The sequence below is a fragment of the Micromonospora ureilytica genome (assembly GCF_015751765.1).
In the GTDB taxonomy this organism is placed as follows: domain Bacteria; phylum Actinomycetota; class Actinomycetes; order Mycobacteriales; family Micromonosporaceae; genus Micromonospora; species Micromonospora ureilytica.
The window spans coordinates 5,321,974-5,552,659 of sequence record NZ_JADOTX010000001.1; the positions used below are offsets into that span (position 1 = coordinate 5,321,974).

209 protein-coding genes, 4 tRNA genes, 1 pseudogene and 1 riboswitch (2 of these 215 running past the window's edge) are annotated in these 230,686 nt (G+C 71.0%); of the genes and pseudogenes, 92 read left to right on the forward strand and 122 right to left on the reverse strand.

The features are described from left to right. The 4 genes from amcB to IW248_RS24335 all read right to left on the reverse strand — a co-directional run. Positions 1 to 425, reverse strand: the 5' end (the start) of a protein-coding gene (gene amcB / locus IW248_RS24320) for a cyclophane-forming radical SAM peptide maturase AmcB (protein ID WP_307788393.1). The gene continues 679 nt to the left of window position 1, outside the view; 425 of the gene's 1,104 nt are visible here — the first part of the coding sequence; it begins with the start codon at positions 423 to 425; its stop codon lies beyond the left edge, outside the window. Positions 426 to 551: 126 nt separating this feature from the next. Next, positions 552 to 1,706, reverse strand: a complete 1,155-nt coding sequence (gene purM, locus IW248_RS24325; protein WP_124821606.1) for a phosphoribosylformylglycinamidine cyclo-ligase — start codon at positions 1,704 to 1,706, stop codon at positions 552 to 554. 57 nt (positions 1,707 to 1,763) lie between these two features. After that, entirely contained in the window at positions 1,764 to 3,302 is a 1,539-nt protein-coding gene (gene purF / locus IW248_RS24330) for an amidophosphoribosyltransferase (protein ID WP_124821607.1), read from the reverse strand. 168 nt (positions 3,303 to 3,470) lie between these two features. Beyond that, entirely contained in the window at positions 3,471 to 3,824 is a 354-nt protein-coding gene (locus IW248_RS24335) for a sterol carrier family protein (protein ID WP_307788196.1), read from the reverse strand. 161 nt (positions 3,825 to 3,985) lie between these two features. Between IW248_RS24335 and IW248_RS24340 the strand changes: the two genes are divergently transcribed. Beyond that, a complete protein-coding gene (locus IW248_RS24340; protein ID WP_307788198.1) occupies positions 3,986 to 6,016 on the forward strand; it encodes a carboxypeptidase regulatory-like domain-containing protein in 2,031 nt (676 codons plus the stop codon). Positions 6,017 to 6,197: 181 nt separating this feature from the next. Here the strand turns inward: IW248_RS24340 and IW248_RS24345 are convergent, their stop codons facing one another. Genes IW248_RS24345 through purS form a run of 4 tightly spaced genes read right to left on the reverse strand, consistent with a single transcriptional unit; the run spans position 6,198 to position 10,626 of the window. Next, positions 6,198 to 6,953 (reverse strand): 2-phosphosulfolactate phosphatase, encoded by a 756-nt coding sequence (locus IW248_RS24345; RefSeq protein ID WP_196928819.1) that lies wholly within the window; start codon positions 6,951 to 6,953, stop codon positions 6,198 to 6,200. 4 nt (positions 6,954 to 6,957) lie between these two features. Further along, complete coding sequence (purL, locus tag IW248_RS24350; RefSeq protein ID WP_196928820.1) at positions 6,958 to 9,627, reverse strand: phosphoribosylformylglycinamidine synthase subunit PurL; 2,670 nt, start codon at positions 9,625 to 9,627, stop codon at positions 6,958 to 6,960. 55 nt (positions 9,628 to 9,682) lie between these two features. Beyond that, a complete protein-coding gene (gene purQ, locus IW248_RS24355) occupies positions 9,683 to 10,366 on the reverse strand; it encodes a phosphoribosylformylglycinamidine synthase subunit PurQ (protein ID WP_124821611.1) in 684 nt (227 codons plus the stop codon). Further along, the gene (gene purS / locus IW248_RS24360; RefSeq protein ID WP_030491392.1) at positions 10,363 to 10,626 is read right to left on the reverse strand and encodes a phosphoribosylformylglycinamidine synthase subunit PurS; all 264 of its coding nucleotides are present in this window, start codon (positions 10,624 to 10,626) and stop codon (positions 10,363 to 10,365) included. The genes purQ and purS overlap by 4 nt, the downstream gene beginning before the upstream one ends. Before the next feature lie 357 nt (positions 10,627 to 10,983). On the opposite strand from purS, the gene IW248_RS24365 reads away from it, so the two are divergent. Continuing rightward, positions 10,984 to 11,664, forward strand: a complete 681-nt coding sequence (locus IW248_RS24365; protein ID WP_196928821.1) for a S1 family peptidase — start codon at positions 10,984 to 10,986, stop codon at positions 11,662 to 11,664. A gap of 24 nt (positions 11,665 to 11,688) precedes the next feature. Further along, complete coding sequence (locus IW248_RS24370; RefSeq protein ID WP_196928822.1) at positions 11,689 to 12,252, forward strand: YbjQ family protein; 564 nt, start codon at positions 11,689 to 11,691, stop codon at positions 12,250 to 12,252. 88 nt (positions 12,253 to 12,340) lie between these two features. Here IW248_RS24370 and purB read toward each other — a convergent pair whose 3' ends face one another. The 4 genes from purB to IW248_RS24390 all read right to left on the reverse strand — a co-directional run bounded on the left by purB (position 12,341) and on the right by IW248_RS24390 (position 18,720). Further along, positions 12,341 to 13,765, reverse strand: a complete 1,425-nt coding sequence (gene purB / locus IW248_RS24375; protein ID WP_196928823.1) for an adenylosuccinate lyase — start codon at positions 13,763 to 13,765, stop codon at positions 12,341 to 12,343. Between the two features lie 81 nt (positions 13,766 to 13,846). Next, the gene (locus tag IW248_RS24380) at positions 13,847 to 16,246 is read right to left on the reverse strand and encodes a hypothetical protein (RefSeq protein ID WP_196928824.1); all 2,400 of its coding nucleotides are present in this window, start codon (positions 16,244 to 16,246) and stop codon (positions 13,847 to 13,849) included. Continuing rightward, positions 16,239 to 17,270, reverse strand: a complete 1,032-nt coding sequence (locus tag IW248_RS24385; RefSeq protein ID WP_196928825.1) for a glycosyltransferase family 2 protein — start codon at positions 17,268 to 17,270, stop codon at positions 16,239 to 16,241. Before IW248_RS24385 ends, IW248_RS24380 begins: the two co-directional genes overlap by 8 nt. Before the next feature lie 157 nt (positions 17,271 to 17,427). Further along, entirely contained in the window at positions 17,428 to 18,720 is a 1,293-nt protein-coding gene (locus IW248_RS24390; protein WP_196928826.1) for an acetyl-CoA C-acetyltransferase, read from the reverse strand. Between the two features lie 55 nt (positions 18,721 to 18,775). Between IW248_RS24390 and IW248_RS24395 the strand changes: the two genes are divergently transcribed. From IW248_RS24395 to IW248_RS24425, 7 genes are all read left to right on the forward strand, one after another. Next, positions 18,776 to 20,152: a 3-oxoacyl-ACP reductase gene (locus IW248_RS24395; RefSeq protein WP_196928827.1), complete on the forward strand. Its 1,377-nt coding sequence runs from the start codon at positions 18,776 to 18,778 to the stop codon at positions 20,150 to 20,152. Further along, positions 20,152 to 21,018, forward strand: a complete 867-nt coding sequence (locus tag IW248_RS24400) for a MaoC/PaaZ C-terminal domain-containing protein (RefSeq protein ID WP_196928828.1) — start codon at positions 20,152 to 20,154, stop codon at positions 21,016 to 21,018. Before IW248_RS24395 ends, IW248_RS24400 begins: the two co-directional genes overlap by 1 nt. 79 nt (positions 21,019 to 21,097) lie before the next feature. Further along, complete coding sequence (locus tag IW248_RS24405; protein ID WP_196928829.1) at positions 21,098 to 21,850, forward strand: NUDIX hydrolase; 753 nt, start codon at positions 21,098 to 21,100, stop codon at positions 21,848 to 21,850. Beyond that, positions 21,847 to 22,818: a protein kinase family protein gene (locus IW248_RS24410; protein WP_196928830.1), complete on the forward strand. Its 972-nt coding sequence runs from the start codon at positions 21,847 to 21,849 to the stop codon at positions 22,816 to 22,818. The genes IW248_RS24405 and IW248_RS24410 overlap by 4 nt, the downstream gene beginning before the upstream one ends. A gap of 9 nt (positions 22,819 to 22,827) precedes the next feature. Continuing rightward, positions 22,828 to 23,787: a hypothetical protein gene (locus IW248_RS24415; RefSeq protein ID WP_196928831.1), complete on the forward strand. Its 960-nt coding sequence runs from the start codon at positions 22,828 to 22,830 to the stop codon at positions 23,785 to 23,787. Further along, positions 23,784 to 25,046 carry an adenylosuccinate synthetase gene (locus IW248_RS24420; protein ID WP_196928832.1) on the forward strand — a complete coding sequence of 421 codons (1,263 nt, stop codon included), beginning with the start codon at positions 23,784 to 23,786 and terminating at the stop codon, positions 25,044 to 25,046. The genes IW248_RS24415 and IW248_RS24420 overlap by 4 nt, the downstream gene beginning before the upstream one ends. A 159-nt stretch (positions 25,047 to 25,205) precedes the next feature. Then, positions 25,206 to 25,841, forward strand: a complete 636-nt coding sequence (locus IW248_RS24425) for a DedA family protein (protein WP_196928833.1) — start codon at positions 25,206 to 25,208, stop codon at positions 25,839 to 25,841. Positions 25,842 to 25,847: 6 nt separating this feature from the next. Here the strand turns inward: IW248_RS24425 and IW248_RS24430 are convergent, their stop codons facing one another. Next, positions 25,848 to 26,489, reverse strand: coding sequence for a response regulator (locus IW248_RS24430; protein WP_196928834.1), 642 nt, complete (start codon positions 26,487 to 26,489; stop codon positions 25,848 to 25,850). Further along, positions 26,486 to 27,637 carry a sensor histidine kinase gene (locus IW248_RS33575; RefSeq protein ID WP_196928835.1) on the reverse strand — a complete coding sequence of 384 codons (1,152 nt, stop codon included), beginning with the start codon at positions 27,635 to 27,637 and terminating at the stop codon, positions 26,486 to 26,488. Before IW248_RS33575 ends, IW248_RS24430 begins: the two co-directional genes overlap by 4 nt. A 170-nt stretch (positions 27,638 to 27,807) precedes the next feature. On the opposite strand from IW248_RS33575, the gene IW248_RS24440 reads away from it, so the two are divergent. Then, positions 27,808 to 28,497 (forward strand): DedA family protein, encoded by a 690-nt coding sequence (locus tag IW248_RS24440; protein WP_231396427.1) that lies wholly within the window; start codon positions 27,808 to 27,810, stop codon positions 28,495 to 28,497. Here the strand turns inward: IW248_RS24440 and IW248_RS24445 are convergent. After that, complete coding sequence (locus IW248_RS24445; RefSeq protein WP_124815438.1) at positions 28,472 to 29,110, reverse strand: TetR/AcrR family transcriptional regulator; 639 nt, start codon at positions 29,108 to 29,110, stop codon at positions 28,472 to 28,474. The genes IW248_RS24440 and IW248_RS24445 overlap by 26 nt on opposite strands. A gap of 68 nt (positions 29,111 to 29,178) precedes the next feature. On the opposite strand from IW248_RS24445, the gene IW248_RS24450 reads away from it, so the two are divergent. Both IW248_RS24450 and IW248_RS24455 read left to right on the forward strand, forming a co-directional pair. Continuing rightward, positions 29,179 to 29,631 (forward strand): SCP2 sterol-binding domain-containing protein, encoded by a 453-nt coding sequence (locus IW248_RS24450; RefSeq protein WP_124815440.1) that lies wholly within the window; start codon positions 29,179 to 29,181, stop codon positions 29,629 to 29,631. A 1-nt stretch (position 29,632) separates the two neighbouring features. Then, positions 29,633 to 30,847: an acyl-CoA dehydrogenase family protein gene (locus tag IW248_RS24455; protein ID WP_196928837.1), complete on the forward strand. Its 1,215-nt coding sequence runs from the start codon at positions 29,633 to 29,635 to the stop codon at positions 30,845 to 30,847. Positions 30,848 to 30,997: 150 nt separating this feature from the next. Here IW248_RS24455 and IW248_RS24460 read toward each other — a convergent pair whose 3' ends face one another. Next, positions 30,998 to 31,435 carry a peptidase inhibitor family I36 protein gene (locus IW248_RS24460; protein ID WP_196928838.1) on the reverse strand — a complete coding sequence of 146 codons (438 nt, stop codon included), beginning with the start codon at positions 31,433 to 31,435 and terminating at the stop codon, positions 30,998 to 31,000. A 405-nt stretch (positions 31,436 to 31,840) separates the two neighbouring features. Here IW248_RS24460 and IW248_RS24465 point away from each other — a divergent pair, with 405 nt between their 5' ends. Next, on the forward strand, positions 31,841 to 33,403 hold the full coding sequence (locus IW248_RS24465) for an AMP-binding protein (protein WP_196928839.1): 1,563 nt from the start codon (positions 31,841 to 31,843) through the stop codon (positions 33,401 to 33,403). A 120-nt stretch (positions 33,404 to 33,523) separates the two neighbouring features. Next, complete coding sequence (locus IW248_RS24470) at positions 33,524 to 34,594, forward strand: acyltransferase family protein (RefSeq protein WP_196928840.1); 1,071 nt, start codon at positions 33,524 to 33,526, stop codon at positions 34,592 to 34,594. Here the strand turns inward: IW248_RS24470 and purD are convergent. The 3 genes from purD to IW248_RS24485 form a co-directional block, all read right to left on the reverse strand. Next, the gene (gene purD, locus IW248_RS24475) at positions 34,591 to 35,841 is read right to left on the reverse strand and encodes a phosphoribosylamine--glycine ligase (RefSeq protein WP_196928841.1); all 1,251 of its coding nucleotides are present in this window, start codon (positions 35,839 to 35,841) and stop codon (positions 34,591 to 34,593) included. The two genes, IW248_RS24470 and purD, sit on opposite strands and share 4 nt — an antisense overlap. Positions 35,842 to 35,930: 89 nt before the next feature. Continuing rightward, positions 35,931 to 36,860, reverse strand: coding sequence for a type IV toxin-antitoxin system AbiEi family antitoxin domain-containing protein (locus IW248_RS24480; protein ID WP_196928842.1), 930 nt, complete (start codon positions 36,858 to 36,860; stop codon positions 35,931 to 35,933). A 165-nt stretch (positions 36,861 to 37,025) separates the two neighbouring features. Beyond that, a complete protein-coding gene (locus tag IW248_RS24485) occupies positions 37,026 to 38,315 on the reverse strand; it encodes an adenylosuccinate synthase (RefSeq protein WP_196928843.1) in 1,290 nt (429 codons plus the stop codon). A gap of 124 nt (positions 38,316 to 38,439) precedes the next feature. Here IW248_RS24485 and IW248_RS24490 point away from each other — a divergent pair, with 124 nt between their 5' ends. Next, positions 38,440 to 39,498 (forward strand): diacylglycerol kinase family protein, encoded by a 1,059-nt coding sequence (locus tag IW248_RS24490; protein ID WP_196928844.1) that lies wholly within the window; start codon positions 38,440 to 38,442, stop codon positions 39,496 to 39,498. 676 nt (positions 39,499 to 40,174) lie between these two features. Next, positions 40,175 to 42,004 carry a MinD/ParA family ATP-binding protein gene (locus IW248_RS24495; RefSeq protein ID WP_307788396.1) on the forward strand — a complete coding sequence of 610 codons (1,830 nt, stop codon included), beginning with the start codon at positions 40,175 to 40,177 and terminating at the stop codon, positions 42,002 to 42,004. Positions 42,005 to 42,049: 45 nt separating this feature from the next. Here the strand turns inward: IW248_RS24495 and IW248_RS24500 are convergent, their stop codons facing one another. Continuing rightward, entirely contained in the window at positions 42,050 to 42,478 is a 429-nt protein-coding gene (locus IW248_RS24500; RefSeq protein WP_196928846.1) for a DUF3151 domain-containing protein, read from the reverse strand. A 249-nt stretch (positions 42,479 to 42,727) separates the two neighbouring features. Here IW248_RS24500 and IW248_RS24505 point away from each other — a divergent pair, with 249 nt between their 5' ends. Then, on the forward strand, positions 42,728 to 43,921 hold the full coding sequence (locus tag IW248_RS24505; protein WP_167492987.1) for an LOG family protein: 1,194 nt from the start codon (positions 42,728 to 42,730) through the stop codon (positions 43,919 to 43,921). A 49-nt stretch (positions 43,922 to 43,970) separates the two neighbouring features. Here IW248_RS24505 and fbaA read toward each other — a convergent pair whose 3' ends face one another. Then, positions 43,971 to 44,996, reverse strand: a complete 1,026-nt coding sequence (gene fbaA / locus IW248_RS24510) for a class II fructose-bisphosphate aldolase (protein WP_196928847.1) — start codon at positions 44,994 to 44,996, stop codon at positions 43,971 to 43,973. Positions 44,997 to 45,131: 135 nt separating this feature from the next. Beyond that, positions 45,132 to 45,515, reverse strand: coding sequence for a phage holin family protein (locus tag IW248_RS24515; RefSeq protein ID WP_030491363.1), 384 nt, complete (start codon positions 45,513 to 45,515; stop codon positions 45,132 to 45,134). 124 nt (positions 45,516 to 45,639) lie between these two features. Between IW248_RS24515 and IW248_RS24520 the strand changes: the two genes are divergently transcribed. Both IW248_RS24520 and IW248_RS24525 read left to right on the forward strand, forming a co-directional pair. Further along, the gene (locus tag IW248_RS24520; RefSeq protein ID WP_196928848.1) at positions 45,640 to 45,852 is read left to right on the forward strand and encodes a hypothetical protein; all 213 of its coding nucleotides are present in this window, start codon (positions 45,640 to 45,642) and stop codon (positions 45,850 to 45,852) included. A 52-nt stretch (positions 45,853 to 45,904) separates the two neighbouring features. Continuing rightward, entirely contained in the window at positions 45,905 to 47,473 is a 1,569-nt protein-coding gene (locus IW248_RS24525; protein WP_196928849.1) for an LPXTG cell wall anchor domain-containing protein, read from the forward strand. Positions 47,474 to 47,544: 71 nt separating this feature from the next. Here IW248_RS24525 and IW248_RS24530 read toward each other — a convergent pair whose 3' ends face one another. After that, on the reverse strand, positions 47,545 to 48,606 hold the full coding sequence (locus tag IW248_RS24530) for an LCP family protein (protein ID WP_196928850.1): 1,062 nt from the start codon (positions 48,604 to 48,606) through the stop codon (positions 47,545 to 47,547). 2 nt (positions 48,607 to 48,608) lie between these two features. Next, positions 48,609 to 49,088 (reverse strand): SigE family RNA polymerase sigma factor, encoded by a 480-nt coding sequence (locus IW248_RS24535; RefSeq protein WP_124819045.1) that lies wholly within the window; start codon positions 49,086 to 49,088, stop codon positions 48,609 to 48,611. A gap of 181 nt (positions 49,089 to 49,269) precedes the next feature. Here IW248_RS24535 and IW248_RS24540 point away from each other — a divergent pair, with 181 nt between their 5' ends. Further along, positions 49,270 to 50,829 carry an LPXTG cell wall anchor domain-containing protein gene (locus tag IW248_RS24540; protein ID WP_196928851.1) on the forward strand — a complete coding sequence of 520 codons (1,560 nt, stop codon included), beginning with the start codon at positions 49,270 to 49,272 and terminating at the stop codon, positions 50,827 to 50,829. 128 nt (positions 50,830 to 50,957) lie between these two features. Beyond that, entirely contained in the window at positions 50,958 to 51,779 is an 822-nt protein-coding gene (locus IW248_RS24545) for a DedA family protein (RefSeq protein ID WP_124819049.1), read from the forward strand. Positions 51,780 to 51,943: 164 nt separating this feature from the next. Here IW248_RS24545 and IW248_RS24550 read toward each other — a convergent pair whose 3' ends face one another. The 9 genes from IW248_RS24550 to IW248_RS24590 form a co-directional block, all read right to left on the reverse strand. Then, positions 51,944 to 52,321, reverse strand: coding sequence for an ArsR/SmtB family transcription factor (locus tag IW248_RS24550; protein ID WP_030332125.1), 378 nt, complete (start codon positions 52,319 to 52,321; stop codon positions 51,944 to 51,946). 57 nt (positions 52,322 to 52,378) lie between these two features. After that, entirely contained in the window at positions 52,379 to 52,918 is a 540-nt protein-coding gene (gene pyrE, locus IW248_RS24555; RefSeq protein WP_112586136.1) for an orotate phosphoribosyltransferase, read from the reverse strand. 169 nt (positions 52,919 to 53,087) lie between these two features. After that, a complete protein-coding gene (locus IW248_RS24560) occupies positions 53,088 to 53,897 on the reverse strand; it encodes an SDR family NAD(P)-dependent oxidoreductase (RefSeq protein ID WP_124819053.1) in 810 nt (269 codons plus the stop codon). A gap of 10 nt (positions 53,898 to 53,907) precedes the next feature. Continuing rightward, positions 53,908 to 54,564, reverse strand: coding sequence for a hypothetical protein (locus IW248_RS24565; protein WP_196928852.1), 657 nt, complete (start codon positions 54,562 to 54,564; stop codon positions 53,908 to 53,910). A 72-nt stretch (positions 54,565 to 54,636) separates the two neighbouring features. Then, the gene (locus tag IW248_RS24570) at positions 54,637 to 55,404 is read right to left on the reverse strand and encodes a hypothetical protein (RefSeq protein WP_196928853.1); all 768 of its coding nucleotides are present in this window, start codon (positions 55,402 to 55,404) and stop codon (positions 54,637 to 54,639) included. A gap of 93 nt (positions 55,405 to 55,497) precedes the next feature. Then, positions 55,498 to 56,118, reverse strand: a complete 621-nt coding sequence (locus tag IW248_RS24575; protein ID WP_196928854.1) for a DUF4178 domain-containing protein — start codon at positions 56,116 to 56,118, stop codon at positions 55,498 to 55,500. A 121-nt stretch (positions 56,119 to 56,239) separates the two neighbouring features. Next, a complete protein-coding gene (locus IW248_RS24580; RefSeq protein ID WP_196928855.1) occupies positions 56,240 to 56,620 on the reverse strand; it encodes a hypothetical protein in 381 nt (126 codons plus the stop codon). Positions 56,621 to 56,729: 109 nt separating this feature from the next. Continuing rightward, on the reverse strand, positions 56,730 to 59,321 hold the full coding sequence (gene clpB, locus IW248_RS24585) for an ATP-dependent chaperone ClpB (RefSeq protein ID WP_196928856.1): 2,592 nt from the start codon (positions 59,319 to 59,321) through the stop codon (positions 56,730 to 56,732). Between the two features lie 85 nt (positions 59,322 to 59,406). Beyond that, positions 59,407 to 60,051, reverse strand: coding sequence for a TetR/AcrR family transcriptional regulator (locus IW248_RS24590; RefSeq protein WP_196928857.1), 645 nt, complete (start codon positions 60,049 to 60,051; stop codon positions 59,407 to 59,409). 85 nt (positions 60,052 to 60,136) lie between these two features. Here IW248_RS24590 and IW248_RS24595 point away from each other — a divergent pair, with 85 nt between their 5' ends. From IW248_RS24595 to IW248_RS24610, 4 genes are all read left to right on the forward strand, one after another. Further along, positions 60,137 to 61,273 (forward strand): epoxide hydrolase family protein, encoded by a 1,137-nt coding sequence (locus IW248_RS24595; RefSeq protein WP_196928858.1) that lies wholly within the window; start codon positions 60,137 to 60,139, stop codon positions 61,271 to 61,273. Positions 61,274 to 61,413: 140 nt separating this feature from the next. Then, complete coding sequence (locus IW248_RS24600; protein WP_124815967.1) at positions 61,414 to 61,914, forward strand: cation:proton antiporter regulatory subunit; 501 nt, start codon at positions 61,414 to 61,416, stop codon at positions 61,912 to 61,914. A gap of 5 nt (positions 61,915 to 61,919) precedes the next feature. Continuing rightward, positions 61,920 to 63,134 carry a cation:proton antiporter gene (locus IW248_RS24605; RefSeq protein ID WP_196928859.1) on the forward strand — a complete coding sequence of 405 codons (1,215 nt, stop codon included), beginning with the start codon at positions 61,920 to 61,922 and terminating at the stop codon, positions 63,132 to 63,134. A 268-nt stretch (positions 63,135 to 63,402) separates the two neighbouring features. Next, entirely contained in the window at positions 63,403 to 63,834 is a 432-nt protein-coding gene (locus IW248_RS24610) for a hypothetical protein (protein ID WP_030332093.1), read from the forward strand. A 392-nt stretch (positions 63,835 to 64,226) separates the two neighbouring features. Here the strand turns inward: IW248_RS24610 and IW248_RS24615 are convergent, their stop codons facing one another. From IW248_RS24615 to dnaK, 5 genes are all read right to left on the reverse strand, one after another. Then, positions 64,227 to 64,439 (reverse strand): hypothetical protein, encoded by a 213-nt coding sequence (locus IW248_RS24615; protein WP_196928860.1) that lies wholly within the window; start codon positions 64,437 to 64,439, stop codon positions 64,227 to 64,229. Positions 64,440 to 64,575: 136 nt separating this feature from the next. Then, positions 64,576 to 65,016, reverse strand: coding sequence for a heat shock protein transcriptional repressor HspR (locus IW248_RS24620; protein WP_124815960.1), 441 nt, complete (start codon positions 65,014 to 65,016; stop codon positions 64,576 to 64,578). 30 nt (positions 65,017 to 65,046) lie between these two features. After that, positions 65,047 to 66,228, reverse strand: coding sequence for a molecular chaperone DnaJ (gene dnaJ, locus IW248_RS24625; RefSeq protein WP_196928861.1), 1,182 nt, complete (start codon positions 66,226 to 66,228; stop codon positions 65,047 to 65,049). Positions 66,229 to 66,316: 88 nt separating this feature from the next. After that, positions 66,317 to 67,075 carry a nucleotide exchange factor GrpE gene (gene grpE, locus IW248_RS24630; protein ID WP_124815956.1) on the reverse strand — a complete coding sequence of 253 codons (759 nt, stop codon included), beginning with the start codon at positions 67,073 to 67,075 and terminating at the stop codon, positions 66,317 to 66,319. 48 nt (positions 67,076 to 67,123) lie between these two features. Further along, a complete protein-coding gene (dnaK, locus tag IW248_RS24635; protein ID WP_196928862.1) occupies positions 67,124 to 68,992 on the reverse strand; it encodes a molecular chaperone DnaK in 1,869 nt (622 codons plus the stop codon). Positions 68,993 to 69,212: 220 nt separating this feature from the next. Here dnaK and IW248_RS24640 point away from each other — a divergent pair, with 220 nt between their 5' ends. The 3 genes from IW248_RS24640 to IW248_RS24650 are packed head-to-tail and all read left to right on the forward strand — an operon-like array spanning position 69,213 to position 73,996. After that, on the forward strand, positions 69,213 to 71,033 hold the full coding sequence (locus IW248_RS24640) for a GTPase domain-containing protein (protein WP_196928863.1): 1,821 nt from the start codon (positions 69,213 to 69,215) through the stop codon (positions 71,031 to 71,033). Further along, positions 71,030 to 72,715: a GTPase gene (locus IW248_RS24645; protein ID WP_196928864.1), complete on the forward strand. Its 1,686-nt coding sequence runs from the start codon at positions 71,030 to 71,032 to the stop codon at positions 72,713 to 72,715. The genes IW248_RS24640 and IW248_RS24645 overlap by 4 nt, the downstream gene beginning before the upstream one ends. A 57-nt stretch (positions 72,716 to 72,772) precedes the next feature. Continuing rightward, entirely contained in the window at positions 72,773 to 73,996 is a 1,224-nt protein-coding gene (locus tag IW248_RS24650; protein ID WP_124815949.1) for a hypothetical protein, read from the forward strand. A gap of 76 nt (positions 73,997 to 74,072) precedes the next feature. Here IW248_RS24650 and IW248_RS24655 read toward each other — a convergent pair whose 3' ends face one another. Then, complete coding sequence (locus IW248_RS24655; RefSeq protein ID WP_196928865.1) at positions 74,073 to 74,696, reverse strand: phosphatase PAP2 family protein; 624 nt, start codon at positions 74,694 to 74,696, stop codon at positions 74,073 to 74,075. A gap of 65 nt (positions 74,697 to 74,761) precedes the next feature. Then, the gene (locus tag IW248_RS24660; protein WP_196928866.1) at positions 74,762 to 75,670 is read right to left on the reverse strand and encodes a hypothetical protein; all 909 of its coding nucleotides are present in this window, start codon (positions 75,668 to 75,670) and stop codon (positions 74,762 to 74,764) included. 522 nt (positions 75,671 to 76,192) lie between these two features. Between IW248_RS24660 and pdhA the strand changes: the two genes are divergently transcribed. The 6 genes from pdhA to IW248_RS24690 all read left to right on the forward strand — a co-directional run bounded on the left by pdhA (position 76,193) and on the right by IW248_RS24690 (position 85,343). Next, positions 76,193 to 77,368: a pyruvate dehydrogenase (acetyl-transferring) E1 component subunit alpha gene (pdhA, locus tag IW248_RS24665; protein WP_124815351.1), complete on the forward strand. Its 1,176-nt coding sequence runs from the start codon at positions 76,193 to 76,195 to the stop codon at positions 77,366 to 77,368. Next, the gene (locus IW248_RS24670; protein WP_124815353.1) at positions 77,368 to 78,357 is read left to right on the forward strand and encodes an alpha-ketoacid dehydrogenase subunit beta; all 990 of its coding nucleotides are present in this window, start codon (positions 77,368 to 77,370) and stop codon (positions 78,355 to 78,357) included. Before pdhA ends, IW248_RS24670 begins: the two co-directional genes overlap by 1 nt. Then, complete coding sequence (locus IW248_RS24675) at positions 78,354 to 79,793, forward strand: dihydrolipoamide acetyltransferase family protein (protein WP_196928867.1); 1,440 nt, start codon at positions 78,354 to 78,356, stop codon at positions 79,791 to 79,793. The genes IW248_RS24670 and IW248_RS24675 overlap by 4 nt, the downstream gene beginning before the upstream one ends. 218 nt (positions 79,794 to 80,011) lie before the next feature. Beyond that, complete coding sequence (locus IW248_RS24680) at positions 80,012 to 80,149, forward strand: hypothetical protein (RefSeq protein ID WP_167492909.1); 138 nt, start codon at positions 80,012 to 80,014, stop codon at positions 80,147 to 80,149. 344 nt (positions 80,150 to 80,493) lie between these two features. Then, the gene (locus tag IW248_RS24685; protein WP_196928868.1) at positions 80,494 to 83,253 is read left to right on the forward strand and encodes an LppU/SCO3897 family protein; all 2,760 of its coding nucleotides are present in this window, start codon (positions 80,494 to 80,496) and stop codon (positions 83,251 to 83,253) included. Positions 83,254 to 83,504: 251 nt separating this feature from the next. Further along, positions 83,505 to 85,343, forward strand: a complete 1,839-nt coding sequence (locus IW248_RS24690) for an NHL domain-containing thioredoxin family protein (RefSeq protein ID WP_196928869.1) — start codon at positions 83,505 to 83,507, stop codon at positions 85,341 to 85,343. Between the two features lie 32 nt (positions 85,344 to 85,375). Here IW248_RS24690 and IW248_RS24695 read toward each other — a convergent pair whose 3' ends face one another. The 3 genes from IW248_RS24695 to IW248_RS24705 are packed head-to-tail and all read right to left on the reverse strand — an operon-like array spanning position 85,376 to position 87,658. Continuing rightward, on the reverse strand, positions 85,376 to 86,125 hold the full coding sequence (locus tag IW248_RS24695; RefSeq protein ID WP_196928870.1) for a LamB/YcsF family protein: 750 nt from the start codon (positions 86,123 to 86,125) through the stop codon (positions 85,376 to 85,378). Further along, a complete protein-coding gene (locus IW248_RS24700; RefSeq protein ID WP_372432766.1) occupies positions 86,109 to 87,071 on the reverse strand; it encodes a 5-oxoprolinase subunit C family protein in 963 nt (320 codons plus the stop codon). The genes IW248_RS24695 and IW248_RS24700 overlap by 17 nt, the downstream gene beginning before the upstream one ends. Then, entirely contained in the window at positions 86,969 to 87,658 is a 690-nt protein-coding gene (locus tag IW248_RS24705; RefSeq protein WP_196928872.1) for a 5-oxoprolinase subunit B family protein, read from the reverse strand. The genes IW248_RS24700 and IW248_RS24705 overlap by 103 nt, the downstream gene beginning before the upstream one ends. A 107-nt stretch (positions 87,659 to 87,765) precedes the next feature. Between IW248_RS24705 and trhA the strand changes: the two genes are divergently transcribed. Continuing rightward, positions 87,766 to 88,443 (forward strand): PAQR family membrane homeostasis protein TrhA, encoded by a 678-nt coding sequence (gene trhA, locus IW248_RS24710; RefSeq protein ID WP_196928873.1) that lies wholly within the window; start codon positions 87,766 to 87,768, stop codon positions 88,441 to 88,443. 56 nt (positions 88,444 to 88,499) lie between these two features. Here the strand turns inward: trhA and IW248_RS24715 are convergent, their stop codons facing one another. Continuing rightward, positions 88,500 to 88,787 carry a DUF6458 family protein gene (locus IW248_RS24715; RefSeq protein ID WP_124821318.1) on the reverse strand — a complete coding sequence of 96 codons (288 nt, stop codon included), beginning with the start codon at positions 88,785 to 88,787 and terminating at the stop codon, positions 88,500 to 88,502. Positions 88,788 to 88,899: 112 nt separating this feature from the next. On the opposite strand from IW248_RS24715, the gene IW248_RS24720 reads away from it, so the two are divergent. Then, complete coding sequence (locus IW248_RS24720; RefSeq protein ID WP_196928874.1) at positions 88,900 to 89,439, forward strand: SixA phosphatase family protein; 540 nt, start codon at positions 88,900 to 88,902, stop codon at positions 89,437 to 89,439. Positions 89,440 to 89,495: 56 nt separating this feature from the next. On the opposite strand, the gene IW248_RS24725 is transcribed toward IW248_RS24720, so the two are convergent. The 4 genes from IW248_RS24725 to IW248_RS24740 form a co-directional block, all read right to left on the reverse strand. Further along, positions 89,496 to 89,765 (reverse strand): DUF6458 family protein, encoded by a 270-nt coding sequence (locus IW248_RS24725; protein ID WP_030487564.1) that lies wholly within the window; start codon positions 89,763 to 89,765, stop codon positions 89,496 to 89,498. A gap of 195 nt (positions 89,766 to 89,960) precedes the next feature. Then, entirely contained in the window at positions 89,961 to 91,817 is a 1,857-nt protein-coding gene (locus IW248_RS24730) for an acyl-CoA dehydrogenase (RefSeq protein WP_124821316.1), read from the reverse strand. 129 nt (positions 91,818 to 91,946) lie between these two features. Next, positions 91,947 to 93,071, reverse strand: coding sequence for a PP2C family protein-serine/threonine phosphatase (locus IW248_RS24735; protein ID WP_196930351.1), 1,125 nt, complete (start codon positions 93,069 to 93,071; stop codon positions 91,947 to 91,949). A gap of 104 nt (positions 93,072 to 93,175) precedes the next feature. Then, the gene (locus tag IW248_RS24740) at positions 93,176 to 93,814 is read right to left on the reverse strand and encodes a septal ring lytic transglycosylase RlpA family protein (protein ID WP_196928875.1); all 639 of its coding nucleotides are present in this window, start codon (positions 93,812 to 93,814) and stop codon (positions 93,176 to 93,178) included. 186 nt (positions 93,815 to 94,000) lie between these two features. Between IW248_RS24740 and IW248_RS24745 the strand changes: the two genes are divergently transcribed. Genes IW248_RS24745 through IW248_RS24755 form a run of 3 tightly spaced genes read left to right on the forward strand, consistent with a single transcriptional unit; the run spans position 94,001 to position 96,121 of the window. Then, complete coding sequence (locus tag IW248_RS24745; protein WP_196928876.1) at positions 94,001 to 94,552, forward strand: phosphoribosyltransferase family protein; 552 nt, start codon at positions 94,001 to 94,003, stop codon at positions 94,550 to 94,552. Positions 94,553 to 94,585: 33 nt separating this feature from the next. After that, the gene (locus IW248_RS24750) at positions 94,586 to 95,632 is read left to right on the forward strand and encodes a questin oxidase family protein (RefSeq protein WP_196928877.1); all 1,047 of its coding nucleotides are present in this window, start codon (positions 94,586 to 94,588) and stop codon (positions 95,630 to 95,632) included. A 57-nt stretch (positions 95,633 to 95,689) separates the two neighbouring features. Further along, positions 95,690 to 96,121 carry an ASCH domain-containing protein gene (locus IW248_RS24755; protein WP_196928878.1) on the forward strand — a complete coding sequence of 144 codons (432 nt, stop codon included), beginning with the start codon at positions 95,690 to 95,692 and terminating at the stop codon, positions 96,119 to 96,121. Positions 96,122 to 96,155: 34 nt separating this feature from the next. Here the strand turns inward: IW248_RS24755 and IW248_RS24760 are convergent, their stop codons facing one another. Next, positions 96,156 to 97,037 (reverse strand): LLM class flavin-dependent oxidoreductase, encoded by an 882-nt coding sequence (locus IW248_RS24760; RefSeq protein ID WP_196928879.1) that lies wholly within the window; start codon positions 97,035 to 97,037, stop codon positions 96,156 to 96,158. A gap of 74 nt (positions 97,038 to 97,111) precedes the next feature. On the opposite strand from IW248_RS24760, the gene IW248_RS24765 reads away from it, so the two are divergent. From IW248_RS24765 to IW248_RS24775, 3 genes are all read left to right on the forward strand, one after another. Beyond that, the gene (locus tag IW248_RS24765) at positions 97,112 to 97,531 is read left to right on the forward strand and encodes a hypothetical protein (protein WP_196928880.1); all 420 of its coding nucleotides are present in this window, start codon (positions 97,112 to 97,114) and stop codon (positions 97,529 to 97,531) included. 76 nt (positions 97,532 to 97,607) lie between these two features. Continuing rightward, entirely contained in the window at positions 97,608 to 98,312 is a 705-nt protein-coding gene (locus IW248_RS24770; RefSeq protein WP_196928881.1) for a dihydrofolate reductase family protein, read from the forward strand. Positions 98,313 to 98,344: 32 nt separating this feature from the next. Further along, complete coding sequence (locus IW248_RS24775; RefSeq protein WP_196928882.1) at positions 98,345 to 98,989, forward strand: dihydrofolate reductase family protein; 645 nt, start codon at positions 98,345 to 98,347, stop codon at positions 98,987 to 98,989. Positions 98,990 to 99,014: 25 nt separating this feature from the next. Here the strand turns inward: IW248_RS24775 and IW248_RS24780 are convergent, their stop codons facing one another. Together IW248_RS24780 and IW248_RS24785 are read right to left on the reverse strand one after the other, a co-directional pair. Continuing rightward, complete coding sequence (locus IW248_RS24780; protein WP_307788208.1) at positions 99,015 to 99,389, reverse strand: VOC family protein; 375 nt, start codon at positions 99,387 to 99,389, stop codon at positions 99,015 to 99,017. A gap of 39 nt (positions 99,390 to 99,428) precedes the next feature. Continuing rightward, complete coding sequence (locus IW248_RS24785; RefSeq protein ID WP_196928883.1) at positions 99,429 to 99,998, reverse strand: TetR/AcrR family transcriptional regulator; 570 nt, start codon at positions 99,996 to 99,998, stop codon at positions 99,429 to 99,431. 97 nt (positions 99,999 to 100,095) lie between these two features. Between IW248_RS24785 and IW248_RS24790 the strand changes: the two genes are divergently transcribed. The 4 genes from IW248_RS24790 to IW248_RS24805 are packed head-to-tail and all read left to right on the forward strand — an operon-like array spanning position 100,096 to position 103,396. After that, complete coding sequence (locus tag IW248_RS24790; RefSeq protein ID WP_231396428.1) at positions 100,096 to 101,025, forward strand: 2-dehydropantoate 2-reductase N-terminal domain-containing protein; 930 nt, start codon at positions 100,096 to 100,098, stop codon at positions 101,023 to 101,025. A 36-nt stretch (positions 101,026 to 101,061) separates the two neighbouring features. Then, the gene (locus IW248_RS24795) at positions 101,062 to 102,111 is read left to right on the forward strand and encodes an LD-carboxypeptidase (RefSeq protein WP_196928885.1); all 1,050 of its coding nucleotides are present in this window, start codon (positions 101,062 to 101,064) and stop codon (positions 102,109 to 102,111) included. Between the two features lie 11 nt (positions 102,112 to 102,122). Then, on the forward strand, positions 102,123 to 102,812 hold the full coding sequence (locus IW248_RS24800; RefSeq protein ID WP_196928886.1) for a class I SAM-dependent methyltransferase: 690 nt from the start codon (positions 102,123 to 102,125) through the stop codon (positions 102,810 to 102,812). 53 nt (positions 102,813 to 102,865) lie between these two features. Next, positions 102,866 to 103,396 (forward strand): 2'-5' RNA ligase family protein, encoded by a 531-nt coding sequence (locus IW248_RS24805; RefSeq protein ID WP_196928887.1) that lies wholly within the window; start codon positions 102,866 to 102,868, stop codon positions 103,394 to 103,396. A gap of 89 nt (positions 103,397 to 103,485) precedes the next feature. On the opposite strand, the gene IW248_RS24810 is transcribed toward IW248_RS24805, so the two are convergent. The 4 genes from IW248_RS24810 to IW248_RS24825 all read right to left on the reverse strand — a co-directional run bounded on the left by IW248_RS24810 (position 103,486) and on the right by IW248_RS24825 (position 106,168). Further along, positions 103,486 to 104,565: a hypothetical protein gene (locus IW248_RS24810; protein ID WP_196928888.1), complete on the reverse strand. Its 1,080-nt coding sequence runs from the start codon at positions 104,563 to 104,565 to the stop codon at positions 103,486 to 103,488. Further along, a complete protein-coding gene (locus IW248_RS24815) occupies positions 104,555 to 105,088 on the reverse strand; it encodes a SigE family RNA polymerase sigma factor (RefSeq protein WP_231396429.1) in 534 nt (177 codons plus the stop codon). Before IW248_RS24815 ends, IW248_RS24810 begins: the two co-directional genes overlap by 11 nt. Positions 105,089 to 105,254: 166 nt before the next feature. After that, positions 105,255 to 105,328 (reverse strand) — tRNA-Gly (locus IW248_RS24820). A 282-nt stretch (positions 105,329 to 105,610) separates the two neighbouring features. Beyond that, complete coding sequence (locus IW248_RS24825; RefSeq protein WP_124821301.1) at positions 105,611 to 106,168, reverse strand: pyridoxamine 5'-phosphate oxidase family protein; 558 nt, start codon at positions 106,166 to 106,168, stop codon at positions 105,611 to 105,613. A 99-nt stretch (positions 106,169 to 106,267) separates the two neighbouring features. Here IW248_RS24825 and dcd point away from each other — a divergent pair, with 99 nt between their 5' ends. Continuing rightward, positions 106,268 to 106,846 carry a dCTP deaminase gene (dcd, locus tag IW248_RS24830; RefSeq protein ID WP_196928889.1) on the forward strand — a complete coding sequence of 193 codons (579 nt, stop codon included), beginning with the start codon at positions 106,268 to 106,270 and terminating at the stop codon, positions 106,844 to 106,846. Positions 106,847 to 106,919: 73 nt separating this feature from the next. Here dcd and IW248_RS33765 read toward each other — a convergent pair whose 3' ends face one another. Further along, positions 106,920 to 107,960, reverse strand: a complete 1,041-nt coding sequence (locus IW248_RS33765) for a C40 family peptidase (RefSeq protein ID WP_196928890.1) — start codon at positions 107,958 to 107,960, stop codon at positions 106,920 to 106,922. 13 nt (positions 107,961 to 107,973) lie between these two features. Further along, a riboswitch (cyclic di-AMP (ydaO/yuaA leader) is annotated at positions 107,974 to 108,109 on the reverse strand. Positions 108,110 to 108,344: 235 nt separating this feature from the next. On the opposite strand from IW248_RS33765, the gene IW248_RS24840 reads away from it, so the two are divergent. Further along, positions 108,345 to 110,327: an N-acetylmuramoyl-L-alanine amidase gene (locus IW248_RS24840; protein ID WP_196928891.1), complete on the forward strand. Its 1,983-nt coding sequence runs from the start codon at positions 108,345 to 108,347 to the stop codon at positions 110,325 to 110,327. 57 nt (positions 110,328 to 110,384) lie between these two features. On the opposite strand, the gene IW248_RS24845 is transcribed toward IW248_RS24840, so the two are convergent. The 5 genes from IW248_RS24845 to IW248_RS24865 form a co-directional block, all read right to left on the reverse strand. Further along, entirely contained in the window at positions 110,385 to 111,398 is a 1,014-nt protein-coding gene (locus IW248_RS24845; protein WP_240639295.1) for a C40 family peptidase, read from the reverse strand. Between the two features lie 167 nt (positions 111,399 to 111,565). Then, positions 111,566 to 112,567 carry a hemolysin family protein gene (locus IW248_RS24850; protein WP_124821297.1) on the reverse strand — a complete coding sequence of 334 codons (1,002 nt, stop codon included), beginning with the start codon at positions 112,565 to 112,567 and terminating at the stop codon, positions 111,566 to 111,568. Beyond that, positions 112,560 to 113,885 (reverse strand): hemolysin family protein, encoded by a 1,326-nt coding sequence (locus tag IW248_RS24855; RefSeq protein ID WP_231396430.1) that lies wholly within the window; start codon positions 113,883 to 113,885, stop codon positions 112,560 to 112,562. The genes IW248_RS24850 and IW248_RS24855 overlap by 8 nt, the downstream gene beginning before the upstream one ends. Before the next feature lie 102 nt (positions 113,886 to 113,987). Then, complete coding sequence (locus IW248_RS24860) at positions 113,988 to 116,186, reverse strand: (Fe-S)-binding protein (protein ID WP_196930355.1); 2,199 nt, start codon at positions 116,184 to 116,186, stop codon at positions 113,988 to 113,990. Positions 116,187 to 116,392: 206 nt separating this feature from the next. Continuing rightward, on the reverse strand, positions 116,393 to 116,656 hold the full coding sequence (locus IW248_RS24865; RefSeq protein ID WP_124821296.1) for a cell division protein CrgA: 264 nt from the start codon (positions 116,654 to 116,656) through the stop codon (positions 116,393 to 116,395). Positions 116,657 to 116,876: 220 nt separating this feature from the next. On the opposite strand from IW248_RS24865, the gene IW248_RS24870 reads away from it, so the two are divergent. The 4 genes from IW248_RS24870 (at position 116,877) to IW248_RS24885 (ending at position 120,130) form a co-directional block, all read left to right on the forward strand. Next, positions 116,877 to 117,677, forward strand: a complete 801-nt coding sequence (locus tag IW248_RS24870) for a DUF881 domain-containing protein (RefSeq protein WP_196928892.1) — start codon at positions 116,877 to 116,879, stop codon at positions 117,675 to 117,677. Between the two features lie 62 nt (positions 117,678 to 117,739). Beyond that, the gene (locus IW248_RS24875; protein WP_231397749.1) at positions 117,740 to 119,197 is read left to right on the forward strand and encodes a class E sortase; all 1,458 of its coding nucleotides are present in this window, start codon (positions 117,740 to 117,742) and stop codon (positions 119,195 to 119,197) included. Between the two features lie 4 nt (positions 119,198 to 119,201). Beyond that, on the forward strand, positions 119,202 to 119,477 hold the full coding sequence (locus IW248_RS24880; RefSeq protein WP_124822056.1) for a hypothetical protein: 276 nt from the start codon (positions 119,202 to 119,204) through the stop codon (positions 119,475 to 119,477). A gap of 2 nt (positions 119,478 to 119,479) precedes the next feature. Further along, positions 119,480 to 120,130 (forward strand): aminodeoxychorismate/anthranilate synthase component II, encoded by a 651-nt coding sequence (locus IW248_RS24885; protein ID WP_124822057.1) that lies wholly within the window; start codon positions 119,480 to 119,482, stop codon positions 120,128 to 120,130. A 46-nt stretch (positions 120,131 to 120,176) separates the two neighbouring features. Here the strand turns inward: IW248_RS24885 and IW248_RS24890 are convergent, their stop codons facing one another. From IW248_RS24890 to IW248_RS24925, 8 genes are read right to left on the reverse strand one after another with little or no spacing between them, the layout of a single operon-like run. After that, entirely contained in the window at positions 120,177 to 120,872 is a 696-nt protein-coding gene (locus IW248_RS24890) for a SanA/YdcF family protein (RefSeq protein WP_196928894.1), read from the reverse strand. A 19-nt stretch (positions 120,873 to 120,891) separates the two neighbouring features. After that, positions 120,892 to 122,712, reverse strand: coding sequence for a Stk1 family PASTA domain-containing Ser/Thr kinase (gene pknB, locus IW248_RS24895; protein ID WP_196928895.1), 1,821 nt, complete (start codon positions 122,710 to 122,712; stop codon positions 120,892 to 120,894). After that, positions 122,709 to 124,124, reverse strand: a complete 1,416-nt coding sequence (locus IW248_RS24900; RefSeq protein WP_196928896.1) for a serine/threonine-protein kinase — start codon at positions 124,122 to 124,124, stop codon at positions 122,709 to 122,711. The genes pknB and IW248_RS24900 overlap by 4 nt, the downstream gene beginning before the upstream one ends. A 1-nt stretch (position 124,125) precedes the next feature. Continuing rightward, entirely contained in the window at positions 124,126 to 125,631 is a 1,506-nt protein-coding gene (locus tag IW248_RS24905; protein ID WP_196928897.1) for a peptidoglycan D,D-transpeptidase FtsI family protein, read from the reverse strand. Then, positions 125,628 to 127,121, reverse strand: coding sequence for an FtsW/RodA/SpoVE family cell cycle protein (locus IW248_RS24910; RefSeq protein ID WP_196928898.1), 1,494 nt, complete (start codon positions 127,119 to 127,121; stop codon positions 125,628 to 125,630). The genes IW248_RS24905 and IW248_RS24910 overlap by 4 nt, the downstream gene beginning before the upstream one ends. Before the next feature lie 30 nt (positions 127,122 to 127,151). After that, entirely contained in the window at positions 127,152 to 128,627 is a 1,476-nt protein-coding gene (locus tag IW248_RS24915; protein WP_196928899.1) for a PP2C family protein-serine/threonine phosphatase, read from the reverse strand. Further along, entirely contained in the window at positions 128,624 to 129,109 is a 486-nt protein-coding gene (locus tag IW248_RS24920) for an FHA domain-containing protein FhaB/FipA (protein WP_196928900.1), read from the reverse strand. Before IW248_RS24920 ends, IW248_RS24915 begins: the two co-directional genes overlap by 4 nt. A gap of 6 nt (positions 129,110 to 129,115) precedes the next feature. Continuing rightward, the gene (locus IW248_RS24925) at positions 129,116 to 129,904 is read right to left on the reverse strand and encodes an FHA domain-containing protein (RefSeq protein WP_007454122.1); all 789 of its coding nucleotides are present in this window, start codon (positions 129,902 to 129,904) and stop codon (positions 129,116 to 129,118) included. A gap of 206 nt (positions 129,905 to 130,110) precedes the next feature. Between IW248_RS24925 and IW248_RS24930 the strand changes: the two genes are divergently transcribed. From IW248_RS24930 to IW248_RS24940, 3 genes are all read left to right on the forward strand, one after another. Next, positions 130,111 to 130,196 (forward strand) — tRNA-Leu (locus IW248_RS24930). Positions 130,197 to 130,260: 64 nt separating this feature from the next. Continuing rightward, complete coding sequence (locus IW248_RS24935; RefSeq protein ID WP_196928901.1) at positions 130,261 to 131,376, forward strand: NAD-dependent epimerase/dehydratase family protein; 1,116 nt, start codon at positions 130,261 to 130,263, stop codon at positions 131,374 to 131,376. Continuing rightward, a complete protein-coding gene (locus tag IW248_RS24940) occupies positions 131,373 to 132,179 on the forward strand; it encodes a WecB/TagA/CpsF family glycosyltransferase (RefSeq protein WP_124822066.1) in 807 nt (268 codons plus the stop codon). Before IW248_RS24935 ends, IW248_RS24940 begins: the two co-directional genes overlap by 4 nt. A gap of 68 nt (positions 132,180 to 132,247) precedes the next feature. Here the strand turns inward: IW248_RS24940 and IW248_RS24945 are convergent, their stop codons facing one another. Further along, complete coding sequence (locus tag IW248_RS24945; RefSeq protein ID WP_196928902.1) at positions 132,248 to 133,804, reverse strand: S8 family peptidase; 1,557 nt, start codon at positions 133,802 to 133,804, stop codon at positions 132,248 to 132,250. Positions 133,805 to 134,021: 217 nt separating this feature from the next. On the opposite strand from IW248_RS24945, the gene IW248_RS24950 reads away from it, so the two are divergent. Next, positions 134,022 to 134,621 carry a hypothetical protein gene (locus tag IW248_RS24950; protein ID WP_196928903.1) on the forward strand — a complete coding sequence of 200 codons (600 nt, stop codon included), beginning with the start codon at positions 134,022 to 134,024 and terminating at the stop codon, positions 134,619 to 134,621. On the opposite strand, the gene IW248_RS24955 is transcribed toward IW248_RS24950, so the two are convergent. The 3 genes from IW248_RS24955 to IW248_RS24965 form a co-directional block, all read right to left on the reverse strand. Further along, complete coding sequence (locus IW248_RS24955; protein ID WP_196928904.1) at positions 134,589 to 134,987, reverse strand: hypothetical protein; 399 nt, start codon at positions 134,985 to 134,987, stop codon at positions 134,589 to 134,591. The two genes, IW248_RS24950 and IW248_RS24955, sit on opposite strands and share 33 nt — an antisense overlap. A 200-nt stretch (positions 134,988 to 135,187) precedes the next feature. After that, positions 135,188 to 135,409: a DUF397 domain-containing protein gene (locus tag IW248_RS24960; RefSeq protein ID WP_124822070.1), complete on the reverse strand. Its 222-nt coding sequence runs from the start codon at positions 135,407 to 135,409 to the stop codon at positions 135,188 to 135,190. Then, positions 135,379 to 136,260 (reverse strand): helix-turn-helix domain-containing protein, encoded by an 882-nt coding sequence (locus tag IW248_RS24965; RefSeq protein ID WP_091396372.1) that lies wholly within the window; start codon positions 136,258 to 136,260, stop codon positions 135,379 to 135,381. The genes IW248_RS24960 and IW248_RS24965 overlap by 31 nt, the downstream gene beginning before the upstream one ends. Positions 136,261 to 136,879: 619 nt before the next feature. On the opposite strand from IW248_RS24965, the gene IW248_RS24970 reads away from it, so the two are divergent. Both IW248_RS24970 and IW248_RS24975 read left to right on the forward strand, forming a co-directional pair. Further along, the gene (locus IW248_RS24970) at positions 136,880 to 137,164 is read left to right on the forward strand and encodes a hypothetical protein (protein WP_124822071.1); all 285 of its coding nucleotides are present in this window, start codon (positions 136,880 to 136,882) and stop codon (positions 137,162 to 137,164) included. Positions 137,165 to 137,262: 98 nt separating this feature from the next. After that, the gene (locus IW248_RS24975; protein WP_196928905.1) at positions 137,263 to 137,724 is read left to right on the forward strand and encodes a hypothetical protein; all 462 of its coding nucleotides are present in this window, start codon (positions 137,263 to 137,265) and stop codon (positions 137,722 to 137,724) included. A gap of 7 nt (positions 137,725 to 137,731) precedes the next feature. Here IW248_RS24975 and IW248_RS24980 read toward each other — a convergent pair whose 3' ends face one another. Together IW248_RS24980 and IW248_RS24985 are read right to left on the reverse strand one after the other, a co-directional pair. Beyond that, the gene (locus IW248_RS24980) at positions 137,732 to 138,619 is read right to left on the reverse strand and encodes a PASTA domain-containing protein (protein ID WP_196928906.1); all 888 of its coding nucleotides are present in this window, start codon (positions 138,617 to 138,619) and stop codon (positions 137,732 to 137,734) included. 160 nt (positions 138,620 to 138,779) lie between these two features. Further along, complete coding sequence (locus tag IW248_RS24985; protein WP_196928907.1) at positions 138,780 to 139,460, reverse strand: PASTA domain-containing protein; 681 nt, start codon at positions 139,458 to 139,460, stop codon at positions 138,780 to 138,782. A 123-nt stretch (positions 139,461 to 139,583) separates the two neighbouring features. Here IW248_RS24985 and IW248_RS24990 point away from each other — a divergent pair, with 123 nt between their 5' ends. Then, a complete protein-coding gene (locus IW248_RS24990) occupies positions 139,584 to 141,065 on the forward strand; it encodes a hypothetical protein (protein WP_196928908.1) in 1,482 nt (493 codons plus the stop codon). 138 nt (positions 141,066 to 141,203) lie between these two features. Here IW248_RS24990 and IW248_RS24995 read toward each other — a convergent pair whose 3' ends face one another. Beyond that, a complete protein-coding gene (locus IW248_RS24995; protein ID WP_196928909.1) occupies positions 141,204 to 142,682 on the reverse strand; it encodes a glutamate-cysteine ligase family protein in 1,479 nt (492 codons plus the stop codon). A 310-nt stretch (positions 142,683 to 142,992) separates the two neighbouring features. Further along, entirely contained in the window at positions 142,993 to 143,574 is a 582-nt protein-coding gene (locus IW248_RS25000) for a YceI family protein (RefSeq protein ID WP_196928910.1), read from the reverse strand. Between the two features lie 99 nt (positions 143,575 to 143,673). Here IW248_RS25000 and IW248_RS25005 point away from each other — a divergent pair, with 99 nt between their 5' ends. Continuing rightward, on the forward strand, positions 143,674 to 144,192 hold the full coding sequence (locus IW248_RS25005) for a MarR family winged helix-turn-helix transcriptional regulator (RefSeq protein WP_196928911.1): 519 nt from the start codon (positions 143,674 to 143,676) through the stop codon (positions 144,190 to 144,192). Positions 144,193 to 144,438: 246 nt separating this feature from the next. On the opposite strand, the gene IW248_RS25010 is transcribed toward IW248_RS25005, so the two are convergent. From IW248_RS25010 to IW248_RS25020, 3 genes are all read right to left on the reverse strand, one after another. Continuing rightward, positions 144,439 to 147,093 carry an ATP-binding protein gene (locus IW248_RS25010; protein ID WP_196928912.1) on the reverse strand — a complete coding sequence of 885 codons (2,655 nt, stop codon included), beginning with the start codon at positions 147,091 to 147,093 and terminating at the stop codon, positions 144,439 to 144,441. Between the two features lie 133 nt (positions 147,094 to 147,226). After that, positions 147,227 to 148,375, reverse strand: a complete 1,149-nt coding sequence (locus IW248_RS25015) for an acyl-CoA dehydrogenase family protein (protein WP_196928913.1) — start codon at positions 148,373 to 148,375, stop codon at positions 147,227 to 147,229. Positions 148,376 to 148,453: 78 nt separating this feature from the next. Next, complete coding sequence (locus IW248_RS25020; RefSeq protein ID WP_196928914.1) at positions 148,454 to 149,986, reverse strand: acyl-CoA carboxylase subunit beta; 1,533 nt, start codon at positions 149,984 to 149,986, stop codon at positions 148,454 to 148,456. A gap of 168 nt (positions 149,987 to 150,154) precedes the next feature. Between IW248_RS25020 and IW248_RS25025 the strand changes: the two genes are divergently transcribed. Beyond that, positions 150,155 to 150,715, forward strand: a complete 561-nt coding sequence (locus IW248_RS25025; protein WP_124816175.1) for a snapalysin family zinc-dependent metalloprotease — start codon at positions 150,155 to 150,157, stop codon at positions 150,713 to 150,715. A gap of 54 nt (positions 150,716 to 150,769) precedes the next feature. On the opposite strand, the gene IW248_RS25030 is transcribed toward IW248_RS25025, so the two are convergent. The 5 genes from IW248_RS25030 to IW248_RS25050 form a co-directional block, all read right to left on the reverse strand. Next, complete coding sequence (locus tag IW248_RS25030) at positions 150,770 to 151,690, reverse strand: hydroxymethylglutaryl-CoA lyase (RefSeq protein ID WP_196928915.1); 921 nt, start codon at positions 151,688 to 151,690, stop codon at positions 150,770 to 150,772. A gap of 90 nt (positions 151,691 to 151,780) precedes the next feature. After that, complete coding sequence (locus tag IW248_RS25035) at positions 151,781 to 153,118, reverse strand: acetyl-CoA carboxylase biotin carboxylase subunit (protein ID WP_196928916.1); 1,338 nt, start codon at positions 153,116 to 153,118, stop codon at positions 151,781 to 151,783. 71 nt (positions 153,119 to 153,189) lie between these two features. Beyond that, positions 153,190 to 153,789 carry a TetR/AcrR family transcriptional regulator gene (locus IW248_RS25040; RefSeq protein ID WP_196928917.1) on the reverse strand — a complete coding sequence of 200 codons (600 nt, stop codon included), beginning with the start codon at positions 153,787 to 153,789 and terminating at the stop codon, positions 153,190 to 153,192. A 100-nt stretch (positions 153,790 to 153,889) separates the two neighbouring features. Next, positions 153,890 to 156,784 (reverse strand): hypothetical protein, encoded by a 2,895-nt coding sequence (locus IW248_RS25045; RefSeq protein ID WP_196928918.1) that lies wholly within the window; start codon positions 156,782 to 156,784, stop codon positions 153,890 to 153,892. 2 nt (positions 156,785 to 156,786) lie between these two features. Continuing rightward, positions 156,787 to 158,574, reverse strand: a complete 1,788-nt coding sequence (locus IW248_RS25050) for an HSP90 family protein (protein ID WP_196928919.1) — start codon at positions 158,572 to 158,574, stop codon at positions 156,787 to 156,789. Positions 158,575 to 158,693: 119 nt separating this feature from the next. On the opposite strand from IW248_RS25050, the gene IW248_RS25055 reads away from it, so the two are divergent. The 3 genes from IW248_RS25055 to IW248_RS25065 all read left to right on the forward strand — a co-directional run bounded on the left by IW248_RS25055 (position 158,694) and on the right by IW248_RS25065 (position 161,760). Beyond that, positions 158,694 to 159,944, forward strand: coding sequence for an MFS transporter (locus tag IW248_RS25055; RefSeq protein WP_196928920.1), 1,251 nt, complete (start codon positions 158,694 to 158,696; stop codon positions 159,942 to 159,944). 77 nt (positions 159,945 to 160,021) lie between these two features. After that, entirely contained in the window at positions 160,022 to 160,570 is a 549-nt protein-coding gene (locus IW248_RS25060) for a SigE family RNA polymerase sigma factor (RefSeq protein ID WP_124816161.1), read from the forward strand. After that, positions 160,567 to 161,760, forward strand: a complete 1,194-nt coding sequence (locus IW248_RS25065; protein WP_196928921.1) for a hypothetical protein — start codon at positions 160,567 to 160,569, stop codon at positions 161,758 to 161,760. The genes IW248_RS25060 and IW248_RS25065 overlap by 4 nt, the downstream gene beginning before the upstream one ends. Positions 161,761 to 161,818: 58 nt before the next feature. On the opposite strand, the gene IW248_RS25070 is transcribed toward IW248_RS25065, so the two are convergent. From IW248_RS25070 to IW248_RS25085, 4 genes are all read right to left on the reverse strand, one after another. Further along, positions 161,819 to 162,721, reverse strand: a complete 903-nt coding sequence (locus tag IW248_RS25070) for a sulfurtransferase (protein WP_124816158.1) — start codon at positions 162,719 to 162,721, stop codon at positions 161,819 to 161,821. A gap of 96 nt (positions 162,722 to 162,817) precedes the next feature. Then, positions 162,818 to 164,188, reverse strand: a complete 1,371-nt coding sequence (locus IW248_RS25075; protein WP_196928922.1) for a hypothetical protein — start codon at positions 164,186 to 164,188, stop codon at positions 162,818 to 162,820. Positions 164,189 to 164,316: 128 nt separating this feature from the next. Next, positions 164,317 to 164,709, reverse strand: coding sequence for an imidazolonepropionase-like domain-containing protein (locus IW248_RS25080; RefSeq protein ID WP_307788214.1), 393 nt, complete (start codon positions 164,707 to 164,709; stop codon positions 164,317 to 164,319). 56 nt (positions 164,710 to 164,765) lie between these two features. Then, positions 164,766 to 165,533, reverse strand: coding sequence for an SGNH/GDSL hydrolase family protein (locus IW248_RS25085; protein WP_196928924.1), 768 nt, complete (start codon positions 165,531 to 165,533; stop codon positions 164,766 to 164,768). A gap of 369 nt (positions 165,534 to 165,902) precedes the next feature. On the opposite strand from IW248_RS25085, the gene IW248_RS25090 reads away from it, so the two are divergent. Genes IW248_RS25090 through IW248_RS25105 form a run of 4 tightly spaced genes read left to right on the forward strand, consistent with a single transcriptional unit; the run spans position 165,903 to position 169,281 of the window. Then, positions 165,903 to 167,672: a proline--tRNA ligase gene (locus IW248_RS25090; protein ID WP_196928925.1), complete on the forward strand. Its 1,770-nt coding sequence runs from the start codon at positions 165,903 to 165,905 to the stop codon at positions 167,670 to 167,672. 57 nt (positions 167,673 to 167,729) lie between these two features. After that, a complete protein-coding gene (locus IW248_RS25095) occupies positions 167,730 to 168,155 on the forward strand; it encodes a CBS domain-containing protein (protein WP_124816146.1) in 426 nt (141 codons plus the stop codon). Between the two features lie 35 nt (positions 168,156 to 168,190). Next, positions 168,191 to 168,619 (forward strand): SufE family protein, encoded by a 429-nt coding sequence (locus IW248_RS25100; RefSeq protein WP_196928926.1) that lies wholly within the window; start codon positions 168,191 to 168,193, stop codon positions 168,617 to 168,619. Positions 168,620 to 168,639: 20 nt separating this feature from the next. Continuing rightward, positions 168,640 to 169,281, forward strand: a complete 642-nt coding sequence (locus tag IW248_RS25105) for a DsbA family oxidoreductase (protein WP_196928927.1) — start codon at positions 168,640 to 168,642, stop codon at positions 169,279 to 169,281. 74 nt (positions 169,282 to 169,355) lie between these two features. On the opposite strand, the gene IW248_RS25110 is transcribed toward IW248_RS25105, so the two are convergent. From IW248_RS25110 to IW248_RS25130, 5 genes are all read right to left on the reverse strand, one after another. Then, complete coding sequence (locus tag IW248_RS25110; protein ID WP_196930356.1) at positions 169,356 to 169,904, reverse strand: YbaK/EbsC family protein; 549 nt, start codon at positions 169,902 to 169,904, stop codon at positions 169,356 to 169,358. Between the two features lie 95 nt (positions 169,905 to 169,999). Further along, positions 170,000 to 170,194 carry a hypothetical protein gene (locus IW248_RS25115; protein ID WP_124816139.1) on the reverse strand — a complete coding sequence of 65 codons (195 nt, stop codon included), beginning with the start codon at positions 170,192 to 170,194 and terminating at the stop codon, positions 170,000 to 170,002. 102 nt (positions 170,195 to 170,296) lie between these two features. Then, on the reverse strand, positions 170,297 to 170,950 hold the full coding sequence (locus IW248_RS25120; RefSeq protein WP_196928928.1) for a GAP family protein: 654 nt from the start codon (positions 170,948 to 170,950) through the stop codon (positions 170,297 to 170,299). A gap of 51 nt (positions 170,951 to 171,001) precedes the next feature. Next, complete coding sequence (locus IW248_RS25125) at positions 171,002 to 172,390, reverse strand: MFS transporter (RefSeq protein WP_196928929.1); 1,389 nt, start codon at positions 172,388 to 172,390, stop codon at positions 171,002 to 171,004. A 59-nt stretch (positions 172,391 to 172,449) separates the two neighbouring features. Further along, on the reverse strand, positions 172,450 to 172,710 hold the full coding sequence (locus IW248_RS25130) for a hypothetical protein (RefSeq protein ID WP_196928930.1): 261 nt from the start codon (positions 172,708 to 172,710) through the stop codon (positions 172,450 to 172,452). A 218-nt stretch (positions 172,711 to 172,928) separates the two neighbouring features. Between IW248_RS25130 and IW248_RS25135 the strand changes: the two genes are divergently transcribed. Continuing rightward, a complete protein-coding gene (locus IW248_RS25135; protein WP_196928931.1) occupies positions 172,929 to 177,401 on the forward strand; it encodes a cation-translocating P-type ATPase in 4,473 nt (1,490 codons plus the stop codon). A 94-nt stretch (positions 177,402 to 177,495) separates the two neighbouring features. Here IW248_RS25135 and IW248_RS25140 read toward each other — a convergent pair whose 3' ends face one another. Continuing rightward, positions 177,496 to 178,695: a DUF418 domain-containing protein gene (locus tag IW248_RS25140; RefSeq protein WP_196928932.1), complete on the reverse strand. Its 1,200-nt coding sequence runs from the start codon at positions 178,693 to 178,695 to the stop codon at positions 177,496 to 177,498. A gap of 109 nt (positions 178,696 to 178,804) precedes the next feature. Between IW248_RS25140 and IW248_RS25145 the strand changes: the two genes are divergently transcribed. Then, positions 178,805 to 179,563 (forward strand): TetR/AcrR family transcriptional regulator, encoded by a 759-nt coding sequence (locus tag IW248_RS25145; RefSeq protein WP_196928933.1) that lies wholly within the window; start codon positions 178,805 to 178,807, stop codon positions 179,561 to 179,563. Between the two features lie 50 nt (positions 179,564 to 179,613). On the opposite strand, the gene IW248_RS25150 is transcribed toward IW248_RS25145, so the two are convergent. Next, positions 179,614 to 180,813, reverse strand: coding sequence for an MFS transporter (locus IW248_RS25150; protein ID WP_196928934.1), 1,200 nt, complete (start codon positions 180,811 to 180,813; stop codon positions 179,614 to 179,616). A 91-nt stretch (positions 180,814 to 180,904) separates the two neighbouring features. On the opposite strand from IW248_RS25150, the gene IW248_RS25155 reads away from it, so the two are divergent. Both IW248_RS25155 and IW248_RS25160 read left to right on the forward strand, forming a co-directional pair. Further along, complete coding sequence (locus IW248_RS25155) at positions 180,905 to 181,525, forward strand: CGNR zinc finger domain-containing protein (protein ID WP_196928935.1); 621 nt, start codon at positions 180,905 to 180,907, stop codon at positions 181,523 to 181,525. 158 nt (positions 181,526 to 181,683) lie between these two features. Continuing rightward, the gene (locus tag IW248_RS25160; RefSeq protein ID WP_196928936.1) at positions 181,684 to 182,064 is read left to right on the forward strand and encodes a VOC family protein; all 381 of its coding nucleotides are present in this window, start codon (positions 181,684 to 181,686) and stop codon (positions 182,062 to 182,064) included. Positions 182,065 to 182,165: 101 nt separating this feature from the next. Here IW248_RS25160 and IW248_RS25165 read toward each other — a convergent pair. From IW248_RS25165 to gyrB, 6 genes are all read right to left on the reverse strand, one after another. Continuing rightward, positions 182,166 to 182,241 (reverse strand) — tRNA-Ala (locus tag IW248_RS25165). 42 nt (positions 182,242 to 182,283) lie between these two features. Then, positions 182,284 to 182,412: a DLW-39 family protein gene (locus IW248_RS33225; protein WP_209444550.1), complete on the reverse strand. Its 129-nt coding sequence runs from the start codon at positions 182,410 to 182,412 to the stop codon at positions 182,284 to 182,286. Between the two features lie 42 nt (positions 182,413 to 182,454). Next, positions 182,455 to 182,528: transfer RNA gene (locus tag IW248_RS25170), tRNA-Ile, on the reverse strand. Positions 182,529 to 182,679: 151 nt separating this feature from the next. After that, on the reverse strand, positions 182,680 to 183,597 hold the full coding sequence (locus IW248_RS25175; protein ID WP_196928937.1) for a DUF3566 domain-containing protein: 918 nt from the start codon (positions 183,595 to 183,597) through the stop codon (positions 182,680 to 182,682). Between the two features lie 4 nt (positions 183,598 to 183,601). After that, the gene (gyrA, locus tag IW248_RS25180) at positions 183,602 to 186,124 is read right to left on the reverse strand and encodes a DNA gyrase subunit A (RefSeq protein WP_196928938.1); all 2,523 of its coding nucleotides are present in this window, start codon (positions 186,122 to 186,124) and stop codon (positions 183,602 to 183,604) included. A 130-nt stretch (positions 186,125 to 186,254) separates the two neighbouring features. Beyond that, a complete protein-coding gene (gyrB, locus tag IW248_RS25185) occupies positions 186,255 to 188,201 on the reverse strand; it encodes a DNA topoisomerase (ATP-hydrolyzing) subunit B (protein WP_196928939.1) in 1,947 nt (648 codons plus the stop codon). A 521-nt stretch (positions 188,202 to 188,722) separates the two neighbouring features. Between gyrB and IW248_RS25190 the strand changes: the two genes are divergently transcribed. Further along, entirely contained in the window at positions 188,723 to 189,277 is a 555-nt protein-coding gene (locus tag IW248_RS25190; RefSeq protein ID WP_196928940.1) for a hypothetical protein, read from the forward strand. Here IW248_RS25190 and IW248_RS25195 read toward each other — a convergent pair. Further along, on the reverse strand, positions 189,262 to 189,753 hold the full coding sequence (locus IW248_RS25195) for a MarR family winged helix-turn-helix transcriptional regulator (protein WP_196928941.1): 492 nt from the start codon (positions 189,751 to 189,753) through the stop codon (positions 189,262 to 189,264). The genes IW248_RS25190 and IW248_RS25195 overlap by 16 nt on opposite strands. Positions 189,754 to 189,879: 126 nt before the next feature. On the opposite strand from IW248_RS25195, the gene IW248_RS25200 reads away from it, so the two are divergent. Continuing rightward, entirely contained in the window at positions 189,880 to 190,107 is a 228-nt protein-coding gene (locus tag IW248_RS25200; RefSeq protein WP_124816111.1) for a hypothetical protein, read from the forward strand. Positions 190,108 to 190,116: 9 nt separating this feature from the next. On the opposite strand, the gene IW248_RS25205 is transcribed toward IW248_RS25200, so the two are convergent. From IW248_RS25205 to dnaA, 5 genes are all read right to left on the reverse strand, one after another. Then, on the reverse strand, positions 190,117 to 190,728 hold the full coding sequence (locus tag IW248_RS25205; protein ID WP_372432729.1) for a DciA family protein: 612 nt from the start codon (positions 190,726 to 190,728) through the stop codon (positions 190,117 to 190,119). Continuing rightward, positions 190,718 to 191,851, reverse strand: coding sequence for a DNA replication/repair protein RecF (gene recF / locus IW248_RS25210; protein ID WP_196928942.1), 1,134 nt, complete (start codon positions 191,849 to 191,851; stop codon positions 190,718 to 190,720). Before recF ends, IW248_RS25205 begins: the two co-directional genes overlap by 11 nt. Positions 191,852 to 191,867: 16 nt before the next feature. Continuing rightward, complete coding sequence (gene gnd, locus IW248_RS25215) at positions 191,868 to 192,740, reverse strand: phosphogluconate dehydrogenase (NAD(+)-dependent, decarboxylating) (protein ID WP_124817402.1); 873 nt, start codon at positions 192,738 to 192,740, stop codon at positions 191,868 to 191,870. Between the two features lie 39 nt (positions 192,741 to 192,779). Further along, the gene (gene dnaN, locus IW248_RS25220; protein WP_124817404.1) at positions 192,780 to 193,913 is read right to left on the reverse strand and encodes a DNA polymerase III subunit beta; all 1,134 of its coding nucleotides are present in this window, start codon (positions 193,911 to 193,913) and stop codon (positions 192,780 to 192,782) included. A gap of 774 nt (positions 193,914 to 194,687) precedes the next feature. Continuing rightward, positions 194,688 to 196,517 carry a chromosomal replication initiator protein DnaA gene (gene dnaA, locus IW248_RS25225; protein WP_196928943.1) on the reverse strand — a complete coding sequence of 610 codons (1,830 nt, stop codon included), beginning with the start codon at positions 196,515 to 196,517 and terminating at the stop codon, positions 194,688 to 194,690. Between the two features lie 625 nt (positions 196,518 to 197,142). On the opposite strand from dnaA, the gene rpmH reads away from it, so the two are divergent. The 9 genes and pseudogenes from rpmH to IW248_RS33910 form a co-directional block, all read left to right on the forward strand. Next, positions 197,143 to 197,280 (forward strand): 50S ribosomal protein L34, encoded by a 138-nt coding sequence (gene rpmH, locus IW248_RS25230; protein ID WP_007453904.1) that lies wholly within the window; start codon positions 197,143 to 197,145, stop codon positions 197,278 to 197,280. Positions 197,281 to 197,314: 34 nt separating this feature from the next. Then, complete coding sequence (rnpA, locus tag IW248_RS25235; RefSeq protein ID WP_196928944.1) at positions 197,315 to 197,731, forward strand: ribonuclease P protein component; 417 nt, start codon at positions 197,315 to 197,317, stop codon at positions 197,729 to 197,731. Beyond that, positions 197,728 to 198,024 carry a membrane protein insertion efficiency factor YidD gene (gene yidD / locus IW248_RS25240; protein WP_124817410.1) on the forward strand — a complete coding sequence of 99 codons (297 nt, stop codon included), beginning with the start codon at positions 197,728 to 197,730 and terminating at the stop codon, positions 198,022 to 198,024. Before rnpA ends, yidD begins: the two co-directional genes overlap by 4 nt. Before the next feature lie 2 nt (positions 198,025 to 198,026). Beyond that, a complete protein-coding gene (yidC, locus tag IW248_RS25245; protein ID WP_196930358.1) occupies positions 198,027 to 199,016 on the forward strand; it encodes a membrane protein insertase YidC in 990 nt (329 codons plus the stop codon). Between the two features lie 212 nt (positions 199,017 to 199,228). Next, a complete protein-coding gene (locus IW248_RS25250; RefSeq protein WP_124817412.1) occupies positions 199,229 to 199,846 on the forward strand; it encodes a Jag family protein in 618 nt (205 codons plus the stop codon). 4 nt (positions 199,847 to 199,850) lie between these two features. Beyond that, positions 199,851 to 200,705 carry a 16S rRNA (guanine(527)-N(7))-methyltransferase RsmG gene (gene rsmG, locus IW248_RS25255; protein ID WP_196928945.1) on the forward strand — a complete coding sequence of 285 codons (855 nt, stop codon included), beginning with the start codon at positions 199,851 to 199,853 and terminating at the stop codon, positions 200,703 to 200,705. 256 nt (positions 200,706 to 200,961) lie between these two features. After that, positions 200,962 to 202,287, forward strand: coding sequence for a ParA family protein (locus tag IW248_RS25260; protein ID WP_307788219.1), 1,326 nt, complete (start codon positions 200,962 to 200,964; stop codon positions 202,285 to 202,287). Positions 202,288 to 202,314: 27 nt separating this feature from the next. After that, positions 202,315 to 203,328 carry a ParB/RepB/Spo0J family partition protein gene (locus IW248_RS25265; protein ID WP_196928946.1) on the forward strand — a complete coding sequence of 338 codons (1,014 nt, stop codon included), beginning with the start codon at positions 202,315 to 202,317 and terminating at the stop codon, positions 203,326 to 203,328. A gap of 1,402 nt (positions 203,329 to 204,730) precedes the next feature. Further along, positions 204,731 to 205,343 (forward strand): annotated as a pseudogene (locus tag IW248_RS33910) (hypothetical protein); the annotation flags it as partial. Between the two features lie 781 nt (positions 205,344 to 206,124). On the opposite strand, the gene IW248_RS25275 reads toward IW248_RS33910, so the two are convergent. Then, positions 206,125 to 207,126: a D-alanine--D-alanine ligase family protein gene (locus IW248_RS25275; RefSeq protein ID WP_196928947.1), complete on the reverse strand. Its 1,002-nt coding sequence runs from the start codon at positions 207,124 to 207,126 to the stop codon at positions 206,125 to 206,127. A 7-nt stretch (positions 207,127 to 207,133) separates the two neighbouring features. Then, the gene (locus tag IW248_RS25280; RefSeq protein ID WP_196928948.1) at positions 207,134 to 208,447 is read right to left on the reverse strand and encodes an aminotransferase-like domain-containing protein; all 1,314 of its coding nucleotides are present in this window, start codon (positions 208,445 to 208,447) and stop codon (positions 207,134 to 207,136) included. Positions 208,448 to 208,741: 294 nt separating this feature from the next. Between IW248_RS25280 and IW248_RS25285 the strand changes: the two genes are divergently transcribed. After that, positions 208,742 to 209,407, forward strand: coding sequence for a GNAT family N-acetyltransferase (locus IW248_RS25285; protein ID WP_124819927.1), 666 nt, complete (start codon positions 208,742 to 208,744; stop codon positions 209,405 to 209,407). A 12-nt stretch (positions 209,408 to 209,419) separates the two neighbouring features. Here the strand turns inward: IW248_RS25285 and IW248_RS25290 are convergent, their stop codons facing one another. The 7 genes from IW248_RS25290 to murJ all read right to left on the reverse strand — a co-directional run bounded on the left by IW248_RS25290 (position 209,420) and on the right by murJ (position 217,815). After that, positions 209,420 to 210,583 carry an N-acetylmuramoyl-L-alanine amidase gene (locus IW248_RS25290; protein WP_196928949.1) on the reverse strand — a complete coding sequence of 388 codons (1,164 nt, stop codon included), beginning with the start codon at positions 210,581 to 210,583 and terminating at the stop codon, positions 209,420 to 209,422. A gap of 171 nt (positions 210,584 to 210,754) precedes the next feature. Next, positions 210,755 to 211,078 (reverse strand): thioredoxin, encoded by a 324-nt coding sequence (gene trxA, locus IW248_RS25295; RefSeq protein ID WP_124819929.1) that lies wholly within the window; start codon positions 211,076 to 211,078, stop codon positions 210,755 to 210,757. A 31-nt stretch (positions 211,079 to 211,109) separates the two neighbouring features. Next, entirely contained in the window at positions 211,110 to 212,060 is a 951-nt protein-coding gene (gene trxB, locus IW248_RS25300; protein WP_196928950.1) for a thioredoxin-disulfide reductase, read from the reverse strand. Positions 212,061 to 212,243: 183 nt separating this feature from the next. Further along, positions 212,244 to 213,254, reverse strand: a complete 1,011-nt coding sequence (locus IW248_RS25305; protein ID WP_196928951.1) for an RsmA family anti-sigma factor — start codon at positions 213,252 to 213,254, stop codon at positions 212,244 to 212,246. Further along, positions 213,251 to 213,967, reverse strand: coding sequence for an RNA polymerase sigma factor SigM (sigM, locus tag IW248_RS25310; protein ID WP_196928952.1), 717 nt, complete (start codon positions 213,965 to 213,967; stop codon positions 213,251 to 213,253). The genes IW248_RS25305 and sigM overlap by 4 nt, the downstream gene beginning before the upstream one ends. A gap of 43 nt (positions 213,968 to 214,010) precedes the next feature. Further along, the gene (locus IW248_RS25315) at positions 214,011 to 215,618 is read right to left on the reverse strand and encodes a protein kinase family protein (RefSeq protein ID WP_196928953.1); all 1,608 of its coding nucleotides are present in this window, start codon (positions 215,616 to 215,618) and stop codon (positions 214,011 to 214,013) included. A gap of 445 nt (positions 215,619 to 216,063) precedes the next feature. Beyond that, positions 216,064 to 217,815: a murein biosynthesis integral membrane protein MurJ gene (gene murJ / locus IW248_RS25320; protein ID WP_196928954.1), complete on the reverse strand. Its 1,752-nt coding sequence runs from the start codon at positions 217,813 to 217,815 to the stop codon at positions 216,064 to 216,066. Positions 217,816 to 217,941: 126 nt separating this feature from the next. On the opposite strand from murJ, the gene IW248_RS25325 reads away from it, so the two are divergent. Both IW248_RS25325 and IW248_RS25330 read left to right on the forward strand, forming a co-directional pair. Beyond that, complete coding sequence (locus IW248_RS25325) at positions 217,942 to 219,402, forward strand: CCA tRNA nucleotidyltransferase (RefSeq protein WP_196928955.1); 1,461 nt, start codon at positions 217,942 to 217,944, stop codon at positions 219,400 to 219,402. 494 nt (positions 219,403 to 219,896) lie between these two features. Next, positions 219,897 to 222,215, forward strand: coding sequence for a DUF8189 domain-containing protein (locus IW248_RS25330; RefSeq protein WP_196928956.1), 2,319 nt, complete (start codon positions 219,897 to 219,899; stop codon positions 222,213 to 222,215). Between the two features lie 88 nt (positions 222,216 to 222,303). Here the strand turns inward: IW248_RS25330 and IW248_RS25335 are convergent, their stop codons facing one another. Further along, a complete protein-coding gene (locus IW248_RS25335; RefSeq protein WP_196928957.1) occupies positions 222,304 to 223,821 on the reverse strand; it encodes a flotillin family protein in 1,518 nt (505 codons plus the stop codon). 28 nt (positions 223,822 to 223,849) lie between these two features. Next, complete coding sequence (locus IW248_RS25340; protein WP_372432767.1) at positions 223,850 to 224,407, reverse strand: NfeD C-terminal domain-containing protein; 558 nt, start codon at positions 224,405 to 224,407, stop codon at positions 223,850 to 223,852. A gap of 55 nt (positions 224,408 to 224,462) precedes the next feature. Between IW248_RS25340 and IW248_RS25345 the strand changes: the two genes are divergently transcribed. The 3 genes from IW248_RS25345 to IW248_RS25355 are packed head-to-tail and all read left to right on the forward strand — an operon-like array spanning position 224,463 to position 225,580. Beyond that, on the forward strand, positions 224,463 to 224,942 hold the full coding sequence (locus IW248_RS25345) for a methylated-DNA--[protein]-cysteine S-methyltransferase (protein ID WP_196928959.1): 480 nt from the start codon (positions 224,463 to 224,465) through the stop codon (positions 224,940 to 224,942). Between the two features lie 48 nt (positions 224,943 to 224,990). Further along, positions 224,991 to 225,197, forward strand: coding sequence for a ribbon-helix-helix protein, CopG family (locus tag IW248_RS25350; protein ID WP_088987059.1), 207 nt, complete (start codon positions 224,991 to 224,993; stop codon positions 225,195 to 225,197). Beyond that, entirely contained in the window at positions 225,194 to 225,580 is a 387-nt protein-coding gene (locus IW248_RS25355; protein ID WP_196928960.1) for a hypothetical protein, read from the forward strand. Before IW248_RS25350 ends, IW248_RS25355 begins: the two co-directional genes overlap by 4 nt. 62 nt (positions 225,581 to 225,642) lie before the next feature. Here IW248_RS25355 and IW248_RS25360 read toward each other — a convergent pair whose 3' ends face one another. Both IW248_RS25360 and IW248_RS25365 read right to left on the reverse strand, forming a co-directional pair. After that, a complete protein-coding gene (locus IW248_RS25360; RefSeq protein ID WP_124819940.1) occupies positions 225,643 to 226,722 on the reverse strand; it encodes an inositol-3-phosphate synthase in 1,080 nt (359 codons plus the stop codon). A 23-nt stretch (positions 226,723 to 226,745) separates the two neighbouring features. Continuing rightward, positions 226,746 to 227,384 carry a PadR family transcriptional regulator gene (locus IW248_RS25365; RefSeq protein ID WP_030331823.1) on the reverse strand — a complete coding sequence of 213 codons (639 nt, stop codon included), beginning with the start codon at positions 227,382 to 227,384 and terminating at the stop codon, positions 226,746 to 226,748. A 175-nt stretch (positions 227,385 to 227,559) separates the two neighbouring features. Between IW248_RS25365 and IW248_RS25370 the strand changes: the two genes are divergently transcribed. After that, positions 227,560 to 228,009 carry a DUF5318 domain-containing protein gene (locus tag IW248_RS25370; RefSeq protein ID WP_196920347.1) on the forward strand — a complete coding sequence of 150 codons (450 nt, stop codon included), beginning with the start codon at positions 227,560 to 227,562 and terminating at the stop codon, positions 228,007 to 228,009. Positions 228,010 to 228,148: 139 nt separating this feature from the next. On the opposite strand, the gene IW248_RS33235 is transcribed toward IW248_RS25370, so the two are convergent. Further along, positions 228,149 to 228,751 carry a hypothetical protein gene (locus IW248_RS33235; RefSeq protein ID WP_231396432.1) on the reverse strand — a complete coding sequence of 201 codons (603 nt, stop codon included), beginning with the start codon at positions 228,749 to 228,751 and terminating at the stop codon, positions 228,149 to 228,151. 88 nt (positions 228,752 to 228,839) lie between these two features. Between IW248_RS33235 and IW248_RS25375 the strand changes: the two genes are divergently transcribed. Beyond that, a protein-coding gene (locus IW248_RS25375; RefSeq protein ID WP_231396433.1) for a transglycosylase domain-containing protein crosses the window boundary here: on the forward strand, positions 228,840 to 230,686 show its 5' portion. The gene runs 448 nt beyond the window's last position; only the first 1,847 of its 2,295 coding nucleotides appear in the window; it begins with the start codon at positions 228,840 to 228,842; the stop codon falls past the right edge of the window.

Genomic DNA, 230,686 nt, shown 5'->3' on the forward strand with positions numbered 1-230,686 from the left:
ATGCCGTGCAGGATCCGGTCGTACGCCGGCTGGCCACCCCGGTTGACCCGGTCGCCGTTGCGCGCCCGGGGCCCGTCGATGCTCACGCTCACCCGCATCTGGTGCCGGACGAAGAAATCGCACCAGTCGTCGTCGATGAGTGTGGCGTTGGTCTGCACGTGATGCTCGACCTGGGGCCCGAATGGCGCGATCAGATCGGCCAGGTGCTCCCGACCGGCGGCCAGGGGCTCGCCGCCATGCCACACCACGGAGAAGCGACCGTTCGCCGCCCAGGGGTTGACCGCTGTCGCAACCGCCTCGGCGACCGCCACCGGCATCCGACGGTCGGCGGCCCGGAACGGCAGGTAGCAGTACGCGCAGTCGAGATTGCAGAGGGTGGTGGGCTGCATGACGACGTACGACGGGACGGCGGCCAGACCGCGCATCCCGCTGAACGACTGTCCTTGAGCAGCCATCGCCCTCCTCCGCCTAGCCTGAGCCCTTCAGGCTAGGCGGCATTGGCCACTCGGGTGAAGCCCTGATCAGGTGCCCGTACGATCACCGGAGGGTGATCATCCTCGGGTGTGCTGACCGACCATCTGCACGTTGCCGGTGCCCTCGATGATCTCGCCGGCCTGCCACGCCTCGACGCCACGGCCGGTCAGGGTGGCCAGCGCGCGGTCGGCGTCCTCGGCCGACACGATCGCGAACATGCCGACGCCCATGTTGAAGGTCGACTCCATGTCGTGGTCGTCGATCCGACCCTTCGTCTGGATCAGGTCGAAGATCGGCTGCGGCTTCCAGGTGGACCGGTTGACCACCGCGTCGACGTGCTCGGGCAGCACCCGGACCAGGTTGCCGGGGATGCCGCCACCGGTGATGTGGGACAGCGCCCGGACCTCGGCCTCGGCGATCAGCTTGAGGCAGTCCTTGGCGTAGATCTTCGTCGGGGTGAGCAGCTCCTCGCCGAGGGTCCGCTGCCGACCGAAGTCGTCGATCACGATGTCCAGCCGCATCCGGGCCGCGCCGAGCAGCACGTGCCGGACCAGCGAGTATCCGTTGGAGTGCAGACCGGAGGAGCGCATGGCGATCACCACGTCGCCCACCTCGACCCGCTCGGGGCTGAGGATGTCGGCTTCCTCGACCACACCCACACCGGTCGCGGAGATGTCGTACTCGTCCGGGCGCAGGACGCCGGGGTGCTCGGCGGTCTCCCCGCCCAGCAGCGCGCAACCGGCGTAGCGGCAGCCGTCGGCGATGCCCGCGCCGATCTCGGCGACCTTGTCCGGAACGACCTCGCCGGTGGCGATGTAGTCGAGCAGGAACAGCGGCTCGGCGCCGCAGGCCACCAGGTCGTCGACGACCATCGCGACCAGGTCGATGCCGACCGTGTCGTGAATGTCCATCTGCTGGGCGATCACCAGCTTGGTGCCCACACCGTCGGTGGAGGACGCCAGGATCGGGCTCTTGTACTTCTTCGTGTCGAGCCGGAACAGGCCGGCGAAGCCACCGAGGTCACCGAGCACCTCGGGGCGGCGGGTCTGCCGCACCTTCGACTTGAGCAGTTCCACCGCGCGGTCGCCCGCGTCGATGGAGACCCCGGCGTCGGCGTACGAGACCGAGCGTTTGCGCGCCTGGCGGCCAGCACCGCCCGTCCACGGCTGGTGGTCGCCGCCGGCGCCGGTCGGGCTGCTTCCTGCGCCGCTGCGCTCGGACACGTGCGTCACGGTTCTCCCCTTTGGTTCTCGGTGCCGCCGGCGGTAGCCGGGCCGCGCCGGTTGGTGCTACGGGCGGTTTGCGGTAACGCCACCCGGAGTGGCGACGGACGAGCCGTTGGTGGGCGGGGCCTCCGGCGCCGAGTTGGCGACGCGTCGTCCCACCCCTTCGAGCACGTGCTTGCCGATCAGGTTGCCGGCCGGCAGCTCGATCGGGTACTCCCCATCGAAACACGCCCGACACAACCGGGTCTTCGGCTGCTCGGTCGCGGCGATCAGGCCAGGAAGCGAAACGTAGCCCAGCGTGTCGGCGCCGATGGAGCGCCGGATGCCGTCGTTGTCCAACCCGTTGGCCAGCAGCTCCGCCCGGGTGGCGAAGTCGATGCCGTAGAAGCACGGCCAGCTGACCGGCGGGGAGGAGATCCGGACGTGCACCTCCAGCGCCCCCGCCTCACGCAGCATCCGCACGATGGCGCGCTGGGTGTTGCCGCGCACGATCGAGTCGTCCACGACCACCAACCGCTTGCCGCGGACGTTCTCTCGCAGCGGGTTGAGCTTGAGCCGGATGCCGAGCTGACGCAGGGTCTGCGACGGCTGAATGAAGGTGCGACCCACGTACGGGTTCTTCATCAGGCCGGCGCCGTAGGTGATGCCGGACGCCTCCGCGTACCCGATCGCGGCTGGAGTGCCCGACTCGGGCACCGGGATCACCAGGTCGGCCTCGACCGGGTGCTCCTTGGCCAACTGCCGACCGATCTGCACCCGCGCCGAGTGGACGTTGCGCCCGGCGATCGTGGCGTCCGGACGGGCGATGTAGACGTACTCGAAGAGGCAGCCCTTCGGCTCCGGCGCGGCGAACCGGGTGGAACGCAGCCCGTTCTCGTCGATCGCGATCAGCTCGCCCGGCTCGACCTCGCGCACCACGCTGGCGCCGACGATGTCCAGTGCGGCCGTCTCGCTGGCAATGACCCAGCCGCGCTCCAGGCGGCCCAGCACCAGCGGGCGGACGCCGTGCGGATCGCGGGCCGCGTAGAGAGTCGACTCGTCCATGAAGACGAAGCTGAACGCGCCACGCAGCTGCGGCAACACCTCCAGTGCGGCGGCCTCGACCGACAGATCCGGTCGGCTGGCCAGCAGCATCGTCACCAGGGAGGTGTCGTTTGTCGAACCGTCCGCGATGAGGCCGCGCTCGGCGACCTCCTTCTCCAGCTCGGCGGTGTTGACCAGGTTGCCGTTGTGAGCCAGCGCGATGGTCGTCCCGGAGGTGGTCGACCGGATCGTCGGCTGGGCGTTCTCCCAGTTCGACGCGCCGGTGGTGGAGTATCGGGCGTGCCCGATCGCCAGGTGACCGCGCAGGCTCGCCAGGGTGGGCTCGTCGAAGACCTGCGCCACCAGGCCAAGGTCCTTGTAGACCACCACGCCGGAGCCATCGCTCACCGCGATGCCCGCCGCCTCCTGGCCGCGGTGCTGTAGGGCGTAGAGGCCGAAGTAGGTCAGATTGGCAACCTCTTCGCCGGGGGCCCAGACGCCGAAGACGCCACAGGCATCCTGGGGGCCAGGTCGTTGGGGGTCAAGGTCGTGGCTCAGCCGGCCGTCGCCTCGGGGCACCTACCGCTCCCTCATGCTGGTCTGGACCGGCCGGGCGGGGATCACGGGCGGATCCACACTCCTCTGCCGGGACCACTGTCATCGCCTGACAGTGTACGCGAATCGACGTCAATACAGAAAGTCACGATTCCCCTGCTCACTGTCACGGTGAGTGGGACATCGAAACGACTAGAGGGGCAGATAGGCTGAGAGGTCCGCGCGATTGCCACTCATCTGGATGCGACCGTCGGTGACCGCCTCCGCCCAGCCGACCCTGCCGGTTGCCAGCTCCAACCAGGTATTCGGAGCCATCTCGACCACGTTTGGTGGGTTTCCTCTGGTGTGTCGAGGCCCCGGTACGCACTGGATCGCCCCGTATGGTGGGACGCGCACCTCCACCGAACGGCCGGGGGCGCGCTCCGCGAGGACGGCCAACAACGACCGGACCGCCTCTCGGAACACCGGCCGTTCGGGCGTACGCCCCTCGTCGAGCGCCGACAACGCGGCCGTAACGGCAGCGGACTTACTGTGCGGAGAGGACACGACGGGACGATACGACCCCCAGGCCAAACACGCGACGCTGGCCCTGGGTCGCGCTCATGCAGTCGGACAAGGCATAGTGGCCGACGGCGTATTCGTACCGTGATGATCCCCGGCCCGGCGCCCCGCCGGTCAGAGGGAAGTCAGCCCGGAAGGCGGTGGACGTGTCAACACACCGACGTGCCTGGAAGCAGCGGGCCGGTGTGGTCGTAGCGCTGGTTGCCGGCGCTCTGCTCGCCGTCCCCGCCACACCAGCCATGGCCGCAGAGGTCAGCGTTTCCCCCGGCTCGATCACCGTAAACGCCGGCAGCGACGCCACGATCACCGTGCGCGTCACTGGGGGTAATGACGACGAGTCGGCGAAGGTCAGCCTCTCCGGCCTGCCGTCCGGCGTCAGCTGCGCCAGTGGTTGCGGCGACGTCAAACTCTCCGGCGGTGGCCTGGGCAACCCGACAGGGTCGGCGCTGGTCCGGATCGCGGCCAGCGACAACGCTGGCGACGCGACCGCGACCATCACGGTGGCGGTCGAGGCCGAGTCCGGCCCGGACACCGCCAACGTCTCGCTGACGGTGAAGGGCAAGGCCGCTCCTCCGCCGCCGCCGCAGAACCAGACCGTGCGGTCGGTCGCCGGCAAGGTGGTCGCGCAGGCGGACGGCAAGGCCGTGCCGAATGCTTTCGTGGTTCTCCAGGACACCGCCGGTCACCGCTACGACGCCACCAGCAACAGCAGCGGCGACTTCCGGTTCACCGGCACCAGCCAGAAGCCGATCGCGCCCGGCCGGATCGACCTGGGCGCGTCGTTCGACAACATCCAGGCGTTCAAGTCGGTGAACGCCAACGCCGGGCAGGCCATCACCGGGCAGCGGATCAGCCTCGCGATCAAGGTCGAGACGACGCCCAGCGCCACCCCGTCCGCCACCCCCGAGGCAACTCCCACCGAGGAGGCGACCGAGGAGGGCACCGAGGAGGAGCCCACCGAGGAAGCCAGCCAGGGCGCTCCGGCGAACGCCGCGAACACCGACGACGGCGGCGGTTTCGGCTCGTACATGATCATTTTGCTCGGTGGTCTTCTGGTCGCCGCCGGTGTCGGCACGATCGTGCTGCTCTGGATGAAGCGCAGGGAGAACGGCGGCGACGACGACGCTCCGGCGGCTGCCGGCGGCGGCGGTGTGGTGCCGCCCTCGCGGGGCGGGTTCCGCGGTGCGGACGACCAGACCCGGGTGGTCGGCGGTCGTCCCGGCGGTGGACCGGACCCGACGATGGTCGGTGGCGCGGCGCTGAGCGAGGCACCGACGATGATGCACCGCCCGGTGGTCGACGACGTTCCGCCGGACCCCTACGGCGCGCCTGCGCAGGCGTACGGCGGCGCGGGTCAGCAGGGCTGGGGCGGCGCCGGTTACGGCGACGAGCCGGCGTCCGGTGGGTACGGCGCCGGCGGCTACGGCAACGCGCCCGCTTCGGGTGGCGGCTACGGCGCTCCGGCCGGCCCGGAGGGCGGCTACGGCGCAGGTGCGGCCGGTGACGGTTACGGTGCCGCGCCCGGTGCCGGCTACGGCGGCGCGCCAGCCTCCGGTGCCGGCTACGGCAACGCTCCGGCCTCCGGCGGCGGCTACGGCAGTCGCGACTACGACGCCCCAGGCGGCACCGCCGCCTACCCGCCGGCTCCCGCTGGCGGAGCGGCCTACGGCGAGCGGTTCGACGAGCCGACCGGCCGGTACACCGGCGACACCCAGTACCCGGCCCCGGCCGACCCGTACGCCACAGGCGTCTACCAGCCGGAGCAGGGGCAGGGGTACGGCCAGCCCGATACCGCCCCGTACGGCGGTCGCGCCGCCGAGCCGACCGCAGGGTACGGCGCTCCGGAGGCTGGCGGGTACGACCAGGGCGGCTACGGTCAACCGGCCGGCGGATACGACCAGGGCGGCAACTACGGCGGCCAGGAGCCTCCGCCGCAGCGCGGTGGTGGCTACGACGACCGGGGCTACGACCAGGCCGGCTACGGACAGCCCGCCGGCGGATACGACCAGGGCGGCAACTACGGCGGCCAGGAGCCTCCGCCGCAGCGCGGTGCGGGCTACGACGACCGGGGCTACGACCAGGCCGGCTACGGACAGCCCGCCGCCGGGCGGAACCGACCGGACACCCCGCCGCCGACCGAGCGCGGCGGTCGCCGCCTCGACTGGCTGGACGACTGACCCCCACCACAGCACATGGAAACGGCCACCCGGATCTCCGGGTGGCCGTTTCGCTGCAAGACCCACTCGGGTTTCAGGAAGTCGGGCCATCCCGCAGACCTGGACACCCCGACTTCCTGAAACCCGAGTTGATCACCAGGGGTGGGCCGAAACGCGGGCGAGCCGGCGCGGTCAGGCGCGGTCAGGCGGCGGAGAAGACGCCCTGATGGAGCACCGGCACGACGTCCGACACGCCGATCCGAACGGCGACGTCCACGTCCGCGGCGAAGCCACTCTCGGTCAACTCCCGCCCGGAGACACTGCCGCGCACGGCGGCGGGCACATCCGGGGTGCTCGCCAGCGCGGCGAGCGCCATGGCCGCCTCCACCGAGAGCCCACCCGGCACGCCGGAGAGGGCGTCCAGCACCGAGGCGGCGCCGAGTTGGTCCTCCACCGACGGGCGTAGCGACCCGTCCGGCCACCGCTCCCCCGAGGCGATCACGCCGATCGGGGCGTTCACCGTTCCGTACCCCTGGCGGCGCAGCCAACGCCCGACGGCGCGTGCGTTGCGCAGGCACCCCGCGACCACCGGCAGGCCGGTGGCGCTGGCGGCGGCGCTGATGGCGGAGCCGTTCGGGGAGGGCAGCACGAGGTCCGCCACCACTGGTGCGCTGCTCAGCGCGGCGGGCGAGAGCGACCACGGATGTTCCACGGTCGTCTGCCGCCGCCCGACAGCAGCTGTCGCGCCGACCCGGACGGCGTACTCGGCGGCCTGCTCACCCCAGGGGAACGGGTGCACCCGCATGCCCCGGGCGACCGCCACCTCCACGGCGGTGGTGAACGAGAGGACGTCCACCACCACCAGCGCCGCGCAGACCCGACCGAGCTCGGCCGCCCCGGTCAGCCCCCAGTCGAACCGGGCGCCGGAACCGGGTTGGCCGTAGACAGCGGCCGTCAACGCCTCAGCGCTCGTCAGGCGACGGCTCGGTGACACCGGGGTCGGACTCGGACGCCCCGCCGGGCTGCTCCGACCCGATCGGCTCTACCGCGCCGGTCTCCGGCGAAGGGCCCGAAGAGGCGATCGGCTCGGAGACCACAGCCGCCGCGTCGACCGGCTCGGCCGGCGCGACCGGCAGCGGGACGGCCTCGACCGCACCCGCCACACCGGCGGCCGGCGCGGGCACCTCGACAGCCGCCGAGCCCCCGAAGAGGCGCGGCAACGTCTCGGTGTGCGCGGTGCGCAGCTCGTCCAGGCCGATCCTGAACTGGCCGTGCACCTCAAGCGCACCGCCGGACGGGTCGGTGACGCCGATCAGCTCGAACGGCACGCCCCGCTCGGCGCAGAGCGCCGCGAACGCCTTGTCGTGGCCGCGCGGTACCGAGACCAGCGCCCGCGTGGCGGACTCGCTGAACAGGTAGACGAACGGCATCGAGCCCTCGGCGAACTGCTCCGGCACCGCGACCCGGGCACCGACCCCGCGACGCAGGCACGACTCGATCAGGCTCTGGGCGAGGCCACCGTCGGAGAGGTCGTGCGCGGAGGCCAGGTGACCGACGCGGGCAGCCTCGGCCAGCAACTCGGCGAGCGCCTTCTCCCGCATGAGGTCGACCTGCGGCGGGATGCCGCCGAGGTGCTCGTGCGTCACCCAGGCCCACTCCGAGCCGGACAGCTCCACGTTTGTCTCGCCGAGCAGGTAGAGCTGGTCGTGGTCGCCACCGGCGCGCGGCACGAAGCCCATCGGCACCCGGTCGGCCACGTTGTCCAGCACACCCAGCACGCCGACCACCGGGGTCGGGTGGATGGCAGCCGCGCCGGTCTGGTTGTAGAAGCTGACGTTGCCGCCGGTCACCGGGATGCCCAGCTCCAGGCAGCCGTCCGCCAGGCCGCGCACGGCCTCGGCGAACTGCCACATCACGCCCGGGTCCTCCGGCGAGCCGAAGTTGAGGCAGTCGGTCACGGCGATCGGCTTCGCACCGGTCACCGCCACGTTCCGGTACGCCTCGGCCAGGGCCAACTTGGTGCCGTTGTACGGGTCCAGTCGGGCGTACCGGCCGTTGCCGTCCACCGACAGCGCCACGCCGAGACCGGTCCGCTCGTCGATCCGGATCACGCCGCCGTCCTCCGGCTGGGCGAGCACTGTGTTGCCCAGCACGTAGCGGTCGTACTGCTCGGTGACCCAGGACTTGTCGGCCAGGTTCGGCGACGCGATCATGCGCAGCACGGTCTCCCGCAGCGCCTCCGGGTCGGCCGGGCGAGGCAGCGTCTCGGCCCGGTCTGCCTGGAGCAGGATCAGGTCGGCCGGCTCGCGCATCGGCCGGGCGTAGACCGGGCCGTCGTCGACCAGCGAGCCCGGCGGCACGTCGACGACGAGGTGGTCCTGCCAGGTGATCAGCAGTCGACCCGGGCTGCCGTCCGGTTCCGGTGCGGTGACCTCACCGATCGCGGTGGCGAGGACGCCCCACTTCTCGCAGGTCTTGAGCACCGCGTCGAGCTTCTCCGGCTCGACGACCAGCAGCATCCGCTCCTGCGACTCGCTGGCCAGGATCTCGTGCGGGTCCATCGAGGGCTCGCGCAGCGGCACCCGCTCCAGCCAGACCCGCATGCCGGTGCCGGCAGCGGCGGCGGTTTCGGTGAGCGCGCAGGTCAGACCGGCGCCACCGAGGTCCTGGATGCCGACGACCAGTTGGCCGTCGTACAGCTCGAGGCACGCCTCGATCAGCAGCTTCTCGGTGAACGGGTCACCGACCTGCACGGCGGGGCGGCGCGCCTCGCTGCCCTCGTCGAAGGTGGCGCTGGCCAGCACCGAGACGCCGCCGATGCCGTCCCGGCCGGTCTTGGCGCCCATCAGCACGACAACGTTGCCCGGGCCGGCGGCGGCCTTGTTCTGCAGCCGGCTGACCGGCAGCACGCCCAGGCAGAGCGCGTTGAGTAGCGGGTTGCCCTGGTAGGAGGGGTCGAAGACCAGCTCGCCACCGATGTTGGGCAGGCCCAGGCAGTTGCCGTAGCCGCCGACGCCGGCGACCACGCCGGTGAGCACCCGGGCGGTGTCCGGGTGGTCCGCGGCACCGAAGCGCAGCGGGTCCATCACCGCGACCGGGCGCGCGCCCATGGCCAGGATGTCCCGGACGATGCCGCCGACACCGGTCGCCGCGCCCTGGTACGGCTCGACGAAGCTCGGGTGGTTGTGCGACTCGACCTTGAAGGTCACGGCCAGCTCGTCGGAGACCTGCACCACACCGGCGTTCTCACCGATGCCGGCGAGCATCCGGTCGCTGTGCGGGGCCTTCTCACCGAACTGGCGCAGGTGCACCTTGCTCGACTTGTAGGAGCAGTGCTCACTCCACATGATCGAATACATCGCCAGCTCGGACTGCGTGGGCCGACGGTCCAGGATCTGCCGGATCCGGTCGTACTCGTCGTCGCGCAGGCCCAGCTCGGTGTACGGCTGAAGCTCCCCCGGGGTGCCACCGGCGCGCGGCACGGTGTCCACGCCCTCGGTCCAGACGGCGGCGGTCGGCTGGGCGGGAGCGGTCGCCGACGCGACCGGCTGCGCCGGGCTCGGCTCGGCCGGCTGCGCCGGGGCGGAGTACGCCTCCGGTGTGTCCCGTACCGGGTCCGGATGGGTGGTCATGACCTCTCCTCGCTGCGCTCGTGCCCGCCAGACCGGCGGTTGAGCTGACCGATGATCATGCCGGTGCCCCGACCAGGTGCTTGAGGACCGACGTGAAGAAGCCGAGGCCGTCCAGCGAAGGGCCGGTGAGCGCCTCCACCGCGTGCTCGGGGTGCGGCATGATGCCGACCACGTTGCCGGCGGCGTTGGTGATCGCGGCGATGTCGCGCTGGGACCCGTTGGGGTTGCCGCCGACGTAGCGGGCGACCACCCGGCCCTCGGCTTCGAGCTGGTCCAGCGTCGCGGTGTCCGCGACGTAGCAGCCCTCACCGTTCTTGACCGGGATGAGCACCTCCTGGCCGGGCTGGAACGCGTTGGTCCACGCCGTCCCGACCGACTCGATGCGCAGGACCTGGTCCCGGTTGCGGAAGTGCAGGTGCTGGTTGCGGGTGAGCGCGCCGGGCAGCAGGTGCGCCTCGCACAGGATCTGGAAGCCGTTGCAGATGCCGAGCACCGGCAGGCCACCCTGGGCGGCGTCCACGATCGTCTCCATCACCGGGGCGAACCGGGCGATGGCACCGCACCGCAGGTAGTCACCGTAGGAGAACCCGCCGGGCAGGACGACCGCGTCGACGCCGTGCAGCTCCGGGTCGCCGTGCCAGAGCCGGACCGGCTCAGCGCCGGCGATCCGGACGGCTCGGGCCGCGTCCCCGTCGTCGAGCGAGCCGGGGAAGGTGACCACACCGACCCGGGCGGTCACGAGCGGGCGTCCGCGGTCTCGTCGGCCTCGACCAGGCGGACGGTGAAGTCCTCGATGACCGGGTTGGCGAGCAGTTTGTCGGCAATCTCCCGAGCGCGGTCCAGGTCCGGTTCACCGGTGAACTCGATCTCGATCCGCCTGCCGATCCGAACCGAGGCGACGTCACCGACGCCGAGCCGGGGTAGCGCGTTTGCGACGGCCTGGCCCTGCGGATCGAGGATCTCGGGCTTGAGCATGACGTCGACGACGACGCGAGGCACTGGGCACTCCTGACTGTGTACGCAGTTGGGTGCCGACCCACAACGGGCGAGCGCAGCCAGCGTACCTGGCAGATATCGCCGCGGACGCACGGGCCGGGTGCAGTTCAGGCAGTGATCGACATTACCGGCGCTCAGTGTGACCCGTCAGGCGCTACAGGTGGCCTCAGCAGGACATACACGGCGCAGCGGGTGGCCGAATCGTTACATTGGCAAACCTCGATCAAATCCTTGATAACGATCGCGGTGAGCCCTACTGTACATCGACGTAAGTCGATTCAAGCGCTCGCGGGAATCCCCCGCTGCCGCCCCAGCCGCACCCGGCGACCCCGGGTCCGCCCCGTCCAAGGAGTCCACCCGATGCGCATCCGCCCCCTGCTCGCCGTACTCAGCACCGCGCTGGTCGGCGCCCTCGGCGTCACGTCCGCCGCGTCCGCCTCCCCGCCCAGCCCACTCATCATCGGTGGCGGCACCGTCTCGTCCGCCCCCTGGGCCGCCGCGGTGCTCAGCAACGGCTCGTTCACCTGCTCCGGCAGCGTCATCGCCGCACAGTGGGTGCTCACCGCCCGGCACTGCATCAACGGCACCATGTCGGTGCGCGTCGGAAGCGTGAACCGCACCTCCGGCGGGGTCACCCGCACGGTCAGCGCCACCTACACCCGCAACGACCTCGCGCTCATGCGGCTCTCCAGCACCGTCAGCACCTCCGCGGTGAGCCTGGCCAGCAGCAACCCGCCGATCAACTCGACGAACTCGATCTACGGCTGGGGCATGACCTGCTACAGCGGCTGCTCGGCGTCCACCGTGCTGAAGACCGCCACCGTCCGGGTGACCAGCAACAGCGCCACCGACGCGTACGGCGGCCAGGCGATCCGCACCACCCGGATCAACGGCAACGCCTGGCGCGGTGACTCCGGCGGCCCGCAGTTCTACAACGGTCAGCAGGTCGGCGTCGCCTCCACCGCCGACGGGTCGACCATCCAGAACTACGGCAGTGTTGCGTACAACCGGGCCTGGATCACCTCGGTGGCCGGTGTCTGACGGTTAGCGCCCGGCTCGGCGCGGATGGTCGGCCACGTGCCGGCCGTCCGCGCCGCGTCGTTTTGCAGCATCCGATCAGGTGAACAATGCGCACGATCGGGTCGCGCCACTCCTGACAGCATCGGAAACGTGCTGGTCGTGACGACAGAGCAACTGCCCGGCTACGAGATCCGCCAGATTCTCGGTGAGGTGGTGTCATCGATGGCCAGGACGCGCAACCCGTACCGCGAGGGTGTCAAGAACCTGCGTGGTGGCGCGTACGACCCGATGGCCCCGGACAACCTGACCCGGTGGCGCACCGACTCGGTGGCCCGCCTCGGCGAGGAAGCCCTGCGGCTCGGCGCGAACGCGGTGATCGGCATGCGGTTCGACAGCCGGGACTGCGGCGAGATGTGGATGGAGATCTGCGCGTACGGGACGGCAGTGGTCGCCGTACCCAACGCTCCCGAGGTCATGCCGGCCGACCAGCCGGCGGTCGCCGCGGAGACCGCGGAGGTCGCGGGCATCACGGAGTCGCCCGGCGGCATCGCCGAACCGGCCAGCGCCCCCAACCTGAGAACCGCCGCCGAAACCCCAACGGGCGAGTGACCCACCCCGTTGATCATGAAGTTATTGCCCTGCGCGACGGCGTGTCGCGGCAATAACTTCATGATCAAGGCGCAGGTGGGGGGTGGGGTTAGAGGATGGGGGGTGGGCTGTAGGTGGCCGCGTTTGGGTGGGTTTCGACCACCTTGGTGATGCGGCGGGTTACCGCTGCCACCTGGGCTTGGGCGGCGCCTACGAAGGCGTTGCGGTCGGCGACCAGGGTGTCGATGTCGGCGCGGGACAGGCCGAGTCGGCCGTCCTCCGCCAGGCGGTCGAAGAGGTCGTTCTCCGGTGCGCCCTTCTCGCGCATCGCCAGGGCCACCGCCACCGCGTGCTCCTTGATCACCTCGTGGGCGACCTCCCGACCGACGCCCCGACGGACCGCCGCGACCAGGATCTTCGTGGTGGCCAGGAACGGCAGGAAGCGCTCCAGCTCCCGGTTGATCACCGCCGGGTACGAGCCGAACTCGTCGAGCACTGTGAGGAACGTCTGGAACAGCCCGTCGGCGGCGAAGAACGCGTCCGGCAGTGCCACCCGGCGGACCACCGAGCAGGACACGTCCCCCTCGTTCCACTGGTCACCGGCCAGCTCGCCGACCATCGACAGGTACCCCCGGATGATCACGGCGAAGCCGTTCACCCGCTCCGACGAGCGGGTGTTCATCTTGTGCGGCATCGCGCTGGAACCGACCTGGCCCGGCTTGAAGCCCTCGGTCGCCAACTCCTGGCCGACCATCAACCGGATCGTGGTGGCCAGCGACGACGGCGCGGCGGCGGTCTGGGCCAGCGCGGCCAGCACGTCGAAGTCGAGCGAGCGCGGGTAAACCTGCCCGACGCTGTCCAGCACCCGGGAGAACCCCAGGTGCTCGGCGACCCGCCGCTCCAGCTCGGCCACCTTGTCGGCGTCGCCGTCGAAGAGGTCGAGCTGGTCGGCGGCGGTGCCGACCGGCCCCTTGATCCCCCGCAGCGGGTAGCGGGCGATCAGCTCCTCCAACCGCTCGTACGCGATCAGCAACTCCTCCGCCGCCGACGCGAAGCGCTTGCCCAGCGTGGTGGCCTGCGCTGCCACGTTGTGCGAACGGCCGGTGATGACCAGCTCGGAGTGCTCGTACGCCAGGAAGGCGAGCCGGGCCAGGGTGGCCACCACCCGGTCGCGGATCAGCTCCAGCGAGGCGCGCACCTGGAGCTGCTCGACGTTCTCGGTGAGGTCCCGGGAGGTCATCCCCTTGTGCACGTGCTCGTGCCCGGCGAGCGCGCTGAACTCCTCGATCCGGGCCTTCACGTCGTGCCGGGTGACCCGCTCCCGTTCGGCGATCGAGGCGAGGTCGACCTGGTCGAGCACCCGCTCGTACGCCTCGACCACTCCGTCCGGCACCGGCACGCCCAGGTCGCGTTGGGCGCGGAGCACGGCGAGCCAGAGCCGCCGCTCCATCCGGACCTTCTCCTCGGGGGACCAGAGGGCTACCAGTTCGGGCGAGGCGTACCGGTTGGCCAGCACGTTGGGGATCGTCGTCACGTACCTCATTGTCCCGCACCCGCTGGTAGGCACCGGGACCGGGCCGGGGTCTCGCCCGGACCGGGCGGGGCGCTCAGACTGTCAGGGGCGGTTCAGCTCGTAGACGGTGACCGGGCCGGCGACCAGGCGAACCTGGGCCAGTCGGGCCAGCTCCGCCGACACCGCACCCGCCCTGGTGTCGGCGAACAGCCACCGGACCCCGTGCTCCGTGCGGAGCCGGTCCAGGTCGGCCTGGGTCGGCGTGCTGAAGACCCCGTCGTTGAACGCGAGCAGCGCCTCGTCGGGGAAGTTCTGCCGGGCGTACCCGAGGTTCTGGACGCCGTGCGCGGCCACGACCGCGTCGGTGTAGCCCCAGCTCTCCACCACCGTCCGATGCCCGCCCAGACCGGTGACCCAGAACGCACGGGCGTCGCAGTGCGGGGTGGTCCGCACCGGCCGGCAGTGCACGTTGGTGGCGACCACGTCGTCGTCGGCGGCGTTGTCGTCCAGCCACAGCGCCGCGCGCATCTCGTCGACGGTCAGCGCGTACGGCTGCGGCCCGGTCGCCGGCACCGGCTCGGTCAGCACCGAGCGGACGGTCCCGCCCACGACGACGGCGGCGCTGGCGCCGAGCATCGCCGCGGTGACCCCGGCCAGGGCGATCGTCGCCGTCCGTCGACGACCCGACGAGCCCGCCGCCGAAGCCGGTGCCGGGACGCGACGCCGCCACAGGGCGGCCACCCCGACGGCGAGCGCGGCGGCCACCGCCACGAACAGCACGTACCGGGCTGCCGAGAGACCCAGCACCCGCAGCCACCCCTCGATCGTCGAGGTGGTGGGGGTGCCGGGACGGCTGATCCTCGGCACGGCGAAGCCCACCACCGTGCCGGCCGTGGCGAGCCCCGCCAGCGCGCCGGCCACGGCGGGCACCACAAGCACCGGCCAGGGCGCTCGGGCCTGGGCGAGGGACCAGGTGGTCAGCACGACGCCGACCGGGATGACGCCCATCCAGAAGTAGATCTGGCTGATCGACGGGTGCTGGAACACCCAGGTGCTGGCCGCCCCGGCCAGGACCGTGCCGGCGAGCAGCCAGACGGCCGGGTCGGCGCGGTGCCCGCTGTCGACGAGCAGGCTCATGCCCACCCATCGGGGCGCCTGTGCCAGCACCCACCAGGTGACCACGGCGAACGCCAGCAGCCACCCGAGGACGCCACCGTCGTTGATGCCCGGCGGCAGCGGCGCACTCGGCCAGATTCCGTCACCCGTTCCGAGGGTCTCGGCGTACGGGGCGATGAAGTGCAGCAACGCCAACGCCTGCACGCGCAGCGTGCCGGCCCCGCCGCCGGCGAACAGCCGGAACCCGAGCGCCATCGCCGCCACGAGGCAGGCCAGCGCCATCAGGGCGGGTCGCGGGACCTGCCGCTTCCGCCACCAGACCACGACGGCGGTGAGACCCAGGCCGGCGATCACCGGCGGCAACGCACTGGACTTCGCCCCCGCACAGACCAGCCCGAGCACCGCAACCAGCGGCCAGGCGCGGCCGAGGGAACGCCCCCGGGTCACGTCGACGATGAGCCCGGCGAGCAGCAGCAACGGCACCAGCACGTACGTCTGGGAGGGGCTGGCGTACGACAGCGGCATCTCGCCGGACGCGCCCACCGGCGAGCCGAGCGTGACCGTGGCCCCGGTGAAGGCGGCGAGGGCGGCCACCGGGCCGGCCCAGACGGCCCCACTCAGGTCCCGGGCGAGCCCGGCCGCGAGCAGCACCGCGGTACCGATCACGGGCACCAGCCAGAGTCGCAGCAGCACCACCGCCGGCGAGATCCCGGTGATCATGCTGCCGCTGGCGATGTGCGCGTCGGACAGGTAGTGGTAGCGCAACGCCTCCCCGGCGACGTGCGGCAACTGGAACGGCATCGCCCGGGTCAGCTCCTGCACCAGACCCAGGTGGTAGAGCACGTCCTGGTAGTAGCCGCCGTGGACGGGAGGCAGCGGGACCATCCGCCATTGGGTGTATCCCCAGGCCAGCACCACCAGCAGCGCCGTGCCCATCCCCCAGTGCCAGGCGAGCGGCAGCTGACGGCGCTCGCCGACCCGCCAGTGCCGGCGCAGCCCGGGGACGGCGGCGAACGCGACGAGGACGGGCAGCGGCCACCACCGCAGCAGGGACTGCTGACCGGTCGCCGCGGCCAACGCCCAGGCGACGATCTCCAGCAGCAGGCCGGTGGCCGCGCCGTAGCCGAGGTCCTCGGGAAGGTTGCCCCGGCTGCCGCGCAGCGCGCGGTGCACCAGGGTCCCGGGGAGCACCAGGGCGAGGACCCAGTACGCGCTGAATCGCGCGAGGTCCGGGGCGGGCACGCTGCCGCGGGACCAGACCACGAGCAGCGCGGCGATCACGAGCACCCACGGGAGCGTGCTGAGGACCGGCACGAGACCGTTCCGACGCGAGGCCTGGGGCGGGGCCGGGGTGTCCGTCCGCTCGGCCAACAGGGTGTCAGCCACGGACGCCGACCGCTGAATCGAAGCTCGGCGTACGGGAGTGGCCATCGCCCCGTGCGACAGTCTCCGCGCCCGGGACCTCGTCGCGGGAGTCGAACCCGACGTGGAAGGCCGGCCGGTTCTGCACGGTGGCGTAGATCCGGCCGACGTACTCGCCCAGCAGGCCGAGACAGACCAGTTGCACTCCACTGAGCAGCAGCACCGCGACGAACATCGAGGTCCAGCCGGGGATGGTGGTGCCGGAGACGTGGACGACCATGCCGAACACGATCAGCGCGAGGCAGAGCAGGAAGCTCGACATCCCCAGCCAGGTGGCCAGGCGCAGTGGCGCGGCAGAGAAGTTCGCCGTGCTCTCCCAGGCCAGGGCCACCATCCGGCGCAGCGGATACTTCGTCTCGCCGGCGGCGCGGGCCTCGCGGTCGTAGCGCACCTCGGCGCTGGGGAAGCCGAGCGACGGCACCAGCAGCCGGTAGACCGGGGCGCGTTCGGGCAACCGGCGCAGGACCTCGATCACGTCCCGGCTGAGCAACCGGAAGTCGCCGGCCTGCGCGGGCAGGTCGACGCCGACGAGCCGACGCATCGCCCAGTAGTAGCCACGGGCGCTGTTGCGCTTGAAGACCGTGTCGGTGCTGCGGTCGGCGCGAACGCCGTAGACGACGTCCACCCCGTCCTCGCGGGCCACGCGGAGCATCTCGGCGATGGTCTCCGGCGGATCCTGGAGATCGGCGTCGAGGCTGACCACCCACTGGCCGACGGCCCGGTGCAGGCCGGCGGTCAACGCCGCCTGGTGGCCACTGTTGCGCCGCAGCCGGAGCACCCGCAACTGCGGCCAGTCCCGGCCGTGGTCGAAGAGCACCGACACGGTGTCGTCGCGGCTGCCGTCGTCGACGGCGACCACCTCGTAGTCGACGCCGAGCGCGTCGAGCACCGGCCGCAGCCGGGCGACAAGCGCCGGAATGACCGCTGTCTCATTGAACATCGGGATGACCACCGAGAGGGTGGTCGTCCGTGCAACGACGGACTCCATGGTGATCCGGCCCCGTTCCGCACGCAGGAGTGATCGGACCGCGCCAAGGGCGCGGCAACGATCACCGTTGCGTGGTAAACCCTCCAGCAGCGGACCAACTCCTGAACGGTCCGTTAACGCCCGCTGGCGGTCACCCCGATAAGGGGCGATCTCGCGTTCATCGCTCCAGGATGGCGGTCACGCCTTGGCCGCCGGCGGCGCAGATGGAGATCAGCCCGCGCCCGCTGCCCCGCTCGGCCAGCAGCTTGGCCAGGGTCGCCACGATCCGCCCACCCGTTGCCGCGAACGGATGCCCGGCGGCCAGCGACGAGCCGTTGACGTTGAGCCGGTCGGTGTCGATCGCGCCCAGCGGTGCGTCCAGGCCGAGCCGGTCCTTGCCGAACTCCGGCGACTCCCAGGCGGCGAGGGTGGCCAGCACCTGCGACGCGAACGCCTCGTGGATCTCGTAGTAGTCGAAGTCCTGCAACGTCAGCCCGGCGCGGGCCAGCATCCGGGGCACCGCGTACGCGGGTGCCATCAGCAGCCCCTCGTCGCCGTGTACGAAGTCCACCGCCGCGGTCTCCGACCAGCTGAACCAGGCCAGCACGGGTAGGTGGTGCGCCGCCGCCCACTCCTCGCTGGCCAGCAGCACCGTGGACGCGCCGTCGGTGAGGGGCGACGAGTTGCCGGCGGTCATGGTGGCCTGCTCGGCGTCCGGGCCGCGGGTGCCGAAGACCGGCTTCAGCGAGGCGAGCTTCTCCAGGCTGCTGTCCGGGCGGAGGTTCGCATCCCGGGTGAGCCCCAGGTACGGCGTCATCAGGTCGTCGAAGAAACCCCTGTCGTACGCGGCGGCGAGGCGCTGGTGTGAGCGCAGCGCCAGCTCGTCCTGGGCGCGCCTGTCGATCTGCCAGCGCACGGCGGTGCGGGCGGCGTGGTCACCCATGGACAGGCCGGTACGCGGCTCGGCGTTGCGTGGGATCTCCGGCTTGAACGGCTGGAGTGGGCGCAGCTTCGCCGCGATCTTGAGTCGTTCGCCGAGCGTGCGGGCCGAGTTGAGCTTGAGCAGCGTGCGGCGCATCTCCTCGTTGACGGCGAGCGGGGCGTCGGAGGTGGTGTCGACACCGCCGGCGATGCCCACGTCGAGCTGCCCGAGGGCGATCTTGTTGGCGACCAGGATCGTCGCCTCCAGACCGGTGCCGCAGGCCTGCTGGATGTCGTACGCCGGGGTGTGTGGGTCGAGCCGGGAGCCGAGGACCACCTCGCGGGTGAGGTTGAAGTCGCGGGAGTGCTTGAGCACCGCACCGGTCACCACCTCGCCGATCCGTTGCCCGGCCAGCCCGTAGCGGGCGATCAGGCCGTCGAGCGCCGCGCCGAGCAGGTCCGCGTTCGACGCGTCCGCGTAGCGGGAGTTGGAACGGGCGAAGGGGATGCGGTTGCCCCCGATGACCGCGACCCGCCGGATGCTCTGCACGATCCGCCTCCTCGGCATGTGTTGCTCGAACCCTACTCGCCAGTAGGCTACGCCCATGACCGACAGGTACGCGAGCTTCGTCCAATCGGCCGCCGGCCGCGCGCTGGTCAAGCGCCTCGGGCTGCCCGACCCGCCCCGACTGCGCCGGCACCACCCCGGCGATCCGCTGCTGGCCGGGCCGGCCCTGCTCGGCGCGGCCACCGGCGGCCGGCTCGCCGAGCCGATCGCCGAGATCCTGACCATCGCCGGGGTCGAGCTGGCCGACCCGGCCGCCACACCGCAGCGGTACGGGGCACTGCTCTTCGACGCCACCGGGATCACCGACTCGACCGAGCTGCGCCAGCTCTACGACTTCTTCCACCCGCAGGCCCGGGCAGTGCTGCCCAGCGGCCGGGTGATCGTGCTGGGCACTCCGCCGCAGGAGTGCGCGACACCCCGCGAGGCGACCGCCCAGCGCGCCCTCGAAGGGCTGGTGCGCAGCATCGGCAAGGAGTTCGGCCGGGGCACCACCGCGCAGCTCGTCTACGTGACCCGATCCGGCAATGTCGCAGCGGACGGCCCGGACCTCTCAGCCGGCACGCACACGAGCCTCGAATCGACAATCCGGTTCCTGCTGTCCGGCCGGTCCGCGTACGTGTCGGGGCAGGTCATCCGGGTCGGCGGCGGCGCGGCGAGCACCCCGGCCGACTGGGACCGCCCGCTGGACGGCGAGGTCGTGCTGGTCACCGGCGCCGCGCGGGGCATCGGCGCCGCGCTGGCCAAGGTGTTGGCCCGCGACGGCGCGAAGGTGGTGGCTCTGGACATCCCGGCCGCCGGCGACGCGCTCGCCGCGGTGGCGAACGACATCGGCGGCACCGCCGTCCAACTCGACCTGACCGCGCCGGACGCGCCGACCCGACTCGCCGAGCACCTGGCCAGCCGGCACGGCCGGGTCGACGTGGTGGTGCACAACGCCGGCATCACCCGGGACAAGACGCTCGGCCGGATGGACGCCGACCGGTGGGACCAGGTCATCGACGTCAACCTGTCCAGCCAGGAGCGGATCAACGACATGCTGCTGGAGCGGGAGCTGATCCCGGCCGGCGGACGGATCATCTCGGTCTCCTCGATCGCCGGGATCGCCGGCAACCGGGGGCAGACCAACTACGCCACCAGCAAGGCCGGCGTGATCGGCTTGGTCGACTCGCTCGCGCCGGCTCTGCGGGCACGGGGAATCAGCGTCAACGCGGTGGCCCCCGGCTTCATCGAGACCCGGCTGACCGCGCGCATCCCGCTTGTGGTCCGCGAGGCGGGCCGGCGGATGAACAGCCTGGCCCAGGGCGGGTTGCCGGTGGACGTGGCCGAGACGATCGGCTGGTTGGCCTGGCCGGCGAGCGGCGCGGTCAGCGGAAACGTGGTCCGGGTCTGCGGCCAGAGCCTGCTGGGGGCGTGATGGGTGCGCAGCCGGAGTCGGGCAGCCGTACCCCTGTCGAACTGCCAGGGATGCCGGTGGCCGGGGCGCTACGCCGACGGGCTCTGCTCGGCGCGCTACCCGGCCTCGGCGGTGGGCGGCGCGGGCCCGACCTGCCGGCGGTCGAGTTGACAGTGGGCGGGGTGACCGTCGACCGGACGCAGCTGGCCGACTACGACCGGGTCTGCGGGTTCCGACTCAGCGATCGGCTGTCCGCGACCTTTCCGCACGTCATGGGCTTCCCACTGGCCCTGCGCCTGATGACCGCGTCGGACTTCCCGATCCCGCTGCTCGGCCTGGTGCACGTCGGCAACCGGATCACCACGCACCGCCCGATCACCGCCGACGAGACCCTCGACTTCAGGACGTACGCGGAGAACCTGCGCCCGCACGACCGGGGCCGGCAGGTTGACGTGGTGCTGGTCGGCTCGGTCAACGGGGAGGAGGTGTGGCGCGGCGTCTCGACGTACCTCGGTCGGGAGCACACGTCGGGCGGCCGTGAGCCGGGCGAACGTCCCGCCGTGCCGACGGCCACCGCCCGCTGGCCTGTGGAGCCGCGCGTCGGCACGGAGTACGCGCGGGTGTCCGGTGACCACAACCCGATCCACACCTCCCGGCTCGGGGCGCGACTGTTCGGCTTCCGCCGGCCGATCGCGCACGGCATGTGGAGCAAGGCGCGCTGCCTGGCCGCGCTGGACGCCCGGCTGCCGGACGCGTACACCGTGGAGGTCGCCTTCAAGCTGCCCGTGCCGCTGCCGAGCACTGTGAGCTTCGCGCTCCTGCCGGACGGCGGGTTCGCAGTGCACGACTCGCGGGGCCGACCGCACCTGACGGGTCGCCTGCGCTGAGAACTCCGCCCTTGGCAGGCGCGCGCTTCTGCGCTAAGTTGTTCTCAGAGCGAGATGTTCTCAGAATGAGAGAGACGTGATGAACGAGCAGGAGTTCCTGGCCGCGTACGACCCCCGGGCCTACCCGTCGGTCGCCGTGACCGTCGACGTGGTGGCGTTGACCATTCGCGACGGCGCGCTGCACCTGCTGCTGATCCGGCGGGGCGAGGCGCCCTTCGCCGGGCACTGGGCGCTGCCCGGAGGCTTCGTCCGCCCCGACGAGGACCTGACCGCTGGCGCCCGCCGGGAGCTGGCCGAGGAGACCGGGCTCGGCGGCGAGGCGCTGCGGCGCGTACACCTGGAGCAGTTGGGCAGCTACGGCGGTCCCGACCGTGACCCGCGCATGCGGGTCGTCTCGATCGCCCACCTCGCGTTCGCCCCCGACCTGCCGGACCCGGCCGCCGGCAGCGACGCCGACGAGGCGATCTGGCTGCCGGTGACCGCGTTGACCAGCCGGCAGCTCGCCTTCGACCACGGCCGGATCATCGACGACGCGCTGGAGCGGGCCCGGTCCAAGCTGGAGTACACCCCACTCGCCACCCGCTTCCTCGCCGCCGAGTTCACCATCAGCGAACTGCGTGCCGTCTACGAGACGGTCTGGGGACACCCGCTGCACGCCGGCAACTTCCACCGCAAGGTGCTCTCCGTGCCGGGCTTCGTGGAGAGCACCGGCGCCAGCACCGAGCGCGGTGGTGCCCGCGGCGGCCCGCGCGCCCGGCTCTACCGGGCCGGCGACGCCCGGCTGCTGCACCCGGCGCTGCTGCGCCCCGCCCACGAGGAGACGGTGCGGTGAGGGCCGCGGAGGCCATCCGCCTGGTCGCGGCCGCCCACACCGACGCCGACCTGTTCGGCGCCGACCAGCCGGCCCGCCGCTACCGCGAGCTGGTCGCGGCCCTGCACCCCGACCGCCTGCCGACCGACCCGGCCGTACGCGCCGAAGCCCTCGACGCGTTCATCCACGTCACCACCCGGTGGCAGGCACGGCAGAGCACCGTCCTCGGCGACTACCGGCTCGGCGCGCCGACCCACTCGGGTGACCTGGCGGACCTCTACGACGTCGGCGACGACCGGCTGCTCAAGCTCCCCCGACGGCCCACCGACAACGACCTGATGGTCCGCGAGGCGCACGCCCTGCGCACCATCGCCGAGCGCGGCGACCCGCGCTACCTGCCGTACGTGCCCCGGCTCGTCGACGAACTCCGGCACCGCGACACCGCGACCGGCGCGGAACGGCGAATCAACGTGCTCGCCACCGCACCCGGCCTGCACGACCTCGACGAGGTGCGGCGCGCGTACCCCGACGGGCTGGACGCCCGGGATGTGGCCTGGATGTGGCGGCGGCTGCTGGTGGTGCTCGGCCTGGCCCACCGGGCGGGCGTGGTGCACGGCGCGGTCCTGCCGCGGCACGTGCTGATCGAGCCGGACGCCCACGGCGTGGTGCTCGTCGACTGGTGCTTCTCTGCGGCCGTGGGGAGCACGATCCCGGCTGTCGTGCCCGGCCACCCGGACTGGTACCCGCCGGAGGTCTCGACCAAGCAGCCCTGCGGGCCGGGCACCGACATCGCGATGGCCAGCCACTGCATGAGCTGGCTGATGGGGCCGCGCGCGCCCCGCGAGCTGCACGCCTTCGCGCTGGGCTGCCGGCAACGGTCCCTGGAAGCCCGGCCCGACGACGCCTGGCGCCTGCTGGGCGAACTCGACCAGGTGCTGGACCGCCTCTACGGGCCACGCACCTTCCGACCCTTCACCCTCACCCCCTAGGGAGCTGTCATGGGCAGTGGAATCTGGTCCACCGACGTGTACGACGCCGCCGACCGCTACCGCCGGTCCACCGGCAGGAGCGCCTTCTCCTACAGCGACAGCGGGGCGCGCACCGTGCACCCCGCGCTCGACCCCAAAGACGCGACCCGGGAGAGCCGCGACTCCGACGAGCACCCCCGGTCGACGCCCGTCGCGGTGCTCTTCGACGTGACCGGCTCGATGCGTACGGTGCCGCGGGTCCTGCAGACCAAGCTGCCGCAGCTGCTCGGGCTGCTGCAACGGCAGGGCTACGCCAGCGACCCGCAGATCATGTTCGGCGCCATCGGCGACGCCACCTGCGACCGGGTGCCGTTGCAGGTGGGCCAGTTCGAGTCGGACAACCGGATGGACGACGACCTCGGCCGGATCGTGCTGGAGGGCGGTGGCGGCGGGCAGATGAGCGAGTCCTACGAACTGGCCATGTACTTCATGGCCCGGCACACCGCCACCGACAACTGGGAGAAGCGCGGCCGGCGCGGCTACCTGTTCATCATCGGCGACGAGCTGGCGTACCAGCGGGTGAAGGCCCGGGAGGTGGCCGGCCTGATCGGGGACGACCTCGCCGAGGACGTGCCGCTGCGGCAGGTCGTCGACGAGGTGACCCACCGCTGGGACACCTACTACCTGCTCCCCGCCGGCAGCCACTACGCCGGCAACGCCAAGGTGCTCGACTTCTGGCGGGACCTGCTCGGGCAGAACGCCGTCGTGCTCGACGACCTCGACGCGGTCTGCGAGACCATCGCGCTCACCATCGGCCTCGGCGAACAGGCCATCGACCTGGACGAGGGTCTGCGCGACCTGGACCGCGCCGGCTCCGGCGTCACCGGGACCGTGTCGAAGGCGCTGGCCCGCCTGGGCCGGGAACGGCGGGCCGAGGTGTCGACGCTGCCTGCCTTCACCGACACCGTCGGCGGGGTGACCCGGCTGTGAACCACGTGGCGGTGGTCGACCTCGGCTACGGCGACGCCGGCAAGGGCACGGTGGTGGACTGGCTCTGTGCCACCCGTCCCGTGCACACGGTGGTCCGCTTCAACGGGGGCGCGCAGGCGGCACACAATGTCGTGCTGCGCGACGGGCGGCACCACACCTTCGCGCAGTTCGGCGCCGGCACGTTCCATCCCGGTGTCGGCACGCACCTGTCCCGGCACGTGGTGGTGGACCCGTTGGCGCTGGCCGCCGAGGCCGACCACCTCGCCACTGTCGGGGTGCGCGACGCGCTCGACCGGCTGACCGTCGACGGGGACGCGCTGCTCGCCACCCCGTACCACCGGGCCGCCAACCGGGCCCGCGAGATCGCCCGGGGAGCCGACCGGCACGGCTCGTGCGGGCTGGGGGTGGGCGAGGCCGTCGCGTACGGTCTCGCCCACCCCGACGACGCGCCCCGGGTCGCCGATTGCCACCACCCGGCGTTGCTGCGCCGGAGGCTGGCCGCCCTGCGGGACCGGCTGACCGCCGAGCTGGGCCCGCTGGACGCGCCACCGATCGAGGACTGCCTGCCCGCGTTCACCGGGTTCGCCGGGCGGGTCGCCATCGTCGACGGTGACTGGCTCGGCGGGGCGCTGCGCACCGGGACCTGCGTCTTCGAGGGCGCGCAGGGGGTGCTGCTCGACGAGTGGCACGGCTTCCACCCGTACACCACCTGGAGCACCACCACGTTCGCCAACGTCGACGGCCTGCTCGCCGAGGCGGGCCGGCCCGGCGACGTGACCCGGATCGGGGTGCTCCGGCTGGTCACCACCCGGCACGGACCCGGCCCGTTGGTGACCGAGGACCCGGGCCTGCCGCTGGCCGACCCGCACAACCCGACGAACCCGTGGCAGGGCCGGTTCCGGTTCGGCCACTTCGACGCGGTCGCCCACCGGTACGCCCTCGCCGCGGCCGGCGGCGTCGACGGCCTGGCCCTGACCCACCTCGACCTGGCCGGCCCCGACCTGCGGATCTGCCGCCGCTACGACACCACCGACCGGCTCACTCCCGGCCCGCCCGGCGACCTGAACCGGCAGGCCGCGCTCACCGCCCGCCTGTTGCGCTCCCGCCCGGTGTACGACGACGAACCGCAGGACTGGCCGGCAGCGGTAAGCGAGGAGCTGGACACACCGGTGGTGCTGACCTCGCAAGGCCCCACCGCCGACGACAAGGCCCCACACGGCCCCCTGCTAGCCCCACCGGCCCTGGCCCGCACGGCCTGACCCCTGCCCGAACCCCGTCGATCTTGCACTTTCGGTCGTCGTTCTGCGGCTTTTGCAGGCGTTGGTCCGGACACAAAGTGCAAGATCGGCGCGGGGAGAGGTGGGGGTCATCCAACGGCTTCGGCCACCGGGCGGGTCGCGCCCGGCGAGCATGGGGGCATGGACTCCGCGCTCGACCTGCTCCGACAGCTGGTCACCTCACCGTGGGTGTACCTGCTGATCTTCGGGCTCACGGCGGTCGACGCGTTCTTTCCGGCCGTACCCGGCGAGGCGGCCGTCATCACCGCCGCCGTGCTCTCCACCAGCGGAAACCCCAATCTGGCGGCGGTGATCGTCGCCGCCGCGGTGGGCGCCTGCGCCGGCGACCACGTCTCGTACGCCATCGGGCGCGGTGGCGGCGCGAACCGGCTCGCCGGATTTCCCGATGGCAGCCGCCGACGAGCCAGCTCGGAGTGGGCCCGGCGCGCGTTGAACCGGCGCGGCGGGCTGATCCTGACCACCTCCCGGTACCTGCCGGGCGGGCGGACGGCCGTCACCCTCACCATGGGCGCGGTGCGCTATCCCCGCCGGTCGTTCCTGCTGTACGACGCGATCGCGGCGGTCACCTGGGCCCTGTACTGCGGGCTGCTCGGCTACTTCGGTGGGCTGGCCTTCGAACGGCACCCTGTCAAGGGCGTCCTCGCCGGGATCGGCCTGTCGGTGATCGTCACGCTGGGCATCGAGGGCGTCCGTTGGCTGCGCCACCGGGCGCGCCGGCGCGCCGCCACCACCACTGACCGGGCCGGATCGACCTGACACCCGTCACAGCAGGTCGGCGTCGTGCACCAGGATGGCCAACTGCACCCGGTTGCCCGCGTGGAGTTTCGCCAGCGCCCGGCTGACGTGTGCCTTGACGGTGGCCTCGCTCATCGTCAACCGCCGGCCGATCTCCGCGTTGCCGTGCCCGCGCGCCACCTCCCGGACGATCGCCAACTCCCGCTCGGTCAGCGGCGCGAGCCGGGCACGGGCCGCGTCCCGGCGGGCCGGACCACGCTCGGCGAACGAGCTGATCAGGCGCCGGGTCACAGTCGGGGCGAGCATCGCGTTGCCGGCGGCCACCGTACGGACGGCGGCGGCCAACTCGCGGGGCGGGGTGTCCTTGAGCAGGAAGCCGACCGCGCCGGCACGCAGGGCCCGGTGCACGTACTCGTCGAGGTCGAAGGTGGTCAACATGATCACCTTCGGGCCGGCGGCGACCACCTCGGGCGCGATGGTCAGCCCGTCGACGCCCGGCATCCGCACGTCGAGCAACACCACGTCGGGGCGTAACCGCTGGGCCTGCTCCAGCGCGCCGGCGCCGTCGGCCGCCTCACCGACGACAGTGATGTCCTCCGCCGCCTCGAGGATCAGCCGCAGCCCGGCACGGACCAGCTGCTCGTCGTCGACCACCACCACCCGGATCACGCCACAACCGCCAGCGGGATCAGGGCCCGGACGAGGAAGCCGCCGTCCACCGGAGTGGCCTCCAGCCGGCCGCCGAGCAACTCCACCCGCTCACGCAGCCCGAGCAGCCCCTGCCCGGCACCGGGCAGCGTCGACCCGCCCTCGGACGGGCCGTTGCGGACCAACACCTCCAGACCGTCCGGCAGGTAGCGCAGGCAGACTGTCGTCTCGGCGTCGGCCGCGTGCTTGCGCACGTTGGTCAGCGCCTCACGGACCACCCGGTACGCGGTACGCCCCAGCGTCGCGGGTAGTGCCGTCGGTACGCCCTCGTCCTGCCGGGACACCCGCAGCCCGGCGGCACGGGACTCTCCGATCAACTCGTCCAACGCGTCGAGCCCTCGCTCCGGCGTCACGGCCGGGCCGGCCTGGCGCAGCACACCCAGCACCGCACGCAGGTCGGTGAGCGCCTGCCGGCCGGTCGTCCGGATCAACGCGGCGGCCTCCACGGTCGCCGGGTCCACGGCGGTCACCTCCAGCGCTCCGGCATGCACCACCATCAGCGAGACCCGGTGCGCCACCACGTCGTGCATCTCCCGGGCGATCCGGGTCCGCTCCTCGGCACGGACCCGGTCGGCGCGGGCCTCCTGTTCGCGTTCCAGCCGCTCGGCCCGGTCCCGCAGAGCGGCGAGCGTGTCCTGACGGGCCCGCACCCAGAGGCCGAAGACCAACGGGAGCCCGACCAGGCAGGCGGCGAGCAGCAGCACGTTGCCGGTGGCGGCTGTGGTGATCCGGCGTACGCCACCCACCGCCAGCCCGACCAGCACCCCGCCGCCCAGCACCAGCGCCGCCCCGGCGAGGTAGCCGGCGAGTTGGCGACCGCGCAGCCGCAGACCCGCCTGGTACGAGGCCAGCACCCCGGCGGCCGCCGCGGCGAGCACCAACCAGCCGACCGCCGCGGCCAGGAACAGCGGCCAAAGACGGGTGCGAACCGTGCCGGCGGCCCACGCCGAGCCCAACACGATCAGCAGCACGACCGCGCTCGGCAGGGGCGAGCGGACCCCGAGGTCACCGGCCGCGCTGGCCCAGACGGCCGCGGCGACGACGACGGCGAGCAGCATCGGGCCGTACCGCTGGACGACCCGCCGGAGAGCGACGGCGCTGGAGGCCACGCAGCGAGCGTAGGGCCTCACGCACCTATAGCGCCGCCGCGCGCAGGCGGACCGGGGCGCGGTGGGGGAAGACCCCTACCCGCCCTCGGGGACGGCCGCTACCTAAGTAGTGGCGCCCACCTGACCACTGGCCGATGTCGGGAGTCGCCGCCCCGACCAGCATCGGGATCATGGATCTGCTCGACCTGTTGCACGACACGATGTCCTCGCCCTGGGTGTACCTGGCGATCTTCGCGATCGCGGTGCTCGACGGCTTCTTCCCGGTGGTGCCGAGCGAGACGGCGGTGATCACCGCGGGGGTGTTCGCGGCCTCCGGAGCGCCGTACCTTCCGGCGGTGATCCTGGTGGCCGCCGCCGGGGCGTTGGTAGGCGACCACGTCTCGTACGCCATCGGGCGGGGTGGCGGCACGCGGCTGCTCGACCGGCTGCCGCCCGACGGTCGACGCCGAGCCGCCATCGACCGGGCCCGTCGGGGCATCGCCACCCGGGGTGGTCTGATCCTCACCGTGGCCCGCTACATCCCGGGTGGCCGGACCGCGGTCACCCTCACCATGGGTGCGGTGCGCTATCCCCGGCGACGGTTCCTGGTCTTCGACGCGCTGGCCGCCAGCTCCTGGGGGCTCTACTCGGCGCTGGTCGGCTACGTCGGCGGATTGGCCTTCGAGCAGGACCCGCTGCGCGGTCTCCTGCTGGGTCTGGGCCTCGCCCTGACCGTGACGGTCGTCGTCGAGGTGGTCCGCTGGCTCCGCAACCGCCGCCGTGCGGCGCGGGCCGGCGAGCCGGGCGCGGCGCGGGCCGACGAGCCGGGCAGCGACGCTGTCTCCGCCGGGGTCGTCAGTCGGCAGGTGGACGCCAGGTGACGCCGTGCAGGAGTTGGGCGGCACCGAGCCAGGCCACGTTCATCATCCGGGTGGCCGTCTTCTCCGGGTCTGCCTCCGGGTGGTCCGCGAGCCAGTCGGCCAGCGACTCGGTCGCGCCGACCAGGGCGTACGCGACGACCTCCAGGTCGATGGCGGCGATCTCGCGGCCCTCGGCGCGCAGCGCGTGGTCGAGCATCCCGGCGACCACCTCGACCAGCCGCGCCCGCATGGTGGCCAGCTCGCCGGCGAACGGCTGCTCGCCCCGGGCCTGCCGGTAGAGCACCGCCCAGCCGTCCCGGTGGGCGCCCACGAAGCCGAAGAACGCCCTCAGCCCACGCCAGAGCCGCTCGTCGGCCGGCAGGTCGGGGGCCGCCGCCCCGGCGATGGCCTGCATCATCCGGGTGCCCTCCCGGTGCAGGCAGGCGACGAAGAGCTCCTCCTTGGTGCCGAGGTACGCGTACACCATGGGTTTGGAGATGCCGGCGTCCTCGGCGATCTCGTCCATGCTGGCGGCGTGGAAGCCGCGCCGGGAGAAGACCTTGACCGCCGCGTCGAGCATCTGCTGCTCGCGGACGGCGCGCGGCAGGCGCTTGAAGGCGGGGACGCTGGACACCTTGCGAGCATACCTACTCGTGCGTAGGGTTACGCGCGAGTAGCCAAATCTTCCGGAAGGCGCACCTGATGACTGACTTCGACCCGGCCACCTTCGCCAACGTGGGCCCCAAGGAGTTCGCCCAGCTGGTCAAGTCCACCCCGGACGACAAGATCGCCCAGGTGATGTCCGGCGACCTGCGCGGCAAGGTCCTCGGCGAGGTGTTCGGCCGGATGCCGTCGCTGTTCCGCGCAGACCGTGCCGGTTCCACGAACGCGGTCATCCACTGGATCATCACCGGTCGCCCCGACGGTGGCAGCGACACCTACGAGGTGGTCATCGCCGACGGCACGTGCGTCGTGAACGAGACCCCGCAGCACGACCCGAAGCTGAGCCTCACCATGGGCCCTGTCGAGTTCCTGAAGATCGTCTCCGGTGGCGCCAACCCGGTGATGATGTTCATGACCGGCAAGTTGAAGGCGAAGGGCGACCTCGGCCTCGCCGCCAACATCGCCAACCTGTTCGACATCCCCAAGGCCTGACATGGCTGACTTCTCGCTCGACCTGAACGAGGAACAGCGGGATCTACGCGACTGGGTGCACGGCTTCGCCGCCGAGGTCGTGCGCCCGGCCGCCGCCGAGTGGGACGAGCGCGAGGACACGCCGTGGCCGGTGATCCAGGAAGCCGCCAAGGTCGGCCTCTACGGCTTCGAGTTCCTCGCCACCTGCTGGGCCGACCCGACCGGGCTCTCCCTACCCATCGCCAGCGAGGAACTCTTCTGGGGTGACGCCGGCATCGGCCTGAGCATCTTCGGCACCTCGCTCGCCGTCGCCGCCATCTACGGCACCGGCACCCCCGACCAGCTGGTCGAGTGGGTGCCGCAGTGCTTCGGCGACGCCGACTCGCCGGCCGTCGCCGCCTTCTGCAGCAGCGAGCCGGAAGCCGGCTCCGACGTCGGCGCGATGCGCACCCGGGCCGTCTACGACGAGGCCACCGACGAGTGGGTGCTCACCGGCCAGAAGGCGTACGCCACAAACGGCGGAATCGCCGGAGTGCACGTCGTCACCGCCTCCGTCGACCCCACGCTCGGCTCCCGGGGCCAGGCGGCGTTCGTCGTACCGCCGGGCACCCCCGGCCTGGCCGCCACCCGCAAGCTGCGCAAACTCGGCCTCCGTGCGTCCCACACCGCCGACGTCTTCCTCGACGAGGTACGCGTACCCGGCCGCTGCCTGCTCGGCGGACGGGACGCCCTGCTGGAGCGCCTCGACCGGGCCCGCTCCGGTCAGCGGGCCACCGGACAGGCCGCGATGCGCACCTTCGAGCTGACCCGACCCACTGTCGGCGCCCAGGCGCTCGGGGTGGCCCGGGCCGCCTACGAGTACGCGCTGGACTACGCGAAGGACCGGGTCCAGTTCGGACGCCCGATCATCCAGAACCAGGCAGTCGCGTTCACGCTGGCCGACATGCGGATGGAGATCGACGCGGCGCGGCTGCTCGTCTGGCGTGCGTCGTGGATGGGCCGCAACAACCGCCCGTTCACCGCCGGCGAGGGGTCGATGTCCAAGCTCAAGGCCGGCGAGGTGGCCGTGTCGGTCACCTCGAAGGCGGTGCAACTGCTCGGCGGGGCCGGCTTCCTGCGCGACCACCCGGTCGAGCGCTGGTACCGCGACGCCAAGATCTACACCATCTTCGAGGGCACCTCCGAGATCCAGCGACTTGTCATCTCCCGCGCGATCTCCGGGATGCAGATCCGCTAACGGCCCCTGGTCCGACTGCCGGTCGGGCGGCTTGCCGGGAAGCATCGCTGCTCCATAGGGCCGCAGAGCGAGGGCCGCGTATTCCGGCCCTCGCTCTGCGGCTGGGCCAAGCCCTAGGCGCGCCCGACATCCAAGCCCGAAGCCGTGGGCCTAAAGGCACCACTCCGGCCCCGGCGTGCACCCCTCGTCGACGAACCGGGCGGACGAGGCGCTGTCATTCTTGACATCACCCCCGAAATTGGCCCACCCGTACGGCTTGACCCGTTGCCACCGCCCACCGTAGTTGTTGTGTTCGAAGACTCCCAAGTACTGGTTGGTGTTGTTGAATACGGAGGACGCCTGGTCATTGAGGTTCACACCGTTGTGGAACTTGTGATCAGAGAAGTTGGCGACGCCGCCACCACCCTGGACCAGACCCGCCAGCGTTCCCGGGCTTCCATGGCCGTTCTTGTCCTGGAAGAAGCACACCTGCCTCGCCGGGCACGCATAGTCCGCCGAGGCAGGCGAAGAAATCGCGAAAAGAGAGCCAGTCACGGCTACGACGATTCCTGCCCCTGCGGCAAGAGTACGATTTTTCAACAGGCTCACCGAACCTCCAAATTTCCGGAAGCGCTACATGGGCGATGGAGGCGAATTCGCCTTTTCCATCGCATGTCCTCGTTCATGAACATACGCGGCGGCTCTTTAAAAACAGTTTATTCTCACTGAACAGCTCCGGCTCGGCGTGACCCAGACGATTACAAGTTCGTCTATTTACAACAGCTCTTGCATTGTTCACTCAACGGCCAGGTGCGACTCGACTCGTGGATACGCCGACCACGGCGGCTTCGCCGGGCCGCAGGGCAGCGGATTCCACGATCTGTGCCGTCTTCGTCACCCCGCACGGACGCGCACTGGGCCCTCCGCCGCGCCCAGTGCATGATCAAGGAAAGACGCCCTGCTGGACGGGGGACCCACTGCCCGTCCGCGCACCACCCCGAGGAGGTCTGCGGCATGGACCTGCCGTTCATCGTCGCCACGCTGACCCGTCGCGGACTGCTCACCCCCGGCAGCCCGATCCGGGTCGCCTCGCAGCTCAACGCGTTGCGGACGTGGGGGTGGAGCCTGGCAGGCGAGCTACGCCAGGCAGCCGCCCGGGACCCCGGCCGCACAGCCGTCATCGACGAGAACGGCGTCGAGCTGACCTACCACGACCTGCTCGACCGGGCCGAACGGATGGCCCGCTCGATGCGGGCCGGGCTCGGCGTACAGGCCGGCGACCGGATCGGCGTGCTCTGCCGCAACCACCACGGACTGATCGAGACGATCGTCGCCGCCACCCTGCTAGGCGTCGACGCGGTGCTGGTCAACACCGGGCTCAGCGCCTCCCAACTGGGCACCGTCGCCTCGGAGCAGCGGCTGCGACTCCTCGTGCACGACGACGAGTTCGCCGAGCGGGTCCTCGGCCTCCCCGCCGAACTGCCCCGGCTCGACGAACGCGCCCGCGAGGAGTTGGTGGCCGGGGCACTGCCAGGCGACCTGCACCCGCCCGAGCGCGACGGCCGGATCATCGTGCTCACCTCCGGCACCACCGGTACGCCCAAGGGCGCTCGCCGGCCCACCCCCAGCGGCTTCGGCCCGCTGGTGTCCATCATCGACCGCATCCCCCTGCACGCCCGGGACCGGGTGATGATCGCCGCACCCATCTTCCACACCTGGGGATTCGCCGCCCTCCAGGTCTGCCTGGCCCTGCGGGCCACAATCGTGCTGCACCGCCGCTTCGACCCGGCCGCCACCCTCGCCGCCCTGACCGAGCACCAGTGCGACGCGCTCTTCGCCGTACCGGTGATGGTGCAGCGGCTGCTGGAGGTGCCCCCGCCGGACCCGCGTCCTCCACTCAAGGTCGTCGCGGTCAGCGGCTCCGCCCTGCCCGGCGGGCTGGCCCCGAAATTCATGGACATCTACGGGGACGTCCTCTACAACCTCTACGGATCCACCGAGGTGTCCTGGGCCTCCATCGGCGGCCCACAGGACCTGCGTCAGGCACCCACCACCGCTGGTCGTCCACCGCACGGCACCCGCCTGGAAATGCTCGACGACGACGGCCAGCCCGTGCCGGAGGGACGTGTCGGGCGGATCTTCGTCGGCAACGAGATGCTCTTCGAGGGCTACACCTCAGGTGCCAGCCGGGAAACCCACGACGGTCTGCTCGACACCGGCGACCTCGGCCGGCTCAACGCCGACGGGTTGCTCCTCGTCGACGGCCGGGCCGACGACATGATCGTCTCCGGTGGCGAGAACCTCTTCCCGTCCGAGGTGGAGGACCTCCTCGCGCAACTCCCGCAGGTCCGCGAGGCGGCCGTGATCGGCGTGCCCGACCCCGAGTACGGCCAGCGCCTGTCCGCGTTCCTCGCCCTGCACCCCGGGGAGACCCTCGACCCTGAGGCGGTACGCGAGTACGTTCGGCACTTCCTGGCCCGATTCAGCGTCCCCCGGGACGTCATCTTCGTGAAGTACCTGCCCCGCAACGCCACCGGCAAGGTGCTCACCCGAGAACTCCGCCGCTACTACGGCTGACCAAAGCGCCGGGATGTCCCGGCAGCCCGCCCGACTGCGGTCGCGCCGCCGATCCCTAGGTATTTGTGATCCTGTTCACTTCTACTAGATCGAATATCGGCGGCCCGGCAGCCTTGCCGGGTGACAACCCTGGTGCGGCCCGAGAGCAGCGACGTCGCAGTCGCGCCGGCCACCCGCGACCCGTACATCGACAACGTCAAAGGGCTCCTGATCCTCCTGGTCGTGCTCGGCCACACCGTGGGTCAGACGGTCGGCTCCTCGCCGGGTGGCCGAACGATTTACACGCTGATCTACCTGTGCCACATGCCGGCCTTCGCGATGCTGTCCGGGATGCTCTCGGCAACCGAGCTCACCGGGCGCCGGGCGGCGTCGCTGGTGCGTGACCTGCTCGCTCCGTACGTGGTCTTCCAACTGCTCTACATGGGCTTCTACACGGCCATGGACCAGCCCATGAACTGGACGATCAACCAGTTCCTGACCCCGGTCTACCACCTGTGGTTCCTGCCCGCCCTGTTCATCTGGCGGATGCTCACCCCGCTGTTCGCTCAGCTTCGCGGAGCTGTCGTGATCGCGATCGGGGTCTCTCTTCTCGCCGGAACATCCACTGTCCTCAGCCACGCCCTGTCGTTGAACCGGGTGGCCGGCATGCTGCCCTTCTTCATCCTCGGCGTCTGGCTCGGACGCGGCAGGCTGGCGTACGGCCCGTCCACCCGGGTACGGCTCGCCGCGGTCACCGTGCTCATCGCTGCCGTGCCGATCGCCTACCTGGTCGGTTCGCGCCTGCCAAACCTCTGGCTGTACTGGAACAGCACCTACCAGCGCATCGGGGTGGACCTGACCGAAGGCGTCCTGATCCGGCTCGGACTGATGGCCGTCGCGGCGGCGATGACCTGGGCGATCATGATGCTGGCACCGCGCCGCCAGATGTTCCTCACGGGCTGGGGTGCCAACTCCATGTACCCGTACCTGCTGCACGGGTTCGCCGTCCTGGCCTTCGCGTGGTCCACACTCGACAGACGAGTCGACAGCATCCCGGCCCTGCTGGCACTTGTCGCCGTGGTGGTGGCGGTGGTCTGGATCACCGCCAGCCGGCCGGTGGTGTGGGCGCTGCGTCCGCTGGTCAGCCCGCCGGTCGGCTGGCTGCTCCGGAAGAACCCTACGGGGCAGCCAGCGGTGGCGGTACGCGCCTAGGACGGAATCGTGATCCGACCATCGATCGCGGCGACGGCGATGTCGGTGCGGTGCTGCGCGCCGGCCAGCTCCACCCTGTCCACCAGCGCGTACGCGGCATCCCGTGCGGCGGCCAGGTCGGAGCCGGTGGCCGTACCGCAGAGGACCCGGCCGCCGGCGGAGAGCAACGCGCCGTCGCTGGCCCGGCGGGCGGTGCCCGCGTGGATGATGCCCGGACCGTCCGCGCCGGTGATCACGTCGCCGGTGCGCGGCGCGGCCGGATAACCCGGCGAGGCGAGCACCACTGTCACGGCGCTGCCGTCCCGCCACCGCAGCGGCGGGTGCTCGGCCAACGTGCCGGTGGCCGCCGCGTGCAGCAACCCACCCAGCGGGGTCTCCAGCAACGCGAGCACCACCTGGGTCTCCGGGTCACCGAAGCGCGCGTTGAACTCGATCACCCGTGGGCCGGCGGCCGTGATCGCGAGCCCGACGTAGAGCAGGCCGGCGAACGGGGTGCCCCGGCGACGCATCTCCGCGAGCGTCGGGTGAACCACATCGCGCATGACATCGTCGACCAGGCCGGACGGGGTCCAGGCCAGCGGCGCGTACGCCCCCATACCGCCCGTGTTCGGCCCGCTGTCGCCGTCGCCCAGCCGCTTGAAATCCTGAGCCGGCAACAACGGCAGCGCCGCCTCGCCGTCGGTCACCACGAAGAGGCTGACCTCCGGGCCGTCGAGGAACTCCTCGACCACGACACGTCCACACTCGCCCGCGTGCGCCAGCGCGGCGGCCCGGTCGTCGGTCACCACCACGCCCTTGCCGGCGGCCAGCCCATCGTCCTTCACCACGTACGGCGCGCCGAACTCGTCCAGCGCCCGAGCGGTGCTCTGCTCGTCCGTGCAGACGTACGCCCGGGCGGTCGGCACGCCGGCGGCGGTCATCACGTCCTTGGCGAACGCCTTGGAACCCTCCAGCTGGGCGGCAGCGCCGGACGGACCGAACACGGCGATGCCCTTGGCGCGTACGGCATCGGCGACCCCGGCGACCAACGGCGCCTCGGGCCCGATCACCACCAGGTCAGCCGCCATCTCCACGGCCAACGCCGCCACCGCGGCCGGATCTGTCGGAGTCACCGCGCGCAGCTCAGCCACGCCAGCGATCCCCGGGTTACCCGGCGCCGCAACGAGCGCGGAAACCCCCGAATCGCCAACCAGCCCAAGCGCAAGCGCATGCTCCCGCCCACCACCACCAACCAAAAGAACCCGCACGCCCGAGATCCTACTGTCCCCCCTTACCCCACCGTTGATCATGAAGTTATTGCGCTCCAGCGCGGCGTGTCGTGGCAATAACTTCATGATCAACGGTGGTGGGCGGTCGTGATCGCTTGCCGGACCGTCCAGGGGATGTAGTCGGGGCGGAGGGTGTCCTGCCAGGTGAAGCGGAGGACGGTCCAGCCGGCGTTGACCAGGCGATTCTGCCGGCGGCGGTCGGCGTAGGCGGCCTCCGGGGCGTTGTGCGGGCCACGCCCGTCGGCCTCGGCGATGATTCGGGGACCACGCCAGCCGAGATCGCCGATCCCCAACAGGTAGCCGTCCTCATCACGGACCTCAAGTTGCAATGCGTCCGGTGGCACCTTCCCGTCCACGCAGCGCAGCCGGGCCCGCGTTTCAAGCGGGGACTGCGAGCGCCCATCGGCCTCGCCGAGATAGCCCCGCGCCGCGACCGCGCCGCGCCGTCCACGAATGAGGCGCGGAACGGAGAGCAGATCATCGGTGGTCACGAGCCGACGATTCAGCGCCGAATCCAGCACGCTCACCGCCGAAAAACGATCAACCCGCAGGCTCACGTCAGCAAGGGTCCGCAGCGGTCCGGTAGCGGTGATTCCGTTCACCCGGACAAGCTGCTCGGGCTGGATGACCAACTGATGGACCACCACCTCCGGGTGGGCGAGCCGGGCCGGCCTGGCGATCGGGCCTGGCACCGACAGGTCGATCACGTCGGTGGCCCGCAGACCGGCCAGCCCGTGCAGTTCGGCAGCCGTCGCGAGCACAGCCGCTGCGGCCGGCCCAAAGGAGGCCACCGCAGCCCTGATCCTCGCCGCTCGAGGAACGCCGTCGTACAGGTCGGCATCCACCAGGTAGGTGCCACGCGCCACGACCCGCCAGCGTCCAGCCCGACAGAGCCGCTGCACCTCATGCGTGGTCAGACCAGCCGAGCGCGCCTGCCTGAGCGTCACGACTCCGTCCCGCACGGCCGCAACCCGCCGCACCACATCCAAGGCGTCCACCCGCCCACCCTGGCCCAACCCAAAACCTGAAACAGCCCCCTGTGGACAACCACCGAACCCCTGTGGATAACCAGGCGCTCAACGCCCGTTGATCATGAAGTTATTGTCACGACACGCCGACGTGACTGGCAATAACTTCATGATCAACCCAATAAGGGGTGGGGACTAGGGGAGGAGGGGGTGTAGGTGGACGTTTTCTTCTCGGCCTGGGCCTACGCCTACGACGCTCACCCTGGTGTTGCAGAGTTCTTCGACCCTCGCGATGTAGCGGCGGGCGTTCTCCGGGAGGTCGTCGAGGGTGCGGGCCTTGGTGATGTCCTCCCACCAGCCGTCGAGTTCCTCGAAGACGGGCTTGGCGTGGTGGAAGTCCGTCTGACTCATCGGCATGTCGTCGACCCGGACGCCGTTGATCTCGTAACCGACGCAGATCGGCACCTTGGGCAGGCCGGTGAGCACGTCCAGCTTGGTGATGACCAGGTCGGTGACGCCGTTGAGGCGGCAGGCGTACCGGGCGACGACCGCGTCGAACCACCCGCACCGGCGTTCCCGCCCGGTGGTGGTGCCGTACTCCGCGCCGATCTTGCGCAGGTGGTCACCGTTGGCGTCGAACAGCTCGGTCGGGAACGGCCCGGCACCGACCCGGGTGGTGTACGCCTTGCTCACCGCGATGACCTTGTTGATCGCGGTCGGCGGGATGCCCGCGCCCACGCAGGCGCCACCGGCGGTCGGGTTGGACGAGGTCACGAAGGGGTAGGTGCCGTGGTCCATGTCGAGCATGGTGGCCTGGGCGCCCTCCAGCAGCACCGTCTCGCCCCGGTCCAGGGCGTCCCAGAGCATCGCCCGGGTCTCCGCGATGTACGGCTTGAGCCGCTCCGCGTACTCCAGGTACTCCTCGACGGTCGCCTCGAGGTCGATCGCCTTGCGGTTGTAGACCTTGAACAGAATCTGGTTCTTCTCGCGCAGCGCGAGTTCCAGCTTCTTGCGCAGGATGCCCGGGTCTAGCAGGTCTTGGAGGCGGATGCCGATCCGGGCGACCTTGTCGCCGTAGGCCGGGCCGATGCCGCGACCGGTGGTGCCGATCCGGGACGAGCCGAGGTAGCGCTCGATGACCCGGTCCAGCGCCCGGTGGTGCGGCATGATCAGGTGCGCGTCACCGGAGATCCGCAGCCGGGACACGTCGACGCCGCGCTCGGCCAGACCGTCGATCTCGGCGAGCAGCACCTTCGGGTCGACCACCACACCGTTGCCGATGACGATCATCGCGTCCGGTGAGAGCGCGCCGGACGGCATCAGGTGCAGCGCGTACTTCTGGCCGTCCGGGGTGATCACCGTGTGCCCGGCGTTGTTGCCGCCGGAGTAGCGCACGACGTAGTCGACCCGCTCACCCAGCAGGTCGGTAACCTTGCCCTTGCCCTCGTCGCCCCACTGAGCGCCGAGCAGCACGATCGCTGGCATCTTTTCCGCCTCCAGAAGGCTCGGGTGCCAGGTGGCGACCGCTCGGCGAGCCCGGGGTGTCAGGTTAACAAGTAGTGACGGCGTGGCCGGCAGGGGTCGCGTCGAGAGGCAGGAGGCTCCTTCGGTGTACGACGTGGTGCTGCTCACCCTCGGTTCGGAGCGGGACGCTCCCGGGGGCTGTGGCAGCGGCGGGGCCTGCTGCGGTGGTGCGACCGGGGCCGACGCCGCCCCGACGAGCCAGACCGACACCGGCCAGACCGACACCGGCCAGACCAGCGCCGGCCAGACCGACACCGAGCAGTGCGCGACGGAGCGGCCACGGGTGCCGGTGCTGGCCTGCGCCGATGCGCTGAACGCCCGGGGGGCCCGGGTGGAGACGGTCACCGCCCGCTCCGACGCGGAGATCGACGCGGTGTTGGCCCGACTCGACGGCCCGCCCCGCCCGGACGGCCTCACCTGGCCGGACCCGGACAGCAAGACCCGGCTGGTCATCGCCACGGCCAGCGACGGGCAGTTGCGCGCCGTGCTGCGCCGGCTGGTCAAGCGGTACGCCCCGGCGCCGAGCAAGCGCCCGGCGGACCTGCCCGGCAACCGGACCCTGCCCGACCTGCCTCCGGTGGCCGTACTCCCGCTCGATCCGGCCCGTGCCGGCACCCACCGGGACCTGGCCGCGCAGCTCGGGCTGCCCCGCGACCCGGCGGCGGTGGCCGCCGCGGTGCTGGACGGCACGCCACGCCGGCTGGACCTGCTGCGCAACGACGGCGGCTCGGTGACCCTGGACGGTGCGCTCCTCGGCGCCGCCGACGACGCCGGCCGCCCGCTGCACTGGCGCGCCCGGGTGGAGGTCGACGACACGATTCTCACCGACGGCGCGGAACCGCTGCTGGCCTGCGCGGTCGGCAACGCCGGCGGGTACGCGACGCTCGACGACGTGACGCTGCTGACCGCGCCGGACCCGGCCGACGGCGAGGTCGAGGTCGCGGTGGCGGTGCCGGTGGTCGTCCGCTCGGCGTGGGGGCGCAAGCGGGTACGCCTCGAAGTTCGGCGGGCCCGTGGGCGGGCGGTGTCGGTGCTCCCCAGGGAGGGCAAGGTCCCGTACCTCGACGACGGTGTCGAGGGTGAGCTGACCCGCAAGCGTTCCTGGTGGATCGAGCCGGGGGCCTGGGCGGTCTGGTCGATCTGACCTCGACCACGCGACCGGCCGACCTGCCTGCACCGATCGGCCCTGTTGGGCGAATGGGCCTATCCTCGCAGGAGGACTGGGGAGGGCCGTAATGGACGAGAACGCCGACCGGGCGCAGGTGCCCGGCCAGCAGCCGGTGCCGGAGCGGGACGTCGAACCACTCTGGCCGCCGGATCCTGGCGACCGGGGCGCGGTGCCGCCCTGGGCTGCGGTTGCCGAGCAGCGGGGCGGGCCGTCGTCGGTCGCGCCGCCGGTCACGCCACCGGTGGCCGCACCTCCGATCGGGCGACCGCCGGTCCCCGGCCAGCCCGGCGCCGCGGCCCAGTCGCCGCCCTCGCCGTCGGACTACCCGTCGCTCACCGGCGCCGTCCCGGCACCCGGGGGGTGGGGGCCCAGCGGCCCGTCCGGCACCGGGTCGGGTTGGGCACCGGCGCAGCCGAGTTGGCCACCACCGACCGACCCGGCCGGTGTGTCACCGCCGCCCGCTCCGCCAGCGGCAGGTGCCCAGCCGACGCCGCCGGCAACCGGCCCCGGGAGCAACGGGGGGCCAACTGGCACCGGCATCCCCGCTGCCGCTGCGACACCGAACATCACCTCCGCGCCGAGGGACGGCCGACCCGCCGCGAGCGACGCGCCCAGCGCCGCACCCGACGCGGCCAGCAGGGCCGGCGAAGGGGTGCAGGCGCAGCCCGGCGACCGGGGTCCGACCGCCGCGCCGATCACCCCGGGCGGCGTCGACCTGGACCTGCCGTTCACCCTGGACCGCCCCACCGCAGCCGACCGCCCCGCCGCAGCGGCAGCCGCCGGCCACCCCACCACGGCCACGGCCGCAGCCAGCGACCGGCCCATCCCGGCCGCCACCGCGTCCGCCGCCAGCCCGAGCGCCACCGACAGCCCGACGGCCGCCGGCTCCGCGCCGGCGGACTCCTCGGCCGCAGGCCCTGCGGCGGCCGGTCCGGCACCGCAGGCTGGTGGGCCGGCACCGCACGCTGGTGGGCCGGCACCGCACGCTGGTGCACCGGCACCACAGCCCGGCGGACCCGTGCCGCCGGTTGGCGGACCGGTGCCGCAGGCCGGCGGGCCTGGTGAGGACGGGTCCGCCGACGGGCCGGCGCGGCCGATTGCCGAGTCGCCGTGGGCGTATCCGCCGCAACGCCCGGCCGGAGCCGCGCCCGCTCAGGACGAGGCCAGCGCGACGCCTCCGATTCCGCCTCCGCCGCCCGTCGTCCCGCACGTCGGTCCCGCACAGGCACACCCCGGGCAGCCGTTCACTCCGGCCATCCCCGGCCAGGTCGGCCCGGCGCAGATTCCGCCGCCGCCCGACCTGACGCAGTTCAACAACCCGCCGCCCGGCCCTCCCGCGCCGCAGCAGGTTCCGCCGCAGGCCGTGCCACCGACCCCACCGCCCGGCCCGTTTCCGCCCTCGCCGGGTTGGTACCCACCGCCCTGGCAGCAGGGCTCGCCCGGCGGCACACCCGGACAGCCGTACCAGGAGGCGGACGGGGTGACCCGGGTGCCGGCCCCCGCGTACCCGGATGCCCCCGCGTACCCGGATGCGAGCTGGACACCTGAGGAAACCGTCGCGCCGACCGCCGAGGACTTCGCCCGACGGCGCCAGGTTCGACCCGCGGACCCGGTGGCGACAATGGGCGTACGCGCGGTGGTCAACAAGATGGGCCTGCTCCGGCTCTCTCCGGGGCGGCACGAGCAGGAGCTCAAGCGGGACATCGAGATGGTGCGCCGCAACTTCGGCGGTCTGCGGCAGGTGACAGTTGTCAACCCGAAGGGCGGCGCCGGTAAGACGGTGGCCATCCTGCTGCTCGCGATGACGTTCGGTCAGAAGCGCGGCGGTTACGTGCTGGCCTGGGACAACAACGAAACCCAGGGCACCCTGGGGATGCGCGCCCAACAGGACTTCCACTCCCGTACGGTGCGGGACATGCTGCGTGACCTCGGGCAGTTCCAGGGTGCGCACGGGCGGGTCGGTGACCTGTCGCAGTACGTCCGTTCGCAGGGCGAGGGGATGTTCGACGTCCTGGCCTCGGACGAGTCGGCCACCGGTGGCGAGATGTTGACCGCCGCCGCGTTCGCCGAGATCCGCGAGGTGGTCAGCCGGTTCTACAAGTTGATCTTCGTGGACACCGGGAACAACGTCCGGGCGCAGAACTGGCAGGCGTCGATGGACGCCACCGACCAGTTGGTGGTCACCATGTCGGCCCGTAACGACTCCGCCGAGACCGCCGCCCGGATGCTCGACCACCTGGAGCAGAGCGGCCGGCAACGGCTGGTCCGGCAGGCAGTGACTGTGGTGTCGATGCCGCCGTCCCGCAAGGAGATCGACCTGCCGGCCATCCAGGAGCACTTCGCGGCCCGCACCCGGGCGGTGCTGCTGGCCCCGTACGAGCGGCTCATCGACAGTGGCGAGCCGATCCGGTACGGCGGGCTCTCCTCGGCCACCCGCGACGCCTGGCTGAAGATCGCCGCAGCGGTCGCCGAAGGGTTGTAACCCGCCGGCGGCCGGCCCGATCCGGGGCCGGCCGCCGGGGCGGGGTCAGTTGCTCGCCAGCGCGTCCGCCGCTTCCGGGTCGCAGTCGCGCAGGAACTGGGCGCAGCGGGCCGCCTCGTCGGCCTCGCCGATCTCGTCAGCGGCGCGGGACAGCACGTACAGGCAACGGAGGAAGCCCTGGTTGGGCTCGTGTGACCACGGCACCGGGCCGTGCCCCTTCCACCCGCTGCGGCGCAACTGGTCGAGGCCCCGGTGGTAGCCGGTGCGGGCGTACGCGTACGCCGCCACCACCTGGCCCTGCGCGAACGCCCGCGCCGCGAGCTCCGCCCAGGCCGCGCTGTAGGTCGGGAAGCCGGCCGCCACGTTGGCGTACGCCTCGTCGGTGCCGGCCTCGTCGGCGGCGGCCAGGGCGGCGTCGGCCTCGTCGTTCACGGGCAGGCGGGTGGCCGGTGGCTCTGGCAAAAGGTTCTGCATCGCCCCATTCAACCCGCTGGACAGTGCGACACGCGAGCGGGTCGGCCGACGTGTTCCGCTGAACGGCTGAGGAGTTGGTCACGCCTGCGGCCTATGCCGCTGCCTGGTGTTTTCCACTACAACTAATGGTCCGGAGCCTCCCCAGGAACCGGTTATGCAGGAGCCCGGTGGCCACGACCACCGGGCTCCTGTCGGTTCCACCCCCGGCCCGAGGTTTGGCCGGCCCCGGCGGAGGGGCAGGATGGCCCGGTGCCGACCCCACCTCCCGCGGACGTCATCGAGCCGCACCTGCACGCCGGTGAGATCCAGACCCGGGCCGAGTTCGATCAACAGTTGGCCACCGGTCGGCTGACCGGGCTGACCGTGCAAGGCCTGCGGCTCGACGTCGCGCCGGTGCCCGACCTGACCGGCATCGACGTCGCCGGCACCCTCTTCGTCGGTTGCCGGTTCGCGTCCCGGGACGTGGGCGCCGACCTGGTCCGGCGCGGTGCGAACGTGGTGCCGCCGTTCTCCGGGCTGCCGTACCCGACCCAGCCGACGCACCTCTACACCCCGGACGAGTTGGCCGCCGGGTTCGCCGAGGGCGGGTTCACCGGGATGTACGACACCCGGGTGTACGACCACTACCGGGCGCACGGCGGCGCGCTGCCGGACGTCAAGGAGGCGCTGGGTCAGCGGCTGCACGACCACGGCGTGGACAACGCGTTGGCCGACGCCACCCGGGTCTGGCTGGCCGCGTACGGGCCGCAGTCGGTGGTGGGCATCATGGGCGGCCATGCGGTGCGACGCGGCAGTCCCGCGTACCGGATGGCGGCCGTGCTGGGTTGGGAGCTGGCGCGGGCCGACCGGCTGGTGGTGACCGGCGGCGGCCCCGGGGTGATGGAGGCCGCGAACCTCGGCGCCTACCTGGCGGACCGGCCGGCGACCGACGTGACGGCGGCGATCGACCTGCTGGCCACCGCCCCCGACTTCACCGACCACCACCGTTACACGGCCGCGGCGCTGACGGTCCGGCAGCGGTACGCGGGGGTGCCCCGGCAACGCGGCGACGACCAGGGCTGGGCGCGTGCGGGTGGTCTGGCCATTCCGACCTGGCTGTACGGGCACGAGCCGGCGAACCTGTTCGCCGGGCGGATCGCGAAGTACTTCTCGAACGCGATCCGGGAGGACACCATCCTGCGCCTCGCCCGAGGCGGCATCGTCTTCGCGCCGGGGCGGGCGGGCACGGTGCAGGAGGTGTTCCAGGCGGCCACGAAGACCTACTACGGCACCGACGGCGCCAGTGGGGCGTACATCTTCCTGGACCGCGCCTACTGGACCGTGGAGCTGCCGGTGGAGGCGCTGTTGCGCCCGCTGCTGGCTGCGTCCCCGTTCGGCGACCTGTCGTCGACGATCCACCTCACCGACGACGTCCGCGAGGCCGTACGACTGCTGACGACCTGACGACGACAGCCGGCCCCCGGGTGGGGAGCCGGCCGTCGGTGGTACGTCGTTACTTGGTCATCGTGGTGCCGGTCGAGCGCAGGTCCTCGCACGCCTGGACGACCCGGGCGGCCAGGCCGGCCTCGGCGGCCTTGCCCCACGCGCGCGGGTCGTACAGCTTCTTGTTGCCGACCTCGCCGTCGATCTTCAGCACGCCGTCGTAGTTGCGGAGCATGTGGTCCGCGACGGGGCGGGTGAAGGCGTACTGGGTGTCGGTGTCGATGTTCATCTTCACCACGCCGTAGTCCAGAGCCTCGCGGATCTCGCTCAGCAGGGAGCCGGAGCCGCCGTGGAAGACCAGGCTGAGCGGCTTTTCCTTGCTGTACTTGGCGCCGACGGCGTCCTGGATCTGCTTGAGGATCTCCGGACGCAGCTTGACGTTGCCCGGCTTGTAGACGCCGTGCACGTTGCCGAAGGTCAGCGCCGCCATGTAGCGGCCCTTCTCGCCGAGGCCGAGCGCCTCGACCATGGCCAGACCGTCATCGGTGGTGGTGTAGAGCTTGTCGTTGATGGCGTTCTCGACGCCGTCCTCCTCGCCACCGACGACGCCGACCTCGATCTCAAGGACGATCTTGGCCTTGGCGGCCTCGTCGAGCAGCTGCGCGGCGATCTGCAGGTTCTCCGCGACCGGCACGGCCGAGCCGTCCCACATGTGCGACTGGTACAGCGGCTCCTCGCCGCGCTTCACCCGCTCCTGCGAGATGCCCATCAGCGGACGGACGAACTTGTCCAGCTTGTCCTTCGGGCAGTGGTCGGTGTGCAGGGCGACGTTGACCGAGTACTTCTTGGCCACCTCGTGCGCGTACGCGGCGAACGCCACCGCACCGGTGACCATGTCCTTGATCGAGGGGCCGGAGAGGTATTCGGCGCCACCGGTGGAGACCTGGATGATGCCGTCGCTCTCCGCGTCGGCGAAGCCCTTGAGCGCCGCGTTCAGCGTCTGGGAGGAGGTCACGTTGATCGCGGGGTACGCGTACCGGCCGGCCTTGGCGCGGTCCAGCATCTCCGCGTAAGCCTCGGGGGAAGCGATGGGCATGTGATGCGCTCCTTACTTACCACTCTCGGCCGTGCTGGCCGCTGTTTTCATTTGTGCGCCGGACCGCGCTGTCCTCCACCCGGAAGTATCCCGTAGGTGAGGTGCACCGGAACAACCGACCCTTGTGCTAGCCGTTCACCGGCGGTCCAGGTTGTCCGGCACGATGACGCTGATCAACCAGGTCACCACTGTCATCACGATGGCTCCCCAGAACGCCGGCCAGAATCCGTCCACCTGGAACGGCAGGTCGAGCCCGCGGGCGATCCGGTCGGTGAGCAGGAACAGCAACGCGTTGACCACCAGCGCGAACAGCCCCAGTGTCAGTAGATAGAACACACAGCCGACGACCCGGATCACCGGTTTGAGCACCGCGTTGATCACGCCGAAGATCAGCGCCACAACGATCAGGGTGAGGACGGTGTTGCCACCCGAGCGGCCGTGCACGTCCACCCCGGGCACGATCAGCGTGGTTATCCACAACGCGACCGCGGTGATCGCCAGTCTGATGAGGAAGCCCACGGCACCATCCTGGCACCGGGTCGCGTCGCCGAGGGCTGATTCCGCCTACTCCGCTTCCGGGCAGTGCGGCGACCCAACCCGTACGGTGGGTGGGAACCATGCCCCGAGACCCCCGGGAGGGACGATGGGTCAGCCCGACGAGGACTTCACCCCCGGCGACCACCTCGCGCCCAACGAACGCGACCCGGAGGCTGATCCGGCGGACGCGGTCGAGCAGGCCACTGTCGCCGGCCCGACCGACGTCGACAGTGAGCCGCACCGCGGCCTGGAGGTCGACGACTGGGACGCGATGGAGCAGGCCCGGGTGGTCACCGGGGACGAGGACGACTACCGCTGATTCCGCCACGGAGTCGGACGAGCGCCACCTGGACCCCCACGGGAGGATCCCCATGCTCAAGCACTCGCTCCGCTGGCTGACCGGGCTCGGCGCCGCCGGCGCGTTGATCGCCGTCTCCGCCACCCCCGCCGTCGCCGCACCCACAGTCGAGCCCTACTTCCAGGACAGCACCCTGGCCATCGGGGCGGAGGCGACGATCCGCGGCCTGTTGCTGTACGCCGACGAGCCGACGGTCCTCACCGACGTCTCCGTGCGGTACGACTACCGTTCCCTGGCCAAGAAGCTCACCGTGACTCCTGCCGACGGCCAGAAGTGCACCGCGCCGGAGCCGGGCGTACTCGTCTGCACGGAGCCCTCCGATGTCACCCTGTACGAGATGCCGCCGCTCGGCAGCGGGATCTACCGCAACGGGGCCAAGCGGGTGCACCTCGGCCTCACCGAAGATGCGCGGCTCGGCGACTCCGGGGACGTCGCCATCAGCTTCCAGGCGGCCGGCGGGCGGCGCGGCACCTACACCTCGCGCGTCCGGGTCGGTGAGGGGGTCGACCTGGCCGGTGGGCCATTCACCACCCTCTCCGCCAAGCCGGGTGGGAAGTTCACCGTGCCGCTGGTCGTGGCCAATGCCGGTGACAAGACCGTCACCGGATTCGTCGCGGTCTTCGACCTCCCCTACTCGATCCGGACCAAGGACCGGTTCAGCAACTGCCGCTACTCCGGCGACCACCTGGTCTCCTGCCAGTTCGACGAGGACATCCCGGTGGGCACCGGGCTCGCCGCCAAGCTGAACCTCGAATTCGTCAAGGACACCTACGCGCCGGCCAACCACTCCGGCTACGCCCAGTTCATGACCACTGCCGACTTCGAGGACCTGACCCGGGTGCGGGCGGCCGCCGGCGCACGGGCGACCACCGCCGGCAGCGGCCCGAAACTGACTCTGGCCGAGGCACCCGCCAGGGCGCGGCAGACGGACCAGACCGATGTCGGCCCGGGCTACGACCACACCGGGTGGATCATCAAGGCCACCGGCAAGAACGGCACCGACCTCGCGGCGATCGGCGCCACGCTCAAGGGCACGGCCGGCGCGGTCGTCACGGCGACCGTCGGCTTCCGGAACAACGGCCCGGCGACGCTCGACGGAACGAACGGAGACTTCGAGGCCGCCACCCACACCGACGTCGAGCTACCGCCGGGCACCACTGCCGTCGAGGTCCCGGACAACTGCTGGTTGCGGCAGGACACCACCCGCACGTACCTCTGCGCCTCGGAGATGCTCCTGGTGGCCGGGCAGACCTACAGCATGAAGTTCCGGCTGCGCATCGACAAGGTCATCCCCAACGCCCGGGGCGCGGTGCGGGTCAACGCGCCGTGCGAGTGCCCCGGCGGCGAGGGCTTCCATGACGACATCAAACCGGCAAACGACGGGACCACCATCGTGGTCAACGCGACCCAGGGCGACGGCGGCCAAGGCGACGGTGATGGTGATGGTGGCGGTGGCGGTGGTTCGCTGCCCATCACCGGCACCCCCACCAACCTGATCGCCGGCATCGGCGCCCTGCTGCTCGTCGCCGGTGTCGGCGGCTGCCTGCTCGCCCGACGCCGAACCTCCCGCTTCGTCGCCTGACCGATCCCGCTCGACCGGCGCCCCGCCGTCCCGTACCCGGGCGGCGGGGCGCCGACGTGAACGCCCCCCGATCAGCGGACGGGGTTGACCTGGCCCGGGTGCTGCGCCACCCACTGCGCCAACCGATCCGCACGCAGCGCGGCGAGGAACTCCGGGCCCTGCTTCGGGTCCAGCGGCAGCCGCGAAGCGTTGCCCGCCGGAGGGCCGACCGGCAGGCTGAGCCCCACCGGGTCGACGCTCTTCAGCTCGGGCAGCACCGCCACCAGCCTGGTCAGCGGCAGGCCGTCGTCGTCGACCGCCAGACCCTTCCCGGCCGCCGACAGCAGCGCGGTGAGCCGGACCGGATTGGTCAGCACGTCCCGCGCGACAGCCGCCCCGATCAGACCGGCGACATAGCGCTGGGCGTTACGGTCCCGGTCGAAGGCGCCATCGGGCAGGTACCGCCGTTGCCGAAGCAGGTCGACGGCGCCAGCCCCGTCGAGCCGCTGACAGCCGGCCGGGAAGGTTCGGCGGGTGTGCCAGGACCGCACCTCCTCCGGTAGGCACACCTCCACCCCGTCGACCGCCTCGGTGATCCTGCGCAGCCCGGCAAAGGTCAGCACCGCGCCGGCGTCGACACGTACCCCGGTCAGGTCGGCGACCACCCGGCGGGTCAGGTCGTAGCCGGCGTCCAGGTCGGGCCGGGGCTCGGCGGCACCGCTGTAGAACGCGCTGTTGAGCTTCTCGATCCCCCGGCCGGGGATCGACACCTCCAGGTCGCGCGGCAACGAGATGAGGTACGGCCGGCTCCGGTCGGCCGGGATGTGCACCAGCAGGACGGAGTCCGCCAACCGGTACGACGGTTGCTCGCCGAAGCCGTCCACCCCGAGCAGCAGGACGTTCAGCGCCCCGGACTGCGCGCCAGCCGGTCGATCGGACAACAACGAGCCAACGACCGGCGGATCGGGGCGCAGCTGCGGCACCCCGACTCCGAGCGCGGCGAGCAGGGCGAGCGTGACGCCAGCGGCCTGGAACCGCTGCCGGCGGCGACGGCGGACAGCGGCGAGCCGGTCGATCGCGACCCGCAGCGGACCGGTCGACGGGGTCAACGGTTCGTGCCGAACGAACGCGGCACGCAGGTCATCCTCGATCATGTTCACGCCTCCACGTACTCGGCCCGGAGCGTCGCCAGGGCCCGCGAGATGGACGAACGGACGGTCCCGACGGCACAGCCGAGGATGTCGGCGATCTCGACGTCGGGCAGGTCCTCGTAGTAGCGCAGCACCAGAGCGGCCCGCTGCCGACGCGGCAGCCGGGACAGCCAGGACCAGACCTGATCCCGGTCCACGGCGGACTGGGCATGGTCGGTGGGCATCGGCACCGACGCGTCGGGCTCCCCGCGCAACAGCACCCGGCGGACCCACGAGCCGCGCCGCCAGTCGACGTACTGGTTGGTGAGCATCCGGCGTACGTAACGCTCGGGTGAGTCAGCCCGGGCGACCCGACGCCAGTTGAGCTGGACCCGGACCATGGTCTCCTGGACCAGATCCTGAGCCTGGTGCGGATCGCCGGTCAGCATCACCGCATACCGCAGCAGCGGGGCCAGCCGCATGTCCGCGAACTCCTCGTACGTCACTGCACCTCCCGGGGGCTCCTGCCAGAGATGACGGGAGCGGACCGATCGAACATTGCGGTGACGCTGATCAGCCTTTCGGTTCGTCTTCCCGGAGGGGCGGCTCTGAGGGCTGCCGTCAGCCTTAGCGGTTCCTTAAGATCCACGGGCTCCACCTGATCCCCCAACTGGAGGAATCCCCCTCATGCTCACCCACTCCACCCGGCGTTGGCTCGCCGGTCTGGGCGTAGCAGGCGCGTTCGTCGCCGCCTCCGCCAGCCCGGCCGTCGCCGCCGAGGCTCCTTTCGAAATCGCCACGCACGATCTGCTCGTCGCGCCCGGTCACACCGACTACGGCTACGTCTACGCTCAGCCGACTGATACGGAGTCCGAACTGACGTTTGGTCGGACCTCCGTGGACGTCGACCTGTCCGCGGTCGCCGGCATTGCCACGGTGGAGCCGACGTGGGGCTGGACCTGCGACGTTTCCCCGACCAAGCTGCACTGCGAGACCGACGTCGAGGAGGGCCAGTCGCCCTGGTTCGACTACATGGTCACGGCCAAGGACGACGCGAAGCCAGGGCAGAAGGGCTCCCTGGCGATCAGCATCACCGCCGGCGGTAAGACCGCCAAGGCGACGTCCGCCGTCACCATCGCCGAAGGCGTCGACCTGGCGAGCGACCCGACCACCGAGGGTAGCGGCGCTCCGGGTGGCACCGCTGGCCTGCCGGCCGCCGTTCGCAACGCCGGTGAGACCCCGGTCGATGGCGCTGTCCTCGTCATCCAGGCCGAGTACCTCGCCGCCTACGGCGGGGACTTCTCGAACTGCAAGTCAGACGAGTGGGGCATGGCCTCCTTCTGCAAGTTCGACACGAAGATCGAGCCGAACAAGGCGTACAAGCTCTCCGAGAACCTGCCCATCAAGGTCGCCCCGGAGGCACGCACGGATGCCAGCTTCCCGGTCGTGCTGAACTGGTGGACCACGGACGACTGGGAGCTGGCTTTCAAGGACTGGTTCCTGGACGTCAAGCCCGGCAAGGGCGAGCAGCTTCGTCTGGTCGAGCAGTCCGTGCAGAGTGCGCGGGCGCCGCAGACCGACCTGGACCAATCGAACGACACCACCATCGGAACCGTCCGGGTCACCGGTGGCAACCACGCGGACCTTTCGACCAAGGGCGCGACCGCGAGTGGCAAGAAGGGCGACGAGGTCACCGTCGAGCCGAGCTTCACCAACCTGGGGCCGGCTACGCTCGAGTATCTGGGCCAGGGGACGCCGGGCCTCCGGCTCGAGGACCTGCCCGTCCGGGTGTCCGTTCCGGCCGACACGACTGTGGTCGAGGCTCCCTTCGACTGCGTGCCGTTCGCGCCTGAGAAGGAGTGGGACCCGTGGACCGCGCCGTGGGGCGAGCCGGGTGCCAAGGAGTACGCCTGCCAGGTCCTTGAGAGCTGGAAGGACGACGACACCTCGTACTCGTTCCTGCTCCGGATCGACAAGGTCGTCCCGGACGCGGCGGGTGCCATCACCACCTCGCTGACCGGTGACCCGAACAAGAGCAACGACACTGCGAAGATCGTCATCAACCCGACCTCCCCGGATGGCGGCAACGGCGGAGGCGACGGCGGTGACGGTGACGGTGACGGTGGCTCGCTGCCGATCACCGGTCAGTCCACCGGCCTGATCGCCGGCCTCGGCGCGCTGCTGCTCGCCGCGGGCGTCGGCGGCTACCTGGTGGCCAAGCGCCGCCGGACCCGCTTCGTCGCCTGATCCACCCGCACCACCGGTGCCCCGTCGACCACCACGGTCGGCGGGGCACCGTCGTTGGGCCCCACGGCGCGGGCGGGTGGTGACGGGCCGGTCCGGCGCGGCCGGGGCCCTGGGCTTCGGTACCCTTTGTGGCCGTGGACACAGCTGAGAAGACCCGCGCTCTCGTGGAGAGCGTCGCACTGAACCCGCTCGATCCCAAGGATCTGTTGCAGACCTTCGGGCTGATCGGCGTGTGGGTGATCCTCTTCGCCGAGACCGGCCTGCTGGTGGGCTTCTTCTTCCCGGGTGACTCGCTGCTGTTCCTCGCCGGGGTCGCCTCGTCACCGGTGGCGGACGCGATCTTCGGCGACGGCACCCGCCTCTCCCTAGCCGGCCTGCTGATCGGTGGGCCGATCTGCGCGATCATCGGCGCGCAGTTGGGGCACTGGCTCGGCGCGCGGTACGGCCGGCCGATGTTCGAGCGGCCGAACTCCCGGCTCTTCAAGAAGGAGTACGTGGAGAAGGCCGAGTACTACTTCCAGAAGTTCGGCCCGGCGAAGGCCGTCGTGCTGGCGCGCTTCATTCCGATCGTCCGGACGTTCCTCAACCCGGTCGCGGGCGCGCTCGGCATGCCGGCCAAGCAGTTCCTGCTCTGGAACATCGTCGGCGCGGTGCTCTGGGTGGACGGCATCCTGCTGATCGGCTACCTGCTGGCCGAGCAGATCTACCAGGCCATCGGCGACAAGATCGACCACTACATCCTGCCGGTGGTGGCCCTGATCATTCTGATCTCGGTGCTGCCGATCTTCTTCGAGTTCCTTCGCGACCGGCGGGCTCGTAAGCGCGGCGAGGCGGTCGCGGTGGTCGCGGCGGCCAGTGCCGCTGGCGCGGTGGAGGCGGCCCGCGAGGCGTTCGACCACGACCGGCACCAGCACGGCCACCAGCGCCCGGAGCACGGTCAGGATCGTTGAGGTACGACGACGGCCGGCCCCCTGGTGCGGGGGTCGGCCGTCGGCATGTCGAACCCGGCCTCCGGTGGTGCGACCGGGGACGAGCAGGTGTCAACCACCGGTGGCGCCACCCCTGGCTCGCCACCGGACGCCGCCCCGGCTCGGGACGGCGTGTAGTGCCTACGTCAGCGGGCCTTCTTGGTGGCTCGCTTACGCGGCGGGGTCAGCAGGTCGGCGATCGTCGCGATCGCACTCGGGACCAGGCTGTAGTACGCCCAGACACCGCGCTTCTCCCGCTGCAACAAGCCGGCCTCGGTGAGGATACGCAGGTGATGACTGACCGTCGGCTGAGAGAGGCCGAGCGGCGCCGTCAGGTCACAGACGCACGCCTCGCCCTCGGGGGCCGACTGGATCAGGCTGAGCAGCCGCAACCGAGCAGGATCAGCAAGGGCCTTGAGGACCCCGGCGAGACGCTCGGCATCGGCACGTTCGATCGGCTCGCCGTTTAGCGGCGAGATCTGAGGCATAGTCATTTCGGCCAACGCAGTTCCCACGTATTCCATCCTTCCACCAGCAGCATCGATCCGCCTGCATATCAGCAGATCCGAATCGGCAGACTTTTACGCCACAAGGCCGAGGTCAGCCAACGTATAGGCCGCCCGGTACGGCAATCCGGCGGCTCGCACCGCGTCGCCGGCGCCTCGATCAACAATAACCACCACGCCCACGACTTCCGCCCCGGCCTCGCGAAGTGCCTCGACAGCGGTCAAGACACTTCCGCCCGTCGTGGATGTGTCCTCCACTGCCAACACACGTCGGCCGGCCACCTCCGGTCCCTCGATCCGCCGCTGAAGACCGTGGGCCTTGCCCGCCTTGCGCACCACAAAGGCGTCCAGGGCCCGGCCGGTCGGAGCGGCGGCGTGAAGCATCGAGAGCGCGACAGGGTCCGCGCCCAGGGTGAGGCCCCCGACGGCGTCGAACTCCCAGTCGGCGGTGAGGTCGAGCAACACCCGGCCGACCAGAGGAGCGGCCCGGTGATGGAGCGTGACGCGCCGCAGATCCACGTACCAGTCTGCCTCGCGCCCCGACGAGAGCACGACCCGTCCGTGGACCACAGCCAGGTCGGTAATGAATTTACGCAGGTCGTCGTGGTCCCCCATGGCGATAGAGGTTACTGCGCAACTCTGAACGCCGTGTGCGGGGTCCACCCTGCTCAGCCCCGAGAGGAACCGATGACTGGCGATGTTCGACTACGCTCAGCAACTGGGCCGACAACGGCGCGCCAGCGCCGTTGTATCGCCCACTCGGGGTCGACGGGCCGGTCGAGGCTCAGCGCTCGTCGCGACCGATCCGGCCGCGGGTGTCCCGCGCGACCGCCTGGAGCAGCCGTCGCGGCGCGTGTCGCATGCCGGCGACGACCACCTTGTACTTCCACGCCGGGATGCTGACCATCTTGCCTTTGCGCAGGTCACGTAGGGCTTCGTCCACCACGTCCTCGGCCCGCAGCCACAGCCACTCCGGCGTCTTGGACATGTTGATGCCGGCCCGCTGGTGGAATTCCGTGCGGGTGTAACCGGGGCAGAGCGCCATCACCTGAACGCCGAACGGTCGCGCCGACTGGCCGACCGACTCACTGAAGTTGGTGACCCACGCCTTGCTGGCCGAGTACGTCGATCCGGGCATCGCCGTACCGAACCCGGCGACCGAAGAGACATTTATCACTGCCCCATTTCGCCGTTCAGTCATCGGTCGTAGTGCAGCCAGGGTGAGCCGCATGACTGCGTGCACGTTGAGCCGCAACAGTCGCGCCTCGTCCTCCGCGGTGGAACGCAGGAACGGTTTGTTCAGGCTGATGCCCGCATTGTTGACCAGCAGATGCACCGGGCTGCCATCGGCGAGTCGCTGCTCCACGGTGGCGCAGCCGTCGTCGGTGGACAGATCCGCTGAGATCGTCTCCACCTCGCGGCCGAACGCGGCACCCAGCTCGGTGGACAGCTCGGTCAGCCGCGCCGCGTCGCGGGCAACCAGCACCAGGTGCCAGCCGTCGGCGGCCAGTCGCCGGGTGAACGCCGCGCCGATGCCGGCGGTGGCCCCGGTGATCAGGGCTCGGCGCTCGGCAGTCGTGGGGTCGAGCGTCACGGGGCGGTCCTCACCTGGGCGGGTACGGGGGCGCGGGTGGCGCCGACGGGGGCTGGTGCGGGGCGGGCGTGAACCTGGGCGGTGCGGTTGGCGCCGTCGAGCGGTGGCGGCCGAACCAGCTGTTCGCCGCCGGCAGCGCCAGCAGCGTAGCTACTACAAGGTAACCGAGCCCCTGTGCGACGGAAAGCCCGGCGTTGAGCGGGATCCACCAGGACGGGTACGCATCGCCGATCAGGCCCAGCAACTCGGCGAGAGACTCCTCGCCGGAGCCCAGTTGCAGTGGCGCGGCCCGTTCACCGACGACCACCGCCACGCTGCAACAGCCGGCGAGCAGGCCGAGCCCGCTGACCACCCAGGTCGCCACCCGGACGCCGTTGCGACCGGTCAGCAGCCCCAGAGCCAGGCCGGCGAGCAGCAGCGCGGAGAGCGCCGCCACCACCGCCGTCAGCACCGCGGAGGCGCGGAGCAGAGTCACCACGTCGTCGATCTGCTCCGGGCTCGCCGAGGTGTCGCGGCCGGCGGAGCGGAACGCGTCGACAGTTCCGCCCAGCACCACCAGGTCGACCACGGCGTACGCGAGCGCGACGACCGCCATCACCAACAGCACGGCCGCGGCCGACAGGACGGCGGCGGGCCGGCGGGCCGGTGCCGATTGGGGGTACGACACGACGAATCCCTCCGGTAGGCGTCGGGTTGCAACCTACTCGGAGGGATCGTCTGCGTCGTGCTTATCGAGCCGTCAGCTCGTCGACGGCGGGGTTGACCCGGGCCGGTCCGTGGGCGGCGTGTCGTCCGGTCGATCCCCGGCCGGCGGCGGCGGGTAGCTCGGCTCCCCACTCGACGGATAACCCGGCTCACCGGACGCCTGCGGGTAACCGGGCTGACCCGGCGCCTGCGGGTGGCCCGGGTAGCTGGCACCCGGCGTCGGCGGCTCCCAGCCCGCGGTCTGCTTGCGGAAGAACGGGTTCGCCTTCGGCAGCGCCAGCAGCACCAGCGCCGTGATCAAGGTGATCAGGCTGAGCACGTTGAGCACGTTGCTGACCGGGCTGACCCAGGAGGGCAGGGCCTCCTCCAGCCGGCGCTGGATCTCCTCGGGGCTCGGCCCGTCGCCGGTGTTCCCGCCACCGGTGTTGAAACCGCCGGCCGCGTTGCTGAGCAGGCCACCGCCCACGCAGCAGACCATGATGCCGCCGACGATCCAGGTGGTGATCCGGGCGGCGTTGCGGCCCTGGTTGTTGAACAGGGCCAGCACGCCCAGCACGACCGCGAGCAGCAGCAGGACGATGCTGCTGCCAATGCCGATGACGACGAAGACGTCGGCCACCTGGTCGCCGTCGGTGGTGCTGCCCGCGTACGCCTCACGAAGCGCGTCCCGCGTCTGCCCAAAGGTGCTGAGCGTGATGATCAGACTGATCACCTGGAGTGCCAGGAACACGAAGAGCAGGTAACTGGAAATCGACACGATGGATGGCCGCTGACGGGCCGGCGTGCTCTGGGAATCGACCACGATTCTCCTTCCCTAAGATCGCGCCCACACCGTATCGACAACCGGCCGGTTCGGCATGCCGTGACGAGCCCGGCGCGCCCCTTCCGGTCCGGCTCAGCGGGCCTCGGGCGTGGGGCGGATCGTCAGGTCGGCGGGGTCGAGCAGGTCACCGCGGGCCACCCGCCAACTCTCTTCGCCGTACGCCTCGAAGGAGAGTCGTGCGGCGCCACCGGACTGGTAGTCGTGGTAGCGCATGGTGCCGGTCGACGGCAGGTCGGTCTCTCCGGTGGCTGTGTAACGCGCCTGCCCGGTCTCGGCCCAGGTGTAGCGCCGGCCGCCGAGTTCGATGGTCGGGGCGCCGGGAGTGACGGTGGCGCCCGGTTCGGCGGTCCAGAGCACCAGTTCGAGTTCGAGGCCGTCCTCCACGGAGAGCCGGTGGCGGGTGCCGGAGTCGTCGTCGAGCAGGTGCTGCACCCAACTCCAGTCGCCCTCGACCAGGCGGATCGTGGCGCTCACCGCGTACTCCCGATTGCGGATCCGCACGCGGTCGCCCGGGGTCAGGCGGAGCGGGCCGCCGCGCGGCGACTCCGCCGCGCCACCGCGCGCGGACCGTCCGGTCGGTGGCAGGCCGCCGGGCCGGGCCGTCGCCCGCCGGCGGGCCCGCGCGACGAGCAGGACCACGACCACCACGAGTACGGCAAGCGCCGCCACCAGGCACGTCACCAGCACGTCCACCCGACTACCTCCCCAGGTTCGTCGGCGCAGACGGTAACAACCTTCGGCACCCTCGGGACCCGTACCGTGACCGACAGCTCAACTACCGATGGCACCGGCGACGTCGCCCGGTGTGCGCGGCTCAAGCTGCGGCGAGCCGACGACTGGCGTAGGTGCCCAGGGTTTCCCGGTCCATCACGCAGCCGACGAAGGTGGTGAACTCGCTCGGGTCGTCCCGCAGCGACGTCCAGGCCGCTCGGGCCGCCGCCGGGTCGACGCGCTCCAGCAGCGTGGCCGCGTACGCCCGGCCGGCGGGTGTGCCGTCGGCCAGCACCCGGTCGAGCTGGCGGCGTACCTCCTCGGGGTGGTCGTCGAGAGCGGCCGACACCCGCTCGTACGCCTCCGTCACCGGCAGCAGAGCCCCGGCGATGCCAACTCCTCCGAACGCGAGCGTGTCAGCCGCCACCAATGTGTCGACGGCCGCACCAAGTTCCCGCTCCCACTTCTTCCCAATCCCGAACATGCCCCAACTCTTTCCCCGCCCACCCCACTTCGACCCCGTTGATCATGAAGTTATTGTCCCGACACGCCGCGCGGCCGGGTAATAACTTCATGATCAACAAAGGGGGCGGTTAGGCGGAGGTTACCGAGAGGGTGTTGGTATTGGGGGTTCGGTCTACCTTCACCGTTTCGCCGTCGCGGATCTGGCCGGACAGGAGGGCCTTCGCCAGTTGGTCTCCGATTGCGGTCTGGACCAGGCGACGGAGCGGGCGGGCGCCGTAGATCGGGTCGTAGCCGTGCTCGGCGAGCCAGTCCCGGGCGGACTCGGTGACGTCCATTGCCAATCGGCGATCCGCAAGACGGTTTCGCAGCCGGTCCAACTGGATGTCGACGATGGAGCGCAGGTCCTCCCCGCGCAGCGAGGCGAAGACCACGATGTCGTCCAGCCGGTTGAGGAACTCCGGCTTGAAGTGCGACCGGACCACGGCCAGCACGCCCTCCCGGCGCTGCTCGTCGGCGAGCGTCAGGTCGCTGATCACCGACGACCCGAGGTTGGACGTGAGGATCAGGATCGCGTTGCGGAAGTCCACCGTACGACCCTGGCCGTCGGTGAGCCGGCCGTCGTCGAGCACCTGGAGCAGCACGTCGAAGACGTCCGGGTGGGCCTTCTCCACCTCGTCCAGCAACACCACCGAGTACGGCCGTCGGCGCACCGCCTCGGTGAGCTGACCACCCTCGTTGTAGCCGACGTAGCCGGGCGGCGCACCCACCAGGCGAGCGACCGAGTGCTTCTCGCCGTACTCGCTCATGTCGATGCGGACCATGGCCCGCTCGTCGTCGAAGAGGAACTCGGCGAGGGCCTTGGCCAACTCCGTCTTGCCGACGCCGGTGGGGCCGAGGAAGAGGAAGCTGCCGGTCGGGCGATCGGGGTCGGCGATACCGGCCCGCGCACGGCGTACCGCGTCGGAGACCGCGCCGACCGCTTCGGGCTGGCCGACCACGCGGCCACCCAGCGACTCCTCCATCCGCAGCAGCTTGGCCGTCTCACCCTCCAGCAGGCGACCGGCGGGGATGCCGGTCCAGGCGGCGACGACCGCGGCGATGTCGTCCGCGCCGACCTCCTCCTTGAGCATCGCGCCATCGGCCTGGAGCTGGGCCAACTCCTCCGCGGCCTGCTTCAGCTCGACCTTCAGGGCGGGGATCCGGCCGTAGCGCAGCTCGGCGGCGCGTTCCAACTCGCCGTCCCGCTCGGCCCGCTCGGCCTCGCCGCCGAGGCGCTCCAACTCCTCCTTGGCGGTGGAGAGCTTGGTGATGTGGCTCTTCTCCGTCTGCCAGCGCTCGGAGAGCACTGTGAGCTGTTCGCGCTTGTCGGCCAACTCCTTACGGAGTCGCTCCAACCGCTCGGCCGAGGCGACGTCCGGCTCCTTGGCCAGGGCCATCTCCTCGATCTCCAGCCGGCGGACCGCCCGCTCGATCTCGTCCACCTCGACCGGGCGGGAGTCGATCTCCATCCGGAGGCGGGACGCGGACTCGTCGACCAGGTCGATCGCCTTGTCCGGCAGGAACCGGTCGGTGATGTAACGGTCGGACAGGGTCGCGGCGGCGACCAGCGCGGCGTCGGTGATCCGTACGCCGTGGTGCACCTCGTAGCGCTCCTTGAGCCCACGCAGGATGCCGATGGTGTCCTCGATGGTCGGCTCGCCGACCAGCACCGGCTGGAAACGACGCTCCAGCGCCGGGTCCTTCTCGATGTGCTCGCGGTACTCGTCAAGCGTGGTGGCGCCCACCATCCGCAGCTCACCACGGGCCAGCATCGGCTTGAGCATGTTGCCGGCGTCCATCGAGCCCTCGCCCTTGCCGGCCCCGACGACTGTGTGCAGCTCGTCGAGGAACGTGATGACCTGCCCGTTGGAGTTCTTGATCTCCTCCAGGACGGACTTCAGCCGCTCCTCGAACTGGCCCCGGTACTGCGCGCCGGCGACCATCGCGCCAAGGTCGAGCGAAATCAGCTTCTTGTCGCGCAGTGACTCGGGCACGTCGCCGGTGACGATCCGCTGGGCGAGGCCCTCGACGATCGCGGTCTTGCCGACGCCCGGCTCGCCGATCAGCACCGGGTTGTTCTTGGTACGTCGGGAGAGCACCTGGATGACCCGACGGATCTCGGAGTCCCGGCCGATGACCGGGTCGATCTTGCCGTCCCGGGCGCTGGCGGTGAGGTCGACGCCGTACTTGGTCAGGGCCTGGTAGGTCTGCTCGGGGTCGGCGGTGGTGACCCGGCGGTCCCCACCACGAACTGTCGGGAAGGCCGCGACCAGGGCCTCCTCGGTCGCACCGACGGTCTTCAGCGCGCCGGACACCGCCCCGCCCACCCGGGCCAGACCGGCGAGCAGGTGCTCGGTGGAGGTGTACTCGTCGCCCAACGGCCGGGCGATCTGCTCGGCGGCGCCAATGGCGTTGACGAACTCCCGAGCCAACGTCGGCTCGGCGATGCTGGAACCGCGTGCGGCCGGCAGGTTGTCGACCGCACGCTGGGCGGCCTGGCGCAGCTCGGTCGGGTCGGCCCCGACGGCGCGCAGCAGACCGGTGGCGGTCGAGCCGTCGGTGTCCAGGAGTGACAGGAGTAGGTGCCAGGGCTCCACGGTGGCGTGGCCGCGCTGGTTGGCCAGCGCAACAGCGCCCGTGATGGTCTCGCGGCTCTTGGTGGTGAGTCTTTCGGTGTTCATGGGCTCCCCCGGATCGGCGTTGTCCATTGGATTGGACACAACCAGAGTTGAGCGTATTCCGCTCAACCTTAGCGCGTGACGCCCATCACTCCCGGCGTCGCCACCGCCAGTCGAACTCGCCGGCCGCCGGCGGCGGGCCGGGCAGCGGGTCCGCGTCCGGCACCGACGACAGGCCGGCCAGCAGCACCGCGAGCTGCCGGCGGCGCAGTTGGCGGGTCCGTTCCGGATCGGGTACGCGGACCGCGGCGCACGCCTCAAGCAACAAACCCAGATCGTGTACGACCGCGTCGGAGCGCAGCCGCCCGCTGGCGTGGGCCCGGTCGACCAGGGCGGTGGCCAACTCGCCGGCGCGCCTCGCGTCCCGACCCATCTCCTCGGTCGGGGTGAAGGTGCCGGCCAGGTGGACGGTCAACGAGTGCACGTCCGCGTCGACCACCCGGGCCAGGAAGCCGGTGAACGCGACCCAGTCGTCCGGCTCGGCGAGGGCGGCCTCGGCCTCCGCGACGTACCGGCGCAGCCCGTCGTGGCAGAGCTGGCGCAGCAGGTCCTCCTTGCCCGCGTACCGCCGATAGAGCGCGCTGATGCCGACGCCCGCCCGTTCGGCGACGGCGGCGATCGGCGCCTTCGGGTCGTCGAGGAAGACGGCGCGGGCGGCTTCGAGGATGACCTCGTCGTTGCGAGCGGCCTGGGCGCGGCGACCGCCCAGCGTCTTGCCGGAAGTCGTTGACATGCCCTGAGCTTACCAGTGGAACGGATCGTTCCGCTCTGCTATGGTGATTTCAGAACGAAACATTCCGTTCCGAAGGAGTTCCGGCATGAGCGACACCGCGATCCGCCCGTTCCGCGTCGAGATCCCGCAGACCGCCCTCGACGACCTGGCCGACCGGCTGGGCCGCACCGTCTGGCCCGCCGACCTGCCCGGCACCGGCGACTCGTACGGGATGGGCACCGACCGGGTGCGCGCCCTCGTCGACCGGTGGCGGGGCGGGTTCGACTGGCGCGCCGTCGAGGCCCGCCTCAACGCTCACCCGCAGTTCGTCACCGAGATCGACGGCGAGCGGATCCACTTCCTGCACGTACGGTCATCCCGGCCGGACGCCACCGCGCTGGTGCTCACCCACGGCTGGCCCGGCTCGGTGCTGGAATACCTCGACGTGATCGCCCCGCTCACCGAGCCGACCGACCCGGACGCGCCGGCCTTCCACGTGGTCATCCCGTCGCTGCCCGGCTTCGGGTTCTCCGGCCCGACCCGCAGCGCCGGCTGGAACCGGTTCCGCACCGCCCGCGCCTGGGCCGAGCTGATGAATCGCCTGGGGTACGACAGCTACGGCGCTGTCGGCAACGACGCCGGCTCGATGATCGCGCCGGAGCTGGGCCGGATCGCTCCGGAGCGGGTGGTCGGCGTACACGTCACCCAGCTCTTCTCGTTCCCCTCGGGCGACCCCGCCGAGTTCGCCGGGCTCTCCGAGGCCGACCAGGCGGCGCTCGGGCACCTCCAGTGGTTCTACGAGAACAAGTTCTCCTTCAACCAGGTGCACAGTCAGCAACCGCAGACCCTGGCGTTCGCGCTGGCCGACTCGCCGGTGGGTTTGCTCGCCTGGAACGCCCAACTCTTCGACGAGACCCTGGACCTCGACTTCGTCCTGGCCAACGTGGCGCTCTACTGGTTCACCGGCACGGCCGCCTCGGCGATCCGGTTCTACTGGGAGGACGCGCACGCCGGCGAACCGCCGACCGAGCCGACCACCGCTCCGACCGCGCTGGCCATGTTCCCCGGCGACTTCCAGTCCATCCGCCGCTTCGCCGAACGGGACCACGCGAACATCGTCCGGTGGACGGCGTACGAGACGGACGTCGAGGGCCGTGGCGACGTCGGCGGCCACTACGCGGCCCATCAGGCCACCGACGTGCTGGTCGCCGACATCCGCGAGTTCTTCGCCAGCCTCCGCTGACCACGGCGTGCCCAGGTGCCCGCACCCGCTCTGCCGGGGCGGGCACCGGCACGTCCAGCCCCGACTCCCGGCGCGGTTGGTCCGAGGGGGGCGGTTCCTCCAAGATCTGCGCTCTGTTCACGAAGCGGTAGCCTTGGAGGGTGCGAGTACGTGTTGAGCAGACCGCCTTACCCGGGATCGGGGTACGTCACGATCTGGTGACGGAGTCCGGACGCCGCCTGGGCGTCGTCTCCCACCGCAATGGCCGCCGTGATCTGGTTCTCTACGATCCCGACGACCCCGACGCCTGCCAGGCGGACATTCCGCTGACCGACGACGAGGCCGAGGCTCTGGCCGACATCCTCGGCGCGTCGCTGATGCTCGGCCAGCTCTCCGGGCTCCGCGAGCAGGCCGCCGGTCTGCTCACCGAGCAGATCGCCATCACGGCCGGGTCCCCGTACGTCAACCGGAAGCTCGGCGACACCAAGGCGCGTACTCGCACCAGCGCCTCCATCGTGGCAGTGCTGCGTGAAGGCGAAGTGATCGTTTCGCCACTCCCCTCCTTCCGCTTCGCGGCCGGCGATGTGGTGGTCGTTGTCGGGACCCGTAGAGGTCTCGACGGCGTGTCCGCCATCCTCGCCGACAGTGACCCGGACGGCTGAGGCGGATGCACGATTTCACCACGCTGCTCATCGAAGTCGGTGCGCTGCTGCTGTTGCTCGGGCTCCTCAGCCGGCTCAGCCGGCGCTTCGGCCTCTCGCCCATTCCCCTCTACCTGCTCGCCGGGCTCGCGTTCGGGCACGGCGGGCTGCTGCCGCTGGACGCCAGCGAGGAGTTCTTCGCAGTCGGCGCCGAGATCGGCGTGATTCTCCTGCTGGTGATGCTCGGCCTGGAGTACTCGGCCAACGAGCTCGTCGGCAACCTGCGCTCGGCGGCACCGGCAGGGCTGATCGACGGCGTCCTCAACGCGCTACCCGGGGCGGGGTTTGCCCTGCTGCTCGGTTGGGACTGGGTCGCCGCCCTGGTACTCGGCGGCATCACCTGGGTCTCCTCCTCCGGGGTGATCGCCAAAGTCCTCGCCGACCTGGGCCGGCTCGGTAACCGGGAAACCCCGGTGATCCTCTCGGTGCTGGTCATCGAGGACCTGGCGATGGCCCTCTACCTGCCGCTCGTCACCGCCGTACTGGCCGGCACCGGCCTGCTCGGCGGCGGGATCGCGCTCACCGTCGCGGTGGGCACGGTGCTGATCGTGCTGGTGGTCGCCATCCGGTACGGCCACCTGATCTCGTCCGCCCTGTCCGCGAAGGACCCGGAGGCGCTGCTGCTCGGCGTACTCGGTCTGACGTTGCTGATCGCGGGCCTCGCCGCGTCGCTCCAGGTGTCCGCAGCGGTCGGCGCGTTCCTCGTCGGCATCGCCCTCTCCGGCCCGGTGGCGCACCACGCCACCGAGTTGCTCTCGCCCCTGCGGGACCTGTTCGCCGCGGTGTTCTTCGTCTTCTTCGGCCTGACCACCGACCCGCAGGACATTCCGCCGGTGCTGCTGCCGGCACTCGCCCTGGCCGTGGTCACCATGGCGACGAAGACGCTCACCGGCTACCTCGCCGCCCGCCGGGTCGGCATCGCGGAACCCGGTCGATGGCGGGCCGGCCTGGCACTCGTACCCCGAGGTGAGTTCTCCATCGTCATCGCCGGGCTCGCGGTGGCCGCCGGGAGCGTCGAGCCGCGGTTGGCGGCGCTGGCCGCGACGTACGTCCTGATCACCGTGGTGACCGGGCCGATCCTGGCCCGCCTGCCGGACTTCCCGTGGTTCAAGCGGTGGCTGCGCACCCGCGCGGCGGCCCAGCGGCGGGAGCCGACCCCGGTCGTCGACTCATTGCACTGAGCTCCACCTGAACGCCGCGGCTGGGTGGGTCCACTCCAGCCCCATGACGAACTGGGCCTCGGCACCCCGCTGGAACCGTCGAACATGGATTGTCATAGGAGCATCATCGGCCGCGCTGTCGATGTAGTGGACCCACCCATGCCAACGGTTGCGGAATTGCTCCCCGCGGGGACTACCGCAGCAACCGTGGGCGGGTTACCGTTTCGCCCCAGCAGCCAGGGTCCGCAGGCAGCGTTGCCAGACGCGGGCGAGAGCGGAAGGTTGGCCGGTGAGCGTGCAGGAGTCGACTTTCCACGGCTTCGCCAACCCCGTCGATCCGACTCCGGCGGAGTTGCGAGCGTGGGCGTACAAGCCCGATTCGGTGCCGTTGGCCTCAATGCCACCCGACTGGGACCTGCTGGTCTCCGGTGACCGACTGGTGTTGACGCTCTTCGAGTTGGCGATGGATCCGACCTGCCCGGCGCGACGTTTCGCGCTGCACTGCCTCTACATCTACGCAGCCGACGGCATCCGGACGAACTTCCGCGCCCACCCCAAGCGCCGTTTCCGGAAGCTCGTCGAACAGGCCGAGCGGGACGGCGACGAGCTGATGAAGATCTGGGCGCACAACGGCCGCGTGCTGTTGGCCCGACCGGATCTCTTCGTCTACCGGGACTGGTGCGAGGGCGGCCTGGTGCGCGAAAACCGCCGCCTCGGCTGAGACGGCCAGGCTGCTCCCTCGCCGGCGTTGGCTGGGTGCTGTTGCTGTTGCGGCCCTTTGGAGCTGATGTCGCGAACGATTCACGCCCGGCCCGCCCAGGATCGGTCAGCCCGGATCGGGCGGGTCAGTCGCGGCCGGTCGAGGTCGGGGCCGGTCAAGGTCGGGGCCGGTCAAGGTCGGGGCCGGTCAAGGTGGGTCGGGGCAGAGCTGTGGCGTGATGTCGTAAACGATTCAGCTCGAAAGGACCTACGCTTCGGCCGGACACCCACCCCGAGCCGAGGGCGGCGTCCCAGCGTCCGGCCCGCACCTCCGACAGCGAACGGGCCGCGACCCCCGCTGCGGCGAACGGGCCGGGACCCCCCGTGGGTCCCGGCCCGCACGTCGGTCACCGGTCAGTCCTGCTTGCGTTCCGTCTCGCCTCGGCCCTGGTCGTCCGCGTGGCCCCGGTCGCCTGCGTGGTCGCCGTCTTCGGCGAACCGACCGGCGATGATCCGGTCCCGGTAGGTCCCCTCGGTCACCTTGTCGAACTTCTCGCGGACGGTTTCGGCCAGGTTCTCCAACCGGTCCTCCGTCTGCTGGGCCATCTTCTTCGCCGGCTCCGCCATCGCTCCCCCTCGCCATGCCGGTAGGTCCGTATTAAGCCGATTGGACCCTTATCGACAGGCTAACCGAAGCGGCCCGGACCGCGCCGGGAATCCAGCGCGGTCCGGGCCGAGAAGACAGATCCGGGTGAGCGGCAGGTCAGCGATCGGGTGTGCGGCGGGGGCGCCACACCACCAGAGCGGTGGACGTACGGTTTGTCGGCACCAGATCCCGGCCCGGGAAGCGGGCCAGCGACTCCAGTTCGGCCACCCGGCGGTACGCGGCGTCCAGCTCCGCCTCCAGCCGGGCAACCCGCTGCTGCGCCTGATCCAGCAGCCGCTCCAGCCCGATGATCCGCTTGACGCCGGCCAGGTTGATCCCGTCGTCCTGGCTGAGCCGCTGCACCTCGCGCAGCAGCACCACGTCGCGGACGCTGTAGCGACGCCCGCCGCCAGCGGCCCGGCCGGGCTGCACCAGCCCCAGTCGGTCGTACTGGCGCAGGGTTTGTGGGTGCATCCCCGCCATCCGCGCCGCCACCGAGATCATCAGCACCTTGGCCTCGTAGGCAGGGTCGCCCGAACCGAGGAACTCGCCCGACATCCCGCTCACCTCCGCGTCCATTCCACCGGACTAACTGACTCGACGCACCCGTGCGTCGAGATGTTCCCGGGCCGCCGGCGGGGTCTGCTCGGCGAACGACTCCAGCGTCGTGCGCGCCTCGTCCGACAACCGGGCCGGCACCACCACGTCCAGTGTGACCAGCAGGTCACCGGCCTGCCCGTCACGGCGGACCACACCCTTGCCGCGGGCCCGCAGGACCCGCCCGCTCGGCGTCCCCGGCGGAACGCGCAGGGTCACCGCGCCGTCGAGCGTGGGCACCCGCAGGTCCGTGCCGAGCACGGCCTCCGCGAAGGTGACAGGCACTGACAGCGTCAGGTCGTCTCCGGTACGCCCAAACAGCTCGTCCGGCCGAACCTTGACCTGCACGAAGAGGTCACCAGCCGGGCCACCGCGCTCGCCCGGCTCGCCGCGCCCGGCCAGCCGGATGCGTTGACCGTCGGCCACCCCGGCCGGGAAGCGCACGTTCATGGTGCGGGTCTTTGTGACACCGCCGCTGCCGTGGCACTCCGGGCACTTCTCCTCGACCACTGTGCCGACGCCCTGGCAGTTGCGGCACGGTTCGGAGAAGCTGAACGACCCCTGGTCGCGGGTGGTCACGCCGGCACCGTGACAGACCGGGCAGGTACGCGGCTGGGTGCCGGGCTTGGCCCCGTTGCCGTGGCAGGTGTCACAGACTCCCGGGGCGCGCAGGGTCAGGGGCAGCGTCACCCCGCGCACCGCGTCGCCGAAGTCCAACGCCACCTCGGTCTCCACGTCCCGGCCACGGGCCGGGCCGCGCGGTGCGGCCTGCCCACCGGCCTGACCTCCGCTGAAGATCGAGCTGAACAGGTCCTGGAAGCCGGCGCCTCCGAAGCGGCGATCGCCGCCTCCGGCGCCGCCGAACATGTCGGAGACGTCGAACGGCATGCCGCCCGGCTGACCTCCACCCCGGGCGTTACGCCGGAACGCGCCCGAGCCGAAGAGCGAACGCATCTCGTCGTACTCGCGACGGCGGCCGCTGTCCGACAGCACGTTGTACGCCTCGGACGCGGCCTTGAACCGCTCCTCGGCCTTCGGGTCGCCCGGGTTGTGGTCCGGGTGCGATTCCCGGGCCACCTTGCGGTACGCCTTTTTGACGTCATCCGCGGAGGCGGCCTTGTCCACGCCGAGCACGGCGTAGAAGTCCTTCTCGATCCAGTCCTTCGAACTCACCGGTCCACCTCCTTCCGACCCTGGTGGCCCGGCCGTCCCGCCCACCGCTGCTGCGCGGTGGGCGGGACGGCCCGGTCACTGTCTGGCACTATTCCGGATCCGCGACCGCGACCAGCGCGGGGCGCAGCAGCCGCTCACCGAGCTGGTAGCCGCGTCGCATGACCTGCACGCAGGTCGGCTCGCTGACGTCGGCCGAGGTCTGGTGCGCGACCGCCTCGTGCCGGGTCGGATCGAACGGGTCACCCTGCTCGCCGAAGGCGTTCAGGCCGAACTTGCCCAGCGCGGTGGTGAGCTGTTCCGCCACCGTGCCGAACGGCCCGACCAGGTCGCCATGCTCCCGGGCCCGGTCCAGGTCGTCCAGGATCGGCAGCAGTGCGGCCAGCACCGAGCCGGTCGCCTGCTCCTGCACGAGGCTGCGGTCACGGTCGACCCGCTTGCGGTAGTTGGCGTACTCCGCCGACACCCGCTGCAGGTCCCTGGTCCGCTCGTCGAGCTCGGCCCGGAGCGCCTCCAGCTCGGCGCCGAGCGAGGTGCCCGTGCCGCCGCCGTCCACCGGCTGCGCCGGGGCGTCCACCACCGGCGGACCGGACGGCTCCGGCCCGTCGGTGGAGTTGACCTCGACCTCGATCTCGTCGACCACGACCTCGGCGTCCTCGACCAGGCCCTCGGCCGGTACGCCGGTCTCCGCGTCGGCGGCGGTCCCCTCCGGCTCGGAGGTGTCGACGAGCTTGCGGTTGTTGCGGATGACGACCCGCTCGCCGTCGCCGGTGGTCGGCTCCGTGGTCGCGGAGCCACCCGGCGTCGACCCGGTGTCGTCCGGGTCGGCGGCTCGTGGCTTCTGCGTCATACGGCTACCTCATCCCCTTCGCGGTGGACAGGTGTCGGAGGCCGACGGTCACTTCTTGCCGTCCTCGTCCACGATTTCCGCGTCGACCACGTCGTCGGCGCCGCCGGCCTGCGGGCCGGTCGCGCCGGTCGCGCCGGTCGCACCCGGGCCGGGCTCGCCACCCGGCTGCTGACCCTGCTCGGCCTGCTGCGAGTAGAGCAGCGAGCCGGCCTGCTGGGAGACCTGCGCCAGCTTCTCGTGCGCGGACTTGATCTTCTCGATGTCCTGACCGCCGAGGGCGCCACGCAGCTCGCCGAGCGCCTCGTTGAGCTGCTCGCGGTTCTCGCTGGGCAGCTTGTCGCCGCTCTCGGCGAGGAACTTCTCGGTCTGCCACTGGAGCGCCTCGGCCACGTTGCGGGTCTCGGCGTCGTCGCGGCGGCGCTTGTCCTCCTCCGCGTGCTCCTCGGCGTCCCGGCGCATCCGCTCGATGTCGTCCTTCGGCAGCGAGGAGCCGCCGGTGATCGTCATCTTCTGTTCCTTGCCGGTGCCCAGGTCCTTGGCGTGCACGTTGACGATGCCGTTGGCGTCGATGTCGAAGGCGACCTCGATCTGCGGCACGCCGCGCGGCGCCGGCGGGAGGCCGGTCAGCTCGAAGGTGCCGAGCTTCTTGTTGTAGGCCGCGATCTCCCGCTCACCCTGGAACACCTGGATCAGCACCGACGGCTGGTTGTCGTCCGCCGTGGTGAAGACCTCGGAACGCTTGGTCGGGATGGTGGTGTTGCGCTCGATCAGCTTGGTGAAGATGCCGCCCTTGGTCTCGATGCCCAGGCTGAGCGGGGTCACGTCGAGCAGCAGGACGTCCTTGACCTCACCCTTGAGCACACCGGCCTGGAGGGCGGCGCCGACGGCGACCACCTCGTCCGGGTTGACGCCCTTGTTGGGGTCACGACCGGTGAGCTGCTTGACCAGGTCCGTCACGGCGGGCATCCGGGTCGAACCGCCGACCAGGATGACGTGCTCGACGTCGGAGATCTTGATCCCGGCGTCCTTCACGGCCTGCTCGAACGGGCCCTTGCAACGGTCCAGCAGGTCCTGCGTCATCCGCTGGAACTCGGCGCGGCTGAGCGTCACGTCGAGGTGCAGCGGGCCGGCCGCGCCGGCGGTGATGTACGGCAGGTTGATGTTGGTGGTGGTGGCGGCCGACAGCTCGATCTTGGCCTTCTCGGCTGCCTCACGGAGCCGCTGGAGGGCCATCTTGTCCTGAGACAGATCAATGCCGTGCTCACCGCGGAACGTCTTGACCAGGTGGTCGATGATCCGCTGGTCCCAGTCGTCGCCACCGAGCTGGTTGTCACCGCTCGTCGACTTGACCTCGACGACGCCCTCGGCCAACTCCAGCAGCGACACGTCGAAGGTGCCGCCGCCGAGGTCGAAGACCAGGACGGTCTGCTCCTTGGAGCCCTTGTCCAGCCCGTACGCCAGGGCGGCCGCGGTCGGCTCGTTGACGATCCGCAGCACGTTGAAGCCGGCGATCTCACCGGCCTCCTTGGTGGCCTGGCGCTGGCTGTCGTTGAAGTAGGCCGGGACGGTGATCACCGCGTCGGTGATCTGCTCGCCCAGGTACGCCTCAGCGTCCCGCTTGAGCTTCATCAGCGTCCGGGCCGAGATCTCCTGCGGGGTGTACTTCTTGCCGTCGATGTCGACGGACCAGTTCGTGCCGACCTCGCGCTTGACCGACCGGATCGTCCGGTCCGGGTTGGTCACCGCTTGACGCTTGGCGACCTCACCGACGAGCACCTCGCCGTTGCGGGCGAACGCGACGATCGACGGAGTCGTCCGCGACCCCTCAGCGTTGGCGATGACGGTGGGCTCACCGCCCTCGAGAACGCTGACGCAGGAGTTCGTCGTGCCGAGGTCGATACCGACCGCACGTGCCATCTTCGCTTCCTCGCTTCGTAAGGTTGTGCAGGTGACGGGCGTCGCCCGTGGGCTGCTGGCGAGCACCGCCCGCAGCGGGCCCCACCACAAGTTGAGTGAACTTGACTCAATAGTGCCACGCGTTGGCCAATCGTCAAGTTGACTTGAGTCACCCCGACGCAACCCACCCGTTATTACCGTCCGGTTGTCTTCCCTTGCATCGGTCGGGCACGCTTTAGCGGTGACGACGCACGGCGATCCCGCCACCCGTTCCGGCGCGCCCGCCGTCGCAGCCCGCACCGACCCGCCGGACGCCGCGGAGGAGCCGCCCGCCACCACCGGGGACGACGGCCTCCCCAGCGCACTGTCGGGCCTCCGGGAGGCGATCGGCGCGACCCGGTATCCCCTCGCGCTGCCCTCTGCCAGCTCCGCCCGGCACACCGCGACCGCCCTCACCGACCAGCTCGACGACTACCTGCTGCCCCGACTCGCCCGCCTGGACGCCCCACTGCTCGTGGTGGTTGGCGGCTCCACCGGCGCGGGCAAGTCGACCCTGGTCAACAGCCTGGTCAAGGCACGAGTCAGCGCCGCTGGCGTGCTCCGGCCGACCACCCGCTCCCCGGTGCTGGTGTGCAACCCGTCCGACGCGGCCTGGTTCCGGCAGGGTGACCTCCTGCCGGGGCTGACCCGCACCACCGAGCCGAGCGACGATCCGCGCGCCCTGCACCTCGTCACCGCACCGGCTCTGCCCGCCGGGCTGGCCTTCCTCGACGCGCCCGACATCGACTCGGTCGTCGACGCCAACCGGGCGCTGGCCACCCAACTGCTGGCCGCCGCCGATCTGTGGCTCTTCGTCACCACCGCCGCCCGGTACGCCGACGCGGTGCCCTGGGAGCTGCTGCGCAGTGCCCGTGCGCGCGGCGCGGTGATCGCCATGGTGCTGGACCGGGTGCCCGCCGAGGCCATCGACGAGATCGCCGCGCACCTGACCGAGATGCTCGCCGAGCAGAATCTCGGCCGGGCGCCGCTGTTCGTGTTGCCCGAAACCTGGGTCGACGGCCAGGGGCTGCTACCCGAGGGAGTCACCGCGCCGCTGGCCGACTGGTTCGCCCGGCTGGCCGCCGACGTGGACGCGCGGGCGGCGGTGGTCCGCCAGACCCTCGACGGGGCGCTGGCCGCACTGCACCCCGCCGTGGAGGATCTGGCCGACGCCGCCGACGAGCAGCTCGCCGCCGCCGACGGGCTGGACGAACGGGTCCTGGCCGCGTACCGGGGAGCCGAGCGCACCGTCGAGCAGGGGCTTCAGGACGGCCGCCTGCTCCGAGGTGAGGTGCTCGCCCGCTGGCAGGAGTTCGTCGGCACCGGCGAGCTGTTCCGCACGCTGGAGGCACGGATCGGCCGCCTACGGGACCGGGTCGTGGCCGCCGTCACCGGCCGGCCGGCACCCGCCGTCGAGCTGCGCAACGCCATCGAGTCCCAGCTGGTGACGCTGCTGCGCGGGGTGGCCTCGGAGGCCGCCGAATCCGCGTACACCGGGTGGAAGGCGCACCCGGCCGGCACCGGGCTGCTCGATCCGGCGCTCGCCCACCCGAGCGACGACCTGCCCGAACGCGCCGAGCGCATGGTCCGGGACTGGCAGCGCGGAGTGCTGGAACTGGTTCGGGTCGAGGGCGGTGACAAGCGGTTCGTGGCCCGCACCGCCGCGTACGCGGTGAACGCCACCGGGCTGGCCGTGATGATCGCCGTCTTCGCCTCCACCGCTTTCATCCCGACCGGGCTGGAGTTGGCCACCGGCGCCGGCACCACTGTCGCCGCGCAGGCCGTCCTCCAGGCGATCTTCGGTGACCAGGCGGTGCGTACCCTCGCCGCCAAGGCCCGCGCCGACCTGCTGGACCGGGTGCGGACGCTGCTCGACGCGGAGGCCGACCGTTTCTTGAGCCGCACCGCCGACGCCCGCCCCGCCGCGGACGCCGGCGACGGGCTGCGCCGGGCCGCCGGCCGGGTCGAGCTGGCCCGGCATCGCAGCGGGCTGTCCGCCGGCGAAGAGGAGGGTCACCGGTGAGCAACATCGCCGGCCGGGTACGCGAGGTGTTCCGCGGGGACCAGCGGGTCGACGCCGACGCGCTGATCGCCCGGCTCGACGCGGTACGCCGGTTCCTGACCGCTGTGGACGGTCTGCTGCCGGACGCCGACCTGGTGCCCGCGCACACACTTGTCGAGCGGGCCGGCACCCGGCTCGCGCTGTCCCGGGACCACACAGTGGTCGCCCTGGCCGGCGCCACGGGCAGCGGCAAGTCCAGCCTCTTCAACGCGTTGGCCCAGCTGGAACTCTCACCGGTCGGGGTCCGCCGGCCGACCACCGGCGTCACCCACGCCTGCGTGTGGGGGCCGTTGGAGGGCGCCAACCATCTGCTCGACTGGATCGGCGTACTGCCCCGACACCGCTTCGTCCGGGAGAGCGCCCTGGACGCGGACGACGAGACGGCCCTGCACGGGCTGATCCTGCTCGACCTGCCCGACTTCGACTCGGTGCAGCGATCTCACCGACTTGAGGTGGACCGCCTCCTCGGCCTCGTCGACCAGGTGGTCTGGGTGGTCGACCCGCAGAAGTACGCCGACCGGGTCATCCACGACAGCTACCTGCGCGAGTTCCACAGGCACCGCGACGTCACACTTGTCGTGCTCAACCAGGCCGACCGGCTGCCCCCGGCCGAGGTGCCCCGGGTCATGGACGACCTGCGTCGGTTGCTCGACACGGACGGGCTGACCGGTGTGCCCCTGCTGGCCACCACCGCCATCGATCCGGCCGGGATGGTCGGCCTGCGCAACGCCCTGGAGCGCACGGTCGCCGAGCGGCAGGCCGCGTTACGCCGGCTCGCGGGTGACGTCGACACGGTCGTCGCCGGTCTGGACGAGCTGGTCGGCTCGGCCCGGCCGGCCGGGGGCCCGGACGACACCGCCATCAACGGGCTGAACCGGGCGTTGGCCGGGGCGGCCGGGGTGCCCGCGGTGACCGAGGCCGTGGAGCGGGCGTACCGGCACCGGGCCGGCGCGGCCACCGGCTGGCCCGTGGTCCGGGGCTGGCGGCGGTTGCGACCCGACCCGCTGCGTCGGCTGCACCTGCCCGGCCCGACCGGTGACCAGGCCGACCCGGCGGAGAGCCTGGTCGCGGCCACCTCGGTACCGGACCCGACGGCCGCCCAGCGCTCGGCGCTCGGCCTCGCCATCCGCGCGGTGGCCGACCGGGCCGCCGCCGACCTGCCCGCCCCCTGGCCCGGCGCGGTGACCTCCGCCGCCCGGTCCCGCCTCGGCGACCTGCCGGACGCCCTGGACCGCACGATCGCCGGCACCGACCTCGGCCTCGACCGTCGACCGCTGTGGTGGCGGATCGTCGGCGGTGCGCAGTGGCTGGTCACCCTCGCCGCCGTGGTCGGGCTGGGCTGGCTGGTGCTCGGCTACGCGCTGCGGGCGCTCGGCCTGCCCGCGCTGGACAACCCGATGGTCGGTCAGGTGCCGCTGCCGACAGTGCTGCTGCTCGGCGGCCTGCTGGCCGGCCTGCTGGTGGCGGCGCTGACCCGTCCGGTGGTGCGTTGGGCCGCCCGGCGGGTCCGGGCCCGCGCCGAACAGCGGCTGACGGCACGGGTCGCCCAGGTGGGCGACGAGTACGTGCTGGCACCGGTACGGATCGTGCTCGGCTCGTACGCGCAGGCACGCGACGCGCTGCGGGACGCCGCACGCCGCTGACGCTCCGCACGGCCCGCTACCGCTCTGAGTACGCCCACAGCGGCGTAGGGTCGGAGCATGGCCACGCCTCAGACCCCCTACGACGCGGTGCTGCACGCCGCACGCGACGTGACCAAGCTGGAGTCCGCCCTCGACGCCGAGATGCTCGGCAGCGCCCTGCTGGGCAGTGTCTACGCGATCGCGGAAACCGACCGCGACACCGCCGTACGGGAGTTCGTCACCGGTTTCCTCGCCGCCACCACCCGTCGCAGGGTCGCGGCGGCGACCACCATCCGGCAGGTCTTCGCCACGCTCGTCCCGACCGCCGAGGGCGCCGAGCGGGTGCGTCCGGGCAGCCAGGCGCCCACCTGGACGACCCAGCTCGGCCGGGTGCACCTCACCGGCACCTGGGCGTACGGCGACGTGTACGGCGATCAGACCTCCTACCTCGCGACCTTCGCCTACGACGACGAGTCCGGTGGCTCGGAGCACGCGCTGGTGGCCCTGGTGGACCACAACATCGGCATCACCAAGGACGTCTTCGTGGGCGGGCCGGCCGAACGGATCCTGGACCAGGTCCGGCAGATGTGCGCCGACGACGAATTGACCTGGTTCCGTACCGAGGATCCAGCCCGGTTCCGGGGCGAGGTGGCCCGCCATCTGGCGGTCACCGACGACCTGGGCGAGTTGCCCGGCGAGGGGTCGCTCGCCACCGACCGGGCGTTGGTCGGTGCCCGGCTGGCGATGCTGCCCACCGCGGCCGACCCGACCGGTCCGGCGGAGGTCGAGCCGCTCTCCGCGGCCGAGCGCACCGACCTGGTCCGGCAGTTCCTCGCCGCGCCGGAGGCCGTCCGCTTCGGGCTGGACGCCGTCGACGGCCCGGAGTTGGCCTCACTGCACTTCTGCCTGAGCCTGCTGCTGGACCACTCGGCGAGCTTCCCGGACGCCGACCCGATGCGCTGGAGCCCTGCGGTGTCCGGGCTCTTCCTGCTCGACTGGGTGCACCGCCGGGCCGTGCTGGACATGGACGACGCGGCGATGCTGCCCCGGGTGCTGCGGGCCTGGGCGCGGTACGCGTCGCGCCAGCGCGGGCTGCCCGAGGCGGCGGCGGCGCGCACCGACGAGGCGATCGAGGAGATGGTGCCGGAGTTCGCCCGCCTCTACTCGACAGGTGAGCGGCGCAGCGCGGCCACCGCCGCCGTGGCGCAGCTGATGGCCGACGGGGTGGATCCGGACGACCCGGCCGCGCTGGACGCCTGGATCGAGGCGAACCGGCACCGCCTCGCCGACGACGGCGCCTGACGGCGTCCGAGGGTGGGCGGCTCCGCGCCGCCCGCCCCGGACCGGCCGGCACGGCCCGCCCCGGTAAGGCGCAGCGCTAGCGCAGCGGACCGAAGACCACAGCGGCGATCAGGGCGCCGAGCGCACCTCCGGCCAGCACCTGGGCGATCGTGTGGTCCCTCAGCCGCACCCGGGACCAGCCGACCACCGCCAGCAGCGGTGCGGCGACGACCAGCCGCGTCCCGAAGGTCAGCATCAGGATGACGAGCGTGCCGGCGGCCACCGCCGAGTGGATCGACATCTTCCACCAGTGGCTGACCGACACGGCGACGACGAGGCCGACCAGCCCGGCCACCGCCAGCGCCAGCACCGGGCGGGGCGCGCCGAACACGGCGAGCAGGGCGAGCCCCGCCGCGACCGAACCGAGGCCGACCAGCAGCGGCGCCCGGCGCTGCTCCCGGCGGCCGACGTGGTGGTCGGTGAGCCGGCCACGGCGTACCCCGCCGACGATGTAGGCGAACGGGATGCCGGTGACGAAGAGGGTGGCGAGCAGACCCCAGGCGAGGCCCTGACCGGGGCGGCTCGCGCTGTGCCAGCTCACCGTGAGGATCAGCAGCGACACGAGCACCGCCGGTGCGGTCACCTCGGTGACCAGCCGGGCGATCCGCAACCCCGGGCCGGGCCGGGTGGTGACCGGGCGGAGTTCCGCACCGCCGCCCACGCCACCCCCTCCGGTACGCGCCTACCGTCGAACACCGCCGGCACCGGACGGGCCGCGTGTGCTCGTCACCGTACCGTCGGCGACACCGCGAGGTGCGTCGGTCCGGCCAGCGGCGCCGGGCTGACGCTGGGCGTCGGGGCGACGGCCGACGGCGACGGGATCGCCGGGCTGGGCCGGCGGGTCGGTACCGCGGGCGGTGTGGGTGTGGGGGCCGGCACGGACCGGGTGCTGGTCGGCACGGCGGTCGCGGTCGCGTCGTCGGTCGGCGTGGGTGTCGGCCCCAGCGTCGGGTCCAGTGTCGGGTCCAATGTCGGCGTCGGGTCCAGCGTCGGGCTCAGGGTCGGATCGGGGTCGGCCGAGCCGGTCGGATCCGGGTCGGTGGGATCCGGGTCCGGTGGATCGGTCGGGTCGGTGGGATCCGGGTCGGGTGGATCGGTCGGGTCGCTGGGATCCGGGTCCGGCGGATCGGTCGGGTCGGGGTCGTTCGGCGGCGGCGGAGCGCCGGGCGGGGGTACGGGCGGAGAGGTGCTCCGCGTGGGTTTCGGCGCCACCGCCGGGGCGGTCGTCGGCAGGGCCGGCCCGGCATCGGCCGCAGCAGGACCCTGCAGTGGACGCCGCGGGGCGGCGGGCAGCCAGCCGCTGGTCGGTCCGACGCTGGGCGTGCCGAGCGGCGGAAGCGGCGGTTGGCTGGTCGTCGGCAGCGGGATCACCACCGGCCCGACGGACGGGGTCGGGATGAACGGGGTGCTGCTGTCCGGCAGGGCGGTGCTGCCCGGGGTGGCCGAGCCCGCGCTGATCGCGGCGAGGATGGGCATCGACGCGGTGCCGGCCAGTAGCGCGACGGTGAGCAGGTACCCGCGGGTGGGGCCACCGGCGCCGGGGGCACGGTGAACGCCGACCATCCGGCGATAGCCGCCGACCGACCGGTGCCGACCAAGCGCTGGTGTGCCGGGACCGTCACCTGGCTCGTACACCGCGCACCCCTTGTCGTCGACTGTCGGAGACATGGATGAACGCCGCCGGGGCAAGAACCCGACAAATAACCCGATAGGCGCGATCCTGCGGGAATCAGCCTCGCGCAGTCACCCTGCGTCAGCCAACCTCCACCGCGTGTCGACACGCGATGCTGGCCGAACGGTGACGAATCGTGCCGCAACGCATGGGAAACGTAGGCCGGCGTGATGGCGACAAACGGCGTCAAAGCGGTGGCGGTCGGAACGCGGGGGCAGGCGTACTGTGGGCGCGCTCACCTGCTCTGCGAATATGGAGCACGACGGCAACGCAGCCGTGACCTCCGCGCACCCTCGCGGCAGGCGCGGTTGAACGCCGGCGCTCCCGATCCGGGTTCGGCCAGAACCCGGTTCACGCCGTGCGGCAACCCCCACCGGGGCTAGGCGCGGCCGCCAGGAACCGGCCCGGCAGCAGCCGGGCAGGCGCACGAGTTGCGCGGCCGGGTGACCCCCCGGTGCCGACGCAGACACGACAGGGAGAGACCGATGGCAAAGGGCGACCCCGGGGGCACCACCCGCAGCAGGCGGGCCACACCCCGCTCCAGGAAGGGCGCGGCCGGCGACCCCGCGCTGGTGCAGCTACTCACTCCCGAAGGCGAGCGGATCGACAGCGCCACCGGGCCGGACGGCACCGAGTACCGCGTCGACTTCACCGACGAGGAGTACCGCGGCCTCTACCGCGACCTGGTGCTGGTCCGGAAGCTGGACGCCGAGGCGACCGCCCTCCAGCGCCAGGGCGAGTTGGGCCTCTGGGCCAGCCTGCTCGGCCAGGAGGCCGCCCAGGTCGGCTCCGGCCGGGCGCTGCGCACCCAGGACATGGCCTTCCCGACCTACCGGGAGCACGGCGTCCTCTACTGCCGGGGCATCGACCCGATCATGCCGCTCGGCCTGTTCCGCGGCGTCGACCAGGGCGGCTGGGACCCGAACGAGTTCAAGTTCAACATGTACACGATCGTCATCGGCGCGCAGACCCTGCACGCGACCGGCTACGCGATGGGCATCACCATCGACGGTAAGACCGGCACCGACGACGGTGAGGCCGCGATCGCCTACTTCGGCGACGGCGCCACCAGCCAGGGCGACGTGAACGAGGCGTTCGTCTGGGCCAGCGTGTTCAACGCGCCGCTTGTCTTCTTCTGCCAGAACAACCAGTACGCGATTTCCGAGCCGCTGGAGCGGCAGACCCGGGTCCCGCTCTACCAGCGGGCCGCCGGCTTCGGCTTCCCCGGCGTACGGGTGGACGGCAACGACGTGCTCGCCACGTACGCGGTCACCCGCACCGCGCTGGACAACGCCCGCCTCGGACAGGGGCCGAGCCTGATCGAGGCGTACACCTACCGGATGGGCGCGCACACCACCTCCGACGACCCGACCCGCTACCGCATCGCGAGCGAGGTCGAGGCGTGGCAGGCCAAGGACCCGATCGCCCGGGTCAAGGTCTTCCTGGAGAAGCAGAAGATCGCCGACGCGGACTTCTTCGCCGAGATCGACGAGCAGGCCCGCCGCGAGTCGGTGCACCTGCGCGAGCGGGTGCTCGCCATGCCCGACCCGGAGCCGGTGACGATGTTCGACCACGTCTACCCCAACGGGTCCCCGCTGCTCGACGAGCAGCGCGCGAAGTTCAGCCGCTACATGGAGTCGTTCGAGGGGAGCGCCCACTGATGGCCACGGAGACGCTCACCATCGGCAAGGCCCTCAACACCGGTCTGCGCCGCGCCCTCGAGAACGACCCCAAGGTCATCATCATGGGCGAGGACGTCGGCAAGCTCGGCGGCGTCTTCCGGATCACCGACGGTCTGCAGAAGGACTTCGGCGACCAGCGGGTGATCGACACCCCGTTGGCCGAGTCCGGCATCATCGGCACAGCTGTCGGTCTGGCCATCCGTGGCTACCGACCGGTCTGCGAGATCCAGTTCGACGGCTTCGTCTACCCCGCGTACGACCAGATCGTGTCGCAGGTGGCGAAGATGCACTACCGCTCGGGCGGCCGGCTCAGCATCCCCATGGTGATCCGGATCCCGTTCGGCGGCGGCATCGGCGCGGTCGAGCACCACTCCGAGTCGCCGGAGGCGTACTTCGCGCACACCGCCGGCCTGAAGGTGGTGACCTGCTCCAACCCGCAGGACGCGTACGTGATGATCCAGCAGGCCATCGCCTCGGACGACCCGATCGTCTTCCTGGAGCCCAAGCGACGCTACTGGGAGAAGGGCCAGGTCGACCTGGACGCGCCGCTGTCCGACGCGTACCCCCTGCACTCGGCCCGGGTCGTGCGGCCCGGCACCGACGCCACCGTGCTGGCCTACGGCCCGATGGTGCGGACGTGCCTGGAGGCGGCGACCGCCGCCGCCGAGGACGGCCGGGAGCTGGAGGTCATCGACCTGCGCTCGCTCTCGCCGCTGGACCTGACCGCGGCGTACGAGTCGGTGAAGCGCACCGGCCGTGCGGTCGTGGTGCACGAGGCACCGTCCAACATCGGCCTCGGCGCCGAGTTGGCCGCCCGGATCACCGAGGAGTGCTTCTACTCGCTGGAGTCGCCCGTGCTGCGGGTGACCGGCTTCGACATCCCCTACCCGGCTGCCCGGGTGGAGGAGGAGTTCCTGCCCGACCTCGATCGGGTGCTCGACGCCGTCGACCGCACCTTCGGCTGGTGAGCGACATGTCCCGGATCAAGACGTTCAACCTGCCCGACCTGGGCGAGGGGCTGACCGAGGGCGAGATCCTGGCCTGGCTGGTCAAGGTCGGCGACACCATCGAGCTGAACCAGCCGATCGTCGAGGTGGAGACGGCGAAGGCGGCCGTGGAGATCCCGGCGAAGTGGGCCGGGCAGGTGCAGGCGATCCACCACCCGGAGGGCACCACTGTCGAGGTCGGTACGCCGATCATCGCGATCGACACCGACCCGGGGGCTGGCCCGCTGGAGACGCCGTCGACCACTGCCACGCCCAGCGGTGACCTGCCCACCCCGTCGGCGGCCTCGCTGGCTGCGGTGGAGGTGGCACCGGCCGAGGGCATGATCGAGCCCGGCCTGATCGGTGGTGCGGCCCCTGGTGGGCGGACGGCGGTGCTGGTCGGCTACGGCCCGCGTACGACCGCCGCGAAGCGCCGCCCCCGCAAGGGCGAGGTCCCCGCGCAGGCCGTGGCGACCCCCGCCACCCCCACGATTCCGGCACCACAGGTCCATGATCGACCCCGTGGGGCGAGCGGCGGCGTGTTGGCCAAGCCGCCGGTGCGCAAGCTCGCCAAGGATCTCGGGGTCGACCTCGGCACGTTGACCGGGTCGGGGCCGCTCGGCTCGATCACCCGGGAGGACGTGCAGCAGGCGGCGAGCGGCGCGACAGTTGTGGTTGCCGAGCCGATCGCTGCGGCGACCGCGCCCAGCTTCGGAGCGGACCGGGAGCAGCGCATTCCGGTCAAGGGCGTCCGCAAGCTCACCGCCGAGAACATGTCCCGTTCGGCGTTCACCGCCCCGCACGTGACGGAGTTCCTGACCGTCGACGTGACCCGGGCGATGAAGGCACTGGACCGGCTGCGCGGCCGCCGGGAGTGGCGCGACGTACGGGTCTCGCCGCTGCTGCTGGTGGCGAAGGCGGTGCTGCTGGCGGTGCAACGGCACCCGATGGTCAACTCGACCTGGGCGGGCGACGAGATCGTGGTCAAGGAGTACGTCAACCTCGGCATCGCGGCGGCCACCGAGCGCGGTCTGATCGTGCCGAACGTCAAGGACGCCGGCCGACTCTCGCTGCGGGAGTTGGCGGACGCGCTGACCGACCTGGTGCAGACGGCGAAGTCCGGTCGCACCTCGCCTGCGGCCATGTCCGGCGGCACCCTGACCATCACCAACGTCGGCGTTTTCGGGGTGGACACCGGCACACCGATCCTGCCGCCGGGTGAGTCCGCGATCCTGGCCTTCGGTGCGGTGCGGGAGATGCCCTGGGTACACAAGGGCAAGGTCAAGGTTCGCCAGGTCACCACGCTGGGGCTGAGCTTCGATCACCGGATCATCGACGGTGAGCTGGGTTCGAAGTTCCTGCGGGACGTCGGCGACTTCCTCACGGATCCGGAGGCGGCGCTGCTCGCCTGGACCTGATCGTTCGGAACGCCAGCCACGGCCGGTGTGCCACGGCTTAACGCCCGGCACACCGGCCGTGTCCGTTGGGCGACGGAACCATCGGTCAGACGGCCTGTTGACCTTTGATTGTTAGGCAGGTGTCTCAGCTCACCTAATAATCGATGGAAGTTCCCCGGCTTCTGCTGTTGAATAGAGGCATCAGGGGCTGACAACCGAATAGCCAGGGGGACCCACCAATGAGCATGATCGAGCGAATCCGCAACCACCGCGACGCCACCCGCCGCGCCCGTGCCATCGAGCACGCGCTGCGCTCGGCGAACTCGCCGGCGGTTCGCGAGGAGATCCTCGCCATCGCCCAGCGTCACATGAGCTGACGCTCCACGACATTCCGCACCTCCTCCAGATCGATGGCCCACCCGGCCCACCGGGTGGGCCATCGGCGTTTCCCAGCCACCGACCACCGGGATTCCGCCCTGCCGCAGCGCCCGGTACGGTGGGCTTCGGTCGCCGCCCGCCGACCCGGCAGAGGCCGAACCGACAGAAGCTGCTCGACACCAACCGGCGACGGTGAGTGACGGCCAGTGCTCCTTGGACGTGTCGTGCCACCACCCGATACCGTGCGGGGAGCCGGCGCAGCGGTACGCCGGTGACGCCGGCAGCCATGCCGAGGAGACCGATCGGCACCGGCGAGCCGACATGTGATGGAGGAGGCGCACCCATGACGTCCGAGGGCCCGCACCGCCCCGGCCAAGAGCCGGACGAGGTGTCACCGGGCGCCGGCGGACCGGCGCCGTACGGCGACCGCCCGGCGCAGCCGGACAACGGCCAGAACGCCGCCGGTCCCGACCTGGGCTGGGCACCCCCGCCCCCGACGCGGTCCAACCCGTCGGCGCCGGCATGGGCGACCCAGCCGGAGCAGCCACCGGCCCCCGCCTGGGGCGCCGCCGCTGCTCCGCAGCCCAACGACCCGGCGCAGCCTGCCTGGGCCGCGGGCGGTGGCGCGAGCGAGCCGCCGCAGCAGCAGCCCGGCGGGTGGCCCGGCAACGATGGCGCGTCCGCTCCGGCGCAGCCCGACCCCTGGGCCGCCCAGCAGCAGGGCTGGACGCCCGCCGAGCAGACCTCACCCGCGCCGGCCTGGACCCCGAACACCCCCGCTGAGCAGCCCGACTGGGTGCAGGTGCAGCCGGCCGCGCGGGGCGCCGCGCAGGTTCCCCCCGCCACCGCCGCCTGGCCCGCCCAGGAGGACCCGGCCAACGGCTGGGGCGGCGCGGCGCAGGCCGACCCTCCCGCCGCTGACTGGCGCGGGGCAGAGTCTGCGCAGTCCGACGCACCGCAGGCCGCCGGCTGGTCCGGTGGCGCTCAGCAGGACCAGGGCGCTGGCAACAGCGGCTGGCCCGCCGGCGGTGCCCGGGACGACCAGCCGGTGTGGACTCCGGCGGAGCAGTCGCCACCGGCCTGGGGGCAGCCCGCCGAAGCGACCGAGCAGCCCGCCCCCGGCTGGGGTCAGGCCGCCGAAGCGACCGAGCAGCCCGCCCCGGGCTGGGGTCAGGCCGCCCAGCCGAACGCCGCCCGTGGCGCTGCCCAGGTCCCGGCTCCGACGACGACCTGGCCCGCCCAGGACGACCCGGCCAACTCCGGCGGGTGGGCCGCGCAGCAGCAGGCGCAACCCGCAGGGTGGAACGACGGCAGCGACGCACGGCAGGACCAGCCCGCGCGGCAGGACCAGCCCGCTCAGCCGGCCGCCTGGGGCGCCGCCGAGGGCCGCCCACAGCAGCCCGACTGGGTGCTCTCCCAACCTGAGCAGCCGACTGAGCGGCCGGAGCAGGCGGCGTGGACCCCCGCGGAGCCGAGCAACCTCCCCGCCCGTGCCAGCGCCAGCGTGCCCACCAGCGACGGCACGCCCAACTGGGCCGCCAGCCCGGACAACGCCGCACAGGGCAACTCCGGCGGTGTGGCGGAGGTCGAGCCGTGGGCGCCCGGTGAGGTGTGGGGTCGCGCGGAGGCCGAAGCTTCCGCGCAGTCCCGTGGCGGCTGGGAGGCCGACCGGGGCGACGAGGCACCGGTCTACCAGCCCGGGCCCGCGCCGGGCATCTCACCGGCGAACGCGGTACCGCTGCCTCCGCAGGAGCAGCGCGTCCCGGGTGCCAGCCTGGCCGCCGCCCCGCCGGCCGACTACGCGCCCCAGGCCCAGTTCGCTCCGATCCCCGAGCAGCCCGCCTACGCCGAGCGGGAGACCCCGGACGCCGCCGCGCAGTACGGTGGCCGCTCCGAGGACGTCCCAGCGAGCGGCGCGATGGTTCCTGCCCCGCGTACCTCTCCGGAGTCCGGAGCGGGCCGCGCGGTCGTACCGGTGTCGGACGCCGAGTCGGCAGCCGGCGCGGCGGCCCGGGCCACGGCGAGCGCTTCGGTGCCGCTGGCCAGCCGGGTGATGCCCCCGACCGACCAGGCCATCCGACCGACCGGCACGGCAACACCGCAACCCCGGGTGTACGGCCGCCCGGCTCGACCGGAGCCGGAGGCCGAGCCGGAGCCGGAGGCGTTCCAGGGCGACCCGGGCGCGGACCGCCAGGGTGCTCCGGAGTGGCAGAACGACGCGCCACGGCAGGCCACGCCCGACTGGCAGAGCGAGGGGCAGCGGCAGATCGCCCCCGACTGGCAGAACGACGCGCAGCGGCAGATCGGGCCCGGCTGGGGCGGCGAGCCTCCGGCCGATCCGCGCTTCGACGACCGGCAGCCCCCACCGAACGCGTTCAACGAGGCCCCGGGTGCGCCACCGGCGTTCCCGCCCGGTGTGCCGTCCTTCGTCGACGCCCCGGGCAACAACAGGCCGGTGAACGGCACTCGGCCGCACGCCGGTGCCGAGCCGCCGGCGGACCAGTTCGGCGGCCCCGCGTCGCCTGCCGCTGGCACGGTGAACGGGACGCCGACCTTCGGTGCGCCGAACTTCGGTGCGCCGGGCTCCAGCGGGCCGGACTTCGGCGGCCCGGGCTTCGGCGGTCCGGCGACCGAGCCGGCGCCGGGCGGCGCCTTCCCGCCGTCATTCCCGCCACCGCCGCAGTCCGCGCCGTCCTGGGGCCAGGAGACCGGCCAGGCCGACCAGGGCCGGTTCGACTCGTTCAAGCCGGCCGCCGACGAGCCAAAGGTGGAGCCACCGACGCCGAAGGTACGCAACGGCCGGGTGCTGGCCGCAGTGCTGATCGCCGCCGTGCTCATCCTGGCGGTGCCGCTCGGCCTGCTGCTACTGCTCGGCAAGGTCGGCGGAGACGACGCGCCGGCCTTCGACCCGGCGGTCGGCACCTGCGTGAAGCAGTCCGGGCAGGGCGGCGCCACTGCGGCGGACTGCGGCGAGGCGAGCGCGTTCACGATCGTCTCGAAGGTGGACGCCAAGGAGAAGTGCGCCGACCCGACGCAGCCCCACGTGGTGCTGCCGGGTGGGGGCACCAACCGGGTGCTCTGCCTGAAGCCGGCCACGAAGTAGTTCCACCGACGGCGGGGTCACGGGCAACCGTGGCTCCGCCGTCGTCGTACCCGCAGGTGGTGTCGGCATCTCGGGCACAATCCGGTTGTGGAACGTGAGTTGGTGTTTGCCCCTTGATCGTTGGCAGCTGAGCAACCCGACACGCCGAGCACCGCACTGCTGAGCTGCCAACGATCGCCACGACGATCCCGAGCACGCTTGTCGTACGGGTCACGGCGGCTGGGTCCACGGGGCGTGGCAGGCTGACAGGCATGGGAACGACAGCGCGTGTACGCGCCCCCGAGCTACGAGGCCGGCAGTGGCTCAACACCGGTGGGCGCGAACTGAAGCTCGCCGACCTTCGCGGCAAGATCGTGATCGCAGATTTTTGGACGTTCTGCTGTATCAACTGCCTGCACGTGCTCGATGAGCTGCGCCCGTTGGAGGAGAAGTACGGCGACGTGCTCGTCGTGATCGGCGTGCACTCGCCTAAGTTCGAGCACGAGAAGGACGCCGACGCGCTCGCCGCCGCCGTGGAGCGGTACGGGGTGCACCACCCCGTACTCGACGATCCCGAGATGGACATGTGGCAGCAGTACGCGGCCCGGGCCTGGCCGACCCTGTCGGTGATCGACCCCGAGGGTTACGTGGTGGCCACCATGGCCGGCGAGGGGCACGCCGAAGGGCTGGCCCGACTGATCGACGAACTGGTCGCCACCCATGAGGCCAAGGGCACCCTGCACCGGGGGGACGGCCCGTACGTTCCGCCGCCGGCACCGGAGACCGCGCTGCGCTTCCCGGGTAAGGCGGTGTTGCTGCCGAACGGCAACCTGCTGGTCTCGGACTCGGCCCGGCACTCCCTGGTCGAGGTCGACCCGGACGGCGAGACGCCGGTACGTCGGATCGGCTCGGGTGAGCGGGGCCGGGCGGACGGGCCGGCCGCCGCGGCGACGTTCTCCGAGCCGCAGGGGCTGTGCCTGCTGCCCACGCATGTCGCCGAGGTGGCCGGTTACGACCTGGTGGTGGCCGACACGGTCAATCACCTGCTGCGCGGCGTACGGCTGGAGTCCGGTGAGGTGGTCACGGTGGCCGGCAGTGGGCGGCAGTGGCGTGCCGAGGTCGACGACCACGCCCACGACGCGTTCGCCGTCGACCTCTCCTCCCCGTGGGACCTGGCCTGGTACGACGACAAGCTGATCATCGCGATGGCGGGCATCCACCAGCTCTGGTGGTTCGACCCGATCAAGCGGACCGCCGGCATGTACGCCGGCACCACAGTGGAGGCGCTGCGTGACGGCCCGCTGGCCGAGGCGTGGATGGCGCAGCCGTCGGGGCTCTCCGTCACCGCCGACGGCACCCGGCTCTGGGTGGCCGACAGCGAGACCAGCTCGGTGCGGTACGTGGAGAACGGGGTGCTGGGCACCGCCGTCGGGCAGGGCCTGTTCGACTTCGGGCACGTGGACGGTCCGGCGGAGTCGGCGCTGCTGCAGCACCCGTTGGGCGTGTGCGCGCTGCCGGACGGGTCGGTGCTGATCGCGGACACGTACAACGGCGCGGTGCGCCGCTTCGACCCGGCCAGCAATCAGGTCTCCACCGTCGCCGACGGGTTGGCGGAGCCGAGCGACCTGGTGCTCACCCCGTCCGGTGAGGTGCTGGTGGTGGAGTCCGCCGCGCACCGGTTGACCCGGCTCGCGCCGGGCGCCCTGTCGGCGGCGGGTGCCAGCACGGTGGACGGGCCTCGGCACCGCACCGAGCGCAAGCCGACCGACGTGGCGGCCGGCGAGGTCACCCTGGACATCGTCTTCACCCCGGCGCCGGGGCAGAAGCTGGACGAGACGTACGGGCCGTCGACCCGGTTGGTGATCTCCGCGTCCCCGCCGGAGCTGCTGGTGGAGGGTGCTGGGACGGGCACCGAGCTGTCCCGCCGGCTGGTGCTCAACGGCGAGATCACCGCGGGGGTGCTGCAGGTGACCGCGCAGGCGGCGACCTGTGACGCGGACGTCGAGCACGCGGCGTGCCACCTGACCCGGCAGGACTGGGGCGTACCGGTCCGGGTGGTCGACGGGGCCGTGACCCGGCTGCCGCTGGTGCTCCGCGGCCTGGACGCCTGACCCGCTCGGAGGGGCCGGTTGGGCCCCTCCGGTCAGGCGAACGGGGTCACTGTGACGCCGGCGTCGATCAGGGTGGCGCGGACGAGTTCGGCGGCGGAGACCGCGCCCGGGGTGTCGCCGTGCACGCAGATGGAGTCGACCGAGCAGGGGATGACGGTGCCGTCCACCGCCACCACGCTGCGTTCGGTGGCCATCCGTGCCGCCCGTTCGGCCACCTGCTCCGGGTCGGTGATCACCGCGCCCGGGGTGCCGCGCGGCACCAGCGCCCCGTTGGGCAGGTAGGCGCGGTCGGCGAAGGCCTCGGCGACCACCGGCAGGCCCGCGCCGACGGCGAGTTGGGCGAGCGTCGAGCCGGGCAGGCAGAGCACTGGCAACTCGGGGTTGTAACCGCTGACCGCGGCGACCACCGCCGCTGCCTGGGACTCGTCGGTGCTGGCCGCGTGGTATAGCGCGCCGTGCGGCTTGAGGTAGCGGACCCGGGTACGGAACAGCCGGCAGAACGCGTCAAGCGCCCCCAACTGGTAGGTCACCTCGTCGCGTAGCTCGGCGAAGTCGTACGCGATGTGCCGCCGGCCGAAGCCGGCCAGGTCCCGGTAGCCGACCTGCGCGCCCACCGCGACCCCGCGTCGCGCGGCGCCCTCGCAGACCCGCCGCATGGTGGACGGGTCGCCGCCATGAAAGCCGCAGGCGACGTTGGCGGAGGTGACGAGGCTCAGCAGCGCCTCGTCGTCGCCGAGTCGCCAGATGCCGAATCCCTCGCCCAGGTCAGCGTTGAGGTCCATGGAATCTGACGGTAGTCCCTGGCCGGGCCTGCGCGAGCGCTGTCACGTCGGTGACCACCCCGATGACGGGGTATCCACCGGTGGTCGGATGGTCCGCGAGGAAGATCAGGGGTTGTCCGTCCGCCGGCACCTGCACCGCGCCGAGCACGATGCCCTCGCTGGGAAGTTCGCCGGCGACCGCGCGGGGCAGCGCCGCGCCGGCGAGCCGCGCGCCGACCCGGTTGCTCACCGGGCTGACGGTGTACGCGCTGCCGAAGAGCCGGTCGAACGCGGTCGGCGTGAACCAGTCCTCCCGTGGACCGGGGCCCAGCAGCAGATGTATCTCCTCAGGCGGTGTGGGGCTCACGGTCAGGTCCACCGGTGCGGGGGTGCCGACCGGATCGCCGAGCGGCAGCCGATCACCGTCCCGCAACGGAGGCGGGCCGAGCCCGGAGAGGGTGTCGGTGGCTCGGCTACCGAGCACCTGTGACACGTCGATGCCACCCGCCACCGCCAGCCAACTCCGTACGCCCCGTCGGGCGGGACCGATCCGCAGCACCGTCCCGGCCGGCACGCTGAGCGGGCGTCCGGTGTCACCCGGCCGAACGCCCGCCTGCACCGGAACGTCGGCGCCGGTGACCGCCACGGTGGTGGCCCGGGTCAGCCGCACTGTGCAGCCGGTCAGGGTGATCTCCAGGCCGGCCGCGTGCTCCGGATTGCCGACCAGCCGGTTGGCCAGCCGCAGGGCGGCCGGGTCAAGGGCGCCGGATCGGGGTACGCCCAGGTGCGCCCAGCCGGGCCGACCCAGATCCTGCACGGTGGTGAGCGCGCCGGCGCGGAGCACCTCGATGGCGGCCGGGTGGGTCACGCCGCCACCATCCGGACCGTGGTGCCCGGACCGAGCCGGGCCGGCGGGTCGGCGGCCACGTCGAACAGCACCAGGTCGGTCCGACCGACCAACTGCCAGCCGCCCGGCGACGCGCCCGGATAGATGCCGGCGTACGGGCCGGCCAGCGCCACCGAGCCGGCCGGCACTCGGGGACGAGGCGTGGCCAACCGGGGCAGCGCCAACTCGGCGGGCAGCCCGGTCAGGTAGGGAAACCCGGGAGCGAAGCCGCAGAACGCGACCTGGAACCGGGTGCTGGTCAACCGCTGCCGCACCGCCGGCACGTCCACCCCCCAGTGCTCCGCCACCGCCGGCAGGTCCGGCCCGTCGAAGGAGACCGGCACGACCACGTCCGCCGCGTCGTCGTCTTCGTCTTCGTCTTCGGCGTTGGCGTTGGCTTCGGCGTTGGCTTGGTTGGGGCGGGTGGTCGCGGCGGCGACGTCGGACGCCCATCGGGTCAGCTGCTGGGCCGTGGTGGTCGGGTCGGGCAGGCCGTCGAGGAGCACGGTCCGGGCAGCCGGCACGATCTCGACGGCGATCAGGTCGCCTCGCTCCCGACGCCGCCACAACTCGGACCGCCACGCTTCGACAAGCGCGGCCTCGGGGAAGTCGGCGGGGGTGGTGCAGTCGAGGAGCAGGGCGTGCGCCCCGACCTGTCGGATCCGCATCCGCTCATCCTCGCCGATGTCGTGCCGATCCGGTGTTCACGATGATGGTGCCGGGTGTCACCAACGCCACTACTTCCAAGTAACCTACGGTGCCGTAACCTGACTGGGTGACCACCTCCGCCCCGCTTCGCCTGAAGCCGGTCGACATCGGAAAGCCCCGGATGCGCGGCTGGCTACACACGTACGCCTTCTTCGTCGCAGTGGTCTGCGGCATCGTGCTCTGCTCGATCGCCGCCACCCGACCGGGGTGGGCACCCCTGGTGAGCTGCCTCATCTACAGCCTGACGGTCTGCGGGCTCTTCGGCACGAGCGCGCTGTACCACCGTCGTGTGTGGTCGGAGCGCGGCTACCAGGTGATGCGCCGGATGGACCACTCGATGATCTTCGTGTTCATCGCCGGCACGTACACACCGCTCTGCGCGATGCTGCTCGCGCCCCGGCCGGCCGCCGTGATGCTGGCCCTGGTCTGGGGTGGCGCGCTTGCCGGCGTGGCGGTCAAGGTGGTGTGGCCGCACGCACCGCGCTGGGTGTCCGCGCCGCTCTACCTGGCGCTGGGCTGGGTGGCGGTGGCCATGCTGCCGGAGATCCTGCACGGGGGCGGCGTCGCGGCGCTGGTGCTGCTGATCATCGGTGGCGCGATGTACAGCGTCGGCGCGGTCTTCTACGCGTTGCGCCGGCCCAATCCGTGGCCGACCGTCTTCGGCCACCACGAGTTCTTCCACTCCTGCACGCTGCTGGCAGCGCTCTGTCACCACATCGCGATCTACTTCGCGCTCTTCGCCTGAGCACACGCGAGCCGGGGCCCCGCGACGCTGCGGGCCCCGGAGTGTGTGAGCGAGGATCAGACCGGTCGGCCCGGCCGACGCACCTCGCGGTACTCCTGCATCACCTGGTTGTCCTGGACCGGCACGACCCGGTCGGCCACCACGCGCTCCTCGCGTACCGGCGCGGCGACCACAGTGCGGCGGCGGCTGCTCCAGAAGTAGAGGGTGGCGAGCAGGCCGGCGACGCCGGCGAGCATCAGCACCCAGCCGACGACGGCCAGGTCCAGCCAGCCCAGGTCGGCTTCCACTGCGAACGCGAAGATCGCGCCTAACGCGATCAAGAAGATGCTGCCACCAATGCCCATGTCTCGCTCCTCGGCTCTAACCTGGCGTACGTCGCGCCGCGGCCGTCGGTAGGGGTGCGGCATCCATCGACTTACCCAGGCACGGAGATCGCCAATCGGGCAAGCTGGGAACATGACGGACGCCGACCCCGACACACGGACACTGGTGTTGCTGCGGCACGCGAAGGCCGAGCAGGGCAGCGACGCGGCGGACGACGCCGAGCGGCCGCTCAGCGCACGTGGGAACGCCGACGCGGCTGGGGCTGGGGCCTGGTTGGCGCACCACGGGCTACTGCCCGACGTGGTGATCTGCTCGCCGGCTCGACGTACCAGGCAAACCTGGCACGGGGTGGCGATGGGGATGACCGGTTCGCCGCCGGAGGGCGGCCCGACCGGTCCTCGCCCGACCGTCCGTTATGAGCCGGGCGCGTACGACGCGCACCCCGAGGAGTTGTTGTCGCTGGTTCGCACTGTGGACCCGGCAGCCCGCACGGCACTGCTGATTGCCCACAATCCAGGCATATCGCTACTCTCCGCGCTCCTTGATCCCGAAGGCGTCGACGACGAGGGGTTACGCACCGCCGAGCTGGCGGTGCACAGCTGCCCGCTCGGCTGGGCCGAGTTGAGCAGGGCGGCAGCGCCGCTCACGGCCCGGCACACCGCACGCGGCTGAGCCACCCGCCGACGATCGGCAGGTGGCTCAGGGGTACGCGTCCAGGCGTCCGGGGATCAGGACGGCGGCGCGGTTGGTGGCGGCGGGTCCGGCGGTGGCGGCATCATCGCCGTCGGATGAGACAGCCGGTTCTCCTCCACGATGAGGGTTCGGGCCCGCTTGCGCCGGTCCTGCCAGAACCAGACAGTGGTCAGCAGTACGGCCAACCCGGCCAGGATGAACACCCAACCGACCGCGCGTACGTCGATCCACCAGACGTTGGCTCTCAGCGCGAAGGTCAGAATCGCGCCGATCGCGATGAGAAAAATACCGCTTCCTACACCCATGTGCGCTGCACTCCCCCGTGCGGTGGCTCTGGGCGTTCCCTTTCGAGGTCATGCGACGGTTACCCGCCACGCCACCGGCATACCCGGCGGGGCTCGGCCAATACGTGCCCACCGCCGGGGTGGAACGGCGACGGCCGACGGGACAGACATGCCCCGCCGGCCGTCGGTGCCGGGTGGTGCGACCCAGCACAGGACCTAGAAAGCCTCTTCCGGGAGGTCCATGATGTCGAGGTCGGCACCCTCGATGATCCGCCGATCGGAACCGATGCGGGGCAGCACCTCACGGGCGAAGAAACGGGCAGCGGCCACCTTGCCGGTGTAGAACGCCTTGTCGCTGGCGGAGACCTCGCCCGCGAGGGCCTTCAGTGCCACGTCGGCCTGCCGCTGGAGCAGCCAGCCGACCACCAGGTCGCCGATCGCCAGCAGGAACCGGCGGCTGCTCAGCCCGACCTTGTAGAGGGCGCGGGTGTCGCCGCCCTGCGCCTCGCCCAGCCAACCGGTCAGCACGCCGAGGATGTTCTGGATCTCGGCCAGCGCCTTGCCGAGCGCCTGCCGCTCCTCCTTGAGCTGGCCGTTGCCCGCCTCGGAGGAGATGAACTCCTGGATCTCGCCGGAGACCGCGAGCAGTGCCTTGCCGTTGTCCCGAACGATCTTGCGGAAGATCAGGTCGAGGCTCTGGATGGCTGTGGTGCCCTCGTACAGAGTGTCGATCTTCGCGTCACGGACGTACTGCTCCAGCGGGTAGTCCTGGAGGAACCCGGAGCCGCCGAAGGTCTGCAGGGCCTCGTGCCCGAGCATTTCGTAAGCCCGCTCCGAACCGACGCCCTTGACCAGCGGCAGCAGCAGGTCGTTGACCCGCTTGGCCAGCTTGGTGGCCTTCTCGTCGCCGGCAGCCTCGGCCAGCGCGACCTTGTCCTGCCAGGTGGCGGTGTAGAGGACCAGGGCGCGAAGACCCTCGGCGTACGACTTCTGCAGCAGCAGCGAGCGGCGTACGTCCGGGTGGTGGGTGATGGTGACCCGGGGGGCGGTCTTGTCCGCCTGCTGGATCAGGTCGGCGCCCTGCACCCGGTTCTTCGCGTACTCGAGGGCGTTGAGGTAACCGGTGGAGAGGGTGGCGATGGCCTTGGTGCCGACCATCATCCGGGCGTACTCGATGATCATGAACATCTGCCGGATGCCGTCGTGCCGGTCGCCCAACAGCCAGCCTTTGGCCGGTACACCGTGCTCGCCGAAGGTCACCTCGCAGGTGTTGGAGACCTTCAGGCCCATCTTGTGCTCGACGTTCGTGGCGTAGACGCCGTTACGCTCGCCCAACTCGCCGGTGGTCTCGTCGAAGTGGAACTTCGGCACCACGAAGAGCGACAGGCCCTTGGTGCCGGGGCCTCCGGCACCCTCCACGCCGACCGGACGGGCCAGCACGTAGTGCACGATGTTGTCGCTCAGGTCGTGCTCACCGGAGGTGATGAAGCGCTTCACACCCTCGATGTGCCAGGTGCCGTCGGGCTGCTGGATTGCCCGGGCGCGGCCCGCGCCCACGTCCGAGCCGGCATCCGGCTCGGTGAGCACCATCGTGGAGCCCCACTGCTTGTCGATGAAGAGCTTGGCCCACTTCTTCTGCCGCTCGTTGCCCTCGACGTGCAGCACGTGCGCGAAGGACGGGCCGGAGGCGTACATCCAGACCGGCGCGTTCGAGCCGAGCACCAGCTCGGCGAGCGCCCACCAGAGGGCGCGCGGCGCGTTGGTGCCGCCCAGCGCCGGTGGCAGGTCCAGGCGCCAGAACTCGGAGTCCATGAATGCCTGGTAGGACTTCTTGAACGACTCCGGCAGCGGCGCGGTGTGCGTCGCCGGGTCGAAGACCGGCGGATTGCGGTCACTGTCCGTGTAGCTGGCGGCCAGATCCTCGCGGGCGAGGCGGTCGACCTCAGCGAGGAAGCTGCGGGCGGTGTCGGTGTCGAGATCCGAGTACGGCTCCTGGCCGAACGCCCGGTCCGCCCCGAAGACCTCGAACAGGTTGAACTCGAGATCCCGGAGGTTGCTCTTGTAGTGGGTCATGCTCACTGGCCCCGCTTCCGGACAGGTGTTACCGATCAGTAACCCCGACTGTATTACTCGCGGGTAGGCAGCGACAAGCGGATCACCCGAGTGACGGCAATTACACACCTGCGGGCGCGGTCGGCCGGCTCAGCTCTCGGCGGCGCCAACCTCCCAGCTCGGGACGGCCACGGCCGCGCCGGTACGGGCACCGACGTACTCCATGAGGACCAGCGCGATGTCGTCGTCGAGCCGGCCGTGGACCCACTCGACCAGGGCGGTCTCCAGTGACGCCAGCCCGTCGGCGACCGTGCCGTGGCCGAGCAGTCGCCAGGCCCGGTCGGCGGTGGGGAAGAACTCGCCGTCCCGCCGCGCCTCGCCGAGGCCGTCGGTGAACAGCAGCAGGCGGTCCCCGGGCTCCAGGCGTTCGACCCGGGGGCGGACCACCGGCATGAACCCGAGCGGAGGCGCCGGGGCCGGCGGCTCCAACGGGATCACCGCACCCCGACGCAGCAGCAGCGGTGGCGGATGCCCGCAGTTGACGATCGTGAGGGTGCCGCCACGCTCCTCGACCAGTGCCGCCGTGACGAAGTCCTCGTCGCCGACGTTGCGGGCCACCGCGCGATCCAGGTCGGCGACGACGGCCCGCAGGTCGGCCCGCTCGTACGCCACGTGCCGGTAGGAACCGAGGACGATGCTGGCCAGCCGGACCGCGTCCAGGCCCTTGCCCCGCACGTCACCGATGATCATGCGTACGCCGTAGGGGGTGTCGATCGCCTCGTACAGGTCGCCGCCGATCTCGGCCGTCGCTGTGGAGGAGATGTAGCGTCCCGCGACCGAGAGCGTGCCGACCTGCGGCCCGAGCGGACGCAACACCGCCTGCTGGGCCACCGAGGCGAGCTTTGTCAGCTCGACGATCCGCTCGGACTGCCGCTGCCGAACCCACGCCACTGCCACAGCAAAACCGGTGGTGAGCGCAACCGCGACAACGTCGACCGACGTGACCAAAGAGGCCTTCGGCGCGACCAGCGCGAAGCCGACGCCGATCACTGTCGCCGCGACGCCCACCCCCAGGACGACCAGCCAGGATGCCAGGGCGGCGGCGAGAACCGGCGCGGCCGCCAGGAGCGCGACGTAGTGCACCTTACGGCCGTCCGCCGCCTCCACCGCCGACACGATCGCGAGCAGACCGAGGGCCGCGCCGAGGCCGGCGCGGGATCCGGGGCTCAGCGGGCGACGGCCCGACTGGAGGAGTCGCGTGGGTACGACTGACAGTTTGCCTGATCCACGTGAACCGGTGAATGAACCTGACCCGTCGTCCGAGGAGGTTCTGTCCGGCCGGCCCAGTCGGCCGGCCGAATCGGCGGCGCCTGCGCCGGTCAGCCGAGGACCTCGTAGCGGACGGTGAGCGCGCCCACGTCGACCGAGGCGATGGTGGCGAAGGCGGCCCGGGAGAGGTCCAGGCAGCGGCCGTCGATGAACGGGCCGCGGTCGTTGATCCGCACCGTCACCGACTTGCCGTTGGCCGGGTTGGTCACCCGGACCTTGGTGTTGAACGGCAGTGTCTTGTGCGCGGCGGTCAGCGCGTCGGGGTTGAACGACTCGCCGTTGGCGGTCAGCTGCCCGTCGGAGTAGAACGAGGCGCCGCACGATCCGCTCTCCAGCACCTTCGCCGCGGCCGTGGTCTTCTTGGCGGTCGGCTTCGGCTTCGGCTTCGGCGACGAGGTGCGCTCCTTGCCCCGCGAGGCGGCCTGCTGCGACCGGGTCGCCGACGGGCTGGCGGTCACGCTGGGCGAGGCGCTGGCGCTGGCGCTCGGGGCCGGGGAGCTGGGGGTGAGGCTGCTCGCGACTGGGGTCGGAGTGAGGTCGAAAGCCGTCTGCCCCGACTGGTCGGAGCCGGACGCCAACTGCACGGCACCGACAGTGCCCCCGACCGCGAGGGCGACGCCGACCGCCGCGGTGGCCACGATGCCCGCCGGGGAGGAGAAGATGCGGGTACGGGAGTGCTTGGCTGCCACCGGCCCGGTCCTTTCGTCGTCTGAACAAACCGGGTCGGACCGTAACGAGAGAAGTACTTCCGAAGTCAACGTGATCATGGTGGTATGCCCGCATTTGCACAAGTACGTGTAGCCGATCATCCGACCCGGGGTGGGCCGGGCGGCCCGGGTGCTCCACGCCCACCGTCCGTGCCGCAGGATGAGCGGATGCCCGCCGAGCTGACCGAACGCCTGGCCACCCTGTTTCGGTGGATCGACCCCGGCCCGGGCACCAGTCACCTGGTCAGCGACATCTCCGGTTGGTGGCGGGACCCGGGGGTGCTGGCCGAGCTGGGGCCGGCCCTGGTGGCGCCGTACCGGGCCGCCCGACCCACTGTGGTGCTCGCGCCGGCCGTCACCGGACTGCTGCTCGGGCCGCTGGCCGCCACCGCCCTCGGGGTTGGCTTCGTGGCCGCCCACAAACTCGGTGACGGGCGACTGCCGGCCGGGCCGCTCACCTGGGCGCAGAGCCCACCGGACTACCGGGGCCGACGCGTCGACCTCGCCGTACGGGATCGGCACCTCGGCCCCGACGACCGGGTGCTGGTGGTGGACGACTGGGTGCGTACCGGCGCGCAGCTTCGCGCCCTCTACGACATCTGCGCCGCACGGGGCGCCGAGGTGCTGGGCACCGCCGTGGTGGCCGTGGACTGCCCGCCCGACGTCGCGGCCGACCTACGGATCACCGGCCTGATCGACGCCGCGGATCTGCCCTCTTGACCTGAAGCGAGGTTGAGCATCGACGATCGGTGAATGAGCGACGGAGTCCTCGACGAGGCGTACGAACGGCTGCACCGCACCGGCCCCGAATTCCAGGGCTGGCTGTCCAACCACGGGCCAATGGCCGTCGAGGCGTTGGTCCGACACGGGCACCCACACCGGGTGCACCGCTGGCTCGACGACTACCTCGGCCGCCTCGACGAGCTGCCCCGAGGGCTGCACCCGATCGACGACTGGCGGTCGGCGCTGGGCGATCCGAAGCGCGCCGGTGACTGGCTCGCCTACTTCGACAGGCAACTGCGCGAACACCCGTGGCGCGCGGTGCTCGGCACCTGGTGGCCTCGGCTGCTGCCAGGCATCGCCGCCGGTGCCACGCACGGTGTGATCCGGGTCGGGCACGCCGTACGCGCGCTCGACCCGGACGACGAGAACCGACAGCGGCTCACCGAGCTGGGCCAGGCCCTCGGCTACTGGGCGTCCCGCTGGCAGCCGGTCCCCGGCATCGACCGGCTGCTCACCGGCGATCCGGACCAGCCAGGCACTGACGACATCGACGTGGCGGCCGCCCTGGCCGGGCTGCCCCGGATCGACGACCAGACCGGTGGCGTCCGGGATCGGTTGGTCCAGTTGCCCGGCGTACCCCGATGGGAGCCGGCTCTCGCGACGCTGCGCCCCGCGCGGAGCCCGGCCGAGGCGGAGCGTGGGCTCACCACGCTGGTGCACCGGGCCGGCCTGGACTACCTGCGCTTCGGGCACGCCGAGCCGGTCATGCTGGTGCACGCGGTCACCGCGCCGACCGCAGTGCTGCGTACCCTGCCGGCACTCGACCGGGGTCTGTGGGCGCCGAGCTTCGCCGCGGCCTGGGCCGCGACGGCGGCCATGACCTCCGTGTACGCCCCAGCCAACGGCATCGCGCCACCGACAGTGACCCCCGCGACGCCGGCGGAGGTCTTCGCCCGCGCGGCCCGCCACGGCGACGCGCACGTGGTGAAGCTGGCCGACGCGGTGCTCGACGCCCACGCCGTCAGCGGCGACGACCGGCTGCTCACCGCACCCGGCTACGCCGGCCAACTGATCTGAGCGGGGCGGCGGGTATTGCGGCGGCGGCCCGGCCCGTGCTGGCCTAGCCTCGGCAGGATGTGGCCTCGGATCGGTGAACTGCGCGCCCTCGCCCTCGGCACCCCCGGCGAGTTGCGGGCAACCCTCAACACCCTGGTGCTGGCCGGTGTGAAGACCGCGACGGCCGGCCGGCTCGCCGAGTACGCGGAAGAGGGCGAGGAGTTGGAGCACGTCGGCGAACGCCTGGCCCTTGTCGACGACGACAACGCACTGGCCGGCGTCGTGGAGATCACCGGACTTGAGGTGGTCCGCTTCGCCGACGTGCCCTGGGACTTCGCCCACGCCGAGGGCGAGGGTGACCGCTCGATCGGGGAGTGGCGGGCCGGGCACTCGGCCTACTGGGCGAGGCTCGGCACACCTGTCGACGGCGACACTCCGATCGTCTGCCTCCGCTTCCGGCTGGTCTCCGGTGGCGAGGGCGGTGTGGCCAGCGGTGACCTCGGCACCTGACGCGGCGGCTTCCAACCGCGCGGGTGCGGCGGCCTCAGGCGCGTAGTTGTGGCAGCAACCGCGTCGCCACGTCCACCAGGACGGCCTCGTCACCGGCGTACCAACTGCTGGCGCGCGGCCAGTGCGTCACCACGTCGGTGAAGCCCAGCTCGGCGGCCCGGCCGACCTGGTCGGCGAAGAACTGTGCGCTGCTGAGCGAGAAGACCGGCGCCGCGTCCAGCGAGAGGTAGCGGTCCAGGCTGGCCGGGTCGCGGCCGGCCTCGTCCAAGGTCCGGTCCATCCGCGCGGACAGCGTGGACACGCTGGCCCACCAACCCGCCAGGTCATTGTCGTCACCGGTGCCGGTGGTCACCCACCCCTGCCCGAAGCGGGCCACCAACCGCATCGACCGTGGCCCGTTGGCAGCCACCACGAACGGCACCCGAGGCTGCTGCACGCAGCCGGGGTTGTTGCGGGCGTCCACCGCGGCGAACCAGTCGCCACGCCAGGTGGTGCCGTCCTCCCGCAGGATGAGGTCCAACAGCTCGGTGAACTCGGCGAACCGGTCGACCCGCTGCCGCGGCGGCAGCGTCTCACCGCCCAGCACCGCCGAGTCGAAGCCGATGCCCCCCGCACCCAGACCGAGCAGCAGCCGGCCGGCGGAGACGTCGTCCACAGTGGTGATCTGTCGGGCGAACGCTGCCGGGTGCCGGAAGTTCGGCGACGCCACGAGGGTGCCCAGCCGAATCCGCGAGGTCACCGTCGCGGCGGCGGTCAGCGTGGCCATCGAGTCGAACCACGGGCCGTCGACCAGGTCACGCCAACCCAGGTGGTCGTACGTCCAGGCGTGGTCGAAGCCCCACTCGTCGACCTGCCGCCAGCGACGCTGCGACTCCGCCCACCGCTGGTCCGGCAGGATCACGATGCCAATCCGCATGATCGCCACCCTAGTCCGGCGTACCCCGAACTCTGGTTCCCGTTCCGCTGTGGGCCAGCCCGTACCCTCCGGGGATGCCCACCGAAGCACCTGCCGCCCGCGTATCCCCGGCTCGCCGGACGCGCATGATCCGCACGGTGGCGTTGCTGGTCGGGGTGGTCGTCCCGTCCCTCGTCCTCCGCGAGCTGATCGAGGCCCGGTTCGGCCGCGGGCCGGTGGCCGACCTCAGCGCGGTCGCGGTGCCGATGGCGGCGACCGCGTGGCTCGCGCCGTACGCCTCCTACCGCCGACGTGACGCCCTGCTCTGGCTGGTCGGGCCGGGAATCTACGTCTTCACGGTGATCGCCTGGCGGGTGACCCTCGCGCCCTACCGGGACTGGAGCCCGCGCCCGGAGGAGAAGCCCCGGATGCGCTGGTCAGGCGACCCGGAACACGCCGGGACGTGGCTCCTGACCGAGCCGGCGGGTGACGCGGGTCACACTTCTATCCGGTAGGGACAACGCGTTCGGCTCCGACCACTCGGTGAGCGGCACCCAGGCGGGGTGTCGCCCGAGGAGAGGACCAGGCGCGATGACGAAGGTGACCGCACAGCTGTCGGTATCGGTGGACGGCTTCTACGCCGGCCCCCAGTTCGACGGGAACGGCAACTGGATGGATTCGGAAGAGAGCGCCAAGTTCTTCCGGGTCACCAGGTGGGCGACCGAGGCAGCTGCCTGGCGCGAACGGCAGGGCTTCGCCGGCGGGGAGCAGGACACCAACTCAGAGGTGATCGCCGAGTCGTTCGGCGCCGCCGGCGCGTACGTGATGGGACGCCGGATGGCCGACGGGGGTGAGATCCCCTGGGGTGAGGAGCCGCCGTTCCGCGCACCGGTCTTCGTCGTCACCCACCGCCCCCGCCAGCGGCTACTGAAGGGAGGGGGCACCAGCTTCACCTACGTCACCGACGGCGTGGCCAGCGCCGTCGAGCAGGCGCGCGCCGTGGCCGGCGGCAAGGATGTCGCCGTGGCCGGGGGCGGGAGCCTGGTACGGCAGGTGCTCAAGGCCGGACTGCTCGACGAGTTGGAGCTGCACGTCGTACCCGTCGTGCTCGGCACCGGCCTGCGGCTCTTCGACGCGGACCTCGACCTGGGCGACCGGGAGGGAGTCGAGCTGACGCCGACCCGCGTCCTTGCCACCCCACAGGTGACCCACATCCGGTACGCGGTGCGCGGTCGCGCCCCGCTCGTACTCGACGATCGGGGCCGCGGAGGCGGCCCGACGGTAACCGCGAACTGAACCACGGCCCATCGAAGGAAGGGGGAGACACCATGCCGCAACTGTTGCGGGTGCAGTGCTTCAACGTTTCGCGCGACGGGTTCGGGACCGGAGAGGGGCAGAGCCTGGAACGGCCCTTCGGTCACGCGGACCCCACCGCGCTGTTCTCCTGGCGGGCCGCCACCGCCAGCTTCGTGTATCGCACCGAGCCGGGCGGCACCCGTGGGCTGGACGACTACCTGACCCGCGACGCCGAGTGCAACATCGGCGCGGAGATCATGGGTCGCAACAAGTTCGGCCCCCAACGTGGCCCCTGGGAGGACCACGAGTGGCAGGGATGGTGGGGGGACAATCCGCCGTTCCACACGCCGGTCTTCGTGCTCACCCACCACGAACGTCCGTCGTTCAGCCTGTCCGACACCACGTTCCACTTCCGCGATGTCAGCCCGGCGGAAGCACTGGCCGAGGCGAAGCAGGCAGCCGACGGTCGGGACGTACGCCTCGGCGGTGGGGTGGCCACCATCCGCGAGTTCCTCGAGGCCGATCTGGTCGACACGATGCACATCGCCGTCGCGCCCGTCGACCTCGAACGGGGTGAGCGTTTGTGGGACAGCCCCACCGAACTGCTCGACCGCTTCCACCTCGAGTCGGTGCCCAGCCCCAGCGGGGTCACCCATCTCCTGTTCTGGAGACGATGACAGCACGCCGTCGGGGCACGGACAGCTACAGCCGGGCCAGCACCAGCAACCGGTTGCCGTCGGGGTCAGTGACCCGCGCGGACCGCTCACCCCACGGCTGGTCGACCGGCTCCTCGGTCACTGTCGCCCCACCCGTGCGCAGCGCGCCCACGGCCGCGTCGCAGTCGTCGGCGTAGACGCACAACTCCCAGCGGTGCGAGCCGGCCGGCTCGCCAGCCTCCGGGTTGGCGGCCAGGCCGAGCTCGCTGCTGCCCAGCCGCAGGGCGACGAACTCCGGGGCGCCCTCGTCCGGGAACCGGTAGGTCAGCTCGAAGCCGACCACGTCCCGGTAGAACGCGATGAGTCTTGGCAGGTCAGGTGTCGTCACGATCGGAAAAGCTTCGGTGAACACAGAGTCCACCTGAGCACAGTGGCTGGGTTGACACAAGGCCAACTCTGCTCATGCTTCCGTGCGACGGAGGCCGGCGAGGACGAGGGTGATGACACCGTCCGCGTCGGTTCGGTAGGTCGGGTGGTCGTAGGCCGCACAGATGCCGTGCAGGGCCATCATGATGGTGCCGACACCCACGTCGCCACGGATGGTTCCAGTCATGACGGCGGCGGCCAGGAGGTCGTCGATGACCTGGCCCAGGGCTTGGGCGCCCTCCGCCAGCGCGCCCGATTGGGTGGCCATGAGCGTGGCGAGCGTCCGAGCGAGGCCCTCGTGGCAGTGCAGGTGGTCCACGAAGCCACGCAGGAAGGATTCCAGCGCCTCGTCGGCTGGGAGGGTGGCTTGCAGCTCGTGGGCACGGTCGCACATCGCGGTGAGTTCTTCGCGGTAGACCGCTTCGGCCAGGGCTTCGCGGGTGGGGAAGTGGCGGTAGAGCGTGCCGGTGCCCACGCCGGCCAGTTTGGCGAAGTCGTCGAAGCGCAGGTTGAAGCAGCCGTCGGCGAACAGCTCCCGGGCCTTGGCGATCAGGGCGTCACGGTTGCGGCGGGCGTCGGCGCGCAGTGGCTTGGCATCGGTCACGTAGGGCCCCATGTTGACAAGTGGAGACTGTCTCCATATTTTGAGAACCGGAGACGATCTCCAATTATAGGGTACGAGGTGCCGCGTGAAGATCTTGATGTTCGGCCGGGGCGTGATCAGTGCGACGTACGGGTGGGCTCTGGAACGGGCCGGGCACCATGTCGAGTTCTATGTCCGGCCGGGGCGGGCGACCGCGTACGGCAATGCGATTGATCTTGATCTGCTTGACGCCCGGCGACGGCCGTGGGGGAAGCGGGTCACCGAGAGGTGGCCGGTGCGCTACCGCGAGTCGCTGGAGCCGGACCACGACTTCGATCTGATCGTGCTCAGCGTGCAGCACTACGGCTTCCCGGAAGCCGCGGCCTTCCTGGGACCGCGTGTGGGCGGAGCCACGGTGCTCGTCTTCAACAACCTGTGGGTCGAGCCGCTGACCGCGACCGAACACCTTCCCGCTGACCAGGTGGCCTGGGGCTTTCCCGGGGCCGGCGGCGGGTTCGGCGACGACGGTGTGCTGCATGGGGCTCTGCTGCCAGTGGTCTTCTTCGGCACCTTCGACAGGCCACCGACCGAGCGCGAACAGGCCGTGCGCCAGGTGTTTCGTGACGCGGGGTTCAGGCTCCAGGAAAACTCCGACTTCCGTGGCTGGCTGTCGATCCACTTCGTCCAGAACGCAGGCCTGCACACGCAGAGTCTGAAGCTGGGCTCGCTGTCCAAGCTGACGCCCGGCAACGTACGCGAAGCGATCCTTGCCACCCGCGAACTCCTGCCGCTCGTCGAGGCTCGGGGCGTCGATCTGCGGCGGCACCGCAGCGAGCTACTGCCCTTCACCGCTCCCGTCTGGCTGGCAGCACCGGCGATGGCCTGGCTGTTCAGGCACTTCCCGCCGATGCGCCTGGTCATGGAGGCCCACGCCAACCCGGAGGAGCTGCGCGCGGTCTGCCGCGACACCCTTGCGGAGGCGCGCAGGCTGGGCGTGGAGGTGCCCCGGCTGGAGGCAGCCGAGCCCTACTTCACCGCGGAGAAATGAGATGCGTACGGGCTCGCGCACCTGTTGGATCTCGACATGGAGCATGAGCTCGTCCGTCCTCGGAAGGCACGTCCAGGCGACCACATCGCGGTCCTTTCGCCGTCCTTCGCCGCGGCAGGCGCCTTTCCCGGGATCCACGAGCAGGCCATGCGACGGCTCGCTGACCTGACCGGCCTCGTTCCGATCGAATACCCCACCACCCGCCAGGTGGGCGCGACCGCGGCAGCCCGTGCGGCGGACATCAACGCCGCCTTCGCGGATCCCCGGGTACGCGGCATTCTCGCCGTCATCGGCGGCGACGACCAGATCACTGTCATCCCCCACCTCGACGCCGACCTGGCCCGAGCCGACCCGAAGCCGTTCCTCGGCACCAGCGACAACACCAACCTGCACCACTGGCTCTGGGGCCTCGGCATCGCCAGCTTCTACGGCGGATCCTCACAGGTGCACCTCGGCCCCGGGCCGGCCGTGGACGACATCCACGCCCGGTCGCTGCGAGCGGCGTTACTCACCGGGGAACGGCTGGAGATCACCGATCCGGGTGAGTCCGAGGATGTCGGCATCGACTGGGCAGATCCGCAGGCGTTGAAGTCCTTCGGAGAGCGCGAGCCGACGGAGCCGTGGAGCTGGTACGGGCCGCCCCGCACGGTAACCGGCCCCACCTGGGGCGGCTGCCTGGAAGTCATCCAGTGGATCCTGACGGCGGGACGCTTCCCGTTTCCCCCCGAGGCGCTGCACGGCGGAGTGCTGATCATCGAGACGTCGGAGGAACTCCTTCCCGCCCGAGAGGTCGGCTTCATCGTCCGGTCACTGGGTGAACGCGGTCTCCTCAGCGCCGTCGACGCGGTCCTGGTCGCCCGTCCGCCGGTCTCCGACCACGCCCGCCGACCCGCTGCCGCAGATCGGGCACGGCTACGCGAGCAGCAGCGCGACACTGTCGTCGACGTGGTGACCCGCTACAACCCCGAGGCAGTCGTCTGCGTCGGCGTCCCGTTCGGTCACACCAGACCGCAGTGGATCCTTCCGCACGGCGGCCCGATCACCGTCGATGGTGTGGGCCGTCGAATCTTCGCCGACTACCGATAGATTGTGCTCAGATGCCGATCGAGACCGGATATCACGACGAACTCGGTGAGTTCTTCGCGCAGAACGCCAACACCAGCCCCTACAACGCGTACACCGATCGGCCGGCGATGCTGGCGCTCGCTGGTGACGTCGCCAACGCGGACATCCTCGATGTCGGCTGCGGTGCCGGCCACTACGCAGCCGAACTGCTGGCGCGAGGCGCCCGGGTGACCGGCATCGACGCAAGCGCCACAGTGCTCCGCCATGCCCACTCACGTGCCGCCCGAGCGGAGTTGCGCCTGCACGACCTGGAACAGCCGTTGGACTTCGCCGCTGACGCGTCCTTCGACGGGATCGTCTGCGCTCTGGTCATCCACCACGTGACCAACCGGCGACAGTTGCTCGCCGAGATGCGCCGAGTCCTACGTCCCGCCGGCTGGCTGGTCATCTCGATCACTCATCCGACAGCTGACTGGCGATACTTCGGCGGTTCCTACTACGACCAGTCCTGGGTCGACCTGCCGCACGGGCCCGGGGTCCTCCACTTCCAGCGCACGACGCTGGAAGCATTCCTCGGCGAACTCCTGGACGCCGGATTCACTCTGGAGAAGCTCGTCGAGCCGCGGCCGGGCGCCGAACTCCGAGAGGTCGACGAAGCCGCGTACACCCGTCTCACCGAACGGCCGTCCTTCCTCGCCGCACGACTGCGGTCCGGAGTTTGAGAACGGACGGCTGACGGTGGACCGGCACCAGTCATGGTCGGGAAGCTACGGGTATGGAACCGACACAGACGGCGCTCATCGTGCCGATACCCGAGGCCGAGGAGGCGGTGGGCCAGTTCCGGGCATCGCTGGACCCGGCCGCCTCCTGGGGCGTGCCAGCGCACGTGACCGTCCTCTACCCGTTCCTACCTCCGCAGCGGATCAACGAGCAGGCCCTGGCCGTGCTGCGCGAGACCCTTGCCGAGATACCAAGGTTCGACGTCGCACTGACGCACGTCGGCTGGTTCGGTGACGCGGTCGTCTGGCTTGCCCCGCAGCCAGACCGGCCCTTCCGCGACCTCACCGAGGCAGTGTGGCAACGGTTTCCCGAGGCACCCCCGTACGCCGGGGCGCACAGCGATGTGGTGCCGCACCTGACCATTGGTCACGACGCCGCCAAGCCCGTGTTGAGCCACGCCGCGGAAACCATCTCCGCTCACCTGCCGATCAACGCGGCGATCGACAGGGTCCGGCTCATCGCCGGAACACCGGACGTCAGCCCGTGGCGCACCGTCCGTGAGTTCCCGTTGGGCACCCACCCTTAGCGGCGGCTGGTACGGGGCTACAAGCGATCTCGGCATGACCTCCAGGCACGGCCGTTGGCCGGATTTCCCCGGACGTCCCGCCCTACAGGTCACGGCTTGTCGATGAGCGCGATCAGCGCGGCGTCGCCCTGCGCGTTGATCACAGGATCAGGAGCGGCTCCCATGGTGACTCGACGGCAGCCGTCGAGTTCGACGTAGGTGTGCGGGCCACTGCCGGTCAACGGACTCAGCACCGCGAAGCGGCTGGCGCGGGTATGGCACGGGTTCGCCGGCCCGGACGAGCGCAGCGCACCCTCGATCGCTGCCCGTCGGTCCTCCGGCAGCACCGTCCCGTGCGCGAAGTCGCCGTCTAGCATGCGGCTTCCCTGCTGACTCTTCGGCACGTCGTAGACGCAGAGGCGGACCTGCTGCCTGGCGGGGAACGGCTCCGGCAGGGCGCCGGGACGGGCGTCAGGGTCGCTCGTCCTCGCCAGCGCTGTCATGTCGCACCCCGCCGTGGGCGACTCGGCGAGCCGATGGGTTGCCACGGTGGTCAGCGGCAGGGCATGAAGGGCTTCACTGACCGCGTCGGGGAGATGGTTGTGGCAGGTAGCGAGTGGTATGCCGGGCCGTGTCCACCGGCCCTCCGCGTCAACGAGCGCGAGCCAGGGTGCCATCTGCAGGTTCGCCCTGCAGAGGGGGTTGGGATTCTGTGGCGCATCAGGCAGGCGGAGCACGGCGGCGAGGGCGGCGAGGGCGGCGGCGTCGTAGCTGCGCTGTTCCGTCACCAGCACGTCCTCGCCCACGTTAGCGCGTTGGACCAGCCGGCAGATGACGGCCTCGGCGGGGATGAAGCCATCGCCGAGGCGGGGCAGGGCGGCTGCCTCCTCGGTCCGGACATTGAAGCCGCGCTTGACCATCTCCGGTGCAGCCTCGACGCACGAAGTCCACTGCCCCTGTCCGCCGGAATCGCCCGCCATCGAGGGGGCACGGTTGCCATCGGTGAGGATCTGCGCCCCTCCGACGCCCAGCCCAACGGCCACGGCAACGGCGAGCGCGGCGCTCCCGATCAGGCGCTGCCGGTGCCGGCGGACGCGCCTCGCCACCTCGACAACCCGATCCGGTGGTGGCGTCAGTGGGGGAACGGCGCTTGTCAACAGGAGCCTGATGTCCTCATCTTCACGCGTCACTTCGCGACCTCCAAGCGGCAAACAGCTCAAGATTCGGATCGGTACGCAGAATCCGTAGGGCACGGAAGGCCTGCACCTTGACCGTGTTGTGCGAGCAGCCGAGCACTTCCGCTGTCCGCTGCACCGTCAGGTCCTCGACGTAGCGGAGCACCACGATCGCCCGCTGCTGCCGGCTGAGCCGGGCCAACGCGCGGCGTACCGCGTCCCGGTCAACGGACTCCCCTGCCACGTCGCCACGTGAGGGCCCGTCCGGTGGCTGGCTTGGAATCTCGCTGCGCCAGCGCCGCCGCCACCAGGAGACGTAGGTGGTGAACAACGCTCGGCGCAGGTACGCCTCGGGATGCCCGGCGCTCCTGATCGTGGCCCAGCGCCGCCAGACGTCTGCCAGGACCGTCTGCAACAGGTCCTCGGCGCGCCCGGCGTCACCGGTGAGCAGCCAGGCCGAACGCAGCAGTGCATCGGAGCGCGCCGCGACGAACTCGGCGAAGCCTTCCGGTGGCGCCAGTTCCCGAGGTCGTTGCATCGTGTGTGTACCTCCCACCACTTGAACGCTCTGGGAGGCCAGCGAGGTTAACGCTGGAACGGCCGGGGTTCGGGGCCCTCAGGGTCTTGTCGGCCGCGAGCGCTGCTGGCCGCAACAGCATCGAAGGCCCTGGCTGGGACTCTCGTCCTGGCCAGGGCCTTCGCGGTGGAGCGGGTGACGGGAATCGAACCCGCACTGTCAGCTTGGGAAGCTGATGTTCTGCCATTGAACTACACCCGCAAGCGGCACCACTGTACCCGAGTGGTCGAGCCCGTGCACCCAGGTACCCCCGCCCGCCGTTGCTGTTCGCGTACCGCACCGCCCGGGTCGGTCCGGTTGATCCACTCGGCTTTCTGGAAGTCGGGGCATCCGAAGCGCCGGGACACCGCGGTTTCACCGAAACCGAGTTGATCATGCAGCGTCGGGGCGGACGGGTGCAGGGCGCGGTGCAGGGCGGGGCGTACGGCCGGGCGCCGGCTCCGTGACGACGGAGCCAGCGCGCCGATGATCTTCAGATCATGGTCAGGCGGCCGTGCACTGGACGTCGCGGCTGAGGCGGGTCGGGCGCGCCTGCGGGACGGCAAGTGGGGCGGCGGCAGCCGACGGGGCGTGCGGGTCGAGCCAGACCCGAACGGCCGGCCGACCCGGCGCGAGGCCCGGAATGCCCGCGATGTGCTGCTCGCGGCGGGTGAGCATCGCCACGTCGACGGTGAACTCGAAGAGCCGCCAGTCGACCTGCGGCTCGGCCCGGGCGCTCTGCGCCAGCTGCGCCAGCCGGACCGGATCGGTCACCGGACGGGCGCGGCCCGCCACGTACGCCTCGTCGTCGCTCTCCTCCGGCGGGAACGAGTGCAGCGCGTAACGGCCGTCTCGTTCGAGGTCGCGGCGCTTGGGCGAGTCGATGATGAAGCAGAACAGCCCTTCGGCGGTGATGACCGGGGAGACCGGATGGACGCGGGGCCCGCCGTCGGCGCGGACCGTGGCCAGATAGCCGAAGCCCGGCCCGTACTGCTGGAGGAGAACGCGGATCCCGTCGGCGAGTCGGGGCTCGTCGGCGGCGAATTCGGACCAGGAAGCCATGCGGGCATTCTATCGAACAAATGTACGAGCGGCGACCTCGACGCGCTGGTCACCGGCACCGAATCCGGCCACTTTTGGCAACGCGGCTATGGTGGTCCGATGCTGCTCTCCGACCGCGACCTGGTCTCCGAGATCAAGGCCGGCACGCTGGGCCTGGAGCCGTTCGAGCCCACCCTGGTCCAACCGTCCAGCATCGACGTCCGACTCGACCGGCTGTTCCGGGTCTTCAACAACCACCTCTACACCCACATCGACCCCGCCATGCAGCAGGACGACCTGACATCGGTGGTCGAGGTCCCCGACGGCGAGCCGTTCGTGCTGCACCCGGGGGAGTTCGTGCTCGCCTCGACGCTGGAGGTCATCTCGCTGGGTGACCAACTCGCCGGCCGACTGGAGGGCAAGAGCTCCCTGGGCCGGCTCGGGCTGCTCACGCACTCCACCGCCGGTTTCATCGACCCGGGCTTCTCCGGTCACGTGACCCTGGAACTCTCGAACGTGGCGAACCTGCCGATCACCCTGTGGCCGGGCATGAAGATCGGGCAGCTCTGCATCTTCCGGCTCTCCTCGCCGGCCGAGCACCCGTACGGCTCGGCGGTCTACGGCTCGCGCTACCAGGGCCAGCGGGGGCCGACGCCCAGCCGCGCCTGGCAGCACTGGCGCACCTGGCCAACCCGCTGAGGTTCACCCGCTAGAACCACGACGACAAGGGCCCGCCGCGACGGATCGCGGCGGGCCCTTCGATCACCCGGGGTCAGCCCGGGCGGCCGTAGCTGTGGATCGGGCCGTCGTCGACCTTCTTCATCTTGACCGGTTGACCGGCCTGCGAGGCGTGCACCACCCAGCCGCCGCCGACGTACATGCCGACGTGGTGGATGTCGCTGTAGTAGAAGACCAGGTCGCCGGGGCGCAGGTCGCCCTTGCTGACGTCCTTCGTGACGCGGCTCTGCGCGGCGGCGTTGTGCGGCAGCGACACACCGGCCTTCGCCCAGGCGGCCAGCATCAGCCCGGAGCAGTCGTACGAGTTCGGACCCTCGGCACCCCAGACGTAGGGCTTGCCGATCTGCGCGCAGGCGAACTTGACAGCGGTGCCCGCGGCGCCGCCGGGGTAGCTGCCCGGGCAGGGCGCTGGGCGCAGCGGGCCGCCGCCGCCGCTGCCGTACACCTTGAGGCGCAGCTTCTGCAGGCGGTCGATCTCGTCGTTGATCTGCTTCTTCTTCGCCGCCAGCTGAGCTTCGGTGCGGGCCAGCTGGGCCACCATCTCGTCCAGCGGCGCCTTCTGCGCGGCCAGCTGGTCGCGCAGGTCGGCCACCTGGCGTACGTCCTTCTGCTGGTTGTGCGCGAAGCGGTCGAGCATTTCGAGCTGACCGACCACCTCGCTCGGCGACCGGCTCCCCAGCATCGCGTTGACTGTCGAGACGTTCTCACCCATGTAGGCGCGTACGGCCAGGGCGCTGACCTTGTCCATCGCGGCGTCGACCTGACGCTCCAGCGGGGTGATCCGGGCGGCCAGCGCGTCGGCCTGCTTGCGCTTCGCGGCGAGGTCGGTGCGAGTGGCGTTGTGCCGTTCGATGATCGGTTCGAGCTTGTTCCAGTCGGCGTCGATCTGGCGCTCGATCTCGGCGACGGACGGGTCTGCGTGGGCCGCCGTGGCAGTGCCGGTCAGGACGACGGCGATGCCGGCCAGCGCGGCGAGTGCGGTGGTGAAGCGGGACCAGCGTGGGCGCGGCACGATCGACGGCGGGCCGGCTGATGCCGACCGCTCGGACGACGGCCGCGGGGCATGGAGTGCCACCGGGGTTCCGTACTCCTTCTTCCTGACCGCCTACCGGGTTAGCTGACGGGTTCGGGCGGGAAGTCGGCGCCCTACCGCAGTGGCTGCGGATTCACCCCGAGGGACCTGGGTCCCCGGTTCGCTCGGAAACGACTCGGCGGTGTCGGTCCGTTACCGCCCGGGCTGGGCGGAGCTGCTGTCGGGCCGACGAATGACCAGAGTAGAGACGCTTGTTACCGATCCGCAACCCATGCGGCCGTGACACTCCGTACGGATTGGACGAGGTCACCGACCGTGTGTGAAGAATTCTTTCCGCATGCTTCGATAGATGGAAAGGTATTGACCTGACCTCCCGGGCGGCGCGATGGTGACCTGACCTCACTCCGCGAGAATCTAGGGGGTTCGATGCACCATCCAACCCTGTCGACCGGCTGGCGGGCACTGCTCGCCGCCACCGTGGTCGCCGCCGCGACCACGGTGCCGCTCTCCGTCGGCCCGGCCGCCGCCGCGCCCACCACCGACCGCCAACACCAGTACGCCGCCGCGGCCACCGAGTACGGCGTGCCGACCGTCGTGCTGCTCGGCGTCTCCTACCTGGAGTCGCGCTGGGACACCAACGCCGGCACACCGAGCACCAGTGGCGGGTACGGCCCGATGCACCTGACCGACGCCCGGCACGTGGCTGCCCTACCGGGGCGCGGTCACCACGACGCCGGCGCCGAGGACCCACGCGGCGACGACTCCCGTCCCGCCCGGGTGCCCGCGCCCCGGCCCGTCGAGGCCCCCGCGCCGTCCACCGCCGCGTTGCAGACCGTGGACGCCGCCGCCACGCTGACCGGTGCCACCCCCGAGGCACTGCGCACCGACGCGGGCCTCAACATCCGGGGTGGGGCCGCGCTGCTGAGCGCGTACCAACGGGATCTGAACGCGCCGGTCGGCGCGGACACCGACCCGGCGGCCTGGTACGGCGCGGTGGCCCGCTACTCCGGCGCGGACAGCGCCGACGCCGCCGCGGCCTTCGCCGACGAGGTCTTCACCACCATCGGCGCGGGCCAGACCCGGGTGACCGACGACGGCCAGCGGATCACCCTGCCGGCCCGTACGGTGCGGCCCGAGCGTTCCTGGTTGGACCGGCTGGGTCTGCGCCGGCTGGCCCGCCCGGACGGGGTGGAGTGCCCCCGCACCATCTCCTGTGAATGGATCCCGGCGCCCTACGAGGCGTTCGGCGACGGGGACTACGGCAACCACGACCTCTCCGACCGGCCCGCGCGGCAGAAGATCGAGTACATCGTCATCCACGACACCGAGGCGAGTTGGGCGACGACACTGCAACTCGTCCAGGATCCGACCTACGTGAGCTGGCACTACTCGCTGCGCTCGGTCGACGGGCACATCGCCCAGCACGTGCGGACCACTGACGTCGGCTGGCACGCCGGCAACTGGTACGTCAACGCCAAGTCGATCGGTCTGGAACACGAGGGCTTCGCGGCGCAGGGCACCTGGTACACCGAGGCGATGTACCGGACCTCGGCGAAGCTGGTCCGGCACCTGGCGCTGCGGCTGGGCATCCCACTGGACCGCCAACACATCATCGGCCACGACAACGTGCCCGGCACCATCCCCTCGACAGTGCGGGGAATGCACTGGGATCCGGGGCCGTACTGGGACTGGACGCACTACTTCGACCTGCTGCACGCACCTCGACTGGACACCGGCACCCCGGCCACCGGGCTGGTCCGGATCTACCCGGACTACGCCACCAACCGGCCGGCGTTCACCGACTGCGTCACCGCAGGCGTCCCGTGCGCGCCGCGCGGCTCCTCGGCGGTCGTGCTGCGCAGCGCACCGTCCGCGGACGCGCCACTGGTCAACGACATCGCGCTCCGCCCGGACGGCACCCCGAACACGATGGCCGTGTCGGACCACGGTGCCCGGGCCTCCGCCGGGCAGACGTACGCGCTGGCCGGACGGCAGGGCGACTGGACGGCGATCTGGTACCTCGGGCAGCGGGCCTGGTTCCACAACCCGGCGTCCGCGCCGACCGCCAGCTGGACCGTCGGTGTCGTGGCCACCCCGAAGCCCGGCCGGACCACCATTCCGGTGTACGGACGGGCCTACCCGGAGCAGTCGGCGTACCCGGACGGGGTGCCCTACCAGGCGATCTCGCCGCTGCAGTACACCCTGACCGCCGGGCAGCGGTACGCCGTCGGCGCGGTGCTGGCTGGCGAGTACTACCGGGCCAGCACCGTCGACGGCTCCTCGCCCGGCGACTGGACGGTGATTCGCGGCAAGAACCGCTACGCGCAGATCCAGTTCGGCCACCGGATCATGTACGTCGACCTCGCCGACGTGCAGCTGCTGCCATCCCCGGTGGGAGCGCCCCGCTGAGAAACCACGACGGCCCCCGGTCGGTGACCGGGGGCCGTCGTGTTGGCGCTGGGTGGATCAGCCGGGTCTACGGAACCCGGCGACGGGCATGGTGTTGATGCTGGACACCTGCACCGGTTTGCCGGCACGTGGCGCGTGCACCATTGTGTTGTTGCCCAGATAGAGCCCGACATGACTCAGGCCGGAGAAGAAGAAGACCAGGTCACCGGGCCGGGCGTCGGCTCGCGAAACGGCCTTGCCCTCGTTCCACTGGTCACCGGTGTGGTGGGTTAGGTAGATCCCGGCCGCCTTGTAGGCGTACTGGGTCAGTCCCGAGCAGTCGAACGAGTTCGGCCCGGTGGCACCCCAGACGTACGGCTTGCCGACCTTGCCGCAGGCGGTCTTGATCGCGGTGCGGGCGGCCGCGCTGAACACTCCGTTGATCGTCGGGCAGGCCGCGGTCTTGACGGTGGTCTTCGGCATCGACGCCTCGAGTTGCTTGATCTCGGCGTCGATCTGCTTCTTCTTGGCCGCCAGCTCGTTCTGCTGCTTGGTCTGGGTGACGATCAGCGCGTCCAGCTTTTGCTTCTCACCGTCGTACTTGGCCCGTACGGCCAGCACGCCCTCGACCTCCTTGCGCTCCCGCGCGGCGAGCCGGTCGAGGATGGTGAGCTGCTCGGTGAGCGTGTCCGGCTTGGCGCTGACCAGCAGCGCGCCGATGTCTTGCGACGGGCCCGAGATGTAGTAGCGGGAGGCGAGATCGCCGACCCGGTTGAGCGCCAGCTCGCTCTGCAGCGCCAGCGGCTCGATCTTCTTCTGCAGGTTCGCCGACTTCTGCCGGTTGACCTTCAGCTGCGCCCGGACCTTGTTGTACTGCTCGATGGTGGGCTCCAACTGCTCCCACTTCTTGTCGATCTGCGCCTCGATCTCGTCGACCGTGGGCGCGGCATGTGCCGGCGCGGTCAGCAGACCGGCGCCGACCGCTGCGGCAGCGACCAGGACGAGCACCCGGTGCGCGACGCGGCGCAGGCCACCAGAGCGAGCAGACGCAGTCAGGTCGTGACGATGAGGGGGCATGGTTGCCACCGGCACCGACTCCTTTGCAACCGACCGCCGGGCGCCTCGCGTGAGGGAAGGGCCGAGGCAGACGACCCACAGCGGTCGGTGCCTCACATTAGGGAAGCTCGGGGCGGTAATCAAGGTGACCGCAGTAACCATCACTGTCGTGCAACCGCTTGCACACCAAGGGTATTGGTTCGTCAACCAACGATTGCGGTCAATACATCGTCGAGAGTGACCACACCGAGAGGCCGCCGCCCGTCGCTGACCAGCACCATGTGCCGCCGTTCGCGACGCATGGCCAGCAGAAGGTCGGCCAACGTACGCTCCGGCGGCACCACCGCCAACGGCCGGTAGACGTCGGCCGGCACCGGGGACCGGCGGCCCTGCCCGGCGTACCCGAGCACGTCCTTGACGTGCACGAAGCCGAGCACCCGACGGGTCGACCGCTGCACCACCGGGAACCGGGACCGGCCGGTCCGGGTCGCCAGCACCTCCAGCGACGCCGGCGAGACGTCCTCGGCCACCGTCACCACCGTCGACCACGGTTGCAGCGCGTCCGCCGCCGTCCGCGCGTGCAGGGCCAACGCGCCGGTGATCCGCGCGTGCTGCTCCGCATCGAGCAACCCCTCGGTCCGTGCCTGCGAGACCAACCCGGCCAACTCCTCGGCCGTGAACACCGTCTTCACCGACTCGGACGCCTCGATCCGCCAGAACGCGAGCACGCGCCGGGCCGCCCATTTCATAGCGAGCAACAACGGTTTGGTGGCCACACAGAACGCCAGCATCGCCGGGCCGAGCCAGAGTGCGGAAACCTCCGGACCGGCCAGCGTGATGTTCTTCGGCACCATCTCGCCGACGACAGTGTGCAGAAAGACCACCACACCCAGTGCCAGCACGAACGCCACCGGGTGCACCGCCCGCTCCGGCAGGCCGGCCGCGTGGAACGGCGGCTCCAGCAGGTGAGCCAGCGCCGGTTCGGCGATCGCGCCCAGACCCAGCGAGCAGACCGTGATGCCGAGCTGCGCGCCGGCGATCATCAACGGAATCTGGTTCATCGCCGACAGCGCCCAACGGGCACGTTTCGACCCGGCGGCCAACGGCTCGATCACCGTCCGGCGGGACGCGATGAGCGCGAACTCGCTGCCCACGAAGAACCCGTTGCCGAGCAGCAACAGCACGGTCACCAGCAGCTCAGTCATCGTCGTCCGGATCCGCCGGGCGCAACACCCGGACCTGCTCGATCCGGTGCCGCTCCACCTCGACCACTGTGAACTCCCAGCCGTCCGCCTCGACAATCTCGCCGGCGAGTGGGATGTGCCCGAGCTGGGCCATCAGGAACCCGGCCAACGTCTCGTACGGCCCCTCGGGCAGCCGGAAACCGGTCTGCTCGGCCAACTCGTCGGAGCGGAGCACACCGTCGACCAGGACTGTGCGCTCACCGCCCGGCACGGTCAGCTCGACCGACCCGTGGTCGTCCACGCTCGCCGGGTCGAACTCGTCGGCTATCTCGCCGACCAACTCCTCGACGAGGTCCTCGACGGTCACCACGCCGTCCGTGCCGCCGTACTCGTCGACCACGATGGCCAGGTCGGCCCCGGCCGCCTTCAGTGCGGCCAGGACACCGTCCAGGTTCAGGCTCTCCGGCACGTACACCGGTTCGCGTGCCACCGAGCCGACCCGGGTCGACGCCCGGTCGGCCAGCGGCACGCCCAGCGCGTCGGGCACGCCGGCCACGCCGGTCACCAGGTCCAGGGTCTCCTCGTACACGGGGAACCTGGTCCGCCCGGTCCGCCGCGACTCCTCCAGCAGCTCGGCCACGGTGGCCGTGACGCGCAGCGCGACGACGTCCACCCTGGGGGTCATCGCCTCCGCGGCTCGCTTGTCACCGAAGCGGATGGTGCGACGCAGCAGCATCGCGGTGTCCGTGGGCAGCGCGCCGGCCCGCGCCGAAATGGCCGCCAGCAGACCCAACTCCTCCGGCGAGCGGGCGCTGGCCAACTCCTCCTGCGGCTCCACGCCGAGCGCCCGGACCAGTCGGTTCGCCGAGCCGTTCAACCCTCGGATCACCCAGCCGAACGTCCGGGAGAAGGTGTGCATCGGGCCGGCCGTGGCCAGCGCCGCCGGCATGGGCCGGGCCAGCGCCGCGTTCTTCGGCACCAACTCGCCGAAGAGCATGGAGATCAGCGTGGCCAGGGCCAACGCGAGGAACGGGGTGAGCCCCTCGGTGCTGTCTCCGGCCAACGGGCGCAACAACGGGGTGAAGAGGCGGGACAGGGCCGGCTCGGCCAGGTAGCCGGTGAGCAGCGCCGTGATGGTGATGCCGAGCTGCGCTCCGGAGAGCTGGAAGGAGAGTTCGCGCAACGCTGTGCGTACCGTCAGGGCGGCCGGGTCGCCGGCGGTGGCCCGCCGGTCGATCTCTGCCCGGTCGACAGTGACCAGGGCGAACTCGGCCGCGACGAAGAACGCGTTGCCCGCGGTCAGGGCTACGAAGCCGACCAGGGGCAACAGCGTCGTCAAGAGTAGGCCGTCGATGTCGCCTCACCTCGGCGAGATTCTTGCATGACGGCGGCGGCCCTCAGGGGCCGCCGCCGTCGATGTTCAAAACCCAGGTGTACGCGCTCAACCGCCGATCGGCGCGGTCTCCTTGCCGCCCTGCGGCTGCTCGGGCTTGACCGAACGGAGCAGCACTGTCGCCACGTCGATCACCTCGACCTGCTCGCCGGCACCCTTACCGTTGACGCCGTCGCTGAGCATCGTCGAGCAGAACGGGCAGCCGACAGCTACCGTCTTCGCCCCGGTGGCCATGGCCTCCTCGACCCGGTCCACGTTGATCCGCTTGCCGATCTTCTCTTCCATCCACATCCGGGCGCCGCCAGCACCGCAGCAGAAGGAGCGCTCGCTGTTACGCGGCATCTCGGTGAGGTCGCCCGCGATGGCGTCGCCGAGGACCTCACGAGGGGCGGCGAAGACCCGGTTGTGCCGGCCCAGGTAGCAGGGGTCGTGGTACGTCACGCCACCGTCGACGGGCTGCACAGGCGTCAGCTTGCCGGTGGACACCAGGTGGGCCAGCAGCTGGGTGTGGTGGACGACCTCGAACTCGCCGCCGAGCTGCCCGTATTCGTTGCCCAGGGTGTTGAAGCAGTGCGGGCAGGTCGCGACGATCTTGCGCTTGGCCTTCTCCCGACCCTCGAAAGCCTCGTTCAGCGTCTCCACGTTCTGCTGGGCGAGCATCTGGAAGACGAACTCGTTGCCGATCCGTCGCGCCGGGTCGCCGGAGCAGGTCTCGCCCTCGCCCAGGATCGCGAACTTCACGCCCGCCTCGTTGAGCAGCGTGGCCACCGCGCGGGTGGTCTTCTTGGCCCGGTCCTCGAACGCGCCGGCGCAGCCGACCCAGAACAGGTACTCGAAGTCGTCCACCTCGCCGACCCGGGGCACCTCGAAGTCCAGGCCCTTGGTCCAGTCCTCGCGGGTGTTCTGCGGGGCGCCCCACGGGTTGCCCTTGTTCTCCAGGTTGCGCAGCATCACCCCGGCCTCCGAGGGGAAGCTCGACTCGATCAGCACCTGGTAGCGGCGCATGTCGACGATGTGGTCCACGTGCTCGATGTCCACCGGGCACTGCTCGACGCAGGCGCCGCAGGTGGTGCAGGACCAGAGCACGTCCGGGTCGATGACACCGCCCTCCTCGGCGGTGCCGATCAACGGCTTGTCGGCCTCGGCGAGGGCCAGCACGTCCAGGTGGGCGAGCTGCGCCTGGGTGGCCTTCTCCTCGCCGGTCAGGTCCTTGCCGCCGCCGGCCAGCAGGTAGGGCGCCTTCGCGTACGCGTGGTCGCGCAGGCTCAGGATGAGCAGCTTGGGCGACAGGGGCTTGCCGGTGTTCCAGGCCGGGCACTGCGACTGGCAGCGACCGCACTCGGTGCAGGTGCTGAAGTCCAGGAGGCCCTTCCAGGTGAACTGCTCGACGTGGGCGACGCCGAACTGGTCCTTCTCCGGGTCCGCCTCCTCGAAGTCGAGTGGCTTGCCCTGGCTCGTCATCGGGCGCAGCGCGCCGAGACCGGAGCCGGCCGGCTTGACCGGCTCCCGCTTGAAGAAGATGTTGGGGAACGCCAGGAACCGGTGCCAGGCGACGCCCATGGTGACGTTGAGGGAGATGACGATCAGCCACGTCATCGAAATAATGATCTTGATGGCGGCGGCGACGCTGACGCCGTCCGCCCAGTCGGGCAGCACCACACCGACCGCGTGGCTGACCGGGGTGGCCCAGAACGGGAACTCGAAGTGGTCGGTGGCGACCTTGAAGCCCCGGATCACGAAGCCGAAGATCAGGACCAGCAGCACGATCCACTCGACGAAGTAGCCCTGCCACATGGTCGAGCCGGTGAACCGGGACCGCCCGCCCGGCCGGGTCGGCCGGTTGCGTAGCCGGATCGCCATCAGCACCAGGATGCCGACCAGACTCAGCACCCCGATGATCTCGGTGACCAGACCGAAGATCGTCCAGTGCCCGATGATCGGCAGACCGCCGTCGGTGGTGCCGACCTCGAAGTACGCCTCGAGCACCAGCAGCGACAGCACGACGAAGCCGACCATCACGAACCAGTGCGCGGCGCCCACCACGCCCCACTTGAGCATCCGGGTGTGGCCGGCCGTCTCCACAAGCATCGTCCTGGCGCGGGCGACCCTGTCGGAGAACCGCTCCGGCGCGGGTTGCCCGAGCCGGATGACTGCCACCATCTTCAGGACCGCACGCACCGCAAGCCACACCGCCACGGCGGTGATGGCGGCCGCGAGGATCGTGGTGACGATCTGGACGCTGCCCATCGAGTTGGCCTCCCCGGTCTGCTGCCTGATGACCTCGCTCTGCTCGGTCATGCAGTGCAGCCTACGCGAAGGTTACCCAGCGGTAACGTGAGTCATCTCGCAGTAGGCCGCGCTGCCTGCGGACACCATAGGGGGCCCCACCCGATCCTGCTGGGCAGGGGCTCGACGGGGTGACGTGAGACCGCCGACGCGACGGCCCGAACGGATCAGCGCCAGCGGGAGAGCAAGGCCAGCGAGGCGACCATCGCGCCGAAGCCGACGGCGAGGTTCCAGTAACCCCACGCCATGACCGGGTACTCCTGCTCGGACAGGTAGTAGAGCACCAGCCAGCCGATCCCGACGACGATCAGGGCGACCGCGGTAGCCGGCAACCACACCGGGCTAGGCTTGCGCGACGACGCCGTCGTCGTCGGACGAACGTCCGTCGGCGGGGTGTACACCTTCTTCTTACGGACCTGAGACTTGGGCACGGCGCTCTCCAGAGGGGTGACGACCTCGTCCGGCCTGACAACCGGGCGCGGGGGCGACGGTCCATGGCCAATAATGTTCGAGAGCTAGCGTAGTCCCGATTGGCCGCCCGGACCACGAATGGGGTCAGGCCGGTGCACGGAGTGACCGAAAGAGGCGGGACTGTTCGCATCACCGGCCCGGCCGGCACGGACGATCCCCGACACGCGGAAGGAACGCTCGGTGGAGTACACATCCGGCGCAACCTCCTGGCAGAAGGTCCTCCGACGGGCCGCCGCCGGGCTGCTGCCCCGGCGACCGCGTCAACGCCGTCCGGGCTGGTCGATAGGGGTTCCCCTAATCGCCGCGGCGGCCGGGTTGCTCTTCACCACCACCGCGACCACCGCGGGCGGCACCGCTCTCCGGGAGGACCGGCGACCCCAGCTCAACCAGCTCATCGAGGACCGACGCGAGCAGGTGGCAGCCAGCGAACGCCACGCCGCCACGCTGCGCGGTGAGGTCGAGCAACGGACCAACACGCTGGCCGGCTCGGACGCCCCCATCAAGGATCAGCAGAATCGCGCCCAGGGCAGCCTCCAGAACGCCGGGTTCACCGCCCTCGGCGGGCCCGGGGTCACCGTCGAGCTGAACGACGCGCCACAGCTCGACCAGACGCAGTCGGACGCCAGCAACGACGACCTGGTGGTGCATCAGGGGGACGTGCAGGCGGTGGTCAACGCGCTCTGGGCCGGCGGAGCCGAGGCCATGTCAATCATGAACGTCCGCGTGCTCACCACCAGCGCGGTACGCTGCGTCGGTAACACCCTGCTACTTCATGGCCGGGTGTACTCCCCACCGTTCAAGATCGTAGCAATCGGCGATCCCGCTGCCCTCCAGCAGGCCCTCGCCAGCTCTGAGGGAGTCCGGTTGTTCAAGGACGCGGTCGACGACTACCAGCTCGGTTACAAGGAGACGGCCTCCACGGTGCGAGTTCCCGCATTCGAGGATTCCACTGCCCTGCGCTCGGCGACGGTGCCCAGGTGAACGGGCCGGACGAGCGTCGCGACGGGCGACACCGGGATCAGACCGACGAGCCCACCGCCTTCCTGCCCAAGTTCGACAGGCCCGAGTCGGCACCCGGCCGAGCGACCCCGGCCGGCAACTGGCCGGAGCCGGTGCTGCACCCTCCGCGAACCGAGCAACCGACGCGGCCGAACGCCAGCCGACCCGAGCCGACCGAGACCCCGGGCCGCCCGAGTGCCGAAGCGCCGCCGCCCTGGCCGGGCACGGCAGCTCCCGGGTCGGGCCCGCACGGCGGCGCGGCGGTCCCTCCCGCGGGCACCCCCGGCCGACCGACCTCCACCAACCAGGGCCCGGTTCGGCCCGCCGCCCCCGGCAACGCCCCGACCCGGCCGGCCCCCTCCGGCCCCTCGACGCCGCCGCTGGCCGACTCACCGACCGCGTACATCCCGCAGGTCACCGCCCGACCCACACGACCGACCGGCTCCCCGGCCACCCCGGCCACCCCGGCCTCCCCGGCCACCCCCGACCGCGTCGCAGCGGCCGGGCAGGAAGGCTTCGCGTCGACCGGGCCGAGCCGGGTGCCGCCAACCGGGCCCGGCCGGGTCCCGCCAAGCGCTGGCGGGGACCCGGCCGCCACCGCGCTGATTCCGGCCGTGCCCTCCACACCCGCCACCAGGCCTCCAACCATGGACTCGACAGCGTTGATGGGTGCCGTTCCCCGCACAGCGGTCCCCGAGGAGCCGACCGGCGGCAACTCCGCCGACCCTCCCCAACCCCGACGCGGCGAGCGGGTGGTCCAACTCCGGCCGCACCAGACCGGCGAGGGCTACAAGAGCGTCTACTCCGAGCTCACCCGCCCGTCGATCGGCTCGCGACTGCGCACCGGCGTCCGGGTCACCGGCGAGGTCCTGATCACCTTCGGCCTGGTGGTCCTGCTCTTCGCCGGCTACGAGGTCTGGGGCAAGTCGGCAATCGTCGACGCCCACCAGAACGACCTCACCAACGAGTTGGCTCAGGCATGGGCCCCGACCGACGACCCGACGGTCGCCCCGTCGGTGGGCCCGAGCGTCAAACCGTCCCCACCGGTACGCGGCAAGCCTCTCGCGGGCCTCTACATCCCGAAGCTCGACAAGAACTGGGTAGTCGTCGAGGGGGTCACCCAGCAGGACATCCGTTTCGCCCCCGGCCACTACCCGACCAGCGCGCTCCCCGGCCAGGTGGGCAACTTCTCCGTCGCCGGCCACCGCAACCGGGCCACCTTCTGGCGGCTGGACGAGCTGGACGAGGGCGACCCGATCGTGGTCGAAAGCAAGACCGACTGGTACGTCTACCGGGTGTCGCAGTCCCGGATCGTCCGGCCGACCCAGGTCGAAGTGGTGGCGCCGGTGCCCGGCGAGCCGGACAAGAAGGCGACCAAGCGGATGCTCACCCTCACCACGTGCAACCCGAAGTTCGACAACTACCAGCGCCTGATCATCCACGCCGAACTGGACCGCACCCAACCCAAGTCCGCGGGCCGTCCGGCGGAGCTGGGAGGCTGACCCGATGTACGCGTTCATTTGGCGCAAGCTGCCGTTCGGCGTGGTCGGAAAGTTGACCGGCTCGGTGCTGCTGGTGGCCGCCACGGTCGCCCTGCTGTGGTATGTCGCCTTCCCCTGGGCCGAGCCCCTGCTGCCCTTCGACGACGTGCAGGTCGAGTCCGGCGTACCCGCCGAGACCGGTGGCGACCCGGTGACCGTGGAGACCCCGGCCGGCGACGAGCACGAGCTGCCGTACGACACCGACCAGAACAACTCCGCGCCTCCCTCCCCGAGCAGGTGACCATGCGCGTCCTGGTGATCGACAACTACGACTCCTTCGTCTTCAACCTCGTGCAATACCTGGGCCAGCTCGGCGTGGACTGCGAGGTCCGCCGCAACGACGAGATCGACGTGGCCGAGGTGGGCACGGCCGGCGCGGACGGCATCCTGCTGTCGCCCGGGCCGGGCAGCCCGGACCGGGCCGGCATCTGCCTGGACGTCATCCGGGAGTACGCGGGCAAGCTGCCGATCTTCGGTGTCTGCCTCGGCCACCAGGCGATCGGCGAGGCGTTCGGGGCGACAGTGACGCGCGCCCCCGAGCTGCTGCACGGAAAGACCTCCGAGGTACGACACCACTCGGTGGGCGTACTCGCCGGCCTGCCCGACCCGTTCACCGCCACCCGGTACCACTCGCTCGCCGTGCTGCCCGAGACGCTCCCCGACGAGCTGGAGGTCACCGGCTGGACCGGCTCCGGCGTGGTGATGGCGATGCGGCACCGAACGCTGCCCATCGAGGGCGTCCAGTTCCACCCGGAGTCGGTGCTCACCGAGGGCGGTCACCTGATGCTGGCCAACTGGCTGGCCAGTTGCGGTCACCCCGAGGCGCTGGAGCGCGCGCCCGCGCTGGCCGCCGAGGTCGACGCCCGTCGCCTTGCGGCCTTCGCCACCACCTGAGGCGGCGGCCCGATCACCGGATCATCGTGACCCCGTGCGGGCCGGGTCAGCCCCGCAGTGCCTCCTGGATCGCGGGGTCGGCGGGCGAGCGCACCGCCGGCGGTCGGTCACGCACCGCGTCCCACGCCGCCTTGCCACTGGCGAAGTAGTCCCGAACCGACTTCTCGGCGAGCAGGGCGGCACCACAATCGTCGCAGCGGGCGGTCACCCCGTCGACGTCGAGGCCGAGATGCCGGCACAGCGTCACCGCCCGGGACAGGTGGTACGACTGGGTGACGATCAGGGCCCGCTCGACGCCGTACACCTCGCGCGCTCTCGCGCAACTGTCGTAGGTGTCCAGGCCGAACGGGTCGGCCACCACCCGACGCCTGTCGACACCGCGCTCGGCGAGGTACGTCGTCATCACCGCCGGCTCGTCGCCGGACGCCCCGCCGCCGTCGCCCGAGACGAGGACGACAGTGGCCCGCCCGCTGGTCACCAACTCGGCGGCGGTGTCCAGGCGGCCGGCGAGACGGTCGCCCGGCCGCTGCCGATCGGCTGCCACCTGGGTGCCGAGGACGATCACCACGTCGGCGGACGGCGCGTCGGCGGCGTCGTACACGTGGCCACGCGCGGCGAGCGTCGTCCACAGCCACGGGGAGCTGGCGAGCACCAGCACGACGAGGCCCGCGACGGCCAGCCGGCGGAGGCGTCGAGGCCACCGCCGCACCGCCCCGACCGGGGACGATCCAGCGTCGGTCATGCCGATGCCCGCGGGTGGTCTAGTCCTGGGGCCGGCTCGGTGGGGGCGGGAACGGGAAACCGATGCCGCCCCCGTTGCCGGGGGGAGTGGTCGGCGTGCCAGTGGGCGTGCCCGACGGCGTGACCGACGGCGTCGGGTCGCTCTCCGGCTCCGGCTGACTCACCTTGATGGTCACCTTCGTGCCGGTGGGCTTCTTCTCCTTGCCGTTCGGGCTCTGGTCGGTGACCTTCCCGGCCTGGTCGGCGGGCACCTCCGGCCCGTCCTGCACGACGGGCGTGAACCCGTCGTTCTGGAGAATGCGGGTGGCCTCCGCCTGGCTCAACCCCACGACGTTCGGCACCTCGCTGACGTTGCCCCTCGAGACCGTGAGCGTCACCTTCGTGCCCTCGGCGACCCGCTGCCCGGACGGCGGGTCCACATTGAGAACCTCGTCCTCGCTCGCCTCGCCGTCCACCGGCTTGATGTCGTACTTGAGCTTCGCCTCGGTGAGTCGATCGATGGCGCTCTGCCGCTTGCTGCCCTTGAGCCCTGCGGGAACGACCACCTCGGCCGGGCCGCCACAGACCCGGATGGTCACCAGGCTGGACGGCTCCAGCCGGGTGTTCGGCAACGGATCCTGGTTGACGACGGTGCCCTTGGTGCAGTCGCTGGCCAGAACGGGGTCGCCCACCTGCGGCTTGAAACCGAGGTTGCTGATCTCGGCGACCGCGACGACCTGGGTCTTGCCGGTGAGGGTGGGCACCGACTTCAGGTCCTTGTCCTGCTGCATGTTCCAGAGCAGGGCGGCGACCAGGGCGATCACCGCCAGCACGCCGACCGCGCTGAACGTCGCAATCAGCCAGGAGGACGCCTTGCGCTGACGCGGGTCGCCCACCCGAGCTGGCATCTGCCCGGTCTGCTGCCCACGGCCGGAAGCCGGATAGCCACCCCCACCGCCGGCCGGGGCCATCGCCACCGTCTCCGCCTCGCGCAGCACCGGGGTGGCCAGCACGGGCCGGCCGGCGGCGGCGCGGAGCAGGTCAGCCCGCATCTCGCCGGCGCTCTGGTAACGGTTGAGCGGGTTCTTCGACAGGGCCTTCAGCACGATCGCGTCGACGGCCGGCGTGACGTCTGGGTTGATGTCGCTGGGCGTCGGCGGCGTCTCCCGTACGTGCTGGTAGGCGACGCTGACCGGGCTGTCCCCGACGAACGGCGGGTGCCCGCAGACCAGCTCGAAGAGCACGCAGCCGGCCGCGTACACGTCGGAGCGTGCATCGACGGACTCGCCGCGTGCCTGCTCCGGGGAAAGATATTGAGCCGTGCCGATCACCGCGCTGGTCTGCGTCATGGTGGTCGCACCGCTGGCGAGCGCGCGGGCGATGCCGAAGTCCATCACCTTGACCTGGCCGGTCTGGGTGAGCATCACGTTGCCGGGCTTGATGTCCCGGTGGATGATGCCGTGCCGGTGGCTGAACTCCAGGGCGGCGCACATGTCGGCGCAGATCTCCAGCGCCCGGCGCGGTTGCAGTCGCCCCTCGGCGCCGAGGACCTCCTTCAAGGTCCGCCCGTTGACGAACTCCATGACGATGAACGGCAGCGTCTCACCGGTCGGCGCGGTCTCCTCGCCGGTGTCGTAGACCGCCACGATCGCCGGGTGGTTGAGCGAGGCGGCGTTCTGCGCCTCCCGACGGAACCGCATCTGGAACGTCGCGTCCCGGGCGAGGTCGGTGCGGAGCATCTTGATCGCGACGTCCCGACCGAGCCGGAGATCGCGACCACGGTGCACCTCGGCCATGCCGCCATAGCCGAGCAGCTCGCCGACCTGGTACCTGCCACCGAGCAGGCGGGCCTGCGCTGTCATCGCGTCTGTCGTCCTTCGCTCGTCGTCGTCCCGCCGTCGCCCGGCTGGAGTCGTACCTCTCGACGGTACGACGTCCGGGTCGGATCGTCGCGCCCGTCGAGTCGTAGCGCGCCGGACGCCACGGTGCGCGGCGCCAGCCCGGCGGATACGCCGGCCTGGGACTGCTGCCGTAGGTTGTAGGAAATCACGCCGGAGCAGAGCAGGACCAGCACGGCCAGCAGGATGGCGAGAAGCACCATTCCGGGCCGGGACCGCTGCGGCTGGGGTGCTGGCGTCGCCGGGCCGGCCTGCCGGACGTACGCCGGCGGGTGTTCCTGCCGGGGCGGCCCGGACGGCACCGCCGCCGCACCGCGCGGGTAGCCGTTCGGTGCGCCCTGCGGCCGGGCGGGCTGGACGGCCGGCGCGACGGCGGTGGGGCGTGGTTGTTGGGCGGGCGCGATCGCAGTCGGCCTCGGCCCGGCCGCCGCCGCCGCCGGGCGGGCAGTCGGCGGACGCATCTGGTGTGCCTGCGGCACCTGGGCCCGGCCGGGCGCGGCGGGTGAGGCGGGCGCCCCGGAGACCGGCCCGGAGTTGGCGCCGGCCCGGGCCTGCTGGGAGAGCACGGCCTTGAGCTGACGGGCGACCCCGGCGAGTGCGGCGGCGCTCGGCCAGCGGGCGGCCGGGTCCTTGGCCAACGCTCGCTCGACCAGGGCGCGCACCTGCGGAGGGATGTCGGCCGGCAGTGGCCGGGGCGTCTCCCGGACGTGCCGCATCGCGATGTCGAGGGGGTTGTCGCCCTCGAACGGTCGCCGACCGGCCAGGCACTGGTAGGCGACCACGCCGAGGGCGTACACGTCGGACGCCGGGGTGGCCACGCCGCCGGTGGCCTGCTCCGGCGAGATGTACGAGGCGGTGCCGAGCACCGAACCGGCGGCGGTGAGCTGGCCGACCATGTCGGAGCGGGCGATGCCGAAGTCGGTGAGCACCAGCGTGCCGTTCGGCCGGACCAGCAGGTTGCCCGGCTTCACGTCGCGGTGCACGATGCCCTTCTCGTGCGCGGCGTGCAGCGCGTCGGCGGCCTGCGCGACGAGGGCCATCGTGCGCGCCGGAGTGAGCCGGCCGACCCGGCTCAACGTGGACGACAGGGCGTCACCCTCGACGTACTCCATGACCAGGAAGGCGATCTGCTGGTCGTTGCCGAAGTCGTAGACGTCCACCACGCCGGGGTGGTTGATGGTGGCCATGGTGCGGGCCTCGCCGCGGAACCGCTCGCCGAAGTCCGGGTCGTCGAGCAGGGCGGGGAGCAGGCTCTTCACCGCGACCGTCCGGCCGAGCACCTGGTCGGTGCCGCGCCAGACGTCGCCCATGCCGCCGCTGGCGATCCGCTCGTCGAGACGGTAGCGGTTGCCGAGCTGCACGCCGGGGCTGAGCATGTCAGCGACCCCCTGGGTCGGCGATGGCGGCCTTCATGATCTGGCCGGCGATCCGAGCCGCCTCGGCGCTACCACCGGGGCCGGCCTGCTCCAGCATCACGCAGACCGCGGAGACCGGGTTGCCGTTCTTGTCCAGGGCGAAGCCGATGAACCAGCCGTGGTCGGGCCGGTCTGGAGCGGACTGGGCGGTGCCGGTCTTGCCGCCGACGGTGTAACCGCTGATCGCGGCGTTCTCGCCGGTGCCGTTCCGGACCACGCTGACCATCATCTCGCGCAGGTCGGCGGCGACCTGCGGCTCGACGGGCTGGCGCAGCTCCCGCGCCTTCGCGGTGTAGTAGCTGGTGGTCCGGTCCGGAGCAAGCAGCTGCCGCACCAGGTACGGCCGCATCTGGCTGCCGTTGTTGGCGATCGAGCCGGCAATCAGAGCGCCTTCGAGCGGGGTCATCCGGACGTTGTTCTGGCCGATCGAGGACTGGGCCAGTGCGGCCTGGTCGATGCTGCCGTCCGGGTTCTGAATATCCCCGGTCCGGCTGGCCGCCGTGGGCAGGCCACCCTCGCCGAGCTGGCCGACGGTCAGGTCGTCCTGCTCGAAGCCGAACTGGCGGGCCTTCTCCTTGACAGTCTCGGCGCCGAGCCGCACACCGAGCTGAGCGAAGCCGGTGTTGCACGACTCGGTGACCGCCTCCATCAGGGTGACCTGCCGCTCCGGGCAGATCGAGGCGGCGGCGTTCCGGATCGGGGTGCCCGAGGTGGGCGGGGTCCAGCTGGAACCGGCCGGGATCTGGGTGGTCTTGCCGATGCCGTTCTCCAGTGCCGCCGCGGCGACCACGATCTTGAAGGTGGAGCCCGGCGGCAGCGTCTCGGAGAGCGCGCGGTTCTTCAGCGGACCTTCCGGGTCCTGCTCCAGCTTGTTGTACGCCGCCGAGGCCTCGTTGGTGTCGTGGCTGGCCAGCGGGTTCGGGTTGAAGCTCGGCATGGAGACCAGCGCCTGGATCGCGCCGGTACGCGGATCGATGGCGATCGCCGCGCCCCGCTTCGCGCCGACCTTGTTGTCGCTCAGCTGGTCGTACGCCACGTCCTGCGCCCGCTTCGAGAGCGTGAGCAGCACGTTGCCGCCACCCGTGTCGTCGCCGGTGAACATGTCCTTCAACCGGTCGCCGATCAGCTGGTCGCTGGTGCCGGCCAGGAAGTCGTTCTCCACCCGCTCGATGCCCTGGTCGGCCAGGTTGACCGGCTTGTAGCCGAGCACGTGGGCGTATTTGGCGCCGAGTGGATAGGTGCGCTGGAACTTCAGGTTGCCGGTGGTTTCCTTGCTCGTGGCCAGGGCGGTGCCGCCGGCCTCGATGTTGCCGCGCTTGCGGTCGTACTCGGCTACCTGGACCCGGCCGTTGTAGTCGCTGGTGCGGTATTCATCGGCCTTGTAGGCCTGGATCCAGTTGAGGTTGGCGAAGAGCAGACCGAACAGGACCATGACGACGACGCCAACGCGGCGCAGGGGTGCGTTCACGGCTTGATCACCTCCGTGGGAGCACCGTGCAGCTGCTCGGGCGGGCCACCGCTGGGACGAGCCGCCTTGCCGCCGCCTCCACCGGTCACCGGTCGGCGGGCGCCGTCGGAGACCCGCAGCAACACCGCGATGAGCAGCCAGTTGGCCATCAGCGACGACCCACCGGCGGACAGGAACGGGGTGGTCTGACCGGTCAGCGGGATGAGCTTGCTGATCCCACCGACGATCACGAAGACCTGGAGGCCGAGGGTGAACGCCAGACCGCCGGCGAGCAGCTTGCCGAACGAGTCCCGAACCGCGAGCGCGGCGCGCAGCCCGCGCTCCACGATCAGCAGGTAGACGACCAGCAGCGCGGAGAGGCCGAAGAGGCCGATCTCCTCACCGATTCCGGCGAAGATGAAGTCGTTCTGCACCTCGGGCAGGATCTCCGGCTGACCGCCGCCCGGCCCCGCGCCGAAGAGCCCGCCCGTGCCCAGGGCGAGCAGCCCCTGCACGAGCTGGTAGCCCTTGTCGGTCGGGTCGGCGAACGGGTCGAGCCAGATCTCCGCCCGCACGTAGAAGTTGGCGAACGGCCCACCGACCGTCGAGCCGAGGACGTAGGCGAGGTACGCCCCGCCGAAGAAGAGGACCAAGCCGATCAGCAGCCAGCTGACCCGTTCGGTGGCGATGTAGAGCGTCACCACGAACATGCCGAAGTAGAGCAGCGAGGTGCCCAGGTCCTTCTCGAAGACCAGCACCAGGACGCTGATCAGCCAGACGCCGACCACCGGGCCGAGGTCGCGGCCACGCGGGAAGTCGATGCCGAGGAAGCGCCGACTGGCCAGCGACAGCACCTCGCGCTTGCGCACCAGGTAGTAGGCGAAGAAGACCAGCAGCGCCAACTTGGCGAACTCACCAGGCTGGATGGAGAAGCTGCCCACCCGCACCCACAGCTTCGCGCCGTTGATCTCGGAGATGCTCGACGGCAGCACCGCCGGGATCATCACCAGCACGATGCCGGCCAACCCCAGGGTGTACGCGTACCGCGAGATCGACCGGTGGTCGCGCATGATCGCGAGCAGGCCGGCGGCGAGGACCACCGCACCGAGTGTCCAGGCCAGCTGGCGCCCGCCCTGCCCCGCGAAGACCGCCAGGGTCTCCCGCTCGGCCACCGGGGCGTCGCCCAGGTCGATCCGGCGGAGGAAGCCCACGCCGAGCCCGTTGAGCAGGGCCACCGCCGGCAGCAGTGCCGGGTCGGCGAACGGGGCGAGGAACCGGATGACCAGGTGCAGGCCGAGGAAGACCGCGCCGAGCGCGGCGGCCGGCATCCAGAAGTCCGAGGTGACCGTGTCCAGCAGGTTCGCCTCGACGGTCGCCCCGTACGCGGCCACCAGCGCCATCGCGAGCAGCAACAGGTACAGCTCGGCGTTGCGGCGCGACCGCGCCAGGCGTACGCCGGATTGCTCGCCCGCGGTCGCGGGCGAGGGTGCCGGTGTGGCCGCTACGGTCACGGGTGGAGTCCTCAGGATCTCAGCCGACGCTCACTCAGGAGACCGGCAACCGGCCGGGTCGAGCGCCGGCGTGGCCGAGTCGGAGGGCGTGACGTCGGGTGTGGTGGTCGCGCCGGCCCCACCGAGAGCGGTGGTGGCACCGACGGTCGGGCTTGCGCTGGCAACCCCGTTGGGGGTCGGCGACGCGTTGGCGCTCGGGCTGCCGTTCGGAGTCGGCGTCGAACCGATCGGCGTGGGCGTCGGCGTGGGCGTGCTGCCCTCGGTGACTGTCGCGTCGAGCGGGCAGAGTGGCTTCAGGTTGGGGTTGCTCGGCGTGTCGCTGGTCAGCTCGGCGAGCTGACGCTCGGCGTCCGGCTCACTCTTGGCCCGGATGCCGACCTTGACGGTGTCCTGGGCGGCGACCGTGAGGTCGTCCATGCGGGTGCCGCTGCGACGGTGCACGCTGGACAGGTCCATCCCGGCGATCTGACCCTGGACTCCGCGGAAGACGGCGACCTGGCCCTCTTCGGTGGCACCCACGTAGTACTGCCGCTGGGTGTACGTCCAACCGCCGAACGCAGCACCGCCGACGATCACCAGCAGGGCCAGCGCCATGGCGGCGGTCCGGACCGGGCGTCGCTTCGGTCGGTCGGCGTCATCGTCGGAGGCCGCCGGCTCCTCCGGCACGGCCGGGCGCGGCGCGGAGAGCGCCGAGGCTCGGGCGGCCGGAGTCGAGTCGTCGGCGGAGGTCGCCATTCCCCGGTCCTGGGCGGCGGCGCCGCCCACGATCGGAGTCGCCTCCACGATGTCCTGATCCGTGGCGTCGGCGATGATCACCGTGATGTTGTCCGGCCCACCGCCGCGCAGCGCGAGCTGCACCAGCCGCTCGACGCACTGCTGCGGGTCGGCGTACTCCCGCAGGGTCTCGCCGATGGTTTCGGCGCTGACCACGCCCGAGAGGCCGTCGCTGCAGATCAGGTACCGGTCGCCGGGCATGACCTGGCGGACCGAGTATTCCGGGTCGATGTCCCGACCGTCGAGGGCGCGGGTGAGCAGCGACCGCTGCGGGTGGCTGCTCGCCTCCTCGGCGCTGATCCGGCCTTCGTCGACGAGCATCTGGACGTACGTGTCGTCCTTGGTGATCTGCGCGAACTCGCCGTTACGCAGCAGATAGGCCCGCGAATCGCCGATGTGGACCATCCCCAGCTTGCTGCCGGTGAAGAGGGTCGCTGTCAGCGTGGTGCCCATCCCCTCCAGCTGCGGGTTGGCGTCCACCGTGTCGCGGAGTTGTTGGTTGGCGGTGCCCACGGCCGAACGCAACGCGTCGACGAGAGCGTCCCCAGGGACGTCCTCGTCGAGCGGCGCCATGGCACCGATGACGATGTTGCTGGCGACGTCACCGGCGGCCATACCGCCCATGCCGTCGGCAACGGCGAGTAACCGCGGCCCGGCGTAGACGGAGTCTTGATTGCCGTCTCGGATCAGACCGCGGTCGCTGTGGGCCGCATAGCGCAGGGTCAGAGTCATGGCCGTAATTCGAGGGAAGTGCGGCCGATCCGGATCGGCACGCCGAGGGGGACGGGGGTTGGTCCGGAGACCTTAGCGCGATCGAGGTACGTGCCGTTAGTCGAGCCGAGGTCCTCGACGTACCACTGCCCGTCACGTGGCACGAGCCGGGCGTGTCGCGCGGAGGCGTAGTCGTCGGTGATGACCAGGGTGGAGTCCTCAGCCCGACCGATGGTGATCTGCGCTTCACCGAGAGTGATTTTCGTGCCGGCCAGCTGACCGGCCGTCACCACCAGCTGGTGCGCCGCTCTGCCCCGCTTCACCTTTGCTGGCTTGGCCGCCTGCCCCGTCGAGGCGCCCACCGCGCGTGGCGCGGCCACCAGGCGACCGGACCGGGCGCCCGCGAAGAGGTCCCGGCGGATCACGCCGACCACAGTGAACACGAAGATCCACAGCAGGATGAGGAACCCGAACCGGGCAACGGTGATGACCAGTTCCGGCAAGGCGGGTCAGCCGTCCACGCGGAAGGTCAGCGTCGTCGTCCCGAGCTGGACCATGTCACCGGGGTTGAGCGCGACGGCGGAAACCCGCTGCCCGTTCACCATGGTGCCGTTGGTCGAACCCAGATCCGTCAGCACGACCTGGCCCCCGTCGAAATCGAGCCGGGCGTGTCGCCGGGAGATGCCGACGTCGGGCAGACGCAGGTTGGCCTGGTCGCCGCGACCGATCACCGTCGACCCCATCTGGAGCGGGTAGGTGCGACCGTCGCCGGAGACCAGTCGCACGTTGCGACCGCCACCGTGCCCGGGCGGCGGGCCGTAGCCACCGCCCTGGTCGTACGCGGGGTAGGCGGGCGGGCCGGCGTCGTAGCCGGGTGCCGACACCGGGGCGACCTCGCCGCCGGTGTAGACCTCGGCCGTGACACGGAACATGCCCGTGTCCAGACCCTCGCCTCGCTCGATCTCGACGATCACGTCGCCGTAGACCGTCCACGCCTGCTCGCCGATGAACTCCGCCTGCGACTGGGCCAACTCCTGGGCCAGCGCAGCGGCGTACGGCGCCAGCCGACTGTGGTCGAACGGCGAGAGATCGATCACGTAGCGGTTGGGCACCAACGTGCGCCCACCGGCCAGGATCGCCTTGTGCGCCTCGGCCTCCCGCTGCATGGCGTTGAGGATCTCCACGGGGTGGACCACCCCTTTGAAGACCTTGGCGAAGGCCCCTTCGACCAGGCCTTCCAGACGCTTCTCGAAGCGTTGCAGCACGCTCACCGGCTCCTCCTCGGGTCCCGAGGACATGATGGTATCCGGCCGGCGCGCGCGCAGCTCACACGCCGCTCGGCCGGCTGCTCTCGGCCCGTTCGGAAGGGCCGGGACTGTCGTGCTAATCTTTCGTCCGCCACGAACGGTAATCGCTCGTGGCGAGCGTCGGGGACAGCGTAGTATTCCCGGGGCCCGTTGGAGACAGCGGGGCCGGGCGGCTAGAGTGTCCCGGGTTGTGCCACGGGGATGTGGCGGAATGGCAGACGCGCACGGTTCAGGTCCGTGTGCCCGAAAGGGCGTGGGGGTTCAACTCCCCCCATCCCCACCACCGACGAGGGCTCCGCTTCATGCGGGGCCCTTCCGTCATATCGGGGCGTGCTGGACGTCACGCTATGCTCCGATGGATTCTGCCTCCGATGGACCAGGAGTGGCGTGTGAGTGTCGCGTTGGTGACAGGGTCGGGTGGTCTGATCGGCTCCGAGGCGGTCCGGCATTTCGCCGGCCTCGGTCTGGATGTCGTCGGTATCGACAACGACATGCGCCGGTACTTCTTCGGCGAGGACGGCTCCACCTCGTGGAGCCTGGAACGGCTCGGCCGTGATCTGGGTAACGCGTACACCCACTTCGCGGTGGACATCCGGGACCGGGACGGCCTGGAGCAGGTGTTCAAGAAGTACGGCTCGGACATCGCCGTGGTGATCCACAGCGCCGCGCAGCCGAGCCACGACTGGGCGGCCAAGGAGCCGTTCACGGACTTCGACGTGAACGCCGGCGGCACGCTCAACATGCTGGAGAACACCCGCCGGCACGCGATCGACGCGGCGTTCATCCACTGCTCGACCAACAAGGTCTACGGTGACCGGCCCAACGGCCTGCCGCTGGTCGAGCTGGAGACCCGGTACGAGTTGCCCGAGGACCACCGCTGGTACCAGGGCATCACCGAAGAGATGTCGATCGACCACTCGCTGCACTCGGTCTTCGGCGCCTCCAAGGTCGCCGCGGACGTGATGGTCCAGGAGTACGGGCGCTACTTCGACATGAAGACCGCCTGCTTCCGGGGCGGCACCCTGACCGGCCCGGCGCACTCCGCTGCCGAGCTGCACGGGTTCCTGGCCTACCTGATGCGCTGCGTCATGGAGGGCCGGACGTACAACCTGTTCGGCTACAAGGGCAAGATGGTCCGGGACGCGATCCACTCGCACGACGTGCTGACCGCGTTCGAGGCGTTCTTCCGGGCCCCCCGGTCCGCCGAGGTCTACAACCTTGGCGGCGGCCGGCACTCCAACACCTCCCACATCGAGGCGTTCCGGATCGCGGAGGAGATCACCGGCCGCGAGGCGCAGATCAACTACGTCGAGCAGAACCGCACCGGCGACCACCAGTGGTACGTCAGCAGCATGGCCCGGTTTGAGGCGCAGTATCCGGACTGGAAGATCACTTACGACGTGCCGATGATCCTGCGGGAAATCTACGAGGCCAACGTGGACAAGTGGGTGGCCCAGCCGTGAGCACCCGAACCAAGCGCAACGTGCTCGGCGTCCTGGTCGACGCGACCGACTACGCCACGGCGACCGACGCGGTGGTGACCGCGGCGCACGAGCGGCGTCCCCTCGCGCTGACCGCGCTGGCCGTGCACGGTGTGATGACCGGGGTGCTCGACCCGGCGCACAACGCGCGGCTCAACTCCTTCGACGTGGTCACACCGGACGGGCAGCCGGTGCGGTGGGCACTCAACCTGCTGCACCACGCCGGGCTCGGCGACCGGGTGTACGGGCCGACCCTGACCCTGCACGTCCTGTCGCGCTTCGCCGACGAAGGGCTACCGGTCTACCTGTACGGCTCGACCGAGGAGACCCTCGCCCGGTTGATCCCGGCCCTGGAACGGATGTTCCCCGCGCTGAAGATCGCCGGGGTGGAGCCGTCCAAGTTCCGTGCCGTCCAGCCCGGCGAGGACGCCGAGATCGCCGACCGGATCCGGTCCAGCGGTGCCCGGCTGGTCCTGGTCGGGCTCGGCTGCCCGCGCCAGGAGGTCTTCACGTACGCCATGCGGCCGCTGCTCGACATGCCGCTGATGGCGGTCGGCGCGGCCTTCGACTACCACGCCGGGCTACTGCGCCAGCCCCCGCCGTGGATGCAGCGCGCCGGCCTGGAGTGGCTCTGGCGTCTCGGCCTGGAGCCGAAGAGGCTCTGGCGCCGCTACGTCATCCTCAACCCGGCCTACCTGAGCCGGCTCGCCGCACAGAAGACCGGCCTGTGGAAGGCCCGCCCGCCGGCGCCGGCCACCGAGCGGCCGGCCAGCTTCTCGGTCTGAACCCGATCCGTACGACGCGAGGCCCCACCCGGCGATACCGGGTGGGGCCTCGGTCGTTCAGAGACCGGTCAGACGGTCAGGGTCCAGGTGTTGATGTAGCCGGTGTCGGCCGAGTAGGTGTCCCGCACCTGAAGTCGCCAGATGCCGTCGGCGGCCTCACCGGACACGTTGACCGTGTACGTGGCGTTCACGTTGTCGGTGCTGTCCGAGGTGCTGCTGTTCTTCAGCCGGTACGAGCTGCCGTCCGGGGCGAGCAGGTCGATGACCAGGTCACCGCGGTAGGTGTGCACGATGTTCACCGCCACGGTGGAGGCCGAGGAGGCGTTGCGACCGCACCCGGAGATGGTGATCGAGCTGGTCACCGCGGAGCCGGCGTCCGGGATCGACACGTCGGTGCCGTTGGTGCCGGTACAGCCGGTGGGCGGCGGCGGGGTGCTGCCGGTGCCCACGTAGAGCAACAGGTTCGGCGAGCCCGAGCCGGGGTTGCTCACCACGTTCGGGGTCGCGTTGGCCACCAGTTGGTTGCGGACCTGAGCCGGGGTCCAGCTCGGGTTGGCGCTGGCCACCAGGGCCGCCGCTCCGACCACGTGCGGCGTGGCCATCGAGGTGCCGCTGATCGTGTTGGTCGCGGTGTTGCTGTTGTACCAGGCCGAGGTGATCGACGAGCCGGGCGCGAAGATGTCCAGGCAGGTGCCGACGTTGGAGAACGACGACCGGGCATCCGAGCTGGTCGTCGAGCCCACCGTGATGGCCTCCGTGGTGCGCGCCGGCGAGGTGTTGCAGGCGTTCGCGCCGTTGTCGTTGCCGGCCGCCAGGCCGTACGTGACACCCGAGGCGATCGAGTTGCGGACGGCGTTGTCCAGCGAGCTGTTCGCGCCGCCGCCGAGGCTCATGTTCGCCACCGCCGGCTTGATCGCGTTCGCGGTGACCCAGTCGACACCGCCGATCACACCGGCGTTGGTGCCGCTGCCCGAGCAGTTCAGCACCCGTACGCCGACGAGCTGGACGGCCTTGGCCACCCCGTACGCGGACCCGCCGACGGTGCCGGCCACGTGGGTGCCGTGCCCGTTGCAGTCGTCGGCCGACCCGCCGTCCACCGCGTCGTAGCCGGAGGTGGCCCGGCCGCCGAAGTCGTTGTGGGAGAACCGGATGCCGGTGTCGATGATGTAGGCGTGCACGTTGCTCGCCGTGTTGGGGTAGGTGTAGGAGCTGTCCAACGGCAGGTTGCGCTGGTCGATCCGGTCGAGACCCCAGGAGGGCGGGTTGGTCTGCGTGCCGGAGATCGAGACGGTGTGGTTCTGCTCGACGTACGCCACCGCCGGGTCTGCCGCGATCCGCGCCGCCGCGCTCGCGCTCACCTTGGCCTCGAAGCCGCGCAGCGCCGCGCCGTAGGTGCGGGCCACGGTGCCGCCGTGGCGGCCGGATAGCCGCTTCGCGGTGTCGCCGACCCGGTCCCGGGCCACGGCGCTGTCCTTGAGTACGACGATGTAGCTGTCCGGCACGGCGGTGGCTCCGCCGGCGGCCCGAACCACACCGACGGGTTCGGCGGCCAGGGCTGGGGTGCCGACGGCCAGCATGGTCGCCGCGGCCACCCCGATCAGCACGGACCTTCGTGGAAGACCCATCTCCTACCTCCCTCTGACCGGCGGCGGAACGTGACCACCGGTCCCAACATCAATCGACACTCGCCGATCTAGCTGAGGGTAGATCAGCCGTCGGGCAGTTGAACATGCCGAAACGTCCATAACCTTCGAGTGATGACCCCCTACGGGCCCGGCGTCCGGGGTGAACGGGGGACGCGCCCGGATTCGCCTCGCCGGAATTCGGGAAAGACTCTCGAACATGGAGAGTCAGCTCACCATCCTGCTCCCGGTCGCCGCCGTCTGGCTGGCCGCCGGCGTCGTTGCCGACGGCCTTCCCCGGCTGCGCAACACCCGCACGCTGCGCCGGCGTACCGGATGGTTGCTGGTGTTGGCCCTCACCGGCGTGGCGCTCACCGCGGCCGTGCTCGGCGGCGGGCTGCTCAGCTCCGGCACCACGCCGGTCGACCGGGCCGCCGCCGGGCTCACCCTGGCCGCCGTCCCGGCACTCGTGGCGACGGTCTGCTCGGTACGACGGATCCGCCGGCTCTGGGCCGGTGCTGGCGCGTTCGCCAGCGCCCCCGCCACCCCCGCGCCGCACGGGCTGCGCGCCGCCGCGGCCCACCCGCTCGTCGGGCTGCCACTACAGGTCACCGCCCTGGCCACGCTGCCGGCGTTGATCGCGGCGGCCGGCGCCGACCTCGGAGCCGACCCCGGTGTCACCGGGCCGGCGATAACCGTGGGCGCGCTCGCGGTGGTCGCCATCGGGGTTCGGCACGCGCTCCGCCACAACCGCCTCGCCGAGCGAGCCCAGCCCACCGCCGCACGGTCAACGCGGGCGGCTGGGGCCCTGCACGTATAGCAACTCCAGGATCGACCTGGTCGCCTCGAACCAGCGGTCCAGCCAGTCCTGCGAGGGCACTGTGCCCTTTGGCGGCAACTCCATCAGCAGACCACGCAGCAACGGGTGGTCAGCCAACGACTCGGGCGGCTGCATCGGCCAGCCCGACGGCGGGAACGACGGCTCGATCAGCGGGTTCGGGTCCAGTGAGGGCAGCGAGAGCGGAGGATCCGTCGTCTCGGAAGTGCCCTCCCGACCACTCAACTCCTGGTCGGTCGAGACCACCTCGGTCAGAACCGTGTCCCGACGAGCGCCGCGGTACTTGCCACCGAACCGCTCCGGCTTCGCCGGACCGGTGGTGAGGTTGTCTGAACCGATCGTCGTCATCCGTCTCGCCTACTCGCTCGGTTGCGGGCCGGTGCGGCGGGTCGTCGACCAGCGCCGTACCGACCGGTTCAACGAGACGGGGGCGCTGTGGCGACGGGAATCCCGACGGAACCTCGCCGACCGCCACCGCGACGCGCCTCCTGGGGACACGGCAAAGTCCCCGTCCGGCGAACCGGACGGGGACTCCACTGACCACTCGGTCAGACCGCGCCGAACACACCACCCCTGGTGTTCGCGACGAAGGCGTGCCAGTCACCCGGCGCGAAGACCAGGGCGGGCCCCGCCTTGTCCTTCGAGTCCCGCACTCCGACCGCCCCCGTCACGTACGCCACCTCCACGCAGTTGTCACAGTTCGGCCCGCTCTTCGAGCTCTTGAACCATGCTGCCTGCGTCAGGTCCACGGGGAACCCTTTGGTCGCCATTTCCACAACGGCTCCTCTGCCAGTTTTGCGATGTGTGCGACGGACTCCTCCGGACGTATGGCCGCAGCGCGGATGTGATCGAAGATGAAGCTGTACTTCTGTAGTTCGTCGCTCTTCTCGAGGAAGAGCCCACCCGTGGCGTTCTCCGCGTACACAACATCCGGATCACCGGGCTCAGGGAAGCTGAGGATCGTGAACGTGCCGTCCATGCCGGCGTGCGCACCCACCTCGAAGGGCAGGATCTGCAGCGTCACGTTCGGCAACTCGGCCACCTCGACCAACCGCTTGAGTTGACCGCGCATCACCTCGTCCCCGCCCACCGGCCGACTTACCACCGCCTCATCGAGCACCACCCACAGATCGACCGGATCGTCCTGGGTCAATAACGACTGACGACCCAAACGGACACGCACCCTTTGATGTACCTGATCCGCCGTGAAGTCCGGCCGAGCGGCGCGGATCATGGCCCCGGCGTACTCCTCGGTCTCCAGAAGACCCGGAACGACCTGCTGTTCGTACGCCCGGATCGAACTCGCCGCCGCCTCCAGCCCGACGTACGCGCCGACGAGCACCGTGCTGTAGGGGTGCCACCAGCCCTTTTGGCGGGCCTCCCGGGCGATCTGCACGAGCTCGTCGCTCTCGGCGCCGACCACGCCGTAGATCCGCAGCATGTCCCGCACGTCGCGAGGGGTGGCCGTGGTGTGCCCGGTCTCGATCCGGGAGACCTTCGACGCCGAGCACTCCAACTGTTCGGCGACCACCTCGATGGTGATCCCGGCGGACTCCCGCTGGCGGCGCAGCTCGGCCCCGAGCCGCCGCCGTCTGATGGTGGGACTGCGCCGCTCACTCATCGCGCAACCCGTGAGTCTCTGGTCCCCGCCGCTGGCTGCTCGACCCCACTCGGGCTACCTCCGGTAACGCGCCACTGGGTGACACCCGCCGGGGGCGCGATCGTCGACCGGCGAGCGTTCGCGACGAAGGGGGTGGTGCCGGTCCTCGGCCGGCCGCGACGGGCGAAACCGGCCCTCAGTGTGCCGTCCGCACGCGGATGGCTTCAATAGGCCGTTCGCGCGACACGCTCACGTATCGGCAAAAGTCGACGTGCAACTTGCATGAAGCACGTCCCTGATGCACTCTGTCCGTATGGCACGGATCACTCAGCGTCTCCGTTCGGTCCCTCGGAGTGGTGACCCCACCGATCCGGGGAAGCCGGGCACGACGCGGGCCCGGCCCACGACACCTGCTCCGGGGTAAAGACCCCGCCGCTGCAAGCCGGCAAGCTGCGGCGGCGGGCGCGGCTCCCGGAAGCAACCGGGTGGTGGTCGGGTGGCGGCACGTCACCAGCGGGTACGGCCCGACCACCGCCATCCGCACCACCGGTTCACGAGGCACGACCCCGTCACCGGCCGAGACGTCCCCCGTTCAGGCACCGCCGGCGCAACCGCCGGCCGATCCTCCCCAGGAGCCCATGTGCTTCCCCGCACCGGTGACGTAGTGCACGTGACTCGCGCGGCGAGTGTCCAGTTCCTCAGGCCGATCAAGTTCCGGGTGATCCGGGTGCTCGACTGGCCGACCTATGACGGCTGGCTCTGGCTCGACGGCTACGAGTTGAACGCCGCGGGCGACGCGGTCACCCGACGGTCGATCTTCGTCCAGCGCGAAGGGCTGCAGCAACTGCAGGCCGCCCCCGAACCCCGTCCGCACACCGTGCGGGCCCGCCGCCCGGTTGCGCGTACCCCGGTCCGGGTGGGCTGACCGACCCGATCCGCCGCCGGTGGGCGTGCCGTCGCCATAGAATCGGTACGCCCACCCCGGCACCGTTCCACCCGCTCGTCCAGGACCCTGACCCTGGGATGGTCATGGTCAATCAGCCCGCCCTGCGGCGGCACCACCGCTCCCGTATCGCCTATGCCTTCGGACTCCTCGCCCTCCTCGGGGCGATGGCGACACTCCTGGTCCTCGTCCGCGACCCGGCAATGTCGTCCACCCGGCTGACCGCACCGGTGCCTGCACCGGAGATCACCGTGCTCGACTCCGACCCGCCGACGGGCGGCGGTCAGTCGGTCTACGAGGAACCCGGCTCGATCGACACCGACACCCCGGCGGACCACGCCGACGGTGCCGGCCCGACCGGGTCGGTGTCCGGCCTGGGTGCCGGCGGCCAGTCCGACGGCCCTCACCCACTCGCCGAAGCTGCTCCGACCGGCCACAACGCCACGGACATCCGCCGCTCCCTGTTCTGGTCCGGCATCTTCGGCCTCGCCATCTCGCTGGCCGGCATCGGCCTCGTCGGCACCCGCCGCCGAATGTGGTGACCAGCGGTCACGGCGTGGTCGTCACAGTGGGGCTCGGCGTGGTCGGGCTCGCCCCGGTCGAGGGCCGGGCCTGCGAGATGATCAACAAGACCTCGTCCTCGGTCGACACCAACGTGCCCGCTCCCGGCTCGGTGCCCACCACAGTTCCCGGTGGCAGCTCCGACGGGCGGTACACCACCCGGTAGGCCAGGCCGAGTCGACCCAACAGCCCCTCGGCGGTGGCCTGCGGCAGGCCGGCGAGCGGTGGCACCGCCAGCTCGTCCGGCGCGTCCGTGGTCGCCGGGCTGCTCGGCGACTCACTGGTGGGCGCCGCCGACGTCGGGGCCACGCTGGTCGGCGGGGCGCTGGTCGGCGGAAGCGAGGGGGTGGACCCCGGACCGTCCCGGTCGTCATCCCGCTGGGCGAGCACCAACCAGAGCGCGCCCCCGAGCAGGCCGGCGAGCAGCAGCGCCAGTACGCCCCAGAGGATCGGCAACCACCACCGCCGACCACCCTGCTCCTCGACGTACCACTCTGCGCCCGGGTCATCAGGTCGGGGCGAGCGCACCTCGGCCCGCCCGGCCCACGACGGCGGTATCGGCGCCGTCCGGTCGGCGGGCGGACCCGGCCGAGTGCCGGCGGCCCGATCAATCGGCATGGTCTCGTCGGCGGGCGGACCCGCCCGGGTGCCAGCGGCCCGATCAATCGGCATGGTCTGGTCGGGCGACGGCTCGGGGCGAGCCGGGACAGTGCGGTCGATCGGTGCCGTCTCGTCCGGGTCGGTGGCGGCTGGCGTCGGCTCCGGCCGGTCAGCGGCGGCTCCGGACGGCCCCGGGCGGTCAGCGGCGGAGGGCAGGGGGCGGGTCCGGTCGTCGTCGTGCTCGCCGGCGGGAGGCTCCTGGCGGTCGTCGCTCATCGCACGTCCTTTCCCCAACCCGGACGGGCGTCATGGCCCTCGACCGCCAACCTAGTCGCCCACACCACCATCGGTGGGGATCAGCGTGCCGAGCCGCGCCGGTTGCCGGCGAGGCAGAGCGGCGGGTACGCGCTGGAGGGCTCGACTCGCCGGCCTGAAATCAGGGCGTGGGTTTCGCGCTCGGCTGGCTGTCGGAGCCACACCAGATGCTGACCTGGTCGTTCCACCGGGCCGGGCCGTCCTCGGCGGGCTCCTGCCGGTTGACCTTCCCATTGCGCTCGGTGACGTAGCGCGGGTAGAGACCCTCGTCGACCAACTCGTCGGCGGCGTCGGCGCAACTCTTGCCGACCACGTCCGGCACCTCGGCGGCCGGCGCCGGCCCGGCGACCTGTAGTTGCACAGTCGTCCCCCGGGTGACCTCGGTGCCCACGTCCGGTGTGGTGCTCTCGACCGTACGGCCGACGCCGCCACCGAAGACCAGCCGCCAGCCCAGCCGCTGCTTGCGCAGCGTCTCCCGGGCCTGCTCGAAGTCGGTGCCGATCACCGGCGGCACGGTCAGGCCGGCCCCCTTTGTCGAGGTGGCGGAGGTCTGGACCGCCGACGGTGTCGGCCGGCCGCTGCTCGGTCGGGGTGCGGTGGCCCGGGTGGTCGACGCGCCAGCCGTGGTCGCAACGGCCAGCGGATCACCAGAGGGTGCGTCATCCTCGCCGGCCAGCAACCAGCCGCCGGTCGCGCCCACGGCGGCGAGCAGCACCGCCGCCAGCCCACCACCGAGCACGACGCTGGCCCGGCCCGCACCGCCACCTGCGGCATTCTGCTGGCCCGTGTTCGTGTCCGTCATAACGCCCACCGCCTCATCACCGGCGACCGTACCGCCCGCCGCCCAATCCGCCCGCACCGGCGGTCCACTCCGGCGGGTCGTTGCGACTCGCCGCGCCGACGACGGGACGTTACGCTGCCCGGCATGGCCAGACAGGGCTGGGGAGTGTCGATCGCGACGGCGATCGGGGTCGCTGCCGGCGCCGGTGCCGCACAACTGGGCTTCGGCTACGGGCTCGGCGTCATCACCTGGACGCCCACCGATGCCGGTGCGACCGACACAGCCTGGGCGGACGGCCTGGCCTGGGCCACCTGGCTCGCCGCCAGCTCGACAGTCCTCGGCGCGGTCTGCGCGCAGCGGCTCCACCAACGGAACGCCCCGGCGAAGACCGCGATCTCTCCGGAGGCCGCGATCTCTCCGGGGAGCGCGATCTCTCCGGGTAGCGCGGCCGACGGTGTTGTCCGCCCCGAGGGCCCGCAGCGCGGCGATCGGGCGTCGGAGCACGAAAGCCCGGGTGACGGGCGTCCACCGACCGCCGACACCGCCCAGCATGGGGTGGCGGGCACGCCACCCCAGGTGGCCGAGCCGCCGGTCCACGCCGGTGGAAGCCTGCTGCGGCGGGTGACCCTGGCGCTCGGCGCCGGGCTGGGCGGGCTGGTCACCGTGCTGTTGATCGCCGTACCCGCGCGGGTCGCAACCGGCGCGGACACCGGCGCACCGCAACGGACGGCCGCCGTACAGGCGACGCTGGGCATCCTGATCGGCGTCCTCGTCGCGATCTGGGCGCTTCGCTCCCGAGCCGCCGCGGTCAACGTGACCGCGACGGCCGCCTGGCTCTGGCTGCTCGCGGTGATCTCGGTGATCGACGGGGTACGCGTCGGACGAGGGCTGACCGGCGCCCAACTCGGCACCTGGCAGCTCGACCCGGACCACACCCGATACTGGATCGGGGGCCAGCTCTACTGGCCCGGCGCTCTGCTGGCACTGGTGCCCGCGCTGCTGATCGGCGTACTGGCCGCCCGGCGATCCGCCCGCTCGGGCGGCCACCGCGTGGGTGCGGCGGCCTCCGGCGCGGCTGGCCCGGTGCTCGTCGCGCTCGCCTACCTGACCACCCTGCCGCACTGGTCGACGCTGGGCCCCGCGCAGCTGTCCACCCAGCTGATCGCCCCGTACGCGGTCATCGCCGGTATCGCCGGCTCGGTGCTGGCCGCCCGCCTCGGTGAGCGAACCGAGCGGAACCGGGCGGCCGAGCAGAACCGCCCGGCCGATCGGGGTGCGGTTGCGCGGGACGCGCTGGCCGACCCGGCCCCGGTCGCCGAAACCGACCCCGGGTCGCCGGTGACCGGCTCGACCGCCGGAACCCCAGCGTCGACGGGCGGAACCGCAGCGTCGACGGCCGGCACCGTAACGCCGACGGCCGGCACCGCAGCGCGGCGCAGAAGGGCCGACGCCGCACCACAGGCACCCAGGGAAGGCTCACTGCCGGGCGAGGCCGCCCCCGTACCGCAGGTCCCCGCCCCCCGTACGGACCCGGACCGTCCCATCGAAGCAGCAGCGGAGGACCTGCCCCCCGACAGCCGGCGCACCCGAGCCTCCCGCCGCACCACCCGCCCCACCACCAACTAACCCCCACCCCCACCAGGGACCCGACCCCGACCCTGTTGATCATGAAGTTATTGCCATCCCGACCGGCGTGCCATGGCAATAACTTCATGATCAACGCGGTCGTGGGGTGGGGTGGGGGCCAGGTGGGGTGGGGTGGGGTTAGTCGGTTGGCCAGGTGTGGACGGGGTTGTTGGTGCGCTGGAGTTCGGCGTAGCGCTGGACCATGTGGTGCAGCGCGGCCGTCCGGTCCATGCCGTGGCGCCGTTCCGCCGCCCAGACCGCCTCGGTCTGCCAGACGGCACCGTTGCGGCCGGTACGGCAGCGCTGCTCGATGATGCCGAGCAGCCGATCCCGCTCCGCCGGGGCGACGCCGAACCCGTCCAGGCCGGCGGCGGCGGTGGGCAGCAGTTGCTCCAGGACCAGCTTGGTGACCGGCACGTCGCCGAGCCCCGGCCAGTGCAGTGCGGCGTCGAGGCCACGTCGGGCGGCGGCGTGGAAGTTCTCCTCGGCGGAGCTGAAGGTGAGTTGGCTCCAGATCGGACGGTCGGCCTCGGCCAGACCGCGTACCAGCCCGAAGTAGAAGGCCGCGTTGGCCAGCATGTCCACCACCGTCGGACCGGCCGGAAGCACCCGGTTCTCCACCCGCAGGTGGGGGCGGCCGTTCATGATGTCGTAGACCGGACGGTTCCACCGGTAGACAGTGCCGTTGTGCAACCGCAGCTCCCCGAGCTGTGGCACACCGCCAGCGTGCAGGACCTCCACCGGGTCCTCGTCCTCGCAGATCGGCAGCAGCGGCGGGAAGTACCTGACGTTCTCCTCGAACAGGTCGAAGATCGAGGTGATCCACCGTTCGCCGAACCACACCCGCGGCCGTACGCCCTGGGCCTTGAGTTCGTCCGGGCGCGTGTCGGTGGCCTGCTGGAACAGGGCGATCCGCGTTTCGGCCCACAGTTGGCGGCCGTACAGGAAGGGGCTGTTCGCTCCGACCGCCACCTGCACGCCGGCGATGGCCTGGGACGCGTTCCAGTAGTCGGCGAAGCTGTCCGGGGCGACCTGGAGGTGAAACTGGAGGCTCGTGCAGGCGGCCTCGGGGGCGATCGAGTCGGTGTGTGTCCGCAACTGCTCGACACCGCGAATGTCCAGCTCGATGTCCTCGCCCCGGGCGCCGACGATCTGGTCGTTGAGCACCCGGTACCGCTCGTTGGTGGAGAGATTGTCCTCGACCAGGTGCCCCTCGGTGAGGGTGGGCAGGATGCCGACCAGGACGATCTTCGCGTCGGATCTGGCGGCACGCTCGTCGGCCCGGGAGAGGCTGCCGCGCAGGTCGTGCTCGTAGTCGGCGAAACCGGCGCCCTCGATCAGTCGGGGCTCGGCGTTGAGTTCCAGGTTGAACTGCCCCAGCTCGGTCTGGAAGAGGGGGTCCGCGATGTCGGCGAGGATCTCCTCGTTGCGCATCGCCGGTTCGGCTGCCGAGTCGACCAGGTTGAGCTCGATCTCCAGGCCGGTCATCGGCCGGTCGGCGTCGAAGCCGAAGTCGTCAAGCATCAGGGCGAAGACGTCCAGGCACCGCCGCACCTTCTGCCGATATCGGACGCGATCATCCCGGGTGAAGGCGCCCCCTGAGACGTCCCTGCCCATGTGTCCTCCCGACGGCCGGCGCGGTCGGGATCATGCCGTCCCGGAAGCGCTTTGTGAAGCATCCACGGTAAGAGCGCCCACCTGACCGGGGCCAGAGGCCGACGGCGGTGATCCGACGTCGACCGGCGCGGACGCGCTCGTGGCGCCATCTGTACCCCGTCGACGACCGACTGGACCCGATGGCGGCGCGAACAACTCGTGACAATTACCACGAGCGGAGACGACGCAGGGCCCGCGCCAGCGTACGGCGCGGGCCCTGCGTTCCGGATCACCGGGAGGATCCCCCTGGCCCTCCGGCGATCCCAGGGGATCAGGCCTGACGAACGGCCTCGCCCTCGATCTCGATCTTGATCTTGCGGCTGACCAGCACGCCCCCGGTCTCCAGGGCGACGTTCCAGGTCAGGCCGAACTCCTCGCGGTCGATCTCGGTGCTCGCGGAGAAGCCGAAGATGTCCTGGCCGAACGGGCTGCGACCGACACCCTCGAACTCCACCTCCAGCTCGACCGGACGGGTGACGTCCTTGATGGTCAGCTCACCAGTGAGCACGAACTCGCTGCCACGACGGGACTTGACCCCGGTGCTGCGGAACTCGAGCGTCGGAAACTTCTCGGCGTCCAGGAACTCGGGGCTGCGCAGGTGCGCGTCCCGGTCGGCCTGGGTGGTGTCGACGCTGGCGGCCTGAATGGTGGCGACGACCGACGACTGCAGCGGGTCCTCGGCGATGGTGATGGTGGCGGTCGCCTCGTTGAACTCACCGCGAACCTTGCTCACCATCATGTGCCGGGCAACGAAGCCGACCCGCTTGTGCGCCACGTCGAGCGCGTAGGTGCCGGCCGCCGGGATGCTGAGGCCGTCCCAGTCGCGGGTAACCGCATCGATGCTGCTGGTCATGCTGCTGTCCTCCAGGGGATTGTTTAGTAGCCCAACGACTGCCTGAGCAACTATAACCGCAACAATATTCCCCGTGTCAAGCACTGGTATGATGAACGGGTGACCAACGTCTTCGACGATCCCCGGATCACCGCCGTCGGCCTACTCTTCGAGGCACACGCCGGGCTGTCAGCCCGGTTCAACGCCCAACTCGAGGAGCACGGCCTCTCCGCGGTCGAGTTCGAGGTCATCACCCGACTGGCCCGCTCGCCGGGCAACCAACTACGCATGACCGACCTCGCCGCACAGACCTCACTGTCCACCAGCGGAGTGACCCGCGTGGTGGACCGGATGGAGCGCGACGGGTTGCTCACCCGCCGGGCCTGCCCGAACGACCGACGCAGCTCGTACGCGGTGGTCACCGCCACTGGGATGCAACGCCTCAACGAGACGCTGCCCGGGCACCTGCAGATGATCGAGCAGTGGTTCACCGGGCAGCTCGAACCCAAGGCGCTGGCGGCCCTCCTCGACGGCTTGCGCCGGGTCCGCGACGCCGCGCATCCGTGCGCCACCGCCGGCAGTGACGACGTCAGCCCGGAGCCGATCGCCAACACCGACACCGCCAACCGACGGCACTGAGAAGCACCAGTTGCCGGGCGGCGGCAGCGGCAGAAAGACCGGCAGAACTGGCCCAGCCAAGCTGGAGGATTCGGTCCAAGCCGACTTTCTGCCATCGCGCCGGTGGCAGGCTTCCTGCACCGGGGATCACCGGGGGGTGACGGCGCGGGCGATCAGCGAGGGGTAGCACCAATGGGGGCTCTTCGCCCGCGCCACTCTCCCGTTGCGGGCACGCGCAGGCACGCACGGGCACCCGATTCGTCGCGACTACCGAGTCGGCCCACCCCGGGCGGCGATCAGCGCGTACAGCAGGCCCGACTCCTGCGGCAACAGCCGGACGCCGCTCTCCACACAGACCCGGTCCAGTCGATCGAGCACCGCCGGGTCCGCAGTGCTCGCGGCCAGTCCCACCAGCGCCTCCACCGCGTCGCGGCGATCCTGCCCCGCATTGTCGGCGGCGGCGGCGAACCACTCGGCAGCCAACTCCCGGTCACCCCGGTGCAGCGCCAGGTTCCCCTCGATCAGCGCACAGAGCCCGACCTCCGGCCCACCCCAGGCCAACGCCGCATCGTCCGAGCGTGGTCGCGGCACGGTCGGACGCGCCGGCAGCGCCTCCGCGCCCCCGGCGCGTAACTCGGTCAGCACCTCGGTCGCCTCCGCGACCCGCCCGTCCTGGGCGAGCGCCAGCCCGACGGTCCCGAGCACCCGACGGCGACGGCCGGGGTCACCCAGCTCGGACAGTGCCGCGATCGCCCTCTGGCCACGGTCGATGGCATCCGCGTACCAGCCCTCCAGGCGGGCGACCTCGGCGCGATTGGCCCAGCCCAACACCCGCAGTCGCTGCTCCCCGCTCTCGGCGGCAAGGCGGTCCACCGCGGCGAGCCGGCGGCGGGCCGCAGCCAGGTCGCCCGCGCGGATCTCGTGCCAGGCAAGGCTGTTCTGGGCCACCGCCAGGTCCCGGGTCCGACCGTTGCGCGCGGCCAACCGCAGCAACGCCTCGGCCTGCTCGCGAGCCTCGTCCTGCCGCCCGACGGAGGTCAGCAGGGTGCCGAGCACGTTCCGCGCCTCCAACTCCCCGGTGACGTCGCCCGCCTGCCGGAAGGTGTCCAACGCCGCGCGGGCCGTCGACAGCTCCTCGGCGCCCGCGCCGTGTTCGGCGGCGAGCCGGGCGACCCCGAGGGTGGCCCAGCCCCGCAGGAGAGGATCTGCGTCCGCGGTCCGGGGGTCCGCCAACAGCCGTCGCAGCCACTGTCGCCCGGCGACGTCGCGTCCGCGGAACCGCCACCAGCGGGTCAGGCACTCCGCCAGCCGCAGCGCGGTCAACGGGTCGTCGGTAGCCGCGTGGGTCAACGACGAGCTGATGTCACTGCTCATCTCGTCCAGCCGGCGCACCGCTTCGGGTAACCGTGGACCGACCAGGTCGGTGGCTGTCCGGGCCACCAGGCGCGTAACGACCTCCGCATGTCGACGCCGGATGCAGGTCAGCTCACCCCCACCGGCCGCCTGCTCGACGGCGTACTCACGGACCGCGTCGAGCAGCCGGAACCGGAACGAGCCGGTTCCGCGTACGCTCAGCAGCCCCAACTCGACGAAGCGGTCCAACAGCGGAACCGGATCGATCGCCACGGTGCCGTCCCGGTCGGCCTCGTCGGCGAGCATCTCCTCGGCCAACTCGACCGACCAGCGGTTACCGAAGACAGCCAGCTGTCGCAGCGCGGCCCGCTCGTCCGGCGCCAACAGGCGGTAGCTGAACGCCACAGCGTCCCGCAGGGTGACGGCGACCGCGACCGCCGCACGGGTGTCGGGTCCGCCCGTCCGGCTATCGAGCGCCTCCGGTGCGTCCCAGCCCGGGTGGGCGGACGTGTCGGCGGGAGTGGCGAGGTCGAGCACCCGGTCGCCGTACCTGTCGAGCAGTTCGGTGAGGTCGAGGAGTCGGCCCCGGGCGGCCATCAGCTCGATGGCCAACGGCAGCCCTCCCAACCGGCGGACCAACGCGGCCAGCGCCGGCAGCTCGGCGGGGGTGGGCGGTTCCCGGCGGACCTGAGCGAGCCGGGCGGTGAACAACGCGACCGCCGGCCACGATTCGAGGCCGCCGTGCTCGGCCTCCGGTGGTGGCACGTCGAGTGGCGCGACCGGCCAGACCCGTTCACCGGGTAACCCGACCGGGTGCCGCCCGGTGACCAGCACCCGCAGCGAGGGCAGTGCGCCGATCAACCGGTGCAGGGACGCGGCCACCGGGCCCGGGGCGCGCTCCACCGCGTCCATCACCAGCAGCGCCGGCCGCCCGGCGAGCAGGGCCACGAGTTCGGACAGGCGCGCCACGCCGAGCACTGACATCGAGGCGGCGAGCACGTCCGGACCGTCCGACCCCTCGCCGACCAGCACCCCGGCGACACCCGCCGGGTGGTCGGCGGCCACCAGGTGCGCCACCGACGTCGCCAGGGCGGTCTTGCCGACGCCGGCCAACCCGACGAGGCTCACCAACCGGGGTCCTCGGTCCGCGGTCAGCATCCCGGCCAGCTCGGTGAGGTCACGCTCCCGGCCGATCAACGCGACCGGCGGCGGAAGCGCGACCGACGGGTCCGGGGGCGCGTCCGCCGTCGTGGCGTTGCCGCTGACCGCGAACGTCGTCGAGGTGGCGCCCGGCGGGGCCGGTTCGGCACCGGTGCCGCGGGCCGCGGCCAGGAACGCCGCCCGGCTCGTGCCGGTCAGTGCCAACGCTCCGGCGAGCAGCTCGACAGTGGTCCGTTGTGGTCGGATCGACCGGCCACGCTCCAGGTCACGGACCGTCCGCACACCCACCCCGGCCCGGGACGCCAGCTCGGCCTGGGTCAGGCCGGCGGCGCGGCGATGCCCACGGAGCAGCTCCGGCAGAGTGGTACGTCCAGCCGGGCTCCGCGACCGGTCATGATCCGGAGTCATGGGCACGAAGAGTACGGATCGACTCCGACCGTCGGCAGTCGAACGTCGGGCTACTGACGCCCGTTCGCCGAAACCCGACAGCCGTACGGACAGCCCGTCCGGGACGACTGGCCGATCAGCTCGGCGGGATCACTCAGAGGCCCAGATCCCGAGCGATGATCATGCGCTGCACCTCGCTGGTGCCCTCACCGATCTCCAGGATCTTGGAGTCCCGCCAGAACCGGGCGACCGGGTACTCGTTCATGAAGCCGTACCCGCCGTGGATCTGGGTGGCCTCCCGGGCGTTGTCCACAGCGATCGTGCTGGCGTGCAGTTTGGCGATGGCGGCCTGCCGCTTGAACGGCTCGCCGGCCAGCATCCGCGCGGCGGCGTCGTAGTACGCCAACCGAGCGGTGTGTGCCTTCAGCTCCATGTCGGCGATCTTGAACTGGATGGCCTGGTTGGCGCCGATCGGCTGACCGAAGGCGTGTCGCTCCTTCGCGTACTTGATCGACTCGTCGACACAGCCTTGGGCGAGGCCGACGGCCAGCGCGGCGATGGCGATGCGGCCCTCGTCGAGGATCCGCAGGAACTGCGCGAAACCCCGACCCCGATCGCCGAGCAGGTTGGCCGCCGGGACCCGGCAGTCGTCGAAGGTCAGCTCGTGGGTGTCCGAGGCGGTCCACCCCACCTTGGAGTAGCCGGGCGCGACCGTGAACCCGGGCGTGCCGGTCGGCACGATGATCGTCGACAACTCCTTCGAGCCGTCCGGGTTCGTGCCGGTCACCGCGGTCACCGTGACCATGGCCGTGATGTCGGTCCCCGAGTTGGTGATGAACGCCTTCGACCCGTTGATCAGCCATTCGTCGCCGTCCAGCACCGCCCGCGTCTGCGTGCCGGCGGCGTCCGAGCCGGTGCCCGGCTCGGTGAGACCGAAGCCGGCCAGCGCCTCGCCGCTGAGCAGCCGGGGCAGCCAGGTCGCCTTCTGCTCCTCGGTGCCGAAGCGGTAGATCGGCATCGCGCCCAGCGAGACCGCCGCCTCCAACGTGATGGCCACGCTGGAGTCGACCCGGGCCAACTCCTCCAGGGCCAGGCAGAGCGCGAAGTAGTCGCCGCCCATGCCGCCGTGCTCCTCGGCGAAGGGCAGGCCGAACAGGCCCATCTTGCCCATCTGCCGGATCACCTCGTACGGGAACGTGTGCTGCTCGTAGTGCTCGGCGATGACCGGGGCGACCACCTCGCGGGCGAATTCCCGCACGCTCTCGCGCAGCGCCTCTTGTTCGTCGGTGAGCCGGAAGTCCATCTCATCCTCCTGTAAGGACGGTCCGCCTCGGCGCTCGTGACGCCGGGGGCGGGTCGCTGTGCGGGCCTGAGTCGATGATCAGACCGGGGTGACGCCGTGCCGACGACGGGAGAAGTGCCGATCCTTGGTACGCGCCGCCGCGAATCGACGGACCAGCTCGGTGCGCAGGTCGTGCGGCTCGACGATGGCATCCACCACCAGCTCGCTGGCGAGTCGTACGACGTCGATGTCCTGCTCGTACTCGGCCCGCTTGGCGGCGACGAAGGCGGCCCGCTCGTCCTCGTCCGGGATGGCGGCGATCTTGTTGGCATAGACCGCGTTCACGGCGGCCTCGGCGCCCATCACGGCGATCTTCGCGGTCGGCAGCGCGATCGTGGCGTCCGGCTCGAACCCGGGGCCGGCCATCGCGTAGAGACCGGCGCCGTACGCCTTGCGGACCACCACGCAGATCTTCGGCACTGTCGCCTCGGAGATCGCGGTGATCATCTTGGCGCCGTGCCGGATGATGCCCTGCTTTTCCACCACGCTGCCGACCATGAAGCCGGGCACGTCGCTGAGGAACAGCAGCGGCACGTTGAACGCGTCGCAGAGCTGCACGAACCGGGTGGCCTTGTCGGCCGAGTCGACGAAGAGCACGCCGCCCTTGAACATCGAGTTGTTGCCGACCACGCCGACGACCTGACCGTCGAGACGGCCGAAGCCGATGGTCAGCTCCTTGGCCCAGAGCGCCTGGATCTCGAAGAACGAACCCTCGTCGAGCAGGCCCTTGACGTACCGTCGCATGTCGAACGCCTGCCGCTCGCTGGCCGGCACCAGCGCGGCAAGGTCGGCCTTCGCGGGCGCGGCGACCGCCGGCGCGGTCGGCGGCTGTTGCGTCCAGTTCGCCGGCAGGTACGACAGGTAGGTCTTCACGACGTCGAGCGCGCCGGCCTCGGTCTTGCAGAGGAAGTGCCCCACGCCGGATTCGGCGGTGTGCACCTTCGCCCCGCCCATCGCCTCCAGGGTGGTCTTCTCGCCGGTGACCATCTCGACCATGCGGTCGGAGCCGAGATACATGCTCGCGTTGCCGTCGACAAGCGCCACCACGTCGCAGAACGCCGGGATGTACGCCCCACCGGCGGCGCTCGGACCGAACAGCGCGCAGACCTGCGGGATCGAGCCCGAGGCGCGGACCTGGTTCCAGAAGATCTTGCCGGCGCCACGCCGGCCGGGGAAGAGATCGACCTGGTCGGTGATCCGGGCGCCGGCCGAGTCGACCAGGTAGACCATCGGCACACCGGCGCCGTACGCCCGCTCGATGATCCTGATGATCTTCTCGACGGTGCGGGCACCCCAGCTGCCGGCCTTGACTGTGGAGTCGTTGGCCATCAGACAGACCTGTCGGCCGTCGATCGTGGCGGTGCCGGTCACGACGCCGTCGGCGGGCAGCCCCTCGGCGAGCGCGTTGGCGTAGAGGCCGTCCTCGACGAACGAGCCCTCGTCGACCAGGAGCGCGACCCGCTCTCGGGCGAAGAGCTTGCCCTTGGCCGCGTTGGCCGCGTGGTACTTGTCCGCGCCGCCGGACCGGGCCCGCTTGCGCAGCTGCTCCAGTGCCTCACCGTCGAGCGTCACGCCGACTCCTCCACCATACTGACCTGAACGATCGTTAGGCTAGCGCATGAGCGCGACTGTCGGCGACCTACGAGCGAACCAGACAGTCGAGCCAAGAGCAAGACATTGAAAAACGTGAATACATATCGCTAGGCTCCTGGCACCCCTCCTCCCAGATCGGAGTCAGCGATGACCTCACGACTCAATCGGCTCGCCGTCGCCCTGCTCGCGACGACACTCGCCACCCTCGGCATCACGGTCGCCAACCCGTCGCCCGCGTCCGCCGCCATGACCATCTGCTACAACACCAGCCAGGCGGGAAGCTACGCCAGCGTCGCCAACCAGGCCGCCTCGATCTGGAACAACGCCACAGTCAACCTGACGCTCTCCGCGAACTGCGGCTCCAACCTCCGGATCTACCGGATCACCGGTGGCGGCTCGTACGCACAGCGGACCAGCCTCGGCAACGGCCGGGTCTACATCGACACCCAGCAGGCCGCCCAGTACAGCGTGCTGCGGATCATGACTCACGAGATCGGGCACATCCTCGGGCTGCCGGACAACTACAACGGCAACTGCGCGCTGCTGATGTCCGGTGGCAGCGCCGGCACCAGCTGCACCAACGCGTACCCGAGCACCGCCGAGGCGAACCGGGTGAGCAACCTCTTCGCCGGTACGTTCAGCGCCACCGACCGCAGCGCGGACATCTTCCGCGACAGCTGGCCGAGCGTGCTCACTCCCGTGGGCTGATCGACCTGGCACGTGGGAGGGGCCGGCGCACCCGCCGGCCCCTCCGTCGCGTCCTCAGCTCGGCAGCGGCGTCAGCCGGGTACGCGGACCGGCCCGCAGCACACCTGACGGAAGCTTCTTGCCGAGCAACTCCTCGGCCAACTCGGCCACCTCGATGAGCGCCGGCAGGTCGATGCCCGTGTCGATTCCCATGTCGTGCAGCATGTGCACCGCCTCCTCGGTGGCCAGGTTGCCGCTCGCCCCCGGCGCGTACGGGCAGCCACCGAGCCCACCGACGCTGGCGTCGAACTCGGTCACCCCCAGCTCCAGCGCGGTCAACAGGTTGGCCAACGCCGTACCCCGGGTGTTGTGGAAGTGCAGCAGGACCGGCACGTGCGCGTTGCGGTCGCGTACCGCTGTCAACAGTTCACGGACCCGGCGTGGGGTGCCCATGCCCGTGGTGTCGCCGAACGCGACCCGGTCCGCGCCGTCGCGGACGACCCGGTCCACGATCCCGGCCACCCGCTGCGGGTCGATGTCCCCCTCGTACGGGCAGCCGAAGCTGGTCGCCACGATCACCTCGACCCGCGCCGAGGCACCGTGCAACAGGTCGATCAGCTCGGCGATGTCGTCCAGCGACTCGTCGGTGGACCGGTTGACGTTGCGCCGGTTGTGCGTGTCGCTGGCCGAGACCACCACCTCGATCTCGGTGAATCCGGCGGCGAGGGCCCGCTGGGCGCCCCGGGTGTTCGGCACCAACGCGGAATACCGCACCCCGTCGGCCTTCACCGCCCGCTGCCACACCTCGTCGGCGTCGGCCATCTGCGGAATCGCCCTGGGATGAACGAACGACACCGCCTCGATTCGGCGTACGCCGGTGCCGGAGAGGGCGTCGAGCAGCCGCACCTTGGCGCCGGTCGGGATCGGGTCCTCGTTCTGCAACCCGTCCCGCGGCCCAACCTCGCGGATCGACACGGAATCTGGCAGTTGACTCATCGCGGTCACCTCGCTGTGACGTCGGAATCGGGACAGTATGTCGGCGGGCGAACCAGTCTTGCCTCCCCGCGGGGACGACGGCCTGGCCGGTCAGCGCATGCGGGAGACGATGCCTGTGTCGTAGGCACCGGAGAGGAACTCCTCGTTGGTGAGCAGCTCGGCGAAGAAGGGGACGTTGTTCTTCGGACCCTCGATCTGGAAGGCGGCCACCGCCTCCTTCGCGCGATCGAGCGCCTCGTCGCGGGTCGCGCCGCTGACGATCAACTTGGCCAGCAGGCTGTCGTAGAACGGGGTGACAGTGTTGCCCTCGGTGTAACCGGAGTCCACCCGGACACCCTCGCCCGCCGGCTCCACCCACGTCCTGATCACACCGGGGCCGGGCAGGAAGCGCTTCGGGTCCTCCGCGTTGATCCGCATCTCGATGGCGTGCCCACTCGGGGTCAACGCGTCCGGGTCGAACGTCGGCGCCAGCCCGGAGGCCACCCGCAACTGCTCCTCGACCAGGTCGATGCCGTAGACGTACTCGGTCACCGGGTGCTCCACCTGCAACCGCGTGTTCATCTCCAGGAAGAAGAACTCATCGGTGGCTGGGTTGAGCAGGCACTCCACGGTGCCCGCGTTGCGGTAGCCGACCGCCTCACCGGCCCGCACCGCCGCTGCCAGGAGACGGGATCGCAGCTCCGGCGAGACCGCCGGCGACGGGGACTCCTCGACCAGCTTCTGGTTGCGCCGCTGCACCGAGCACTCCCGCTCGCCGAGCGCCACCACCCGGCCATCGGCCAGACCGAGGATCTGCACCTCGACATGCCGTACCTGGGGAAAATACCGCTCGATCAACACCGAACCGTCGCCGAACATCCGCTCGGCGAACGCGCGCACCTTGTCGTACTCGGTGCGCAGCGCGGCCTCGTCGACGGCCACGCCCATGCCCATGCCGCCGCCGCCGGCGGCGGCCTTGACCATCACCGGGTAGCCGATCTCGGCGGCGGCCGTCACCGCCGCGTCCAGGTCGGCGGCCGGATCGGTGGTGCCGGGCGCGACCGGAACGCCGGCCGCCGCCATCAGGTTCCGGGCGTTGATCTTGTCGCCCATCGCGGTGATCGCGTCCGCGTCGGGGCCGACCCAGATCAGGCCGCTCGCCTCGACGGTACGGGCGAACTCGGCGTTCTCCGACAGGAAGCCGTACCCCGGGTGGATGGCCTGCGCGCCCGTCGACTTCGCGGCGGCGAGGATCGCCTCGGTGTTGCGGTAGCTCAGCGCCGGGTTCGGTGGGCCGATGAGGACCGCCTCGTCCGCCTCGGCGACGAACGGCAGGTCGGCGTCGGCCTCCGAGTGCACAGCGATCGCGCGAATGCCGAGCCGCTTGGCGGTCCGGATGATCCGGCGTGCGATCTCGCCCCGATTGGCGACCAGCAGTGACTCGATCATGTTGCCTCCCGGCGTCCGGATGGTGGGACGATGTCAGGGAATCATGACCGGCACGGTTCTGACGAGTCGGCTCAGGCGAGCAGCGCGGCCAGTGTCGCACCGCGCAGCAGCTCGGCGCGGCGTCGCCGGTCCACCTCGCCACCGAGGAACGGCGTCGAGTTCATCAGGCCGAACGCGGCGTGCGCGAGCACCCTCGCCTCGCCGTCGGGCATGCCCGGGTGCAGCGCGGTGAGCACAGTCACCCATTCCTCGACGTAGAGCCGTTGCAGGCGACGGATCCGCCGCCGCGGCTCCTCGGGCAGGCGATCCAACTCGTGCAGGTGCAACGCGATCACCGCCGGGTTGGCCAGCGCGAACTCGACGTGGTAGTCGATCAGCGACTCCAGTACGCCGCGCGGGTCGTCCGAGCGCCCGGCGGCGCGTTCCCGCCCACCGGCCAACAGCCCCTCACTGACCGGAATCAGCGCGGCGGCCAGCATGGCCTCCTTGCCGGCGAAGTGGTGGTAGAGCGCCGGACCGGTGACTCCAGCGGCCGCGCCGATGTCGTCCATCGACACGCCGTGATAGCCGCGCGCCGCGAACAGACCTACCGCGATCTCCAGGATCTCGTCCTTGCGGGACCTGCGCCGGCCCGCACCCGCCGCACCCCGTGCCTGCTGCTCCACCGTCACCGGGCAAGCCTAGACCGCAAGGAGCCCCCGATGGTTGCCGGTCAGTTCCGCCCACCCCGGGCCGGGCCGCCCCTGAATGGCCAGGGGCGGCCAGCACGATTCAGTCGTCCTCGTCCAGGTCGTGCTCCGCGCGCAGAGCGGCAGCCTCCGCGGGCCGATCGAGCAGATCCAGCACCCGAGCCAACAGCCAGGCCGTCTGGCGGACCTGCCGCGAGGCGGCCGGCAGCCCACCGAGTACGCGACGCAGCAGCGGCTCCGCCTCGGCCGGCCGTTCCAGGCGCAGCAGCAGCTCACCGATGAGGGCTTCCACCTGGGCGGCCTCACCGAACGCCTCGATCGACCGCAACCGGTCCGGCACCCCGGTGAGCCGGCCCAACGCCTCGTCCAGTCGGTCCTCCCCGGTGAGCACCCGCGCCCCGGCCTCGGCCGCCAGGGCCAGCTCGTACAGCACCGGCGGCTCAGCCTGCCCGGCCAGCTTCGCCGCCAACCCGTCCACCACCTCGACGGCACGCAACGCCGCGTCCCGGTCGTCGGCCCAGAACCAGGCGTACGTCTCCCGCCGGCGCACGCGCAGCTCGTCCAGCGGCAGGTCACCGAGCCGGTACGCCTCAGCCGCAGCCGCGAACCGCTCGCCCGCAGCCGCGTCCCGATCGGCGTCGTAGAGGATCCCGCCGGCCTCCTCCAGCACCTGCGCCCGGTGCGGAAGGTTGTCCGGTCCATCCAGATTGCTGGCCAACTGCTCCAGCAGGGCCAACGCCGGGTCGATTTCACCAAGCCCGGCGTAGACCCCGGCCAGCAGGTGCCGGCAGCGGTCGGCCTCCGCCTGGGCGCCCAGCCGATCCAGACCGAGCACGGCCTCCTCGGCGACCTCGGCGGCCTCGGCGAGCCGGCCCACCATCCGGTACGCGTTGGCCAGCTCCCACCGCAGGAACGCGTCCCCCTCGGCACCCCGCTCCACGCACAGCGTCACCGCCTCGACGAAGTCGTCCACCGCGTCGACGGCCCGGCCGGCCGACAGCAACGCCCGGGCGCGGGTGACCCGGACCGGCAGCTCCGCCTCCGGCGGCGCCGACTCCAACGCCTCGTCGCAGGCGGCCACGGCGTCCGCCGGATCGTCGACCAGCCGCGCGTACGCCAGGCAGGCACCCGTGACCACCTCGCCGACGCCCAACTCCCGGCCGATCCGGCGGGCCTCGTCGACGGCGGCGCGGGCCTCGTCGACGCGGTCCGACTGCTCCAGCAGGTGCGCCCGGTGCAGCGCGATCCGGGCCGCCAGGTGCCGGTCGCCGCCCGCGTCGGCCGGTACCCGGTCGAGCACGGCGAGCGCGTCCGCCCAACGCTCGCGGTGCAGCAACGCCAACGCCACCCGGTCGTGGCCGGCCGCCCGCTGCCGGGCGTCGCCGAGCCGGTCCAGGACCTCGGCCGCCTCCCGGACCAACAGCAGCCCTTCCTCGCCGTCGTCCTCGGACTTGGTCAACAGCACACCGAGCCGCCCGGCGACCGTCTGGGCGGGCACCTCCTCGCCCGCTTCCCGGTACCGCTCCAGCGCCGCCCGATTCAGCTTGATCGCACCCTCGATGTCGTCCTCGTCGCCGCGCTCCGATGCCCGCAGCGCCAGCCGGTGCGCGGACGTACGGGCGGGCAGCTCGGCGGAGCCGAACCGGTCGTCGAAGGCGGCAAGCGCCGCCCGGAAGGCGACCCGGTCGTGTCGGCCCCAGCTCTCCTCCGCGAGGTCCAGCAGATCGTCCGGGCCGGCGTCGGCGGGCAGGGTCACGGCAGGTCGTTCACCCTTGCCGGGTCGCGCTCGCTCGGCCCGGTCGGCGGACGACGTCGACGCGCCCTGCCCGACGATCGGCTCGTCCCCGACCGGACGGGTCGGGCGGTTCGGCCGGCGGCGGACACTCGCCGACAGCGGCACATGTTCCCCGCTCGCCCGCACGGCCAACCGGCGGGCGATCCACTCGGACTGGTGGGTGGTGCCGTTACGGGCGTCGAAGCGGGCGGCCAGACCGCCAGCGGTCTCGGCCAGCTCGTCCGCCAACGACGCCGCCGACACCTCGGCGGCCGGCCGACCCTCGGCAGCCCGGCGGTACACGGTCGACGGGCCGGCCTGGCGCAGCGCGGCGGCGGCCACCGCCGCGAAATGCATGGCGGCGGCCGGCGACGGCGGCCGGTCCAGCCAGTCCAGGTGCCGCTCGACCAGCTCGACCGCCCGCGCCTCGTTGCCGGTCAGCGTGCAGAACTCGATGTGGTCCGCGATGTCCCACAGGTCGGCGAGGTTGCCGCGCAGCCGGCGGTACGCCTCCCGGTGCGCGTCCCGCGCCTCCTCGCCGCGCCCGGTGCGCAGGTACGGCACGAGCAGCGCGGTGAGGATCGCCTGCGGCTGCTCGGTGCAGCTCAGCCGACCGGCGAGCACCGGCTCGGCCAGCGCCACCGCCTCGGCGTCCCGCCCGGTGTCGGCGAGGTAGCCCACCTGGCTCGTCGGATCACAGCCGGCGCAGTCGGACAGTTCGTCGCGCGGGGTGGTCTGCCAGAGCCGGTACCAGTGCGCGGCGGCCTCGACGTCGCCCACGTGCTCGGCGACCCGGAACCGGTGCTTGTGCACGGCCTGCAGGCTGTGCCCGCCAGCCCGATAGCGCCGCTCCATGTCGTCCAGCACCGCGTACGTGCGGTCCAGTGGCACCTCCGGGAACTTCAGCAGACCGGAAACCATGTACTTGAAGTGCCACAGCAACTGGTGCAGGTGGCGCTGGTGGTAGGGCTGCGGGTCCCGGTCGAACTCGGACAGGCACCAGGAGAAGGTCACGAAGGACTTCGCCGGCTCGCCGCCGTAGATGTAGCCGGTGGTGGCCTGCATCCGGGTGACGAACGCGAGGTGCCTGTCGTCGGCGGCGTCCACCCGACGCAACAGTTGCTCCAGCGCGGCGATCTGCCCCGCCCCGTACGGCATGTCGGCGATGCCGTGCAGCACCCGCCACAGATCCTCGTCGCTCATGCTCACTCCCGTCCCGGAACAGCCCGGCCGAGCAGGCCGAGGAAGGAATCGTTCAGCAGCGCGGCGTCGGCCGCGCGGATCGGATGGTGGCCGAGCAGCAGCGCCTGCCCGTACAGCGCCTCGATGGCGAGACCGACAAGCTCCGGGTCGCTCAGCATGGTCACCCGTCGTACCAGCGGGTTGCGGTGGTTGAGCACCAACTGCGGACGGTCCGGCGGGGCGGTGGCGGCGAGCGCGTCGAGCACCCCGCCCCACAGCTCGTCGGCCCGGTCCCGGCTGGCCGCGAGCTGGTCGTTGAACGCGGCCGACCGGCTGACCAGGTACAGCGCGGGCAGCGAGACCGGGTCGTACGCCCGAATGACCACCTCACAGCCGGACCGCTCGACGGCCCGCTGCGCCGCCGCGAGGAACTGTCGCAACGCCAACTCCACAGGCGGGTCGAGCGCGTCGAACCGGGTGGTGAGGTCGCTCGGCTCCAGCCGCTCGATCAGCACCGAGCGGTCCACCACCGGCAGCCGCTCGATCAGCTCGCTGTCGTACGTGTAGCCGGCGTTGACCACCGCCAGGTCCTGCGCGGCGGCCACCGCGGCGAGCTGACGGAACTCGTCGAGGCTCGCCGCGTAGCGGACCACGCCGTAGCGTTCGCGGAACTCGGCGAGGGTGAGCGTGCCGACGTTGGTGTCCATGGGCCACCACCTGTCGACCAGCCGGAGCATCTCGTCGTCGTGCAGCGCCAGGGCCTTCACGCCGAGGTGGTGCACCTGGAGGAACTCGGCCAGCCGGTGCGGGTCGTGCCGCGCCAGCCGGACCAACCAGCCGCGCACCTGGTCACCGAGCGCCTCCCGGGTCGCCGTCAGCAAGGTGTCCTCATACAGTGCCTCCCGGCTGGCGGTCGGGCGCAGCTCGGTCGCGTCCACCACGCAGTGCGCGAAGAACGCCCACTCCGGCAGCAGCCCGTCGGCGTTCTCGGTGAGCAACATCCGCTTGAGGTAGACGCGGTGCCCGGCGCGGGCCGCCGGGTTCACCGGGGTCGGCAGGATGACGGCGACGCCGGTCAGCCCGGCCTCCGGCACGGAGAGCGGCAGGACGTCGAACGGGTCCACGCCGAGCGTCTCCCGGGCGTACCGGATCAGTGCCGCGCGGTCCAGCGGCGCACCCGGCGTGGTCGGCCACGGCGGTTCCCCGGTGGTGGTGACGACGTCGCCGACGCGGACGGTGACCGGCAGCAGCGCGCCGAAGAGCCGGGCCAGGTCGGTGACTGTCGGGGTGGTGAACCACTGGTCCGCGTCGCGGCGGGGCACCAGCGTGACAGTGGTGCCCGGCTCGGCGCGGGCGGCCTCCGGCGGGGCCACCGTCACCGCGTAGCGACCGTCGGCGTACCCGGTCCAGCGCACCGTGGGGTTGTCGCCGTGCCGGGTGAGCACCTGGATCTCGTCGGCCACCAGGAAGCAGGAGAGCAGGCCGATGCCGAACTGGCCGAGGAACTCGTGCCGGGAGAAGCCCAACTCGTCGCGCTTCGAGCTGCGGCCGATGGTGGCCAACAGCTCGTGCACCTGCGCCTCGGTCAGACCGATGCCGGTGTCGTGCACCCGCAGCGTGCCGTCGCCGGTGCTGTCCGGCGGTTCGATGCGGACCAGCGCCGGCGCGTCCGGCTCGTCCCTACGCCGGGCGGTGATCGCGTCCACCGCGTTCTGGAGCAGCTCGCGGACGTAGACCCGCGGGCTGCCGTAGAGGTGATGACTGAGCAGGTCAACCACGCCACGTAGGTCGACCTGGAAAGTGTGGTCCACGCCTGATTTCTCCCCGGTCCCGATGCCGGCGCCCACCGTACCCATGATCACCGACAGGTGCGGTCCCCTTTACCGGGCGGCTTGACCCTCGACCCGGTCGAACCGGCACGGTCGCCGGCATGACTTCCTCCGCACTGGGCCGGGACTTCCGGCTCCTGTGGTCCGCCGCCGTCTCGTCCCGGTTCGGGGACGCCCTGCGTACCCCGGCTCTGGCCCTGTTGGCCGCGACCGTGACCCGCGACCCCCGGGTCATCGCGGCGGTCACCGTGGCCGCGCAGTTGCCGCCACTGCTGTTCGGCCTGCTCGGCGGCGTGTACGCGGACCGCTGGGACCGTCGGCGGACGATGGCAGTGGTCGACGGGGTACGCGCTGCCGTGGTGGCGGCGCTGGCCGTGGTGGTCGCGCTCAACCGGCTCAGCGTCCTGGTGCTGCTGGTGGTGGCGTTTCTGCTTGCCGCGTTGGGCACCCTCTTCGACTCCGCCTCGTTCGCGCTGCTGCCCTCGTTGGTGCCGCCGGACGCGCTACCCCGGGCGAACGGTCGGCTCCAGGCGGGGTCAGCGGTGGCCGGTGGCTTCCTCGGGGCGCCCGCCGCCGGTGTCCTGTTCGCAGTCGCCCCGGCTCTTCCGTTCGCCCTCGACGCCGTCACCTTCGCGGCGGCGGCCCTGCTCGTGCTGGCCCTCGGTCCACCTCCCGTGCTGGGCCCGGGGACGGCACGGCGGCGCGGCTCGGTGTGGAGCGAGATCGTCGAGGGGCTGCGCTGGCTGCGTGCGCACCGGACCCTGTGGAGGGTCACAGTGCTCACCGCCGCGAGCAACCTGGCGATCAGCGGAATCATGGCGGTGCTGGTGCTCTACGCGCTGGACGTGTTGCGGGTGCCGCCGGCCGGGTACGGGCTGTTCGCCGCCGCCGCCATCGTCGGGGGCGTGGCGGGGGCCCTCGGAGCGGCTCGGCTCGCCGCCTGGCTCGGCACGGTGCCGGCGCTGCGCGCGGTGCTGGCCGTGGAAACCGTGGCGCTGACCGGCTTCGCGCTGGCTCGGCATCCGGTGCCGGGCGGGATCGCGCTGGCCGTCTTCGCCGCCGGCACCGTGGTGTGGAACAGCCTGTGGGCGTCGTACGGGCAGCGGCAGGTGCCGAGCGAACTGCTCGGTCGGGTCGGTGCGGCCCAGCGGATGGTCGGTCTGCTCACCGCACCGCTCGGGGCGGCGCTCGCCGGGCTGGCCGCCGCGTCGTACGGCACCGCGCCGGTGGCGGCCGCGGCGGCGGGGACGTTCGCGCTGGTCACCCTCGCCGCCTGGTGGTCCACGGTCGAGCATGTCCGCCAGGGCGGTGCCGAACGCCACCACGAGCCCCACAGCTCCACCGTCATCTGACAGCCGACCCAACCTTTTCCCACCCCCCGTGCGTCTGCCAGATGACGCGTACAGCGCGACGGCCGGGAGGGGGGCGGATGGCGCCGACGAGGGACGACGGACGCGACGGCTACCTCGCCTTCGTGGAGAACCACCAACACCGGCTGCTCCGCGCCGCCTACCTGATCTGCGGCAACCAGCATCAGGCCGAAGACCTCCTCCAGGACGCGCTGCTGAAGCTGGCGCTGCGCTGGTCCTCGGTCCGCAACGGCGACCCCTCCGCGTACGTGCGGGCCATCCTCTACCGCGACTCGGTGTCCTGGTGGCGTCGCCGACGGCGGGAATGGCTCAGCGCCGCCCCGCCGGACCAGGTGACCCACGACCGTGACGGCGCCCTACGGCTGACGATGCACGACGCGCTGGGCCTGCTGCCACCACGGCAGCGGGCCGTGCTGGTGTTGCGCTACTACGAGGACCTGACCGAGGTCGCCACCGCCGAGGCGCTCGGGGTGACCGTCGGCACCGTGAAGAGCCAGTGTCATGCGGCGCTGCGCCGACTCCGCGAGGTCGCCCCGGACCTCGCCCGCGATGCCCGACCGAGCCGGGGCTCGGCCGATCTGGCCAGCGGTCTGGAGGTGAACCCGTGAACGAGCAGGAATTGCGCCAACTGCTGACCCTCAGCGTCGAGGACGTGCTGCCCAGCCAGCCGGCCGCCACCGGGTGGGAGCGGGCTCGGCGTACCCGGCGCACCCGGCGGGCCGTCGCAGTGGTCGCCCTGGCCGTGGTGCTGGTCGGTGGCGGCACGGTGGCGGCGCTGCGACCGCCCACCGACCCGGCGCCGGCGCCTCCGGTCGGCCCCACGGTCACCCCGACCGTCGACCCCTCCCACGCGGGTCCGGTGCAGAAAGCGCCCGCCGAGCTGACCTACCCGCCCGATCCGTTGGCCAAGCTCGTTGACCCGGCGACCGTGCCGCTCTCCGAGCGACCGGTCGAGCAGGCACTGGCACTGTTCCAGCCGGTGGACGAGGAGTATCACGCCGACGGCCCGGTCCGGGTGCTCGGCAACGACGGCGTGGTGCGCAGCCTCGACGTGGTGACGCTGGCCCCGACCCGGGACGCGAGCGGCAACGAGGCGCCCGCGCTGAAGCCGGGGATGCTGTCGCCGGACGGCCGGTCGGCCGCGTTCGCGCAGACCAAAGAGCTGATCATGATCGACCTCACCACGGCGGCCGTCCGCCGGATACCGCTCGACGGCTACCTGGAGTTGGTGGTGTGGGCGCACGACCGGGTGCTGGTCGGGGGCGACGACCGGACGTACGCGGTGGACCGGGTCACCGGGGTGGCCAGCACGATCGACGTGTCGACCTGGGAGTTGATCGCACCCGACCCGGCCGCCGGCCGCGAGGCCCCGTTGATCGACGTGTACGGGGAGCGGACCAGCCTGACGCTGCGCAGCAGGACCGCCCGGGAGGGCGAGCTCCGCTCCGAACAGCTGGTCAACGCCTCGGCGCTGCCCTCGCCCTACCAGGTCAACGAGTTCTACGGCCGGGGCTGGCTGCACGGCGAGCGCCTGGCGCGGGCAGCCTGGATCACCAACAACGAGATCGACGGTGCCGAGGCTGCCGCCGTGCTGGACGCGCGGACCGGGGCGGTGCTCCACCTGCTCGACCTGGGACGGGAGCGCGGCAAGGGCTGCTGCGAGGTGCTGGGCTGGGACAACAAGGGCGCGGTGCTGCTTCGGCTGGAACCGGCCGCCCTGGCGCGCTGGCACCCGGAGACCGGCGAGATCACCGGCATCGTCCGCGACCTGCGCGGCGTGATCGCACTCGCGGGCTGACCACCGCGGCGGCGTCGCCGCTTGACCCGAAGGTCAAACGGCGAGGCCGGCGGGTCAGTCAGACGGCCAGGCCGCCGGGCTGGTCGCCCTTGACGACGGGTGCCCGGACCAGGTTGCCCCACTCGGTCCACGAGCCGTCGTAGTTGCGCACCTGCGGGTAGCCCAGCAGGTGCCGCAGCACGAACCAGGTGTGGCTGGACCGCTCGCCGATCCGGCAGTACGCGATCACGTCGTCGTCGGGGCTCAGCCCGAGCTGGTCGGCGTAGATCGCCTTCAGCTCGTCGGCGGACTTGAACGTGCCGTCCTCGTTGGCGGCGGACTTCCACGGCTTGCTGACCGCGCCCGGGATGTGCCCACCGCGCAGCGCGCCCTCCTGCGGGTAGTCCGGCATGTGCAGCATCTCGCCGGTGTACTCACCCGCCGACCGGACGTCGACAAGTGGCCGGCCGGAGGCGATGTGCGCCATGACCTGCTCACGGAAGGCACGCAGCGGCGCGTCGTCACGTAGCGGCACCGGATAGTCGGCGCGCGGGCGAGCTGGCTTGTCGCGGGTCACCTCGCGTCCCTCGGCGATCCACTTCTGCCGGCCACCGTCGAGCAGTCGCACGTCGGCGTGGCCAAAGAGCGAGAAGACCCAGAGGGCGTACGCGGCCCACCAGTTGAAGTTGTCGCCGTAGAAGACGACGGTGTCGCCCCGGCCGATGCCCTTCGCGGCACACAGCTCGGCGAAGCTCTCGGCGTCCAGGTAGTCCCGGGTCACCTGATCGTTCAGCTCCAGGTGCCAGTCGACCTTGACGGCACCTGGAATGTGACCGGATTCGTAGAGCAGCACATCCTCGTCGGACTCGACGACGACGAGACCCTCGTCGCCCAGATGCTCGGCCAGCCACTCGGTGGTGACCAGCCGCTGCGGGTCCGCGTACGACTGGAGGCGGGGATCGGGATCGTTCGGCACAGACATGATCCCCAAGGTACGCCGGATCGCCCTCCACGACCGCTGTAACGGGACCGGCCCACCACCCGCACGGGATGGTGGGCCGGCCGGCCGATCGGCGGTCTACTGGTCGCCGGCCTGCGCCGGGTTGCTCGGCGGCGGGTTGCCGACGAAGAAGATGAAGGACGCCGAAGCCGACTGGGTGCCGTTCCGGTCGATGCTCCAGACGGTGAGCATGGTGAGCCCGGCCTTCGTCGGCACCCAGGTCACCGACGCGGTGCCGTCGGCCGCGGCGGCCACGGTGCTGGTCACCGTGTTGAAGCTGTAGCGGTAGCTGACCACGTCGGGCTGGCGTGGGGTGAAGGTGAAGACACCGGGCACGCCCGGCCCCCCACTGGTGCCGCCCTGCCGATAGACCGTCGCGCTGATCTTCGGGGTGGTGGACAGCGCGAAGGTGCTCGTCGTGGTGGCGGTCACGCCGTCGGCGGTCACGCTGGTCACGGAGAGCGTCCGGCTGCCACCCCGGGTGGCGGTGACGGTCAGCGTGGCGGTGCCGTCGGCTGCGGCCTCCACCATCTGCTCGGGGTCGCCGTCCAACTGGAACCGGTAGCTGACCACCAGTGGCATCTGCGCCTGCACGGTGAACGTGGTCGGCACGCCGACCTCGGTGAGTCTGCCAGTGACGATCGGCGCGACGTCGCTGGCCCGGAATTCGTACCGCGCCTCGGGCGACCCGTTTCCGGCCGCGTCCAGGCTCCAGACCACGAGGGTGTTGGGCCCCTCATCCGGGTGGAGCGTGACAGTGGCCGAGCCACCGGGCCGGTCCACCGGGACCGTGTGGACGCCGTCGCTGCCGAGCAGCTCATACCGGAAGCCGACCGCGTCCGGTGTCGCCGCCGCGTCGAAGGTGAACTGCCCCGGCAGCGCCGGGTGCCAGCCGTCGACCGGGAAGTCCGTGGAGGTGACGACCGGCGCGACCTCCGGGCCCTGGAAGTCGGTCCGGAGATAGCAGAGGCCACTCCACTCGCCGGTCGCCTGGCTGTCCGTCGCCCGGACCTGCCACGCGTACACCCGGTCGTGGGTGAGCGTTTCCCGTTCGAAGAGGATGCTCTCCCGATCGCCTTCCCGGCCGTTGAACCCGAACCGCTCGATACGAGCCGTCGGCTCGTCGACCGGCCAGAGCGCGAAGGTGGCGGTCAACCGATCGGTGCCACCGTTCACGTCGACATCCGGGTCGTGCAGGATGGCGGAGAGCGCCAGGTCGTCGTTCTGCCACAACTGGTACGGCTCGGCCGTCGTGCACGGCTCGCCGGAGGTTTGCAGCTCGGTCGGCACACCCGGCGGCTGGTTGTCGCCGACGGAGAGCGCGTCGTTCGCCGCGGCAGGCGCGGCCGTGAGCGCGAGCGTCCCGGCGGCGACCGCAACGGAGAGCCCCATGGCCAGCAGTGCCCGGACCGGTCCTGCGGATGTCGTCGTGCCAGGTATGAGGCTCATCCCCATCCACCTTTCCCCGATGTCCCCGCCTTCCGATCAGCGGGGGCAGCGGATGCTACCGAGGACGGCGGACATCGGGCGACCCCGATTCGACCGGCGCGCTCCACAGTGGAGAAAGCCGGTCCAGTTCAGGCGCGGCGGTGGACGATCCGACCGGCGACCACCGTCACCAGGCAGGTGCCGTCGACGCCGTGCACCGCGAGGTCGGCCCGCCCGCCCGGACGCAGCGTGGGTGCCACGGCGGTGGCCAGCACCAGCATGTCGCTCCGCTCGGCTGCGGCCCGCAGCGCCGGGTCGGCCAGGTGTTCCACAAGCACCGCCGTCACCCCGGTACGCAGCAGCGCGTGCACCCGCTCACGCGGGGTCGGCGCGGGCGGCAGCGGACTGTCGTGCAGCAGACCCGGCCCCAGCGTGCCCGGCCAGCGGCGAACCCGCGCACCGGCGTACGCCGAACTCAGCTCGGCCAGCGGCCCGACGGCCTCGACCCGGTCGCCACTGACCAGCACGGCGTGCTCAGACACCGGCTCGCCATCCCGGTCGCGGCGTAGCAGCGCCGCGGTGTGCAGGGTGAGCACCCTCAGCCGACGAGCGGCCCGAGTTGCGGGCGCTTCGCCGTCACCGTGTCGCCGGACGACCGACCGGTCAGCCGCCGCTTCACCCAGGGGGCGAGGTACCGACCGGCCCACCGCAGGTCGGAAGCGCGGGCGGCCAGCCACGGCGACGGCGCCGGGTGCGGCGGAACCATCAGCCACTCCTCGTCGCAGCCAACCCCGAGGGCGTTCAACACCTGCCCGGCGACCCGCCGGTGGCCGGCCGGGGAGAGGTGCAACCGGTCGGTGCTCCAGAGCATCGGATTGAGGAACGCGTCGTCGGCGTACAAGTCGACCATGATCGCGCCGTGCCGCTCGGCGGTCTCACCGACCGCCTGGTTGAGCAACTGCACCCGGGGAGCGACGAGGCGCTGGCCGGGCAGTCGGGCCATCACGTCCGCGAACCGGAAGAGGAGCACATCCGCGCCGCCCGAGCGCAGTTGCCGGACCACCTCGTCGAAGCGGGCGACAAGCGTGTCCGGGTCGAAGGTGCGCCGCAGCACGTCGTTGCCACCGGCAGCGAAGCTGATCAGATCCGGCTTCATCGCCACGGCGGAGGGCACCTGCTCGGCGACCACGCTGGGGAAGAGCCGGCCCCGGATCGCCAGGTTGGCGTACCGGAAGTCGGGCCCCGCGTCGGCGGCGAGCCGGGTCGCCACCAGGTCCGCCCAACCCCGGAAAGTGCCGTCCGGGTACGCGTCGTCCATACCCTCGGTGAAGCTGTCCCCGACCGCGACAAAACTGCGCCAGCGCACCCGCGCCTCCCTCACGCCTTCGTTGCCTGCGGCGACCAGTCTGTCACCGGAGAGGCAGCGCGTGGTGCCCCGATCCGCCGACGTGTCACAGGTCATTGAGCGACGACCGGGCGGAGCCTGGACACGGCTCCGCGTGGCTGTCGTCGTGCCGAGACGGGTCGGTCCCCTTCCAACCCACCGCCACGAAGCGACCATCCATGGACACGCTGCGGGCGCTCCTTCGGGTCATGGTGCGGTGAAGTTGATGCCCTTGCAGACGTCGCGCTGGTCTCCGGTGGTTGCCGCCCAGGACGCCAACTTCCGACAGTGACCCCCGCCTCGGGACGAATTGGATCGCCGGGCCGGGCGCGCCCGCTCTAGGCTGCGCGGATGCTGCTACGCATGTCGACCCTGTTGCTGCGGACCCTGCGCGAGGATCCGGCCGACGCGGAGGTGCCGAGCCACCGGCTGCTGCTGCGCGCCGGCTACATCCGTCGTGCCGCACCGGGCGGCTACACCTGGCTGCCGCTGGGCAAGCTGGTGCTGGATCGGATCACCGAGGTCGTACGCGCCGAGCTGATCGCGATCGGCGACCAGGAGGTGCACTTCCCGGCGCTGCTGCCCGCCGAGCCGTACCGCACGAGCGGTCGGTGGACGGAGTACGGCGACGACATCTTCACCCTCGCTGACCGGCGCGGGGCCGAGCACCTGTTGGCGCCCACCCATGAGGAGATGGCGGCGCTGCTGGTCAAGGACCTGTTCACCTCGTACCGGGACTTCCCGGTGACGCTGTTCCAGGTGCAGACGAAGTTCCGCGACGAGGCGCGGCCGCGTGCCGGGCTGCTGCGCGGCCGGGAGTTCCTGATGAAGGACGCGTACTCCTTCGATCTGGACGAGGCGGGGCTGCGGGACGCGTACGGGCGACATCGTGCCGCGTACCAGCGGATCTTCGACCGGTTGGGTCTGGACTACGCGGTGGTGCACGCGATGTCCGGCGCGATGGGCGGCTCCGCGTCGGAGGAGTTCCTGGCGGCTACGCCGGTCGGTGAGGACACCTTCGTCGGCTGCACGTCCTGCGACTACGCGGCGAACACCGAGGCGGTGGCCACCCGTGCGCCGAGCGCCGGTGACCCGAGCACGAAGCCGGCCGTCGAGGTGCACGACACTCCGGAGACCCCGACGATCGCGAGCCTTGTGGAGTTGGCCAACGCCCGCCGGTTGGGCGGTCGGAACGGCTGGACCGCCGCCGACACCCTGAAGAACGTCGTGCTGTCCGTCCGTCAGCCGGGCGCCGACCGGGCCGAGCCACTGGTGATCGGGCTGCCCGGTGACCGGGAGGTCGACCTGAAGCGGGTCGGTGCCGCGCTGCACCCCGCGCAGGTGACGGTCTTCGACGAGTGGGCCGACCATCCGGAGCTGGTACGCGGCTACATCGGACCGCAACTGCTCGACAAGCTGGGCATCCGTTACCTGGTCGATCCTCGGGTGGTGACCGGGTCGGCGTGGCTGACCGGGGCGAACGAGCCGGGCCGACACGCGACCGACGTGGTGTGCGGACGGGACTTCACAGCCGACGGCACCATCGAGGCGGCCGACGTCCGCGCCGGCGACCCGTGCCCGGACTGCGAGTCGGGTGAGCTGACCATCCGGCGGGGCATCGAGATCGGGCACATCTTCCAGCTCGGCCGTCGATTCACCGACGCCTTCGCGGTCGACGTGCTCGGGCCGGCCGGCAAGCCGGTCCGGCCGACCATGGGCTGCTACGGCATCGGGGTCTCCCGGGCGGTGGCGGCCGTCGCGGAGCAGCACCACGACGACCGGGGTCTGGTCTGGCCGGCGGCGATCGCGCCGTGTGACGTACACCTGGTGGTTGCGGGCAAGGGCCCGCAGCTCGACGCGGCGCTGGAGCTCGGCGGGCGCCTCGCCGCCGCCGGTCTGCGGGTGCTCGTCGACGACCGCACGCACGTCTCGGCCGGGGTCAAGTTCACCGACGCCGAGCTGATCGGCATCCCCCGGGCCGTCGTGGTCGGCCGCCGACTCGCCGAGGGGTACGTCGAGCTGCGCGAGCGGGCCGGTGACGGGCGCGCGGAGCTGCCGCTGGACGGTCTGGTGGATCGACTCGTCCACGAGGTGCGCCAGGTTCGTGCGAGCCTGGTGTAGCTGCCGCGTCACTGGGTAGTGCAGTCGGATCGGGTGGAAACGTCTTCGGAGGCTCTCATGACCGGTTACCGGGTCAGTGACGTGATGACCAAGCAGGTGGTCTACCTGCCGGCCGAGACCACCCTGGACGAGGCGGCCAGGGTGATGAAGGAGGCCGACATCGGTGATGTGGTGGTCACCGACGGCGCCACCCTCGCCGGCATGCTCACCGATCGGGACATCGTGGTGCGGGCCGTGGCGGAGAACAGCTCCCCTGCGGCCACCACCATCGGCTCGATCGTCACCCGCGAGGTCGTCATGATCGAACAGCACTGCACTGCGGGTGAGGCGGCGGCGCTGATGCGGGATCGGGGCATCCGACGCGTGCTGGTCTGTGACAGTGACCGCAAGTTGGTCGGGATCGTCTCGCTCGGCGACCTGGCCATGCAGCTCGACCCCACCAGCGCGCTCAGCGAGATCAGCGAGCAGTCACCCACCGTGTGACCGGGGCCCCCGCACGACGGCGGTAGCCTCGACGCATGGCTGACATGCCGGCCCGACTGGCCGAGATCGTCGACGAGTTCGCGGACGCGCCGCGCGACCTGGTGCTGGAGATGCTCCTGGAGTACGCGGACGTCATCCCGGCGCTGCCGGAGGGCGCTGCGGAGCGCGAGGGCATGGAGCAGGTGCCCGAGTGTCAGACGGTGTTCTTCCTGCGCGCCCGGGTGACTCCGGAAGGCACGGTGGAGACGCTCTTCGACTGCCCGCCGGAGGCGCCCACCACCCGGGCGTTCGCCGGGATCCTCGCCGAAGGACTGGCGGGCGCGAGCGCCGAGCAGGTGCTGGCCGTGCCGGACGACCTCTACCAGCGGATGGGGCTGGCGCAGGCGATCAGCCCGCTGCGGATCCGCGGCGGCACGGCGATCCTGGGCCGCCTCAAGCGGCAGATCCGGGAACAACTCGGCTGACCACGAGGTTGGCACCGATCATGGAGATCGAGATCTACGCGGACGTCATCTGCCCGTGGTGCTACATCGGCAAGCGCCGCCTGGATGAGGCCCTCGCCAGCTACGAGGGCGAGGTGACGGTGCGCTACCGACCGTTCCAGCTCGATCCTTCGCCGGTGCCGGAGCCCCGTCCGTTGGTGGAGGCGCTGGCCGGCAAGTTCGGCGGCCCGGAGCGCGCCCGGCAGATGGTCGACCACGTGATCCAGGTCGCGGCGGCCGACGGGCTGCGACTCGACTACGACCACGCGGTGATCGCCAACACCTTCGAGGCGCACCGGTTGGTGTCCTGGGCGACCGACCAGGGTAGGGCGGCCGAGATGGTGGAGGCGCTCTACCGGGCGCACTTCAACCACGGGGTCGACGTCGGGTCACGGGAGGCGCTGGCCGCCCTGGCCGGCGAGATCGGCCTGGACGCGGCCGACGCGCGCCGGTTCCTCGACTCCGACGAGCGTGTCGCCGAGGTCGCCGCCAGCCTGGCCGCCGCCCGGGACCTGGGCATCACCAGCGTGCCGACCTTCGTCCTGGCCGGGAAGTACGCGGTCTCCGGCGCGCAGGACGTGCAGACGTTGCTCGCCGCACTCGCCGAGGTCGAGCAGCGCGAATCCGCCGCCCACTCACACTGAGTCACCAACCGCCGGGCGTCCGGCATCGATGATCACGATGTTTCACGTGCAACAACATCGATGCCGATGCCTGGTCAGACCGGCCTGGCCAGCCCTTCCACCACCTGCGCTCCCGGCAACGCGCCCAACGCCGGCCCGGGCAGCGCGATCTTGCTGTGCCGTACGCCGGACCCGACGATCACGTGCGGTGTGGCGATGACCCGCGCGTCCACCAGGATCGGCCACTGGGCCGGCAACCCGATCGGGGTGATGCCGCCGTACTCCATGCCTGTCAACTCGACAGCGTCGGCCATCGGGGCGAAGCTCGCCTTGCGGACGTCCAGCGCCCGGCGGGCCACCCCGTTCACGTCGGCGCGAGTCGTGGCCAGGACGATGCAGGCCGCGTAGCGGACCACACCTTCGCGCTTGCCCGCCACCACTACACAGTTGGCCGACACCTCCAACCCCACCTCGTACGCCGCGCAGAAGGCCGCGGTGTCGGCGAGGTCGGCGTCGATCGGCGCGACCAGCACGTCGTTGACGTCCACGGGAGCGTCGGCAGGCCACTGCGCGATGGCCTCCGCGACCGGCGGGGCGAGCAGATCCAGGCGGGCACGGGCCGGTTCGGTCTTCAGCGTTCCCATCACGGGTGCGATCCTCGCATCCGCGCCGCTGAACCGCCCGGCGGCTCCCCGCCCGCCCGGTGACGCCACCGGTCCGGGCCGGATCGATCCGGCGCTCAACTGCCGGCGAGGAATGCGTTGTCGCGCATGAAGGAGCGGTCGCGGGCAGCCGCCAACTCCTCCTCGCGCTTGGCCTTGGCCCGTTGCAGCTCCAGATCCTCGAACGCGTGCCGGACACCCAGCCGGATCACGCCGTAGAGGAAGACGAAGCCGAAGACGTAGAGGATCACAGTGGTGACGACAGCGAACATGGCGTCACGGTAAGACGAACGTGAACCGTTGTTGCTCTCATTTCCGGCCGGTTCCCCCGTACGTGTCGGTCGGCGCGACAACCCGCGACGGCGTAGAACGGTTCACCCCGACCGGATCAGGTCCAACACGGTCAGCAGCGCGAAGAACGCGATCACGATCTCGTTGACGATCCAGGCGTGCCCCTCGGCCCATTCCCGCATCCGGGTCAGTACCCGCGCCGCCCTGCTCCCCAGCAGCAGCAACGCCAGCAGAGGCAGCGCGAGCAGGAGCACGGTGAGCAGCACGAACGGCACCAGGTGCCACCACGGCAGATCGTGCCGGGCCACACTCGCCCCGACGGTGGCCATGGTCAGGTCGTCGGTGGGCGTCGCCACGAAGAGCAGCGCACCCAGCCGCAGCGCCTGCGGCGGACCGGCGTGCTCGATGCTCCCCAGCCAGCGCGGCGGTCCGGAGCGGTTCCGGCGTACCCAGATCAGCACGGCCAGGATCACCAGCAGGGCCAGCACCACCAGGTCGATGGCGGGGCCGCGATCGACCTTCCCGGCGACGGCGGTGGCGTCGGCGGCCACTCCGCCCACCAGCCGGGTCAACGACCACGCCACCGTCACCCCGGCGGCCACGACCAGCCCCGCGCCCGCGAGGAAGCCCAGCGACGCCGCCCAGGGCCGATCCGACGAGGCCAGGAAGACCGCCACCACCAGCTGCGTACCGGCGACCATGACCACGGCGAGCGGCAGAATGGTCAGGAAGTTCATGGCCCGTCATCCTTCCGGCACACGCAGGTGGGACGCGGCCGAATCCGGGGATCACCCGGTCGGTCGCACACCCCCGCCCACCACGACACGTCCGGCCAGCAGCGCCCCGAGCAGCGCCAGTGCGGCGGTCACCACGAGCGTCGTCGCGTAGCTGGCCGGGCCTGGCGCACTTCCCGACGCCAAAACGGCCCCGGTCAGCGCGAGCACTGTCGCCGCGAAGAGGGAGTCGCTCAGTTGCAGTGACGAGCTGTTGCGGCCCTGCTCACCCGGTGCGGACAACTCCAGGGTGAGCACCGACAACGACGGATAGAGCAGGCCCATCCCCAGACCGGCGATCGCCCAACCGACCACGGCGACGACCACCGGCAGCTCGGGCCGGACGGCCAGCGCGACAGTCGCGGTGCCCAGCGTGATGCAGCTCAGCCCGACGCGCGGAAGACTGGCCCGCGACGCCGGCACCGGCATCCGGCCCTGCAACCAGGAGCCCACCGACCACGCCAGCGCGCCGACCGTGAGGACCAGCCCGGCCGCGGTCGGCGAGAGGCCCCGTTCCCGGGAGAGCATCAGCGGGATGACCACCTCGGCGCCGACGAAGGCCGCCGACGCCAGGCCACGCAGCCCCACGACGGTGGGCAAGCCTCGCGCCGCCCGGAGAAACCCGGCCGGCAGCAGGCGCGGGGCGCAGACCAGCAGACCGACCACTGCGAACGCGACAAGCACCAGGGCGGTGGCGCCGCGCTGCTGACCCCCGATGTGCAGCAGTGCGGCACTCACCGCGGCCCCGCACGCCCAACCGATCCGCGCAGCCGCACCCGCCGGCGGCCTCGTTGCCGCACTTCGGCCCAGCGACCGCAGGCCGGGATGGATCAGCAGCACCGCCGGCACCGCCACCGCCGGCACCGCCAGGAAGACCCACCGCCAGCCCAGGTACTGCACGATCAAGCCGGCGACCGCCGGCCCGACCAGCGACGGTACGACCCACGCCGCCGCGAACGCCGCGAAGATCCGCCGGTGCAGTTCCTGCGGGTACGCGTGCCCGACGATCACGTAGAGCGCCACCGAGAGCAGACCGGAGCCGAAACCCTGCACGACCCGCCCGACGACCAGCACACTCATCACGGGGGCGGTCCCGGCGATCAGCAAACCGACCACGAACCAGGCGACGCCGTGCCACATCGGCCCACGAGGACCCCGGGCGTCGCACCAGATGCCGGAGACCACCATCGCCAGCACACCTGTGGCGAACGGGCCACCGAACGCGATCCCGTAGAGCGCCAGCCCGTCCAGGCTGCGGGCTACTGTCGGCATCGCCGTACCGACCGCCAACGCCTCGAACGCGAGGAGTGAGATCAACGCGACGCTGCCCACCGTCATCGCGCGCAGCCGCGGCGCGAAGAGTCCGGGTGCGGTGGGTGCGGCGGTGACGGTTGTGCTCGGCATCGACCGAGCATGCGACCTCAACCGGGATTCATGTCAACGTCGGGTGACCCGGCTCTCGTTCAGGCGTCCTGCAGCGCCTCCCCCAGACCGCGTACCAGGCCGGAAAAATGCTGGTCTGCCAGCAGGTGACCAGCGGTGATCACCACAGCGATCGGCCACTCGATGACCTGGAGCGCGGCGAGCACCCCGAGCCCGGCGTAGTAGACGACCTTGTCCGGTGGCGGCACCGCCACCTCACCCAGCATCGGCAGTTGAAACCGCCTGTTGTACATCTGGACGTTCTCGCGCGAACCGTTGAGATGTCGCGTCAGCGTGCTCATGCCGGCCTCCCCATCTCCGGTGAAGGTCGTCGGATTCCACGACCCACCACGTCCATGCGCCAGCGACGACGGAAAATTCCGCCGCTCAGGGGGCATAACGGATGGCAGGTCGGGAAGCCAGGCCGCCGGACGTAAGCGCGGTGGGAGGACGACATGGGCAAGGTCAGGACCATCGGCAACAGGGAGCCGGGCCGGCGTCCGTCCAGCCGTACGCCTCGATGACGGCGGCGGGTCGCGCTGCCGGCCGCATCCTGCCGTCGTTCGGCGTGCCGCACCTGGTCGGCGAGGCGTCCCGGACGGTCAGCTCGGCCGCGACCCGGCTGGCCCGGACGGCCGGGCTGGCGCGGCGTCGGGTCTGGTCCCGACCGGGCCGGCACCACATCGAGGTGCACGGTGTCTGCCAGGACGGCGGGAACCGGCTGGCCCGTCAGGTGGAGGGTGCGCTGGAGCGGCTGCCCGGGGTCGCCTGGGCCCGGGTCAACGCTCCCTCCGGCCGGGTGGTGGTCGCCGTCCAGACCCCCGAGCCGACGTTGCGCGACCTGATCGCCACGATCGACCGGGTCGAGCGGACCTGCGATCACGAACCCGATCCGGAGATCCCACCGCCGCACCCACCGGAGGAGGGGCCGCGAACCCCGCGAACCCTCGGCGCGCTCGCCTCGGACGCCCTGGGCCTGACCATCTCGGCGGCCACCCGGATCCTGCCGTTCGCGCCGCTGCCCGGCGAGGTGGCCGGCCTGCTCTCCGCAGTGGACCTCCAGCCGAAACTGCACGAGTTCATCGGCAAACGACTGCGCTCCGACCCCCGCGCCGACATCCTGTTTCCACTGGCCGAGGCGGTGGTGCAGGGCCTGACCGGCCGTTGGACGGGAATCGTCCTGGACGGCGCGCAGCGGGTGGTGCAGTGGGGTGAGGCGCGGGCCCAACTCGCCGCCTGGGAGCGGGCCGAGCCGCGACTGACCGGCGACGCGGAACGCGCCACCGCCCGCTGGCCGGTGGTCGAACGCCCCCGGCCGAAGCCGGACGGCCCGGTCGAGCGGTACATCAACCGCATGCTCGCCGCGGGCGCGGCCGCCGGTGCGGCGGCAGTGCCGTTCGCCGGGCCGAAGCGGGCCGCCGCGCTGGGCCTGTCCGCGCTACCCAAGGCGCCCGGCAGCGGCCGCGAGGGGTACGCGGCCCAGCTCGGCCGGATGCTGGCCCGGCGCGGGGTGATCGCGATGGACCGCAGTGTGCTGCGCGAACTGGACCGGATCGACACACTCGTGCTCGACGCCGCGGTGCTCGGCTCGGACCGGGGCATACTGGCCGATCTGGCGCCGGCGTCCGACGCGGACGTCGACCAGGTGGCCGAGCGGGCCTTCGCGTTGTTCGACCCGGACGACCCGAGCGGTTCCCGCGCTGCGGACGGCTGGCGGCTCGGGCCGCTGGACCAGATGTCCGTGCACGACCCGGACGACATCCCCGACGCGGCCCGGCTGCGCTCCGCCGGGGGCCAACTCCTCGGCCTCGCCCACGGCGACCGGCTCGCCGCACTGTTGCGGGTCGAGCCGGAACCCGCGCCCGGCGTCGACGGCCTGCCCTCCGCCGCCCGACACGCGGGCCTGCGACTGGTCGTCGCCGGCGGCGACGAGCAGCGGTACGGCTTCGCCGACGCGATGCTTCCCGGCGGGGACCAGTTGGCCGAGTCGGTACGCGCGTTGCAGCGCGACGGCGCGGTGGTGATGCTGGTTTCCGCGGACCGGAAGGCACTCGGCGCGTCCGACTGCGGTCTCGGGTTCGCCGCGCCGGAGGAGTTGCCGCCGTGGGGCGCGCACCTGCTTGTCGGTGCCGACCTGCGGGTGGTGGCGCTGGTGATCGAGGCGACCGGGGTGGCCCGGCGAACGGCCCAGCAGAACATCCGGCTGGCCATGGCCGGCACCGGCCTCGGGGCGCTGGGCGCGTTCACGGCCCCACCGCCCCAGCTGCCACATCGGGCGCTCGTCGCGGTCAACGGCGCCGCCGGGTTGGCCTTCGCCAACGGGGTCTGGCAGGCCCGCCGGTTGCACGACCAGTCGGACACTCCGGCACCCGTGGCAACCGCCTGGCACCTCATGCCCGTCGGCACCGTCCTCGACCACCTGCGCTCCACCCCGGACGGCCTGGCCAGCACCGAAGCGCAGCGCCGACGCCACGGCTCCGATGACAACGGCGGCGCCGCACCCGGAAGCGGTGGGCTGCTGCGCGCCTTCGTGGACGAGTTGTCCAACCCGCTCACGCCGGTGCTGGCCGCCGGGGCGGTGCTCTCCGCATCGTTCGGCTCACTTGTCGACGCCGCACTGGTGGGCAGCGTGGTCGGTGGGTCCGCCCTGATCGGGGCGGTGCACGAGCGCAACACGGAACGGTCGCTGGCGGAGCTGCTGTCACGGTCGGCGGTGACCGCACGGGCCCGCCGGGACGGCGCCGAGCAGGTTCTCGCCGCCGAAGACCTGGTCCTCGGGGACGTCATCACCCTCGAACCGGGTGACTCGGTACCCGCCGACTGCCGGGTGCTCGAGTCGGTGGGCCTGGAGGCCGACGAGTCGTCGCTGACCGGCGAGTCGTTGCCGGTCGCCAAATCCAACCGACCGGTGGTGGCCGCCGCCATCGCCGACCGACACTCGATGCTCTACGAGGGCACCACCGTCGCCGCCGGGCACGGCACCGCCGTGGTGGTGGCGACCGGCAACGACACCGAGGCCGGGCGCAGCCTGGCCCTGGTACGGCAGGCACCCCCGGCCAGTGGGGTGGAGGCACGACTCGGCGCGTTGACCAGCGCCGCCATCCCGTTGGCGGCCGGCTCGGCGGTGGCGGTGGCCGGCGCTGGCCTGCTTCGAGGCGTACCCCTGGCCGAAACGGCGGCGACCGCCGCGAACCTCGCCGTGGCGTCGGTGCCGGAGGGGCTGCCGTTCCTGGTCAGCGCGGCGCAGCTGGCCGCGGCCCGGCGGCTGGCCGAGCACGGCGCGTTGGTCCGCAACCCGCGCACGATCGAGGCGCTGGGCCGGGTGGATGTGCTCTGTTTCGACAAGACCGGCACCCTCACCGAGGGCAAGTTGCTGCTCGCCGGGGTCGGTGACGGCGTGGGTGACAGGTACGCCCCGGTGGACCGGTTGGACGACCGACTCCGGATGACGTTGGCCGCGGCGCTGCGGGCCACTCCCGCCGCGAAGAATCCGGAGGAGTTGGCGTTGCAGACCGACCGGGCGGTACGGCGGGGCGCCGGGGAGGCCGGTGTGGTGGAGCAGACCGGTGCCGCCGGGTGGCGGGCTGCCGGGGGGCTGCCGTTCGAGCCGTCCCGCGGCTACCACGCGAGCATCGGACAGACCGACGGTCACCTGTTGTTGAGCGTCAAGGGTGCTCCGGAGACGGTGCTGCCGCGCTGTTCGTCCCGACGCACGGACGGTCGTCAGGAGCCGCTGGACGACGCCGGCCGTGCCGAGCTGGAGCGGATGCTGGCCGACCGGGCCGGTGCGGGAAACCGGATCCTGGCCGTCGCGGAGTGCCAGGTGAACGACCCGACGGTGACCGACTCCGACGTTCGAGGGCTCACCTTCGTGGGCTTCCTGGCCCTCGCGGACGGTGTGCGGGAGAGCGCCGCCCCGGCGGTACGCCGGATCCGGCAGGCCGGTGTGCACACCATCATGATCACCGGTGATCATCCGGCCACCGCCGAGGCGATCGCCGCCACCATCAGCGAGCACGACGAACAGCGGGTGGTCACCGCCGCTGAACTCGACCAACTGGACGACGACGCGCTCGCCGAGCGGTTGGCCAACACCGACGTCGTGGCCCGGTGCACCCCCGCCCACAAGGTGCGGATCATCCAGGCGTTGCAGAAGTGCGGGCGGACCGTGGCGATGACCGGCGACGGCGCCAACGACGCCCCGGCGATCCGGCTGGCCGACGTCGGCATCGCCCTCGGCCAACGGGGCACCCCGGCCGCCCGCGCCGCAGCCGACCTGGTGGTCACCGACGACCGGCTGGAAACCATCATCGCGACCCTGATCGAAGGGCGGGCGATGTGGTCGTCGGTACGGCACGCGCTCAGCATCCTGGTCGGCGGCAACCTCGGCGAGATCGCGTTCAGCGTGCTCACCGCCGCGGCGACCGGCCGGTCCGCGCTCACCGGACGACAACTGCTGCTGGTCAACCTGCTCACCGACCTGGCACCGGCGCTGGCCATCGCGGTCCGACCGCCCGCGTCGGACCGCACCGACGCGCTGCTCCGGGAAGGCCCGGACACGGCGCTCGGCGAGAGCCTCACCAGGGAGATCGGGCTTAGGGCGGCAGCCACCACGCTGGGCGCGACCGTGGGCTGGACGTTGGCCCGCTACACCGGACGCCGCCAGCGGGCCGGCACCGTCGCCCTGGTGTCCCTGGTCGGCACCCAACTCGGGCAGACCATCCTGGCCGGTGGCACCAGCCCGGCCGTGCTGGCCTCCACGGCGGCGTCACTGGGCGTGCTCGTCGTGGTGGTGCAGACGCCGGGGGTGAGCCAGTTCTTCGGCTGCACCCCGCTCGGGCCGGTGGGTTGGACCATCGGGGCCGGTTCGGCGCTCGGCGCGACCTTCGCCAACGGCGCGCTCACGAAGCTGGTGGAACGTCTCCCGGAGGCCCGCCCCAACCGGACCGGATCCGGTGCCGAGCCTGCGGCGGACGGTGGTTCCGCCGACTGACCGGACGCGCCACCGGCGTGCCGTGGAAAGCCGATTCCTCGATGCTGGTGGTCCACCGACCCACCAGCACCGAGGCGGCTTCATGCGGCGGCGATCAGGTCCGTGGCCGGTAGGTCAGGCGGCGCAGGACGATCTCGGCAGGGCCGGGCTGCTTGCGCTTGTCGAGCTGACGGGCGATCAGGACGGTGGTGAGCCAGACGGCCACCGCGATGATCAGACCGGTCACCGTGGGGCTGCCGAACCGGTCGCCGAGGGCGAGCGTGAAGGGCGCCAGGAGGACGAGCCAGGCCACGGACTGGAACAGGTATCCCGACAGGGAACGCTGACCCAGTGCGGAGAGAGCGCCGACGACGGGACCGGATCGGTTGGCTCGCATGGCGATCAGGCCGAAGACGGCCACGTAACCCGGTCCGGCGAACATGCCGCTGGCCCCGTGGAGCAGCAGCATCATACTGGCGGCCGACTCGTCGACGTGCAGCCATCCGGCACTGACCAGGGCTGCCGGGAGGCCGCCGGCGACTGCGACACCGAGACCGAGGGTGGCGGTCCACGTGAGCAGGGTCCGGTGCCGGGCCGGCTCTTCGAGGACACGGCGGCGAGCGGCCCACATGCCCAGCCAGGCGATCATGATGAAGGGCACGACGGTCAGCGTGTGCACCGGCCATTCGCCGAGGCGATCCAGCATGGACGCGACGTAATCGGGCGCGGCGAGCGAGTCGACGTGGCCCGACGGCAGCGGTGCCGACCCGCCCGACCCGCCGAGGATGCCGCTCACCACCATGGCGCCGATGACCAGTATCTCGACCGCCGACAGCGCCCAGAGCACCAGCACGATGCGGTGGAACCTGTCGCCGCGGCGGAGTAGCAACAGGGTCATCGCGATCCCGACGATCCCGTACGCGCCGAGGAAGTCGCCGTAGTACAGCAGCGCGGCGTGCGCGAACCCGAACACGACGAGCCAAAGATTACGACGCAACAGCACGGAGCGGACCTGCTTCGGGGTGGCACCGGAGGCGTCCTGGCGGCGGGCGAGCTGGACGAGCCCGTAGCCGAACATCACGGCGAAGACCGGATAACCGCGGGCGTGGACGAGTTCGAAGAGCAGGAAGTTGAGGCCGCGGTCGACGCCTTCCGGCGTGGCGTCGAGCCCCGGCTCACCGGCGAAGACGACTCCGGCGACGTTGGCCAGCGCAATGATCAGCAGCATCGCTCCCCGGGCCAGGTCGGGCGCGAGGGCACGCTCGGTGCGCAGCACCGGCCCTCTCGCTGTCCGCGGTGCAGTGTCAATGCTCATGGTCGTCTCCCCGTGATTCGGCTTTAGTTTCAGAGAGAAAGTATCACTCGTATACTAATCCTGTCTGTCATGATGTGGACGTAACCTTCCGGGGCGAACGTGGGAGCCCATGACCAGCGACGATTTCGTTCCGGCGCCACTGCGCCGGCTGTGGGGAATGTCGGAGTCGTCGCGTCTCGGGCGGCCCGCGTCCCTCGACGTCAACGTGGTCGTCACCGCAGCGGTGGGGATCGCCGATCGGGACGGGCTCGACGGCGTGACGCTTCCGAAGGTCGCCAAGAGCCTCGGCTTCACGAGCATGTCGCTCTACCGGCACGTCGGCTCCAAGGACGAGCTGCTCACCCTCATGGCCGACGCCGCACTGGGCCCACCCCCGGACATCGACACCACCGACTGGCGGGAAGGACTGCGTAGCTGGGCATTCGCGCACCGCGCGGTGCTTCAGCGTCGGCCGTGGCTGACGCGCGTGCCCGCCGCCGGACCGCCCTCCGGGCCGCACCAGATCGCCTGGATGGAGGCCGCGCTGGCGATCATGTCCGGCACTCTCCTGGACTGGGCGCACAAGATCGGTGCCCTGTCACTGATCAGCGGCTACGTGGTGCAGTCGGTACGGCAGTACAGCGAACTCGCCGAGGGCAGAGCCGAAGGCCAGGGCCAGGCCGATGCCGAACGCGACTACGGCCGAGCGCTGGCGCGACTGGTCAATCCCGACCGCTTCCCCGAGACGGCCCGGCTGTTCTCCTCGACGCTGTTCGAGTCGCCACCGTCCGACACCCCCGACGAGGCGATCGCCGACGCGGACTTCACACTCGGGCTGGAGCTGATCCTCGACGGCATCGCCGTCCGGATCGCGCGCTCCGACCCCTGAACCCGCCCCGTCACCACCCCTGCGGCGGCGATCATTGACAGGCGCGATGGTCAGCGGCGCTCGGAATTGGCCGCGACAAGGGCGCCGACCGGGCGTTCCGGGAGGACGCCCCGCCGGATGCGGCCGCCGGCGACGACCATCAGAGCGACGATGCCCAGCAGGGCTCCGATCAGCACCGTGCTGTGCACACCGTGGCTCGGTAACGCGAACCCGGCGACCAGGGCGCCGCCGGTGATGCCGACGTTGACAGCGGCGGAGACGGTGGCTGCTGCGATGTCGGAACGCCCGGGCGCCACCTGCAACACGACGCCTCCGAGCGCCGCGGTGAACGCCGCGAACGCCAGTCCGGCCAGAGCGAGCAGGCCGACGGCCACGTACGGCCGGTGGCCGAGCGCGTACAACCCGAGCAGAGCCACCGACTGCAACGCGACTGTCGTGACCAGGGCGAGCCACGGGCTGCGGTCCACCACCGCTCCGACGGCGAGGATCCCGAGCACGCTGGCGACACCGCGCGCCAGCAGGATGGCCCCGACCGACGAGGCGGCGAACCCGCTGACCTCGGTCACGAAGAGAGCGACGTAGGTGTAGGCGGCGATGGCGCCGGCGGTCGCCAGGACGGCCACCGCGACCAGCAGCCAGAAGCGGTAGATGTCGGGCGTCGCGCCCCGAGCGGCATGTCCCTGGCCGGGCGGAGTCGAGGGCAGCAGCGAGGCCACCGCGACGAGCACAACCGCGCCGAGCCCGGCCACCGCCAGGAACGACATGCGCCAGCCGGCCCGTTCGCCCAGCCAGGTGCCCACGGGCACTCCCAGGAGCAGGGCGACGTTGCCGCCGGCGAACACGATCGCGACCACCCGCCCGCGCAGTGCGGGTCGGAACAGCTCAGCTGCGGCCGGGACCACCACCGCCCAGAACAACGCATGGGTCGCCGCAGTTGCCATCCTGGTCGCCAGCAGCAGCGGGAACGTGCTCGCGAACACCGTCGTCGCGGTGCTGACGACGAAGCCGGCCAGGAGCACCGACAGGAGTCGCCGCCGAGGGACCTTCCTGGCCAGCACCGTCAACGGGATCGAGGCGACGACGACCACCGCCCCGTACGCGGTGACGAGCATGCCCACTTGCGACGGTGAGACGGCCAGGTCCGTGGCCATCGGGAGCAGCAGGCCGATCGGCAGCGCCTCGGCGGTGGTGTAGAGGAACGTCCCCCCGGCGAGGCCGATCAGCGCGCCCACTGCCCGTCTGCGGTCCATCCGACACTCCCACTGTTACCGGCTAAAAGATGTATGCCAGAAACAAGCTAGTGATGCCTCGGCGCAGGGTCAACTGGTAAAGTCGGCTTTGATGGAAACAGATGAGGGCGTCAGGCGGATGCACCTGGTGGGCGGCAACCTCGCCCTGGACTTCATCAACACCCGCACCGGTCCACCCGTCGGGCCCACGGACGACGACGTGCTCACCGGCTATCCAGGGTTGGTCGACTGGGGCGTGTACGCGGGCGCCCTCACCGACACCGAGGCCGCAGCGATGCGCCGGCTGTCTCGCAGCGATCCAGACGGCGCCCACGCCGCCTTCGTGCGAGCGCAGCGCACCCGCGACAACCTCGACGAGATATTCCGACCGCTGGCCGCCGGAGAGAGCCCGAGCGCGCGTGCACTGGCCCAACTGCGAGACGACGAAGCCGACGCGCTCGCCCACGCACAACTTGAGCGTGGAAGCACGTTCGGGTGGGCCTGGCGGGATGACCGGACGCTGGCCCGGCCGCTACGGCCAGTGACGCACGCAGCGGTCCAACTACTCACCGACGGGCCGCTGGACCGGATCAAGGGATGCGGAGGCTGCCGCTTCATCTTCGTCGACGAGAGCAAGAACCGCAGTCGCCGCTGGTGCAGCATGGACGACTGCGGAACTACCGAGAAGATCCGCCGCTACGTCGCCGCGCGACGTACGCGTGCGACGCGGTGAGCGCCGAGCCAACAGTGAGTGTTGGTGGAGCCCAGGGGACACGAACCCCTGACTCGCCCCGCCCGATACGATCGCGACCTTGTTCGCACTGCGGGGATCCCATGAGATCCGCATGCGGCCGCCCTGGCAGTTCCCCATGCTGAGAGCAGGTTTCGTCAATGGTATGCCGTATCGGTGAGCTCGTGCTCAAGTGCCGCGACCCCGAGGTGCTGGCGCGGTTCTGGGGCGAAATCCTCGACTTCAGAGAGCTCGATCGCGAAGAGGGGGTCTACATCGAGATAGGCCCGCGCGAAGGGTTCGGCGGCCCACAGCCGACGATCTTCCTCATCCGCGACGACGAGCCGAAGAACGGGCATGCCCGGCTGCACATCGACGTCAACCCCACCGACCGCGATCAGGACGCCGAACTCGAGCGCCTCCTGGCCGCCGGGGCCAAACTCGTCGACATCGGTCAGCCTGCGGATGCGTCCTGGCACGTCCTCGCCGATCCAGAAGGCAACGAGTTCTGCCTGCTCAAGCGCCGCCTCGACCCACTCTGACGGCCCTCGCCCAAACGATCGACGCAGCCGCCCACCCGCCGCCGCCGAGAATGCCGCCGAGAATCAGGAGGGAGAAACGCCCCGTGACCTGCGCCGGAGCTTGGTGGAGCCCAGGGGACTCGAACCCCTAACCCCTGCCTTGCAAAGGCAGTGCTCTGCCAGTTGAGCTAGGGCCCCTTGAGTGGCTGCGGCGACGATCGCTCGTCGCCGGGCCCGACGTCAGCGCAGATCGGGCGCGGTGGTCGCCTCGTGCCACAGGGCACGCTCGTCGTTCGACGCCTTGATCTTGTTGAACACGACGGCGGCTACGCCGACGACGCCAGCCAGAATCAGCAGCTTCTTGAACATGGGGCGACCCCTCGCGCTCGACTACTGTCGGACGACTTGCGGTGGGGCTAGATGGAATCGAACCATCGACCTCAGAGTTATCAGCTCTGCGCTCTAACCGACTGAGCTATAGCCCCGCGTTGCGACGAGCAAGATTAACCCATCCGCTCTGCCAGCCCCAAATCGGGGTCCGAGCCTACGAGCCGGGCCCGTCGCCACCTGCAAAACCTACCGGAGTACGGGACGCCGGAGCGACCGCATTCCGCGGTGCTCCGGCGTCCCGGTGGCTCAGTCCCGCTCGGCGAGGGTCAGCTCGATCCCGCCGACCAGGTCAGCGCAGACGTTGTAGACGAACGCGCCGAGCGTGGCCAGCGCGGTGAACAGCACCACGTTGACCAGGCCGATCAGCGCCGAGCTGAGGATCACGCCCTTGGCGGTGATCTGGAAGCCGCTGGTGCTCTGCCCACCGCCGGCGTTGACCAGGTCACTCAGGCTCTCGTTGACGCTCTGGAACACACCCATCGCGTCCAGCGCCAGGTACAGCACCGAGGTGGCGACCACCACGACGATGAACAGCACCACCGACACCGCGAATGCGAACTTCATCACGGACCACGGGTCGATCCGCTTCAGGTTAAGCCGGGCCCGGCGCGGTCCGCGGGAGGCGGCCGAACTGACCGACGTACGCGCCGCACGCACCGCGTCACCGACGCGGGCGGCCCCGACGGCGGACGCGTTACCGATCCCCGGCGGCAGGCCACCGCCACTGGCCGGACGGCCGGCAGCCGAAGCGGTACGCGCCGAGTCCGGCTGCGGCTGGGTCATGCCCGGTGTGATCCGCGGCTGGGTGCCGGTGGACCCGGTCGACGCCGCCTGACCGGGCCGGACACCGATCGGCTGGGTGGTGGCCGGACGGGCCGCGGGTGCCGCCGCCGGCCCCGGAGGGTTGGCGGCGACCGACGACGTCGGCGTCTCGGCGCTGGACGCCTCGGTCTTGTCGCCCGACCCGCCGTCCTCACCAGGCTGCTCCGGCGGCGGTGTCATACCCGGAGCCCTGGTGAACTTCGGGGCAGGCGCGTCGGCGGGGACCGTCGCCCGGCCTACGGCCGCGCGGCCGGTCGCTGGTGTGCCGCCCTTGGCGGCCTCCTCGTCGACCGGGTTGGCCGAGGTCCCCGAGTTCCCCGACTTCGCCTGTGTCTCCGTCATTCAACTAGTCCTGTTCGTCAGGCTCGTCGGCATTGCGAGCAATCGCCACGATAGTCACGCCGTCCGGGAGGTCCATCAGCTTGACCCCCATTGTGTTCCGGTCACGCGTACGGCGTACAGGCTTCACCGGAGTCCGAATGACACCACCGTTGCTGGTGATCGCGAACAGTTCGTCGTCCGGATCGATCACCACCGCGCCAACCAGACCACCGCGCCGTTCGGTGATCTTTGCAGTCAACACGCCCTTACCTCCCCGGCCCTGCACCGGGTATTCCTCGATCGGGGTCCGCTTCGCGTATCCCCCGTTCGTGGCCACCAGCACGTCCAAACCTTCCCGCACGACTTCCATGGCGAGCAGGACGTCGTCGTCCGTGAAGCGCATGCCGATCACGCCCGAGGTGGCCCGGCCCATCGGCCGCAACGCCTCGTCCGAGGCGTTGAACCGGATCGCCTGTGCCTTCTTCGAGACCAGCAGCAGGTCGTTCTCCGGCGCAACCAGCGCAGCACCGACCAGCTCGTCCTCATCGCGCAGGTTGATCGCGATGATGCCGCCGGAACGGTTGGAGTCGAACTCCTCGAGCCGCGTCTTCTTCACCAGGCCGTTCTTCGTGGCCAGTACCAGATAGGGGGCTACCTGGTAGTTCGGGATCTCAATGATCTGCGCTATCTGCTCGTCGGGTAGGAAGGCGAGCAGATTGGCCACGTGTTGGCCCTTGGCTACCCTACTGGCCTCCGGCAACTCGTACGCCTTGGCCCGGTAGACACGGCCCTTGTTCGTGAGGAACAAGATCCAGTCGTGGGTCGAGCAGACGAAGAAGTGGCTGACGATGTCGTCCTGCCGCAGCGTGGCGCCACTGACGCCCTTACCGCCGCGCCGCTGCGAGCGGTACAGGTCGACCTTGGTCCGCTTGGCGTACCCGGTGCGGGTGATCGTGACGACCACGTCCTCGCGGGCGATGAGGTCCTCCATCGAGACCTCGCCGTCGAACGGGATGATCTGCGTCCGCCGCTCGTCGCCCCACTTGGTGACGATCTCCCCCAGCTCCTCCGAGACGATCCGCCGCTGCCGCTCCGGCTTGGCGAGGATGTCCTTGAGGTCGGCGATCTCGATCTCGAGCTTGGCCAGGTCGTCCACGATCCGCTGCCGCTCCAGAGCGGCGAGCCGGCGCAGCTGCATGTCCAGGATCGCGGTCGCCTGGATCTCGTCGATCTCCAGCAGCCGGATCAGGCCCTGCCGGGCGTCATCCACCGTCGGCGAGCGCCGGATCAGGGCGATCACCTCGTCCAGCGCGTCCAGCGCCTTGCCCAGGCCGCGCAGGATGTGTGCCCGCTCCTCGGCCTTGCGCAGCCGGAACGCGGTCCGCCGGCGGATCACGTCGATCTGGTGCTCGACGTAGTAGCGGATGAACTGGGCCAGGTTGAGCGTGCGCGGCACCCCGTCGACGAGGGCCAGCATGTTGGCGCCGAAGGTCTCCTGGAGCTGGGTGTGCTTGTAGAGGTTGTTCAGCACGACCTTCGCGACCGCGTCGCGCTTGAGCACCAGCACGATCCGCATGCCGGTACGCCCGGAGGACTCGTCGCGGATGTCGGCGATCCCGGCGAGCTTGCCCTCCTTGATCAGCTCGGCGATCCGCTCCGCGAGGTTGTCCGGGTTGACCTGGTAGGGCAGCTCGCTGACGACCAGGCATGGCCGGCCCCGCTTGTCCTCCTCGACCTCCACCACGGCGCGCATCCGGATCGAGCCACGACCCGTGCGGTACGCGTCCTGAATTGCGGTGGTGCCGACGATCAGGCCGTGGGTCGGGAAGTCCGGACCCTTGACGATGCCGAGCAACGCCTCGAGGGTGGCCTCCTCGTCCTCCTCCGGGTGCTCCAGGCACCACTGCACCGCCGCGCCGATCTCGCGCAGGTTGTGCGGCGGGATCTTGGTGGCCATGCCGACCGCGATGCCCTCGGAGCCGTTCAGTAGCAGGTTGGGAATCCGCGACGGCAGGATCGTGGGCTCCTTGGCCCGACCGTCGTAGTTGTTCTGCAGTTCGACGGTGTCCTCGTCGATGTCCCGCAGCATCTCCATGGCGAGGGGGTCGAGCTTGCACTCGGTGTATCGCATGGCCGCAGCCGGATCGTTACCGGGCGAGCCGAAGTTGCCGTTGCCGTCGACCAGCGGGTATCGCAGCGACCAGGGCTGCGCCATCCGGACCAGCGCGTCGTAGATCGACGAGTCGCCGTGCGGGTGGAACTGACCCATCACGTCACCGACGACGCGGGAGCACTTCACGTAGCCACGGTCCGGGCGGTAGCCGGAGTCGAACATCGCGTAGAGGATCTTGCGGTGGACCGGCTTGAGGCCGTCCCGGACGTCCGGCAGCGCGCGACCGACGATGACGCTCATGGCGTAGTCGAGGTAGGAGCGCTGCATCTCCACCTCGAGCCCGACCGGTTCGATCCGGTCGTGCGTGACCACCGCGGCGATGGCCTCGGTGGGAACCTCGGGCTCGTTCGGTGTGGACTCGGGAGAATCGGTCACTGTATACCCTTATCAGACTCAGAGTCGTTTTCGTGCTGTGGATAACCGCTGTGGATACCGGCCAAGCTGTGGATAACTCTGTGGACCGCCGGATCGGCCGGGCAGTGCCCGACCGATCCGCAGCAGTCCGTCAGATGTCCAGGAACCGCACGTCCTTGGCGTTGCGCTGAATGAACGACCGGCGCGCCTCGACGTCCTCACCCATCAGCACACTGAACAACTCGTCGGCGGTCGCCGCGTCGTCGAGAGTGACCTGACGCAGGGTACGCGTCGCCGGGTTCATAGTGGTTTCCCACAGCTCGGGATAGTTCATCTCGCCGAGGCCCTTGAAGCGCTGGATGTCGTCCGGCTTGGCGTTCGGCTTCTTCTGCTGCCGCAGCGCGATCAGACCGTCCCGCTCGCGGTCGGAGTACGCGTACTGGGCGTCGTCGCCCTTCTTGTTCCACTTGATCTTGTAGAGCGGCGGGGCGGCCAGGTAGACGTTGCCCATCTCGACAAGCGGACGCATGAAGCGGAACAGCAGGGTGAGCAGCAGCGTCTGGATGTGCTGGCCGTCGACGTCCGCGTCGGCCATCAGCACCACCTTGTGGTACCGCAGCTTCTCCATGTCGAAGTCGTCGTGGATGCCGGTGCCCAGCGCGGTGATCAGCGCCTGGACCTCGTTGTTCTTCAGAACCCGGTCGATCCGGGCCTTCTCCACGTTGAGGATCTTGCCGCGGATCGGCAGGATCGCCTGGGTCCGTGGGTCGCGGCCCTGCTTGGCCGAGCCACCGGCCGAGTCACCCTCGACGATGAACACCTCGGACTCGCGGGGGTCGGTCGACTGGCAGTCGGCCAGCTTGCCCGGCATCGAGCCGGACTCCAGCAGCGACTTGCGCCGGGCCAGCTTGCGCGCCTGCTGCGCGGCGATCCGGGCCCGGGCCGCCTGGGAGGCCTTCGTGATGATCATCTTGGCCTCGGCCGGGTTGCGGTCGAACCAGTCGACCAGCCGGTCGTTGCAGACGCGCTGCACGAAGCTCTTCACCGGGGTGTTGCCCAGCTTGGTCTTGGTCTGGCCCTCGAACTGCGGGTTGGCCAGCTTGACCGAGATGATCGCCGCGAGCCCTTCGCGGATGTCCTCGCCGGAGAGCTTCTCGTCGCCCTTGAGCAGCTTCTTGTCGGTGCCGTACCGGTTGACCACGCTGGTCAGCGCGGACCGGAAGCCCTCCTCGTGGGTGCCGCCCTCGTGGGTGTTGATCGTGTTGGCGAAGGTGTAGACCGACTCGCCGTACGACTCGTTCCACTGCATGGCGATCTCGAGTGACATGCCCTCCTCCTCGGCCTCGAACTCGACCACGGTCTTGTGGATCGGGCTCTTCGAGGCGTTGAGGTGCCGGACGAAGTCCGCGATGCCGCCCTCGTAGTAGAAGGTGACCTCGCGTTGCCGGCCGTCCTCCTCCTCGGCCACCCGCTCGTCGAGCAGGTGGATGCGGAGGGCGCGGTTGAGGAAGGCCATCTCCTGCAGGCGCCGGTAGATGGTCTGGAAGTCGAAGTCGACGGTCTCGAAGACGTCGGGGTCGGGCCAGAAGGAGACGGCCGAGCCGGTGCGGTCGGTGGTCTCGCCCTTCTCCAGCGGGCCCGGCTTGGAGTTGGTGTAGTGCTGCCGCCACACGGAGCCGGACTTGTGGATCTCGACGAACATCTTGGTGGAGAGCGCGTTCACGACGGAGACGCCGACGCCGTGCAGGCCGCCGGAGACCGCGTACGCCTTGCCGTCGAACTTGCCACCCGCGTGCAGGATGGTGAGCGCGACCTCGACACCCGGCTTCTTGAGCTTCGGGTGGAGGTCGACCGGGAAGCCACGGCCGTTGTCGGTGACCTGGACGCCACCGTCGGCGCGCAGCACCACGTCGATGGTGTCGCAGTAACCGGCCAGCGCCTCGTCGACCGCGTTGTCGACGACCTCCCAGACGAGGTGGTGCAGACCGCGCTCGCCGGTGGACCCGATGTACATACCGGGCCGCTTGCGAACCGCCTCCAGCCCCTCGAGAACGGTGATCGACTCTGCGCCGTACTCCTGCTTGTCCTGCGCTGCCACCCTCGGCCACTTTCTCGCGTCAGCCGCGCCGGTAGGGGCGCGTCGGGCGCGGGTTCGGCGGACAGGACGCGACGTCGGCGCGCGGACCGGCGCCGGAGACCTCCGGACAGCGGGTCGAACGCGCCGGTCGCCGCGGTTGCCCGCGGATCGCGATCGGCTCGACCCGACGTGGAGAATGAATCTGGGCCACTGGCCCCGTCCCACTCCCGCACCGGGTCTTCGTCTCGCTGTCAATCCTACTGTGCGTGGAGGACAGAACCACCACTCGGCACCCTCAGAGAGGCGGCTGAGAAGTCCGTAGCCGGCAGAACCCCGTCGCCCACGACTCCCCCCACACGCCAGGCTCCCATCGCACGCGCCGCCCCGGAACGGGTTGACCCGCGGTCGGGCGGGTCGGGGGTCGCGGCCAAAGCGTCCGTGCCGTACGTTTGCGGCGCCCCGGAACCAACCTTGATCTTTACCGGTTGGAACCGGGACGATCGACCCGATCGACCCGACACGTGCTCTTTAAGAGGTGACAGATGGGGCTGGACAACGTCGCGGTGCACTGGCCGCGTACCGGCCGCTTCTACGATCCGGTCGCGCCGGCCGAGTTCGTCGACTTCGGCGAGATCGTCGACCTGCCGCGCATTTCCGCGCCGACCGCGGCGCTGGCCGAGCTCATCGCGAAGACCGGCACCATCCGGGCGACCGCGTACACCGAGTTGGTAGATCTGCTGCTCGGCCTCGAAGGTGTGTTGTACGCCACAGACGCCGCCGCCGAGGACGAGGACCCGGTGATCGATCCGGACGGCTGCTCCTGGATCGCGAGCGGGATCGAGAGGTTCGTGGCCGCGCACCGCGCGAACGGCGAGGCGGTCACCTTCGAGTCGGTGAGCACCGTGCTGCGCTCGCTGCTCGGCGACGGTCGGTTGGCCGAACAGCAGCTGCGCTGGCTGGAGAGCCGGCTCGACGCGCTGCGCGACGAGAGCGGTGACCCGCCGCAGTGGAACTTCACATGCGCCGAGCTGGGCGTGCTGGCCGCGTTCTACCGGCGCTGCGCCGAGCGCGGGTTCGCCGTCTACGCCGACGCCTGAGCCGCCGTGTCGGCCTCCGCGGCGGCGGCGGGGCGGCCGGCAGCCGTGATCAACTGAGTGAGCACCCCGTGCAGGTGTTGCAGGTCCTCGACGGGCAGTCCGAGTCGCTGCACGATCGCGGCCGGGATCAGCTCCGCCTGACTCCGCAGCGCCGCGCCGCTGGCGGTGAGGGTGACGGCGAGGCTGCGCTCGTCACTCCTGTCGCGTTCCCGGCGCAGGTAGCCGGCCGCTTCCAGCCGCTTGAGCAGGGGTGACAGCGTGCCCGGGTCGAGCTGGAGCAGGCGACTGAGGTCGCGGCCGGACAACGGCGCGTGCTGCCAGAGCGCCAACATCACCAGGTACTGCGGGTGGGTCAGCCCCATCGGTTCCAGGAGCGGGCGGTAGACGGCCACCACGCTGCGCGCGGCGACCGAGAGGGCGAAACAGACCTGCTGCTCCAGGGCCAGCGGGTCGACGCCGTCCGGTCGTTCGCTCATCGGTTGCCCTCTCTCCGCACGATGACTATCGTACCGATCATTGGTACACCAACCATTGGTGCCCCAACGGTCTCCCTCGTGCGACGGGCGAGACCCGGCGAGGCGACGCGGGGAAGAGGGCGGCAGATGAGCGAGGACGGCGCGGTCACCAGGGCCCAGGGCGAGGGTGGCCGACTGATGCGCTGGGCCTTCCGGCACCTCGCCGGCCCGGCCGAGGGTGTGCAGGGCGCGGTCCAGGGCGGCTCGGCCGAGGCCCGCGAGGCGTGGAAACGCGACCTGGCCGAGCGCAAGCGCTTCACCCGGGAGCAGCGGGAACGCAAGCGGGCAGCCCGCGAGGCCGACCGGCGCGGCTGAGGGGTCGGCTCAGCCGTACGTGTCGCGGGGGCCCCGCCCGCGTACCCGGCGTGGGCCCTTCCCCCAGGAGGGCGCGGCCGGGCCGTGAATGTGCAGCTTGCGCACCACGTTGTGGCCGACCTCGCTGGCGATCTGCTTGAGCAGCGAGCCGGCCAGCAGCCGCAGCTGGGTGGCCCAGGCGGTCGAGCGCGCCTCCACGGTCAGCTCGCCGTTCTCCAACTTCACCGGGCGGCTGTTCTGCGCGACCTCCGCGCCGACGACCCGCTCCCAGGCGCCGAAAACGGTGGCCTCGGCCGCCGGCTGCTGCCAGCCACGCGCCTTCACCAGCCGGTTGAGCACGGCACTGAGTGGCTGCGGATCACGCGGGTCGGGGCCGGGGCCGGAGTAACCGCGCAACCGCCGCCCCGAGCCGCCGGCAGCGTCGCCGCCGCCGGGGGCACGCCGCGCGCGGGCCGCCGCCTGCCGCCGGGACAGCGCCGCGTCGAGCACCGCCCGGGCCAGCTCCGGCCCGCTGGCGGCCGCCGCCGGCTCACCGCCCGCCGATCCCTCCGCCACCTTCGGGGTACGCGCAGCCGGGCCGTCACCTGTCGCCGGTCGTTTGGTGCCTGGCTCATCCGACACGGCGTACCGTCCCTTCGCCGACCTGGTAGCGGATGCCGCGCAGAGCGGCCGGCACGTCGTCGTCCACCGCGCAGGTGACCAGCAGCTGACTCGCCCCGCCCACCAGCTCGGCCAACCGCTCCCGGCGGCCGGTGTCCAACTCCGCGAAGACGTCGTCGAGCACCAGCACCGGCTCGATGCCGTCGGCGCGCAACAGGTCGTACCCGGCCAGCCGCAGCGCGAGAGCGAACGACCACGACTCGCCGTGGCTGGCGTACCCCTTGGCCGGCAGCGGGCCGAGACTCAGGGCCAACTCGTCGCGGTGTGGGCCGACCAGGGTGGTGCCCCGCTCGATCTCGGCGGAGCGGGACGCGGCCAGGGCCGCCGTCAGCGCCTCGGCCAGCGCGGCCCGGTCGGTGGTCGGCTCGGCCAGCTCGATCGAGGGTCGGTAGGCGATGCTCGCCGCACCCCGACCGGCGGCCACCGCGTCGTACGCCTTGGCCACGTGCGGGGTGAGCGCGGCCACCAACTCCAGGCGGCCGGCGAGCAACTCCGCGCCGTGCTGGGCCAGGTGGGTGTCCCAGACCGCGAGCGTGCCGAGGTCACCGCCCCGCGACCCACCGGTCTTGCGGGCCAGGTACGCGGTGCGCAGCAGGGCGTTGCGTTGCTTGACGACCCGCTCGTAGTCGGCCCGCACACCCGCGTACCGGGGCTGTCGGTTGACCAGGAGGTCGTCCAGGTAGCGCCGGCGCTCGGACGGGTCGCCCCGGACCAGCTCAAGATCTTCCGGGGCAAAGAGCACCAGCCGGAGCGCCCCGAGCACGTCCCGGGCCCGCCGCGCCGGTGAGCGGCCCAGTCGGGCCCGATTGGCCTTGCCGGGCACGATCTCCAGCTCGACCAGGAGCTCGCGGCCGTCGTGCACCACCGCGCAGCGGATCACCGCGGAGGTGGCGCCCATCCGGACCAGAGGTGCGTCCGTGGCGACCCGGTGTGAGTCCAGGGTCGCCACGTAGCCCAGCGCCTCGACGAGGTTGGTCTTGCCGACGCCGTTGGCGCCGATCAGGACGTTCGCCCCCGGCTGGAGGTCGACGGCCACCCGCTCGTACGAGCGGAAGTCGACAAGTTCCAGCCGGTGAACATACACAGGTTGTGGATACCGCTCAGGACTTGTGGACGGCGTGGCCACCGAACTGCTGACGCAGCGCGGAGACGGCCTTCATGGCGGGCGAGTCGTCCTGTCGCGAGGCGAACCGGGCGAACAGCGACGCGGTGATGACGTTCAGCGGCACGGCCAGCCGGACCGCCTCGTCGACCGTCCACCGGCCCTCGCCGGTGTCCTCCGTGTAGCCGCTCAGGTCGGCCAGCTCCGGGTCCTCGTCGAGCGCCCGGTCCAGCAGGTCGAGCAACCACGAACGGACGACTGTGCCCTCCCGCCAGGACTTGATGACACCCGGCACGTTGGTCACCAGCTCCGAGGCGGCCATCAGCTCGTAGCCCTCGGCGTAGGCGTGCATCAGCCCGTACTCGATGCCGTTGTGCACCATCTTCGAGTAGTGCCCGGCACCGACCGGGCCGGCGTGCACGAACCCGAACTCGCCCTCCGGCTTGAGCGCGTTGAAGATCGGCATCAGGCGGTCCACGTGCTCCTGGGCGCCGCCGACCATCAGCCCGTAGCCGTTCTGCCGGCCCCAGACGCCGCCGGAGACCCCGACGTCCAGGTAGCCGATGCCCCGCTTGTTGAGCCGCTCGGCGCGGGGGGCGTCGTCGCTGAAGCGCGAGTTGCCGCCGTCGATGATGATGTCGCCCTCGCCGAGCACCTCGGCGAGCTCGTCGATGGTCGCGTCGGTGACACCGGCGGGCACCATGACCCAGACCACCCGCGGGGACTCAAGCTTCTCTGCCAGGCCCGCGACGGTTGTGACGTCGCTGATCTGCGCGTTGTGGTCCAAGCCGACCACCTCGTGCCCGGCCGAACGCAACCGCTCCCGCATGTTGCCGCCCATACGGCCGAGTCCTACCAGGCCGAGCTGCATGTGTTTCTACCTCCGTGGATCTGGTGTTGCTGGGCGCGATCAGCGCGAGACGCGGATCGGCATGATGAGGTACCGGTACCCCGGAATGACCTCGCCATCCTCGCCGGCGGGTGAGATCACCGCGGGTTTGAAGGCGTCGACGAACGAGAGCACGGCCGTCTGGGCACCCAGGTTTGCCAGACCGTCGATGAGGTACTGCGGGTTGAAGCCGATGGTCAGCGGGTCACCGGTGAAGGTGGCCTCCATCGCCTCGCTGGCCCGTGCCTCCTCGGAACCGCCGGCCTCGACCACCAGGCCGTCGGCGCTGAAGCTGAGCAGCACCGGGGTGGTCCGTTCGGCGACCAGCGCGACCCGCTTGACCACCTCGATCAGCGTGCTGACCGGCACCCGGGCCGCGGCGTTGTGCGTGGCCGGGAAGAGCGAGCGCACCGGCGGGTAGTTGGCGCCGTCGAGCAGCCGGCTGGTGGTGCGTCGGGTGCCGCCCGCGAGGCCGACCATGCCCTCGCCAGCGGCGCCCTGGGCGAGGGCGAGGGTGACCTCGCCGCCGATCGGGCCGAGAGCCTTGGCGGTGTCGTTCAGGGTGCGGGCCGGCACCAGGGCGTTGATGCTCACCTCGGGGTCGTCCGGCCGCCACTGGATCTCGCGCAGCGCCAACCGGTAACGGTCGGTGGCGAGCATCGACAGCGTGTCGCCGGACAGCTCGACGCGGACGCCGGTCATCATCGGCAGGGTCTCGTCGCGACCGGCCGCGATGGCCACCTGGGACACCGCGGTGGCGAACGCGGCGGCGTCGACAGTGCCGGCGCTCTGCGGCATCTCGGGCAGCGCTGGGTAATCCTCCACCGGCATGGTGGGCAGGGTGAACCGGGCGCTGCCGCAGACCAGCTCCAGGTGCGCGCCGACCGCGGCGATGTCGACCGGCTTGGCCGGCAACGCCTTGGTGATCTCGGCGAGCAGGCGGCCGGAGACGAGCGCGGCGCCGTCGGCGTCGCCCTGCACCTCGACGGTCACTTGACTGGAGACCTCGTAGTCGAACCCGGAGACCCGCAGGTTGCCGTCGGTGACGCGGAGCATCACCCCGGCGAGCACCGGTACGGATGGCCGGTTGGGCAGGCTTTTCGCGGTCCACGCCACAGCCTCGGCGAGCGCGTCGCGCTCCACTCGGAACTTCATCAATGCCTCCGCGTCGACGTCAGCGACAACTCTCTCATGCCGACCGCTGCCTACCGTCCCGCCCGACCGTGCGGGTACCCATCGCACCTTAGGGCGCGGGGACATCGGCTGTGCGCCCGACCCCATGGTTCGTGTCGATGCTGACCGGCTGATCCGGCAGCGTTCGGCCCGATCCACAGAAAGCCCAACGGTGATGATTGGTTTTTGTTCTCTTAGAAGAGATAACTCATCGTCTTCATCGCACCTGTGCAAACTGTGGAAAACCGGCGTCTGCGCAGCTCAGACAGGTTATCCACCGGTGATTTAGCTGTGGAGAACCGGGGGTACAACCGGCCTGCGTGTCCACAGCCCGGTCTCGTCCACCGGTTGTCCACCGTTGTCCACCGGTTGTCCACCGGTAATCCACCGACTTTCTCCCCAAGCCTGTGGATCGCGGGGAAGATCACCATTGCCGTCATCCCCAGAACCTTCAACAGCTCGTACACAGGTTGATGATGATCGGTGGATAACGTGACGGTCGTCCCCAGGCGTCCACAGCCTCGTCCACAGGGTTTCTCCACAGCCTGTGGGTAACTGGCGGAGGACGGACCGTAGTTATCCACCGACGGTGGACAACGAGCTGTGGACAACGAGTGGGGATCAAGGCGGTCACGGCCTCGATGCTGTGGTCTACACCATGTCGAGAGTCCAGCTGGAGGACCAAAAAGAACGCCCGGCCGGAGATCCGGCCGGGCGTGTCCCGGGCTGTGCGCCGCCGCGCGGCGGTCGTACGCCTCAGCTGTTCTGCTTGATCCGGTTGGTCAGCTCGGCGATCTGGTTGTACAGCGAGCGGCGCTCCGCCATCTGCTGACGAATCTTGCGGTCGGCGTGCATGACAGTGGTGTGGTCCCGGCCACCGAACGCCTGCCCGATCCGGGGCAGCGACAGCTCGGTCAACTCCCGACACAGGTACATGGCCACCTGGCGGGCGTTGACCAGCACCCGGGACCTGGACTGGCCGCGCAGATCCTCCAGGCTCACCCCGAAGTAGTCAGCGGTCGAGGCCATGATCTGGTCGGCGTTGATCTCCGGACCGGCGCCGTCGGGCATGAAGTCCCGAAGCACCTCCTCGGCCAGCGACAGCTCGACTGTCGACCGGGTCAGGCTGGCGAACGCGGTCACCCGGATCAGCGCGCCCTCCAACTCCCGGATCGAGTTCGACACCCGGGAGGCGATGAACTCCAACACGTCCGGCGGGGCGTACATCCGCTCCTGCGCCGCCTTCTTCTGCAGGATCGCGATCCGGGTCTCCAGATCCGGCGGCTGGATGTCGGCCAGCAGCCCCCACTCGAACCGGGTTCGCATCCGGTCCTCGAGGGTGGCGAGCTGACGCGGCGACCGGTCAGAGGTGATCACGATCTGCTTGTTGGCGTTGTGCAGGGTGTTGAAGGTGTGGAAGAACTCCTCCTGGGTGCGCTCGCGGTTCTCCAGGAACTGGATGTCGTCGATCAACAGGATGTCGACGTCGCGGTAGCGCCGCTGGAACGCGCTGGTCTTGTCGTCCCGGAGCGAGTTGATGAAGTCGTTCGTGAATTCCTCGGTCGAGACGTACCGGACCGAGCGGGCGTTGCCGAGTGTCGTGGCGTAGTGCCCGATGGCGTGCAACAGGTGGGTCTTGCCCAACCCGGAGTGCCCGTAGATGAACAGCGGGTTGTACGCCTTGGCCGGCGACTCCGCCACCGCCACGCTCGCCGCGTGTGCGAAGCGGTTGGACGAGCCGATGACGAACGTCTCAAACATGTACTTCGGGTTGAGCCGGTTGCCACCGGTGTCGGCGCCGGGCAACCGGCGGTCGTCGCGGCCACCAGGCCGATGGTCCACCGCGCTGCGGCCCGGGCCGCTGTCCGTTCCGCTGTCCCGGGGGAGCGAGCGGATCACGTGCTGGTCGCGCGGCGACCCCGAGTCTTCGCGGTAGCGGGGCTCGTACGGCCGGGTGTCCGGGCCCTGTGGGTCCAGTCGGGCGGCCTGCTCGTCGTAGCCGCGTCGGTCCGGGCCCGGTCGGGGCGGCCGCATGGGCTCCGCGAAGGCGGCGCTGAACAACGCCTCCTGCCCGTCCCTGCTGGCCGGAATCAGCCCCGAGCGATGCCCGTCGACGGTCGGCGCGAGCGGCGGACCCGCCGGCGCGGGCGGCGCCACCGGATCGGCGGTACGCGGCGCGGGTGACTGCTCAGGGATCATCGCGTCGCCCGACGGTCGAGCACCCTGGCCGTCGTCGAACGGCGCGACGCCCGGGCCGTCGATGTCCAGCTGCCCGGTCTCCGGGGCGCTGCGGTAGACGGTGCCGGCCGGTCGGCCGGTGGCGTCCTCGGCAACCCGAACGGTGACCGCGACCTGGATCGGTCGGCCCAGCCGGCGGGTGAGCGCCTCGGTGATCGCCGGGCGTAGCCGTGACTCGATCACGTCGCGGGTGAACGCGTCCGGAACGGAGAGCAGTGCGGTGTCCTCGACGATCGCTCGCAGCCGGGTCAGGCGGAGATAGGCACGCTGCTGGGCGGAGATGATCTCGTCGGCGAGCTCGTCGGTCGCCGCTAACCACACTGCGGCAAGGTCGGTTGTACCGGCCACCGTCGTGCCACCCCCTCGCCTCTGCTCCCGGCCGCCGCTGTCTGCCAGCCGGCCGTCCCGGGCCCGCCGCGTTCGCGGGTGGAACAACACCCACCCGGACGGTCGACCGGTGGTCATCCACAAGTTATCCACAGCCTGTGTACCGACCGATTGTGGCCGCCTCCGGACGCGGGTGGCACCTGCCCCTGCCTGAACGGGCGCTGAAGCGGGTTCACCGTGCCGAACGATTCACTGCCTTGTCCGGTCTTGCCTGCGCGACGACCGGAGCTTCCGACGCTCACCGCAATCGGGCACGGTAACAGCGTTGTCCCTGCGCCATCAACCGGCGACGCGGCGGCGCCCTTGTCGGCATCAGCGAAAACCGCCCTCCGGCCTCGGGCGCGTCCTGTTGTTCACTGCTCGGGGTGTTTGACGGTCATTGCCCCCCTGCGTAGGCTGGAACGGCTGCTTTCCCGCCCTCTGCTAGGGTGATGGGTGCTTGCTGTCCGCGGTCGCATCCCCGCATCGCCGAGGTCCCGTTCCGCCGGGCAGCACCGATCGTGGGCCACCGTCGAGGTGGCCTGGACCACCACACGACCCCGGCGATCCCGTCGCGCGGGGCGCGTACGAAAACGGAGAGCCTGACGTGAGCAAGCGCACCTACCAGCCGAACAACCGCCGGCGCGCGAAGACCCACGGCTTCCGGCTGCGCATGCGCACCCGTGCCGGCCGTGCCATCCTGTCGAGCCGTCGTGCCAAGGGTCGCACCACCCTGTCGGCCTGAGCCGACCGGGCCGGTCCAGGGGACGTGAGCAGTCGTGCTGGCCGCCGCACAGCGACTGCGGCGCAGCACTGACTTCGCCGCAGCGGTTCGCGGTGGCCGACGCGCCGGACGTGGCGCCGTCGTGGTCCACCTGGCCATGCCGGTGACCGTCGACCCCAGCACACCGACCTCGTCGGAGCCGGTACGGGACAACAGTGCGGAGCAGTCGTCCGTGCCGTCCCGTGCCGGCTTCGTCGTGTCCAAGGCGGTCGGCAACGCGGTGACCCGTAACCGGGTCCGGCGTCGGCTGCGGGCGCTGGTCCGGGAACGACTGACCGCCCTGCCAGCCGGCAGCACCCTTGTCGTCCGGGCGCTCCCCGCCGCGGCGCAGGCGTCGTACCCCCGGCTCGCCACCGACCTGGACGCCGCCATCGCGGTCGCCAGATCGCCCCGCGAGCGGCGGTCCCGATGAGCGGCACCGAGCAGAGCAGCCCACGCCCGTCGACAACCGGTGCCAAGGTGCTGATCGCGCCCATCATCGCGTACCGTCGGTGGATAAGTCCGGCACTGCCGGCACGCTGCCGGTTCTACCCGTCGTGCAGTGCGTACGCCCAGGAGGCGATCGCTCGACACGGCGCGCTCCGGGGAGCCGTGCTGGCGGTCCGGCGGTTGTTGCGCTGCCACCCCTTTCACCCTGGTGGATATGACCCGGTTCCGGAGCCGGGCGGCCGCCGCCGTGCTGATGTGACTGGAGCCCCGAATTGAGTCTGAGTCTCGACTGGATCTACTACGCGATTTCGTGGATCCTGCTGACCTGGCACTCTGCCTGGGACGCCATCGGAGTGCCCGTCGGCGCGGTGATCGGCACCAACTTTGCCTGGATCCTGGCCATCATCTTCCTGGTGGTCACCGTCCGGGTGATCCTGTTCCCGGTCTTCGTCAAGCAGATCAAGTCTCAGCGGGCGATGCAGGCGCTCCAGCCCAAGGTCAAGGAGCTTCAGGAGAAGCACAAGGGTGACCGGGAGACGCTCCAGAAAGAAATGATGGAGCTGTACAAGAAGGAGAAGGCCAACCCGCTGATGGGTTGCCTTCCGATGTTCCTTCAGATCCCGGTCTTCCTGGGCCTCTTCCACGTGCTGCGCCGGCTCGACCCGGACAAGCAGAACAACACCCTCTACGGCTGGACCGCCGACCAGTTCCAGAGCGCCTCGCAGGCGAAGCTCTTCACCGCCCCGATCGCCGGCAAGTTCGGCTCCACGGCCGACGAGCTGGCCAGCCTCGGCGCCAACGGCACCACCGTGAAGATCATTGCTGGTGTCCTGGTCCTGGTGATGATCGCGACCACGTACCTGACCAGCCGTCAGATGATCCTCAAGACCGGCTGGGCGGAAGACCCGCAGCAGCGGATGATCCAGCGACTGATGCTCTACGGCATCCCCGCGTCGCTGCTGATCTCCGGCGCGATCTTCCCGATCGGCGTCATCATCTACTGGGTCACCAACAACCTCTTCACCCTCGGCCAGCAGCAGTGGGTGCTGCGGAAGTTCCCGCCGCCGGTTACCGCCAAGAAGGCCGTCGCCCCCGCCGCCACCCGTAACCCCGTGCAGCCCGCCAAGTCCGGTGGCCTGTTCGGTCGTGGCAAGACGGCCCCGCCGGCACCGGTGAAGGCCGCCGCGCCCAAGGTGGCCGGGCCGAAGCCGGGCGCCAAGCCGACGAACAACCCGAAGAAGAGCCGCCCCGCCAAGCGGCAGGGCTGACCTGCGAGGGCCGCCGCCGGATCACCGGCGGCGGCCCGTTCCGCACCGCGCAGCCGCCGTACGGCCGGCGCCGGGTGGAACCGACCGCGCACCGCGCGGCCACGGGCGACACTGCCCGTACAGACGTGCCCGTGGGCACCGGCGACCTCCCGCCGGCCCCGGGAAACCAGTCGGACCCGACGGTCCGGCCGAGCGAGTACGGAGATGAGACCGTGACCGAGACCAGCATCCCCCGCGCCGAGCAGTCCCTGGACGAGGAGGAAACCACCACGCTCGCGGTGGACGGCGACGACACCGAAGCCGATGACACCGAGGCGGACGACGACACCGACACCGCCGCTGGCACCCGGGTGAAGAAGGCTGTGGGCGAGGGCGACCTGTTCCGGCAGAGCGAGATCGCCGCCGACTACGTCGAGGGCCTGCTCGACATCCTCGACTACGACGGCGACATCGACGAACTGGTCGCCGCCGGCCGTCCGATGGTCGAGGTGGTCGGCGAGCGGCTGCAGAATCTGGTCGGTCAGCGCGGGGCCACCCTGGAGGCGCTCCAGGAGCTGACCCGCCTCGCCGTCTTCCGGCAGACCGGTACGCCGAGCCGTCTGCTGCTCGACGTCGGCGGCTACCGGGCGAACCGCCGCAAGGAACTCGCCGCGGTCGCCAAGAACGCCGTCGAGAAGGTCAAGGAGTACGGCGAGCCGGTTCGCCTGGAGGCGATGTCCGCGTTCGAGCGCAAGTGCGTGCACGACGTCGTCAACGCCATGTCCGGCGTGGCGAGCGAGTCCGAGGGTGTGGAGCCGAACCGGCGCATCATCGTCCGGCCGGCGGACTGACCGGGTGACCCACGACGACATCACGGCCGATGCCGTGTCCGGCCCGGGCGGCACGCCGCCCGGGCCGTCCGCTGTCCGCCCCGCCACTACCAACACCGATGCCGATGCGGCCGGACGCGACACTGCCCCGTCACCGGCCGACGCGGCGTTGCCGCCCGAGCTGGCTCCGGCCGCGCTCACCCTCTTCGGCGATCGTCTCGACCTGGCCGCCGCGTACGCCGAACTGCTGGCCACCGACGGCGTGGTCCGCGGCCTGATCGGCCCCCGGGAAGCCCCCCGCATCTGGGATCGGCACCTGCTCAACTGTGCTGCGGTCGCGGAGCGGATCCCGTCCGGCGCGACGGTCCTCGACGTCGGCTCCGGCGCCGGTCTGCCGGGTCTCGTCCTGGCCATCGCCCGCCCCGACCTCACGGTCACCCTTATCGAGCCGCTGGCCCGACGGACGTCTTTCCTGATCGAGGTCGTCGAGCGGCTCAGCCTGGCCAAGTCGGTGCGGGTGTTCCGCGGCCGGGCCGACGAGGCAGCCAGCGGATCGAGCGGCCGAGAGCCGATCAGCGGAGACGTGGTCACCGCTCGCGCGGTCGCGCCCCTGGACCGGCTCGCGGGCTGGAGCCTTCCCCTGGCGGTTCGCGGTGGCCGCCTGCTGGCGCTCAAGGGGTCGTCCGCCGCCGCCGAGATCGAGGAGCACGCCGAGGTGGTGGCGCGACTCGGCGGCGGGGAGCCGACGGTGCAGCTCTGCGGCGTCGGGGTGATCGACCCACCCACCACCGTCGTGGAGATCGTGCGCGAGCGGATGGTCGGCCCCGCCCGGCCGGCGGCGAAGAAGCGCGCTCGGGGCGGACGCTCCCGTCGAGGGTGACACTTCGCGCCATCGGGCTTCCGGCCGGTGGGTTGCCTCGTTGTACCGGTACGGATGGACGAGGGGATGAGAACCCGACGTGGACCGGCCGCGCCCGTCCGCCGTAGGCTGACCGCGCGTCGATAGTGTGGAGCGGGTGACGGACGTCGCGGGTCTCCGACCGCTCCCGTGGGCCGTACGCTCCGGGTTGCGGACGTGGATGTGGCCAAGTTGACCGGGGCGCGGACCGACCATCCGAAGCGGGCAGGGATGACAGGTGCATGACGACGGCAGGTACGACGATCCACGCGTGACCGGGTCGACAGGCGATCCCGTTTCACGTGAAACCGACTACCCGAGCTGGTCGCCCGACGCGACCGGGCCATCGACCCGACCTAACGACAGCGATCCACCGGCAGTGCTCGACCCGGCGTCGGGCTCCGGGCGCCCGGAGGACTCGGCCACTCCGGAGCCGGTGAGTGTTCGTCGGCCGCCGGAGCCGCCGAGTCGACCGGTCAACGCCGCCGAGGTGCGGTCGACCTCGGGTCGCCGCAACACCGCCGCAGCGGTTCGCTTCGAGCCGGCGGTTCCGCACCAACCAACTGCAGCCGTCGTTCGGGACGCCGCGCCGGTGGTCGCCGACGCGCCTGTCGCTTCGACCGAGTCGTTGGCTGCCGTGGCGGCCGACCCCACGTACGTTTCACGTGAAACCCCGACGCGCGAAGAGGATGACCCACCGTTGGCTATGGAGGCGATGCGCGCCGTGCAGATCCTGAATCCCAGTGGCGAGGTGACCATGCCTCGACCGGACCGGACCCGGGTCATGTCCGTCGCCAACCAGAAGGGCGGCGTGGGTAAGACCACCACCACCGTCAACCTTGCGGTGGCGCTCGCCCTGCACGGCAACCGGGTGCTCGTGGTGGACCTCGACCCGCAGGGCAACGCCTCGACCGGGCTCAACGTCCCGCACCACGCCGGCATCCCCGACGTGTACGACTGCCTGATCAACAGCGTGCCGCTGGCCGAGGTGGCACAGGCGGTCGAGGGCATCCCCAACCTCTGGTGCGTACCCGCGACCATCGACCTGGCCGGCGCGGAGATCGAGCTGGTGTCGGTGGTGGCACGGGAGTCGCGTCTGGACCGGGCGATCGCCGCCTACCCGGGCGAGTTCGACTACGTCTTCATCGACTGCCCGCCCTCACTCGGTCTGCTCACGGTCAACGCTCTGGTTGCCGCGCAGGAGGTGCTGATCCCGATCCAGTGCGAGTACTACGCGCTGGAAGGGCTCAACCAGCTGATCAACAACATCAACCTGGTACGCCAACACCTCAACCCGAAGCTCGACGTCTCCACCATCCTGCTGACCATGTACGACCGTCGCACCCGGTTGGCCGACGCCGTCGAGCAGGACGTCCGGAACCACTTCGGCGACAAGGTTCTCCAGGCGGTCATCCCCCGCAACGTCCGGGTCTCCGAGGCGCCGAGCTACGGCCAGTCGGTGATGACCTACGATCCCGGTTCGCGGGGCGCCACGAGTTACTTCGAGGCCGCCCAGGAGATCGCCGAGCGGGGCGTCAAGGAGCCGGTGGGCCGGAATGCGTAGTGCGGACAAGTCGCTGGGAGGCGTGGCATGAAGAACCGTCCTCGGGGCGGTCTGGGTAGGGGCCTGGGGGCGCTGATCCCGACCGGGCCGGCGCCGGCTGCCGCTGGTACCGCCACGGCCGAGCCGGAGAACGAGCACCTGGACGACGGCGGCACCGACGCCGTCGCTGCGGTACGCGCCGGAGCGCCAGTCCGCGAGCCGGAGCCGGTGCTGAGCCCGGTGCCCGGTGCTCGATTCGCCGAGATCCCGGTCGACGCGATCATGCCCAACCCCAAGCAGCCCCGCCAGGTCTTCGATGAGGAGGCACTGGAGGAGCTGAAGACCTCGATCCAGGAGGTCGGCTTCCTGCAGCCCATCGTCGTTCGGCAACTCGACGACGAGAAGTACGAACTGGTGATGGGCGAGCGGCGCTGGCGGGCCGCCCAGGCGGTGGGGCGAGAGAGCATCCCGGCGATCGTTCGGGACACCCGCGACGACGCCATGCTCCGCGACGCGCTGCTGGAGAACATCCATCGGGCCAACCTGAACCCGCTGGAAGAGGCCGCCGCCTACCAGCAACTGCTGGAGGAGTTCGGAGCCACCCACGAGGAGTTGGCCCGCCGGATCGGCCGGAGTCGCCCGCAGATCTCCAACACGATCCGACTGCTGAATCTGCCCGCACAGGTGCAGCGCCGGGTCGCTGCCGGCATCCTGTCGGCGGGGCACGCCCGCGCTCTGCTGAGCCTCGACGAGGCGGAGGCGCAGGAACAGTTGGCCCTGCGAATCGTGGCCGAGGGGCTGTCGGTCCGGGCGACCGAGGAGATCGTGGCCTTGGCGCTGAACGACGGACCGGCGAAGGGTCAGGCCGCGAAGCGACGACCCAAGGCGCACGCGCCGGCCCTGACCGATCTCGCCGATCGGCTGTCCGACCGGTTCGACACCCGAGTGAAGGTGGACATCGGCCGGAGCAAGGGCAAGATCACGATCGAGTTCGCGACTGTGGACGACCTCGAACGGATCGTCGGGATCATCGGCGTGCAGCAGGAGGAGAGCGGGGACTGAGCCCCGCCCTCTCGCCTACGGCCGCGCACCCAGAGGGGGCGCGGCCGTTCTGCATTCCCGGTCGTCGCCTGTTTCACGTGAAACAGGCGACTGTCGCGGCATCAGCGGAAGCGGCGTGCCCGACCGAACGGCGTCCTCCTCGACTCGCTCGGCCAGCCCGGCGCCATCCCGACCGCAAGGATGAGGACCGCCGGAGTACGGGGGCGGCCAGCCCACGCTGCCGCCGGCACGTCCGGAAGTGCGACTCGCAGGCGCACGCAGGCGCACGCAGGCGCACGCAGGCGCGCCGGTCGCCGAGCGGCGGGTGGCGGACGGCGGGTGGCGGACGGCGGGTGGCGGACGGCGGGTGGGCGGCAGACGGGGGTGGCAGACGGCGGCGGCGGTGGAGGTGGGCGCGGGCGGTGCGCGGTGGGGCGCGGTGGCGGGCGACTGGCGGTGAGCGCGGGCGGTGAGCGCGGGCCGGCGGGTGCGGTCGCGGGTGACTGGGGACGAGCGCAGGCGGTGAGCGGCGGCGCGGCGGGTGCGGTGGCGGGTGGCTGGAGACGAGCGTGGGCGGTGCGCGGCGGGAGGAAGCCCCTACGCGCGTCGCAGAAGGCCCCGGAATGGTCCACTCGACCGCAACCACCCCCTGCGTCGGTCGAAGCGCCAGCGAGCCGCTGAGTGGCTCCCAGCGTGCCTTCGCTGTCCTGCCTCGGGCTCGCCGGAGGCACGCCGTGGGGTCCCTCAGGACGGAGCGGCCCGAGCGTCCCAACGCCAACCCTGCGACGTCGGCCGTTTCGCCCGCCCGGCGTCGCCACCCGGGTGCCCTGTTTCACGTGAAACAGAGGTGCCGGCTGCCAGTCGCCGATCGAACCTGCGGGCGGTCAAGCGAAGTCGCTGCTGCGGACAGGGACAGCGGTGCTCGTGGTTCCGCCCCCGGCCGTCCAGAGCGTCCGGACATCCATGGAGCGCGGGGCGGGGTTCGGTGCTGGCGCAGCTCGGCGAGCGGGCCAGCCGGCAACGTTGACGCATGCCCGGCGCGGCAGCGGGTGGGCGGTCGGCAGGTGGCCCGCCATGGCGGGTGGGGGTCATGCGATGCGATCGGGGCGCGCACCCGTCGGCACCCTCCCCGGTGGCCGTCGATCTCGCCGGTTTGCCGGTTCGCGGACAACGACCGACCGGCCAAAAAGTTATCCACACCGGTTGTCCACAGGCACCCCCCGTTTCACGTGAAACAGCGCGTGGGAGCGGGTGTGAGCCTGTGGATGACGGCCTGTGTTCGGGATCTCGGCAGCCTGTGGATATCGTCTCTCGGTGCCCGAGCGACCACCCTGGCCCGGCCGACGGCGAGTGCCGATCCGGTAGCCCGGGACCGTTCAAACAGGTGGGGACAGCGGTGCCAGACTCGGTTAGGGTCAGCGTCGTGCACGACACCCCTCCCTCAGTCCCGGACTTCACCCAGTGGCCGTCATTTCCCTTCGAGGGTGACCTCCACGTGAAGCAACTCGATGATCCGGTCCCGGTCGAACCGCCCCGGAAGGGCGAGGGTCTCCGGGAATGCACCGCCTGCAACGCGCCCGACGACGCCTACATCTGGGTGGGCGAGCGATGGCGGGTCCGCGCCATGGACCGGCCCACCGGCCTGCCCATGGTGCTCATCCTGGAGTCACGGACCCACCTCGACCTCGGTGACCTGCCGAACCTGCTGGCCGCCGAGCTGGGGGTGATGACCGTACGTCTGGAGCGGGCCATCCGGTCGCTCGACGGCGTGGCGCGGGTGCACGTCAATCGCTGGGGCGACGGCTCGGCTCATCTGCACATGTGGTTCCTCGCCCGCCCGTACGGCCGCCTCCAGCTGCGGGGCACGTTCCTGTCCCTGTGGGACTCGATCCTGCCGCCGATCTCCGAGGCGCAGTGGCGGGAGAACCTGGCGCTGGTCGCCGCCTGGCTGGCCGAGTTCGGTGGCCGTCCGCTCGCCGAGCCGCCCCGCATCCAGTGGCAGGCGCCGTCCAGTCTGCTGGCGCAGTCCGCTGCTGCGGATGCCGCCGCCGCAGCGGAGGCTGCCTCAGCGGCAGCGGCCGGGGTGGAGGCGGCCTCGGTCATCGAGGCGGCCGAGGAGATCCCGGAACCAGCGCTCGACCCCACTTCCGATCAGGCAGTCGTCGACGGCGCGCCCGAGGCCGGACCGGTCGCGGACACGGACGCCGGCTCGACGGCGACCACCGTTGCCGACCGGACGCCTGAAACTGCTCGGACGGCGACGGCCACCGGTCCGGCGACTGAGCCCGCCCGGACGGCATCCGCCACCAACCTGCCCGGCACCCCGACCGTCGGCACCCCGGGCTCCACCACCCGGGTCTCCACCACCGTCGCATCTGGCGGCACAGCGTCCGCCAGCACAGCGTCCGCCAGCACAGCGTCCGCCAGCACAGCGTCCGCCAGCACAGCGTCCGCCAGCACAGCGTCCACGGCGGAGGAGCCCAACGGCAGCGTGAGCGCGGCAGGAACTCCTCCCGACGAGCCTCACGTCGATCAGGCGGGCGGGAACGCCGACGATGCGCCCTCGGGTCCCGCCTACCCGGCTGCCTCCGCCACCGACGGAGACGCCACCGGGGAGGCCGTCAGGAAAACCACCCCCGAGGGCAGCGTCGGAGGCAGCACCACTCCGGGCGCAGCCGCGCCCACCAACGGCAACGACGCACCCGACGTACGCGCGAGCCGCTGATCTGGAACCGACCATGAGGTTGGCCGGTCGTAGCCAACCTCATGGTTCGACCCCGCGGCGGTGCCGCTCGGCCGACGGGTTTGGCGGGTGGATCAGTGAGTGGTGAGGCGGGCCGCTGCTCGGGCGACCAGGGTGCCGAGGAGCCGGCCGAAGTCCAGCCCGGCCGCCTGCACGGCGAGCGGCAGCAGTGAGGTCTCCGTCATGCCCGGCGAGACGTTGACCTCCAGCACGTGCGGCTGGCCGGCGGAGTCCACGATCACGTCGACGCGCGAGAGATCCCGTAGACCGAGCGCCGTGTGCGCGGCGAGGGCCACGTCAGCGACCGTGGCGGCCACCTCCGGGTCCAGCCGGGCCGGGGCGTGCCAGGTGGTCCGCCCCGCGGTGTAGCGGGCGGCGTAGTCGTACACGCCGTTGCGCGGCACGATCTCGACCGGCGGCAGCGCCTGCGGGCCGTCGCCGAGGTCGACGACGGAGACAGCCACGTCCATTCCCGGCACGTACCGCTCCACCAGCGCGGTGGAGTAGTACGCGAAGCAGCCGACCATCGCGGCGGGCAGCGCGGCGGCGTCCCGGACCACAGCCCCGCCCAGCCCGGACCCGCCCTGCGCCGGCTTGACCATCAGGGGTACGCCCAGACGGTCGACGATCCGGTCCAGGACGGCGACAGCGCCAAGCTCGGAGAAGCGATCGTGCGGGAGCGCCACCCAGTCCGGGGTGGGGATGCCGGCCTCGCGGAGCACCGCCTTGGCCGAGGGCTTGTCCCAGGCGACCCGGGAGGCCCGAGCGTCGCAGCCGACGTACGGGATGTCGCACAGATCCAGCACCCCGCGCAGGGAGCCGTCCTCGCCGGTCGCGCCGTGCAGCGCGATCACCACCGCGTCCGGCGGGTCGGCCGCGAGCGCCGGTAGCAGGGCCACGTCCGCGTCTCGCAGCTCGGCCTCCACCCCGACGGCGCGCAGCGCGTCGAGCACCCGACGACCGGAGCGCAGCGACACGTCCCGTTCGTAGGAGAGCCCACCCGCGAGCACCACGACGCGCAGGTCGGCCGAGACGGCGGAATCGGTCACGAGGAGGTGCTCGGCGGTCGTAGCCATGCCGGCATCATGCCAAGTCGGGCCCGGGCACGTCGGAGCCGGCCCGGCCGCGTCGGCCGGCGGCGCCACCCACGGCACCGAAGACCCTGCGCATCGCGATCTCCTGCTCCATCACACCGGCCAGCCGGCGGACTCCCTCGCGGATCCGCTCCGGCGGCGGGAAGCTGAAGTTGAGCCGCATGGCGTCGGTGCCGGTGCCGTCGGCGTAGAAGCCGGTGCCGGGAACATAGGCGACCCGGGCGGCGACCGCTCGCGGCATCATGGCCTTCGAGTCGAGCCCGTCGGGCAGGCTCGCCCACACGAAGAGACCGCCGGCCGGTGTGGTCCAGCTGGTGCCCTCGGGCATCAGGTCGGCCATCGCGTCGAGCAGGGCGTCGCGGCGTTCCCGGTAGACCTCGCGGTAGACCTTGAGCTGCTGCCGCCAGGGCATCGTGCTCAGGTAGGTGGCCACTGCGGCCTGGGCGAAACCGCTGGGGCAGAGGATCTGCGCCTCGCTGGCGATGACCAGTTTGTCGCGGACCGCGTGCGGCGCGAGGATCCAGCCGACCCGCAGCCCAGGGGCGAAGGTCTTGGAGAACGTGCTGAGGTAGAAGACGCCGTCGCGGCGGCGGGCCCGCAAGGGGGCCGGGGCCTCGCCCTCGAACCCCAGCTGACCGTACGGGTCGTCCTCGACGACGAGCAGGCCGGCGCGCTCGCAGATGTCGAGCACCCGTTCCCGGCGCTCCTCGCTGAGCGTCACGCCGGTCGGGTTCTGGTAGGTGGGGATCGTGTAGAGGAACTTCACCCGCTGGCCGGCGCGGGCCAGGTCGGCGATGGCTGCCTCCAGCGCCTCCGGGATCAGCCCGTCCGCATCCATCGGTACGTGGACGACCTGCGCCTGGGCGGCCTGGAACACGCCGAGCGCGCCGACGTACGTCGGACCTTCGGCGAGCACGACGTCACCGGGGTCGAGGAAGAGCCGGGCCACCAGGTCCAGTGCCTGCTGCCCGCCGACGGTGACCACGACGTCCTCCGGGGAGGCACCGCACGCGGCGTCGATCCCGGAGAGCGACATCACCTCGCAGATCCGCTCGCGCAGCTCGAGGGTGCCCTGCCCGATGCCGTACTGGAGGGTGGTCACGCCGTGCTCGGAACCGAGCCGGCCGAGCATCTCACCGACCGCGTCCAGCGGAAGGGCGGCGATGTACGGTGCGCCGCCGGCGAGCGAGACGACCTCCGGGCGACTGGCCACCGCGAACAATGCTCGGATCTCGGAGGCGGTCATCCCGCGTACCCGCCGGGCGTACCGGTCGGTGTAGTCGTCGAGTGTCGTGCCGGTCATGACCTCACCTCGATCGCTGCTCGGGTGGCTCCCGCCCCGGGTACCCCGCACACCGCTGACCATGGCGGCGGGCACACCGATTGTCGATCGTAGTCCGCCAGAGCCGTACTGCTGCCGCGCCGAGGCAGATCGACCACATGGCGGACCGTCCTCGGCGCCCCCGCTGCGGTGGGCATTTGCGCGTCCCCTCCCGTATCGCCGATCGGCGGCGTACGATCGCTCGTCGGGGGCAGGAAGGCGGCGCTGTCGTTCCATGCCGGTCTCACCACCGAGCCTATTGTGGGGATGCGCCATATGTCGCGACGTCTGGTCAGCCTGACCCTCGACACGTTGGAAGACGTCCCGCGCCCGTGCCGGCAATGCGTCTACTGGGAGCTCGATCCGGTTTCCGCGGACCGGGCCTGTGCCGCCGGCGATCCGGGCCTGGAAAAGGAGGCGTGGGTCTCGCAGACGCTGCTGGAGTGGGGTTCCTGCGGCAAACTCGCGTACGTCGACGGCATGCCGGCCGGCTTCGTGATGTACGCCCCGCCCGCCTACGTGCCCCGTTCGATGGCCTTCCCGACCTCACCGGTCTCGGCGGACGCGGCACTGTTGATGACCGCCAACGTGGTCGCCGCGTTCGCCGGCGGCGGGTTGGGCCGGATGCTGGTGCAGGGTGTCGCCCGGGATCTGACCAAGCGCGGGATCAAGGCCATCGAGGCGTTCGGCGACGCAAAGTTCGGCGACGCGGACGACCCCGCCGGCGGTTGCGTGGCCCCGGTCGACTTCTTCCTCTCGGTGGGCTTCAAGACCGTCCGGCCGCATCCGCGGTTCCCTCGGTTGCGCCTTGAGCTGCGTACGGCGTTGAGCTGGAAGTCCGACGTCGAGTACGCGCTGGAGAAGCTGCTCGGGTCGATGAGCCCGGAGACCCTGCTCCGGCCGGTCCGTCCCGCCCCGGCCACCCGCTCCACCAACGGCTGACGCGTCGGCGGGTCAGTCCACCACAGTGCCGGCGGTCACGACGGCGCGCAGTTCGCTGACGTCGAGCGAGCCGGTCGGGACGTCTCGTTCGATCGGGTAGTACATCCGCTGCACCGCGGCCACGATCGCCTCCACCACCCGGTCCCGGAACCGGGGGTCGACGAGTTGGGCGCGGTCGGTCGGCGAGGTGAGGTAGCCGACCTCGACCCGGACGGCGGGCATCCGTGTGAGTCGCAGCAGCTCCCACGTCTTGGCGTGGGTACGGCAGTCCCGCAGCCCGGTGCGGGCGACGATCTCCCGCTGTACCAGCCCGGCCAGTCGTTCGCCGGTAGCCGAGGTCACCCCGTTGTCGGTGCCGTAGTGGTAGGTCGCGACTCCCTCCGCATCCGGGTTGGCGTGGCCGTCCAGGTGCAGCGAGATGAACACGTCGGCGCCGAGCGAGTTGGCGAGCAGGGCCCGGTCGGCGTCCGGCAGGCAACTGTCGGGCGACGGGCCCCGGGTGAGCTGCACCCGCACCCCGGAGGCGGCGAGCCGCCCCTCCAGCCGGCTGGCCAGGTCGTGCACCAGATCCGCCTCGGTCCAGCGCAGTGAGCCGTCGGGCACCACCATCCCGGGATCGGTGCCGCCATGGCCCGGGTCGATGACTACCGTCTTGCCGACCAGCGCCGGACCGGACTGCCGGATCGCGTCGGACTCGCGGAGCCACTGCGGGCGGCCGCCGACCACCTTGCGGCCGATCCGGCGGAGCGCGTTCATCGTGTGTGGGCCGCAGGAGCCGTCCGGGGTGAGCCCGACCTCACGCTGGAACTGGGCCACGGCCCGCGACGTCCGGACACCGTAGATGGCGTCGGCGCGGCCCACGTCGTACCCCATCTCCAGCAGTCGCTCCTGTAGCGACCGGACGTCCTCGCCGGTGAGCGGCTCGGGGACCGCGTGGTAGAGGGTGCGGGCGCCGAGCCGCCAACGGGCGGCATCCAGGGCACGCCAGGTCTCCGCGCCGACCCGGCCGTCCACGCTGAGCCCTCGCGACTGCTGGAACGCGCGGACCGCCCGCTCGGTGTCGAGGTCGAACTCGTCGGTCTGCGGGCCCGCGGCGGCCAGCAGTTCGAGGCCGGTCAGGATGGTACGGATCTCCGTGACCGCGGGTCCCCGGTCACCGGGTCGGATCGGACGCACGCACGACCCCCTCTGCACGACGCTGGCTGGCCGGGCGGCCCAGGCTTGAGGCTATGCGTTCCGGGGCGGCGAGGTGGCTGGGGCTGAGAAATACGTCGGCGGTACGGCCGGGAAGACACCGAACCCCGCACCCGGCGAGCGGGTACGGGGTTCGGTTGATGTTTCTGCTGGTCAGAGGGCCGATTCGATGAGCCGGACCAGCTCGCCCTTCGGCTTGGCGCCGGCGATCGACTGCACTGGCTGGCCGTTCTTGAAGACGGTGAGCGTCGGCACCGACATCACCCGGTAGGCCCGAGCGGTCTCCGGGTTCTCGTCGATGTTGAGCTTGACGATGGTGACCTGGTCACCCATCTCCCGGGCGATCTCCTCGAGCAGCGGCGACACCTTGCGGCACGGCCCGCACCACTCCGCCCAGAAGTCCACCAGCACCGGCTTGTCGGCCTGCAGCACGTCAGTGACGAAGCTCTTGTCCGTGACCGCCTTGGTTGTTCCCACTATGCCCCTCCTCCGGGATGTGTTCCTTGTTTCAGCTGAGCGTCGCGATGAACCGTTCGGCGTCGAGCGCGGCGGCACAACCGGTGCCGGCCGCGGTGATCGCCTGACGGTAGGTGTGGTCGACCAGGTCACCGGCGGCGAAGACACCCGGCACGTTGGTGCGGGTGCTCGGGGCGTGGACCTTGACGTAGCCCTCGTCGTCCATCTCGACCTGGCCCTGGAAGAGCTCGCTGCGGGGGTCGTGACCGATGGCGACGAAGACGCCGGTCACGTCCAGCACCTTGGTCTCGCCGGTGTGCACGTTGCGGACGCGTACCCCGGTGACCTTGCCGTCGTCGCCCAGAATCTCCTCGACGGCGCTGTTCCACTCGACCTTGATCTTCTCGTTGCTCAGCGCCCGGTCGGCCATGATCTTGCTGGCCCGGAACGAGTCGCGGCGGTGGATGATGGTGACCGACTCCGCGAAGCGGGTGAGGAAGCTGGCCTCCTCCATCGCCGAATCGCCACCGCCGACGACCACGATGTGCTGGTTGCGGAAGAAGAAGCCGTCGCAGGTGGCACAGGAGGAGACGCCGTGGCCGAGGAACTCCTGCTCGCCGGGCACGCCCAGCGGACGCCAGGCCGAACCTGTGGAGAGGATGATGGATCGCGCCCGGTAGGCGGTCTCGCCAACCCAGACGGTGCTCACCGCGCCGGAGCCGGCGTCGCCGGTGTCCACCAGCTCGACCCGGGTCACGTCGTCGGTGAGGAACTCCGCGCCGAACCGCTCGGCCTGCTTGCGCATGTTGTCCATCAGCTCGGGGCCGAGGATGCCGTCGGCGAAGCCGGGGAAGTTTTCCACCTCGGTCGTGGTCATCAGCGCGCCACCGGACTGCACGCCCTCAATGATCAGCGGCTTCAGGTTGGCGCGTGCGGCGTAGACCGCAGCTGTGTAGCCGGCCGGCCCGGAGCCGATGATGATCAGGTTGCGGACCTCGTCCACTGCCGTCTCCCGAGTTGTGTGTGTTCGGCGTCGGCGCGAGCACCGATGCTGATCCGAGTCGCCGACGCCTGGGTGGGGCCGGCAGCTGACTTCCAGAACGTCATCGTACGAACCGGGGATTCCCGAGCCGGGCATCCGGTGGGTCAGGTCACGTGGGCGGTCATCGTGCCGTTGACCGTGGATTCACCCTACCCGCGCCGAATACCGGCTGTCCGAGCCGGACCCGGGCACTCCGCACTCCGGGCCGCTCACCCAGGCCCACCGGGCTCCGGTCGCATCGGTGAAGTGAACGACCAGCGCCTGGTCGCCTCGGAACCGCGCGTAGTCCACCACCTCGACCACCAGTGGGGCGGATCCGTGCTCCGCCGCGACGCTGGCCAGGCAGGTGGTCAGCGCGTTCTCGTCGGTCAGCCGGGCAAGTTGGTCCGACCCGTCGGGGGAGGGACGGCGCTCGCCCTCGGCATCCACCTTCGGCTGCTCGCCGGGGGTGTTGCCGGTCGCCCGGCTGGCAGCCGGTGCGCTCTGAGCGCCCGGGCCGTAGGCGTTGCCGAGGGTCTGTGGGGTGTAGTTCGTACCACTGCGCAGTGCCGGTCCGATGGTGCGGACCGTCTCGGCCCCCGCGACGCCCTCGGGCGCGCTGGCCGGCCGATTCATGGCATTGGTGGCGCCGGAGTCGTCCGACGCGCGCATCGACAGCTGGTTGAGGCCCAGCGCGACGGCGATCACGGCGATCGCGGCGGCGGCCACGGGTGCGCCACGGCGGGCCCAGCCGCGCTGGCGGCGGCCCGGACCGGTGGATGCCCCGCGCCCCGACCCGACGGGCGTGCGGACGGCCGGCCGGCGACCGGCCCCTCCCTGCGCCGGTACGACCAACGACGTCGCCGCGTCGCCGTCCGGATCGACGCTGGGCGCGTCCTCGGTCGAGGTGTCGTTCGACGGCTCCGCGGGGGCCAGCGCCGCCAGGAGACGGTCGGTGATCGCCGACGGCATCTCCGGGGACGGCTCGGCCCAGCGGGTCAGGTCCGTCCGGACCTCGGTCACGGCGGGGGCCAACAGCGCGTACGCCTCGGCCCAGGACGGGTCCGCGGAGACCAGCTGGGCGACCTCGTCCTGCTGCGGGGTGCCGTCCAACGCCCCGCCGAGGTAGTCAGCGAGGAGGTCGGAGTCGACCTCCCGGAACCCCTCGGTCGTCACGTGTCCTCCTGGTTGGCGTCCCGCCGATACCGGCCCGACCCCGATCCGACGCCCTCCACCGGGCCGTGGTTCCCTGGCGTGACGCCGGGCACGCCCGTGATCGGGGCGGCAGGGGCCGCTCGGGTCGAAGGCGTCGCGACGGCAGTGGGGCGGAGATGCCCGAGCAGCACGGCCAGCCGCGCCCGACCTCGGGCGCACCGGCTCTTCACCGTCCCCTCGGCGACGCCGAGGATGCGGGCGACCTCGGCGACCGGATAGCCCTGTACGTCGACCAGCACCAGCGCGGCGCGTTGCTCAAGGGGCAGCGCGGCGAGCGCCTCGCGGACCACCAGCACGGTGTCGTGGTCCGTTGCCGGTGCCACCGGCTCCAGCCCGCCGGTGCCCGATCCGTCCTCGCCCCGGTTGCCGTCCGGCAGTGGCACGGTGGGGTGCGCCTGCCGGCGTCGGATCCGGTCCAGGCAGGCGTTGACCACGATCCGGTGCAGCCAGGTCGTGACGGCGGAGTCACCGCGGAACCGGGCCGCCGCCCGATGAGCCGACAGCAGGGCGTCCTGGAGTGCGTCGGCGGCCTCCTCGCGGTCGCCGAGCGTCCGCAGGGCCACCGCCCACAACCGGTCCCGGTGCCGGTGGAACAACTCGGCGAAGGCGTCCCGGTCTCCGGCGACGTGCGCGCGCAGCAGCTCCAGGTCTCTTGCGGCGGCGCGCTCGTCCATCACCGCGTCCAGTGCGTGCGATGCCCGGATCGTGGAGCCCGGCTCACGACCCCTGGACCGTAATCTCCTGCACCCCCAGCTTGAACCCATCCTCGGTCGGAGGCAACTCGGTGATCCAGAACAGCAGGTACTGGTATTTCTGGTCGGCGTCGAAGCCGTTGAACGTCATGGTGGTGCCGTCGTGGTCCTCGAACGGCTGGCCGATCGGGGTCTTGTAGCTCGCGACCAACTGCTTGTCACCGCTGGAGCTGGACTCCGGGTTGGTCGTGCCGGCGAGCAGTTGAGCGGACGCGCCGGTGGCCGACAGCACCGCCTGCACCGACCTGACGGTGTGCGGCTGGCCGAGGTCGATCCAGACGCCCATGCCCTTCTTCAGGTTGCCGAAGTTGGGCAGGTTTTTGTAGGTCTCGGTCTCCCAGCCCTTGTCCTCGTCACCGTCGATGACCTTCTCGGCGCCGTCGACCTCACTGCGGTCCTTGCTGTCCGGGTCGATGATCCGGACGTTCTTCACGGTCAGCTTGCGGGCAGTCGCCGCGGCCGGGGTGGCGTCGCCGGCCGGGGCACTGGAGGTCGGCGCGGCGACCGGGTTGGACTGCGGGTCCTTGTCCTCGCCGCCCAGCGCGATGATTCCGATCAGCAGACCGACCAGGGCGACGGCCAGCAGACCAGCGATGCCGACGGCGACCTTGCGACCCCCGGCCGCGGCCAGCGGCGACGGCTCTTCCCCGGTCTCGGCGGCGAACCGCAGCGGGCCGCTGTTGTCGAGGTAGTGCTCGTCCTCGGCCGGCACGTCCAGCCGCGCCAACTCGGCGGCGAGCACGTCGGAGGACGGCGGCGCGATCTCGGCGTCGAGTAGATCCATGGTCAGGTCGTCCAGGTACGCCGGAACGCCCGCCCGAACCTGGCGGGGCGCAGCGATGGCGCCTCCGGCGTCCCGAACAGCGTCCGGGATGGCGGCGCGGCCGTGGCCGGCGGTGGCGCCGCGCAGCGGTGCCTCGGCGTGCGGCCAGGAACCGGTCAGCGCGAAGTAGAGGACACCGCCGACCGCCCGGATGTCGTTCTCCTGGCTGTCGGCGCCGTCGGTGCGGGCGTCGGCCAGGACCACGCGACCCTCGTCACTGATCATGACGGTGCCGGGGTGGACGTTGCCGTGCACCATGCCTGTGGCGTGCACCGCGGCGAGTGCGCTCGCGACGGCGTTGCCGATGGCGGTGGCCCGAGCCGGGTCCAGGGGGCCGTCGGCCGCCAGGTCCCGCATGGACTGCCCGTCGACCCACTCGCGCACCACGTACGCCCGGTCGGCCTCGTCGATCGCGTCGTAGACGCCTACCAGGTTGGGGTGGATGACCCGGCTGGCCGCGACGGCCGCCTGAAGCATCTCGGTGGCGGAGTCGCCACCCGGGTAACGCAGCACCACGGCAACGGGACGGCGCAGGATGACGTCGACCCCGCGCCAGACCAGCCGACCCGCACTGTCGTTGTTGATGTGCTCAACCAGCTCGTACCGCTCGGCGAGGACTTCACCGGCCGTGGGAGCACCGAAGGTCATTACCGGAGGAGCGCTTTCGTCCGCCTCCTGACCCTCGCCGACCTGGGTCACCCGTCCTCCCTCGGTGATCGTGTCGATCGATGAACCCGAACTGCTGGGCATGTGGCTTCCCGCTCTGCCGTTGAAGGAACCGGCCGACCGGTGTCGACGCCCAGCGTCGGCCCCTGCCGTACCCGTCGAGAGCGACCTTACCCGGGTTGCCCGTCTCTCCGACATGTCATCTTCCCGCCGTACCTGGCGGGGTTCCGGCAGTCGGCGAACTCGTCCGGTTACGACCGTTGTCAGCCACGTTGCTGGCACATGTACTAGCTAATCTACGGCTTCACCGCAAGTGACCGACGCCGGGGCTGGGCTGGCGTGGCGCTCGCGCTGCCTCGTACGTTCCCACCGATCGGGTCGCCACCCTCAGCCGTACGGTTGGTTATCCACAGGCTGAAGCGGTAGCTGACCGGCGAATCGCGGAGTTATCCACAGGAGCATCCCCAGCCTGGTGATCCGCGGTGACGGTCCGTATGAGTGTCAACTTGTTGTAATCAGATGCTGGCGTTCAGCGACCGAGGCGGCGGCGAACCATTCCGACCACCTCGGTGATCTCCCCGATCTTCAGCAGCATGGCCAGACCCAGGTAGGTCCCGCCGATCACCGCACCACCGATCACGAGTTGCACGATCGCCTGAAGGCGGCTTGGCGTGGCATCCCCCGGCAGTAGCTTGACGACGATGAGGCCGACAAGGGCGGCACCGAGCGCCGCGACCAGGACCCGGCCGCCGGTCCGCATGATCTCGCCGAGGCCGATGCGGCCGACGCGGGGGCGAAGCAGCCAGGCGGACGCGATTGCTGCCGCCAGGTAGGAGACGGCATTGCCGATCATCATCCCGGCGCCGGCAAAGCTCGCCGAGAAGGCCACGAAGAGCACGATCTGCACGCCGATCCGCAGTGCCACCACGGGGATGTTGATCAGCGCGGGAGTGCGGGTGTCCGGTAGCGCGTAGAAGGCGAAGGTGAAGAGCTGGCTCACCGCGAACGGGACCAGCGCCAGCGCGGCGGCGAGCAACACGACGGAGGTAGCAGTGGCGTTGTCCTCGTTGAACGCGCCGAACCTGAACAGCGTGAACGCGATCGGGGTGGCGAGGACGGCGTAGCAGACCGCGATCGGGGCGAGCACCGCCGTGACCGTGCGGGTGCCCCGCGACAGGTCGGCGGCGACGTCGGCGTATCGGCCGTCGGCGGCGGCCGCGCTCATCCGGGGCATGAGCGCCGTGATGATCGAGACGGCGATGATGCCGTGCGCGGTCATCAGCAGCAGGAAGACGTTGTTGTAGATCAGTGGGCCGGCCGCGTTCTCCTTGCCGGCCCGGTTCAACAGGTTGAACAGCACGATCAAGCCGACCTGGCTCACCGCGACGTAACAGATCATCCACGCGCCGAGCCGGCCCAGCTCGCGCAGGCCGAGGGCGCGGAAGTCGAAGCGCAGCTTCCAGCGGAAGCCGACCTTGCGCAGCGCCGGCAGCAGTCCCATCGCCTGAATGGCGACGCCGAGCAGGGTGCCACCGCCAATCAGCAGGATCCGCCCGGTGGTCATCTCCCCGGGCTTGACGATCTCCGCGCCGAAGATGGCGATGTAGAGGCCTGCGGTGCCGATCACCACGAGGTTGTTCAGAATCGGTGCCCACATCGGGGCGGCGAAGTGCCCCCGGGTGTTGAGCACCGCACTGATCAGCGCGCTCAGCCCCGAGAAGAAGATCATCGGCAGCATCAGGCGTGCCAGTCCCGTGACCAGCTTCGAATACTCGCCGGTCGACTCACCGCTGCCGTAGAGCCAGGTCAGCGTCGAGGCGCCCACGACCGCGAGCAGCGCGGCCACGCCGAGGGCAAGAACCGCCAGGGTCAGCAGCCGCTGGGCGTACGCCTGGCCGCCGTCGGTGTCGACCTTGCGGCGGCGCACCAGCACCGGGATCAACACGCTGGTGAGCACGCCGCCGAGTAGGAACTCGTAGACCATGCCGGGCAGGATCTGTGCGGTGGTGTACGCGTCACCGACCAGCGCGCCGCCGAGCGCCGCGGCGATCACCAGGTTGCGCAGGAAGCCGGTGCCCCGGCTGACCAGGCTGCCGACCGCCATCACCGCGCTGTTGGTCGCCGCGCTCGCCTCGCCGACCTGCTCCTGCGGCGGCGCGGTCGACTCCATGGCCGGCTGGTTCAGCGGCTCGGCGGAGATGAACGTGGCGCCGTCCCCGGGACGGACGTCGGCGCCGCCATCGTTCGCGGCGTTGGCGCTGCGGTAGAGCCCGCCGCTCATCTCCAGCCTCCCAGGGGTACGTCGAGTCGGGCACCGACCCGCACGCCACAGACCATAGTCAACCCCCACCCGTTACCCGCGCCCGGCGGATCGGATCACACCCCGGCCCGATAAGCTGGCGATCCCATGTCCGAAGCCTCTGCTCCTCACGCCGCCGACCGCCGCGAACTCACCGCCGCGCAGCGCAACGCCGTCGCCGAATTGCTCCGGGTGTCCCCGGTCGCCGACGAGTTGGGCCGCCGCTTCGTCCGCGCCGGTCACGAGTTGCACCTGGTGGGCGGTTCGGTGCGGGATGCCCTGCTCGGTCGGCTCGGCGACGACCTCGACTTCTGCACCGACGCGCATCCCGACGAGACCCTGCGGATCATCAAGGGCTGGGCCGAGTCGATCTGGGAGACCGGTCGCGAGTTCGGCACCATCGGCGCTCAGCGCGACGGTCTCCGGCTGGAGATCACCACCTTCCGTGCGGAGTCGTACGACCAGGTCACCCGCAACCCGGTGGTGGTGTACGGCACCAGCCTCGACGAGGACCTGAAGCGGCGCGACTTCACGATCAACGCGATGGCGGTCAGCCTGCCGGAGCACCGGTTCACCGACCCGCACGGTGGGCTGGCCGACCTCTCGGCCAAGGTGATCCGTACCCCGAGCACGCCGGGTGAGTCGTTCGGTGACGACCCGCTGCGGATGTTGCGGGCCGCCCGGTTCGCTGCCCAGCTGCGTTTCGCCGTGCACCCGGACGTGCACGTGGCGATGACCGAGATGGCCGCCGACCTGGACCGGATCACCGCCGAGCGGATCCGCGACGAGTTCACCAAGCTGCTCTGCGGCGCGGACCCGATCACCGGGCTGCGGCTGCTGGTCGACACCGGCCTGGCCGAGCGGTTCCTGCCGGAGCTGACCGGGCTGAAGCTGGAGATCGACGAGCACGCCCAGCACAAGGACGTCTACGAGCACACGTTGACGGTCGTCGAGAACGCGGTTTCGTACGAGGAGGAGGGCTGTGACTTCATCCTGCGGATGGCTGCCCTCCTGCACGACGTGGGCAAGCCGGCGACGAAGGCGGTCGGGTCCGACGGTCGGGTCAGCTTCCACCACCACGAGGTGGTCGGCGCCCGCCTGACCAAGGCCCGGATGAAGGCGATGCGGTACCCGAAGGAGGTCACCGCGAAGGTGACGGCGCTTGTCGCGTTGCACCTGCGCTTCTACGGGTACGGGCGGGGCGAGTGGACCGACTCGGCGGTGCGACGCTACGTCGCCGATGCCGGTGACCTGCTGCCCCGCCTGCACAAGCTGACCCGCTCGGACTGCACCACCCGTAACCGGCGCAAGGCGGCCCAGCTCGCGGCCGACTACGACGCGCTGGAGGATCGGATCGCCCGGATCGCCGCCGAGGAGGACCTGGCGCGGGTTCGACCCGACCTGGACGGCAACGCGATCATGGAGCTGCTCGGCGTGCCGCCGGGGCCGGTGGTCGGGCGGGCGTGGAAGCACCTCAAGGAGCAGCGCCTCGAGCACGGCCCGCTGGACCGGGACGCCGCCGAGGCGGAGCTGCTGCGCTGGGCCCGCGCCGAGGGTCTCATCAGTTAGTCCGCCGGCCGGGCTCGGTTGGTCGACTCGGGTACGCCCTGGCGTCGCACCAGCTATCGGTAACCCACGGTAATTTCCCCAGGTCGTTCCCGGCGTTACCTTACTGGCTGGAACCATCTCTTGACAGTGAGTCGGCTGCGCTGTCAATGTACAGCGGAATATTGATGATGAGCAGCACACGGGGGTGTGACGCGTGACCATCTACGCGCTGGAATCTTGCTGGCCGGCCCAATCGCGAGGGCAATCATCTGGCCGTTGGCGATCGGCCATCACGCTGAAGCCGTGATCGTCGGCATCTCTTTGGCATAGCCCCCTCTTCCCTGGTTCCGTTTGTCCTGTCGCACCGTTTGGTGTGCCAGGGCTTCGGTGCTGCGCCTCCCTGCTCAAGCTTGCCGGGGGCCGAAATCGGTCCACATTCACGAGAGGCGGTACGGTTGCATTATCAGGAACGTAATCGAACGGCAGTTGTAAAGTTGTTGGCAGTCCTTCTTCTCATGACCGCCGGAACGGTAGTTCCGGCTGGGGCTGTTCACGCCGACGCCGCAGGTAAGGGTGGCGACTACGTACCAATCAATCAGACTGTGCTGCTGGACACGCGCAGCGGTATTGGCGGCTACACCGGTCCTCGGGACGCAAATACAGTGGCCACGGTCAGCGCGCTCGGGGTTGGCGGCGTGCCGGCCAACGGGGTCAGCGCGCTATTGGTCGACGTGACGGCGATTAGTCCGACGGTCAACACCTTTGTGACTGTCTACCCGGACCAGACCACGAGGCCAGCGGCCTCATCGCTGAATGCCTCAACCGGCGAGGTCATCTCGAATTCGGTGGTGGTGAAGGTTGGGGCCAACGGCAAGATCGCCCTACACAACCAAGCCGGCAAGGTCAATCTGAAGCTGGACGTGCAGGGCTATTTCACGACCAACACCGGCGGAATCGGCTCGGGCTTCGTGCCGATGGATCATTTTGTGATGGCCGATACCCGCACCCTCCCCCCAGTTTGGGTTGGGCCGGGTGAGCCGGGTGTGCCGCGGAAGCTGGCCAGCGGCGAAACTCGAAGCGTCACCCTGGTGCAGCGCAGGAGCTATGGAGAGAACATCACAATTCCGAGCGCTGCCAAGGCAGTGATGGTGGACGTGGCCGTCCTCGGCGCAACCAGCGGGGGCTGGCTGACCATCGGTTCAGACAGTCATTCCGCCAGTGGCATTGATTATCGTCCCGGCAATACCTCGATGGGGATGAGTGTAAAGCTCAAGGGTGACGGCAGCGCGGTAGTCCAGCTCGTCAACGCGGGATCGGCGATCGACGTCGTCATCACGGTGCAGGGATATTTCACCGACGGCCCGACGACGGGGGCCGGGCTGCGCCCGGTGGACGCCAGCCGGCTGATCGACACCCGCAGTATCAATGGTGGGGCACCGATCGCGGCCGGTGCCAGTCTTGACGTCGCTGTCGGCGGCACCAATCGCCTGCCGGTCCGAGGTGTCGCTGGCGTTGTCCTCAACGCCACAGCCGTCAGTCCTACCGCAAGCGGGGCCTTCAGCGTCGTAGAAGGATCCGTGGGGATACATCCCCCTACCCTCGGTCCGGTGCTTCAATTCAACACCGGTCAATCAGCCCGATCCAGCCTCCTGGTGGCGAAGGTCAACTCCGAGGGCAAGGTGCGCTTCCGCAACGCCTCCAGTGGCACCGTGCATCTGGTGGTCGATCTTCAGGGCTGGTTCGCCGACGCGGTGACCCCCCTGCCGATTGCCACGTACTCCCGAACGTCGGTGCTCCAGGCCAAGCCTTCCGGTACCGCCGTCGGACCCATCGAGTACGCCTTCGTGGACAACTTGGGGCAACTGCGGATCGGTCACCAGAGCGATCCTGACAGTTTCTTCAACATCCAGTGGACCGCCGCTTCCGGGTTTGAGGCTCTTACCGGGCAGCCTGCGCTGAATCAGCCTGGCGGCAAGCCCGTCCAGGTGGCCGCCCGGCACACCAACGGCACCATCTGGGCCGGCAGCCAGACCGCTGAGGGCGCGGCGACCTGGGGACCGGTTGCCACAGTCGGTGGATCGATGGCTGGCCCGCCGACGGCAACAGTGCTCAGCGATGGCACGAGTGTCATCTTCGGCACCGACGTCGACGGCCGGCTCTGGCACTACCGACAGTCGGGCACCAGCCCCTCCTGGGCGAGCCTGGGTAGCGCCGGCCTCGTGGGTTCGGTCACGGCTGTCAACATCGACACTGGCCTGCGAATCATCGGCACCACCGCTGCCGGTTCGGTCAAGACCGCCGTCTACACCAACGACGGCTCCTTGTCGCCCTGGGTGGATCTCGGAGGCACAGTCACCGGTGCTCCTGCGGCGCTCGTCTACCCCGGTTACCGTACGGCCATCTTCGCCCGTGCCGACGACGGCTCAGTCGTGGTGAAGCAGCAGAACCTCAGCGGTGTGTGGTCATCCAGCTGGAACGGCATCGGCGCTCAGATCGCCGCCGGACCACCCGCCGTGATCCTCGACCCCGTACTCGGACGGACGGCGGTGGTGGTGCGGGGTTCGGACAACGAGATCTACCGGGTCTTCGAGGCATCTCCCGGCTCGGGTGCCTGGGGCGACTGGGCGCGCGTCAATCCGGACTCCAGCGACCAGGCCGCAACCGACCCGACTGTCAGCCCGATCATCAACAGCAGTGGCAACGGGTGGGTGATCGTCTACCGGAACGCCAACGACGCCACGCGAGTCTACGAGCGTCAGGTTCCCTCAGCTGGTGTCTCGGTCGCATCAGCGGGGGAGTTCTCCGGTCACACGGTGCCGGCGCCTCCCGCCTGATTCGGTCAGTGTCGTGAACCGACGGCTCCCGTCACCTCTACCGGTGGCGGGAGCCGTCTTTCGATTCGCTCGACAGATCGCGAAGGCGTCAGCGGCTCTCGACGGCCTTCCCGTCGACTGACGCGGCGCCGTTGCCGGTCGGAGTGGAAGCCGAGCCGAGCCGCGCCAGCAGGCCGGGCAGGTCGATCCCGGTGAGGTCACTGCCGAGTTGGAGCCCCTGGGCCACGTTGCCGGCCACCGACTTCGTCAGCGACGACGCGCCGTCGGTGGAGATGACTGTCATCTTGTCGATCGCCCCGATCGGCGCACTGGCCGCCTCGACGACCTGCGGCAGCACCTTGACCAGAAGGTCCAGCACGGCCGCCTCTCCGTACGCGGCGAACGCCTCGGCCTTGCGGGCCATCGCGTCGGCCTCGGCCTCACCCTTCGCCAGGATGGCTGCCGCGTCGGCCTGACCTTCCCGCTCCACGGCATCGGCGATGGCGGAGCGCCGCCGCTGCTCGGCCTCACCCTCCTTGGCGCCCTCGATGGCGTTCGCCTCGGCGAGCGCGGCCCGTCGGGCCCGCTCGCCCTCACCGGTGAGGCGGGCCTGCTCGGCGGACGCCTGCGCGGCGGCGATGACGGACTGGCGCTGTGCGTCGGCGTGCAGCACCGCCGCGGCGCGGGCCGCCTCGGCCTCCTGCTCCACCTTGTACCGGGCGGCGTCGGCCGGCTTGCGAACCTCGGTGTCGAGTTGGCGTTGCTTGAGTTCCGCGTTGCGCTCGGCGACCTTCTGCTGCTCGGAGAGGATCGCCTGGTCCCGCTCGGCCTGGGCGAGCGGTCCGGCCGCCGCGGACTTCGCCTTCGCCGCGTCGATCTCGGCCTGGATGCCTGCCTGCTTCAGGGCCAGGTTGCGGTTCGCCTCGGCGATGGCCTCCTCGGCGAGCAGCCGCTCCTGCTCGGCCTGCTGCCGGGCCCGCGCCTCGGCGATCGCCGCGTCCTTGAGCACGCGGGCGGCCTCGGGGCGGCCCAGGTCCTGCAGGTAGGAGCCTTCGGCGAGGATGTCCTGGAGCTGGAAGGTGTCCAGCACCAGACCCTGGTTGGTCATCGAGTGCTCGGCCTCCTCGGCGACCGCGCTGGCGAATGCCGCCCGGTCCCGGATGACCTCCTCGACGGTGAGCCGGCCGACGATCGAGCGCAGCGCGCCGGCCAACACCTCCCGGGTGAAGTTGTCGATCTCGTCCTGCTGGTGCAGGAACCGTTGTGCGGCGGCCCGGATCGCGTCCTCGGTGCCGCCGACCTTGACGATCGCCACGCCGTGCAGGTCGGCGCGGATGCCCTGCTTGCTCACGGCGCCCCGGATGCCGACGTCGATCCGCCGGCTGGACAGGTCGAGCGACTGGAGCTTCTGCACCACCGGCAGGACGAAGACCGAGGCGCCCAGCACGACCTTCTGCCCGGAGTTGTCGGTGGACCGCCCACCGTCAGCGGTCTGCGTGGTGCGGCCCTTGCGTCCGGTGACGATGAACGCCTCGTTCGGGCCGGCCACCTTGATCCGGGAGAGCACGAAGAACACCAGGATGAGCGCGAGGAGGATTGCGCCACCGATGGCGATGAGTAGGGCCATATGAGGAGTCCCGTCTACGAGGGGGAAATCAGTAGGTCTCTACCTGCACGCTGGTCTCGCTGAGCGCCTGCACGACGAAGACCTGGGCGCCGAGCGGGATCGGCTGGTCCGCACGGGCGCTGAGCTTGACCGGTTGGCCGGCGAGGCGAATGCGGACCTCGCCGTACCCGTTGGCCGGCACCGGGGTGACGACCAGGCCGAGCGCGCCGACCAGGTCGTCACGGGTGGGGGTGGGGTCGGTGCGCATGTTCCGCGCTGCCCGGCTCAGCCGGGAGGCCAACCAGCCGGTGGGCACGGCCGCGAGCACGCCGCCGGCCACCGCCCCGACGACCAAACCGGGTGTACGCGCACCGAGTAGTTCGTTGACGATGGCCGCGCCGAACCCGAACGCCCCGGCGAAGCCGGCGACCGTCTCGACCGAGATCGGCCCGTCCACGTCGGCGTGCCCGAACTGGAACAGCTCGGTGCCGAGCAGGGCGAGCGCGAGCACGCCGATGCCCGCTCCGCCGATGATCAGAAAGATGAGCGTCCCCGTGGCCACGACCTTGACGGTATCGACGCCGTGCAACGACGAACGGCCCGGCAGAACGCTGGTAGCCGGGCCGGCGAACGAGTCCGCAACAGAGAGGGAGAATGGGTGGATGCGCTGGACCGTGCTCGACTCACCGATCGGTGAGTTCTCCGTCGCCACCGACGGCACGAGCGTCTGCGGCGCCGCCTTCGGTCGGGTCGACGCAGCTGTCGACGAGCCCGGCGACGCGCTGTCCCGGCAGGCGGTGACCGATCTGCGGGCGTACTTCGCCGGTGAGCTGACCGCGTTCGGCGTCCCGGTGTCGATGCCCCGGGGCTCCGACTTCGAGCGGGCCGTGTGGCGGGAGATGACCCGAATCCCGTACGGAGAGACGCTGACGTACGGCGAGGTGGCGCGCCTGGTCGGCGATGCCGGAGCGGCGCGGGCGGTGGGTGTGGCCTGCAACCGCAACCCGGTGCCGGTGATCGTGCCGTGTCACCGGATCGTCGGCGCGGGCGGCAAGCTGGTCGGCTTCGGTGGGGGCCTGCCCCGCAAGGTCAAGCTGCTCGAGTTGGAGGCCGGGGTCGCGCTGCGACACGCCTGGTCCTGACCAGCGAGCCTGGTTGACGTACCCCCGGAAGAGCTATACAAAAACGGTATGGCCTTCACCCTGACGCTCAAGCCCGAGGTCGAGCAGCGCCTTCGGGAGCTGGCCGAGGCGGAACACCGTTCGATGCACAAGACCGTCGAGGTGGCGATCCAGGAATACCTCGAGCGTCAGGAGCGCAACGAGTGGACCCGCCAGGCCGCCCGACGGGTCTTGGAGGAAGACGCCGAATTCTTCGAGATGTTGGGGGATCGGTGACTCAACCGTGGCCCGAGCCGGAGGACCTGTTGATCCTCTTATCCGAACACACAGGCCAGCACAGTCGCGTCAGGGACGGCGGCATCCTCGTCGCTGCGGCGGCCCGCCCGCACGCCCGGATCCTGGGGCGTGCCGTGTACCCCACCGTGCTGGACAGGGCGGCGGCGTTGATGCACGGCTTGATGATTTGGCGGCCACTCGATATGTGGAACGCGGGCCTCGCCTGGGCGGCGATGCGGATCTTCCTGATCCGTTGCGGGGTGGCGCTACACATGCCGGCCAAGGAACGGATGGCTCTCACCGACGCGTTGGCCAGTGGCGAGGTCGACTCGATTGACGAGTTGGCGTTGCGGCTGTCGCCGTACCTGGAGATGTCGAGCTGAACGCGGCGAAGGGCCGGGTCCATGCGGACCCGGCCCTTCGACAAGCTTGGTGACTCAGCGCGTCAGCGCGTGACCTCACCGGCGATGAACTCCTCGACGGCCTGGTGGGCGTCGTGGTCGGCGTACTGCACCGGCGGGGACTTCATGAAGTACGACGAGGCCGACAGGATCGGGCCGCCGATCTTCCGGTCCAGGGCGATCTTCGCGGCCCGGACCGCGTCGATGATGACGCCGGCCGAGTTCGGAGAGTCCCACACCTCGAGCTTGAGCTCGGCGTTGAGCGGGGTGTCACCGAACGAGCGGCCCTCCAGGCGGATGTACGCCCACTTGCGGTCGTCCAGCCACGGCACGTGGTCCGACGGGCCGATGTGCACGTCGCTCTTGCTCATCTCGTGCGGGATCTGCGAGGTGACCGACTGGGTCTTCGAGATCTTCTTCGAGACCAGGCGCTTGCGCTCCAGCATGTTCATGAAGTCCATGTTGCCGCCGAAGTTGAGCTGGTACGTGCGCAGCAGCTCGACGCCGCGGTCCTCGAAGAGCTTCGCGAGGGCGCGGTGCACGATGGTGGCGCCGACCTGGCTCTTGATGTCGTCACCGACGATCGGCAGGCCCGCGTCCTCGAACTTCTTGGCCCACTCGGGGTCGGAGGCGATGAAGACCGGCAGGGCGTTGACGAACGCGCAGCCGGCGTCGATGGCCGCCTGGGCGTAGAACTTGGCGGCCTGCTCGGAGCCGACCGGGAGGTAGCAGACGACGACGTCGACCTGCGCGTCGCGCAGCGCCTGCGTCACGTCGACCGGGGTGGCGTCCGACTCCTCGACGATCTCGCGGTAGTACTGGCCCAGACCGTCGAAGGTCGGACCGCGCTGCACGCTGACGCCGGTCGGCGGCACGTCGCAGAGCTTGATGGTGTTGTTCTCGCTGGCGACGATCGCCTCCGCGAGGTCCATGCCCACCTTCTTGGCGTCCACGTCGAATGCCGCGACGAACTCCACGGCGTTGACGTGGTAGTCGCCGAAGGCGACGTGCATGAGACCCGGGACGCGGTCGTTCGGGTTGGCGTTCCGGTAGTACTCGACGCCCTGAACCAGGGACGAGGCGCAGTTACCCACACCGACGATGGCGACGCGGACGGAGCCCATAGCGTCTGCCTCCTTCTTTTCTGTCACGGCCGCTCATTCCTGGTCTCTCCAGGCGGAGGCGGGCTGTTGTCTTCTCGTCGGCCGCCGGCTGTCCCGATGTTCGGGACCGTCGGGGCTCGGCCGGAGCGCTCGTTGGCGATGAGCTCCTCCAGCCAGCGGACCTCGCGCTCACAGGCATCAAGGCCGTGGCGCTGCAGTTCCAGCGTGTAAGCGTCGAGGCGCTCGGCCGCCCGGCCCAGCACGTCACGAAGCCCTTCGCGACGCTCCTCGATCTTGCGGCGGCGACCCTCCAGAATGCGCAGTCGGGTCGCCTGGTCGGTCCGGGCGAAGAACGCGAAGTGCACCCCGAAGCCCGTGTCGTCGTACGTCTCGGGCCCGGCCTGTGCGATCAGCTGGGCGAAGCGTTCCTTGCCTTCCGCGGTGATTTTGTACACCACCCGACCTCGTCGGCTGGTCAGCGCGGGAACCTCCTCGGCAGTGGCGGGTGTCTCAGCAGCTTCGGTGATCCATCCCGCCGCCTGCAGCCTGCGTAGCGTGGGATAGAGCGAGCCGTAGCTGATCGCCGCCCGGATCGCGCCGAGTTTGGCGGTCAGCTCCTTGCGCAGCTCATAGCCGTGCATCGGAGACTCCTGCAGGAGGCCGAGGATGGCGAACTCAAGCACTGGCCACCCTCTCTTTACCCTCCGGCGTGGAGTGGTAACCGCCGCGATGTATCGGACCGATACATCGCACGTTAGCGGCTCGCGCGGGCCAGGGCAAACCCCCGTTCCGAGATGCTGTCGTCACGGATTGTGAGCGTGGTCGCCTGCTCGGGCCGGACCGCGTACCCTTCTCCGCATGCGTACGCAGCGCCAGGTCGTCGACTACTCGCTTCAGAAGCGAGCAGTGCTGCGTGAGCTCCTGGCCGGCCGAGTCGGCACGTACGACGTCTGCGACGCGTCGCCGTACCTGAAGAACGCCGCTCGGTTCCACGGCGAGCCGACCGACCGGCGCTGCCCGATCTGCCGCAGCGAAAACCTGACCCTCGTCCACTACATTTACGGTGACGAACTCAAGCAGTCCGCCGGGCAGGCCCGGACACTTACCGAGTTGCCCGTGCTGGCGATGACGCTGCGTGAGTTCCAGGTCTTCGTGGTGGAGGTGTGCCTCGGTTGTGACTGGAACCATCTCGTCGAGCAGTACCTGCTCGGCCGGGACGGGCTGACCGGCGACAGCGACGGCACAAGCGAACAGGACGCGGCGGGCGCCGAAGGCACCGGCCGGCGGAGGCGAGAGGCGCAACGGTGATCTCAGCTGGTTGTACCGGCCCCGGGGCCGCAGGCAAAACCCGGGACGGTCGACCGCTTGTTGGTCCGATTGGCCCGATTGATACGGCAATGACCCCGGTCGGCTGGCACCCCCGTGCCGGCGCGCCGGGTGAAGCAACTCACGGCAACCCGGTGGCGGCGCAGCTGCGTCCCACCGCGACCGGCAGGGTGTGAGGAATGAACTCGTACGGCGATCCCAGTTCTGCGCGCGGACGGACCCAGTACTCGGGTCCAGACGGTGACCCCGGACCGGGCGCGGACGACGCGTACCGCCGACCCGGCGGTGACTCCGGCGGGAGCGGCTGGTCAGCCTCGGAGGGCGGCGGCGCGGCAACCCCGGGCCGCGCCTCGGTGACGCCGCGGGCCTCCGGTGGTCGTGCCACGGTCGGCGGTTCCGCCTCGGTGCCGCCGCGTGGTGGTGCGGCCGCCGGGTCCGCCTCGGTGGGTTCGGCAGCGGCCGGCCGGGCCGGTCGAGCCTCGGTCCCGGTGTCGCCGGCACCGGGCGTGGCCGCTGGCCGCGCCGGCGCCGGTCGGGCCTCGGTGCCCGTCTCCCCGGCGCCGGGCGCGCCGGCGGGTCGGGCCGCCGTCGGTGCCGCCTCGGTCGGCACCGCCTCGGCGGGCCGGGCCAGCGTCGGCTCCGCATCGGTCGGTGGCCGTGCGGCGGTCGCCAGGGCGAGCGTCTCACCGGTCTCCGGTGGGCCGGGCGGCCCTGGTGGGCCCAACGGGCCAGGTGGGCCGGGCGGCCCCGGTCGGGGCGGTCGTGGTCCGGGTGACTCGGGCGCCGCGGCACGGGCGAAGAAGCGCAAGCGGATGAACCTGCTGATCGCCGGGTTCGCCGTCTTCATCATGCTCGCCGGCATCGGCGTGGTCGGGTTCACCTACTACTCGACAAGCGTGGTGCTTCCGGACGAGATCACTCCGCCGCAGGCGACCACCCTGTACGCCTTCGACAACAAGACGATCATCGCCAAGGTGGGCGATCAGAACCGAACGCTGGTCACCATCGACCAGATTCCGGAGTACGTGCAGAACGCGGTGGCCGCCGCCGAGGATCGGAACTTCTACCGACACTCCGGTGTGGACTACAAGGGCATCGCCCGGGCCGGCTGGAACAACCTCTCCGGCGGCGACAAGCAGGGCGCCTCCACCATCACCCAGCAGTACGCCCGCAACGCCTACGACAACCTGAAGGACGACACGTACGCCCGGAAGGTGAAGGAGGCGATCTTCGCCTCCAAGCTCAACGACGAGTACACGAAGCCGCAGATCATGCAGCACTACCTCAACGTGATCTACTTCGGCCGAGGTGCCTACGGCATCGAGGCTGCGGCGCAGACCTACTTCGGCAAGCCGGTGGGCAAGCTCGATCCGGCCGAGGGCGCGGTGCTCGCGGCACTGATCAAGCAACCAGAGCCCAGTTCCACCCACCAGGGGTACGACCCGGCGATCAACCCGACCGACGCCCAGGATCGCTGGAACTACGTGATCGAGGGCATGGTCAAGGAGGGCTGGCTCGGCGTGCCCGGCAAGGAGCCGCGGCCGGCCGCGTACCCGACGAAGACCCTCAAGGCCCCGAAGAAGGGCGGCATCGGCGTCGACTTCGGCGTCGACACCCCGTACGGCAATGTCATCAACTACGTCCGGCAAGAGATGCGGGACAGGGGCATCTGCGTCGAGAAGGACGCAGAGGTGACAGATGCCAAACCGCTGTGCTCCCAGGCGCTGATGGCCGGCGGTTACCGGATCCGTACCACAGTCGACACCAAGATGCAGGCGGCGGCGGTCGCGACGGCCCAGCGCAAGTCCAAGGGCTCCGAGTTGGCCGGTGAGCGAAGCAACATCATGGCCGCGGTGGTGTCGATCGACCCCACAAACGGTCGGGTCGTCGCCTACTACGGCGGTGACAACGGCACCGGCACCGACTACGCCGGCAAGAACACCGACTCCACCGGGGCGATCAGCGGCGGTCACTCGCCCGGATCAAGCTTCAAGATCTACACCCTGGCGGCCGCGCTCAAGGAGAAGAAGTCGCTCGAGTCTCGGTGGAAGGGCAAGGCATTCAAGCCGGAAGGCACCGAGTTCAAGGTCAGCAACGCGGGCGACGACAACCCCGACTGCGGTAACTCCTGCACGCTGCGGGTGTCCACGCTCAAGTCCCTGAACGTGCCGTTCTACTACGTCACCGAGACGATCGGCGCGGACAAGGTCGTCGACATGGCCAAGCAGGCGGGCGTCACCACCATGTGGCGCACGGACACCAACCCGGCGAAGTCCTACGACCTGACCAAGACCGACCCGAAGGACATCACTCCGGAGCCGTTCTTCAACGTGGTCGGCTACGGCCAGTACCCGATCACCGTGCTGGACCACGCCAACGGCGTCGCCACCTTCGCCAACGGGGGCGTCTACAACAAGGCGCACTTCCTCTACTCGGTGGAGAAGCAGAACCCGACCACTGGTAAGTGGGACAAGGTCTACAGCGAGAAGCTCGACTCGAAGCGGAGAATCGAGAAGAGCGTGGTGGACGACGTGACGTCGGTGCTGAAGGACTACCCGGCCGCCGTCAACCACCGGCTCGACGACGGTCGCAAGGCGGCCTCCAAGACCGGCACCTGGGAGCTCAAGGACGACAGCGAGGACAACGGCGACGCCTGGAT

Coding starts and splice junctions, on each gene's coding strand:
- purL (WP_196928820.1), bottom strand. CDS start 9,627: ATGACCACCCATCCGGACCCGGTACGGGACACACCGGAGGCGTACTCC.
- IW248_RS24365 (WP_196928821.1), top strand. CDS start 10,984: ATGCGCATCCGCCCCCTGCTCGCCGTACTCAGCACCGCGCTGGTCGGC.
- IW248_RS24370 (WP_196928822.1), top strand. CDS start 11,689: ATGGTCGGCCACGTGCCGGCCGTCCGCGCCGCGTCGTTTTGCAGCATC.
- IW248_RS24385 (WP_196928825.1), bottom strand. CDS start 17,270: ATGGAGTCCGTCGTTGCACGGACGACCACCCTCTCGGTGGTCATCCCG.
- IW248_RS24395 (WP_196928827.1), top strand. CDS start 18,776: ATGACCGACAGGTACGCGAGCTTCGTCCAATCGGCCGCCGGCCGCGCG.
- IW248_RS24400 (WP_196928828.1), top strand. CDS start 20,152: ATGGGTGCGCAGCCGGAGTCGGGCAGCCGTACCCCTGTCGAACTGCCA.
- IW248_RS24405 (WP_196928829.1), top strand. CDS start 21,098: ATGAACGAGCAGGAGTTCCTGGCCGCGTACGACCCCCGGGCCTACCCG.
- IW248_RS24415 (WP_196928831.1), top strand. CDS start 22,828: ATGGGCAGTGGAATCTGGTCCACCGACGTGTACGACGCCGCCGACCGC.
- IW248_RS24425 (WP_196928833.1), top strand. CDS start 25,206: ATGGACTCCGCGCTCGACCTGCTCCGACAGCTGGTCACCTCACCGTGG.
- IW248_RS24440 (WP_231396427.1), top strand. CDS start 27,808: ATGGATCTGCTCGACCTGTTGCACGACACGATGTCCTCGCCCTGGGTG.
- IW248_RS24450 (WP_124815440.1), top strand. CDS start 29,179: ATGACTGACTTCGACCCGGCCACCTTCGCCAACGTGGGCCCCAAGGAG.
- IW248_RS24455 (WP_196928837.1), top strand. CDS start 29,633: ATGGCTGACTTCTCGCTCGACCTGAACGAGGAACAGCGGGATCTACGC.
- IW248_RS24465 (WP_196928839.1), top strand. CDS start 31,841: ATGGACCTGCCGTTCATCGTCGCCACGCTGACCCGTCGCGGACTGCTC.
- IW248_RS24485 (WP_196928843.1), bottom strand. CDS start 38,315: ATGCCAGCGATCGTGCTGCTCGGCGCTCAGTGGGGCGACGAGGGCAAG.
- IW248_RS24500 (WP_196928846.1), bottom strand. CDS start 42,478: ATGCAGAACCTTTTGCCAGAGCCACCGGCCACCCGCCTGCCCGTGAAC.
- fbaA (WP_196928847.1), bottom strand. CDS start 44,996: ATGCCCATCGCTTCCCCCGAGGCTTACGCGGAGATGCTGGACCGCGCC.
- IW248_RS24520 (WP_196928848.1), top strand. CDS start 45,640: ATGGGTCAGCCCGACGAGGACTTCACCCCCGGCGACCACCTCGCGCCC.
- IW248_RS24525 (WP_196928849.1), top strand. CDS start 45,905: ATGCTCAAGCACTCGCTCCGCTGGCTGACCGGGCTCGGCGCCGCCGGC.
- IW248_RS24530 (WP_196928850.1), bottom strand. CDS start 48,606: ATGATCGAGGATGACCTGCGTGCCGCGTTCGTTCGGCACGAACCGTTG.
- IW248_RS24540 (WP_196928851.1), top strand. CDS start 49,270: ATGCTCACCCACTCCACCCGGCGTTGGCTCGCCGGTCTGGGCGTAGCA.
- IW248_RS24550 (WP_030332125.1), bottom strand. CDS start 52,321: ATGGAATACGTGGGAACTGCGTTGGCCGAAATGACTATGCCTCAGATC.
- pyrE (WP_112586136.1), bottom strand. CDS start 52,918: ATGGGGGACCACGACGACCTGCGTAAATTCATTACCGACCTGGCTGTG.
- IW248_RS24580 (WP_196928855.1), bottom strand. CDS start 56,620: ATGTTCGGGATTGGGAAGAAGTGGGAGCGGGAACTTGGTGCGGCCGTC.
- clpB (WP_196928856.1), bottom strand. CDS start 59,321: ATGAACACCGAAAGACTCACCACCAAGAGCCGCGAGACCATCACGGGC.
- IW248_RS24590 (WP_196928857.1), bottom strand. CDS start 60,051: ATGTCAACGACTTCCGGCAAGACGCTGGGCGGTCGCCGCGCCCAGGCC.
- IW248_RS24595 (WP_196928858.1), top strand. CDS start 60,137: ATGAGCGACACCGCGATCCGCCCGTTCCGCGTCGAGATCCCGCAGACC.
- IW248_RS24605 (WP_196928859.1), top strand. CDS start 61,920: ATGCACGATTTCACCACGCTGCTCATCGAAGTCGGTGCGCTGCTGCTG.
- IW248_RS24615 (WP_196928860.1), bottom strand. CDS start 64,439: ATGGCGGAGCCGGCGAAGAAGATGGCCCAGCAGACGGAGGACCGGTTG.
- IW248_RS24620 (WP_124815960.1), bottom strand. CDS start 65,016: ATGTCGGGCGAGTTCCTCGGTTCGGGCGACCCTGCCTACGAGGCCAAG.
- grpE (WP_124815956.1), bottom strand. CDS start 67,075: ATGACGCAGAAGCCACGAGCCGCCGACCCGGACGACACCGGGTCGACG.
- dnaK (WP_196928862.1), bottom strand. CDS start 68,992: ATGGCACGTGCGGTCGGTATCGACCTCGGCACGACGAACTCCTGCGTC.
- IW248_RS24650 (WP_124815949.1), top strand. CDS start 72,773: ATGGCCACGCCTCAGACCCCCTACGACGCGGTGCTGCACGCCGCACGC.
- pdhA (WP_124815351.1), top strand. CDS start 76,193: ATGGCAAAGGGCGACCCCGGGGGCACCACCCGCAGCAGGCGGGCCACA.
- IW248_RS24670 (WP_124815353.1), top strand. CDS start 77,368: ATGGCCACGGAGACGCTCACCATCGGCAAGGCCCTCAACACCGGTCTG.
- IW248_RS24680 (WP_167492909.1), top strand. CDS start 80,012: ATGAGCATGATCGAGCGAATCCGCAACCACCGCGACGCCACCCGCCGC.
- IW248_RS24685 (WP_196928868.1), top strand. CDS start 80,494: ATGACGTCCGAGGGCCCGCACCGCCCCGGCCAAGAGCCGGACGAGGTG.
- IW248_RS24690 (WP_196928869.1), top strand. CDS start 83,505: ATGGGAACGACAGCGCGTGTACGCGCCCCCGAGCTACGAGGCCGGCAG.
- IW248_RS24695 (WP_196928870.1), bottom strand. CDS start 86,125: ATGGACCTCAACGCTGACCTGGGCGAGGGATTCGGCATCTGGCGACTC.
- IW248_RS24705 (WP_196928872.1), bottom strand. CDS start 87,658: ATGCGGATCCGACAGGTCGGGGCGCACGCCCTGCTCCTCGACTGCACC.
- IW248_RS24715 (WP_124821318.1), bottom strand. CDS start 88,787: ATGGGCATTGGTGGCAGCATCTTCTTGATCGCGTTAGGCGCGATCTTC.
- IW248_RS24720 (WP_196928874.1), top strand. CDS start 88,900: ATGACGGACGCCGACCCCGACACACGGACACTGGTGTTGCTGCGGCAC.
- IW248_RS24725 (WP_030487564.1), bottom strand. CDS start 89,765: ATGGGTGTAGGAAGCGGTATTTTTCTCATCGCGATCGGCGCGATTCTG.
- IW248_RS24730 (WP_124821316.1), bottom strand. CDS start 91,817: ATGACCCACTACAAGAGCAACCTCCGGGATCTCGAGTTCAACCTGTTC.
- IW248_RS24745 (WP_196928876.1), top strand. CDS start 94,001: ATGCCCGCCGAGCTGACCGAACGCCTGGCCACCCTGTTTCGGTGGATC.
- IW248_RS24750 (WP_196928877.1), top strand. CDS start 94,586: ATGAGCGACGGAGTCCTCGACGAGGCGTACGAACGGCTGCACCGCACC.
- IW248_RS24755 (WP_196928878.1), top strand. CDS start 95,690: ATGTGGCCTCGGATCGGTGAACTGCGCGCCCTCGCCCTCGGCACCCCC.
- IW248_RS24760 (WP_196928879.1), bottom strand. CDS start 97,037: ATGCGGATTGGCATCGTGATCCTGCCGGACCAGCGGTGGGCGGAGTCG.
- IW248_RS24765 (WP_196928880.1), top strand. CDS start 97,112: ATGCCCACCGAAGCACCTGCCGCCCGCGTATCCCCGGCTCGCCGGACG.
- IW248_RS24770 (WP_196928881.1), top strand. CDS start 97,608: ATGACGAAGGTGACCGCACAGCTGTCGGTATCGGTGGACGGCTTCTAC.
- IW248_RS24775 (WP_196928882.1), top strand. CDS start 98,345: ATGCCGCAACTGTTGCGGGTGCAGTGCTTCAACGTTTCGCGCGACGGG.
- IW248_RS24790 (WP_231396428.1), top strand. CDS start 100,096: ATGTTCGGCCGGGGCGTGATCAGTGCGACGTACGGGTGGGCTCTGGAA.
- IW248_RS24795 (WP_196928885.1), top strand. CDS start 101,062: ATGGAGCATGAGCTCGTCCGTCCTCGGAAGGCACGTCCAGGCGACCAC.
- IW248_RS24800 (WP_196928886.1), top strand. CDS start 102,123: ATGCCGATCGAGACCGGATATCACGACGAACTCGGTGAGTTCTTCGCG.
- IW248_RS24805 (WP_196928887.1), top strand. CDS start 102,866: ATGGAACCGACACAGACGGCGCTCATCGTGCCGATACCCGAGGCCGAG.
- IW248_RS24815 (WP_231396429.1), bottom strand. CDS start 105,088: ATGCAACGACCTCGGGAACTGGCGCCACCGGAAGGCTTCGCCGAGTTC.
- IW248_RS24825 (WP_124821301.1), bottom strand. CDS start 106,168: ATGGCTTCCTGGTCCGAATTCGCCGCCGACGAGCCCCGACTCGCCGAC.
- dcd (WP_196928889.1), top strand. CDS start 106,268: ATGCTGCTCTCCGACCGCGACCTGGTCTCCGAGATCAAGGCCGGCACG.
- IW248_RS24840 (WP_196928891.1), top strand. CDS start 108,345: ATGCACCATCCAACCCTGTCGACCGGCTGGCGGGCACTGCTCGCCGCC.
- IW248_RS24850 (WP_124821297.1), bottom strand. CDS start 112,567: ATGACTGAGCTGCTGGTGACCGTGCTGTTGCTGCTCGGCAACGGGTTC.
- IW248_RS24860 (WP_196930355.1), bottom strand. CDS start 116,186: ATGGGCAGCGTCCAGATCGTCACCACGATCCTCGCGGCCGCCATCACC.
- IW248_RS24880 (WP_124822056.1), top strand. CDS start 119,202: ATGTACGCGTTCATTTGGCGCAAGCTGCCGTTCGGCGTGGTCGGAAAG.
- IW248_RS24885 (WP_124822057.1), top strand. CDS start 119,480: ATGCGCGTCCTGGTGATCGACAACTACGACTCCTTCGTCTTCAACCTC.
- IW248_RS24890 (WP_196928894.1), bottom strand. CDS start 120,872: ATGACCGACGCTGGATCGTCCCCGGTCGGGGCGGTGCGGCGGTGGCCT.
- pknB (WP_196928895.1), bottom strand. CDS start 122,712: ATGACAGCGCAGGCCCGCCTGCTCGGTGGCAGGTACCAGGTCGGCGAG.
- IW248_RS24900 (WP_196928896.1), bottom strand. CDS start 124,124: ATGCTCAGCCCCGGCGTGCAGCTCGGCAACCGCTACCGTCTCGACGAG.
- IW248_RS24915 (WP_196928899.1), bottom strand. CDS start 128,627: ATGACTCTGACCCTGCGCTATGCGGCCCACAGCGACCGCGGTCTGATC.
- IW248_RS24925 (WP_007454122.1), bottom strand. CDS start 129,904: ATGTCCTCGGGACCCGAGGAGGAGCCGGTGAGCGTGCTGCAACGCTTC.
- IW248_RS24935 (WP_196928901.1), top strand. CDS start 130,261: ATGCTCCGATGGATTCTGCCTCCGATGGACCAGGAGTGGCGTGTGAGT.
- IW248_RS24945 (WP_196928902.1), bottom strand. CDS start 133,804: ATGGGTCTTCCACGAAGGTCCGTGCTGATCGGGGTGGCCGCGGCGACC.
- IW248_RS24950 (WP_196928903.1), top strand. CDS start 134,022: ATGGAGAGTCAGCTCACCATCCTGCTCCCGGTCGCCGCCGTCTGGCTG.
- IW248_RS24955 (WP_196928904.1), bottom strand. CDS start 134,987: ATGACGACGATCGGTTCAGACAACCTCACCACCGGTCCGGCGAAGCCG.
- IW248_RS24960 (WP_124822070.1), bottom strand. CDS start 135,409: ATGGCGACCAAAGGGTTCCCCGTGGACCTGACGCAGGCAGCATGGTTC.
- IW248_RS24965 (WP_091396372.1), bottom strand. CDS start 136,260: ATGAGTGAGCGGCGCAGTCCCACCATCAGACGGCGGCGGCTCGGGGCC.
- IW248_RS24975 (WP_196928905.1), top strand. CDS start 137,263: ATGGTCATGGTCAATCAGCCCGCCCTGCGGCGGCACCACCGCTCCCGT.
- IW248_RS24980 (WP_196928906.1), bottom strand. CDS start 138,619: ATGAGCGACGACCGCCAGGAGCCTCCCGCCGGCGAGCACGACGACGAC.
- IW248_RS24985 (WP_196928907.1), bottom strand. CDS start 139,460: ATGACGGACACGAACACGGGCCAGCAGAATGCCGCAGGTGGCGGTGCG.
- IW248_RS24990 (WP_196928908.1), top strand. CDS start 139,584: ATGGCCAGACAGGGCTGGGGAGTGTCGATCGCGACGGCGATCGGGGTC.
- IW248_RS24995 (WP_196928909.1), bottom strand. CDS start 142,682: ATGGGCAGGGACGTCTCAGGGGGCGCCTTCACCCGGGATGATCGCGTC.
- IW248_RS25000 (WP_196928910.1), bottom strand. CDS start 143,574: ATGACCAGCAGCATCGATGCGGTTACCCGCGACTGGGACGGCCTCAGC.
- IW248_RS25010 (WP_196928912.1), bottom strand. CDS start 147,093: ATGACTCCGGATCATGACCGGTCGCGGAGCCCGGCTGGACGTACCACT.
- IW248_RS25015 (WP_196928913.1), bottom strand. CDS start 148,375: ATGGACTTCCGGCTCACCGACGAACAAGAGGCGCTGCGCGAGAGCGTG.
- IW248_RS25025 (WP_124816175.1), top strand. CDS start 150,155: ATGACCTCACGACTCAATCGGCTCGCCGTCGCCCTGCTCGCGACGACA.
- IW248_RS25030 (WP_196928915.1), bottom strand. CDS start 151,690: ATGAGTCAACTGCCAGATTCCGTGTCGATCCGCGAGGTTGGGCCGCGG.
- IW248_RS25035 (WP_196928916.1), bottom strand. CDS start 153,118: ATGATCGAGTCACTGCTGGTCGCCAATCGGGGCGAGATCGCACGCCGG.
- IW248_RS25045 (WP_196928918.1), bottom strand. CDS start 156,784: ATGAGCGACGAGGATCTGTGGCGGGTGCTGCACGGCATCGCCGACATG.
- IW248_RS25055 (WP_196928920.1), top strand. CDS start 158,694: ATGACTTCCTCCGCACTGGGCCGGGACTTCCGGCTCCTGTGGTCCGCC.
- IW248_RS25060 (WP_124816161.1), top strand. CDS start 160,022: ATGGCGCCGACGAGGGACGACGGACGCGACGGCTACCTCGCCTTCGTG.
- IW248_RS25070 (WP_124816158.1), bottom strand. CDS start 162,721: ATGTCTGTGCCGAACGATCCCGATCCCCGCCTCCAGTCGTACGCGGAC.
- IW248_RS25075 (WP_196928922.1), bottom strand. CDS start 164,188: ATGAGCCTCATACCTGGCACGACGACATCCGCAGGACCGGTCCGGGCA.
- IW248_RS25090 (WP_196928925.1), top strand. CDS start 165,903: ATGCTGCTACGCATGTCGACCCTGTTGCTGCGGACCCTGCGCGAGGAT.
- IW248_RS25095 (WP_124816146.1), top strand. CDS start 167,730: ATGACCGGTTACCGGGTCAGTGACGTGATGACCAAGCAGGTGGTCTAC.
- IW248_RS25100 (WP_196928926.1), top strand. CDS start 168,191: ATGGCTGACATGCCGGCCCGACTGGCCGAGATCGTCGACGAGTTCGCG.
- IW248_RS25105 (WP_196928927.1), top strand. CDS start 168,640: ATGGAGATCGAGATCTACGCGGACGTCATCTGCCCGTGGTGCTACATC.
- IW248_RS25110 (WP_196930356.1), bottom strand. CDS start 169,904: ATGGGAACGCTGAAGACCGAACCGGCCCGTGCCCGCCTGGATCTGCTC.
- IW248_RS25115 (WP_124816139.1), bottom strand. CDS start 170,194: ATGTTCGCTGTCGTCACCACTGTGATCCTCTACGTCTTCGGCTTCGTC.
- IW248_RS25120 (WP_196928928.1), bottom strand. CDS start 170,950: ATGAACTTCCTGACCATTCTGCCGCTCGCCGTGGTCATGGTCGCCGGT.
- IW248_RS25125 (WP_196928929.1), bottom strand. CDS start 172,390: ATGCCGAGCACAACCGTCACCGCCGCACCCACCGCACCCGGACTCTTC.
- IW248_RS25130 (WP_196928930.1), bottom strand. CDS start 172,710: ATGAGCACGCTGACGCGACATCTCAACGGTTCGCGCGAGAACGTCCAG.
- IW248_RS25135 (WP_196928931.1), top strand. CDS start 172,929: ATGACGGCGGCGGGTCGCGCTGCCGGCCGCATCCTGCCGTCGTTCGGC.
- IW248_RS25140 (WP_196928932.1), bottom strand. CDS start 178,695: ATGAGCATTGACACTGCACCGCGGACAGCGAGAGGGCCGGTGCTGCGC.
- IW248_RS25145 (WP_196928933.1), top strand. CDS start 178,805: ATGACCAGCGACGATTTCGTTCCGGCGCCACTGCGCCGGCTGTGGGGA.
- IW248_RS25150 (WP_196928934.1), bottom strand. CDS start 180,813: ATGGACCGCAGACGGGCAGTGGGCGCGCTGATCGGCCTCGCCGGGGGG.
- IW248_RS25155 (WP_196928935.1), top strand. CDS start 180,905: ATGGAAACAGATGAGGGCGTCAGGCGGATGCACCTGGTGGGCGGCAAC.
- IW248_RS25160 (WP_196928936.1), top strand. CDS start 181,684: ATGGTATGCCGTATCGGTGAGCTCGTGCTCAAGTGCCGCGACCCCGAG.
- IW248_RS33225 (WP_209444550.1), bottom strand. CDS start 182,412: ATGTTCAAGAAGCTGCTGATTCTGGCTGGCGTCGTCGGCGTAGCCGCC.
- IW248_RS25175 (WP_196928937.1), bottom strand. CDS start 183,597: ATGACGGAGACACAGGCGAAGTCGGGGAACTCGGGGACCTCGGCCAAC.
- IW248_RS25190 (WP_196928940.1), top strand. CDS start 188,723: ATGGGGCTGGACAACGTCGCGGTGCACTGGCCGCGTACCGGCCGCTTC.
- IW248_RS25195 (WP_196928941.1), bottom strand. CDS start 189,753: ATGAGCGAACGACCGGACGGCGTCGACCCGCTGGCCCTGGAGCAGCAG.
- IW248_RS25200 (WP_124816111.1), top strand. CDS start 189,880: ATGAGCGAGGACGGCGCGGTCACCAGGGCCCAGGGCGAGGGTGGCCGA.
- gnd (WP_124817402.1), bottom strand. CDS start 192,740: ATGCAGCTCGGCCTGGTAGGACTCGGCCGTATGGGCGGCAACATGCGG.
- dnaN (WP_124817404.1), bottom strand. CDS start 193,913: ATGAAGTTCCGAGTGGAGCGCGACGCGCTCGCCGAGGCTGTGGCGTGG.
- yidD (WP_124817410.1), top strand. CDS start 197,728: ATGAGCGGCACCGAGCAGAGCAGCCCACGCCCGTCGACAACCGGTGCC.
- IW248_RS25265 (WP_196928946.1), top strand. CDS start 202,315: ATGAAGAACCGTCCTCGGGGCGGTCTGGGTAGGGGCCTGGGGGCGCTG.
- IW248_RS25275 (WP_196928947.1), bottom strand. CDS start 207,126: ATGGCTACGACCGCCGAGCACCTCCTCGTGACCGATTCCGCCGTCTCG.
- IW248_RS25280 (WP_196928948.1), bottom strand. CDS start 208,447: ATGACCGGCACGACACTCGACGACTACACCGACCGGTACGCCCGGCGG.
- IW248_RS25285 (WP_124819927.1), top strand. CDS start 208,742: ATGTCGCGACGTCTGGTCAGCCTGACCCTCGACACGTTGGAAGACGTC.
- sigM (WP_196928952.1), bottom strand. CDS start 213,967: ATGGACGAGCGCGCCGCCGCAAGAGACCTGGAGCTGCTGCGCGCGCAC.
- IW248_RS25315 (WP_196928953.1), bottom strand. CDS start 215,618: ATGCCCAGCAGTTCGGGTTCATCGATCGACACGATCACCGAGGGAGGA.
- murJ (WP_196928954.1), bottom strand. CDS start 217,815: ATGAGCGGCGGGCTCTACCGCAGCGCCAACGCCGCGAACGATGGCGGC.
- IW248_RS25325 (WP_196928955.1), top strand. CDS start 217,942: ATGTCCGAAGCCTCTGCTCCTCACGCCGCCGACCGCCGCGAACTCACC.
- IW248_RS25330 (WP_196928956.1), top strand. CDS start 219,897: ATGACCGCCGGAACGGTAGTTCCGGCTGGGGCTGTTCACGCCGACGCC.
- IW248_RS25335 (WP_196928957.1), bottom strand. CDS start 223,821: ATGGCCCTACTCATCGCCATCGGTGGCGCAATCCTCCTCGCGCTCATC.
- IW248_RS25345 (WP_196928959.1), top strand. CDS start 224,463: ATGCGCTGGACCGTGCTCGACTCACCGATCGGTGAGTTCTCCGTCGCC.
- IW248_RS25350 (WP_088987059.1), top strand. CDS start 224,991: ATGGCCTTCACCCTGACGCTCAAGCCCGAGGTCGAGCAGCGCCTTCGG.
- IW248_RS25360 (WP_124819940.1), bottom strand. CDS start 226,722: ATGGGCTCCGTCCGCGTCGCCATCGTCGGTGTGGGTAACTGCGCCTCG.
- IW248_RS25370 (WP_196920347.1), top strand. CDS start 227,560: ATGCGTACGCAGCGCCAGGTCGTCGACTACTCGCTTCAGAAGCGAGCA.